Below are 227,564 nucleotides of genomic sequence, written 5' to 3' on the forward strand. Positions count from 1 at the left end.
CGACGCCCCCCGAGAGCGCAGACAGGAGCGGCAGCCGCCCGGTGTCCGGCACTGCTGGGATCATGATCGCCACCTCGTCGTAGGGGTCGATCTCGCCGCGCCCGATTCGGCTGTAATCGACTGACATGATTACGACCATCCCCCGCCGGGGCGTGAGCCGGACAGGCGCGAGCCTCGACGGCAGCAACGAGCCGACGCCCTCCGCCGACGCCGAGAGGACGACCCCCGAGATCGACGCGTGGGTCGACAGCGGCACCGACACCTCCTGGCCGGTCGAGAGCCGCCTCGTCGACTCGGCATCCGACCCACTGCTGAAACAGAACTCCCAGAGCCGCCGGGCGGTGATCGTCGCCCGGTTGAACGCTGGCGTCGACCAGTCGCTGATCGATGTCGGGAGCCACCGCTCGGAGCGCACGAACCGGCTCCGGCGACCGACGGGATATCGTGCCTTCGGGCTGTCGGCGGTCGCCGCCTCGACCACGGTGTCGGCCACTTTCTCGGGGGCAACCGCCAGTGGCCCGCCGTCGACCACCCATCCCGACTCGACCGTCTCGTAGATGTCGCTGTAGGCGGGCGTTCGATCGCTGGGGAGCCGATCTGCCGCGCTCCCTGAAAACGCAGTGTCGACCCACGCTGGCTCGATCAGCGAGACCGAGACCCCAGTGCCGCGGAGTTCCATCCGCAGGGAATCAGACAGCGATTCGACCGCCGCCTTCGCAGCCCCGTAGGTTCCGATTCCGGTCGACGGGGCGACCCCCAACACGCTCGATAGCATGATGATCCGCCCCCGGCCCTGCTCTCGCATCGCCGGGAGGGCGGCCTGTGTCATGTTGTGGGTGCCGTGGACGACGACATCGAACTGCTTCCTGGAGGCCTCGACGGATACGTCTTCGACCGGGCCGGGGACGGCAAATCCGGCGTTGTTGACCAGCACGTCGATCCGGCCCGTCTCGTCGAGCACCCGGTCGACGACTGCCTGGGGTTCCTCGCTGTCGGTGACATCGCAGTCGAGACACCGACAACCCGCCTCGACGGTCGCCGGGTAATCGGGGTCGATATCGGTCGCATACACCGTCCACCCCGCGTCGGCGAACGCCGCCGCGGTCGCCGCACCGATACCCGAGGCAGCGCCGGTGATGACGACAACAGGTCGACTGCTCGTGGCTGGCATCGTATTCGGTGGATTTCGATCACCCATATATAAACCATCTGCTGACACTCAGGTCTCGATTGCCCCGGTGTACTGGATCGTCTGCCAGACGAGCCCCCCGATGGCCGCCAGCGTCGCCCCGACAACACCGACCAGGAGGGGGTGGGCGATCACGTCGTAGGAAACCACCCCGGCGACGCTCAGGTAGGGCACCGCCAGGCCGACGACAAGCAGCCCCGCCCCGCCAGCAGTCAGCACGGTTGGGACCCGATTGTTCCCCGTCTGTTGGGCGATGGCGTTCGTGGCGATGACGATCGCGCCGAGCGGCAGCAGCCCGAACAGCCAGACGTACGTCGACGTCGGCTGGTCGCCGAACCCATCGCTCAGTCCGGTCCCCTCCTGGACACCGGTCTGGAACAGATACCGCTGGCCGTCGGCCTCGATGATCGTAAACACATCGTCGGGGGCGGCCTCGCCGTACTGGAACTCTGCTGGAGGTTCACGAACCGAATCGCAGACGACCATCACGTCCCGACAGACCGGGAGTTCGTACCGGTACCACCCATCTCCGTCAGGTCCGCTGGCGATCGTCCGCTCGACGGCGAGCTGGCCCGTCGGCGAGAGCTCATCGACTGACGTTGCGTCCTCGGGGTCGAACCCATAGAGCTCGACGAGGTTTCCGAAATCACCCTGGTCGTCGGCGACAGCCTGATGCAAGTAGGGCGCTGGCTCGCCCGTCTGGTAGGGCGACCCAAACACCGGGTAGGGAGCGACGCCACTCAGCAACAACAGCGTCCCGACCACGAGTCCCGCGAGGAGCCGACGGCGGTCTCCGTCCATACCCCGTGTCGGTGCGTCGGCGTCAAATCCGTTCCGACCGACGCTGCGGTGGGCAGGGCAACGGGATAGCCGGTAACAAAACTTGTTTGGGAGTGATACACGATGGGGCGTATATGACTGCACTCGCCGAGCGGCTGGAACTCGATTCGCTCACGACGCTCGACTGGGTCGGTATCGTGCTGGCGCTTATCACCGCAACCGTGCATTTCGTTATCGGTCTCACGTTCGTTCCCGAACCTGGCGGCGTCCTCTTTCTGTTGGCCGCTGGCGGGTTCGTCGGGGCAATCGTGCTGTTACTCGTCGACTACCGCCGTCCGCTGCTGTACCTCGTCGGGATTCCGTACACGGGCGTTCAAATCGTCGCGTGGTACGCGATCAACCGGCCTGCGGGCCCCGCCGCTGTCGGCCTGCCGACAGCTATCGACAAGATCACACAGCTCGTGTTGATCGTCGTCCTCGTGTTGCTCTACCAGTGGGAAGCCTGAATGGTCTCACGGTCAGCCCTCGGCATTCTGGAGCCCCACGATGGCTCGTGAGTACCCCCTCGACCGCTCGGCGGGCTGGCAGCGGTGGCCGACCCCACTGCTTGGGATCGGGCTGCTCGTCGTCGCGGCCGTCTGGCTGCTGCAAGCCCGGTTGGCTCTCGGGCTCTCGACCGCGTTCCTCGCCGGTGTCGCCGGTGGGCTGGTGACCGTCTCTGTTCCTGTCGGGTGGGCTGTCAGTCGGGCCGACGAGCCGATCACGTTTGCAACCGCCGTTACACTCTCTCGGGGGGCTGCCCTCGCGGTGTTTGCCGGGTTTTTGGCTACTGGTCTCCCGGCCGGTCGCGCCGCGTGGCTCCCGGCGGTGCTGTTTGCGATCGCCGCCGGACTCGATACCCTCGATGGGGCCATCGCCCGCGCGACCGACGCCATCTCCGAACTTGGCGGGCGACTCGACACCGAGATGGATGGCCTGACGGTGTTGTTCGGGACCGCCCTCATCGTCGCCGCCGATCTCGTCCCGCGTGTGTTCCTGCTCGTCGGCCTGGCGCGCTACCTGTTCGTCTTCGGCTGCTGGCTTCGGCGTCGGCGCGACTGCCCAGTCTACGACCTGCCGCCGAGCCAGCTCCGTCGAGTGCTTGGCGGACTGGCAATGGCGACGGTCTGGCTGGCCCTGCTCCCTGTTACCGAACCGTCGGTGACCCGACCGGTCGCCGTTGTCGTCTTGGTCCCGTTCTGCTTCAATTTCAGCCGCGACTGGCTCACGGTCTCAGGCCGTCGCTGAGTCGGTGTCGATCTTATAAGTGGTCTCCCACTAACACGACTAGCAACGAACACAGAATGGAGATTGGACTGGTAGTGTACGGCGGGCTCGACGAAACCTCCGGTGGCTTTCGGTACAACCGACGGTTGGTCGACTATCTCCGAAGCCACGGCGACACCGTCGAGGTGATCGCGCTCCCGTGGCGCAACTACTGGCGAGGCGTCGTCGACGGCCTCCGATCGTCGGTCTCGACCCGACTGAACAGGCCGGTAGATGTGCTGCTCCAGGACGAACTCTGCCATCCGTCGCTGTGGCGGCAGAACCACCGGCTGACTCGGCCGGGGGCGGTCGTCGCGCTCGTCCACCACGTGGGCTCCGACGACCACCACGGGCGGTGCCTGCGGCTGCGACGCTGGATCGAACGTCGGTATCTCGACTCGGTCGACGGGGCGGTCTGTACCAGCAAGTTTACCCGACGACGGGCCGCCGCACTCGGGGGTGGCCTCGGCGAGAGCCTGGTCGCACCGCCCGCCGGTCGGGTCGAAGGGAGGGGACTCAGCGAGACGGCCGTTCGCCAGCGGGCCGCCGATGGGCCACTCCGAATCGCCTTCGTCGGGAACCTTCTCCCGCGAAAAGGGCTCACCACGCTACTGTCGGCGGTCAGTACGCTTGCACGCCGCCACGACTGTTCGGACTGGCGGATGACTGTCGTGGGCAGCGAGGCGGACCCGGAGTACGCTGCCACGGCTGCCGACCGGGCGGTGGAACTGGGAGTGGACGATCGTATCGAGTTCACCGGCGAAATCGCGGATAGCGAGCTGACCGACGTATTCGAGGCCAGTCACGTGCTCTGTGTCCCCTCGCGGTACGAAGGGTTCGGCATGGTCTATCTCGAAGCCATGGAGTACGGCGTCGTCCCGATCGCCAGCGCCCGCGGCGGTGCGGGCGAGTTTATTCGTAATGGCGACAACGGCTTCCTCGTCGACCCCGGCGACGAGGGCCGGATCGCCGCCCTGCTGGCCGACCTCGCGGCCGACAGAGCGCGACTCGCCGACCTCGGCGTGGCGGCCCTCGATACCGCGGCGGCCCACCCGAGTTGGGACGAGACGCTGGCCGCGGTTCGGTCGCTGTTGACTCGGATGGCGACTGATCGGTCGTCGTCGGCCGATCGTGCGGCCTCACCGAACGATACGCGGACCGAACAGGGTGGTCGGCCGTGACTACCTTTCCCGAGTTCCTCACCGCAAAGCGAACTGTCGAGGATCGCGCCCTGAACCGTCGGGTGTGGGAGCAGTTCGTCACCGAGCTCGCGGAGCGAGCGGGCGGGAGCGATCCCGTCAGGATCGTCGAAATCGGGTCCGGAACCGGTTCGATGATCGCCCGGCTGGCCGACTGGGAGGCCCTGCCGCCGACGGTCTCCTACCGCGCGGTCGACCTCGATGCTGAGACCGTCGACAGTGCCCGAAAGCGGCTCCCCGAGCGACTCCGGGCGGCTGGTTACACGGTCGACGAGCAGTCCGACCCGATCCGCGCCCGCCGGACTGACAGCGACGGCACCGAGCGGACGATCGAGATCGGCCTGGAGACCGGCGACGGCTTCGCCATCGATGACGCGGCGGATGCGGTCATCGCTGCGGCCGTCCTGGATCTGGTCGACCTCCAGCCCGCGGTCGAGGACTTAAAAGGGGTTCTCGGCGACAACGGATTACTCTACGCGCCGGTTACGTTCAACGGCCACACCTCGTTTATCCCTCGTGACCCGGTCGACGACCGAATCGAGCGGCTCTATCACCGACACATGGACGAGGTTCGGGCACAGCCGGGAAGCAGTCGAGCGGGCCAGCAGCTTTTAAAAGAGCTCCCCGCGGCTGGCTACACCGTCCTGGAGGCGGGCGGGGCCGACTGGATCGTTCGTCCGACCGATAGCGCGTATTCGGCCGCCGAGTCGGCCGTCCTGGAACACCTCCTGGAGACGATCGACGGCGCGCTGGCCGACTACCCGGCCGACGTGATCGAGCCTGAAACGAGAGCCGACTGGATCGAGCGCCGACGGGGCCAACTGGAGCGCGGCGAACTCACGCTCGTCGCCCACCATCTCGACGTGCTCGCCCGGCTGTAGTTCCCGGCTACGGCTCTACTCGCCCGGTTAGTCGTCGGCTACTGTCCTGGAGGTCCCATCATCGGCCGCCGAAATCGGCTCGTTGGCCAGCAGTTCGCGGAGTCGGCGCTCGCCTTCGCCCGGATCGTACCCCTGCCGCCGCAGGTGGGCGATCGGCGAGACGTTCGCGTTGAGTTCCCAGTGACACCAGAGCTCGGTGCGGCCATCGGCTGTCGGAAACAGCCGGACGTGCAGCTGGTGTGTGCTGGTGAGGCCGTCGGGGCGGTAGACGTAGCTGCCGACCTCGTGGACGCTCCGACCCTCGCGGTCGTAGCAGTGGAAGTAGGCCCTGACTAACCGGCGAAAGCCGAACTCCGAGCGGAGCCGCCGCCGGGCCTCAGTGGGAGCGACCTCCCACACACCGACGTACTCCGGCGGTGGTGGCGGAAGCACGCTGAAATGCCGCGGCATGACCGCATCCGGAACCGCTGCCAACAGCTGCCCCGCGAGGAGCCGAACCCGGTAGATCCCAACCTGCGAGGCTGCCATCCAGCCGATCAGCAGGCTCGCCACGAGTGTCGCAAGCCGTCGGCCCTTCATGAATCGGGCAGTGGTTGTTCGTAGCTCGCGAACGCCTCGTCGTCCTCCCAGAGCCGGACCCGGATTCGATCCGGATTCGTTGGTGCCGCATGCTCGACGATTCGCTCACAGACGATCCGAGAGAAGTGTTCGACGCTCGGGTTCAACCCCTCGAAGGCTGGCTGGTCGTTGAGCGTCGTGTCGGCGTAGGTCTCAACGATATCGTCGAGGGCGGCGTTGATCGCGTCGATATCGACCAGATAGCCGTACTCGTCGAGGCTCTCGCCCTCGAACTCCACGACTGCGGTGAACTGATGGGAGTGTCGGTCACCCTCGGGACCGGGATCAGGCACCGTCAGAAAGTGCTGGGCGATGAACGGCCGCCGAACCGAAACCGTGTACATACCCGCTATGTGGGGCCGTCGTAGCTAAAGAGTGTCCCCACCATCCCATCGGTCGATGCGGCCAGCGCATCGTAGGCCGCCGGGGCCTCGGCGATCGGGTAGCGGTCGGTGAGCAGCTCCCCGAGGCCACGCTCGCCGAGCTGCTGCCACGCGAGTTCCATCCGCCGGCCGCGGTCCCACCGACCGCGGAGCGAGGGGTCGATCGTGCTGACCTGACTGCTTGTCAGCGAGATCCGACTGCGATGGAATCGCCCGCCGAGATCCAGTTCGGTTGGCTTCGTGCCGTACCACGAGCCGACGACGATCCGGCCGTCATAGCCCGTCACTGACACCGCCGCATCCAGGGCCTCGGGGTTCCCCGAGAGTTCGTACGTGAGGTCCGCCCCCGCATATTCGTCGCTCGACGCCTCGCCGGGCAGTGGTAGTGCCTCGCCGATCGCGTCGGGGTGGACGCTGTCGGTCGCGCCGAGTTCCCGCGAGCGTGCGCGTCGGTCGGCGCTGTAGTCAACGGTCACGAGCTCCTGGAGGGGAAACTGGCCGAGCAGCGCGGTGGTCACGAGGCCAATCAGTCCCTGGCCGAAGACGACCGCCCGCTCGCCGAGTTTCGGTTCGCCGTCCTGGACCAGCGTCACCGCCGTCTCGACGGTCGGTAGCAGCGTCGCTTGGGCGGCGGAAAGCCCCTCGGGAACCGGATGAAGCTCCTCGACGGTCGCACAGAAGTGGCTCTCGTGAGGGTGGAACGCGAAGACGCGACGGCCCAGCCAGTCGGCGTCGACGGCGTCGCCGACAGCCTCGACGACGCCGACGGCGGCGTACCCATATTTAAGTGGATAGGACAGCGAGCCCGACAGCGCATCGAGATTGGGATCGGCAGCCAGCTCCGTGGGGACCTCGCCGTTGTAGACCAACAGTTCGGTGCCGGGGCTGATCGCCGACAGCTCCGTCCGGACCAACAGTTGGTCGGCCGCGGGATCGGGGATCGGCTCCTCGCGGAGCTCGACCTCGCCGGGGGCGACGAAGTAGAGGGAGCGTCGAGTCATGAGGGGAGGCGAGTCAATCGTCGCTGGTCGGGACGTGCGGCTGTGCGAACTCGACGGTCGTTCCCTCGTAGCGGCAGTCTTCGAGGGCGTGTTTAGCAGCGATCCCGGCCTCGTGGGCCGTCTGTCCGCGACCGACGCCGACTTTCAACTCGACGCCCGCGTCGTCGGCGACGTGGTCGAGGGCCGCCTGATAGGCCTCTGCCGAGAGCTCGGGGAGCACCGCGATGATGTTGTCGCCGCCGACGAAAAACGACAGCCCGCCGTGGGCCGTCCGGAGATACTCCATCAGCGAGGCGTAGCTCCGCTCGATGTGGATAAAGGAGTCGAACTCGTTGAGCTGGTCGGTGTACTTGCCGGTCGCGTCGTTGACGTCGAAATGGGCGATATGCACCGGTTCAGTGCCCGTCTCGCTCGGATCCAGGAATGTCCCGGCGAGGACTTCGGTTCGGTCCTCGTCTTGGGCGCTGCCAGCGGCCTGGAGCCGCTCGGTCGCGCCGTCGAGGGCCGCCGCTGGCGTGTCGGCGACGTCGATGCCGAGACTGATCGTCACCGGATACCGGTTGCCGATGGTCTCCTGGAGGGTGGCGTGGGCCGCGCGGTCGATTCCGTTCGTGACCGCGATCATGTTGTCGAACCGCGTGAAGAAGACGTAGCCGCCGCGGCTCCCGATGAACTGGGCGACATCCGCGAACAGCCGCGACTGGAGCGTCTGGAGGTCCATCTCCCGTCGCGGTTCCGGCGTCACCGTCCACGGCCCGTAGTTGTCGATCTGAACGAGCGTCAACTGAGTAATCGTCACAGTACTTTTCCTTTTGGGAGCCTCCACATTGTGTCTTTCCGTTTTCCGAACGACGAGTCCTCCCTGACTCGCCACCATCGAAGCTACCGCCTACGCGCTGCGATTGACGAGACTCACCCGACGTGGTTGAACCGCGTCGAAACCACGGGATTCAATTCCACGACGGCCAACGGTGTGGTATGTCGTACAACGGGATTGTTTTGGATGTAGACGGCACGGTCGTCCGCGGCGACGAGCCGATTCCGGGGGCCGCCGCGGGTCTCGCTGCCGTCTCGCAGGCGGGACTCGACCGGGTGTTTCTCTCGAACAATCCGACCAAGCGGCCCGCAGCCTACGAATCTCGGTTCGAGACGGCCGGGTTCGACGTCGACCGCGAGGAGGTATTCACCGCCGGAACGATCACCACCGAATATCTCCGCAGCGAGCACGCCGACGATCGACTGTTCGTGATCGGCGATCCTGGACTCGACAGCCAACTGCTGGCAGCCGATCTCTCTCTCACGGACGACCCCGAGGCCGCCGACGCGCTGGTGGCGTCGATGGATCGGGAGTTCGGCTACCAGTCGCTCTGTGATGCGATCGTCGCCCTCGACGACGAGATCCCGTTTATCGGGACCGATCCGGATATGCTGATCCCCCAGACGGGATACAACATCCCCGGCACCGGAGCGATGCTCCACGCCATCGAGGGGGTGACCGACCGGGAGGTCGACGTGATTTGTGGCAAACCCTCCGACTTCGCCCGCCGGACGGTGCTCGACTACCTCGGCTGTCCGCCCGAGGAGTGTCTGGTCGTCGGCGATCGACTCAATACCGATATCGAACTCGGCGCGGCGGCGGGGATGACGACCGTGTTGGTCCGCACCGGGATCACCAACGCCGAGACGCTGGCCGACTCCCCGACCACTCCCGACTACGTCCTGGACTCGCTCGCCGAACTCGAAGCGGTTCTCGATGGCCACGCCGACTGACCCTGCTGGTAGCAGGCGAGTATTTATTGGACCGTGATCGCCATCGCCGCTCGAAAAGACATGTGTGGTATTGTCTGACAAAGGTTTATATCTCCCGGCGGTAAGGGGAGTGCATGGAACCGAGTGACACACCGTACGTCTTCGGCGACGAATCGCCACAGCCACCCAGCCACGACCCCGAAGGACGGGACGTGGTCATTATCGACGGCCAGGCGATGACCTACCGGAGCTACCACCGCACTCGGCAGTAGTCGGCGCTGGTTGCGATCCGCGATAGTTCGGCTATTTATAAAAGACGTGAGCGTTGGCTGCGTTGGCCGGGTTAGAACGCGCCGCCGTGGACCTCGATCTCGGCGTGGAGTTCGGGTTTGAGGGCGGCGTGGACGTGACAGATGTCTTCGGCGCGGTCGACGATGGCGTCGAGTTCGTCGTCGGAGAGGTCGGCCTCGACGTGGATCGCAAAGCGGATCGCCGAGAGGTCATCGCCCTCGTCGATGTCGGCCTCGGCGTCGATCTGGATCGTGCCCAGATCGTCGTGTCCCTCCTTGTTGCCGCCGACACGGAACGCAGGCAGGAAACAGGAGGCGTAGTCCGCGACGAGCACCGCGTTGGGGTTCGGGCCCGTCTCGTCGGTGGCGTCGATCGAGAGCTCGAAGTCGCCGACCTGACTCGTGGTTGCGTAGCCTTCCTCGCTGACCGTGGTGGTTTCGATATCCGTCATGCATCTCGGTCGACGCCTGCGACCGACCTAAACGTTGCTCACTCCCGACGCGAACGAAGACGGTTTTGATTACCTGTGAGTCACAGCGCGATACAGTTCGGTGTCGACTGACGGTGTGGGATCGGCCGACAGTGGGTGCGCCCCCGACGAGCTACAGTTCGAACGTTTCGTCCCCCTCCAGGACGTGGGGTTCTGCGGTGCTGCCGGTGGCTTTGACCTCCCGTACCCAGTCGTCGATCTCGATTTCGACCGGCGGGAACGTATCGTAATGCATCGGGAAGGCGTGGTCGACATCGAGCCAGTCGACGGCGACGGCGGCCTGCCACGGCCCCATCGTGAAGTGGTCGCCGACCGGCACCGCCGCGGCGTCGGGTTCGAGATACGCGCCCGTGACCTCCCGCATCTCGGTCATCAGGCTGGTGTCGCCCGCGTGGTAGAAGGTGGTCGACTCTTCGTCGGTGGCTTGGGTCGGCTTGGTATCGCCGATAACGAAGCCGGCGGGCATCCCGCCCTCGTACTCGTGTTCGGTGTTGATCCCGTTGGTGTGGTCGGCCCGAACCATCGTCACGAAGGCGTCGCCGCACTCGACGGTGCCGCCGAGGTTCATCCCGATGGCATCCTCGAAGCCCAGTTCGGCTTGGGCGTAGCTCACGATTTCGGGGGTCGCCACCAGCGTGGCGTCGCTGAACTCGGGGGCGTGGGCGATGTGGTCGGCATGACCGTGCGTAAGCAGGAGATAGTCCGGCGTCTCGACATCACTGGGGTCGAGATCCGTGTGCGGATTGTCGAAAAACGGGTCGATCAGGAGGTCGGTGTCGTCGACGCTGACGTGCCATGTGGAGTGGCCGTGCCACGTGAGTTCGACTGTCATAGTCGGTTTGTTGTTGCGGCAGAACGCACATAAATGTGCAGTTCGGTGGCCGCGATTGTCGGCCACAGGTCGGCCGAAAACGGGACGACTGCTTACGATTCGAGCCGGTCGACCAGCTCCGAGAGCTGTTCTTTCCGGCCGTCGACGGCCTCCTGGCGGAGCGCCTCCTCGGCCTCGCTCGGACACACCAACTCGGGAACCTCGGTCGGGACGCCGTCGTCGTCGAGGGCGACGAACGTGAAGAAGGAACTCGTGGTCGGTCGTTCCTCGCCCTCGACGGGGTTTTCGGCGCGGACGTCGACTTTCACGTCGATGCTCGTCCGGCCGACGTTGAACACGTAGGCCTCGACGACGACGACCTCGCCGATGTCGATGGGGCTGATGAAGTCGACGTGTTCCATCGAGGCGGTCACACACTGGCGGTTGGAAAACCGCATCGCCGCGATGGCCCCACAGATGTCCATCCAGTGGAGCACGACACCGCCGAGGGCCCGGCCGAGGTTGTTGGTGTCGTTCGGGAGGAGGAGTTCGGTCATCTCAGTGTAGGAGTCTACAAGCGTCGCTGTCTCGTCCATGAATCGTTTCGGAAGCCGACCGCGGAAAGTCCGTCGGTCGCCACGGGGAGTCTACTCGTCGAACTCCTCGGAGAAGGGGTCGTCGGAGAACGGATCGTCCGAGACCGGTCCGCCTTCGTCGGCGCGGCTGATGTCGACTTCCTCGGGCGAGCGCCCGGCGGCATCCAGGATCTCATCGGAGACGGAGATCGGACATTCGACCCGGACGGCCAGCGCGATCGCGTCGCTGGGGCGGGCATCGAAGACGAACCCTTCGGGTTCGCCGTCGTCGTACCGTTCGGCGTCGATCTTCGCATAAAAGGTGCCGTCGGCCAGGTCGTCGATGCGCACGCCGTCGATCGCGCCGCTGAACTCCGTGACCATCTCGACGAGTAGATCGTGGGTGAGCGGTCGCTCGAACGGTTCGCCCGAGAGCGCAAGCTGGATCGATTGGGCCTGGTCGGCCGTCACGAAGATCGGGAGATACTCCTCGCGCGCCGTGAGGATGACCGCAGGGACGTTCTCGCCCTCGGGTCCGACGCCCATGCCGATCCCCGTTACCTCCGCGGAGTGGTCCATACATCCCCTTCGGGAGACGGCTATGAATAACTGTTCCCGGCAGCCACTGGGAACCGTCGGTTCCGACACTGGTAAACGGGATGGAACGCTATCACGCCCAATGAGCGAACCAGCGGACCCGGAACCCTCCGGCGGCGAGGGACGGGTAAGTGTCGTTGGGACCGCCCACGTCTCCGAGGCCAGCGTCCGTGAGGTCGAAACACGGATTGCCGAGGACAAACCGGACATGGTGGCGGTCGAACTCGACGAGGGACGGTACCGACAGCTACAGGGCGAAGAACCCGATGACCTCGACGCCAGTGACCTCCTGAAAGGCAATACGGTCTTTCAGTTTCTGGCCTACTGGATGCTCTCCTACGTCCAGACCCGACTCGGTGACCAGTTTGACGTCGAACCCGGCGCGGATATGATGGCCGCCATCGAGACGGCCGAAAAACACGGCTGCGGCGTCGCCTTGGTCGACCGAGACATCCAGGAGACGATCCAGCGCTTCTGGGCGCGGATGACGATCACCGAAAAACTGCGGATGGTCGGCGGCCTCGCCTTCGGCGTCACCGATAGCCGCGTGGTCGGGATCATGGTCGGGCTGATCGTCGGCCTGCTCGCCGGCCCCGTCCTCGCGCTGTTCGGCGGCACCCTCGGCATCACCGAGGCGATCTATCTGCGGGCCGCAAGCGGCGCGCTGCTCGGCCTCGGCACCGCGCTCGTGGTCGACCAACTGGCTGGCCTCGCCCTCGGTGGCGACCAGCGTCTTGCAACCGCCGTCGGCAGCGGCGGCGTGGTCGGCATACTGGCGGCGGCCACCGGCCTCGCAGACAGCCTCATCGGGAGCTATCTGGGTGGCTTTACGATCACCATCGTCGGCAGCCTCGCGCTGGGGCTCGTCGGCGGCCTGCTGTTCGGCCTCGTCGCAGCCGCAATTATCGGCCTTCGGGGGTCGACCCAACCCGAGACCGAGGGGCTCGACGAGATGGATATCGAGGACCTGACCGATGCCGACGTGGTGACGGTGATGATGGAGGAGTTCCGCCAGTTCAGCCCCGGCGGTGCCGAAGCCCTCATCGACGAACGCGACGCCTACATCGCCCACCAACTGGTGGGGCTCCGGCAGGCTGGCTACGACGTGCTGGCGGTCGTCGGCGCGGGCCACCGCGAGGGGATCGAGGGATACCTGGCCGATCCGTCCACGCTGCCGCCGATGGAGTCGCTGACCGGCGAGGAAAAAGGCAGTCGACTGCCGTGGGGCAAGCTCGTCGGGATCGTGCTGTCGGTCGGCTTCGTGGCCTTCTTCATCCTACTTGCGATGGCCGGGGTCCAGGACGGCTTCCTGCTGCGGCTGTTCGGCGCGTGGTTCCTGATCAATGGGATCTTCGCCGCCGGGTTCGCCAAGCTGGCTGGCGCACGATGGTCCTCCGCAGGCGTCGGCGGTGCGGTGGCGTGGATGACCTCGATCAACCCCGCCCTCGCGCCGGGCTGGTTCACTGGCTACGTCGAACTCCGACATCTCTCGGTCAACATCGGCGACATCTCGACGCTCAACGGCCTGCTGTCCGACGAGACCAAGCCAGTAGGGGAAATCCTCTCGGAGATGTTCGAGGTGCCGATGTTCAAGCTGATCATGATCGTCGCACTGACCAACGTCGGCTCCATCGTCGCCAGCGTGCTGTTCGTGAGCTACATCCTCCCGCAGTTCGGTACCGAGTTGGGTGGCGTTGAGGGAATCTCGCGGCTGATGTTGGATGGGGCCCGTAACAGCGCCGAACTCATCTGGAGTACCCTCACATGAGTCTCGGCTACCGGATCGCGGGCTACGAGTTCAGCCCGACCGAAGTCCGTGACCTGCTGGTCGCGTGGCTCGCACTCGGGGTCGCCTTCGCTATCTTCTTTGCTGGCGGCGGGCCGAACATTGCCACCCTGATTTTTGTCCCTCAGTTACTAGTCGTGAGCCTGCTGACCGCTGGCGTGGCCTTCCTGCTCCACGAGGTCGCTCACAAGGTCGTTGCGGTCCACTACGGCCAGCTCGCTGAGTTCCGCGCCGACTACAGTATGCTGTTTCTGGCGATCATGTCGGCGCTGATCGGCTTCATCTTCGCCGCGCCGGGGGCGGTCCACCATCGTGGGTATTTAAATGAGCGGGAACACGGCCACATCGCCATCGCCGGGCCGGTGACGAACCTGCTTTTGGCCGCGGTCTTCTTGCCCGCCTATCTCGGCGGAACTGCGCTGAGCGTCGACCTGCTGGCCACGCTCGGCCGGTTCGGGATCATCATCAACCTCTTTTTGGCCGCCTTCAATCTCGTTCCTTACGGCCCGCTCGACGGGAAGACGGTCAAACGCTGGAGCACGCCCGTCTGGCTCGGGACGTTCCTCCTGTCTGCCCTGCTGACGGTCGGCTCGATGCTGTCGATCGGCCTTAGTTTCCGGATATAGCGACGGTGCGGACACATTTGCTGCCGGAGCGCGACCTCTTGCCATGGAGAGCATCAACCCCGTGACCGGCGAGCCACTCGACGAGTACGAAACACACGACACCGACGACATCGACACCGCCCTCAGCAATGCCGAGACTGCGTTCGACGACTGGAGCCAGCAGTCGATAGCCCACCGAGGGACGCTTCTTCAAAAGACCGCCGAGCGACTCGACGAGCGCGTCGAGGAGTACGCCGAGCTGATGACCCGCGAGATGGGCAAACCCATCGAACAGGCCCGCGCGGAGGTCAAAAAATGCGCGTGGGTCTGTGAGTATTACGCCGAAACCGCCGCCGAGCATCTCCAGGACGAGGTGATCGAAAGCGACCCCGATGCCCGGACGCTCGTCAGCTACGAGCCGCTCGGCCCGATTCTGGCGATCATGCCGTGGAACTTCCCGTTTTGGCAGGCCTTCAGATTCATCGCGCCGAATCTCGCGGCTGGCAACGTCGGCCTCCTGAAACACGCCTCGAACGTCCCCGGCTGCGCGCTGGCCATCGAGGCAGTCCTGGAGGACGCCGGGCTGCCGGAGGGGGTTTTTCAGACGCTCCTGATTTCGTCGTCGGAGGTCGACCCCATCATCGAGGACGACCGCGTCGCCGGTGTCACGCTTACCGGCAGCGAGGGTGCGGGTCGCGCCGTCGGCAGGAAAGCGGGCGAGCAGCTCAAACCCTCGGTGTTGGAACTCGGCGGCAGCGATCCGTTCGTCGTCCTGGATGATGCACCGATCGAAGCCACCGCCGAGCGCGGAGCGTTTGCCAGGCTCCAGAACACCGGCCAGTCCTGTATCGCTGCCAAGCGCTTTATCGTCCACGACGCGGTCTACGACGAGTTCGTCGACGCCTTCGTCGACGAGGTCGAGGCGCTCACCGTCGGCGATCCGATGGACGAAGCGACCGACATCGGCCCGATGGCTCGCCCGGATCTACGCGAGGATCTCGACGACCAGATCGAGCGCACCCTCGACGCCGGGGCCGAACTCCTCACCGGCGGGGAGGCGGTCGACGGCGAGGGAGCCTACTACCAGCCGACCGTTCTCACGGAGGTCCCCTCCGACTCCGCGGCCGCGACCGAGGAGACGTTTGGCCCGGTCGCCAGCGTCACCCGCGTCAGCGACGAACAGGAGGCCATCGAGGTAGCGAACGATACCGACTTCGGGCTCGGCGCGAGCGTCTGGACGAGCGACCTCGACCGCGGCGAGGCCTTCGCCCGCCGGTTCGAGGCCGGACTCTGTTTCGTCAACGAGCTCGTGAAATCCGACCCCCGCTTGCCGTTCGGCGGCGTCAAGAACTCCGGTTACGGCCGTGAACTGAGCCGACACGGGATTCGGGAGTTCGTCAATGCGAAGACGATCTGGGTCCAACACGGTCTCGGCGAGGGCGAAACGGGCGACGATTCGTATGCGGGAGTCGAATAATGAGCCGACCGGATCAGACGGGAGGCGATCGATGAGACAGACGGGCGCGGAGCTACTGGTCGACTGTCTGGAGGCCGAAGGCGTCGAGTACGTCTTCGGGATTCCGGGCGAGGAGTTGGAAGATATTCTGTTTGCGATTCGGGAATCGCAAATCGAGTTCGTGCCGACGCGCCACGAACAGGGCGCGGCGTTCATGGCCGACGTGCACGGTCGACTCACCGGCGAGGCTGGGGTCTGTCTCGGGACGCTCGGTCCAGGAGCCACAAATCTCCTGACGGGGGTTGCCGACGCCCACCTCGATAAGGCCCCGCTGGTCGCCCTCACCGGCCAAGGCGGGCTTGAACGGCTCCATCAAGAGAGCCACCAGGCCCTCGACGTTCCGGATATCTTCGAGTCGGTCGTCAAATGGAACACGCAGATCGACGACGACCGGATCATCGCCGAATCGGTCCGCAAGGCGTTCAAACTGTCGACCTACGAGAAACCGGGCGCGACCCAGATCGAACTCCCCGAGGACGTGATGGCCGCTCCGGCGGATGGCGAGCCACTGCCGGTTCGGGACCGAGTGCGTCGGCCGAGTCCCGATCCCGACTCGCTGCGGCGGGCCGCCGAGGCGTTCGCGGCCGCCGATCGACCGATCGTGCTTGCGGGCAACGGGGCGGTTCGGACGGATGCCGTGACCCAGCTCCGCTCGTTCATCGAGCGGACCACGACGCCAGTGGTGTCGACCTACATGGGAAAGGGCGCAGTCTCGGACCGCAGCGAGCAGTCGCTGTTCACGCTCGACTCGGGGCCGGACGACGAGGCAGCCGACGCGGTCGCGGCCGCGGATCTCGTCCTCGCAGTCGGCTACGATATCGCCGAACACGACCCCGAGAAGTGGAATCCAGATCGAGAGAAAACGATCCTCCATCTGGACCACGAACCGGCGGAGGTCTACAGCCACTACAATCCGACCGTCGAACTCGTCTCCGATATCGGTGCGGGGATCGAGGGGCTGGGTTCGGCACTCGACGAGGTCGGCGCGACGGTCGAGACTGACTCCCTGTGGTGTGCCGAGGCCCACGAGACGATCCTCGAAGATGCCCGAAGCGAGCCCGACGCCGAGCCGTTTACGGTCGCCGGGACCGTCTCGCTGCTCCGGTCGGCGATGGCCGATTCGGACATCCTGCTCTCGGATGTCGGTAGCCACAAACTAACTATTGCCCGGCGGTTTCCGTCCTACGAGCCCAACACCTGCCTGATCTCCAACGGACTGGCGAGTATGGGCATCGCCCTGCCGGGCGGGATCGCCGCCGATCTCGCGGTCGACGACAACGTCGTCGTCGCCAACGGCGACGGCGGCTTTCTGATGAACGCCGCCGAGCTGGAGACCGCAACACGGCTCGGCTGTAGTTTTACCGTGGTCGTCTTCGTCGACGACGATTACGGACTCATTTCGGCCAAACAGGCCGACCACCGTGGCGAGGCCTTCGGCACCCAACTCACGAACCCGGATTTCGTCGCGTTCGCCGAGAGTTTCGGGGTCGACGCATACCGACCCGACGACTGGGACGGGCTCGGTCAACTCCTTGAAGCACAGCTCCCAAGCGATACCCTCTCGTTGATCGAAGTTCCGCTTGGCTGAGCCGTTGCTGTCGTTCCCGCTTCTCTGAGGGTCGAATCACCGTGTTTTTGTGTTCACTCCGCGCCCCTTGAGACATGACTGACGACGACGGATCTGCTGACGAGGAGGAACTCACCTACGCCGACTCGGGTGTCGACATCGAGGCCAGCGAGGCCGCCACCGCCGCGCTCATCGGCGCGACCGGCGACAGCGAAGGCGATTACGCGGGTCTGCTCGACATCGGCGACCGCTATCTCGCACTCGCCACCGACGGCGTCGGCACCAAACTGCTGGTGGCCGAAGCCCTCGAAGACTACTCGACGATCGGGATCGACTGCATCGCGATGAACGTCAACGATCTGGTCGCCGCGGGGGTCCGACCGGTCGCCTTCGTCGACTATCTCGCAATCGACGAACCCGACGAGACGTTCGCCGAACAGGTCGGCGAGGGACTCGCTGCCGGTGCCGAGCAGTCTGATATCGAACTTGTCGGCGGCGAAACCGCCGTGATGCCCGACGTCATCAAGGGTCTGGATCTCGCCGGAGCCTGCGCCGGGCTGGCGGCCAAAGACGCCCTCTTCGAGGGCGAGGCCGAACCGGGCGACACGCTCGTCGGCTGGGAGTCCTCCGGCATTCACTCGAACGGACTCACGCTGGCCCGAACAGCGGCAACAAAAAACCACGCATACACCGATTCGTTCCCCCACGAGGGGTACGAGACGGTCGGCGAGGCGCTCCTGGAGCCGACCCGGATCTACACGGACCTGCTCGATCCGATGCGCGAGGCCGGCGTTCGGGGGGCGGCCCACATCACCGGCGGCGGCTGGACCAACCTCGAACGACTCGGCGACAATCGGTACGTTGTCGACGACCTGTTCGACGCCCAGCCGGTCTTCGAGTTCGTCCAGCGGGAGGGCAACGTCTCCGACGAGGAGATGCACACCACCTTTAATATGGGCACTGGCTTTGTCGCGGCGGTGGGCGACGAAGCGGCCGCCGAGTCGCTGGCCGAATCGACGGACGGCCACGTAATCGGCCACGTCGAAGACGGTGAGGGCGTTTCGATCCGCGGACTCGAACTCTAACGAGTACTTATAAATAGCCGCTGGCTACCAGTTGGTAGTCTGTATATAATTCAGTAGAACGGGCCGACCGCAGTTAGCTCGACGGCGTCATGCTGATGTTGAGTCCCTTCTGGATGACCTGCTGGAACGCCATCGAACAGAGGAAGTACCAGACGATCCAGACCTGAATCGGGCCGAAGATCGCGGTCGTCCAGTCGACGCTGCCGGCGAAGGGGATCACTAGCGACTGGAGTTCGTACTGCGCGTCGGCTCCGCGGTAGCCGACCGCCCAGTACATCCAGAGGAACGCCGGGATGGTGAGGAACATGATCCAGACCATCGGGCGGAACTGCTCTTTGAACATCCCGAGCTGGTCGCCCATCATCTCCATCTGCTCTTCTTGGATCTCGTCGAGGGCCTCCTCGTCGCCGCGCTCCTTGGCTGCCTCGCGGCGCTCTTTGACTTCCTCCATTTGCTCGCGGTACTGACCCATCTTGTCCATGTCCATCAGCGCGACCCGTAGCAGCGTCGAGTAGAGACCGGTCGCCACCGCGATGATCATGATGACGGCGTAGAACGGGAGGACGCCGAGCACCGGCGCGAGGAGGATGTCGACCCCATTACCCACGAGTTCGCGGGCTGGCGGCCATAAATAGCCCGCGAACATCAGTACCGTGACGCCTGCTGCGCCCTTGTCCCACTTCGACCATGAGCTGCTTTCGATCTCCTCGCCGCTATCGCTGGGCTCTTCGAGCCCGTCACGGACGGCCTCTGGCTCTTCGATGCGGAACCCCGACTCGCCGTCGACGAGAACCCCTTTCTCGATCAGCCGCCCCCACTGGCCGCTGGTAATGTTGTCGCGCACGTCGACCCACTGGACTTCGTTGTCGGTGGCGCTGTCGAGGACCGTCCGGATCGCCGATTTCATCTCGGCGTCCGCCTTGACCATCGACCGGACTTTGCGTTCGATCCTGCTCATTAGCAGCCGGTAGGCAACGGTCGGTTAAGAAGGTTGTACTCTCGGTGTCTGTTCACTCGCTGTGATAGTCAGCCGCAACGGACGAGGCGACGGCGATCAGGCGTCGACGACCTCGGTGATGCGCTCGAAGACCTCGTCGGGGTGGGCCTCGCCGTCGACCTCGACGAGCTCGCCCGCCTCCCGGTAGTGTTCGATCACGGGCTCGGTGTTCTCGTAGTAGGTCTCCAGGCGGTCTTTGACGACCGCCTCGGTGTCGTCGTCCCGCTGGACGAGTCGCTCCTCGACCGCTTCGTCGTCGGGCATATTGAACTCGGTGTGGTAGATGTCGCCCGTTTCGGGGTCCATCCGGCGACCGGTGAGTCGGCGAACGAGTTCGTCCTCGCCGACATCCAGGAAGATCGCTGCGGTCAGATCGGTCTGCTCGCTGAGGTATTCGGCCTGCGAGAGGTTCCGCGGGTAGCCATCCAGGACGAAACCGTCGGCATCCGACAGCGCGGCGTCGACGATCTCGTTGACCACCGGATCGGGGACCAGATCGCCAGCGTCCATATACTCCCGCGGCGTGCCGTGTTCGGTCTCCATGTCCTTGTTCGCACGGAGCGCATCGCCCGTGGTGATGTGTTCGATGTCGTACTCGTCGGCCAGCCGCTTGCTCTGGGTACCTTTGCCTGCGCCGGGTGCGCCAAGTAGCAGAATTCGCTTGCTCATATGCTCTCAGTCAGCCGCCGGGGTTAAATGCTTGAAGAAACCGCCGCGATCCGACCGAATGCCACCACGCGGAGCAGACCTTTTTAAACCCGATGGCGAATACGCGTGTATGGATCTCACTGCATTCGTTGAGGATCTCGTCTACGAACCGACACAGACCGAGGGCCGTGGGCTGGATCTGACCGTCGATTCGATCAGCCGGGTGGTCGAACCGGGTCGGGTCGACTTCGGTGGCGGCGAACTCGATGCTGCCGAGACAGAACCGATCGACACCGAAAAACGCGACCCCGAAGACGACTACGGCTGGTGGGAACTCGCCGAGGGAACCTACCTGATCGAGTACAACGAGACGCTGTCGATCCCGGCGGATGTTTCCCTCGTGGTTCAGACGCGCGATGCAGTCCGAGCCCGTGGCGCATTCCACCCGACGCTTCACCTCGGGGCCAGCGAGACACTGGGCCCCGTTCCGCTGACAGTCAGCCAGGGCGGGATTAACATCAAAGAAAACGCCCGGCTGTCGACGCTCCTCGCCGACTAGTATTTAAATAGAGCGAGGCTGAAACACCGCTTCTTTGATTAGGCGGTGCCTACTGCCGGTATGACCAGATTCGATGCCGACACACCAACCGACCGTCGGACCCTGTTCGCCGAGGCGATCACCGCCCACCGCAACCGGGGCAGCGAGTTCCTCACGATCGAGCCCGACTCGCTCCCGCCGGAATCGACCGAGGAACTCATCCCCTGGATCCAGTTCAGTGACACGACGGTCTCAATGGACTGTACCGACGGGGAACTCGACCGGCTAAAGGGGCTGCTCGACGAGTATCCCGAGTTCCGCACAGAGAGCTTGGAGAGCCCCGAAGAGGCCGAGGGGACCCACGCCCGAATCACGGCCCGGTCGGACGCCAACCGGCTGGCGATGTTCGTCGACGAGGCGTTTCAAGACGTCTACGGCTACGAGTCGAGCTACACCGCATGGGTCGTTGCCATCTGAGCATTAGGCCGATACAGTTCGACTGATGAACTCCCGGATCGTGTTCGTGTAGGCTGTCGGTCGGTGGAGATTGGCGACGTGGCCGACATTTTCGATCACCTCGACCCGTCCCTGCTGGGCGGCTTCGGCGTGGGCATCCTCACCGCGGCGCATCACGTAATCGCGCTCGCCGTTGAGTACGAGCGACGGGCCGGGATACGACGCGAGGGCGGCACGGAAATCACGCCCGGCGAGTTGTGGGCCTGCGTTACCGAACTGTTTCGGATAAAACCCGGAGTCGATGATCTCCGCTTTGTGGGCCTCCGTAATATCCCGCTTACGGACCCAGTCGGCCGCTCGGTTCTCAACGAATCGGGTGATCCGGTCGCTCCGGGTGGCGAGGCGGGTGACCCCACCAGTCGCACGCGTCAGTAGCCCCATCCCGTCGACCGGGTTCGCACTACACCCCGAGAGGACGACGCCATCGGCCCGTTGGGGGTGGTGGCTGACGTACTCGGTGGCGACATAGCCACCCAGCGAGAGGCCGACAATCAGTGGCCTCCCGTCTGTTTCCGCTTCAACAACGCGATCGAGCAGCTCGACAGCCGACTCCAACTCGAACGAACCGTCGGCCCGTGTTCCGTGGCCGGGGAGATCCGGCGTGACGACATGGAATTCGTCGGCCAACGCCTCGCGCTGTGGGGCCCACATTTTCCGTGTAAAGACCGCGCCGTGGACGAAGACGATCGATCGGGCGTCGTCGGGGCCAGCGGTGTCGACGCCGTCGGACAGTGCAGTTGGGTCGTTCTGTTGCATCGCACTCAGATACCACAGCAGTTTCCTTAGTAGGCGGTGTGAAGGGGGTGTTTTCGAGACTATCAGGCCAGTCGACACAGGCAGTCGGATCAGTGGCGTTCTTGGTGATGACCGCTCGAAACACGGTATGGAACTCCCACCGATCGGGCTCGGAACGATGGGCGTCGACGACCCTTCGACAATCACGACCGCCCTCGATGTCGGCTACCGACATCTCGATACGGCTCAGATATACGACACCGAGGGCGTTATCGGCGACGGACTCGCAGCAAGCACCGTCGACCGCGAGGCACTCATCGTGGCGACGAAAGTTTGGGCCGACAGTCTCGCGCCCGATGACGTCAGCGAAACAACGCAAGCGAGCCTGCATCGACTGGGCCTCGAGCGCGTCGACCTGCTGTACGTCCATCGACCGATCGACAGCTACGATCCGGAGCGGACGCTGGCGGCGTTCGATCAACTGTATTCCGACCGCATCATCGGTGGAATTGGACTGAGCAACTTCACCATCGACCAGCTCGAAACCGCCCGAAATCTGCTTTCGGCACCCATCGCGGCCCATCAAGTCGAGTTTCATCCGCTCTGGTGGTCCGAAGCGCTCCTGACCCACGCCCAAACACACGACTACCAGGTAGTGGCGTACTCACCACTCGCAGGCGGGACCGTCAACGAGATCGAGGCGGTCGTCGACATCGCAACCACTCACGACACAACACCTGAGACAGTCGCGATCGCGTGGTTGTTATCGAAGCCGAACGTAGTAACGATCCCGAAAGCCAGCAGCCGTCGACATCTCGAAGCGAATCTGGCCGCCCGGCAACTCACCCTGACCGACGACGAGTGTCGACGAATCGATGACATCGACCGGACGCTCGAACTGTACCCGGAATAACAGTAGCGGGCGACTACCTTAGCGGTCCGATCGCTCCTGGAGATCCTGCCGCCGAATCTTGCCCGTCGTGGTCGTCGGCAGCGAGTCGATGAACTCGATCTCCCGGGGATACTCGTACTCAGCGAGCTGCTCGCGGACGAGCGTTTTCAAATCGTCCCGAAGCGTTGCCGACCCCTCCCCGGTGGGCTGGACGAAGGCTTTGATCGCCTCGCCGCGGGTCTCGTCGGGAACCCCGACGACGCCAGCCTGCTCGACGGCCGGATGGTCCAGGAGGACGCTCTCGATCTCCATCGGGCCAACGCGGTAGCCGCTGGTGAGGATCACGTCGTCGGCCCGCGAGACGAACCAGCAGTAGCCTTCGGCGTCGCGCTCGACGATGTCGCCGGTCAGAAACCAGCCGTCGACCTCCTTCTGGGCCGTCTTCCCGGGGAGGTTCCAGTACTCGTCGAAGAAGACCCGGCGGTCTTCCGGCGTGACCGCGAGTTCGCCAGCCTCACCCCGCGGGAGCGGGTCGGCCGGGTCGGGATCGTCGGGGTCGACGACCCGCACCTCGTAGCCCGGCAACGGTTGGCCCATACTTTCCGGTTGAGCATCGAACCACGTCGAGCTGTTGCCGACGACGAGGTTGAGCTCGGTCTGGCCGTAGAACTCGTTGACCGGCACGCCGTCGAACGTGTCGGCGGCCCACTCCAGGATCTCCGGCGTGAGTGGTTCGCCCGCCGCCGCCAACGCCTTCAGCGAGAGATCGTAGCGGTCGGCCGGATCGTCGACGCCCATCAGCATCCGGAGTGCCGTCGGCGGCATGAACGAATGGCTGACCTCGTGGCGGGCCAAAAACTCGAAGACTGCCTCGGGGTCGAACCCCTCGCGCGGCCACGCAACGATTGTCGCGCCGTAGTGGAGTCCGGCGAACAGCGTCCCGCCGAGGGCCGCCCCCCACGCCCAGTCGGCCGGAGTCCACAGCGTCGACCCTTCCACTCCTTGATCGAAGTAGTTGTAGGCCGCCGCCCGCCCGCCCGAGCCACAGCGCGTGGCTGTGGAGCACCCCCTTCGGCGGCCCGGTCGAGCCGCTGGTGTACATGATCGCCGAGGGCGTTGCGGGCGTCGACTCGTATATCTCGATGCCGGGGTCGTGATCCGACACGAGCCGCTCGAAAGCGTGGACGTCTCCCACCGCCGACTTCCCGAGTTCGATCACGTGATCGAGACCGGGACACGAATCGCGGACCGCCTCGACCGTCTCCTGGACGCTTGGGTCGACCACGACCGCGCTCGCGCCGCTGTCGTCGAGTCGGTATTCGAGGGCCTCCGGGCCGAAGAGGACCGTGAGGGGAACCGAGATCGCGCCGAGCTTCCAGATGGCGAGATGGGCGATCGGATTGGCGGGCTTCTGCGGAACCACGACCGCCACCCGGTCGCCCGCTTCGATCCCGAGCTCGCGGAGCGCCGCGGCGAGCCGGTCGGACCGATCGTCGAGCTCGCCGTAGCTGTGGGTCGACACCGCCCCATCGTCGGTTTCGTAGACCAGTGCGGGCTGATTGGACTCGTGTTTCCGCAGGAAATCTCGTGCCGGATTGTAGTCGTCGGGTAGCTCCCACCGAAACCGCTCGCGGGCCGTCTCCAGGGAGTCGTAGGTGGGCATGATCTGCAACGTCATGGCTGTTTTTTTCAGGGCGTCGACCTTGCCGTTTGCGCTGGTAGGCGGCGACTATTTAATTATCAGTTCGGCCGGTCGAGTGCGATCGGGACCGACCGGCTTGCGACGTCGACGGCGAAGGCTTCGTCGTCGGCCGCCAACAGGTCGAAGGTGTCGTAGTGGATCGGCACCACGAGATCGGGGTCCATCCGCTCGGCGAGATCGGCCGCCGCGTGGCGGTCCATCACGACGCTGCCGCCGATGTTGGCCAACAGTAGCGAGACCTCCAGTTCGGCGAAGCCATCGAGGGCGTCGGTGTCGCCGGGCCAGAAGACGGTCGTCCCCGCAATAGCGAGCCGGAACCCACAGCCCTCGCCCTCGGGGTGGGGGACGTTCCCCTCGGCGTCAGCACAGGGACCGTCGGGTCGATTGTACGCCGGGACGGTCCAGCAGTCGACCGTCATCTCGCCCGCGTCGGTGTCGAGGTCGACCGTCAGATAGTCGTCGTCGCTACAGCGAACCACCTCGTAGGGGAGTTCCTCGACCGGCGTCACATCGCGGTCGATCCGGCTGGCGTCGACGCCCTCGAAGACGACCACCGTCGCGTCCGGGCGGGCGACGCGCTCGATCCCGTCCGAATCGTAGTGGTCGCCGTGGGTGATGACGACGAGGTGGCCGTCCTTCGGATACTGGCCCTCCAGGACGCCGTACCGGCCCGGGTCGGTGTAGACGACGGTTCCGGCGGTCGATTCGAGCCGTGCGGTCGCATAGCCGAGCCAGTCGACGGTGAGGGTGCGGTGTCGAACGGTCATGGTTCGGCTACCGCCAGCAAGCGGCTTGTAGCTGACTATCCGACTACTGGCTCTCGGCGAGCCGTTCGATCCGGCCGACCGTCTCGGCGTCGGCGGGCGATTTGTCCTCGCGGACTGCGACGAACCGCGGGAATCGCAGCGCATAGCCCGACGCGTAGGTCGGCGACGGCTGGATTTCTTCATACCCGACCTCGAAGACGACCGATGGCTGGATCTCGACGGTCTGGCCCGATTCGGCGGTGATGTGGGGCTCCAGGAGCTCGGTTAGCTCGGCCAGTTGCTCGTCGGTAATCCCCGTGGCGACCTTGCCGATCGTCCGGTAGCTGGCGGTCTCCGGATCGCGGACTGAGAGCAGAAACGTCCCCAGAAAACTCGCCCGCCGTCCCTCGCCCCACTCCGCGCCCGTAACCACGAGGTCGACCGTCTCCACATCGGGTTTCCGTTTGAGCCAGTTTTGGCCCCGGTCGCCCGGCGAGTAGGCCGACTGGGGGTTTTTCAGCATGATCCCCTCGTGGCCTGCTTCCAGCGCGTCGGCCTCGAAGGCGGCGAGTTCGTCGGGATCGTCGGACAGCAGGAGTTCGGCAACCGCCTCGTCGGCCTCGCCGTTTTTAAATACAGTTTCGAGTCGGTCGTGGCGGTCGACGAGCGGCTTTGTAAGGAGGCCCTCGCTACCGGCGCGGAGACAGTCGAAGGCGTGGAGCCGGAGCGTGACCTCCTCGACCATCCGTTCGATATCGTGTTTCCGGCGGAACCGCCGGAGGACGTGCTGGAAGGCCAGAGGGTCGCCCGCATCGTCGACGGCAACGACCTCGCCATCCAGGATACACGAGTCGGTTACCGACTGCCTCACAAACTCAACGACATCGGGCAGCGCCGCGGTCACGTCGTCCATGTTGCGGGAGTAGATGGAAATCTCGCCGAGCCCGCTTTCCTCTCCCTCCTGGACGTGGATCTGGACCCGTGCGCCGTCGAACTTGATTTCGGCGGCGGCCTCGCCCCACGAATCGAGCGCCTCGGCGGCGGTCCCGGCCTGGGCGAGCATCGACTGGACCGGGCGGCCGACTTCGAGTTCCAGACTGTCGAGACCAGCCGCGCCCTCCTCGCGGGCAACGGCGGCCACCTCGCCGTAATCGTTCGTCACCTGGAGGGCGCGGCTGACGGTCTCGGTCGGCTGGTCGAAGGCCTCACAGATGGCATCGCGGACAGTTCCTTCGCCGACGCCGATCCGCATTTCGCCGAGGACGAGTCGGGCGAGATACCGGGCTTCGAGCGGCGAACACTGACGGAACAGCCCGAACAGCAGGTCGACTTTGCGGTCCTGACTTCCCGAGCCGTCGGCGTCGGCCAGCGCCCGGAGTTCGCTGTCGACCTCGTCGACGGTCAGCCCCTCGGCAGCCCCGCTGCCGAAGGCGGCCAATCCCTGTTGGTCGCCGAACTCGTAGCCCTCGGCGACCGCACCGATCTCTCCTTGGTCGGCCAGCCGGGCCTCGACATCGTCGGCCGAGACGTTCGGCCCCGCCGCGCGGGCGATGGCGGTATAACAGAGCGAGGGGCCGATATCGAGGGTTGTCGAGGACCACGCGGGAAACACTCGTCCCTGAACGAAGCGGACGACGACTGGAAGCTCCGCGTCGGCGGCCCCAAACAGGGCTGCGACCTCCTGGATCGTCTCGATATCTCCCGCCTCGGCCTCGATTCCGTCGACTCGCTTGGCGAACGCCTCGAACTCCATTGGCCGCGATTGCCAGCCGAGGCTCCTAAATTCGGCGATCCGACCCCTGCCCGCTGCGTATTCATCACAATCGCAAATTGGTTTTATGTGTCGTGTTATCGACTGTCACATATGGCCGAGAAGACCGTCCACGAGAGCGAACTCGACAGATCCAGCGTCGCCGAGAGCCTGCGGTCGCTCGCCGACGAGTTCGAGTCCAGCGAGGATGTCCATGTGCGGGTGGGAAACAAGTCGATCAGGCTCCAGCCGCCCGAAACCGTCAGCTACGAGGTCAGCGTCCACGAAACCAGTTCCCTACTCCGGAGCAGCCGCGAGACGATCACCGTCACCCTCGACTGGAAGAGCCGGTAGCGGGCCGTCCAAGCTAGGTGGGTTCAAGAGGCTCGAAACGAGAGTAGGGCCAACTGATGACCAAGTCCGAGTTGGCGGCGTCCGTGAGAGACGTGCTTACGGTCGACACCGAGGCGTACAACACCGAGGCGGCAGCCGATGCCGACTTCGTACTCTCGGAGCTCGATTCCGGAACGTTCGACAACCACCAGTCGATTCTCGGGCTCGAATACGAGTTTTATGCGGTCTCCGAGGATCGCTGGCATACCGCCACCGAAAACGAGTTCGCCCTCGCCCGCGTGCCACGTCGGCTCCTGGAGCTAATCGGCTTCGAGAAGGAACTCGGTCTCCACAACGCCGAGATGACCGCCAGCCCCCAGCCGTTCAACAGCTACGGGCTCGAAGCGATCGAAGCCGAGGTCCGGGGCCGCCTCGAAGCAGCCCTCGACTGTAGCCGCGCCGAGGGATTGCGGCTGGTCAGCGATGCCATGTGGACGATCCCGCCGACCGGCGAGACCGCCCGCGAGTATCTCACCGACAGCGTCTCCGACGGCGGGGTTCGGATCGCGACCAACATGAGCGATGCCGTCCGCTACCACGCGATGGCCAACAGCGGCACCGGCGCGTTCCGCGTCGACGCACCGGGCGTCGACCTCGAAGCCGAGACGGTGATGCCCGAGAGCCTCATCACCTCGATCCAGCCCCACTACCAGGTCCAACAGGCGATGGATCTCCCCCGCTATTTCAACTACGCCGTCCGCCTCGCTGGCCCCCTGCTCGCGCTCGGCGTCAACGCCCCCTTCTTCCCGCCGGACTGCTACGAGGACGACCTCGACCCCGAGTGGCTCCTTGAGAACGGCTGGCAGGAAAACCGGATCGCCGTCTTCGAATCCGTACTCAACAGCGTCACCGAGACCGACAAGGTCCGGTTCCCGGAGGATCTCGACAGCATCCAGGAGGCCGTCGACCGCGTCGTAACGGACGAGACGATGATCCCGATGCCGGTCGACCAGGAAGGCGAGTTCCACGACAACTTCGCGACCCTCCGACGCAAACACGGCACCTACTGGCGGTGGGTCCGACCGGTCTTCGACGGCCCGACGCGCTCGCAGGCCAACGCCCGCATCGAGTTCCGCCCGCTGCCCGCCCAGCCGACCGTCCGGGACTCGATGGCGCTGACCGTCGCTTTTGCGGGCGCGATGGAGGGGCTGACCCGCACCGAACACCCGGTCGTCGACCTCCCGTGGGCTGACGCCCGCGAGAACTTCTATACGGCGATGCGCGATGGTCTCGGGGCCGATATCTCCTGGATCACTGCCGACGGCTCGGAGACCGACGATCTCGAACTCGCCTTGACCGACCTGCTGGAACACGCCGCCGAAGGGCTTCGGGCGGTCGGCCTCGATCGAGCGGCCGTCGACCGCTACCTCCAGCCGCTCCAGTGGCGGATCGAAACCGGCCTGACGCCTGCGGGCTGGAAACGACAGCAGGTCCGGGGGCGGCTCGATGACGGCGACTCGCTGGCCGAGGCGATCCAGTCGACCCAACGGTTGTATATCGAAAACCAGGCCGCAACGCTGATCGACGGCGACTTCACCGACTGGTAGGTCTCGGCTTGTAGTAGCAGTCGCAGTTCAGTGGCCGTTGCTCGGCGGTCGGCAAAACGGAAAAACGAGTCGCCTTTTTAAATCATCTCGTCGACATCGTTGTATCGGGTGATGTCGACGCCGTCTTCGGTGACGACTGCAACGTTGATCCCGTTACCCGACGCGAGGTCGCGCTCGATCGCCGTCTTGATCGCGTTGCCAGCGATGGTCTCAGCCTCTTCGATCGACAGCCCCTCCTCGTACTGCTGTTCGAGCACACCGAGGGCGAACTGGCTGCCCGAGCCGGTGACGGTGTAATCTTCCTCGGTCGTCCCGCCCAGCGCGTCGATGGAGTAGATGTGGCTGCCTTCTTCGTCGACGCCGCCGAGGATCGGGCTGACGATCAGGAACGCCCCCGAGCGGAGGAAGTTGCCCGTGAGCGTCGACAGCGCCTGCATACTCATGTCCTCGCCGCGGCGGGCCTCGTAGAGTCGGACCTCCGCCTTGAGGGAGGAAATGAGGTTCTGGGCCGCCGAGACCGACCCGGCAATGGTGAGCGCACCCGTCGGGTGGATCTCTTCGACCTTCTGGACGTCCTTGCTGGAGACCATGTAGCCCATGCTCGCGCGCATGTCGGTCGCCAGGACGACGCCGTCTTCGGTCTTGAGACCGACGGTGGTCGTCCCGGTTTTCATCGTGGCGTCTTCGGTGTCGCCCGCGCTGTGCTGGCCGTTCTGACCGGAGAAGTCGCCGATTTCCGGCCCAAAGACGTTCGCGTTGTTGGCTTCGAGTTGACCCAACTCGTCAGGAGAACCGCCTGTCGGAGTTCGCATTGTCTACCGTTACGCTGGAGCGGTGATAAATGCAACCCTTCGGCAACCCTCGCCGCTACTCACCGGGGGAGCGACAAGACCGTCGCCTCAGTCGGTGAGGAGGCAGTACAGACGAACCGAGCGGTCGGCGCTACTCGGTTTCGTAGTCGCCGCCGTACTTGATGAAGAAGAAGGCAAACGAGAGCGTCGAGACCATCGCGAAGAAGGTCGCGATCCCGAGGGTTTTGGCGCTGTTGGGGATCTGTGGCGGGCCGCCACTCCCGCCACCGCCACCGGTCTCGACGGTCGGTACGTCGTCGCCGACCGCGACCGCCCCGAGCATCCCCAGCTGGGCGTGGGGGTCACACTGGTAGTTGGTGATACCGGCGTGTTCTTCGGTGAACTCGAACTCGTAGGTAAAGCCAGCTTCACCTGTCTGTTCGCTTTCGAGCGATGCCGGGCCATCGGTCGTGACGACGTTGTGGTCGCCACCTTCGCCGGTCCACTCCCAGATCACGGTCGTTCCTGGATCGATCCAGATGCCCGCCGGGCTGAAGGCGACGTTGCCGCCGTTGCCGCTTGCGCCGACCTCGACGGTGACCTCGCTTTCGCCGCGGAGGTCCTCGGTGCCGCCGTCGACGCCTTCGAGTTCGGTGAACTCGGCCATTTCGCTCTGTGCTGCGGCGGTGCCAGCAGTGGCAGTCGCGGCGCCTGCCGCGGCGGTCGCTCCGGCCGAGGCCCGGAGGAATCCACGCCGAGAGACTACGTTGTCGCTCATACCTGCAGGTTTGTCATCGCCCGTAGTGAATACTTTGGTTCGCCGTCGCGGGGTGTTCGGCTGTCGGCCACTGCCGGGGTGTGTTGTCGTTCCGGAACGTTTTTGGCCGCTTTCGCGCCACACTCCTGTATGACAGATATCGAGGCCGAACTCCGCGAACAGTTCACCGACGCGTTTGCCGACGCCGAGTTTCCGGTAACGAGCCAGATGGATCTGGTTCCGGCGCTGCCGGATGGTCCCGGCACGACGTTCTCGGCCGGAGACCGGACGCTGTCGGCGATGGAACTCGCCTCGAAACTCGGCGGCCATCAGGACTTCCCCTACGAGGACGCCGAGAGCCTCGTCGATGACGTGATCGCCGGACTCAAGGCCGAAGACGTGATCTGACGACGGCTCCCGAGAGTTTCTTTATCCCTCGTCTCCAACCACGACCGTGCCCATCGAGCTGCTGAACGAACTCCCGACATGGCTGCTGTTAGGCGTCGGCCTCGGGACGGTCGCCTCTGCGGCCGTCGGCGCAGTCTTTTATTTCGGGGACCGCCTGTTTCCGCCCATCGACCGCAGCGGCCAGCAGGGATACGTCGACGGGAACCTCCGCCGCCACGCCGAGATTCGATCCTATCTCTCCGCCATCGACGAGCGGTTCGTCGAGAACGCCGACCTCGATGGCTTTGCGGCCGCGTTCTATCTCCCCGACCGTGACGTTGCGATCACTTTCGATCCGCGGGTGTTTTTCGGCCTCGAATCGGCCCCGACCTACGTCGTACTCTGCGAGGACGAGATGCCCGTCGCCACCCTCGGGCGGCGGCTCCCCTTCGAGGTTGAGGAACCCGAGCGTGAGGCGGGCCGGAGCCGACGGACTGCCGACCGGGCGGTGACCAATGCGTTCCAGGAGCTCGGCTTGGATGCTGGAGCCTCCCAGGACGAAGTACGGAGCGCCTACCGCTCGCTGGCCAAGGAGGCCCACCCAGATCGCGGCGGTACCGAAGCCGAGTTCAAACAGCTCCAGGACGCGTATACGACCGCCAAAGAGTACACCGACTGAGCCGCCGACTGGGGTGCGTTACAACCGCGAGACCGCTGTTCTGTAGCCGGGGCCGCCCCGTCTTGACTCTGCTTTGGGACCGGGAGAGACGGTCCGGTCTAATCGGGAGTATTGGTTTGATCGGTGAGTTCGGCGCCCGTGATTTCGAACCGCACGCCGTCCTGGCCGTCTGCGAGATCGATTTCCCAGCCGTGGGCGTTCACGATGCGTTTGATGATCGCCAATCCGAACCCGGTCCCCTGTTCGTTCGTCGTGAATCCCGTCTCGAAGATCTGGTCCTGCTTGTCGTCCGGGATGGGGTCCCCGTCGTTTTCGACGTAGAACCCGGATTCGTCGTCCAGGAGGCCGACGCTGATGGTCACGGCATCGCCACCGTGTTCGATAGCATTCCGGAAGAGGTTTTCAAACACTTGGCCCAGCCGAATTTCGTCGGCCTGAATCAGGGCGTTCGTCTCGGCCTGTAGCGACGCGTGCTGCTGGTCGATGTTGTTCCAACTCGACAACACGAGTTTGTCGAGCGACACCGATTTGGTTTCGGTTACTTCCTGTCCCTCTCGGGCGAGGACGAGCAGTTCACTGATCAGCGTCTCCATGCGATCGAGTGCACGGGCGACGGTTTCGAGGTGGTCGCTGTCGGCCTCCTCGCGGGCCAGTTCGAGGTAGCCGTCGGCAACGCTCAGCGGATTGCGCAGGTCGTGTGAGACGATCGAGGCAAACCGTTCGAGCCGCTCGTTTTTGGCTCGCAGTTCGAGTTCACGCTGCTTTCGCTCGGTGATTTCGTGTGTGAAGCCAGCAACGCGGACGACCGTGCCCGTCTCATCGAAAATCGGCTCGGCATGGGACTCGACCCATTTGTTCGAGTCCGCCTGAATGCGATACTCGACCTGTTGTGAGCTCCCGTTTGCGGCTCGCCCCATCGCGGTTTCCAGATCATCGACGTCGTCCGGATGGACGGGTTCTAAAAACGTTGTCGGGTTCTCACGAAGCGACGCAACCGATCGATCGAACAGCTCTTCATAGCGGGAGTTGATGTATTCGAGCTCGTCCCAGTCGGCCGAGAAGATGAACAGCACGTCGTTCGTGTTTTCGGTGAGTTCGTGGAGCTGCTGTCGGGTGCGACTCGCAACCGCTTCGGCGCGGCGGCGCTCGACGTGGGTCGTGATCTTGGTTGCCAACAGCCCGTACTGTTCTTTGACCGTCTTTTTGATGACGTAATCCGAGATGCCCGCCGAGATCGCGTCGCTAGCGATGGTCTCGCTGCCCGTGTCGGTAAAGAGTATAAACGGGATCTCCGGGTCGACCGCCCGAACCTCGCCGAGCACGTCGAGACCGGTCAGCTCCGGCATCGCGTAATCGCTGAGAACACAGTCGACCGCCTCGCTCGCAACGATCTCGGCGACTTCTTCGGGGTCGGTCGTCCACTGGGTCGAAAAGCGGTCGTCCTCCCGTTCGAGGTTTCCGGCGACCATCCGGGCGAAATCCGGCTCGTCGTCGACGTGCAGAATACGGATCTCCGAACCCGGAGCGATCCGGGTCTGTGAGGTAGCGTTCATGGCTGGCTCCTGGAACAGTAACTACTACTGATAGACTGGGAAGTGATACAAGAACCAGGAATAAATACGTTTTGTGTATTTAATTTAAATTTAACATGTAGCTGAAGGCAGATTTTTGAGTTGTGAACGTTCTTCGAGCTACATTCGTCACAGAAGTCAACGGAGTCCCGCCAGTGGGTAGACGAACGGTGAACAACACAGCAACCGTGACCGGCCCAGCCGCTCACTGGTTATAAATAAAACGGAACCGGGGTGTGACCGAGTCGCTCAGTCGTCGGCCGGAGCCGCGCCGCCCGATTCGGCCTGCTGTTTGGTCCACGAGAGCTTGCCACCGGCAGCGAGGATGTCGCGCTCGCGTTCGGAGGCGTCGAGTTCGGCGGTGAACTCCCACTCGCCGTTGACGCTGACGGTGAACTCGTCGGCACCCGAGCGGACGCCCTCACCGATATTGTCGACGATCTCGATGTCGTCGCCCTGGTCGATCTTTGCGTAGGTCTCCTCGTCGATCGCCAGCGGGACGATCCCGAAGTTGAACAGGTTCGCCTTGTGGATGCGGGCGAAGCTCTGGGCGAAGACGGCCTCGATACCGAGATACATCGGACAGAGCGCCGCGTGTTCACGCGAGGAACCCTGACCGTAGTTCTCGCCAGCGACCAGCACGCCGCCGGGAGCCGCCTTGGCGCGCTCGGCGAAGGTGTCGTCGACACGCGAGAGGGTGAACTCCGAGAGCTTCTCGATGTTCGACCGGTATTTCAGGATATCCGCGGTGGCGGGGATGATGTGGTCGGTCGTGATGTTGTCGTCCATCTTGAGGATGGTCTCGCCGCCGACCGTGTCACCGAGGGGGTCCTTCAGCGGCACGTCGCCGATGTTGGGGCCCTTGATGAGCTCGTCGTCGATCGCCTCGTCCGGCGAGATGAGGTCTGCCTTCGAGCCGTCGTACTTCTCGGGCAGCTCGATACCGGGGGCTTCGAGGTCGTACTCCTCGGCCAGATCCCGTGGGTCGACGATCTCGCCAGCGATGGCCGCGGCGGTGGCGACCTCCGGCGAACAGAGGAAGACGTTGTCGTCTTCGATCCCCGAGCGACCCTCGAAGTTGCGGTTGAAGGTACGCAGCGAGACCGAATCCGAGGCCGGAACGTGACCGATACCGATACAGGCACCACAGGTCGCCTCCGAGAAGTTGACGCCGGCGGCCATCAGTTCCGCGACGTGGCCCTGTCGGGCGAGGATCTCGGCGGACTGTTTGGAGGCCGGTGCGATGATCATCTCGGTGTGTTTGGCGACCTCGTTGCCTTTGAGCATCTTCACCGCGGGCAGGATGTCCTCGTAGCTGCCGTTGGTACAGGAGCCGATCATGACCTGCTCGACGCGCTCGCCTTCGACCTCGCGGACGGGCACGACGTTGTCGGGCATGCTCGGCGTGGCGATGAGCGGTTCGAGCTCCGAGAGATCGATGGTGATCTCGTCGGCGTACTCGGCGTCCTCGTCGGGGCCGAGTTCGACGAACTCGTCGGCGCGGCCGACGCGTTCGAGGTAGTCTTCGGTCTGGTCGTCGGTCGGGAAGATCGACGAGGTCGCACCGAGTTCCGTGCCCATGTTGGTGATCGTCGTTCGCTCGGGGACGGTGAGCGACTCGACGCCGGGGCCGGTGTACTCGAAGACCTTGCCGACGCCACCTTTCACGCTGAGGCGGCGGAGCATCTCCAGGATGACGTCCTTCGCGGAGGCCCAGCCCTCAAGCTCGCCCTCAAGTCGGACGTTGACGACTTCCGGCATCTCGACGTAGTAGGCGCCGCCACCCATGGCGACGGCGATGTCGAGGCCACCTGCGCCGATCGCGAGCTGGCCGAGGCCGCCGGGCGTTGGCGTGTGGCTGTCGGAGCCCAGCAGCGTCTTGCCGGGGGCGGCGAAGTTCTCCTTGTGGACGTTGTGACAAATACCGTTGCCGGGTCGGGAGAAGTGCGCGCCGAAGGTGCCAGCCGCCGAGCGGAGGAAGCGGTGGTCGTCGGTGTTTTTAAAGTCGAACTGATAGGTCTGGTGGTCGCAGTACTGCGCGGCAAGCTCAGTCTGGACGTCTTCGAGTCCGAGGGCTTCGAACTGCAGCCAGACCATCGTCCCAGTCGTGTCCTGGGTGAGCGTCTGGTCGATTTCGATACCGATCTCCTCTCCGGGGGTGAGGTCCCCCTCGACGAGGTGATCGTCAAGGATCTTCTCTGTGAGCGTCTGTCCCATAACGTTCGCCGATGGTCCCTACGCGGGTATAAATCCCGCGTATTTCTCGACTGTTAACCGTGTGGAATCGAACGCCGACACCCCGGTTGGGACGGGTTACTACCGCAACACCGACGTTTTCGAGAATCGAACCAGTCTGATCTCGGTACTGTTTAGGCCGTTCCGACGGAGCCTCGGGTATGTTCGAATCAGGCGCGTTCGTCGGTCAGCATCTCACGCCAGTCGACGAGGAGCAGCTCCAGCCGAACGGCGTCGACCTCACTGCCGCGAAGATTTATAAACAGATCAGCGCGGGCCGAATCGGTCAGAATGACAAAGAAATCGGCGAGCGCGACGAGATCGAGCCGGTCGACGGCACCTACCACCTCGATCCGGGCGCGTACATCGTCCAGTACGGCGAGACCGTTCACATCCCCAAGGAGCACATCGGATTTATATACCCTCGCTCGTCGCTGATGCGGAACTCCTGTATGCTGCATACGGCGGTCTGGGATGCGGGCTACGAGGGGAAAGGCGAGGGGCTCCTGGAGGTCCACCACGACATCGAGATCGATCAGGGCGCGCGGATTGCCCAGATCGTCTTCGCCGAGGCCGACCACGAGGGCACTTACGACGGGAGCTACCAGGGCGAGAACGTCAACTGAGGGTTCTTCCGTGGTCTGTGGGAGACTGCAAGCGCGAATCTCACACAGAATCAGTTCGCAATTCGATCAGATCAGGTCGGTCAACACAGACGACAGAGAGACGTTAGACGACTTTTCAGTCATCCAGATTCTTTATAAGGTCAAACAATTGATAGTAGGTGTGAAGATCGTTCGACAAATACTGTTCCGCGAGCCAGATGGAGGAAGGAAAGGGCTCTTCAACTCGGGTTTGTCGTTCATTTGCCTCCTCACATGGGTGTATACTGGTGTCATTCTCGACAGTTCCCATCTGTTCCTCTTTATAGGTCTCGCGTTTGGACTCTCCGGGATCGCTGAGTCGCTCCCTTCGAGCCGCCGCCGTTCGGCAGGAGCACTTCGAACACTAGCCGTTAGTATCCTTGTCGTCTACCTCGGTCTCCTCACATCGGCTCCAGAGTTGGTGTTCGAGTAGGAGCGAACAGCGGTTCGAGAGGCATCTGCATTCCGAGTCGTCTATCTTCGTCGGGACGTTCCGAAACGGACCCACGAGAGAATCTACGACGGCAGTATCAGGCCGAAAACGTCGACTACGGCCAATTACTCCATCGTCGGATCGAAGGGGTCGCCATCGAGTTCGCCCGCCGCCTCCGCGTCGGGGAGCGCCTCCTCGTCGGCGATCAGCGAGGCGAGATACGGCGCCTCGGGGTTGAAATGGCTGTGGGTGAGCTTCGAGGCGGTGTGGTCGAGGGCTTTGTCGAGCGACGGTGTCGTTCGGACGAGCCGGTGGCGAATCCCGCGGTTACGGTCGTGAATAAACAGTTCGACCTCGTCGGTCGGCGTAAAGATGTCGACCGGCTTCAAGATCACGTCGTAGGAGCGCTGATAGTGGCTAAAAACGAGCGCGTCGGCCAGCGACTCCTCGCCGAACTTGACGATCTCGGGGTCGACGTTCCAGCCGGAGTCGAGCCGCCGATCGACCTCGCGGTAGTTGACGACGTTCCGCACCGTCGTCCGTTCGCGGATGGTTTCGAGGTCGATCTCGCGCTCGCGGCTGAACAGCGTAATAAATCCCTTGAGCAACACCTCGACCGAGTCGGTGACCGAACGCTCGGCGGAGTTCTCGATCTCCGCGGGCGTGGGGACCTCCCGGTCGTCGGCCTCGGCAGGGGCTAAAAGCGAGCTCTCGTCCGACGGCGTGCCAGTGTCGCTCATTGTGTAGGCCTCCCCGTTTGAATGGGATTCTGTCTCTAGTTGATCTATCGTTCCATGTGGTAAAAAATCCCTCGTACGCGTCAGACGTTCCGCTCTAGTCTGTTCCGGTGGTATTTAAACAGATCAGGGACCTGATCGGCGCGTCGACTGCCGGATCAATTACGGGCTGGGAGAGAGTTGAACCAACGGAAGACGAACGTTCGCTCCGCTCACGGTTGCGACTTCCAGGGTTCAACACCCTCGACAGTCGCGTTGCTCCTCACGATAGTGTTCGGAGCAAAACGGGCTGGGAGGGAGTTGAACCCCCGACCGTCTGGTTAAAAGCCAGACGCTCTCCCTAACTGAGCTACCAGCCCTCATCCGAAATTGCCTGCACGCATTAATAAGGGTTTACATCACCGCCGACTACGGCCATTCCTCACACAATCCCGGCCACTGATAGATTGGGCTACTCCGTGGCGAAATACTCCGCCAGCGCGTCGGCGACCACAGCGCCGGGATCGCGGTTCTCCATCGAGGCCCGGTGGCGAAGTTCGATATACAGCTCCGGCGGCAGGTCCATCGAGAGCCGCCCCGGCTCGATGTCGTGGTCCTGGAGGGCGACCTCCACGTCGGTGCCGTTGTTGATCGCGCTGGCGACCGACCGGATGTCCCGCACCGTCAGCTCCGCATCCAGGCTGGCCCACGCCAGCAGGTACCGGTCTTCCGCGGGGACGCGGGCGATGTGTTTGGCCGCCGTCGGCGCGATGTGGCCGCGGGCGACGTGGCGGCGGATCGACTGCGGGAGGTCGTGGACGCGGGCCCATTTCCGGATAAACGAGACTGTCACGCCCTCTCCGGCCCGCTCGGCGGCGGCCTTGTAGGAGCCCACCCCGCGAACGAGCGCCGCGCAGGCGGCCGCCCCACGCAGCATCAACACGTGGTCGTTGCCGCCGACCGCGCCGGTGGCGAACTCGTAGACGACCCCGGCGGCCTCCTCGACGCTCTCGGGGTCGGCGGGGTCGAAGCCGATCGCTTCGGCGGCCCGCTCGCCAGTGATCTCGGGGTCGGCCCGCACGACCGGCGTCCCAACCGGCGTCTCTCGATCTGAGCCGTACTCCTCACTCATTGTCCCAACTAATGGATGCGTTCTGTAAAAACATCCTGTTCAGATATTCCCGCAATGTCGGGGTGGCCTTCGCAATCAGTTGGTGATCGACGCGCTTCATTCGATAGCTGAAGACTGTACCGGATCGGTAATAGAGCTTGTTGGGAATCCGGCTGAACTCTCCCCACTGTCCGTTGAAACTCCCTCCCAAATTCGACGGCCAGCCGACGGCCCTGCAGCGAGTCGATTCGTCTCAACGTCTGGGCTACAGACCGGGAGCCGACGAGTCAGCACGCCGGTATCGTGAACTCTCACGATGTCTACTGAGACGGCATCAGCCATTGAGATCGCGGGTCGAAGTCGAATTACAGGAGGGGCGTCGGCTTACGGACAAGGGACTTTCGCGGCTGCGTCCTGCTCGGCGTCGGCGTCCTCGTCGGTGTCTGCGGGCTTGGCGTCGGCGGTCGACTCCTCGTCGGATTCGCTGTCGGCGTCGGCAGCCTCGGCGGCCTCGGCTTCGCGCTGCTCGGAGAGGTGTTCCCAGACTTCCGCACAGCCAGCACCGTCCGAGAGGTTCGCTAAGTGGTCGTTGTCGCTCATTGGTTCGCCTCCGTGGCGGTGGTCGCTACGTTCATCGAGTGTCCATACACACCCACTACGGTTAACCACAACCGAACCCGTAACACTGGCCCGGGGTATGGAATACAGGAGACTGTTGCCCGTACTGACGACAGCCCAAATAGTACAAAACCACCAGACTGAGGCCGATTAAGACAATCGAACCGCGTCATCAGTGCGGTCAGTGATTGCTGTAGGCGACTGATAAACCCCCATAGAGGACGTTGGGTTAGTAAATGAGTGTTGCCCTTCGCATCCTGGATGACGGTGCGTGGCTGTCGGTCAACGACCAGCGACGTGTCAGTGTAAGCGAACTGTGGCGGCTCGACGCCCCTGATTTCTGCGATTGTGACCTCGTGGACTTCATCGCCGAGGGGTTCACCGGGGTCTCGGCCGACGGTCACCAGGTCGCCGTCACGACCTACGGCAAATGTATCGCCTGTGGCGAAAGCGGTGTCCCCGGAAAACTCCCGGTCGGCCACATCCGCCAGGGTGAGTACAAGGGGTACGACCGCCAGAACATCGTGCTGCGGCCGATCGAGCGCCGACAGCGATAGTAGCGGCAACAGTTACCTGTATATCAAAGCACCGGGGAGGGTTGACGGGGTAGCGGGCTGTTTACGTGGGGAGACAGTGAATGGTAGTATGCCAACTGACGTTGAGCGATGGAAATCTGAGGTTTACGGCAACGAGATACGGGAGCATCTCTATCAGTTCGCGGAGGACGGATGGGAGTCGATCCCCGATGACGAACACGACGCGTGGTTCGAGCGCTTCAAATGGTGGGGGCTGTACCACCAGCGCAACGGCCAGGAGAGCTACTTCATGATGCGGATCGGCACGCCCAACGGCGTGCTCGAACCCGGCCAGACCGAAGTCGTCGCCGAGATCGCCAAGGAGTACGCCAGCGGCCCCGCCGAGAACCCCGAGTTCGGCGACGCCTACGTCGACTGGACGACCCGACAGTCGATCCAGCTCCACTGGATCAAACTGGAGGATATCCCGGAGATCTTCGAGAAGCTCGAAGCAAACGGCCTCTCGACCCAGCAGGCCTGTGGTGATTCATGGCGCAACATCGTCGGCAACCCGATGGCCGGAAAGGCCCCGGAGTTCGTCGACGCGTGGCCCGTGATCCAGGAGCTCAACGAGCGGTTCAAAGGCAACGAGGACCACTCGAATCTCCCACGGAAGTGGAAGGTCTCGGTCACCGGCGCACCTGACGGCTCCGGTCAGGGTGACATCAACGACCTTGCCTTCGAGCCAGCCTACAAGGAAGTCGACGGCGAGGAAGTCCGCGGCTTCAACGTTCGCGTCGGCGGCGGGCTCTCCCGGAACGAGCCGCGGCTCGCCCGCGAACTCGACGTCTTTACCCGGCCCGAAAACGCCGCTGACGTGGCCGCGGGGATTTCAGCGCTGTTCCGCGAACACGGCGACCGCGAGAACCGATACAACGCCCGCGTCAAGTTCCTCATGGACGAGTGGGGCCCCGAGAAATTCCGGAACACGCTCCAGGAGGAGTTCGTCGACTTCGAACTCGAAACCGCGGGCACCGACCTACGGGAGCAGTACACCTACAACGCCGGTGGCGAGGAACACGGCGACCTGATCGGCGTCCACGAGCAAGCCGACGGCAACTACTACGTCGGACTCAACGTGCTGGTCGGCCGCATGGGAGCCGATGACACCCTCGAACTCGCCGAACTCGCCGAAAAGTACGGCTCCGGCGAGATCCGCATCAGCCAGCGACAGAACGTGATGATCACGGACGTACCCGAGGAAGACCTCGACGACCTGCTCGAAGAGGACCTCCTGGAGCACTACTCGCCGGACCCACATCCGTTCATGCGTGGCTCGGTCGCCTGTACCGGCACCGAGTTCTGTTCGCTCTCGATCGTCGAGACGAAGAACCGCCAAGTCCGCTTCGCCCGCTGGCTGAAGCAAAACGTCGAGCTTCCCGACGGCGTCGAGGACTTCCACATCCACCTCTCCGGATGTACCGCCTCCTGTGCCCAGCCGCAGATCGCCGACATCTCGCTGCGCGGCATGAAGACCCGGAAGGACGGCGAGCCGGTCGAGGCCCTCGATATCGGCCTCGGCGGCGGCCTCGGCGAGGACCCACACTTTGCGGAGTGGGTCGGCCAGCGCGTCCCCGTCGACGAGGTGCCCGGTGCGATCAAGAACCTGCTTGCGAGCTTCGAGGACCAGCGCGAGGGCGACGAGACCTTCCGCACCTTCATCGCCCGGCAGGACGAGGAGGAACTCGAAGATCTCATCGAGCCCGAGGAGACCAGCTACGAGGACCCCTACATGCACAACACGAAGATGACCTGGTACCCATACGCCGACGAGGACGATATGGACGCCTCGCCCGCGCCGACCGACGGCGAGGGCAACCCCATCGCACCCGCCGACGACTAACGCCGCTCGGCCGGTTTTTGTGATCTTTTTTGGGAGTAGGCAGTGCATTACGGCCAGTAGTCGAGGGCTACTCGCGGGCGAAAAGCAACTGTTATCCGGCTGTCGGGGCTGATTGGTGGCATGTTATTCGGGGTGCTGTTCGTGACTAACCGACACCGAGGCCGTTCGACCACCGGCTGCTGGCGTCGGTACCGGTCGACCAGCACCGTCTCACGGCGAGCAAGACGGAGGCCAGCGAATGAGTAGCACGCGGGACCGGTCGGTCAACGTCACCGACGGCCCACTGCTCAAACCCCTTGTCGTCCTCTCGCTGCCGATCGTGCTCACCAATCTCCTCCAGGTCGGCTACAACCTCGCCGACACCTTCTGGGTGGGGCGGCTCGGCCAGCCCGCCGTGTCGGCGCTGTCGTTCTCGTGGGCGATCGTCTTTCTGGTCATCAGCCTCTCGCTTGGGTTTTCGGTGGCCGGAACGGTGCTGGTGGCCCAACACAAGGGCGCTGGCAATCTGGATCGGGTCAGCCACGTCGCCGGACAGACAATCAGCCTCGTAGTTGCGGTCTCGCTGCTGTTTTCGGTAGTCGGCTATCTGCTGGCTCCGTGGCTGCTCCTGCTCGTCGGTGCGACCCCCGGCACCACCGAGTTCGGGATGGCCGTCGAGTACACCCGGACGATGTTCGTCGGGATCCCCTTCGTCTTCAGCTTCTTCATCTTTCAGTCGCTGCTGCAGGGATGGGGCGACACCCGAACGCCGCTGTACCTGATGGCCTTCGGCGTCGGCCTCAACGTGGTCGTCGACCCGTTTTTTATTCTGGGGTTCCAGGACAACATGCTCTTCGCGTGGTTCGGCCTCGAATCGCTGGAATCGACGCTGTTCGCGGCGACCGGATTCACCGGCTTCGGCGTCCAGGGCGCGGCGATCGCGACGATCATCTCCAGGGGAATCGGCGCGGTCATTGGCATCTGGCTGCTGCTGTCGGGGGCCGTCGGAATCGAACTCGCCGCTGCCGATTTCGTGCCCGATCCTGAGACGATCCGCCGCATTTTCACCATCGGCGCGCCCGCGAGCCTCGAAATCAGTACCAAGGCCCTGAGCGTGACGATCCTGACGGCGCTCGTCGCGATTGCGGGCGCAGAGGCCGTCGCCGCCTACGGGATCGGTACCCGTGTCACCTCGATGGTTGTCCTCCCGGCGCTCGGTATCGCACGGGGTGTCGAAACCGTCGTCGGCCAGAACCTCGGGGCCGGACAGGTCGACCGTGCCACACGTGGGGTCCGTGCGGCAATCGGGATCGTCGTCGGCACGTTTCTCCTCTTTAGTATCGGCGTCTACCTGTTCGCCGACGTGATTATCGGCGTCTTCGTCAGCGGCACTGGAGCCCAGTCGGTCGTCTCGACAGGCGGAGCATATCTCCGTATCGTCGGTGTAACCTACGTCTTCCTCGGGGTCTTTTATATCATCCAGGGCGGGTTCCGCGGCAGCGGCCGGACGCGGCTGGCGTTGGTGTTCGCCTTTATCGGCTTCATCGTGCTCCGGTCGGCGCTAGCCTACGGCTTCGCGGTGCCGCTCGGCTGGGGTGCGACCGGTATCTGGTACGGCGAGGCCGTCTCGAACGTGCTGATGGCGGCTCTCGCCCTCGCCTACTTCCGCCGTGGCACGTGGACCGACCGGCTCGTCGAGGCCGACCGCGGGTCGGCTGGTCGACAGCAACCGGACGATCGCCCGACAGCAGGTGGCGACCAGCCAGCGGATACCGACTGAGTTCCCCGGTGGTCGGTCGTCACTGATGACTATCGAACGAGGTAGTAGGGGTCCTCGTCGATCCGCTCGGTCAGAAACGCTTCCATCTCACCGGCCCGCATACCCATCACGTTCAGCCCGTTGAGCACGTAGTGGTCCATCACGCCCGCCGCCACCATGTCGTCGCGGAGGCCACGCCGGTTCCAGAAGTACAGATAGTTGTTCTTGGTGTAGTTCCGCTGGGTGATCCGCTCGGTCGTGCCGTCGACGGTGAGTTCTCCCTCGATCTCGACGGTCTCCGCGTAGGGGACGTCACACACCCGTTCGACGTAGTGGAGCTGTGTCGAGATCAGCCACGGCGTGCCGATATTCAAATACAGGACGTTGTCCGCACTCAGCTGTCCGTACGGCCCGTCGGGCGAAAAGGTGTCTCTGAACCCACAGCCGTCGAACCGGTAGGGGCCATCGACGAGAATCGAATGCAGCGGATCGGGCGTTCGGTAGGTCGCATCCTCGAAGAACAGCGACGAAAAAGCACCGAGTTCGGGTGGGGTCTCCTGGATGTCGAAAACCCCCGTCTCCCGGAACGAACGGGTGAACCCCGGCGCGAGGACCGACTCGAAGGTCGCGTCCAGTTTTTCGGTGATTGCGTCGTAGGGGTTCTCCTGGAGGGCGGTTTTGATATCGCTCAGCCCGATATGAACGAAGACGACATCCGTCTCGGGATACTGTGCGAGCACCGTCTCCAAGACGGCGTCGTCTATCGGGCCGCCAGGCCGGTCGAACCGCTTGAGGGCGTAGTGCTTCGCGCTACACCACGCTGTCTCGGGGAGGTGTGTGAGCCGCTCGACGGCGTCTCGACCGGCCCGACGACTGAGATGTGTGAGTCGTTGATTCATTGTGTTTCCGAACCGCCAGCGAAGAACCGGCAGACGACTGTGATCCGCACCGAGATTCCCGATCGGTTACACCTTGGGATCCACGTCCTGTCGATGCTTTTAGCTTTCCACCGATGTATGCAGATGAACGTATCCGACCCGTATCCAGTGATATCAAAAACGCATCTGGTAATAAACTGGAAAGAAACCTACGCTCGGTGCGGTCTCGTGGCTGATCGGCGTCGAACTCGGTAAGGTGGCTATAACAAACACGCCTACGGCCGCCGGTGTTCGTAATGCACACGAATCGCGGTGACGCAGCGACGGTTCGTCGACGGATACGACACGGACAGGGTCGCTTCCCAGGTGGCGGTGCGGACCGACACCGAGCGGCCGGTTCGGGAGGCGGGGGGCGACGCCGAAGCGGCCCGGCGGGTCGTGGTCGCTGATGCGCGTCCAGTTCGATCTCACCCATCCCGCCCACGTCCACCTATTTAAAAACGCGAGCAGGGAACTGGCGGCCGACGGCCACACGGTGGCGGTCGCCTCGCGGGAAAAGGAGGTGACGACGGCGCTGCTCGATGCCTACGGGATCGAACACACAGTGCTCTCGACGAAGGGGACGACCACGGCGGCGCTGGTCTCGGAATGGGCACTCCGCGAACTCCGGACGATCGACTTCACCCGCAAATTCGACCCGGACGTGGTCGTGAGCCGGGCGCTCCCGTCGGCCGTCCACGCAGCCGCACTCACCGGCGCGAAAAGCATCGTCGTCACCGACACCGAGTACGCCTGGAAGGTCTCGAAACTGATCGCCCCGTTCGTCGACTACTGGTGTACGCCCTCGTCGTTCAGCCGCGACTACGGCGACACCCACCGCACCTACGAGGGGTTCGACGAGCTGGCCTATCTCCACCCCAACCGGTTTTCGGTCGCCCCCGAGCGGCTCAGAGAGCACGGCGTCGATCCCGAGGAGCCCTATTTCGTCCTCCGGTTCGTCTCGATGGGGGCTCACCACGACGTCTCCAGGAGCGGCCTCTCGCCGGACGCCAAGCGCCGACTCGTCGAGGAACTCGCTGACCACGGGACGGTGTACATCTCCTCGGAGCGCCCGCTGCCGCCGGAGCTGGGCGACCACGAGTCGCCGGTGCCGCCGGAGGAGATCCATCAGCTGCTCGCCGGGGCTGCGCTGCTGGTCGGCGACAGCGAGACGATGGCGACCGAAGCGGCCCTCCTCGGGACGCCGACGATCCGGGTGAACTCCCATGCCACCGACGAGGCCCTCGGCGTGTTCGTCGAACTCGAAGATCGGGGGCTCGTCGAATCGATCGGCGACGAGGAGACGGCCCACGACCGCGCCGTCGAGTTGGCTACCGACCCCGAGGCGGGCGACCGGTGGGCCCAACGCCGGGACGCGCTGCTCGACGACAGCATCGACGTGACCGACTATCTGCTCGATGTCATCCAGGAGGCCGCCGATGAGTGAGTCGACGACCACGCAGCCGGAGTCGGCCGAAAGCGAGACCAAGCGCGACCCCAGCGGCCTCCGGGTGCTGAGCCTCGTCACGAACCACCGCGCGCGGTTCTACCTCCAGCAACTCGACTCCCTCCGGGACCGGGGGGTCAGGGTCGACGTCGTCACCGTCCCCGACGGGACGAGCGGCTCGGGGTCCCGCCAGCCGCTGGATTACGCACGGTTCTACGCGGCGGCGCTGTGGGCGAGCCGGGGCGACTACGACGTAGTACACGCCAACTATGGGCTATCGGCCCCGCCCGCGGTGCTGCAGTGGTTTCATCCCACGGTCGTCTCGCTGTGGGGCAGCGATTTGCTGGGCACCTACGGAGCCGTCGGTCGCTGGGCGGCCCGGTTTGCCGACGAGGTGATCGTCATGTCCGAGGAGATGGCCGCCGAACTCGACTGTGACTGCCATGTCATCGCCCACGGGATCGACCTCGATCGGTTCCGACCCGAACCACAGGCGGCCTGCCAAGCGGAACTCGGCTGGGACCCCGAGTCGGTGCAGGTCCTGTTTCCGTACCCGCCGGATCGAGACGTCAAAAACTACCCGCGGGCCGAACGCATCGTCGAGGCGGCCGCCGCCGAGCTCGATCGGGGGATCGAACTCCAGACCGTCAGCGGCGTCCCACACGAGGAGATGCCCACCTACATGAACGCCGCCGACGTGTTGCTGTTGACCTCCCACCGGGAGGGATCGCCGAACTCCGTCAAGGAGGCGATGGCCTGTAACCTGCCGGTCGTCTCGGTCGACGTCGGCGACGTCGAAGAGCGGCTTGCGGGTGTCGAACCGTCGGCAGTCCACACCGACGACAGCGCGCTCACCGATTCGCTCGTCGAGATCATCCGGCGCGGCGAGCGGTCCAACGGCCGCAAGCGGATCAGCGAGATCAGCCAAACCCGCCAGATAGACCGTCTCGTCGATGTCTATCAGCGTGCTGTACTCGCCTAGCGAGTCTCCCACATCGAGAGCCACTGTTCGACCGTCCTGAACGGTTGCCTGTGGGTCCTGGATGTCGCCAGCCTTCAATCAGCGAGACGACGAGAGTGACCCTCGGTCAGCGTACCGGCGGGACCGGAATCGAAAGTCCTTCGCTGGGCCTTACAGGCGACGAACACCGCGGCTCCGGAGAGGAGAGATGAAATATCACTTATTCGGTACTATATTTGATTTACCAGCTATCTGTAAAATATATTTGGGGCGTGCTGTAGAGCTCGTCGACTTACTTCGGCATCGAGCCGTCGATTCGGCTGCTGTCGTCGTCGAATACGAAAACACGCGTAAAACTATTAAAAACCAATATTGCTCGTTTAAACTAGTTTCAGTGAGACTCGCATTCTGCTGTGTTCGTTCCGAATCTGCATCAGCTGATTGGCACTTATCGCTACCGATCATGAGGTGACTGGATTATTTATAAGAATCCAATTAATCACTAGAAAATTATGTATAGGCGGTATGTGATGCGACGTATCCCACCCGAGTGGAGGGATGCAGCTACTGGTGTCTCCGCTCGGTAATCCATCCCTACTACGACACCATCTCCGTCCGTGATGTCGCTGATCGTGTATCGGGACGGTGACTTTTTATTCACGTATCTCGTCCATTCGACTACTACCCGTTTCGCACACTACTCCTGGATCATGAACAGCCACACCCACTCATCCGATCGCGCCAAAGTCGACGTGATCAACTTCTGGTGTGTGGTGGTGCTGGTCGTGTCGGCAGCCTCTGTCGCGGGCGTCGTCGGGGCGGCGGTCGTTGCTGGCGAGTTCGACGACCGCAACTTCAACGTCAATGAAAGCCAGAACGGCAGCGACGTCGGAGTGTTGATGGAAACCAACACTGACGGCACCACGAGAGTCCGATGGTCCGAGCGGGGAGAAGCCCAGTTCCTGGAGATCAGAGCCGACGGCGAAGTCGTCGAGCGACTGAACTTCATCGGTGACGAAACCACCGTCGAAAGCGGCGAGTTCGAAGTGTATGCCGTCTACGAGGACCGCCCCACGACGCTGGTGGACTCACGCGGCTGATCGGCCCGAGTAAGGTCGGCTTATATCCGCTCCGAGCGGGCCTGTGTTCGCCTTCTGGCGACGGTTCCGAGCGATCGCTGTAGGGTTCGTCTGCGGTCGGCTGTAGACACCGAGTCACCGTTTCCTGTCCCGATCGACCCCCCACAGGCTCGCCCATCCTGCGAAGCATTCGCATACAAAGCGATACATAACAAAGGGGATCTCGGAGCCAGTACTCGGCAGTTCGCTTTCGTGCCGCCTGACGGCGGCAGGACTCTACGTATGAATGACACACGACGACAGGCGACCGTTCTGAAGGCACTGTTGGCGGTTGGATTCCTCGCGTTCGCCGGGGCGCTCGCGGCCGCATACAGTCGGCCAGCGACCGGCTACGAGCTTTCGATCTACGGGTCGACGCCGCTGGGCTTCTGGGTCGGGAGCGGGCTCGCCGTGATCGTCGGCCTCACGGTCGCGTTCGCACCGCCGACGTCGCGCCGGATTCGTGGCCTCGCGCTCGCGCTCCTGACGGGCGTTGCGCTGTCGGTGTATGCACTGCCGCTGGTCCGCAGCTACTTCTTTTATGGCGCTGGCGACTCGATGACGCATCTCGGCTGGGCCCGCGGGATCAGCGAGGGAACCGGCAGCCCCTTCGGCGTTATTTATCCCGCGATTCATCTGATGGCGGTGTTTCTGCGCGATCTCACCGGGTTCGATCTCACCTATACCCTCCAGTTCGTTCCGCTGGTGGTCTTTCCCCTCCTGAGTATCCTCTTTACGGTCCTCTGTGTCCGCTATCTCACCGATAGTCGGTGGGCGGTTCCCATCGGGCTCGCTGCCGGGCTGTTGTTGATCCCGATCAACCACCTCAGTATCCACCTGCTGGCCCACCCGTCGAGTCAGGCGATACTCTACCTCCCGTTCGTCCTCTATCTGGTGTTCCGGTTCGTCACCGAGCCCGACGACGGGTTCGCCTTGCGGACGTCGACCGGCATCGCTCTCGCGATCGCCTGCGTTGCCATGATCTTCATTCATCCCCAGGAGGCACTGAGCCTGCTGCTCCTGTTGGGGACGATCGCGGCCGTCCAGTTCAGCTACAGGCGGTTTCGACCGACCGACCGGATCGCCCACCACAGACCGGTCTACGCCCATACGATCCTGACGTTCCTCGTGTTCGCCTCGTGGCTGCCGCAACACGACCGGGCAACCGGCCGCATTCGCTTCGTGATTTCGCAGTTCCAACAGGTCGGAGTGACTGCCGGTGCCGAAATGACCGAAACACAGACCTCCTCGCTGACCGCACTCGGCGGTAGCGTCGACGAGCTGTTCGTGAAACTGTTCGGCGTCGCTCTGATCGTCTCGCTGTTCGCGGCCGTGCTCATGGCCGGGAACGTGTTGGGGCGGCTCGACGGTCGCACACCCGGCCGCAAAGCGTTACTGACCTACTTGACTGTCGGGCTCGTTCCGCTCGGTCTGGCCTTCCTCTTCGTTTTCGCGGCCGATCAGGGAGACCACTACTTCCGCTTCATGGGCTTTATGATGGTCCCGGTGACGATCGTCGGCGCAGTCGGGATCGCGAAGCTCGCATCGCGGCTCGAGGGGTCGGTCTCGCGGACGACAGTCGCGACGGGTCTCGTGGTGGTGTTTACGGTGATGATTGCGATGCAGGGGCTCGCGGTGCATCCCTCGCCGTACTACTACCAGTCGAACGGCCACGTCACCGAGAGCTCGATGGATGGCTATTCGGTCGCCTTCGACCACCGCGTCGAAGACACTGTCTTCATGGGAATCAGAGGCGGCCCCCGCCGGTACGTCCAGACCTACTACGGCCGACCGGCTGCCGACCAAATCGGGTTCCCCGGAACCGGTGTCGGTGGGGAGGTGTTCGATTCAAATGTGTCGACGGCCTACGACGAAAACCGGTACCTCGGGGTCCAGGAGTCGAACTACGCCACCGAGGTCGAACTGTACGATGGGCTTCGGTACACAGAAGAGGGGTTCCAGTCGCTGGAGACCGCCGACAACATCTACCGGGTCCAGGACAACGGCGGCTTCACCCTGTATTTCATCGAGAACGGGGATAGCTGATGGCGTTCGCTGACCGGATCGCCCACGGCGTCAAAGCGAGCTTTGCGGCCCGGCTAGTCAAGATCGGCACGAACGCGCTGCTGTTGGTCCTCCTGACCCGGTTCCTCTTTACTACCGACCAGTACGGGCTGTTGTACACGGTGATCTCGGTCGTCGGCGTCGCGTCGATGTTTGCGACTCTCGGCCTGCCGTCGTCGGCCGCGCGATACGTCGCCGAGTACTCCGAGAGCGATCCCTCGCAGGTGCCGCGGATCCTCAAGGTGTCGGTGCTGTTCGTCCTCGGCTTCGGTCTGTTGACCGCGGTCGTCGTGGCGGCCTTCAACACCCAGATCGCCGCCCTCGTCGGCGAAAGCGCGGTCGCGCCGCTGCTGTTCGTTGCGGCGATCTACGTCGTCTTCGAGTCGCTCCACAAGTATCTGACCGGGATCTTTCAGGGGCTCAACGAGATCGCGCTGAGTGCGGCGGTCAACGCCACCGCCCAGATCGGTCGGCTCTGCTTTGCGGTCGCCCTCGTCGTCATCGGCTTCGGCGTCTGGGGGGCGCTGGCGGGCTATCTGCTCGGCTTCGTCCTGTCGGTCGCCATCGGCGGCTACCTGCTGTACACGCGGTTCTATCAGACGCTTCCCTCGGCCGACGAGACCGAAGACGGCCTCGTCAGGCGAATCCTCGAATACAGCGTCCCCCTGACGGCGACCCGTGGGGCGACCGTGGTCGACAAGAAGATCGACACGATACTCGTCACCTCCATCGCCGGACTGACGCCCGCCGCGTTCTACGCGGTCGCCAAGCAGATCTCGGAGGCCTGCGTTGCTCCGGCGAGTTCGCTGGGGTATACGATCTCGCCGGCGTTCGGCGAGGACAAGGCTGGCGACCGGCTCGAACGCGCTGCCCGGCTCTACGAGTACTCGCTGGAACACATCCTGATCTTCTACATTCCCGCGACGGTCGGCCTGATTTTGGTCGCCGAGCCGACGATGCGCCACGTCTTCGGTCAGGACTACCTCGGCGCGACGACGGTGGTGCAGGTGTTCAGCCTGTTCATCCTCGCGAACGCGGTCAACAAGATCACCACCGACAGTCTCGATTACCTCGGTCGGGCACGGATTCGGGCGATATTTAAGGGTGGGATGGCCGTCGGCAACGTCTCGCTGAATCTGCTGTTGATTCCGATCTACGGGGCGACAGGTGCCGCAGCCGCCTCCGTCGTCACGTTCGGCAGCTACACCCTCCTCAACGTGTATATCATCACCACCGAACTCCCGATCCAGTTCGGGCGGGTCACGGGGTCGATCGGCCGGATCGTCCTCATCGCTGGGATTATGGGTGTCGGCGTTTGGCTCCTGTTGCCCTACGTGACCGGGATCGGGACGCTGGTGGCGGTCATCGGTGTCGGTGGGGGGATCTGGTTGGCGCTCTCGGCGGTGTGGGGTGTGATCGATATCGAACAGCTGTGGTCCTACGTCATGCCCTCGTCGTCGAGCGCCGAGTAACGCCGACGGGCGCACGCGGATCGGAAAACGAGTTCGAGGTCAGTCGTCGGATGGGACTTCCGACTCCGCCGAGCCGTCGGAGTCGGTGGTCGCCGCCGTCTCCGTCTGGGGGACGCTGTCGCGGATCGCCTCCTGGAGCTTGACCGTCCAGCGGGCCTCGTCGACCGAGACGGGCGGTTCGGTGCCGGTCAACAGCGCTTCGGCCTCCGCGTCGAACTGGTAGTAGCTGCCGTTGCGCTCCATGGCGGTCTCCCACTCACCCGCGCGCTTGTCCTTGAGAACGACCCCGACGTTTTCGGCCGTCCCGCGGACGCGATCGACGATCTGGTCGATGTTGTTCTGCGCGCGGGCCAGCGCCGAGGCCTTGTAATCGCGGTCGAGCCGGACGAGCGTTTGGGAGACGAGGTCGGCCGCCAGCGTCGACTCCGAGCCGTGGACATAGAGGATTCTGACGGGCTTGGTCCCAGAGAGCATCTTGATCGTACACAGCGTCCCCGCCTCGCTGACATACTGGAGCTGGGCGCAGTCGTAGCCGAACTCCATCTCGTAGTCGCCGACCAGACTCGTCTGGGCGGCCACGTCCGCGTCGCTCCGGGGTAAGCCGCCCGCGTTGAGCCCGAGATACAGCGGGTGGGGGAGTCCCTCCTCGAACTCCCCGCCGAGGAGTTCGAAGTTCCAGGCCCCACGGTTGGCCGTGTCGGGTTCGGTCGAGCCCGTATATAAGAGGTCGACGCCCCGGAGCTTGCCGAGTTCGCCCGACTCGATCTCTTCGAGGACGGTCCGCATCACGAGGCCGAACTTGTGGTTGTGGACGACCGAAAACGGCACGTCCTCCCGCTCGGCGACCGCCGCGAGCTCCTCGAACTCCTCGATGGTTTCGGTGACCGGCTTTTCGACCAGCGTCGGCACCCCGGCTTCGAGCACCTCGGTTGCGACCGCGAGGTGGGTCTGGGGCGGCGTACAGACGTGGACCCAGTCGAGACGTTCGGACTCCAGGAGCTCACCCACATCGAAGTACGCCTTGATCCCGTAGGAGGTGGCTTTTGCTCTGGCCGTCTCCTCGTCGAGATCACAGATCGCTACCAGCTCGGTCTTCGGGTTTTGAGCGAGCCCCGAGAGATGGTTTTCGGATACAGTCCCGCCACCGATAACAGCCGTTCGAAGCGACATCGAGTCCATATGGCACAACGGGCTATTTTGTTATGGGCCTGTATCCCGTCGACGATCCCGCTGGCCGGTCGCTGTGACCGGACTCCCGACGGTCGCTTTCGGTAGGCCGAGGGGCACATTACAGGGCTGTCGACTCGACGCGAGGTATTCGCTTCTTACTTCGTAGTTATATACTATCGTTTGTGTGGTCGTCCTGGCAACCGTGCTGCCAGCCCGAGCGGCGCTGTGTCGAGGGATCGATCCGAGTTCAGACTGCGTCTATAAATTACAAACATATGTTTGTAACAGTTGCTCGGTGAATGGGCGTTAGCTTCCGACTATTACGATTTCAATTTCTGAGAAGAGTGGTAAGAGGCTCCTAAACTCCGGTTTCTCCATGACGTGATGCCTATAAATCCAGTTTTCTGTGAATAAACTCGAGATAACAGAAACGCTTTTGAATAATGTATTCTACTCGCCAGTGTACGCTCACTATGATAGAAGACATCTCTCCGGGCACCCACGAGCCGACAGACCGATCGGATACCCAGACACACCGCTTTCGACACGACCCACAGGAACAGTCAATCGTTGTCTCGATTATCCGGGCAGTGGCATCCGTTTCGGGGATCGATCCACTCTCAGTGGAGCCCCGTCTGTACGACGTGGTCGACCCGGATGCCCTCGAAACGCTGCTCGGAGCCGACTCGGCTGGCAGTGACCTCCAGGTCTCGTTTCCCTTCGGAAGCTGTGCGGTAACCGTAACCGCCGCTGGCACGATTCTCGTCCACGGCGATACGGCCGAAAACTGCGGGTCTTGAGCGACAGGGACCGATCACTGACGTGGTTATTATTGTGTATCGTATCCGCGTTTTGAGTGGTACCTCTACATTTTTATATTAGTGTGTTGAATGTGGCTCTGTATGTCTGATTGGCTGACGGACGAAGAGTTAGACCGCATCTCACAGTTCGTAGAGACGCCTGCCTACGCACGGCGTCCCGAGATGCTTCTGCCGGACTCCGACGACGAGTAATGGTTCCGACCGATCGCCTGCTAACTACACCACGTGTTCGTGTGTGCCCTCCAGTCAGTGGCCGTTGTCACTGACGATTTCTGTCGACTGAGCGAGTGTTTCGAAACAGAGGACGGCTCAGTCGATGAGGTTTTTCGCCTGTATCTGTTCCCAGAGCTCCTCGCCGCGTTCGGTAACGCCATAGACGCGTCCTTTCTTCCGCTCTTCGGGCACGAGCAGCTCGACGAGCGACCGTTCTCTGAGCCGACCGAGGGCTCGTGAAACGTGTGTGATGCCAATGCCGGAGTCTTCAGCGATCCGAGAGGGTGTTGCCGGGCCGTCGGCCAGTCGTTTCAACACCGCGATCCGATACTGAGAGCTGATTACGAATCCGATTTCATCCCAATCTTCTGCCATTTCTTGTACCTCTGTCATTGTGTCTCACTGCGGATCTCCCGTGTCGATTCGAAGGCTGGAATGCAGGGCCGACATCGACCGGCTCGTAACCTATCCAACACCGGTAGACCGCGCTCGATCGGTCTCATCGCGGGCGTCACACGGGACGAGCTATCCCAGTGGGTGAGCGTGCTGTGCAGCTACGCCTCCCGCATTGCGCCGCAGCCTCTGTGCTAATGACCCCTTCTGTACATATGAGGTTGGCGATGCTACCCCTCTGTTACAGACTGTTTACGCGCTGTTTCCGGGTATTTCTCATATTATCCGTCGTTTGGATCATCTTACCATCTCGGTAATCTCGGCTGAACTATGTTTACCTTGTTGACAGCTCCGGTCAGGGTGAAGACAGTCCTCGAGACGGGAACATTCCATCGGCAAACGGTCCGAAACGGTCCTATGGCAGATTATAACAAAGCCGATCGGCTTCCTGCGGCCACCATGGACACACTCCACCCCCAGGAGACCACCGGTGAACACCGGTCGACCAAACGGCAGTGTCAGAACTGTGGTCACTACGTCACAAAGCAGTTCGTCCGTGTGTTCGGTGCGAACGACGGCTCACTCTACGGCTGTCTCAGCTGTTTGACGCTCCGGGACCTCCGCGAAGGCGGCGGAAAACAGCCATAGAACGACCACTAGCTGATTTTTCAACCCGCTCTCCGGGGACGCCTAGCCACCGATCGTGGTGTCTCACTCCTGTTCGATGAGGTTTGTTGGCAACTCGGTTCGTTCCCGCCGCACCGAAACGTAGTGGACGGCCGCGACCGCACCGAACGCGACGAGCACTGCGGCCCCAATCAGGAACTGTACGCCGGTCGAGACACCGATGATTCCGGCGATGACGTACAGTATCAGTCCACCGCCCGCGAGGAGCAGATAGTAGTACTGCCAGGGTCGGGCGTCCGTCTGCTGTTGGAAGTACTCGCCGATCTCACCGGCTCCCGAGGCGAGTTCGACCATCCCCGTTTCGGCGTCGTAGCTCACCGCCCCCGCGTCTTCGAGTTTCGGGATATGGGTCTGGTACAGCGAGACGTAGGTTCGCTTGCGCTGTTGACTCGAGAGATCGTCGACCGAGACCTCGTTTTCGATCGCCGCGATCTCGGCGGCGAGCTCGCTCAGCCGAACGGGGCCGTCTGCCTGCTTGAGGTAGTGCAAGACGAACCGACGCCTGGAGTTGCTTAGGAGGTCGAAAACCTGATCTTGTGACAGCGGTTGGTAATCAGTGTCTGACATTCGGAATTGATATGTTGGTATTGGTGTGGTTACCCGATATCCGTCGGGCTTACGTGAGATTCGACTGAATACACACCAGTCCTATACTTTGTTACGAGTCTGTTATTTGCAGTAAGGGCCTGTTTCTCCACGCGTGCCGAGGATTAGTTGCAGTCTGCGGACCGTCAGCGACAACGTGGTCACTGCTGACAATCTACCGTTTACCGTCGTGTTCCCCGTCTCCCATCGGTAGGGGATAGATACGATACGCTGACGGCGGCTACAATGGACGGCATAACAAAGCCACGTCCCGCGTCGTACAAGTCCGTATGTATCACATCCGACCCATCCACGATTTCGGCGAGAGCCATCCCGAATGACGTTGCGCGAATCCAGCGAGTCACGGCTCGCACTCTCCGGGCGGACGGTTCCGATCGATATGGTCGTCGTTTCGGTCGCCGTCCTCGCCAGCCTCCTGGTCTACTACGTCGTCCCGTCGACGCCGCTGCGGTTTCTGGTATCGGTCCCGCTACTGTTGTTTTTCCCCGGCTACGTGCTTGTCGGGATACTGTTCCCGCGACACGGGGAGGTCGATCGCTCCGGCTCGAACGGGAACGGATCGCTTGCGACGATCCGCGACCTGGGGCGTATCACGATTCCCGAACGGGCGGCCCTCTCGGTCGGGCTGAGTGTCGCGGTCGTCCCGTTCTACGGCTTCGGCCTCGAACTCCTCCCGGTCGAGGCCTTCGGTGGAGTGATCATCCCAACGCTGGTCGGGGCCGTCCTGATCGGTGCGCTGGTCGCTTCCGCCCGGCGGCTCCGCGTCCCGACCAACGAACGGTTTAGCCTCCCGCTGGAGGCGATCGGTGCCGCGATAACGGCCCCGTTCAGCGGGCCGATGCCGCGGGCCGAACGGATCGCCACCATCGCGCTGGCGGCGACCGTCCTGCTTGCGGTCTTCTCGGTCGGCTACGTCTTTGCGGTGCCACAGGACGGCGAGCAGTTCACCGATCTTCGCGTGATGACCGAATCGCCGGGCGGCGAGCTGACCCTCGGCGACTACCCCGACCGGATCGGCGTCGACGAGACCGCCGAGTTCGTGATCGGCATCGACAACCGGGAGGGTGAGTCCCGTGAGTATACGGTCGTCGTTGTGGCCGAACAGGTGATCGACAACGAGGGCTCGGTGACGGCGATCGAATCGACCGAGCTGGGTCGCTTCGAGACGACACTCGACGGTGGCGAGCGCGCCCTCCAGGAACAGACGGTAACGCCCGAATCACCGGGCGAGTTCCGGCTGAGCTACTACCTGTATACGGGTGAACCACCAGCCGAGCCGGGCGCGGACAGCGCCTACCGGAACGTCCACCTCACCGTGACTGCGGTCGACGAGGCCGGGAGCGACGCTGGCGACGAGTTCACGGTCGACGGCGAAATCAGCGACGAACAGACAGAAATCGAACAGATAGACGACGACCCGAACGCTGTCGGGTCGCCATCCCGCTGAACGGTGTCTCTCGGGAATACCGACAGGGTAAGCAGGCTACTACCTGCCTCAAATGGAATCATAACAAAGGCCGAAACCCGTTTTTTCACTGACACTGTGGCCGTGGTCCGTCTGTCACGGCTGGACCCCCATCGTATCCGTCATAATGTATCCGACACACACTGCCACCGACACCGGTACCGTATCGCTCACCGAGGGGCCGCCAGCCTGGAGGCCCCGATGAGTGAGATCCCGATCGCCGATCCCGACATCGGCCCCGACGAACACCGCCGCGTCCAGGAGGTCCTCGATAGCGGTCGGCTCGCCGACGGGCCGACCGTCCGCTCGTTCGAGGCCGCCTTCGCCGACTTCTGTGGGGCCGACCACGGGGTCGCCACCTCCAACGGGACGACGGCGCTCGAAACCGCGGTCCGTGCGGTCGGACTCGACGCCGACGACACCGTGTTGACCTCGCCGTTTTCCTTTATCGCCAGCGCCAACGCGATCCAACTGGCGGGACCGTCGGTCGCCTTCGCGGATATCGACCCCGAAACCTACAATCTCGATCCCAAGGCGGTCGAAGCCGCCGTGGCCGACCGGGAGGTCGACGCCATCCTCGCGGTCCACCTCTACGGCCTCCCGGCCCCGATGGACCGGCTCCGCGAGATCGCCGACGAATACGATTGTCTCCTCATCGAGGACGCCGCCCAGGCACACGGGGCCGCCATCGACGGTCGACGGACTGGCTCGCTCGGGGATGCGGCCTGTTTCTCGTTTTATCCGACCAAGAACATGACCACCGGCGAGGGCGGGATGGTCCTCACCGACGACGCCGACATCGCCGAGCGGGCGGCCCGATTCGTCAACCACGGCCGAACCGAGGGCTACGAACACGCGACGGTCGGCCACAACTACCGGCTGACCAGCATCAGCGGCGCGCTCGGCCTCGCCCAACTGGAGAAACTCCCCGACTACACCGCGGCCCGGCGGGCACACGCCGAGGCACTCTCCGAGGCCCTCGCTCCCGTCGAGTCGATCATCACACCGACCGAACCAGACGGGTTCACACACGTCTATCACCAGTACACGGTCCGAACCGACGACCGGGAGATGTTCCGGTCATATCTCGATGCGGCCGACGTCGACACCGCAGTCTACTACCCGACACCGATCCACCACCAGCCGCCGTACGACCACCTCGATGTTAGGGCACCGGAAGCCGAACGCGCTGCCAAGCAAGTGGTCTCGCTGCCCGTCCATCCTGGACTCTCGGATGCTGATGTCGATCGACTGACGACACTGCTCCGTGCATACGGGCGGATCGACGACCCGACCGAGATCGAAGAGCCACCCACGGCCGTCGAACCGGGGGGTGAGTCGGATGACTGAGCGGCTGGCAGTCGGGGTGATCGGGGTCGGGAGTATGGGCCAACACCACGCTCGCGTCTATCACGAGCTGCCGACGGTCGATCTGGTCGGCGTTGCTGACGTCGACGCCCAACAGGCCACCGAGACCGCCGAACAGTACGGGACGACGCCGATGTCGGTCGACTCGCTGTTGTCGGTCGCGGATGCGGTGTCGATCGTCGTTCCGACGGCCTACCACTACGAGATGGGGATGGCGGCGATCGAGGCGGACGTCGACCTGCTGATCGAAAAACCGATCGCCGACGATCCGGCAACCGGTCGGGAGCTCCTGACCGCAGCCGACGACGCCGGTCTTACGCTGCAGGTCGGACACGTCGAGCGGTTCAACCCTGCGGTCCGGACGCTTTCGGAGCTCGCGACCGAGTTGGATGTGATCGCCCTCGACTGCCAGCGGCTCGGCCCGCCGACCAAGCGGGAGATCGACGACGGTGTCGCCATGGATCTGATGATCCACGACGCCGACATCCTGCTGTCGCTGGTCGAGGCCCCGGTCGCCGATATATATGCCGCCGAGACGGCCGCCGACCAGTACGTTGCGGCGACCGTCGAGTTCGAAAACGGCATCGTGGCGACCCTTACTGCCAGCCGGGTGACCCAACAGAAAGTCCGGACGCTGTCGGTGACCGCCGAGGACTGCCGGGTCACCGTCGACTATATGGCTCAGTCGGTCCGGATCAATCGCCACTCGCTGCCGGAGTACATCGAGTCCGACGGCGACGTCCGGTACCGCCACGAAAACATCACCGAGCGGCCGACCGTCGAAAACGGCGAACCACTGAAAAAGGAACTCGCGTCGTTCATCGAGACCGTCCGGACCGGCGGTGAGCCGGTCGTCTCGGCGGCCGACGGGATTCGCGCGCTCGAATTCGTCCGCCGCGTGACGGACGTGGCCGCACGCGAATGATCGAACCACTGAGAGATCCCGACGGCTCCGGCCTCGCGGGTGGCGACCGTACGCTCGATCCGACCGAGATCGGTGTCGCCGTCTACGGGCTGGGTCGGACCGGCCTCGCGCTGTCGGCACTGTCTGCCCGTGTCGTCTCCGCAGTGACCGCAGCCGACACCGATGGTACCCCCGTGGCGGCGATCCAACACGGAACCTCGCCGGTCTCCGATCCGCTGTTGTCGGAATGTCTGGTCGAGGCGGCCGACCGCGGGCTCCGGGCGACGACCGACCTCCCGGAGGCCGCCGCCGAGTCGACGGTCCACCTCGTCGCGGTCACCACCGGCCTCCGCGAGGACGACGTGCCGGACCTCTCGAGGCTCAGGGCGACGGTCCGCGATATCGCCACCGAGATCTCGCCCGGCGATGTCGTCGTACTCACGACGCCGGTACCGCCGGGGACCACCGAGGGGATCGTCGAGTCGACGCTGGTCGAACAAAGCGGGCTGTCGGCCGACGAGTTCGGGCTTGCAGTCTGTGCGCTCCCGGCCGACCCCTCGCTTCGGTCGATCCGAACCGGCGATTTGGTGGTCGCTGGCACCGACAGGCGGGCCAGTAGCGTCGCTGCGGAGCTGTGTTCCTCGCTGACGACCGGAACCGTTTCGACGACACCCCAACTCACGACCGCCGAATGTGTCGGGGCGGTCGAACGCACCGCCACCGAGATGCTCCGGTCGCTCAGCAACGAGTTGGCGGTGTCAGCACCCGACGTCGACGTGCCCGCGGTCGCCGAACTCGTCTCGATGCGGAGCGATCTTCCGGTACCCGGACCCGGCGTCGACGGACAGGAACCGATCGGTGCTGGCTTCCTTCGTGATGCCTTTGTCGGCCGGACTCCGCTTTTGGACAGCGTCTATGAGTCCTCCCGAGGGTTCCCCTCGCTTATCGCCGAGACGGTCCTCGACACGCTTGACCACCACCCACCCACCGAGGGCAATACCGAGACGACGATCCTGGTGTTGGGCGTCCCCTCCGAAGAGGGTGGCTCGTCGGCCGAGACGATGCCCGTTTCCGTACTGATTCGGGAGCTAACCCGCGCCGAAACGAGGCCACTGGTCTGTGATCCGGTCGCCGACCTCCCGCGGAGCCTCACGCCGCATACGGTCTCGATCCAGTCGGCCACCGGGCTCGATCCCGACGCGGTCGTCGTGCTCTCCTTCCGGCTGGCGTTCGAAGACATCGACTGGTCGGCCTATGACGACGCGGTCGTCATCGACTGCTGCGGCTCGGAGCTCGACGACGTCGACACCGATGTCCGTCGGCTGGGTGCCTCGGATCTGCTTACAAATAGAGAGTAGACGGTCGATGTCGGGGGCTGTTTTCACGAACCAGTTCGAGATTTCGCGCCGACAGCGACCACGAGCAGGGCGATCAGCGCGGCGACCGGGCCGAATCCAGGCGTCCGATCGTCGGTTCCGTCTGTCCCCTCGGTATCGCCGGTCTCGTCGGGGTCGTCGAACGGCGAATCGTCGGTACTCTCATCGGGATCGCCGACGGTGAGTGTGGCCTGCTCGGTGCCGACACCGATCTCGTAGCGCCCGGCTTCGCCGAACTGCTGGGTGAACTCGACGGTCCGCTCCTCGCCCGCGGGCACGGTCACGGTTTCCGTCTGGAGGTCGGTGTCGTAGACCCGGAGCTGTGCCTCGTAAGTCCACTCGACGGAGCCGGGGTTTTCGATGGTCGCCGACAGCGTTGCGGTGTCGCCGGGGTCGATCCGGTCGGTATCGAGACTCACCGACCGCGGTGCGGGCGTCGTCGACGTGCTTCGAACTGCCACCGGTTCGTCGAGACTGTCGAGTTCGATGTGTTCGACATCGTCGTCGTCGCCACTGGATGGGACGACGACATCCCAATCGTCGACGATACCGTTGTATCCCGCGTTCGCCTCCGGTCTGTCCGGTGGGACATCGGGCCGCCGCTCGTCGCCGTAGCGGTGATAGGACTCGTTGTTGAACGCTGGGTTGATGACGATCGACGCGTCGTTTTCGAGTCCGCGGTAGGCGACGCCGTCGCTCCGTCCGGTCGTCCAGACCCAACTCAGCAGGGCGTCGGTACCGACCGGCGCTGCGCCGTCGTTGCCGGGTGCGCCAGCCCGGTGGGCCGCATCGAGCCGGAAGATGTCGTCTTTCGACTCGTTTTCGGTGAGCCAGCCGTACTCGTCGTCGATGACGGCCCACTCGCCACTCTCAGGAAGCCCGTCTACGGTCCAACTCAGCGAGCCGCCAGGGGTTCCTTGGGACTGTTCCTCGTGGTATCTGTCGTGTACTGCCACGAGACTCACCCCCTGTGGTCCCTCGTACAGCAGGAGGATACTCGTGTCGTCCCGCTGATAGTCGGTTGTGCCCACGGAGCTAAACGACCGCCCCCAGGACGGATCGTCCCGACTGCCGACGTACGGATGGCGGTAGTCGTAGAACTCCTCGACGGTCTCGTCTCCGGAGACCGGCTCGACCGAGAGCACTTGCTCTCCCTGGACGATCTGGTAGACGCGGTCCGACTCCGAGCCGGTGTGACTGTCCGCATAGACGACCGGGGCCACAAGCGACGTGAGTAGGAGGGAAGCGAGGAGCCCAGACAGGATACTCATGCGGCCCCTACGCATACTGTCTCAGCCTCGGATCCCGTCCCGTCGCCATGTCTCGAAGCTCGTTTCTTCGGCTGCTGTGTTGATGACTCGTCTCTCGGCTCACTGCGCAAAGCGTCGACCGCATACCCGTTTGTTATGGCTAGCAAAACGAGACACCGAAGAACGTATCGTCTGCCTACTCAGGGTGCAGAACCGAGACGATATCCGACTGTAGGCGGACTGTTCGATTGTGACCTCCGATACCGTCGTCCAACTGACTGGAGGCGGGGATCGGCTGCAACCGCCGCTGACGTCTCCTGGACCCGACAGCCCTAGTTGTTTGTTCGATGTCTCGCTCCGAGGACCACTACACAGAGTGCGATCAGTGCGACAGCAGGGCCGAATCCGGGTGCCTGTTCGTCGGTGGTCTCCTCGCTGTCCGTGTCGGAACTCTCGGGATCACCGACCGTGAGCGTCCGCTGCTCGTCGTCGACGCCGATCTCGTAGACGCCCGTTTGGGAGATCTGTTGGGAGAACTCGACGGATCGTTCCTCGCCTGCGGGAACGGTCACCGTTTGGCTCTGCAGCTCGGAGTCACCGATACGGAGGCTCGCCTCGTGGGTCCAGTCGGTGTCACCGGGGTTTTCGATCACGGCGGTGATGCGTGCCGGTTCGCCGGGGTCGATGCTGTCGTTTTCGAGCGTCATCTCGCCTAGCCGTGTCGGCTCGGACGTGCTCCGAATCCGCGTCGGCTCGTGAGTGTGGTGGAAATCCATCCGTTCGAACCCGTCGTCGGTCGGGACGATCGCTACCCAGTCGTCGACTGTACCGTTGTTTCCGTCGGCAGGGCTCGACGCGTCTTGCTGGTCGTCATGTCGGCGGTAGGATTCCTCATTGAACCCGGGTGTGATCGTTATCGAGGCGTCCTGATTGAGCCCGCGGTAGGCGACGCCGTCGGTCTCTCCGGTCGACCACTCCCAACTCAACAGGGCGTCGGCCCTCCCCGGTGGCTCGCCGTCGGTTTCGGAGAATCCCTCCCGGTGGTCCGGGTCGATATAAAACCGGTCGTCGTGTGAGTCGTCCTCGATCCGGCCCGGATCGTCGTCGATCACGGCCCACTCCCCGTCTTCCGGCAGTCCGCTCACGGTCCAGCTCAGCGAACCGCCCCGCGTCCCCTCGGCCCGGTCCTCATGGTATTTGTCGTGGACGGCCACCAGGCTCACGCCGTCGGGCCCCTCGTACAGCATGAGCATACTCTTGTCGTCCTCTTGGTACTCGCTCGTGCCCAGGGAGCTACGCGACTGTCCATCCGGATCGCGGGCGTCGTAGAACTCCTCAACGGGTTCGTCGCCCGCTATCGGGTCGACCGAGATCACTTGGGTCTCATCGTACCCGTGGACGAGCTGATAGGCTCTGTCGCTCTCGTCGTCCGACGCGTCGTGGGAGTCGGCAGCGACTGTCGGCATGAAGAGCGATGTCACAAGGCACACGACGAGGATACCTGCCAGTAGTGATCCGCGTCTTCCCCTACGCATTTGTCTGCCCCGTGATGCGTAGATCAACGCCACGCCCGGGTCGTCGGGTGATGCTCATAGATTGCGGCTTACGCTGGTCGTTCACAGGCAATCGCAGGCGATACTCTCGGTTTGTTATGAATATTATAATCTGAAATCCACTTTTCGTATTCATTCACTTACTAGCTACAGCCTGTTGCTACTCGCGTTCGGTGTGGTTTCGACGCACCGATCGAACTCCCTCTCGGGAGCGTTGGTGGGTTGCTCGAAACCACCGGATACAGTCCCGAAAGGAGAGTATAACAAAACCTCGAACCCGCCCTGTCTCTCGTAGCGGCCGGGCGTGGACCGTCCGCCAGCAACACCAATGTACAATGACCACACAGTCGCTGTTGTCGTTCCGGCATACAACGAATCCGGCTTCGTCGGTGACGTGATCGACACGCTCCCGGCGTTCGTCGACCGCGCCTACGTCATCGACGACCAGTCGACCGACGACACGTGGGACGAGATTACCGAGGTCGCCGAGTGCGTCAACGACAGCGTCACCGCGACCGACGGTGGGGCGAGTTTCGAACAGCGCGTCGTGCCGATCCAACACGACGAAAACAGGGGCGTCGGCGGCGCGATCAAGACCGGCTACCTGCGGGCCCGCGACGATGAGATTGACGTGACTGCCGTAATGGGCGGCGACGGACAGATGGACCCGACGATCCTCGAACGCATCATCGAGCCGATCGTCGACGGCGAGGCCGACTACGCGAAGGGAAACCGATTGGTCTATGAGACCGACCACGAGGAGATGCCACGATTTCGGCTGCTCGGCAACCGACTGTTGACGCTGCTGACGAAGATCGCCAGCGGCTACTGGCGGGTCGGCGACCCCCAGATGGGGTATACGGCGATCTCGCTGGAGGCCCTCCAGGAGGCCGACATCGAGGGGATGTACGAGTTCTACGGCTACTGCAACGACCTGCTGGTTCGGCTGAACGTCACCGGCCACCGTGTCGCCGACGTGCCCTCGCCGCTGAACTACGGCGACGAACACAGCGATATCAACTACCTCACCTACATTCCCCGCGTCTCAGTCATGCTACTGCGGACGTTCCTCTGGCGGCTCTGGTCTGGTCGACGGACGGCTGCGGGCGTCTCGGTCCTCACGCTGTACGTCGCGGGCGCGGTCGGTACCCTCGGCAGTCTGGTGGCTGCGCTCGGAAGCGAGGAATCCGAGGGCCAGTCGCTTGCGAGCGTCCTCGGCGGACTGTTCGTGTTGGGCCTTGCGATGGTCGTCGACGGACTGACCAACTGGCCGCACAACACGCGGGTCGATCCCGACGAGTAGCTGGTTGCTACCGGATGGTATCCGCTGGCTACCGCACGTGTTTATAAACTAACCAGCTGCGTAGCGGACGTTTACAACGGGATGTGTTTATAACCGTGTGGTTAGATATATTGAATATTCACAATATATTTATAAAGTACGCAGCTAACTATATAAGTCAGCTGGAAAATACGTATTCTGTGCGACAGTATCGAATCCCGTTGTCGGTTCACGACCGGATACGTTTATAAACCTCCGAAACGAGTGTCATCGCTGGCGTTCCCCGTTCCATCGTCTGGTAGGTCCGCAGCTGGGGGCCGAACTTCGCCTTATATTTCGAGATCCGTTCGTTGTTCGCGCCGACGAGATCGTACTGGCTGCGTCCGCGCTCGCGGGCCGTGGTGATGATCTCCCAGTCCAACAGATCGTTGACCGGGATGTCCGTCTCACGCGATCCCCAGGACTGCCAGCCGTAGATCGTCTCGCCCGCTTCGAGCGTGATGTGGCCACCGACCAGCTCGCCGTCGACCCGACAGGTGTAGATCCGGAAGCACTCGTCGGGAAGCTCTTCGAAGAGGTCGACCACGAACTCGGGGGTGATGTGGAATCCCACGTTCTGATCCTCATGGTAGGTCCGGAGTTCCTGGATCGTCCGTCTGATCTCGCGTTCGCCGCCCTGGCCGATCTCGTAGTCGGCGTCGTCGGCGTTGGTGATGTTGCTCCGGGCGTCGCTGCTGAACGCCGCCAGGAGATCGTCCTCCGAGCGGTCGAGATCGACGACGTAGGTGTAGCGGGTCGTCGGCTCGAAACCACCCCAGATCAGCGGCCGCGTGTCGGTGTACTGGACGCTGGTTCGGAGATGGATGTACTTCGGGTCGATCGTCTCGGCGAGCCGCTCCAGACAGCCACCGATAAATCGGCTGTTGGTCTTCTCCTGGCGGCGCTGTTTCTGTTTGGTGTGGTTCAACAGCGCGGGGCCGAGATAGCTGATCTTGAGGTCGGGCGGCGGCGAGAAGGCGGTGCTGACCGGCCCCTTCGAGATCTCGAAGAGCGGAAAGAGGCCGACCGGCTCCTGGCCTTTAAATCCCGCGTAGGGGTGTAGCGTTGCGTCGGCGTGGCGTGCCATCACATCGAGGCTTTCGGCCCGATGAAACGGCGTTGCCTGCGAACTTCGGTCAACGAGATCGTTCCACTCGGCCGCGTCGTCAAGGGTTGTGATTTCGATTGCCATCTTACTCTAGGTAGCCCAGATCGGTGAGTCGCTGTTCGACTGCCTCGTCGTTCGTTTCGATCGTTTCCACCGGCTCGAAGGTCGGATACTCGGTCCGGCCCGTCGGCTGGACGATCGGCAGCGGATCGCCGTCCATCGTCGCGTCGACCGCGAGCCCGAAGGTCGCCAGGATCGTCGGTGCGATATCGAAAATGTGGCCTCCGATCTCGGTTCGGGGGCCGATCCCGTCACCGGCTGCCATCACGATCCCCTCGCGTTTGTGCTCCCACGGCTCCGAGGGATCGGCGAACCACTCGCCGCGGAGCGACGCCGACAGGTAGTGGTCGAACGCCGCCGGGACGGTAACGATATCCGGGGCGGCCTGGATGTGTGGCCCCTCGAAGACGGCCTCTCGGGGGAGCACCTGCTCGAAACAGGGCCGACCGCCCGGTGTGCGAACCGCGGACAACGCCTCGATGAGATCGGCCCGCACCGATTCGTACTCATCAGGGGGGACAACACCATCGGGCTCCCGCCCCTCGACGTTGAGCCGGACGCCCATCTCGGTTCGGGAGCGCATATAGGCGGTCGAGGCGGCGAAGTCGACGCGCTCGGTACCGGCTCGAATGACGTCGGTTGGAACGAGATCGGCGACCTGCTCTTTGATTCCGAGCCGGTCGAGAACCGCTGCGATCCGCTGGCTCGTGATCCCGACGCTGGCGGCGAGTTGGCTCCCGTGTTCGGCGACCGACTGCTCGGCGTCCGACTCGGCGTCATCGGTGCGGAGCTGCGTGTCGGCCAGACTCGCCCACGAGGGCATCCCACCCGATCCGGCGGCCGTCTCGGCGTACTCGCGGTCCCGAAGGAACTCGTTGCAGCGGAACTCCCGGCCCTCCATCGGGCCGAGGCCGTGGTCGCTCACCAGGAGCGTGATATCCGGCTCGCAGGCATCGAGGATCGCCCCGATCTCCCGGTCGACCGCCCCATACACCGCCCGAACCATCTCCCTGTCGTCGGGGTACTCGTGGTAGACCGTGTCGGTCTGCTGGAACTGCAGGAAGCCGAAATCGGGCTCGCGGTCGTCGAGGAGATACCGAAAGGCCGCCCCGCGCATCCGGATCAGCTCCCGGTAGCTGGCGACGCGCTCGGGTTTCGTCGAATCACCGTGGCTGGCGTCGGCATACAGCTGGTAGTCGCCCAGTTCGTCGCGGAGTTCGCCCAACGTGCCCGGCGGGTGGCAGTCGGGGTCTTCGGGGGCCATGTAGCCGGGGACCAGCGTGCCATCGAACGGCCGCGGCGGATGGGTAACGGGGACGTTGACGACGAGGCTCTCGTAGCCGCGTAGTGACAGCAGCTCCCAGACCGCTCTGGCTTTGACCGTCGAGCGGTTGACCACGTCCCAGTCGTAGCCGTCGAACGTGAGGAAGTCGTAGACACCGTGTTTCCCGGGGTTTTTGCCGGTGTAAAGGGATGGCCACGCGCTGGGGGTCCAGGGGGGCAGCTGTGATTCGAGCGGGGCGACCGCGCTCTCGTCGCACAGCGCCGCGATGTGTGGGACCACCTCCTCGTCGATCAGCGGTTCGAGAACCGGGAGACAGACCCCATCCAACCCGATGAGGAGCGTCCGCAACCCGCCGGAATCGGTGTCAGACATACGAACTACCGTAGCATGGATACGGCTTTGTTATGCTCGGCCTTGTGGCCGTAGCGACACCATCTCGGCGGGTATCGACCTGTCTGTGGTCGCATCAGGATCCGAATCAGGCCCCACCAGCGCCCTGTCGACTGTCTGTGGCCGTCTCGATCCGAACCGCTCTCACTCGGGTTGCGGGTCCATAGCGCGGCATACCCGACCGACTCGCGTGAGTAACACGAACTTACTGCCCCCGCCGACTGACGACAGCATACCGACTCCGCGTCGGTCTGCCCGCCCGCTGTCGACGACGGGCACGGACCGAACACGAATACTGCAGCCGAGCAGCGTGGCGTCGGCCGGAAGGTGGCTGTGGTCGGCAGTCGGCAGAAAGGGTATCATAACAAAGCGACCGCTGGTGGAACGCCGAACCACGACCACGGGCAGTCCTCGTGGCACAGATCATGTACACGGATTCGATACCAACGACGAGTCGGGCCGACAGTCCCCGACTCACGCGGGGAGGAGCGTCTCAATGAGCACCGAGCCACAGCTCGGCGACGGCTGTGAGATCGGGCCGGACGTCAGCCTCGGCGAGCCGGGCGATGGCCCACCGCCGGAGATCGGCCGGGAGGCGACGGTTCGCTCGGGGGCGATCATCTACCCCGATGTCCGGATCGGCGACCGATTCGTCACTGGCCACAACGTCCTCATCCGCGAGGCGACGACGATCGGCGACGACGTGGTGGTCGGCACCAACACCGTCATCGACGGCGCGACGACCATCGGCTCCGGGGTCAGTATGCAGACCGGCGTCTACGTGCCGCGGGAGACGACGGTCGGCGACGATGTCTTTCTGGGCCCCCACGCCGCCCTGACCAACGACCCCTACCCGATCCGGCAGGACGTCGACCTCGCCGGGCCGATCCTCGAAGACGGCGTCTCCGTCGGCGCGAACGCGACGCTCCTGCCGGGTGTCGCCGTCGGCGAGGGTTCCTTTATCGCCGCTGGAGCGGTCGTCACCGAGGACGTCCCGCCGAACCGGTTGGCGGTCGGGGCCCCCGCCGTCCACCGCCCGCTTCCCGAGCCGCTCCAGGAGGCCAACGAGATCCGATGACCGACTCGATCGGACTCTACGGCAGCGGTCTCGACGAATCCCGGCAGGAGGCAGCCCTTTTAAACGGCGAGGTGCCGGTGGCCGTCTACGGGCTCGGAAAAATGGGGCTCCCCTTAGCGGGGGTCTACGCGGAGCTGACCGGCAACGTCACCGGTGCCGACGTCGACCCCGGTGTCGTCGCGTCGGTCACCCGCGGCGAGTGTCACGTCGACGGCGAGCCCGGACTCGCCGAGTTGGTCGAAGAGACTGTCGGTAAGGGCGCGCTTCGAGCCGTCGACGACCCGGCTGCGGCCGCCGACGGCGCGCGGCTCCACGTCGTGATCGTCCCGACGCTGATCACCGACGAGGGGCAGGCCGACCTCACGATCGTCGAATCGGTCGTCGAGGATATCGCCGCCGGACTCCAGGAGGGCGATCTGGTCGTCATCGAGTCGACGGTGCCGCCGCGGACCTGCGAGGACGTGGTGGTGCCGCGGCTGGCGGCCGAAAGCGGCCTCGACCGCGGCGAGTTCGGCGTGGCGTTCTGTCCCGAACGGACCGAAAGCGGTCGCGCGCTGCGAGACATCCGCGGCTCGTGGCCGAAAGTCGTCGGCGGCGTCGATTCGGAAAGCACCCGCGCCGCAGCCCTCGTCTACGATCAGGTCACCGACAACGACGTCATCCGGGCCTCGGATGCGACCACCGCGGAGTCGGTCAAAGTCTTCGAGGGCGTCTACCGCGACGTGAACATCGCGCTGGCAAACGAGTTGGCGACCTACACCGACGCGCTCGGGATCGACGTTCGGGAGGCCATCGCGGTTGCCAACACGGTCGACGAATCCGACATCCTCCGGCCGGGTCCCGGCGTCGGCGGCCACTGTATTCCGTACTACCCGTATTTCCTCTTCGGCGAGTTCGACGTCGAGAGCCCGCTGCTGCGGACCGCCCGCGAGGTCAACGACGAGATGCCCGCCTTCGTCGTCGGGAAACTCGCCTCGCTGCTCGCCGACCGCGGCCGGTCGCTCGACGATGCAACCGTCCTCGTCCTCGGCGGCACCTACCGCGCTGGCGTCGCCGAGACGCGGGCCAGTCCCGCCATCGGCGTCACCGAAACGCTGGCGGCCAACGGGGCGGCGGTCGATATCGTCGACCCGATGCTCGACTCCTTCGACGAGTTCGATGCCACGCCGGTCGAGATGACCGACAGCTATCAGACGGCGTACGACGGGATCGTCCTCGTGACGGCCCACGCGACCTTCGAGGCGTTCGACTGGGCGGCCTTCGACGATCCGATCGTCGTCGACACCCGAGCGGTCCTGGATCCCGACGCGATCGCCCACGATATATATCCGATCGGCGGTCGTGGCGACGTCGACATCGCCGCCCAGACCCGCAGCCCCCCGGCGGCCGATAGCCCCGCGGACACGGCCGCTACCGATGGAGGCGAGGACTGATGGTCGCGGACTTCAGCGACGAGGCCTACGCCGCGCTCCTGGATGCGGGACTCGACGCTGGCTACGAGTTCCTCACCGTCAGGGAGTATCTGCGTGCCGAGGAGCTGCCCGAGCGGTTCCTCATCGTCCGCCACGACGTCGACCGCAAGCCGCGCAATGCCCTCCAGATGGCCCGCACCGAGGCGGTCCGCGGGGTGTCGACGACCTACTACTACCGGATCATCCCGAAGACGTTCCGGCCGGAGTTGATCCGCCAGACCGAGGCACTGGGCCACGAGATCGGCTACCACTACGAGGACCTCGATTCGGCGGATGGCGACATCGAGGCAGCCCACAAGTCCTTCGACCGGAACCTCCGACGGTTCCGGCGGCTGTGTGAGATCGATACGGTCTGTATGCACGGCAACCCACTGACCGCTCACGACAACCGGGATCTGTGGTCCGGCGACCGCGTATACGCCGACTACGATCTGTTAGGCGAGGCCTACCTCTCGATGGATTTCGCGGACGTGACCTACTTTTCGGACACCGGCCGGACGTGGGAAGACGGCCCACTCAAAGTCAAGGATCACACGATGGGCGAGGGCGACAAGCAGGTCCAGGTCGACTCCACGTGGGAGCTGATCGACCTCCTGGACGCAGGCAGGGTCGACCGGGCCTGCCTGCTCGTCCATCCCAACCGGTGGGCGGGCTCCTATGCGGAGTTGGTCGCCGAACGCACCAAGGACGCCGCCACGAACGTGGTGAAGTACGGCCTCCAGCTCCGGCCATGATCGACGACTACAATTTCGCGCTCTGTCTGACCCACGACGTCGACCGGCCCTATAAGACGTATCACGCCCCGCTGTATGCCCTGCGCGACAGGGACCCCCGACACCTCCGGTCGCTTTTGCCCGGTACCAACAGCTTCTGGACGTTCGACCGCATCCTGGAGCTGGAAGACGATCTCGACGTCCGGTCGGCCTTTTATTTCCTCTCCGAGCAGCGGCTGTTCGGCGATCGGCCGCCCCGCGAGTGGCTGACGAAAGACGGCTGGCGGCTGTTTGGGGGTCGCTACTCGCTCGATGACCGGCGGATCAGGGACCTGATCCAGGAACTCGATGCTGGCGGCTGGGAGGTCGGCCTGCATGGCTCCTACGAGTCACTGACCGACCGCGACCGGCTGGCCACCGAGAAACGCGCCGTCGAGCGGGCGCTTGGAAAGTCGATCCGGGGCGGCCGACAGCACTACCTCAATCTCTCGATTCCCGAGACGTGGGAACTCCACCAAGCGATCGGCCTCGACTACGACTGCAGTTTGGGGAGTTCCGAGAGCTACGGCTTCGAGCACGGCTACTCGATCAGGCGGCCGTTCGACGACGAGTTCGTCGTCTTTCCGCTGACGCTCATGGAGCTGGCGCTGCCGAACGTCGAGACCGATATTGAAGGAGCATGGCGGGAGTGTGAGCGACTGTTGGCGGAGGCCGCCGACAACGAGGCGGTGATGACGGTGCTGTGGCATCCGCGATTCTTCAGCGAGCTTGACTTTCCGAACTACGCGGCACTGTATCGTCGGCTTATCGAACGCGCCCAGGAGTTAGGCGGCTGGGTTGGACCGCCCGGAGCCTACTACGAGCAACTCGACCACCCCACGCCGCCGATAGCCCCGAGACAACTCGACTAATCAGTCGGTAACAAAACCGCCCTTCGGTGTCTGTTTGGCCACTCTCAGTATGCGAATCGAGCGACTCCCCCTGACTGACTGGGCCGAGGCCCTCCCGGCCCGAGGGTTCGAACCGTTTCACACCGCCGAGGCACTCTCCGTGCTCGACGACCACGCAAGCGGGAGGCTCCAGTTGTTTGCGGGGTACAACGGACGGAACCCGGTTGCACTGCTCCCCGTCTTCGTTCGCCGACGGGCGGTCGGCTCGATGGTGACCTCGCCGCCGCCGGGCTTTAGCGTCCCTCGACTGGGGCCGATTCTGATGCCCGCCAGTCCGAAACGCAGCAAGGCCGAGCGGCTCAACCGGCGGTTCGCCGAGGCGGTCGTCGACGAGCTCTCGTTGGACGCCACACGGACCCTGTTTTATATGATCGGCAACACCACCTACACCGATCCACGCCCTTACCGGTGGGCAGAGTTCGACGTCGAGACCGCCTTTACCTACAGGTTGGACGTCGACGGCCGGTCGGCCGACGACCTCCTGGCGAACTGCTCGAAGAGCCTCCGGCGGGAGATCCGCGACGTCCGCGAGTTGGACGTCACCGTCGAGCAGGCAGGTCTCCAAGGGACGAAAGCGATCTACGAGCAAACTGCCGACCGCTATGCCCAACAGGACGAGCCGTTCGGGCTCTCGTGGGACTACGTCCAGGACCTCGTGGCGGCCCTCGGCGAGCGGGCCCGAAGCTACGTGGTCCGCGATCCCGACGGCGAGTTCCTCAGTGGGATCACGGTGCTGTACTCCAACGACGCCGCCTACTTCTGGCAGGGCGGCGCACGCGGCGAGTACGACGGCACGACAGTCAACAGCGCCCTCCACTGGCGGATCGTCGAGGATCTCATCGACGACCCGCCGATCGACACGATCTCGACATACGATCTGATGGGTGCCAACACCGATCGGCTCTGTAAGTATAAAAGCAAGTTCGGTGCCTCCCTGGAGCCCTACTACACGATCGAGTCGGCTGGCCCACAGATGGACCTGGCGAAACGAGCCTACCGCAAACTCACCGGCTAACCGATCACACAGGCGTCGCTTATACCCCCTCTCGACTGGAACAGTTGACCTGTTCGATACTGTTCGTATTCGCCATCATGTGGTTACTAAAATCAAATGATTTATCATTAATAAAGCGGACGTGTCAGCCTGTTTTGGTGACATCATAACAAAGCAGTTGGTATCCGAGGCGGCTGGTAGTATGGACGTCCCAGACGATTCAGAGATCGTGTATACGAGCGTGTCGACACCCGGCCATCACGTCCTGGAGAGACTCCTCGATGAGGGGGCCCCGATCACACAGCTCGTCTCGATCACCCCCGAGATGGGCGAGGCCGCAGGCGTCGCAAAGTACACCGATTTTTCGGCGGTTGCCGACGAGTACGACCTCCCGATCTACTACCCCGAGACCTACAGCATGGGCGACGCCGACGTCGACTTCTTCGAGACGCTCGACGGGGATCTGATGATCGTCAACGGCTGGAACCGGATCATCCCCGGCGAGGTCCTGGAGACCTTCAGCCACGGCGTCCTCGGCAACCACGGCAGCGCCTTCGGCCTTCCCAAGGGCCGGGGGCGGTCGCCGCTGAACTGGTCGCTGATCGAGGATCTCGACCGGTTTCTGCTCTCGCTGATCCGGCTCGATGCCGACGTCGACGCCGGGGGGGTTGCGGCCACCCGAAAGTTCGACATCACCGAGTTCGATTCGATCCAGTCGCTGTATTATAAGGTCAGCCTCGCCATCGAGGAGATGTTGCTGGAAGTGATCGGCCCGATCCTCCGGGGAGAACACAGTTTCGAGCCACAGGACGGCGAGCCGACCTACTACCCGAAGCGGACGTCCGACGACGGCGAGATCCACTGGAGCGAGCCGATGGCCGAGATCTACAACCTCGTTCGGGCGGTGACTCGTCCGTATCCGGGGGCATTTACCTTCCAGGACGGCGAGCGGGTCGATGTCTGGTCGGCCCGGCCGTTTTCGACCGATTTCGGGTTCGACGCTGTGCCGGGCGAAATCCTCGCGGCGTTCCACACCGACGAGTTCGTCGTGGCGACGCCCGACGGCTCGGTACTGATCACCGAGTGGGAAGCCAACGGCTGGCGGCCCGAGGCGGGGATGGTCTTCGAGTCGACGGGCGACCACGACCGCGTCGACGGCATCGAGCAGAAAGGACACCTGACGACGAGTGACGATGACTGAGTCGGCTCTCGATCCCACCGAGCTCCCCTCTCTGGAGTATCGTCTCGATAGCTACGAGCGACTGCTTCGGTCGTTCGGGGCCGCTGGCTACGAGTTTACCCCATTCGATCCCGCAGAGCCACCCGCCGAGGGGGAGATTCTACTCCGCCACGACGTCGACCTCTCGATCGACCGGGCGCTGGCGATGGCCGAACGCGAGCGAGCCTTGGGGATTCAGTCGACCTACTGTTTCCTACTGAGTGCCCCCGCCTACGATCTCACGCGACCCCAGAACGTGCGGGTACTCCAGCGGATCAGCAAACTGGGCCACGAGATCGCCCTTCATTTCGACACCCACACCTACTGGGCGGCCGACGACGAACCCAGCGCCGAGTCGATTGCGGCCAAAGTCACCGAGGAACTCGCAGTCCTCGGGCGGCTCGTCGGCGAGGAGCCCTCGACGGCCTCGTTTCATATCCCGCCGTCGTGGGTGCTCGACCGCGCCTTCGAGGCGTTCACCAACACCTACGCCCCACCGTTTTTCAGCGAGATCGACTACCGCTCGGATTCCAGCCAGAAATGGGTCGCGGCCGAACCGTTCCCCGATAGCCTCGCCGAGACGCTGCAACTGCTCGTCCATCCTGGACTCTGGCACGCCGACCACCGGCCGATGGCCGAGATCGTCGGCGACCTCCGGCAGCAGGCCCACCGACAGGTCGACGGCTACTTCGACCCGCTGGGCTGACCGCTTCGAGTCGTCCCCAACCGTCGGCCGACACAGTTGCGGGGCGTATCCGACGACCATAGGCCGTGGCTACTCTCCGGCCGGTCGTATATCAGGAGACTACCCGCCGACGACAGCGGTCGTTACATACATCCTATGAGGCGACAGCGCATCTCAGACGGCTGGCTGGATTCACAGACGACCTCATGCCGTTCGTGTTATCTCCCGAGTTACAGCCGGACACCATGCGGTGGTATGCCACGACTACGAGTGGCTCGTAGGAACCTCCTATACTGGCGTTGTATCAGTAAACCATACGTGAGATTTATACAATTGGTCTCACAATACAGATTTGCATAGGAACGAACCGATGCACCACCCCGCAGCTGAACAGTCCCCACACGATCCCGACCCGACCACCTGTACCGTCGACATCCGGCCGCCTGTCGTCGATCCCCCGTCACTGGCGGCAGTTGACATCGGTAGCAACATCAGCGGTCCGGAACGACGTCGAGGGTCCACGTCGAGTACGCCATGGGCGATCGGTAGCACCTCCATAAACAGGCAGGCTCGCTAACCACCACTCGACAGCGAAGGCGGTAGGGGTCGGAACGCTCAGCTGCTGACACCGCACGGTCGAACCAGTCGGGACCGCTGGCCCCCCGCCAGTTGGCCCGACATCCCCCGTTGCATCCGTGATACATGAGTTCACAAACAGCCCCCACCCAAACAGGTCAGACGCACAGTGACGACCCAACAACCCCTCCAACAACCGACGGCGAGACGGCCGAACCGACGGCCGACCCCCTCTCGCTGGACCTCGTTTTCGAGGTGCTGAAAAACGAGCGCCGACGGCGCGTCCTGCAGTTCCTCCGTGACAGTTCGGGTACCGTCTCGCTGAGCGACGTCGCCGAACACATCGCCGCGATCGAAAACGACAAGCCCGAAAAGGCGCTCTCTTCGCAGGAGCGAAAACGCGTCTACGTCGGCCTCTACCAGTGCCACCTGCCGAAGATGGACGATACGAACGTCGTCGATTTCGACGGCAACCGTGGGACGATCGATCTCGGCGACAACGCCGAGCAGCTGTATCCGTTCCTGGAGGCCGAGGCCGACGACCAGCGGTCGTGGCCGAAGTACTACCTCGGTCTCTCCGCACTGAGCCTCGTCGTCTTCGGCCTCGCACAGCTGGCCGCACCGGCAGTGCTCTCACCCGTGTTTGCGGTCTCGTTGCTCGGCTTCGCCCTCCTCGGCGGTGTCCACCTCTCGACGACGTAGTGCCGCCACGGCCGACCAACGGATCGCCACCGACGAATGACTTCCGTTTTTGATAATCATATTGTACGTCTCGTTATGTTGTTGCATTCAGTAACCGATGGTTCTGTATCTGGTTGATCGTTTACCGTTTGTGGAGTTCTATTGGATGTGTGGACGGTATTCAACGCCTACTCGGGTCGTCGAGGTCACAGGAACCTGACAACCCATCTATAACAAAGCCGGTTGAGGTTCCTGAGAGAGTGTTGACAGTCCCGCTCCGAACAGCTCGGACCGTTTCCGATACCAAAACGATGACTACTCCCTACACCCCGCCGCAACGACAGCGAACCGATTCCAAATCAGCCTTACCGTCAACCGGGAGGGCCGACTGATGTGTGGGATCACCGGGCGCATCCGCTCGGGCAACGCGGTCGAGGACCTGATGGCAGGCCTCGAAAACCTCGAATACCGCGGCTACGATTCCGCAGGGCTCGCGGTCAAAAACGGCCACGGGATCGACGTGCTCAAACGCGAGGGCGAGGCCGAAGTCCTCCGCCAGCTCGTCGACCAGCGCAACCCCACCGGCCCCATCGGTATCGGCCACACCCGCTGGAGCACCCACGGGCCGCCGACCGACGCCAACGCCCACCCCCACACCGGCTCGACCGACCGCGTCGCGGTCGTCCACAATGGCATCATCGAGAACTACGACACTCTCCGCGAGGAGCTCAAAGGCCGCGGCCACGAGTTCACCAGCGAGACCGACACCGAGGTCGTCCCCCACCTCGTCGAGGAGTTCCTCGACGACGGTGCCGAGCCGTTCGACGCCTTCATGGGCGCGGTCGACCGGCTTGAGGGCAGCTACGCGCTGGCGGCGATCATCGAGGGTACCGACGCCATCTTCGCCACCCGGAACGGCTCGCCGCTGGTGGTCGGGCTGGCAGAGGACGGTTTCTTCCTCGCCAGCGACGTGCCCGCGTTCATCGAGTTCACCGATCGGGTGATCTACCTCGAAAACGAGGACGTCGCCGTGCTGCGGCCCGACTCCTACGGGATCTTCGACCGGTCGGCGACCGCGGTCGAACGGCCGGTCGATACCATCGAGTGGTCCTCCGAGGACGCCGAGAAATCCGGGTTCGACCACTACATGCTCAAGGAGATCCACGAACAGCCCGCCTCGCTCAACCAGACGATCCACGGCCGGTTCGATCCCGACGACGAATCGATCACGCTCGATGACTTCGAGCCGGGCGAGTTCAGCGATATCTCCAGGGTGGAGTTCGTCGCCTGTGGCACTTCCTACCACGCCGCGCTCTACGGCTGTCACCTGCTCGGCCAGCGCGGGATTCCGGCCTACGCCCACCGGGCGGGCGAGTACGCCTCGAACCCGATGCCGGTCGACGACGAGACGCTGGTGATCGGGGTCACCCAGTCGGGCGAGACCGCCGACACCCTCGAATCGCTCCGCCGACTGGAGGACACTCCCGCCCGAACGCTGGCGCTGACGAACGTCATCGGCTCGACGGCGGCCCGCGAGACGGACGACGTCCTGTATATCCGTGCAGGCCCCGAGATCGGCGTCGCGGCGACCAAGACGTTCTCCTCGCAGGTCACCGCCCTGGCGCTGCTCTCAGAGCGGCTCCACCGCGATATCACTGGCGAGCCGAGCGCGAAGTCGGCGGATCTGTTGGGCTCGCTCGGCGCGCTGCCCGACCAGATCGAATCGATCCTGGATCAGGATCCGACGGCGGAGCTCACACAAAAATACCAGGGGATGGATGCGCACTTCTTCATCGGCCGGGGGATCGCCCACCCGGTCGCGCTTGAAGGCGCGCTCAAATTCAAGGAGATCACCTACGAACACGCCGAAGGGTTCGCGGCGGGCCAGCTCAAACACGGCCCGCTGGCGCTCGTGACGCCGAACACCGTGGTAATCGCGGTGTTCACCGGCGACCACGACGAAAAGACACTCAACAACGTCCGGGAGGTCCAGGCCCGCGGCGCGTCGGTGATCGCCATCGGGCCGGTCGACGCCGACGAGGTCGCCGCCACCGCCGATGACTTCGTCCCGATCCCCGCCTCGACGCCGGAGCTCAACGGCCTGCTGGCGAACGTCCAGCTCCAGCTGCTGTCGTACCACGTCGCCAACCGGCTCGAACGCTCGATCGACAAGCCACGAAACCTCGCCAAGAGCGTCACCGTCGAGTAACGACTCCCAACTGCGGCATCCCTTTTATAATTTCTCGATATCGGTCGTCGGCCGTCTCCGAGGGCAGTAGGTAGTCGCCGACACAGATTGTAGTTATGATAATATACTTTACAGTCGAACGTATATTTCGAACTGACAGTCGGGACACCCCCGTCTCTACCCTACAATGAGCCACAGTTCGAATTCGGCATCCGACCTCCAATCGGATCGAGGATCCGATGACGTATCGTATCTCTCCGACTGGCGGATGGGCGACTCGGTCGGCACGGCCGTCGTCCTCTCGGTCGCCGACTATACGGGCTGCCACCCGACCGACCTTCCTCTGTTGTCGACGGCCATCGATCCCGACGCGCTCGACGCCCTCCTGGATGGCCCCGGCGAGTCGGTGACGATCAGTTTCAGCTACGCTGGCTGTGAGCTATCGCTCAGCGGCGACGGCGAGCTGACGATCCGGTAGCCGGTCAGTACCATCCTGACGGTTGGAGCTGCTGCCACGAGTAGTGACCCCCGTACGGTCGGTATGAGCCGCCTACCTAAACCGCGCGGTCGACAGTACCAGCCTATGTTTGGAACGGGCGGTATTCGCGGAGCAGTTGGAGAGACGATCGGGACGAAGCTAGCGATTCGGCTGGGTCGGGCCCTCGGAACCCACGCCGAGTCGGTCGTCGTCGGCCGTGACGTCAGAGACAGCGGCCCCATGTTGGAGCATGCGCTGCTGTCGGGGGTTACCGAGTGTGGCGGGTCGGTGATCCGCGTCGGCGTCGAGTCGACGCCGACGATCGCCAGGAGCGTTTCGTGGTTGGATGCGGATTTCGGCGTCGTGATCACCGGCTCACACAACCCGGCGGGAGACAACGGGTTCAAGATCCGGACACACACTGGGGAGGTCCTCGGTCGGGACCGCTACCGGTCGCTCGTCCGCCGGGCCAACGCCGGGACCGCACGGTCCGTGCCTGCCACCGGGATCGGCGGCTCGACGTGCCGGTCGGATCTGCGCGAGCGGCATCATCAGCACCTCCTCGATACGTTCGACAGTATCGCGGGGCCTTCAGTCGTCGTCGACCTCGGCAACGGGGCAGGGCGGTTGACCGCCGACGTGCTGGCCGATCTGGGCTGTGAGGTGACGACACTCAACGGCCACCGCGACGGGAGCTTCCCCGGCCGGGGCAGCGAGCCGACAGCCGCCGCCTGTAGGCGGCTGGCCCACACCGTTCGGGCGACCGGCGCCGACCTGGGGATCGCCCACGACGCGGATGCCGACCGGCTGGCGGCGGTCGACGAGACCGGTCGGTTCGTCCCCGGTGACGAGCTGTTCGCCCTGTTTGCAACTGAGGCCGCCCGCCGCGGTCGCGGGATTGCGCTTACGGTCGACACCAGTTCGCTCGTCGCGGAGGCAGTCAGCGAAGTTGGCGGCGAGACGGTTCGGACCGGCGTCGGCGAGATGGCGGTCGCCACGGGCCTGGATAGCGAGGGGATCGGCTTCGGCGGCGAACCCAGCGGGCTGTGGATCTGGGACGACGAGATCCGGTGTCCGGACGCCCATTTCGCCGCCTGCAAACTGGTCGCGTTGATCCAACGTGAGGGGCCACTGTCGGCACAGCTGGCTCCGTTCACCGACCGGTATACTACCCACCGGGCCTGCCTGGATGCGTCAGCGAAACACGACGCGATCGACCGCGTGCGGCGGCGGCTCGGCGGCGACTACGACCGGATCGATACCACCGACGGCATTCGGATCGATACGGACGACGGCTGGTTCCTGATCCGGGCCAGCGGCACCGAACCCGTCGTTCGGATCACGGCCGACGCTGCCGACCGGGAAACTGCCGACCGACTGTTCGGTCGGGCCGAGCGGCTCGTCGAGGCGACGGCGCTGTCGGTCTGAAGGCTCTCAGTCGGTTCGGATACGGATAAAAAATCAGCGTTCAGTCGTTATTCGGCGGGCACCGAGACGTACTCGTCTTCCCACTCTTTGCGCTGTTCGATCAGCTCTCTGCCCTCGGGGGCGAGCTCGTAGTAGTTGGTGCGCTGGTCGTGGCGTCCCTTCTCGACCAGCCCGTAGTCGACCAGCGTATCGAGGTTGGGATACAGCCGTCCGTGATTGACGTTGTCGACGTGCTTTTCGATCTCTCTGCGGACCATTTGACCGGAGGGGCGGCCGAGGCCTGCGATGACGTACAGCAGGTCCCGCTGGAAGCCGGTCAGTTCAAACATTCGGGTCATCCATATGGACGGTCACCCCGCACCGTCATTGTTAGTTACTGCTGAATGCGATATGTAGTAATTTACCGGCGTTCCGACCGAATACATACCGTTTGTGGCCCTCATTGCGCCCGAAGTAAGCCGCGCTGAACCGCCGACCCCGCTTCAGGCTGGCGATTGCAACGGTTGCAACGGTACACAATCACGGATTCAAGTGGGTCAGTAATCTCTGAATGATCGCCTTACCAGACATTCGAGTGATACGTTTCTGTCCTGTTTCTTATTCCCCCTGAACACGATGCTGTCGCGTGAATCTTGGAAATAAACGATGGTTCATACACTTTCAATTTGTTATGAATAAATCACTTATGTGGCGACTGAGTAGCAACTACGTATGGCTGCGCCGATTCGGCTGGGAGGCTCGTTGGGCGACAATCGACCATCGACGGACTGTCGGGGCGGTGATCGATGACGGGAGCCGACGGCCCCTCCCGCTTGCTGGTGGTCGTCGTCTGCTGTCTGGCCCTCACGGCGGGAGCTGTTGGCGGGACCCCGGCCATCCAGCTCACCGAAGGGGCTGTTGGCACACCTCCTGCCGCAGCCGCGGCCCCTGTGACAGCCTCGACCCCCGCGACGGCCACGGTTCCAACCGAGGGAGCCGCCCAGCTGGACGGCCTTTTTACTCGGCCGGACGACACCGTCGGCGAGCCCGACATAGCGGTTGCGCTGGCCGATCCGGTCGTCGAACCCGGCACGGAGACGATCGTCGACCTGACGATCGTCAACACCGGGCGGATCGAACGCGGGGCGGCGCTCGACGAGGCTACCGCCACCGCCCGCGGGGTCACCGTGACGGTCGACGACGAGGACGCTCCGGTCGAGGTCGATACGGTCGAAGCCGCAGTCGGCTCGATTCCGCCCGGCGAGTCGGTGACCGTACCGGTCTCTGTCACCGCTCCGGCGTCGGCCGACGGCGACGAGGGCGAACTCGACGTCGACGTCGAGTACACCTTTACCGAGATCGATGAAGACGACACCGAGGCCGACGACGAGACCGACACCGACGAGTTCGACGTGCCGATCGAGGTCGGCGAGCGCTCGCGGTTCGAGATCGACAACGCCGAGACCGACGCCCAGGTTGGCACCGACGGGACGGTCGACGTGGAACTCGAAAACGTCGGCGAGGCCGACGCCGAGAACGTCCGGGTGACCTCTCGCTCGCCCACCGGCGGCGTAACGATCGGTGCGGGCTCCGGCGGTGGCACAGCGACGGAGGTCGACACCCCACAGCAACCCGACGGCAATGGGGGTGGCAACGCGTCGCTGAACGAGCGAGCCGATATGTCGACGGAATCGGCGGCCTTCGTCGGCGAGCTCGACGAAGACGAGGATGAAACCGTGAGTTTCGATTCCCGGATCGACTCCGACCTCAGCGTCGAGAGCTACCTGCTGGAGGTGACCGTCGTCTACGAGGACGAGGACGGTATCCTCCGTGAATCGTCGACGCTGGCGACAGCCGTCGAGCCGACCGGTGCCCAGACGTTCGAGCTCGACGGGGTCGACAGCTCCCTCGAAGTCGGCGAGAGCGGGACGATCACGGCGACGCTCGAAAACACTGGCCCGGAAGCTGTCGAAACGCCGGTCGTCCGCGCCGAGCCTGCCTCCGACCGGATCGATCTCGGCGAGGACCGGGTCGCCGTTGCGGATCTCGATGCGGACGAAACGGCCAACGTGAGCTTCGACGCTGACGTGAGCGGGCAGGCCGATCCAGGACCCCGACCGGTGACGTTCACCGTCGAGTACGGGATCGACGACGAGCGGCTCGACGGCGATCCGTTCGTCCGCCGGGTGCCGGTGAGGGCCGAACAGCCCGCGTTCACCATCACGGCCGCCGACGCGGAGATCCCAGCGGGGACGACCCAAACGGTGCGGCTGAACGTGACGAACAACCGAGCCGAGGAACTCTCGAACATCAACGTTTTCCTCTATCCCGATGGGCCGCTATCGGTCGACTCCGATGAGGCGTTCATCAGCGATCTCGAACCGGGCGAACGCGAGACCGTTGCGGTCGAGATCTCGGTCGATGAGGGGGCCAGCCAGCGGGAGTATCCGCTCGAAGCCGACTTCCGCTACGACACTGAGACCGACGACGATCTGATCTCGCAGGTGTATCAGGTGCCGATCACCGCCGCCGAACCGCCCGAAGACGACGGCTTGCTCCCCTCGCTGGTGTCGCTCTTCGGGCTCGTGGCGCTCCTCGTCGGCGGGGCCGTCGTCATCCGGCGGAGACGCTGAGATGTGGGACCCGAACCGGGGCATCGAACGGCTCGCCGAGGGGACCGTCGAGCATGCAGGAGTCGTCCTGGTTTCGGTCGCCCTGCTGTCGGTCGTCTTCGCGGGCGGGCTGGGCCTGGTCGACCAGGAGGCCGGAACCGACCAGTTCACCGAGGAGGTCCCGGCGATGGACGCCATGGAGCGGATCGACGAGGAGTTCGCGGGCGACGTCGGCGACAGCGACACCAGCGCCCAACTGCTCGTCGAGGCCGACAACGTGGTCGCTCGACCCACGCTGCTCCGGCTCCTGGAGACCCAACGGCGGCTCGAAGACGACGGGACGCTCCGGATCGGAGAGACGACAAGCCACGCCGATCGGATCGCGGCCGAACTCGACCCCGACGCCGAGACACCGACCGACCGCCGCCGGGCGATCCAGGAGGCCACCGACAGCGAGCTGGCGACGGCGATCGAGGCGGCCGACGACGACCGGTTCGCCGAGGCGGTCTCGACCGACTACAATCCGACGACACAGCGGGCTTCGACCGCGCTCGTCACTGTCGAGTACGACGTGCCCGAGAGTGTCTCGACGAGTCGGCTCCAGACGCTCCAGGCCGACAGCGCCGCGGCCATCGAGGGGGTTCAGGGCAACGAGATCGGCGAGAACGCCTATCTGTTCGGCGAGGGAATCCTCCAGACCGAGATCACCGCGCTGCTCACCGATACCGCGATCGTCGTCTTCCCGGCCGCACTCGGGCTCATTCTGCTCTTTTTGTTGATCGCCTACCGCGACCCGATCGACCTGCTGGTCGGGCTGTCGGCGCTGCTGTTGACGCTCGTCTGGACGTTCGGCTTCATGGGATACGCCGGGATTCCGTTCTCGGATGCGATCGTCTCGGTGTTTCCCCTCTTGTTGGCGGTCGGTATCGACTTCGGTATCCACGCGATCAACCGCTACCGGGAGGCCCGGCTCGGCGAGGCCTCGGTCGACGAGGCGATGGCGCGCTCGATGGGGCAGTTAGGCACTGCCTTCTTGATCGTCACCGTCACGACGGTCTGTAGCTTCGCCGCCAACCTCACCAGTCCACTGGGGGCGCTCCAGGAGTTCGGGATCGTCGCGGCGGTCGGGATGACGTTTACCTTCGTGCTGTTCGTCGTTTATCTGCCCGCCGCGAAGGTGACCGTCGACCGGCTCCGCGAGCGGCTTCCGGTCCCGGCGTTCGGCACGACGCCGATCATCAGCGAGGGGTCGCAGTTGGCCCGCGGGCTCGCCGGTGGGGTCTCGATCTCCCGGCGGGCCCCGGTCGTGTTCCTCGTTGTAGTGCTGCTTGCCACCGGCGTCGCCGGTGCCTACGGGTCGGGCGTCGACACCGAGTTCTCCGAGGAGGCGTTTTTCCCGAGCGAGACCTGGATCGACCGCTACGACCGGCTGCCGGAGCCGTTTGCGCCCTCGCAGTACACCTTCATCGAGACGATCGACATCCTCGAAGACGAGTTCGACCAGCCGACCGGCGGCGGCGTGACGATCTACATCGACCAGCCGGTCCGCCGGGACGACTCCTTGGAACGGATCGACCGCCTCGGGCGCAATCCGCCAGACAGCTTCGCGGAGACGAGCGCCGGACGGGCCGATACCGAAAGCATTCTGACGGTTATCGAGCGCCAACGGGCGGCCGATCCAGCCTTCGACCGGCTCGTTGCCCAGCACGACCGGCTCGGGACCGGGGTACCGGATCGAGATATCGAGGAGATATATGCTGCACTGGACGACTCCCAACGGGCGAGCGAGGCCGACCGCTATCTCGCCGAAAACCGCGAGAGCGCGCGGGTCGAAATCGCCGTCGAGCCCGACGCAGATACCGCGAGCGTCGTCGAAGACGCCCAATATGTCGCCGACCGGACGCCGCTGTCGGCGGTGGCGACCGGCGACCGCGTCGTCCAACAGGAGGTGATCGACGCGACGCTGGATTCGGCGGTCCGCGGACTCGTCGTCGCTTTCGTTCTCACGACCGTCGTGTTGGTCGGTAGCTACCGCCTCCTGGAAGGCCGAGCCGTATATGGGCTGCTTAATCTGGTGCCAGTCCTCGTAACGGTCGGCCTCTTGCTCGCTTCGATGCGACTGCTCGGCATCCCGCTGACGCCGATCAACGCGCCGATCCTCTCGATCTCGATCGGGTTAGGCGTCGACTATACGGTGCATTTCGTCCACCGGTTCGTCGACGAATACGAAACACAGGAAACGCTCGCGGCGCTGTCGGCCACCGTCGCCGGAGCAGGCGGAGCCCTGACCGGCAGTATGATCACGACCGTCGCCGGGATCGGTGTGTTGGGAATCGCGCTGATTCCGCTGATCCAGGAGTTCGGTATCCTGATCGCCCTCGGCATCGGCTATGCGTATCTCTCGTCGCTTTTGGTGACGCCCTCGGTGATCGTCGTCTGGGAGCGGTTCGGCGACCGGCTGTCGGTGCCGCGCCGGGGGTGAGTGTTAGTCGAGCATCTCGCTCGTTAGTGGTCGGCTATCACCGCGGTAGCGACCGTATACGTCGCGGGCCCAGTCGGTGACTTCGGGCGAGTCGGTGTCGACGGCGGCCTGCAGACGGCCGTTGTCGTCCCGGAGGAGCAGGCTCACGACGCTGTCGGTGAGGGTGACTGCCAGCGGGACCGGCCCATCATACACCCGGAGGTTCGCTGACTCGGCGTCGGCGAGCCGCCCGAGGAGGTCAGCGAGGGCGGCATCGTTCCTGACAGGTTCGATAGCATCCGCCGAGAAAACCGCCTCGAACTCGCCGCCAGCGGCGACCCACTCGGTGACCGCTTCCAGCATCCGGTCGTTGAACGCATGCGAGAGCACCGTCACCTGCTCGGCGTCCCGAACGAGATCGACGATGCGACCGACCGGCGCGCCCGGACGCGTCTGGCTGGGGACGGTGATCGTCGCCGAGCGGAGCGCCCGCAGATCGAAGGTCAGCTCTGCGGTCGGCAGCCACTCGACGAGCTCCCGGAGCTTCTGCTCGGTTTCCATGAGTTCGTAGAACTCGCTCATTCCATCGGCGACGAGTCGGCCGGTCGCGGTCGCTTCGTAGCCCGCCGCCGTCCGAGCGATCCAGTTGCGCTCCTCGAAATCCTGGAGGATGCGCCCCAAGGTGGGTTGGGAGGCCCCGGTCTCCGAGCCCAGTTCCCGGCGAGTGTGTGGCTCGGCAGCCAACAGCCGCAGCACGTCAACCCGATTCGTCGAGAGGGCGAGAAATTCGAGTTCCTCAAGCACCGGGTCCATACCCCCGATTGTGGACCACAACAAAAGTCAGTTTCGCCCTGATTTCACACCATGAAATCGAGTCACGACGTGAGCAGGTTTCAGCCATCGGCCTTCTTTCTTGCTCTGAAATTCTTTCTGAATTAATTTATACGGCGTCGGCCCTTTCCATACAGTAATGAGAGACACACGATCATCGGCGGCTCGCTCGGGTCGGCGAGTGGGTGCTCCTGGAGGGCAAGCGTGGGCGTGAGCCAGAACCGGACGCTGGTTCGGTTCCTGCTTGTGAGTGTCTTCTTCGGTGGGACGTTCGTCGCGGCGAAAGCCGGGCAAGCCTCTGTGCCGCCGCTGCTGTTGGTCGCCGTGCGGTTCGATATTGCGGCCGTCATCCTGATGGGGTACGTCGCCCTGACCCGGAGCCGCGCGGAACTCCTCCCGAAGACGACCGGCGACATCGCCGCGATTCTCGCTGCGGGGGTCCTCGCCATCGGACTGGCAAACGGCCTGCTGTTCGTCGGTCAAGGGAGCCTCACCAGCGGCGTCGGTGCGATCTTGTTCGCGCTCGTCCCGATCTTCGCGCCGCTGTTTGCGGGCGCGCTGCTGGCCGACGAACGACTGACGGCGGCGGGTGCGGTCGGTACGCTCGTCGGCCTCGTTGGCGTCGGTATGGTCGTCGACATAACGCCCGCGACGGTTATCGAGACCGTCAGTGGCGGCGCGGTGATCGTCCTCGCGGGCGCGGTGAGCCTTGCGATCGGGACCGTGTTGATCCGCCGAGCCGACTCCTCGCTGTCGAGTACGGTCCGGACCGCGTGGGCGCTGCCGGTGAGTGCACTCATGCTCCACGCGCTCAGTATCGGCGCTGGCGAGTCGACTGCAGCCGCCGAGTGGACGCTCGGCGCGATCGTCGCGGTCGGCTACCTCGGCGTCTTCGCTGGAGCGGTCGCCTACATCCTCTACTTTGGGCTGCTCGACGAGGTCGGTGCGACCCAGTCGAGTCTGGTCTTCTACGCCAGCCCGATCGTCGCCACTCTCGGCGGTTGGCTCCTGTTGGGCGAGGCGCTGACGGCGACGACGATCGCCGGGTTCGCCGTCGTCCTGATCGGCTTCGGGATTATCGGCCACGAGTCGCTCGCGCCGGTGGTCCGCCGGGCCGTCGGCCGGGTCGATCGACAGCAGTGGCCCGACACGCCGGGAAACTGAGCGACGTCGACGAACAGCGTAGAAACTACCGGAGACATGAGGCGTCTTCGTGGTGGTGAAGCATATCTCCGGTAGATGATATACGCGTCAGGAGGTAATAACGGTGCCCCAAATAGCCGAATCGGGTACTATCATCCAGACACAACCATTTATTTAATTATAAAGTAGCATAGTTGCTGAGTCCCGGATCGATTGATTCAGAATTGAATCATATATAACACATCATCTTACAGACTATTACTGCGTGTCACCTGCCTGTAAATACCTCTGCAGCTAATTTGAAATTTCTAACAAATAATTATATATATCTATCAATTCATGTGCGTACGTATGTCATCGGATCAGACGCGACGTCGGTTCCTCACAGTGACCGGTGCGACAAGTATTGCGGCACTCGCCGGATGTACTGGAGGAAGTGACGATGGTGGAGACGGAAGCGAGGATGGGAACGAAAGCGAGAGCGACGGTGGGGGCGGAGACTCCGCAAACCGCCTCAGCTGGCACGCTGGCGGCACTGGTGGCACCTATTTCCCGCTCTCGAACGAGTTCAAGACGGTCGTCGAGGCCAACTCGGACTTCTCGCTGAACGTCCAGTCGACGGGCGCAAGTGTCGAGAACGTCGGTAGTCTCGCCGACGGCTCGGCGGACTTCGCGCTCATTCAGAACGACATCGCCTCCTTCGCCAAGAACGGCGAGGGTATTGATGCTTTCGACGGCAACCCGGTCGAATCACTGCAGGGTGTTGCCACGCTGTACCCCGAAACGATCACGCTCGTGACGCTGGCCGAAAACGACATCTCGTCGATCGGCGATCTCAGCGGCGCGACAGTCAACACCGGTGACCTCGGCTCCGGAACACAGGTCAACGCCCAGCAGATCCTCGATTCCGCCGGGATCTCCGACTACAACGAGCAGAACGCCGGTTTCTCGCAGGCCTCCGAACAGCTCGCCAACGGCGACATCGATGCGGCGTTCGTCGTCGGCGGCTGGCCGGTGGGTGCGATTGAGGACCTCGCCAACACGAACGATATCGAGATCGTCTCGATCAGCGGCGACACCCGGGAGACGATCAAATCCGACGCCTCGTGGTTCGCCGACGACACCATCCCCGGCGGCACCTACAGCGGCGTCGACGAGGACGTCGACACCGTCGCCGTCCAGGCGATGATCGCCACCCACTCCGGCGTCGAGGCCGACACCGTCGAGACGGTCACCGCGGCCATCTTCGACAACCTCGGCGAGCTGTCGATCAAGACCGACTTCATCTCGGTCGACAGCGCACAGGACGGGATGTCGATCGAGCTCCACGAGGGCGCGGCGGCCTACTTCGACGCCTAAGCCGTCGAGAGATCACTCCGAGCCGCTTTGCGGGATGTCGCATGACGGACCGATAGTGTACGGCTGACCGCATCAAACACGGAATCGTTGCCCCTGTGTCACATCGGGCACGCAGCACGCAGGGTCGAAACAAGGTGGAATTCGTTCAGTGAGTCCCAGGGCATATGAATCACCGTTCACGATCGACTGTTCTCGTCGTTGCCGTAGCCGTGGGGCTCGTTGCCGTTGGGGTCGCTGCGGCGGTCCCCGGCGAATCCGTGCTGGTCGTCGAAGACATCGAAACCGGCGAAGTGTACCTCTCGGTGCCGGTCGACGACGGGAGCACCGTCGCCCTCGAATACACCCACAGCGTCGAGAAATCCCGCGTCTACGACGAGTACCGCGTCGACGGCACCACGCTGGTGAACACCCGCATGGAGTTCGAGTCCTACGGCTGGGGGCTTCCGGCTCGTGTCAACGTGACCAACGTCAACGGGACGCTCGTCTACGACCCTGACGAACCGATTACCGAGCTCGAAACCCTGTCGGTCTCGCCCGGACGGATCGCCAGCCACACGCTGCTCGTCGACGGCCAGCGACACGACCTCGTTGCCGCGACCGACGCCAGTGATGTCCGACTGTACGTCGACCGACGATCATTGATCAACCAACTCTCATGACTACGACTACCAACCCGGATGGCAGTCCCGACGACGGAGCCGAGGCGGTCTCCCGCGAGGAGGCCGGAGAACTGATAGACGAGATCGAACGCCGACGGTCTCTCCAGGGGGTCGCCGTGGTGGCCGTCGCGGCCATCGGCATCCTGTTTTCGATATTCCAGCTGATTCTGGCCGCGCGGAGCTTCACGTTCACGATCCCGCTGCCGAGCCTCGACCTCGGGGTGGTCTCGATCCAGCCGATCGAGGTCTCCCTACAGTTGCTGCAGGCCAACGCGGTCCACGTTGCCTTCGCGCTCGTCATCACGTTCCTGCTGTTTCCGGGGAGCACGGGCGAGGGGTTCGTCGCCCGCTACCTGGGCAGGATCGGCGATCTGGTCGCCGACCAGTTCGGCGAGCGAAGCCCGGTGACGGGAGTCCTCAACCGGGTTCGCGACGTGTTTCGGTGGCTGTTCGTCGACCGCGATATGGACCGGGTGACGCCGTTCGATCTGGTCTGTATTCTGGGAGCGGTAGCCTCGGCGTTCTACTTCCTGACGGAGTTCGCCGAGATCCAGAACATGCGGGTGTTCGGTATCGACTCCGGTCGACCGATTACCGAGGTGTACACGTTCCTCGACCCGGTCCTCGGTAGCATCCCGTTCGTCAGCGAGTACTCCTACGCGATGGCACTCGGCGTGATCGGGATTCTGCTCGTGCTCGAAGCGACCCGCCGGACGCTCGGCCTGCCGCTCATGCTAATCGTCGCGAGCTTCATCGTCTACGCGCGGTGGGGCTTCCTCATTAACAGCACCACCCCCTTCATCGGGCTGCTGGCGATCCCCGAACTGTCGTGGCCGGATATCGTCCAGAACCTCTGGTACAACACCGAAAACGGCGTCTTCGGCATCCCTGTGACGGTGTCGGTCAGCTTCATCTACATCTTCATCCTCTTCGGCTCGTTCCTCGAAATGAGCGGGGCGGGCCAGTGGTTCATCGATCTCGCCTACGCCGTCACCGGCAAGCGCAAGGGCGGTCCGGCAAAGGCGAGCATCCTCGCCAGCGGCTTCATGGGGACGATTTCGGGATCGTCGATCGCCAACACGGTCACCACGGGAGCGTTTACGATCCCGCTGATGAAGAAGTCGGGCTACTCCCCGGAGTTCTCCGGAGCGGTCGAGTCCTCCGCCTCGTCGGGTGGTCAGATCCTGCCGCCGGTGATGGGCGCGGCGGCGTTCCTCATGGTCCAGTACACCGCGACACCGTTCCGTGAGATCATCATCCTCGCAACGGTCCCGGCGGTCGTCTTCTTTTTCGGCGTCTGGGTGATGGTTCACCTCAAAGCCGTCCAGGAGGGGATCGGCGGCCTCGAAACCGAAACTGTCTCGCTGTGGGAGCATCTCAAACGTGGCTGGTTCTACCTCGTCCCCATTGGCCTGCTGCTGTACTACCTCATCATCGAGCGGCTGTCAGTCTCGCGGTCGGCGTGGTTCACGCTGGTCGCACTCGTGGCACTGGTCGCGCTCGTCTCGGCCTACAGCACCGAGACGCGCGGTCGACTGGCCGCGATCCTCGCGGGAATCGTCGGCATCGAAGTGGCGAGTTTCATCCTCGCGGGCGTCCCGGTAACCGGCCTGCTGAGCGGCGGAGCCGCCGCTGGCCTCCCGGTCGACGAGGCGGTCGGTATCGTTGGGTCTAGGATCGGCTGGTACATGATGCTCACCGGAGCCCTGACGCTGCTCTCGAAGCCGGATCTCGATGCCTCGCTGCTCAATCTCAACCCGACAGTCACCGACGCTGCCGACTCGATCGGCGAGCGGACCGGTCGTGATCTCGGCGACAATCAACCGTTCAAACTCGGGATGTTCGTCGTCAAATCGATGGAGGAGGGCGCACGGACGGCTGTCCCGGTCGTCGTCGCGGTGGCGGCCGCCGGGATCATCCCCGGCGTTATCAGCGTCTCGGGACTCGGACCGAACCTCACTTCCCTGCTGTTAGCGCTGTCGGGTGGCTCGATCGTCGTCATGCTGTTGGTGACTGCAGTTGCCAGTATCATCCTCGGGATGGGGATGCCGACGACAGTCACCTACATCATCCTCATCTCGATGCTGGCCACCCCGCTCGTGGAGTTCGGGATTCCGCTGCTGGCGGCCCACCTCTTCATCCTCTACTTCGGTGTCATCGCCGACATCACGCCACCGGTGGCGGTGGCGGCCTACGCCGCCAGCGGGGTCGCCAAATCCGATCCCTTCGAGACCGGTATCAAGGCCTTCTCGCTCTCCCTGAACAAGGCGATCGTCCCCTTCGCGTTCGTGCTCGCGCCGGGAATCGTCCTGCTGCGCGAGAAGGCCAACGCCGCCGAGTTGCCGATCCGCGATCGCTACCGCGTCGTCAACTTCAACGATCTCGCCGATCTCTCCTACTCGGTGCCGGAGGTCTTCGTCCCGATCGTCGGCGTCTTCCTCGGCGTTATCGCGCTGGGGGCGACGGTGATCGGCACACTGTACACCCACGTTGACTCGCTGGGGCGGGCGGGCTTCGCGCTCAGTTCGGTGCTACTGATGGCACCGCAGCTGCTTTCCGAGACCGTCTTCGACCTGCTCGGGCTCGTCGGGATAACCGTCTCGGTCGACGCGCTTCTGTTGGATCTGATGCTCCGGGCGGTCGGATTCGCCGTCTTCGTCGGGTTAACGCTTCGGAACCGTCAGAAGGCGGGCCCGGAGACGGGACCGGCCAAACGCACGTCGGTCAACGCCGACAGCACGTAGTCGGCCCTCGGCGTCCAACGCGGCGTTCCGCTACGTTTAGCACAGTCGGACGGTACGACGAGGTATGTACACGGCAATCGACCACCAGATTACGCTGGACCTCGGTAATCGGAATTGTCGACGGCTCTACAAGGCCGCCCACGAGGGGACGCCGCTTGTGAAGCGCGCCGCAGAGCCGCTACTCGAAGCGGCCGACTCCCGCGACCGAGTGCTGCTGTCGACCGGGTTCCCGATCGTCCCGCCGGTGGCCCCTGAAACCGACGGCCCGCTCGGAACCGCGGTGATGGCACACGCCCTCGACAGCCTCGGTGCCGAACCGGTGATCGTCGTCGAACCGATGGTCGAAGCGACGATGGCTATCCTCCTTGACGTGCTCGACTGCGAGGCCGAGATCGAACTCGTCGATCCGGCGACTGCTTCCGCCGAGTCGCTACTCGACCGCGACGACCCCGGCGCTGTAGTGGCAGTCGAGAAACCGGGTCGGTGTGCCGACGGTAGCCACCGGAACATGAACGGCGAGGCCGTCTCACAACACGTCAGCTCCGTCGACGCGCTGTTCGAGAGGGCCCGCGACCGCGGGGTTCCGACGGTCGCTGTCGGCGACGGTGGAAACGAGATCGGGATGGGCGTGGCGCAGTCGGCGGTCCGCAAACACGTCGATCACGGCGAGACGATCGCCTGCGTGACGCCGGTCGACCACCTCGTCGTCGCCGGGGTCTCGAACTGGGGTGCCTACGGTATCGTCGGCGCACTGTCGTTGCTCGCTGGCGAGCCGCTGCTCCACACGGCTCAAACCGAGCGTCGTCTGCTTGCGGCCAGCCTCAAGGCGGGCTGTGTCGACGGGGTGAGCGGCGAGTCGGTGCTGTCCGTCGACGGGATTCCGAACGGGGTTCACGAAGGGGTCGTCAGCGTGCTCGCCGAGAGCTGTGGGGCCGCGCTTGATGGGTCGTAATCGGGTCGCTTTTCTGGACAACAACTGGGTGCGGTGTGTGAAGTCACGGAAACGGGACGACGGCGACTGGCCGGTCGACTACTACCCGCCGCAAAACGTCAGCGATATTTCGAGCGTCGAACCGCCTGCCGACGCCAGCGAGTAATAATGGAGGATATCATACAACGGTTCACACAGCCGTTCTTTGCCCCCCCAATTCGATCAGTAGAGTGTCTGATTTCACCACAACGACTTTCCGTGCTTCACCGAACATAGATAACTCAAACAGTAGGACGTTGTCGGATCGAGTACACCGACATTAGTGAGCTTTCAGCTTCGCCTCCAGTCCTCCGGTAACCGTCGCCAGAGCGGCAAAAATATACCGTAGAACGATCCTATGATGAGCGCAAATGCAAATACAGTCAGTTCTGTCTCTGATATTTGTAGGACCTCGAATGTAACCAAAATAGTAACGATGACACCAAGCGCCCAGATGGCTAGGGGTACTCGCGCCTTCAGTGACAAACCTCTATATATAGACATACTTCCGGATACTTGCCACGAACGTAAATAGTGGTGGGATATCCGGGTTCGGCGCCCCCTATTTCAGTTCATTCTGTGTCTGATGAATTGGATTCCAACAGCGGCTCACAAACATTCTTGTCAAGATGTAACGTTAACCCCGCTATTCGCATTCGAGATCACGTAGCGATTTCGCGTCGCTCGTCGTTGTGAGAAATCAGAAATGGGTTGGGGCGGATTCGAACCGCCGGCCTGCTCCGTGTGAAGGAGCCGTCATAACCTGGCTAGACCACCAACCCGCTACCGATTGCTACCTGTCGACCGGACTTAAAGGCTTCTTTCTACACGCGTTCCGACACCGACCGATAAAAAGGCGGAGCTGCCCGATCAGGCCGTCTGCTCGTCGGGCTGGCGGGCCTGCCGCACACGCTGGAACCCCTGCTTGGCGGCGACGCGAACGCGCTCGGCGCGGGTTTCCGGCTCCGGTTCCGCTTCGACCTCGTCGCCGAACCGAGCCCGAACACGCCGGACAACCGGGGCCAGCTCCTCGCTCAGTCCCTGTTTGAGGTGCGATACGGCGCGGCCGAGATAGTACCGTGCGTCACTGAAGTGCTTGTTCATATCTGACCAAATGGCAGCAACAGATATAGCCTTTGTGCTGAATGCTTTTAGGCTGGCCTAAATCGAAGCCTTGATTACTATTTAGGCAAACCTAAAACCACGGTCGGCGGGCGTGGCTTCCCGCCGCCGCGTATCGCCTCCGTCCTCGGGTCGACGGCACCGTGGGTTCGACCAATGACATGACCCGACTCGGCCGCCGCCACACACTCATCCGTCCCAGTGTCTGTCCCACACAGATCCGGCGGCGGTCGACCGTTCTCCGCGATGCTACCTCTCTAGGACCGCGGCCGCTCCGCCTTCAGTACGTCGGCGACTCCTCGGGCACCCCATCGCGGGCGTTGACCAGCCGCGCGAAGGTGAACAGCCCATCCGACAATCGGTTGAGATACGTCACCGCCTCGGCGTTGATCGGCTCGTTTTGGGCGAGTTCGACCGCCCGGCGTTCGGCCCGCCGGGTGACTGACCGCGCGTGGTGGAGCGCCGCCCCGGAGTCGCCGCCACCCGGCAGGATAAACGACGTGAGTGGGTCGAGCTCCTCGTCGGCGGTGTCGATCCAGGATTCGAGCTGGTCGACGTGTTCCTCGCGGATCTGTGGGTCCTCCTCGTCGGGCTCGGGGGTGGCGAACTCCGACTGAATGATGTGGAGGTGGTTCTGGACCGACCCAAGCCAGTCGTCGACGTCATCGTACCCACTCGGGCGAGCGGTTCCAATCAGGGAGTTGGCCTCGTCGACGACGCCGTAGGCCTCGATCCGGGGGTTGGTCTTCGAGACCCGCGAGAGGTCCCGCAGGTCGGTCTCGCCCTCGTCGCCACGACCGGTATAAATCGTCACCGTCGACCGCCTCCGCACTCGATAGCTGACATACGACTCGCTTAGGTCGCAATCAGCAAGTAGTTTGGTGCAGTCCCCTGCCGTGTCACTCGGTCGCGTGCCCCTCGAAGGCGGCGATCGTCGATCGCCACGCGTCGGGAATCGCCACTGGCTCGTCCGCCTCGTAGTCGTACTGTACCAGCACCACGGTCGCCGTCGCCACGATCTCGCCGTCGACCCGAAGCTCGTGGTCGAGCGTCAGACTCGTCGTCCCGATCTCCGGCACCGTGGTCTCGACGACCACCTCATCGTCGAGTTCGATCGGCTGGCAGTAATCGACCGACAGCGAGGCCACCACGGTGCCGACCGATCCGAGGTCGACACCCAGCACCTGCTCGAAGTAGGCCACTCGGGCCTCCTCGATGTAGCTCACGTGAACCGCGTTATTGACGTGGCCGAAGGCGTCGATATCACGGAAGCGAACCGAAACCGGCGTCGTAAACGGGTGGTCGATGTCCATGCTGGTACCTCGGGAGTCCGTCCATATGTACGCTGGGAGCGACCGTCACCGACACCGGCCAACGGCTTTAGTCACGACTTGGCCGAACCGAGCCATATGGTCTCCGCCAGTCCAGCGACTACCCCACGCCACCGACTCGCCATCCTCCGAATGAACCCTCCCGCGGTCGACCGGCGGGCCGAACGATGACGGACCTCTCGGGGCTGTTCGATCCCGACCGGATCGCCGTCATCGGCGCAACCGACCGCGAGGGCTCTGTCGGCCGCGCACTCCTGGAGAACCTCGCGACCTTCGACGGCGAGATCGTCCCGGTCAACCCGAACCGCGAGACGGTCCTGGACGCCGACTGTTACCCGAGCATTGAGGCGGCCCCGAACCCCACAGCAATCGACCTCGCAGTCGTCGCGGTTCCCGCCACGGTCGCCGTCGACGTGGTCCGGCAGGTCGGCGAACAAGGAATAAAAAACGTCGTCGTCATCACCGCAGGGTTCAGCGAGACCGACGCCGAAGGCCGACGGCGGGAGCGGGAACTGGCCGCGGTCGCCGCGGAGTACGACCTCGATCTCGTCGGCCCGAACTCCGTGGGCGTGATCAGCACCGCGACCGGCCTCAACGGGACCTTTTTGGAGGGCCGACCGCCCGAGGGGTCGCTGTCGCTGCTGAGCCAGTCGGGGGCCTTTATCGCCGCGGTCATCGGCTGGGCAACCCAGCACAACATCGGCTTCAACGACGTGGTCTCGCTGGGCAACGAGACGGTTCTCGACGAGGTCGACTTCCTCTATGAGTGGGACGACGATCCCGGGACCGACGTGATTCTCGCCTACGTCGAGGACATCGACGAGGGCCGGGCGTTCATCGAGACGGCCCGGGACGTGACCGCGTCGACGCCGGTGGTCGTCATCAAATCCGGTCGCACCGAGGCGGGGGCGGCGGCCGCGAAATCCCACACCGGCTCGATGGCAGGCAGTGACGACGCCTATGACGCAGCCTTCGAGCAGGCAGGCGTGATCCGTGCCGAGGACATCCAGGACGTCTTCGATTTCGGCCAGGTGCTCGCGGGCCAGCCACGCCCCGACGGCGACAACGTCGCGGTCGTCACCAACGGCGGCGGGCCGGGCGTGCTGACGACCGACGCGGTCGGCGACTCCAGCCTCGATCTCGCCGAGTTCGGGGTCGAAACCCGTACTGCCCTCGACGAACTGCTCCCCGCCGCGGCCGACAGTACCAACCCACTCGATATCATCGGGGATGCCGATCTCGCCCGGTTCGAAGCCGCACTCGATACCGTTTTGGCCGACAAGGGGGTCGACGGCGCGGTCGTCCTCTCGGTGCCGACCGCCCTCTACGAGTTCGCGGCCTTGGCCGAGACGATCGGCGACCTCCAGGCCGAGCACGGCACGCCGGTCGTCGCCTGTCTCATGGGTGGCGAGCCAGCGGATCGGGCTGCCGACACGTTGGCCCAGTACGGCATCCCCAACTACTTCGACCCCTCGCGAGCCGTCGCCAGCCTGGAAACCCTCGCCGACTACGGCGCGGTCCTCGACCGGGCGTACGAGCCGCCAGCCGAGTTCGAGGTCGACCGCAAGCGCGCCTCCGAGATCCTCGCCCAGACCGACGACCGCGACGTCGACTATCTCGGCGTTGAGGCGATGGCGCTCCTGGATGCCTACGGGATACCGACGCCGCCGGGCGAACTGGTCGAGAGCCCCGAGGCCGCCGCGGCAGTCGCCGAGCGTATCGGCGGGCCGGTCGTCATGAAGATCGCCAGCCCGGAGATCGTCCACAAATCCGATATCGGCGGCGTCGAGGTCGGCGTCCCGACCGATGCCGTCGCCGACACCTACCGAACCATCCTGGATCGCGCGCGGAGCCACGCCCCCGAAACGTCACTTCTCGGTGTGCGCGTCGAAGGATTGGTCGACCCCGCCGAAAGTACCGAAACGATCATCGGTGCAAAGCGAGACCCACAGTTCGGCCACCTCCTCATGTTCGGTCTCGGCGGTATCTTCGTCCAGATCTACGAGGATACGGCCTTCCGCATTGCGCCGGTGAGCGAACACGAGGCCCGCGCGATGACCGATGAAATCCGGGCTGCGCCGATGCTCAGGGGCACACGGGGACGAACCCCCGCGGACATCGACCGCATCGTCGAGACCATCCAGCGGGTCTCCCAGCTACTCACCGATTTCCCGGCGATCACGGAGTTAGATATCAATCCGCTGGTCGTCTCACCCGAGGGCGTCTCAGCGATCGACGTACGGGTACGGGTCGACACGGCCGACCTCTCGCCTCCCGACTGATCGGCCACTCGGTACAGTACGCCAACAGTCAATCCAATCTAGCTTGTGGCTATTTGGCACTCAATCGCGTTGGTGTCTTGTGATTGTTCTATGTCACAGCGTTTAGCAGACACCACCGCACTCGTCACCGGCGCGTCCTCGGGGATCGGCCGTGCAATCGCACTCCGCTTCGATAAGGAGGGCGCGAGTGTCGCCGTGGCCGACGTTCGAAGCGACCCCCGCGAAGGAGGCACACCGACCCACGAGTTGCTGTCCGACGGGGTATTCATCGAAACGGATGTCTCGGATATCGAACAGCTACGGTCGACGATCGACGAAACCGTCGAGACGTTCGGCAGCCTCGACGTGATGGTGAACAACGCCGGGGTGTTCCCCGGCCCCAGCCGGTCGAAACGGTCAGTGAGGACGAGTACGACCGACTGCTGGCGATCAATCTCAAGGGCGTCTACTTCGGCTGTACCCTTGCGGCTGAGATCATGCGCAAGCAAGGCGACGGCGGATCGATCATCAACCTCTCGTCGATTGCGGGGGTGGTCGCCTTCGACGATTCGGCGGCCTACTGTGCCTCGAAAGGCGGGGTGACGAACCTGACGCGGGAACTCGCTGTCGAACTCGGCGACGACGGCATCCGCGTCAACGCGATCAACCCCGGCGTCATCGAAACGGCGATGTCGACAGAGGACGCAGCCGTTGCGGGCACCCTCGGCGACCGGATCCCGCTTGGCCGCGACGGACTGCCCGAGGAGATCGCCGGGGTGGCGCTGTTCCTCGCAAGCGAGGAGTCCGCTTACGTCACCGGCCACAATCTCGTCGTTGATGGTGGCTACACGGCTCGATGACTCTCGCCGTGGAATCTCCGGACGCAACATACCATCGTTTCCGTCGTAAACTGGTGGTCGACTGGTAGTCGTCTGTGTGGTAGACGGCTGGGATACCGAACCGGGAGGAAACAATACAGATGTACCTGCCGACCGACGAGGTCCGTATGCAAGCTCCGATCGTCGACGGGATCGTCGAATCCCTGCGGATCGGTGTCGGATTCCTCTGGACCGCGGCGTGGGCGATCATCATGGGACTCGTGGTCACGAGTCTCGTACAGGTCTACGTCTCGAAAGACCGAATGGCCCGCGTGCTCGGCGAGGGGGATCTAACGGGACTGACGAAGGCAACCCTGTTCGGAGCCGCCAGCAGCGGCTGTAGCTTCGGGGCCGTGGCGATCGGCAAAGGGCTATTTAAAAAGGGCGCTCACACGGTGAACTTTCTGGCGTTCATGTTCGCGTCGACGAACCTCATCGTCGAACTCGGGTTGATGATCCTGGTGCTGCTCGGCTGGGAGTTCCTTCTCGCGGAACTGCTCGGCGGGCTCGTTCTCATCGCCATCATGGCCGTCATCGTTCACCTGACACTGCCCGAAACACTGTTCGACGAGGTCAGAACGGAACTCAACGAGCGCGACCACGAACACGGAGTGAGCGAAGATCCGACCTGTGGCATGGAGGGCCGCAAGGAGCATACGATCGTCACCGATGGGGGCGAAACGCTCAGATTCTGTTCGGAGGGCTGTCTGGAGAGCTACCGCCAACAGACCGCAAGCAGCGGCAACTGGCGGGACGAACTGCGCTCGTGGGGCGGCTGGTACAAACTCGGCAATCAGTACCGCAAGGAGTGGTCGATGCTGTGGACCGATGTCCTCGCCGGGTTCCTGATCTCGGGGTTCGTGATCGTGTTCGTCCCCCAGTGGGTCTGGAATCAGCTCTTCCTTCAGGGAGACGGCCTGCTTGTGACGGCCGAAAACGCGGTGATGGGGGTTGCGATCGCCGTCATCAGCTTCGTCGGCAGTATGGGCAACGTTCCCTTCGCGGTTGCCCTCTGGGGCGGCGGTGTGAGCTTCGCCGGCGTCATCGCCTTCGTCTATGCCGATCTCATCACCGTGCCCGTGTTGAACGTCTACCGGAAATACTACGGCTGGCGCGTCATGCTGTACATCCTCGGCGTCTTCTTCGTGACGATGGCCTTCACCGGCTTCCTGATGGAACTACTCTTCGATGCCCTTGGCATCGTCCCGAACCTGGCCGGTGGCCAGACGGCGACCGAGCAGACCTATTTCGCGGTCGACTACACCTTCTATCTCAACCTCATCGCCTTCGGGCTCTCCGGGTTCCTGCTGTACGTCTACTGGCGAGGACTCGGAGCTCCGGGCGAGTACCGTGACCCCGTCTGTGGGATGCGGGCCGACGACTCCGGGCCGAGTGCCAGCTACGACGGTGAGACGTACTACTTCTGTTCGGAGACCTGCAAACGAGCCTTCGAGGACGAACCGATGGGGTTCGCCGAGCACGGGCCACGAGTCGCCGACGAGGGCTACGAACACGCACACTAGTCGGGAGGTCGGCCTCCCCGCTACGCCGACTGGGCGGAGTTAACTCGCCGATGTAGAGGCATCGGCTCGGCGTGCCTGCCAGACGTTGGCCCGGATGCCCGCCCGATCGAGCGTGAGGTCGACCGAATCACCGGTCTCCAGAGCCGCGAGTTCGCGGCGAAGCCCGCTGTCATCGTAGGCGACGACATGAAATGTCCCCTGCGTTGAGGGGTCGACGACGGTCATTGTCTCGTGGGCATTCATCGAATCTATTATTTTGTACGATCGTGAGCTCTTTCGGCTATTTAGTGTCGCCATGTAACTACAGAGCAGAGATAACTAAATAAATATTCTGTCTATATGGCCTAGAATGGTTGTATTTATACTAGGCCGAGGACGTCGGATTAGCCCTCGATCGAACCCGTAGAGCGAGAGCCGTGGTCGATTAGACCTGTTCCATTGGGACACAGCAGACAGGCACTGCTGCGTGGCGGACGACCGATTCGGTGACGCTGCCGATCAGATACCGGTCGAGGCCGCTCCGGCCGTGAGTCCCCATCACGATCAGATCGACCTCGTGGTCCTCGCTGTAGGAGCCGATTACGCGGGCGGGCGGTCCCGTGCCGAGCTCGGCGGTCACACCGATGCCAGCGTCGTGGGCCCGTTTGCGGATCGAATCCAGCGCCGCCTGTCCGGTCTCTTCGAGCGCATCGAACAGTACCATCATCCCGCCCTCGCCAGCGAACCGGGCCGTGTCGACCGAGTAGATCGAGTGGACGGTCCCGTCGTAGATGTCGGCCAGCGTGAGCCCCCAGTCGACGGCGGTCTCGGCGGCCTCGCTGCCGTCGGTCGGCAAGAGGATTTCCGAGTACTCAACCTCGACCCCGTCTACGGATGCCTGTGGTGGCACCAGTAGGACCGGGACGCTCGTGGTTCGGAGCACCTTTTCGGCGACGCTGCCGAGAACGAATCGTTTGAGCCCGCTCCGGCCGTGAGTCCCCATCACGATCAGGTCGATCTCGTTGGCCCTGGCGTACTCGGTGATCGATTTGAACGGGCGGCCCCACTCGACGGCAGTAGTGACTGCCCCATCGAGGTGGGACTCAGCCAACTCCGCGACGGCGTCGGTTGCGCGGGTCGCTCTGGCCTCGAAGAGGCCCTTCGGGTCGGATTCGGCTTCGATGCGCGACAGCGAGGGGTTGATTTCGACGGAGTCGACCACCGACAGCGTGTGGAGGTCGGCCCCCACGTCGGCCGCGAGACCGATCCCGTGACGGATGCCTGGCTCGGCCCCCTCGCTGCCGTCGGTCGGAACGAGAATCGAGTCGATCGAGTGGTCCATAGGTCCTATTCGTCCATCTTCCCTTTAGTACTGCTTGCCGACGACGGGACGGTCATGTGTAGCTACGACTGAAGAATGACACGGCGTGGCTTCGGCTACCTATGGCCGAAATCACTCGCCTCAGCGGTTGTCACGACTGGATTGAATCAGAATCTGTGGAGCGAGAGCGGACACCGAGCGAGCTGGTGAAGCTCGGGTTTCGACTCCATTTGGCTGAATTATCACTTTCGAATACTATATCAGAACTTTGGGTTTTCGGTGTCAAACGCTCACGAAAAGCGGTTCATAATTGGATTCAGACGGCAGATCTACAGCCCACCAGCGATGCGATTTCGGATCACATTGCGTTGGACGAGACGGTGATCCAGGACAGTGCTCAGTAGTATTGGCTGTACCGGCGGCCGATATGCAGCGAACAAATTCTCCATTATACGCTGTTTACAACCATAACGACGGTATTGGCGCAGAAAATTTTGTGAGAACTCTGTGAGAAAGACGATGTTTCTGAGGTTGTATTTCCCGTCGGTCACGGGCATGTTATCAGTTGTATTGAATCGAGTAGGACTCCGATTTCAAACTGTTCACTATGGAAACCGGAATGCTGTCGAACATATATTTAAAGAAATATATCAGCGAACGCCTTTGTTTAGCAATAGTTTCAGCCATATCGATCCGACAACCGCAGAAACAAGGCTACAATCGTCCGCAGCTTGTATGGGATTCGCGTAACCAAACACGATGGGCAGGCGGGAGAACCCGTTTGCCCGCCGCCAAGGAAGGCTGTATGGGGCACTGATCTTCTCAAAGCCGGTCCTCTGTCTCTGGATCTATTGACCAACATTGCGTACAGTTGATCAAGCGGGAGTTAATCGAGTCGTTTGTCGAGGGTACCGATATGTTCAAAAAGGCAAGCGATTTCGGACAGAAATCACTCAGTAAACGCTACACCTCACCTTGCAACCGGATCTGAACACCTCGCAAACGGAGAAATAATTTTTTTATACAAGGTGGTGTATGATTAATCATGAAAAAGCTGGTCAACGATCCTGAGGACGTAGTCGACGAGATGCTCGACGGACTGGTCGCTGAGCGACCGGACGCACTGCGGCGGGTCCCGGACTCGAATATAATCGTCAGAGAAGACGCACCGGTTGAGAACAAAGTCGCGGTGACAAGCGGCGGTGGGAGCGGTCACGAACCGGCGTTCGCGGGCTACATCGGCGAGGGGTTCCTCGACGGTGCGGCCTCGGGCGAGGTGTTCACCTCCCCGACACCTGATATGTTCGAGACACTGGTCGAGTCCGTCGACGCCGGAGCGGGCGTGGTCGTCATCATCAACAACTACGAGGGCGATATCATGAACCTCGAAACGGCGGTCGAGATGATCGAGATGGAGACCGACACGGCCATCGAGACGGTCATCGTGGACGACGACGTGGCGGTCGAGGACTCCGAGTACACGACGGGCCGACGTGGGGTCGCTGGCGCAACGTTCGCGCTCAAAGTAGCGGGGGCCAAAGCCGCAGAGGGGGCCGACCTGGAGACGGTCGCCGAGACGACGCGGGCGGCTATCGACCGAATCGGGACGATGAGCATGGCACTGACTCCCTGCGTGACCCCCGAAAAGGGCGAACCCACATTTACCCTCGGCGACGACGAGATGGAGATCGGCATCGGTCTCCACGGCGAACCCGGCGTCGAGCGCACCGAGATCGCGAGCGCAGACGAGATCACCGACCGGCTCGTCGACGGGGTGCTCGAAGACTTAGACCCCTCCGGCGAGGTCGCAACCATTGTCAACGGGACGGGCGGAACGCCGCTGATGGAACTGTATGTCGTCAACCGACGGCTCCAGGAGCGTCTCGACGACGCGGGACTTGACCACTGGGATGCGTTGGTCGGCGAGTATATGACCTCCCTCGATATGTGCGGGTGCTCGGTGACGGTGATGGATGTCAACGAGGAGTTCAAGCGACTGCTTTCGGCCCCAGCAGACTCCCCCGGGATGACAGTGCCCGAGTAAACTACTCCTTGATACTGTTACCACGAGGCAGCGGTCGGATCTTTACTTCCGGACAGGCCACGAAACCTCCACCGTCTACCACGAACCGGTCGTGCTCGATGCCAGTGTCAATGCTGTCCGATGGACGATCCCGCAAACGGACCGGACACAGTTTCGGACGACACTATCTCGACCGAGTCGCTGGAATAAGTCGGTAAACCGTGGTGACTCGTCTCAGTCACTTGTTCGGTATTTACGAACGAGTTAACTCGTTTACGGAACTGTATCCAGCTAACGAACAGCGATCCATTACAGTAGTAAATCGCCTATATGGACGTGTAACGCCATAGATAGCTGTTACCCAGAGGTTTGGGTTTCAGTAATATTACATCGTTATGTGTGTAATGTTTTCTGTGAGTGTATTGGGTTGTTACCTTTGGTATTCGGTATCTCAGAACAGTATCGAAATCGCAAACTAGTTTTCGGTATTTTTCGGTTGGTCGACGAGCATAGTTCTCGCTACCGTATTGATTTGGAACTGTCATATGTCTCCAAGAAAAGCATAAATAGCAGACTACGTAATCGGTGAACTGGTTACAAATGGTAGAAACGTTAGCAAGCGGCGTTGTTGTTGCGCTCGATCACGGACTGCATTGGGGAGAATTCGATGGATTCGAGGATCGAGAGGAGACTCTCAAGGCCGTTCTCGACGGTGAACCGGACGGTATCCTTGCGAGTGTCCCGTTCTTCGAACAGTATGCTGATGTCTTCGAGTCGTACCCTTCGGTGTATCAGATCGGGACCGTCGACGTGATCCACGATTCGACGATTCCGGGCCATCAGGGTGATGCGGAAATCCACCGACAGGCGTTTAGTCTTGATCGCGCTGCCGAGGCAGGAGTGGATGCGGTCAAGGCGTGTCTCATCTATGGCCGATCGAATGCCTCCGTGTTGGGTGACAACCTCGAGTTCGTATCGAAGCTTACCGGTGAGGGACGTAACTACGATCTCTCAGTCATGGTCGAGCCGACACTGTGGGGGCCGCAGATCCCCGACGATTTGGATGCAGAGTTAATCGCAAACGCTGCCCGAATTGGATCAGAGCTCGGACCGGATATGCTGAAACTGTACTATCCCAACGATCCGGACGCCTTCGGGGCGGTTGTCAGTAACGCACCGTACCCAGTATTCGTCGCAGGAGGCCCCAAGGCGGATACCACGTCGGCCGTTCTTGAGATGACCAGTGAAATCGTCGGAACCGGTGCTGCGGGGATCACCTACGGGCGTAATGTGTGGCAACACGACGATCCGACGGCGCTCGTCGCTGCACTTTCTGATATTGTCAACGATGGAGCACTGCCTGCAGAAACGGAACAATATTTCAATTAGAATCGGTTTTCGTTGCCGAACATCGTCAAACGAGGTCGAAACCATAACTGACCGAACTATCACGGACAACACATTATTCAGGAAAAATAAGGATATACTATTATGTAGCCGGAATGTTACGGTAACAATGAGGTGCTCTAATACATGGTAATCGGTGCTATCGACCAAGGAACTGCTGCAACGAAGTTTTACTTGTTCGATCGACAGGGTGATATCGTCGGATCCGCATCAAAGGATCACGAACAGATCTATCCAGCGCCCCGCAAGGTCGAACACGATGCGACGGAGATTTGGCAGAATACAAAGGATGTCATGATGGAGGTTCTCGAGTCGACGGGGACCGATCCAACTGAACTGGACGGCATCGGCATTACGAACCAACGCGAGACGACGATCATCTGGGATCGAGAGACCGGCGAACCGATACACAATGCGATTGTCTGGCAGGACAAGCGGACGATCGATCGTATTGAACAGCTTATTGAGGACGGCTGGGAAGAGAAAATCAGGGAAACAACCGGGCTCGAACCGGATCCGTTCTTCTCGGCCGGAGAGATCGAATGGATCCTTTCCAACGTCGATGGGGCACAACAGCGGGCTGAGAACGGCGAAATCCTCTTCGGGAATATCGATACGTGGCTCACGTGGAACCTCACCGGCGAACACGTAACCGACGTCACGAATGCCTCCCGCACAATGTTGTTCGATCTCGAAACACTCGACTGGGACGACGAACTACTGACCGAGTTCGGGGTTCCCCGCGAGATCCTCCCGGAGGTTCAGCCGTCGATCAACGAGGAGTATCACGGAACGACCGATGCCGACGGGTTCCTCGGTACGGAGGTTCCAATCAGTGGTATCCTCGGTGATCAACAGGCAGCACTGTTCGGACAAGCGCGGTTCGAACCCGGCGAGATAAAACACACCGTCGGAACCTCGTGTGTCATGCAGATGAATATCGGCACCGAGGCGACGATCAGCGAACACGGATTAAATACGACCGTTGCCTATCAACGCACCGGCGAGGACCCCATTTATGCACTCGAAGGGGAAATCTTCACAGGTGGTCAGGCGCTGGCGTGGTTGGAAGAGATTGGTGTGGTTGACGACGTTGCCAATACGGCTGACCTCGCGCGCTCGGCAGAGTCCTCAAGGGACGTATTCTTCGTTCCGACGTTCCAGGGGCTTGCGACACCGTACTGGGACCCGGCCGCTCGCGGTGCCATCTTCGGCCTCGAACGCGGAACGAGTCGTGAATCCGTTATCAGGGCGGCACTCGATGGGATCGCCTACCGAACCAGAGACGCTATCGACGCGCTGAAAGCCACCAGCGGGCTGTCGATCGATAGTATTCGCATCGATGGCGGGATGGCGAAAAACGACTACCTCTGTCAGCGAATGTCGGATGTAACCGATGCTACCGTTGACCGACCGGAAGTGCTAGAAACCACAGCACTCGGAGTCGCCTACGCTGCAGGGCTCGCCGTCGGCGTCTGGCCAGATACGAAGACCCTTCGAAACCACTGGAAGCTGGCCCATCGGTTCGAACCGCAAGTAGATTCAACCGAGATTCAGGCGCAGTACGAGCAGTGGGAGGACGCCGTCGACCTTTCGCGTCAGTGGTCGTGAACCACGGCCACAACCAGTTATTACGTCAGCCCGCTTCAACCCATACCCGAGTCGACGTGTGTAGTGCCATCAGATCAAACCACGAGGTTCATACTTTAGAACACGAACGTAGATGTAATGGTAACCGTAGTGCTGTTTGATATGGATGGGGTCCTCGTCGACTCCGAACGGTATTGGGAGCGCCATTGGGAACAACAGGTCTTCCCACGAGTCCAGTCCGGTGAACCGGTAATCGATGATATCACTGGACGTAGTATTCAAGATATTATTACCGTTCTCGATTCCGAGTACGGACTCCCGGTTGCGGTCGATACGTTCCAGGAAGAAATCGAAGCATTCGCAGACGAGATGTACCGGGAGAAAGCAACTGTAACTCCCGGTATGGAATCGCTGTTCGCAGGACTCCAAGATCGTGGTCTAACAGTCGCCGTCGTGTCGTCGGCCCTCAACCGATGGATCGCTCATGTTATCGAACACTCCGAACTGAATCCGGCGATTACCGTTAGTGCAGAGGATATCGACGCACCAAGTAAGCCGAATCCGGCGATATATACCCATGCGATGGACCGTCTCGGCGTCGATCCATCGGAGTGTCTCGTCGTTGAAGACTCGGTCCAAGGGGTGAAAGCAGGGAACCGGGCAGATACAACAGTGATTCGATATCAGTGCAATCAGCGTGCCGATCCGATTCCTGAATCGGACTATGTCGCGGAGAACATTACTGAACTCCGTGAAAAAATAGTACAGTTGAGTAACGAAGCGTAGAGACAGAATACGATCTAGTTAAGTCAGTTCGAGATGTGAGCTGGTAGGTTCAGAGGGCGGATCTACAGCCCGCCAGCGATGTGATCCCGGCATCAATCGTCATACCATGGTCCCTATGGACCGACAATTTTCCGACGTGGATATCGATACTTCGGAGCGACTGTTCCGCCGATGAGGGCTGGAGCCACTTTTGTTCCTGGATTCACGGTGCGACGAACCCGACTAGCCGACACCCACCCAATTGGCGGTCCTGTGTGCTCTTGCCAGCTGGCTGCCGATGGTTGGAGCCTTTTTCAACCGTCTGAGACTCTCTCTAAATTTGTATTCTTTTGGGCGGATAACAGCATTTGATGACTATCTCGTAATTATATCTGTATTTTGCCCACCCGATGATTTATAATGATTAAAAGCAATAGTTACTCAAGGGCAGTACTACATGACAGACATCATAACAAATAACGAGCCGATTATTCGGATCTCGGAGTCCGGTCTCCGACGGAGCGATCCACAACGAGGTGCAGATACCGACGGGATCGTCGTCAACGTCGGCTCGACAGGTGTGACCGCGATAGAGCCACTACTAACGGTAACCCACGCCGGAGCAACGTCCTTTTATACACGGTGTTCGCCGGATGCGGTCGCGGAGATCGTCGAACGTGTCGATGACACTGCCGACGGCGTGGCCGCTCCCGGCGACCGAACGCAGCCCGAGCCGGAAGCCGTCGTCGGCCACGACCCAACCACGGCCCGGCTCCCGATACCACCGTTGGCGGGGTTCGATACGGGCGTGCGTACGGTTCTCGGTGGTTGTGGGTGGCGTCGACCGACGAACCCGGCCGATCACGAGGCTGCAGGCGGGTTCGAGGCACCCGAGCCCGAGACTGTCCTGGAGATCGGAGCCACGCTCCGCGGTCGTGGCTGGGGCGATCTGTGCCACGACGCACCTCTCGCCGAGACGTGGGAGACCGTCCTGGAGGCCGATGGCAACACAGCGATCGTCGTCAACGCCCACGGAGCCGACCCGGACAGACTGCTGTTGGAGAGTGCCCCCTTCGAGGTGCTCGACGGGGCCGCCGCCCTCGCCCGCACTGTCGAGGCCCACAGTCTCATCGTGTATGCCTCGGAGACCGACGAGCACGCCGTCGAGACCGTTCGGGAGGCTGCGGCGAACTATCCGGAGCTCCCGGTTCCGGTCGATGTGGTGACTGGCCCCGCGGAGTACCGGGCTGCCGAGCCGACGATGGCACTCGAAGCGATCGAAGGCAACCACCGCCTGGAGGCCCGGCTTCGGCCACCGGGTCCCGAAGCAGTCGGGCTCCACGGCCAACCGACGCTGATCCATACCCCACGAACACTCGCCCAACTCGCAGTTGGGCTTCGAGACGGAGGGCCCCCGAACACCCGACTGTTGACGGTGACAGGTGATGTCGACGCACCAGCGACGGTCGAACTGCCCGAAACTGACACCCTCGGCGACGTTCTCGATGCCGTCAATATGGATGGCACACTCAAGGCCGCCCGCGTCGGCGGTCGGTTCGGCGGGCTGACCAGCGATCTCGACGTGGCCGTCGACCCCGAGTCGCTGGCGGCTGCGGATCTCGGTACCGAGGGATCGGTCCATCTCCTCGCGGACGACCGGTGTATCGTCGAGTTCGTCGGGAAAACGGCCCGCTTTAGCTCCGAAGCGAACTGCGGTCGCTGTGTCCCCTGTCGGGAGGGAACCACACAACTCGCAGGACTCCTCCGGCAGATCTACGACGGGAGCTACACGCCCGGCAAGATCGAGGAGCTGGTTCGCGTGATGTCTACGTCGAGCATCTGCGAGTTTGGCGTACAGGCAGGTCGACCGGTCCGAACCGCCATGACCGAGTTCGAAGCGGAATTCGAGGCCCACGCCGACGGCCACTGTCCGGCCGGGCGCTGTCTCGATCCACTGGAGGCCTCAGTATGAGTTCAGAACAACAGCAACAGGCGGAGATCCCGCCACTAACCGAAGGTATCGCCCCCGGAACAGCCACCGATCCGGAAGTCGGTAGTGACACCCCTGCGACGGTGACAGTCGACGGAATCGATGTGTCTCTCGACGCCGGGTCGACACTGCTCGACGCAGTCGACCGAATCGAGACCGACGACTACGTCCCCGCGCTCTGCCACTATGGCAGACAGGAGATCGGCCCCCGAAGCGAGTGTCGGACCTGCATGGTCGAGACGGAGAACTACGGCATCGTCCCCGCCTGTAGTTTCCCGGCCAAGGACGGGATGACGATTCGGACCGCGGCAAGCGAGGCCGCCGAGGCACGCGACGTGAACCTCGATTTGGTCCTGTCTGACCACAATCTGCGCTGTACGACCTGTGGGAAAAACGGCCGGTGTGAGCTCCAGGATGCCTCGATCGAAAACGAGGTCGAGGAACCACGCTATGGCGTGCTCGACGACCGCGACGAGTACGAACCGCTCGACGATTCCTCGGATTTCATTCAGATCGACCGCAACAAGTGTATCCTCTGTAACCGCTGCGTGGAGGCCTGCAACGACGTCCAGGTCGAGGGCGTCCTCCGGATCGAAGGCACCGGGAAAGACACCCGGATCGGCTTCCAGAACGACGCGGAGACGATGGCCGACTCAACGTGTGTCTCCTGTGGCCACTGCGTGACCGTCTGTCCGACCGGCGCACTCGTCGAAAAGGGCATCGAGGACGCCACGACGATTCCACTTCCTGGATTCACCCAGAAGAACTCCATTGGCAAAACCTACGAACCCACCGAGCACGCCACGGGTCCGATGACTCCCAAAAAACGAGCCGAAGGGACGGAAACGAACTCCCCCAAGGCCAACCCGGATACTGAGACAGTCGACGTAGACGTCTGGGATGACGCCTCCAGCGGGGGTGAGTGGCCATGAGCAACAACCGACAGAACGCGACAGACGACCAGCTGGATGGCGTCGCGGGCTACATGCAGCAGGCCAAACAGCAGGCGCTCAAAAACGTCGAGCAAGTCGCCGAGGGGGTGGCCGCCGACACGCTCTCGGAGGGCAAACTGTTCGAGATCGCTACCTCGATCGGCGACAAACGCCTCGAAGAGTTGACCGTCGAGGACACGACCTGCGGCTACTGTGCGGTCGGCTGCCGGTTCGATCTCTACTCCGACGGCGAGGAGATCCTCGCGGCCCGACCGACCGCCGAGGAAGATGCCCCGGTCAACGGTATCTCGACGTGCGTCAAGGGAAAATTCGGCTACAATTTCGTCAACTCCGACGACCGACTTACCAGCCCGCTGGTCCGCGATGAGAACGGCGAGTTCCGCGAAGCGACGTGGGACGAAGCATACTCGCGTGTGGTCGAGGGGTTCGATAGGATTCGAGACGACCACGGCGCAGAATCGCTGTCGCTGATCGCCTCCTCGAAGGCGACCAACGAGGAAAACTACCTGATGGGCAAGTTCGCCCGGCAGGTGCTCGGCACCAACAGCGTCGACAACTGTAACCGCCTGTGTCACTCCTCGACGGTCGCTGGCCTCGCCCAATCGTACGGCTACGGCGCGGCCTCTGTCAGCACTGAGGACCTCGAAATCGCCGATTGCATCTTGCTTACGGGATCGAACACGACCGAAGCTCACCCCGTCCTCGCAACGCGAATCAAACAGAACGTCCGAGACGGTGCTGACCTCTTGGTCTTCGATCCCCGAGAGGTACAGATCGCCGAGTACGCCACCCAGTACAGCCGGATCAAGCCGGGGTACGACGCGGTCTGGATCAACGGGCTCATCCGGCACATCATCAACAACGACCTCTACGACAAGGAGTTCGTGGAAAACCGGGTCACCGGCTACGAGCCCGAGGAAGCACCCGACCACGAGGCGGCCGACGACCGCGAAGAGCGCGTCGACAAACGCGAGACCGGCTTCGAGGCCGTCAAAGAATCGGTCCAGGAGTTCACCCCCGAGGTCGTCGAGGAAGTCACGGGCGTCCCCCACGAGGAGGTCGTCTCGGCCGCCGAGACGATCGCGGCGGCCGACGCCTGTGTGTTCGGCTGGACGCTCGGGCTGACCGAACACTCCCACGGCACCGAGAACGTGCTGGCGATGGCGAACCTCGCGGCGATCACCGGCAACCTCGGGAAGCCCGGCGCAGGCGTCTCGCCGTTCCGCGGGCAGAACAACGTCCAGGGTGGCGGCGGCGATATGGGACCGCTCCCTGACAACTTCCCGGGCTATCAGGACATCGCGGATGACGAACTCCGTGCGAAGTTCGAAGACGCCTGGGACTGCGAGATTTCCCCGGAGTACGGCTACTACACGACCCAGATGTTCCTCGCCGCGGATCGGGGTGACATCCGCGGGATGTACATCATCGGCGAGAACGCGGCACTCTCGGAGCCGGGTGTCAACCACGCCGAGCAAGTCCTATCCGACCTCGATTTCCTCGTCGTCCAGGACCTCTTCGTCAACGAAACCGCCCAGTACGCCGACGTCGTTCTTCCGGCCTGTAGTTTCGTCGAAAAGACGGGTACCTTCACCAACACCGACCGAACCGTCCAGATGGTCAAGCAGGTGATGGAGCCGAAGGGCGATTCGCGGCCCGACTGGGAGATCCTCCAGGATCTCGCCAACCGAATGGGCAGAGAGTGGGACTACGAGTCGAGCGCCGAGATCATGGAGGAGGTGAACTCGGTGACGCCGATCTACGGCGGGATGACCCACGAGCGGATCGAGGCCGAAGGCGGCCTCCAGTGGCCCTGTTGGGACGAAGACCATCCCGGAACGAAACGCCTCTATGAGGAGCAGTTCAACACGGACAACGGCAAGGCGAACCTCCAGGCGGTCGGTTACAGCGAACCCGCCGAGACGCCGGACTCGGAGTACCCGCTGTCGCTGACGACCGGCCGCGTGCTGTATCAGTACCACACCGGCACAATGACCCACCGCTCGGACGGGATGATGCAGTACACGCCCAGCGACTTCGTCGAGGTCCACCCCGAGACGGCCGGGGAGTTCGACATCGAGAGCGGCGAAATGGTCACAATCGAATCACGCCGCGGCGAGATCGTCGTTCCGGCACAGGTGACGGATCGCGTTGGTCCTGACACGGTCTTCGTCCCGATCCATTTCGCCGAGAGCGCGGTCAACCGGCTGACCGATGAGGAACATCTCGACCCTGCCGCGGCGACACCGGAGTACAAGGTGTCGGCCGTGCGCATCAGCCCCGCCGACGGGACCGCCGAGCCGATCGAGGCTGCCGATATCGAAGCCGCGGGGGATGATTGATCATGGCCGAGCCAACCGACTCCTACCCCCAGACCGCCACCAATCGAGCCCGGAAGAACGGCGACGCGGGCGATGGGGATGGCCAGGCCGCCATCCAGGACGCCCTCGCAACGAACGGCGAGCCCCTCGCGGCGCTGATAAACAACAGCGACGAGTTCGAGAACGCCCTCGAAACGGCGATTCTCGTCATCGCCAGCACGGACGACGAGGAACTCGACGAGATCACCGACTCGACAGCAAACCTCGTGGCGGCTGCCGATGGGCTCTCGACCGACGACGCAGCCGCGTTGGCTACCGAGCTCGGTGAGAACGCCGACGAGCTTTCGGCGTCACTGGAGACCGTGGTCGCACTGCAGCAGGCGGGCCACCTCGATGACCTCGCTGCCCTCGTAACGGCGTTCACCGAATCGCTCTCGCCGGACGACATCGAGGCGCTGTCGGCGCTGCTCTCGGAGAACGGCCCCGAACTCGTCGACGCACTCGACACTGTGCTTGAACTCCAGCGGGAGGGACAGCTCGAAGCCCTCGTCGGGACGGCCACGACGCTCTCGGCCATCGAGATCGACGAGGACGCAGTAGACGGAATGAACGACTTCTTGGGGGCGATCGGCGAGGCCCGCCGCGACTCGGAGCCGGTCGGACTCCGCGGAACGGTTCGCCATCTCAAAAGTCGAGATCTCAGAGCCGGAGTCGGCTATCTCCTCGCACTCCTGAAAGCACAGGGCCGCAGACTCAGGCTCGGCTAACATCGTCACTGTGAGCGACAATCCACCACCCCAACCGTCGGTCTGTCCGCTCTGTGCGGTCGGCTGTCGACTCGTTCCTGGCGATGGAGACCGTGCTCGTGGTGTGGCTGGCCCCGCGAACCCGAACGGTCGACTCTGCCGGAAGGGCGTCGGTGCCTATCGGGTCGGCGACGGTGACGCCGACCGACTCACCGAGCCGCTGGTTCGTCGCGGTGGCGATCTCGAGGCCGTTTCGTGGGAGACGGCTTATGAACGCATCGTCGACGGCGTGGAGGATATAAAAGCGACACACGGCCCGAACGCGCTCGCCTTTCTCGGCGCGCCGCACTGCACGAACGAGGAGAACTACCTCCTCCAGAAACTCGCCCGGAGTCTCGGGACGAACAACGTCGACAACCGTGCCCGGCTCTGCCACGTCTCGTCGACGCGAGCCCTCTCCGAACGGGTCGGCTGGCCAGCAACAACCAACAGCCTCTCCGACCTCGACGCAAGCGACGTAATCCTCGTCGCTGGGGCGAACCCGGCCGAACGCCAGCCCATCGCGTTCAACAGTTTCGTCCGCCCGGCAGTCCTCGACGGCGCAACGCTCGTCCACGTCGACCCGGTCGGCAACCGGACGACCCGGCTGGCCGACTATCACCTGGCCCCGCGGCCGGGGATGGACGGGCTGGTGTTCGACCTTCTGAGCGCTGCTGTGCTTGAGGAGTATATGGAGAGTGATCGAGGTGGCGTCGACCGCGTATTTATAAGCGAGCGAACGCGAGGCTACGACTCGTTTGCGGCGTCGATCGCCGAGTTAGACCGCGAAAGCGTGGTGTCGACGGCTGACGTCGACGACACAACAATCGGGCAGGTCGTCGAGTGCATCGCGACAGCCGACCGTGTCTCGGCGCTCGTCGGCACGGGCATCGAAGGCGACGAAGACGAGCCGAACGCGGCGGAGGCGCTGCTGAATCTCCTGTTGCTGACCGGCAACCTCGGCCGCCGTGGAACGGGGCTGTACGTGCTCCGCGGGCTCGTCAACGAACAGGGCGCGACGGACGCCGGCTGTGTTCCCGACTGCCTCCCAGGTCACCAGCCGGTGACTGATTCGGCCGCCCGGTCTCGAATCGCCGCCGAGTGGGGAATCGACCCACCCGCTGTCCCGGGCAAGAATGCGAGCGAACTCCTTGCCTCGTTCGGCGACGATATCCGCGGTGCGGTCGTCGGCGGCGAGAACCCTGCGGTTTCGAAACGGGACCCCGAGTGGATTCGCCGCCGACTGGATGCCCTGGACCTGCTCGTTGTGTGCGACATCGCGCCGAGCGAAACGACCAGCCACGCGGACATCGTCCTCCCTGTCGCCGCCGGTGTCGAGAAGACGGGGACGTTCACAAACCTCGACCGACGCATCCAGCGGTCACGACCAACCAGCCCACCACCCGAGGGCGCTCGGTCCGACTTGGCTGTGCTCCAGGAGGTGGGGAGCCGACTGTTCGCGGACCGAGCGCTGTTCGACTATGCTGACGTCGGGGAGGTTTTCGACGAACTGACGCGCGTCGCCCCCACCCACAGCGGACTCTCATTCGACGAACTCGGCCCGGCGGGCTGCCAGTGGCCAGCCGACGCCGACGGTGTTCTCTACAGCGACTCCTTCGAGACGCCGGACGGACTGGCGGCGTTCGGGACCGCACAGTACATCGTCGAAACCAGAGACGCGACCGTCGGCTCGAACACGGCGGGTCGACTGCAGTTGGTGGCCGGTGGCCGAGCCAGCGAGTTTGAGCTCGACCACGCTCATTCCGATCGACCGCTGCGGATGCATCCCGCCGACGCACGCGACCGCGGTATCGAGACGACTGATCATATCGTCATCTCCGACGGAAAGGTCACCGTCGGAACTGGGGTCGAGATCACAGACCGAATCCGACAGGGAACCGTCTATCTCCCGGCCGCGGTCGCCGACCCGTTTCTCAGAAGTGAGGGGTCGACAGTCACGGTGAGACCGGCTTCGGAGCCCACGGATGACAACTGAGCAGCCGGTCGCATCGGTGCGTGGTGTCGTGCTTGCCGGGGGAAACAGCAACCGATTCGCCGACGGCGATAAGGCAGTCGCGAGCGTTGCAGGGGAGCCACTGCTATCCCGGACCGTGACCGTACTCCGAGCAGCCACTCAACGGGAGCCGATCATCGTCGTCGATACACAAGAAGAGCGGGCGACGTATGCTACTGCTGTCGAGGGAACCGACGTCCGATTCGTCTTCGATGCACCCGCCTACGACGGCCCCCTAGCCGGAATCGTCGGCGCTGCGAGGGCCCTCGACAGCCAGTGGCTGTTCTGCTGTGGCTGTGATATGCCGCTCCTTGCGCCGACGGCGGTGTCCTGGATGATCGATCAGCTCCGCCGTACAGAGACGACCCGAGAGCCGCCGGTCGATGCTGTTGCTGTCGTACACCCGACCGGTGTTGTCGAACCGCTCCACACACTCTATCGTCGAGAGAGTGTGATCGGGCTGCAACAAAGCCTCTCGAACACCGCTGGCCCCCGTAGGCTGCTGTCGAAATTCGATCGCGTCTCAACCGTTTCCATAGCTGACGTGCCAGCGCAGATTCCGATCGAACCGTCGACGACGAATGCCAATACTGTCGAAGAGTTGGACCGGATCCGGCACAACAGTGACTCTTTGTTACTATGATCGGGTAAGATGGAATATCGATGTTCGTAGCTCTCGGTTCTACGCGGGTGCTCAGGTCACAGTACAGATTCTCTATATCAAAATATGATTTATAAGTACTGTATCAGACAGTCGACGGCCGCTGGCTGAACCGGTATTTTAATTCATCGCGGCGTTAACGGGCTCATATGAGCCTCGAACTCGAACACGACTGTCCCACCTGCGAGGACGAAGAGACCTTCTATCGAGCTGCCAGTACGACACTCCACCTCGGCGAAAAGACGAAATGGCGATGTCCGAACTGCAGTTATACGTTCGTCAAAATCAACGGGATCGACAGTTCCGCGGTGTGAGTTCAGCAGCCATCCGGCGATCGTTCTGATACCCGTCCGGCCTCGCGAAGTTCTCCAATCTTGTTGGCACCTATTTATATACTCGTGTGTGCGACAGAACAATTCCCAAACACCGATCTGTTGATACACTCTCCTGTTTTTTGATTTTTGGACGGGGATGCCATCGCGCGAGGTTTCTCGGTGTCCCACCGAGAGAGGAGACACCGTTCAACGAACGTGTAGCCCTCGGCACGACTACCCGTCGGTTGGCCCGTCTCTGATGAACGCGACTGTAATGTGCGACAAAACCACCGACAGCGTCGGTAGAACCGCAAAACGCGTCTAAATAAACTGTATAATGATATACTAAACAACACGTGGTCATGGCCAGGAGACGCTTACTGTAGTCGGGTTAGCTGGCCCGGCTCATCGATTACAGAGGTCGAATAAGATCGTGTATAGCCATTACAGACGTATGTTTGTAAACAATTATCAGGGAACTACGCTTGTCCGCCGTATGCAGCCCACCACTGATGAGACGGTTGTGTTCGAATATACTGAACATCTATCTACCCGAAGCGTACTATTCTCACCATCCGAATCGGCGTAGACGACCACAAGCCGGTACGTCCGTCGGTTTTGGTCCGTAGAGACCGTATTCCTGAGCGGTCTGGGTTGACTGTTGTGGGTTTCTGTTCGAATATACCGAACACCGCTGCCCAAGCGTGGACGATCGCAACCGGCCTATCGGATCTATTCGAGTGACTCCATCGACGTATTCTCGTTCGAAACCGTGTGGTCAGTACGCGGGACTGCCCACCGGACGGCGTTGTCGATCACATCGAGGACGACCGGTTCGTGGTAGACAGGGTAGGTTTCATGGCCGGGTCGGAAGTAGAAGATCCGACCGTTGCCGCGCTGGTAGCAGCAGCCCGACCGGAACACCTCGCCGCCTTCGAACCACGAGACGAACACCAGCTGGTCCGGTTCGGGAACGGCGAACGGCTCGCCGTACATCTCGGTTTCCGGAATGACGAAAGACGTGTCGAGCCCCGCCGTAATCGGGTGGCTCGGGTCGACCGTCCAGACGCGCTCGCGTTCCCTGGACTCGCGGTAGGTCAGCGAGCAGGGGGTCCCCATCAGCCGCTTGAACGGTTTCGAGAAATGCGCCGAGTGCAGCGGGACGAACCCCATGCCGTCGTAGATCCGCTGGCAGACGCGGTCGACGATCTCGTCGTCTACGTCCTCGTGGGCGCGGTGCTCCCACCAGACGAGCACGTCGGTCTCGTCGAGAACCGCCTCGGTCAGCCCGTGGTCCGGCTCATCGAGCGTTGCTGTCCGAACGTCGTGGCCGCGATCGCGGAGTCCCGCCGCAAGGACCTCGTGAATCCCGTCGGGGTACACCGAGGCGACTTCATCGTTCGTTTGCTCTTCGAGAAACTCGTTCCAGACGGTAACTGAAACCATACGGCTACACTCTCAGCCCGTCTCCTAAACCTACCGCCCGCTCACCGTCGTCGGTCGGCAGTGGCTGTTGCCCGCGTCTGCAGTGTTTTGGATGATCGTTCATGCGGTTAATTTTCACGATCTTATACGCGCAAAATACTTATTTACCTCTGGGCCAAACGTAGAGATGAGAATGTTCGTCCAGCTACCCAAACTCAACGCTGCCGCATCGATTGACGAATGGACCCAGGCCGTCGCTGAAGCGAACGACGTCGACGAGGCAATTGTCGAGGCCATCGTGACCGAACTCCGGAACGCTGAGGAGGCCGACGCCACGACGCCGACCGAGACGCCGTGGGACTCCGAGAGCTCCGGAATGACGTATATGTGGCCGACCAACGAACACGGCGACTTCTAACCGGGCACTCCACCACGACACGCTGTTTTTGCGTGCTAAATCGGATCGTCGATGCTGGCGCCGATAGCGGTCGAAAAATGAGGTCGACTGGTGCGTAGCGAGCGGTTCAGTCGTGGCGGACGTCGACAGCGCCGTCTTCGACGAGTTGGTTCCATTTGTCGACGCCAGCCTCGGCGACTTCGCGGTCCTGGGAGACTTCGCCGCCGGAGACGCCGATCGTGCCGACGATTTCGCCGTCGGCTTCCAGCGGGTAGCCGCCGCCGAAGACGACCATTCGGCCCTCGTCGCGGGTGTCGAGCCCGTACAGCGAGTTACCGGGCTCGGACGCCTCGGCGAGGTCGTGAGTCGGCATATCCAGTGCGGCCGACGTGTAGGCCTTGTTTTTCGAGATGTTGACCGACGCGAGCCACGCGCCGTCCATCCGGTGTTGGGCGATGAGGTTGCCCTCACTGTTGGCCACCGTGATCACCATCGGGTTGTCGATTTCGTCTGCCTTCTGCTCGGCTGCCTCGATGAGTTGCGTTGCTGTTGCCAGCGGGATAGATTCTACCATGCAAGCTTTGATTTATTTCAATATCTTATAAGAGTTTGTATTTTCTTCATAGTTGAAATAGTAAAGTTACCAGACCGTCTCGATCCCAACCACCGAGATACGATACGACTACTCGGCGCGGGGTGACGGCTCGTCGACCGGATCGGCAGCCATCCGGCCAGCGACAACTCCTGTGGCCAGCGAGACGCCGCTGGCGGATTTCTCGCGGGCGATGTCCGCGCCACCGACGACTGACCCGGCCGCATAGAGGTTTGCGAACTCGGGCTCACCAGCGGCATCGAGCGGCTGCATCGATTCGTTGGGTCGGACGCCGAACCGCGCGTAGGGGTGGTCGCCGAAGGCGTCGTCGACGAACCAGTCGTACCGGTCGGCGGGCTGTGGAACGTGACAGTCGAACACCGGCTCCTGGACACGCTGGCGGTCGGAGTCGAGTCCCTTGCCGACGAAGCCACCGGTCGCCAACACGAACTGTTCGGCGCTGTAGGGAACCTCCCGTCCCTTGTGGTCGACCCACACTGACTCGATGCGGTTCGGATCGTCCTCGCTCGTCTCGTAGCCGACGACCGGGTTCCCCGTCTCGAACCGCACGCCTTCGGCATCGAGAGCGTCGTACAGTCGATCCTCAAGCCGGAGTCCGAGCAGGCTCGGCGGCCCCATCGGGATCTCGAAGACGTCGACGCCGAGTCGGTCGCCGAGGTCCGCCCGCACCTCGGTGGTGTGGTCGTCGCCGAGCAGCGCGGGAAAGCCGACCCGTTCGGCGTCGCCCAGGTGCGGCTCGACGGCTTCCACGAGTGCCTGGCGGGCGGGTGTGCCGTCGATCGGCTCGTCGTGATCGAGGGCCTTCGCGACGCGGGTGATCTTGGCGTCCGCGCCGAAGGCCTCGGCGAACTCGACTTCCGCGCCGGTCACATCGAACGGGACTCCGGCCAGTTCGAGGGAATCGGCGACCTGTCGGGCGTCGAACTCGGTGAACGAGCGAACGCCGATTATCGTCATGGGTCGGCTATCGCTGGCGAGCCCGGCTGCGACCGCGCGCGGATACCGAGCGGTCGGTTTGACCGTCCCGCCGAAGGTCGGGACGAGCGCGTTTTTCTCGGTGTGACTGCCGAGATACATCTCGCCGGTCATTTCGTCGAACAACGCCAACCCCTCGCGGAGTGCATCCTCGCCGAGAATCGAGTAGGGATGAGTCGGCGGCAACGCCTCGATTTCGGTAAACGGGGTGACGAGTGGACCAGTGTACTCGCTGCGAGACGAACGAACGGTTCGGAAATCCTTCCGTCGCTGGGTGATCGTCTCGGAGGCGGCAGTATCGGTACGACTGGGGACGTAGCCGAGGCCATCGATCAGTCCCGAAGCCTGCCGAAGCGAGGTGCGCTTGTGGCAGACTAGCCGCACGTCAGCCCCTTCGCGGGCGGCCGCGATCGCACTCGTGATTCCGGCGAGGCCGCCGCCGACCACCAGGACCTCGCTTTCAATCGCCATGACGCCCCTCGATGGGTTCGGCTCGGCCCCCGTCGAAGGCCGTGTAGTCGACGCTCGGGCCACCGACCGCGGGGTCGGCGTCGTGGTTCATCGTCGTCGCGTGCAGCAGGTGGTTGAGCATCGCCTGGGAGAGCTGTCGGCCCCACAGCGTGTGTCGCTGCCCTTTCCAGCGTTCCTGATACAGCTGGTCGAGGGCATCGCGGGCGGTGACGGCGTCGTGTTTCGGGTAGATTTCGGCGCTGATCCGATGCGAGCAGAATCCCCCCTGACAGTTGCCCATCGACGCGCGGGTCCGGAGCCGAATCCCGTTGGGGTCGGCCCCAACGTCGTCGATCGCGTCCTGGATCTCCGCGCGAGTGACGGCCTCGCACTCACAGACCGTGGGGTTCGGCTCGTCGGTGTCCAGGACTTCCGGAGCACGGTCCCCGAGCCGCTGTGTGCTCCGGCGAGCGATCGGCGAGCGTAGCCCGAAATCGTCCATCCGGTCTTCGAGCACCGAAATATCGCTGCTGCCGGGCAGCGGCTCCTCGTGGGTTCGGCAGTCGGCGTCGACACCCAGCACCTCACAGACGTGGTCGGCTGCGGATTCGGCCATCTCCCGGTAGGTGGTGAGTTTGCCGCCGACGATCGAACTGAATCCCCCGATCCCGTCGCGCTCGGCGTGATCCAGGACGAAGTAGTTCCGCGTCACGTCGCCGGAATCTTTGGTCGAGTCGGGGTTGGGATCGTACAGCGGTCTGACGCCCCAGTAGGCCCGGATCATCCGCGCCTCGGAGACGATCGGTACCATCTCGCTGGCGATGTCGATCATCATATCGACCTCCCACTGTTCTTCGGGGTAGTCGTCGGGGTCCTCGACCGGGTCGTCGTTGGCCCCGAGCAGGACCGTGGTTTCGTGCGGAATGATGGTGTCGCCCTCGCCTTTCGGCAGACAGCGGTTGATCACCGTGTCGATCTGCCGGACGTTGGTGACGACCATCGCGCCCTTCGAGATCGCCATCTCAAGGTCGATATCGGCCATCTCCGCGATCTGGCTCGCCCACGCGCCGGTCGCGCTGACGACGTAGTCGGCGTCGATCGTTTCGGTCTGGCCCTCACAGCCCTCGCCGAGGTAGTTGGGTCCCTGTCGCTCTATTTCGACGCCGGTTACCTGGTCGTCTTCGACGCGGAGGTCGACCACCTCGGCGTGGGTTTCGACGGTCGCGCCGTGATCGACGGCGTCGGCGGCGTTGGCCACACAGAGCCGGAAGGGATCGATCGCGCCGTCGGGGACCCGGATCGCGCGCTCGACGCGTTTTGTGAGATGCGGCTCTTGGCGGCGGGCCTCTTCGCCGGAGATGACCTCTGTCGGGATGTCACACTCCGCACAGCCCTCCAACTTCTGTTGGAAGTACTCGTCGGAGTCGCCCTCCAGCTGGACGAACAGTCCGCCGGTGTCCTCGATGCAGTGGCCCGCGATCCGGTGGAGAATTCGGTTTTCTTCCATACAGTCGATTGCGCTTTCCTGGTCGGAGACGGCGTAGCGGCCCCCGCTGTGGAGGTGGCCGTGGGTGCGGCCGGTAGTGCCCTCGGTGAGGTTCCCCCGCTCGACGAGGGTAACGTCGAACCCCCGCATGGCGAGATCACGGGCAGTGCCCGTGCCAGTGGCTCCGCCGCCGATAACGACGACTGTGTGTGTCATGGTGACTGGTTGGTGAGAATCGTTATAATTGTTGCGACCAGCCAGCAGCGGCTGTCAGCTACCGGTATTCGGGAACGGAACACGACCTTGGGATGTCCGTTCGGCATTTCCGAACACCGAGTGTGAACTGGGTGTCTTAGCGTCGACGAGGGGGCTGTGGAGACCCCACTAGTCGCGCTATTTAACCACCAATGCCAGTGTTACACCACGTTCAGGTTTCGGCATAGCGATACGTCGGTGTCCACGTGCCGAATAATACGACAAGTATCGGTATAGGAGTAACATTTATGATGTACATCAATGATGATTATCCGTGGTTACGGAAACGAGCCGTCGCGAATCGTTTCCGACCCGGGTACGGTGGGCTCCGCAGACCGGCTGAGGGATCACCGTAGCAGTGATCGAGACATCGGTTTCCAGCAGCGGCACGGTAGTACAGCGGCTCCGATGTCTCTCACACTCCCGGGAGCGGGGTTCGCGCGCCGTACCACCAGTGCTGTCCGCTCGTCGGTCGGAGACACCCGTCCGGGCGAAGACAGCGACATCGCTCACAGCAACGGACTACCGATATGATACCGAAACAACGCGGATCGAACCGACGTACAGTGACGAACCAGACCGTATCGAACGACCGGACAGCTCACCGCTTCAAGCGAGGTGAGCCACAATGGTAACCGAAGCCCTCGTCGACCCGGTTTTCTGGCTTGCCAGCTTTGCGGGGGGTGCCTTCGGTGCGGCCATCGGCGGCCTGCCTGCGTTCATCTTTACCGGGCTCGCAGTTATCGCGGGTGAGGCAGCCGTCATTGCGGGTGCCGATGGGAACATCACGAACCTCATCGGTTTCGGCCCGATCTTCGGCCCCCATATCAGCTTCGCGGGCGGTGCCGCAGGAGCCGCCTACGCAGCCAAACAGGGATATCTCGAAGACGGGAAAGATATCCTCTCGCCGCTCGGGACACACCACACCGACGTACTGTTAGTCGGTGGACTCTTCGGACTGTTCGGCTTTGCCGGTACTGAACTACTCAACTATATTCAGTTCGGCACGGACAACATCGCCCTGATGGTGTTCGTCTCGGCGATCGTCCACCGTCTCGCCTTCGGCTACAGCATCATCGGCGAGGTCTACGGCAACAGCGTCTTCGATATGGGGCCGTTCGAACGCGGCGAGGAGAACGCACCCGGCATCTGGCTGCCGTGGCAGTACAAGTGGAGCGGCGTCACGATGATCGGTATCATCGGCGGCCTCGTCGGCGGCTTCACCTACATCGCAACGGGGAGCGTCGTCCTGATCTTCGGTATCAGCGCGGCGAGCCTCGTGATACTCAACGCCGGTCTCGACAACTTCCCCGTTACCCACCATATCACGCTCCCCGGCGCGGTCGGTGCGGTGAGCGCGGATATGACGGGATTCAGCCCGACGGTCGTAATGCTCGTCGCACTCGCCTTCGGTGTGTTCGGTGCCCTCTTCGGAGAGGTCATCGAACGCATCTTCTACGCCCACGGCAAGACCCACGTCGACCCACCGGCGGCCGCGATTGCCGCCTCCGGACTGCTTGCGACGCTGTTGGTCGCCGTCGGTGTCTTCTCGGGGACCTTCTGGCCAACCTTCGGCCTCTGAAGCCGACCACCCACACTCCTTTTTTCAGCGTCGATACCGCCGCCAGCGGCCGGAGATCGAACTGCGGGGAGATTGTCGTCGATCAGTAACGCATACCAACCTCGCGCGGCACTGGATTTGTTCGTGTCTCTGAGAGTCAAGAAAACGTTATTCCGGCCGACTTCGATATGTCGCTATGCTCCCGCTCGAACGAAGACAGGAGATCGTTAATTTGGTCAACGATAGTCAGGGCTGTTCGGTCGAGGAACTCGCCTCGGAGTTCGGCGTCTCGGAGACGACGATCCGCCGTGATCTCCAGGAACTCAGCGAGCAGAACCTCATCGAGCGAACCCGCGGGGGTGCGATGCCGACGGTCAGCCGTGGCAAGGACTACGACAACCGGAAGATCCACAACCTCGAAGCGAAAGCCGCCATCGGAGCCCGGGCCGTCGAAGAGATCCACCAAGAGGAGATCGTCATCTTCGACTGCGGGACGACGACGTTCGAAATCGCAAAACAGGTCTCCACGGACCAGTCGTTCGTGCCGATGACGCCGATGCCGCTGATCGGGCGGGAGCTCGCCCAAAAGGGGTTCGAAACCCACGTCACCGGCGGGCTGTACCGTCCGGAAAACTACACGGCAGTCGGGCCGTGGGCCGAGAAGTTCATCCAACAGACCAACGCCGACCTCTTTTTCCTCGGGACCGACGGGATCGACACCGACGGGCTCACGGCTCGAAACGTCCACCAACACCGGCTCAAGGAGCTCATGATCGAAAACGCGAAGCGGACCGTACTCGTCTCGGATCACACGAAGTTCGGTGACAACCATACGTTCCGCTTCGCCGAGCTCGACGCCGTCGACCTGTTTATAACGGATCGGGAGATTCCGGTGGATATCCGAGAAGCGTTTCGCTCCGCGGGCGTCGATCTCGTCGAAAACACTGATTCGGGCTAATTCGTCGAAAACACTGATTCGGGCTAATTTCCGCGGAGAACTGCTGTGTGACCGAAGAGCCGAATCACACAGCAGGTGCTACCCACACGCAGGCAGCCTTCGACTGCGTGATGACGATGTTCAGCTTCGGTGTGGTGGGCTATCGGGTACTCGTTCGGAGCGCCTCGTGTTCGTCCCAGGCGTCTTCCATCAGTACGGTGAGCTCCCGGAACGTCTCGTATTTCCGACCGAGATCCGTCTCGTTTGGCCGGTACTCCTCGGCGATCTCGACGTAGTCGGCGGTCTCTTCGAGGTCGTCGATCTCGCCGACGGCGATCGCCGCGAGCATGGCTGCACCGAAGCAGCCGGACTCTTCTTTGTCGGTGATCGTGATCGGCATCTCCAGGACGTCGGCGAACAGCTGCGACCAGAACTCGCTGCGGGCCGCCCCGCCGGTAAAGCGGATCTCATCGACGCCGAAGGCCTCGTCGTACTGCTCGATCTGCCAGCGGTGAACGAAGGCGATCCCCTCGTAGACCGCCCGGAGCATCTCCAGTCGGCCATCGGTCGCCGACAGCCCGGTGAAGCTCCCCGACGCGTTTTCCTGGTACATATAGCCGTAGGGGTTCCCGAAGAGGAACGGATGGAAGACGGCGTTGGTCTCGACGTCCTCGATCTGTTCCTCGATAATATCCCAGACCTCCATATCCTCGGCGTCGGCCTGCTGTTGTTCCGACTCGAAGAACTCGTCGACGAACCAGTCCGAGGAGATGGTGCCGGTCGGTTGGGCGATCTCCAACATCCACGTCCCGCGTTCGAGGAAGTTCTCACAACACCACGTATCGAGTTCAACCGAGGGCTCGTCGAGGACTTTCGTGCTGAGCGACCACGTGCCACCGGCGGTCGTGACGATATCACGGTCGATGGCACCGACACCCAGCGAGTTGACACAGGCGTCGTGGGCACCGGCGACCACGGGCGTGCCTTCGCTGATTCCCGTTTTCTCCTGGACTTCCTGGGTGGTGTAGCCGGCGATCTCGTGGCTCGATCCCTTCAGTTCGGGCAGTGCGTCGAAGGCGTCCGGCACGCCAGCGAGGTCAAAGATCTCCTCGTCGTAGTCCTGGGTCTGGTGGTGGGTGAAGCTGAACGTCGCATCGCTGATCTCGAGGGCGAGCTCGCCGGTGAGCTTGTACCGCATGACGTCCTTGAGATTCAGGATGTGTTCGATCCGTTCGTAGCGCTCGGGTTCGTTTTCTTTCAGCCAGCGCAGCGAGAGGATCGCCGCCCCCGGCGGCACCGGAATCCCCGTCTTTTCGGAGATCGCAGTGTAGGTGCCATCTGATTTCCACTCCTGGATGATCCCCATCGCCCGTTCGTCGAGCAGCGGGATGCCGTTCATAAACGGCTCCCTGTTTTCATCGAGCGGATACAGCCCACCGCCGCCACCGCCCAGACCGATCCCCTCGACGGGTTCGTCGCCGGTCTGCGAGCGGAGTTCGCTGAGACACTCCAAGAGGAGATCCCACCGCTCGCCGATGGGGATCTCGTGGCGGTCTTCGCTCGTCGTTACCATTCCGGCCTCGATACCGTGTTTGCCGATCGTGTTCCACTCGGAGTCGAACGCGACGGCTTTCAGATTCGTGTGTCCGACGTCAATGCCGATAAACATGGGTAGCCTCCTGTTGTGGCTGGTGAACCATACTGTGTGTATTTATAATCATTATATATTAACTTTACTGTCGTTGGTTGGCACGTTGGTCTGTGAGTACATGGTTATTGGGCAGCAATCGCAGCCTGTGTGGCCGCGTTGAGCGCATCGAGCATGCTGTCGGGATCGGCGATTCCCGTTCCGGCGATGTCGAAGGCCGTTCCGTGCATCGTACTCGTCCGGATGATCGGGAGGCCGATGGTCATGTTGACACCGGCGGTGCCACCGCTTTCGAGCAGGCCGTGGACGTAGACCGGAATGTGTCCCTGGTCGTGGTACATGGCGACGACGCCATCACAGCGTCCGACCGCCGCCTGATTGAACAGGTTGTCCGGCGCGTGGGGTCCCGTCGCGTCGATCCCCTCCTCGACGGCCTGCTCGACTGCGGGTTCGATCTCCTCGATATCCCGCGTGCCGAGGACGCCGCCTTCGCCCGCGTGGGGGTTGAGTCCGGCAACCGCGATGTTCGGATCCTCGATACCGAGATCGCGGAGTCCATCCGCGGTTACTCTGATCGTGTCCAGGACGTTTTCGGTTGTTACCGTCTCGATGGCCTCTTCGAGCGGGACGTGTACCGAGACGTGGGTTACCCGAATGTCTTTCTGGATCAGCAGCATCGAGTAGTTCTCCGTCCCAGTTCGATCCGCCAGCAGGTTGGTGTGGCCCTTGTAGTCGCTGCCAGCGAGCTCCATCGCCTTCTTGTTGAGCGGGGCGTTGCACATCGCATCGATGGTGCCCTCCATGGCGAGATCGATTGCGGTTTCGAGGTAGTCGATGCCAGCCTGTCCGTACTCGGCGCGTGTCTCGCCGCGGACGACCTCGTCGACGTTGTCGAAGTCGACGACATCGAGGACGTCGCGGTCGGCGGCAGCGTCTTCGACCGAGGCCACCTCGCGGAGTTCGATGTCGACGTCACAGGCCGCTAGAGCGTCTTCCATGACGTCCATATCACCGAGGACGGCATACCGGGCGTCCGCACTGAGCTGGGGATACGATTTAACGATGATTTCGCTTCCGATACCTGCAGGGTCACCCATAGTGATACCTATGGTTGGCAGTCGATCTGACATCGGTTCCGGATTATAGTTTCGTATATTTATAAATTGCCCAATTCAGGTGTCATCTCACGAGCGGCGAACCGCTTCGATCTACCGAAACGCAGCAGCGACCGAAACGCCGTTTTCACGCGTTTTGAGTGCTATTTGGCGGGAATCCTACTATCGAGACACAGCACACAGTATTCCCAGACTGTGGAGCTTCTCGTATATTTCTACACTATTAAAGTAAATATAATTTATAGTAACCAGTAATAATCGTCCACGCCTGCCGCCATACCATTACAGAAATATGTATGTAATAGTTTGCGTAGATACTTCCGGAAACATCGGCCTCGGAGGCCAGAACAAATCGTTGCCGCGCCGTATTCAACATTATTGTTAATGTTGGTCACATCATATCTGTGTTAAAGAGCATAAAATTATACCTCATACACCAACAAAATTCTCTCCCGAATTCGGTTGTTAGTGGGTCTGCGGGGTGATTCCAGGCAGCTCGCGTTCTAGCCGCTGGAGTAACTATTAAATATGTGTGATCTAAACTGATAGCTGCGTTCGATCGTATCCAAACGAGTGCGTGCAGCGGAAGCGACTGTTGCACGAGACGGAGAGACAGCAATCAATGACACAAGACCTCACACTACAGGAAGAACGGACCGCAGTAAGTGACCTCGGTCGACAGATGCTCGACCAGGGACTGACGACCGGTACAGGCGGCAACATCAGCGCGCGTAACGGTGATCGAGTCGCGATCAGCCCCTCGGGAATGCCCTACGACGAGATCGACCCCGAAGACGTCCCGATCGTCGATCTCAACGGGAACCATCTCGAAGGCGACCGCAAGCCATCCAGCGAGTTCCGAATGCACACCGACGTCATCCGCGAACGCGACGATGTCGGCGGTGTCGTTCACACCCACTCGCCGTACGCCAGCACGTTCGCCAGCCTCGGTGAGCCGATTCCGGCCTCGCACTATCTGATCGCGTTTATCGGCAACAAAATCCCAGTGGCACCCTACGAGACGTATGGCACCGCCGAGCTCGCCGAGGCCGCCCTCGACGCCCTCGGCGAGGAGTACAACGCCTGTCTGCTGGAACAACACGGTGTGCTGGCGGTCGGGGATTCGGTCGAAGCGGCCTTCGAGGTCGCGCTGATGGTCGAATACTGCGCCCGCATCCACTATCAGGCAGTGAGTATCGGTGAGCCGAATATCGTCCCCGACGAGGAGATCGAGACGCTGCTCGACCGCTTCGAGGACTACGGCCAGGACCACTAACTCGACGCCCAACTGTCGAGATCCCGCCGCGTGACGCCTGCGTCCGAGCGGTACACTAACCACACACCCACCACACTCTGTTCGATATTACCGAACAGAGTCGCCTTTTGTTTCTGCTGCTACTGTCCAAGCCACCTCACAGAACGGACCGACGGGGTAGTGCTCCCGGTCGAGTCGTACCGAATTGACGAGCGACCGAGGGTCAGTGTTCGCTATATGCGAACAACCATGCCCCGATACAGCGAGCTTCAGTCGACGATCCCAGCGACAGGATCGCAAGCCACGACCCGTGGGGTCCGATCCATCCGGCGTACGTTGGCCCGCAACCGAAGCATCCACCGGACTGTTCGCTATCGACACCGCACTCGTCGTTTCGAAGCCGTACTCGGCTCGTACGCTGGTCGATCAGTGGTCCTGACCGTAATCGGCGAACCGCTCCAGGAGGGTGTCGATTTCGGCGTCGGCGAGCAGATTGGGCTCGCCGATGTTGCGCGCCTGGTAGTGGATTCTCGCGCAGTATTCGACCATCAGTGCCACCTCAAAGGCTTCCTCGACGCTGTCGCCGACCGCCAGCACGCCGTGGTTCTCTAAGAGGCAAGCGTTGTACTCTTCGCCGAGGGCGTCGAGGGCGACCTCGGCGAGTTCGGCCGTCCCGTAGGTCTCGTAGGGGGCGACCGGGATCTGATCGCCCGCGAAGGCGATGAGGTAGTGGGAGGCCTCGATGGGCTCGTTGAGGCTGGCGAAGGCGCTGGCATAGGGCGAATGGTTGTGGACGACCGCGCCCACGTCCTCGCGCTCCCGGAGGATGTCGGTGTGCATCCGGAACTCGCTGGAGGGGTCCCGTTTCCCGGCGACGTGTTCGCCGTTGAGGTCGACGACAGACACGTCCTCGGTCTCGATTTCGTCGTAGGGCATTCCCGAGGGGCTGATCGCCACGAGATCGCCGTTCTGGGAGCTGATGTTGCCCCCGGTGCCCTCGGTGAGGCCTTGGTGGAGCATCTTCCGGCCGAACTCGCTGACGGCCTTGCGGTTGGCCCGCAGCTCGGTGAGTCGGTCGGCCGACACGCTCACACCGGAATCCGGCTCGGCTCCCTCGTCGTCGGCCGACTGGGTTTGGCCGTAGTCGGCGAAGCGCTCCAGGAGGGTGTCGATTTCGGCGTCGTCTAAGAGACTCGGCTCGCCGATCGACAGGGCGTGGTAGTGGATGCGGGCGCAGTATTCGACCATCAGCGCGACCTCGTAGGCCGCCTCCGCGGTCGCGCCCGTCGCCAGGACGCCGTGGTTCTCTAAGAGACAGGCGTTGTACTCCTCGCCGAGGGCATCGAGGGCGACCTCGGCGAGTTCGGCCGTCCCGTAGGTTTCGTAGGGGGCAACCGGGATCTCGTCGCCGATAAAGGCGATGAGGTAATGAGAGGGGCCGACCGCCTCGCCGATGCTGGCGAAGGTGCTGGCATACGGCGAGTGAGTGTGGACGACCGCGCCCACGTCCTCGCGCTCCCGGAGAACGTCGGTGTGCATCCGGAACTCGCTGGAGGGTTTGCGGTCGCCTTCGAGCTGCGTGCCGTCGACGTCGACGATCGCCACGTCCTCGGGCTCGATTTCGTCGTAGGCCATTCCAGAGGGGCTGATCGCCACGTTCCCGTCGTCGGTTTTCACACTAATATTTCCGCCAGTACCTTTGGTGAGGCCGTCGGCGAGCATTCGGCGGCCGAGCTCACTGACTACCTGCTGGGCAGATGGGTCTGTCATGATCCGTACTCCCTCATTTGCGGAGGGGGGTGATTAATCTATGCCGTCACCGATTGTCACACTCACCGGAACTCGGCCGGGATTGACAACCGACCTACAAATGATAGCTACAGGACAGTAACCATGTATAGTTATATATCAGGGTTGATCATTGCTAACTGAGCATGAGCCGAGTACTCATCGGTGTCGACGCAGGCACCTCTAACCTCAAAGCCGCAGCGTTCGATCTCGATGGCGAGCAGATCGAGGTCGCAACAATCGAAAACCCGGTCGAAACGCCCCAGTCAGGGTGGCAGGTGCAGAACATGACCACCAACTGGAAGAAGACCGCCACCGTCATCAGCGAGGTCGTCGAGGACCTCGGGGATCACCACGAAATTCTCGGCATCGGGATCACGGGCCAGGGCGACGGCTGCTGGCTCATCGACGAAGACGGCGATCCGGTCCGCGATGCGATCCTCTGGTCTGACGGTCGGGCCTCCGAGATCGTCGACGACTGGGTCGACAACGGGAAGGCCGACGTGATCCGGGAGGCTACTGGCACCGACATCTTCCCCGGCGTCACGCTGCCGATCATGCAGTGGCTGGTCGAAAACGAGCCCGAAACCCTCGAAGAAGCTGATACGGTCTTTTACTGTAAGGACTGGCTGAAATTCAAACTCACCGGCGAGCGGACGATGGACTACAGCGACGCGACCCTGCCGTTCCTGGATATCGAGTCCCGGGAGTACTCCGATGAAGTCCAGGAACTGGTCGACTTCGACGGCGTCGACGATCTCCTCCCGCGGCTCGCGCCGCCGACCGAGATCATCGGCGAGGTGACCGGCGATGCCGCGGTCGAAACCGGACTCCCCGAAGGCACACCCGTTATTTCAGGTGTCTTCGACATCCCGGCCAACGCCATCGGCAGCGGCGCGGTCCGGCCCGGCGAGAGTTCCTCTATCGTGGGGACGACCTCGCTGAACCAGACCGTGCTAACCGAGCCGCCCGAGGAGCTACTGGGTCGGGGCTTTACGCTCGCGGTCGACGAGGGGTTCTACCTCCGATCGATGGCGTCGATGGCGGGCACACCCAACATCGACTGGTCCTACGAGAACATCGCCAACAACCGGGAGTTCGCCGATGTCGAAAGCGAGATCGAGGAGCTCCCTGTCGGCTCCGAGGGACTGCTGTATCACCCCTACCTGAGCTCCTCGGGCGAGCGAAACCCGTTCCTCAAGACGAGCGCCCGCGCCCAGTTCATCGGGCTGTCGCCGGAACACGGCCAGAAACACATGATGCGGGCGATCTACGAGGGCGTCGCCCTGGCGATGCGTGACTCCTTCGAACACATCCAAGTCGAGTCCGACCGGATCATGATCGCCGGCGGCGGCTCCCGCTCCGACTTTTGGTGTCAGATGTTCGCCGACTGTCTTGACGCCCCCATCGTCCTCCCGGAGGGCGACGAACTCGGCGCGAAAGGTGCGGCCCTCCTAACGGGGGTCGCCCTCGGCGAGTACGACGACCTCGAAGCGGCGGTCGACCGAACCGTTCGGACCACCGACCGCTTCGAGCCCGACCCGCAAAAAGTCCCCAAATACGACGAGTGGTACGAGTTCTACCACGACGCCTACCGGGCGATGTTCGACGTCTGGGACGACCGCGTCGAAACGCTCGAACGGCTCAAAGACAAACAAAGTACGACGCCAGCAGCGCAGTGAGCAGACGGGCAACATAGAGGCACCCTATCGACCAAGACAGCTCCCGACCAGCCGAGTACGCTCGACGACCGCCGCCGGGCACGGGCTCGTCGACGCTCAGCGGGCACAACCTATTTCATCGGGACTTTCGTTGTCGCTGTATGGAAATCACCGGCTACGAACTGTTCGCCGTGCCGCCACGGTGGCTCTTTCTCAAACTCGAAACCGACACCGGGATCTGCGGCTGGGGCGAACCCATCGTCGAAGGCCACACGAAGACGACCCGCGCGGCCGTCGAGGAGATCCTGGACAACTACCTGATCGGCAAAGATCCCCTGGAGATCGAGCGCCACTGGCAGGCGATGTATCGGGGTCGACACTTCCGCGGCGGCCCGATTCTGATGAGCGCCATCGGCGGCATCGACCAGGCGCTGTGGGATATCAAGGGCAAACGGTACGACGCGCCGGTGTACGAACTGCTCGGCGGGCGGGCCCGCGACCGAATCCGGACCTACCAGTGGATCGGCGGTGACACGCCCGAAGAGATCGCCGATGCGGCCGAAGCCGCCGTCGACAACGGCTACAAAACGCTGAAACTCTCGGTCTCACAGTTCCGCCGGATCGACTCCCCGGCTGCAGTCACCCACGCCCGCGACCGGCTCGCGGCGGTTCGAGAGCGGGTCGGCGACGGGATCGACGTTGGCGTCGACTTCCGTGGCCGGGTCACCAAGTCGATGGCTCCATCGCTCGCCGAGAAACTGGCTCCCCTCGATCCGATGTTCTACGAGGAGCCCGTCCTCTCGGAGCACGCCGATTCTCTCGGCGACATTGCGGCCCACACGACCGTGCCGCTGGCGATCGGCCAGCGGCTCTACTCGCGGTGGGATGTCGCGCCCCTGATCGAAGACAGGGCGGTCGACGTCCTCCAGCCGTCGCCCTCACACGCGGGCGGCATCTCGGAGGTCCGCAAGATCGCCACCAGCGCCGAGGCCGCCGATATCCTCGTCTCGCTGCACTGTCCGCTCGGGCCGATCTCGCTTGCGGCCTGCCTCCAACTCGATATGGCGATCCCGAACGCGATCGTCCAGGCCCAGAGTCTCGATCTCCACCAACCCCAAGAGAACGATCTCCTGGCGTATCTCGACGATCCGACGGTGTTCGGCTTCGCCGACGGCTACCTCACTGCGCCCGACGCTCCCGGCCTCGGAATCGAGGTCGACGAGTCGGTCGTCCGCGAGCAGGCCCAGTCGGATATCAACTGGCAGAACCCGATCTGGTACCACGACGACGGCAGCATCGCCGAGTGGTAGTATATAAATGCGTTCGGTATTGGTGAACACATTTATATACTGATCCGAAACAGATAGCGTATGGTAGACGTCTCGGAGTTCCCAGTGACGGCGACAGGGACCAGCGTGCAGATCCTCGAAACGCTCATCGAACGCAACGGAGCGGGTGTGACCGAAATCGCGGACGTCCTGGACCGCTCGAAGAGTTCGGTACATAATCACCTGGAGACACTCACCGGCCTCGGATTCGTTATCAAAGACGGCTACGACTACCGCGTCAGCCTTCGGTTCCTGACGATCGGCTCGTATGCACGCTCGCAGTATCCGCTGTACGCAGCCGGGGTGAGCGAGGTCGCCCAACTGTCGACCGCTTCGGGCTGTTCGGCCGGGTTAGCGGTCCTCGAAGGCGACAGTGTGGTCTGTCTGCATCACCGGCTTGGCCCGGATACTGATACCCCGCGGGTCGAGGCGGGCGACCGGCTGCCGCTGGACTGTACGGCCGCCGGAAAGGCGATCCTCGCGGCGCTCGGCGAAGCGCGCCGCGACGAGCTGCTGGCGGGGCATACCTTCGACAGCGGCACCGGCCAGTCCCATTCGAGCCGGTCGGAACTCGACGCCGAACTCGGGACCGTCCGGACCCGCGGCCTCGCCGTCGACCGCGAGGAGTGGTATCCCGATCAGCGCGGGATCGCGGCCGCTGTCGAAGGTGTCGACGGCGAGCTGCGGGGGGCGATCTATCTGCTGACCGCCACCGAAGGTCTCTCCGGCAAGCGGTTCCAACAGGATCTGCCCGGACTCGTCATCAGTTCGGCCAATAGCATCCGGAACACGCTTCGAGAATCCGAAACAGGATGCCGAGAGTGACGCACTGTTCGGAATAAGCGAACATAAGTGTGATTGGGAGCCGCAATCAGTCAGTCATATATAAGTAATCGCTGTATAACAGGATTAATTATTTTGTATTGTTCGTTATTACTGAACGCAGTGAGAGCTCCCGCACGGGACCCGGTCGACATATATTACAACAATATGCTTGTAATGGTTGGGGGTGGCTGCCCGAACTGCAACCAGGGGACGAGATCCGGATCAATACTAACTTATTTTGATGTATATTATTTTCTACCAGATTTTATATCTGTTACGGATGTGAGGTTCTCGTCGGGATCGATCGAAGTCGACCGTCGGTTTCCGTCCTCTATCCAGCCAATTTAGATGGTATATTACCAATGCCGTCCAAAAGTGGCTTTTTTCTACAGATTGTATCAGCAGCCGTGCTATTGCTTGCCGATCGCTGCTCCGCCGACGATCAGGTTCGGCATGATAGCGAACCGTCCATCAGCTCAAACTACCAAAATACATACTATAAAATAAAACTGGTATTTGTGTGGCCCCCCGGATGCGATTGGATATCGGAGTGCGACGAGGAAACCACAACCGTGTTGATGGGGCCACAGAGAGGATGTATTATGTCGACTTCACGGACGCGCGCAACGCTGTGGGTGATCCTGGCGTCGGCGACGCTGACGGTGATGGCGGGGGCGATCCTCGGGCCGATCGTCCCGGCGATCCAGTCGAGTCTCGGGGTATCGGAGTCCCGTGCCGGACTCATCATCACCACCCACGGCGCGCTGATCGTCCTCGTGAGCCCGTTTGCGGGCGCGCTGATCGACCGGGTCGGCCCGCGCCGACCCTTCATCGCGGGCCTGCTGCTGTATGCGATTGGCGGCGGGGCGGGGTTGGGGATCGATTCGTTTTGGCCGCTGCTTGCCTCGCGGGCCGTCCTCGGCGTGGGCGTCGCCTTCGTCTACACCGGGATTACGGTCCTGATCTACGAACTTTATGAGGGCCAGCGGATGGACCGCGCCCTTGGGTTGCGGAGCAGCGCCAACAGCGTCGGCGCGGTGATCTGGCCGCTGGTTGGCGGCGCGCTCGGCACGCTCTCGTGGCAGGCTCCCTTCGGCGTCTACCTGATCGCCCTGCCGCTGGGCCTGCTGGCGATTCTAACGGTTCCCGAAACGGGTGGCCGGTCGGATAGCGATGGCGGGACCACCGACTCGGAGACGGGGCTCGCCGGAGTCGTCGGTGTGTTCCGCCGTCGACCGATGCTCCTCGGCGTCTATCTGCTCTACTTCGGAGCAAACACGCTGCTGTACACCATCGTCGTCTTCTATCCGCAACTGCTCGAAGGCGTCGGGGTTACCTCCTCGTTTTCGATCAGCCTCTATCTCGCCGCCAACGGATTGGCAGGCGGCGTCTCGGCGGCGCTCTACGACCGGCTCATCGCCCGGACGAGCCGACCCGTTCTCGTCACTGTGGCGCTCGTGCTGTGGGGCATCGCATTCGCCGGCGCGACGCTGGTCGACTCGCCTCTGTCGGCGGTTCCCCCAGTGGTCGCCTTTGGCCTCGGGTTGGGCCTCGTGTTCCCCTCGGCGTTCGGCTGGATCGAGGCGCTCGCGCCGGTCGACCGACAGGGTCAGTTCAGCTCCTATCTCGCCTCCGCGGGATATACGGGCCAGTTCATCTCTCCCGTGGTGTTCGGTCCTCTCGTCCCCGCCTTCGGGGTGCGTGGCGTCTTCGGCGCGGCGGCTCTCGTCTCGGTCGGAGGGCTCCTGGTGGTTGGAATACTCGGGCGCAGTCGGGCGGCGTGAGGAAAAAAGGAGGCGACAGCCGGTCAGTCGGCGGGCTGTTCGGCTTCGAGTTCGACATCCAGACAGCTGCAGGCGTCGAGTTCGGGGTCGAAACAGTCGGGGCACTCGGGTTTGCGGTCGATGATCGTATCCAGCCGTTCGGCGACCGTGCCGTCGATCACGCTCTCTAGCTCGCGGGCCTCCTCGCGGAAGTTCTCGACACCGAGGACATTGACGAGGAAGCGCTCGATGATACAGTAGGTCTGGAGCGCATCCCGCGCGCGAACGATGCCGTCGTCGGTGAGGCTGACGCCCTTGTACTTCTCGTGTTCGGCCAGCCCGCGGTCTTCGAGTTTGCCGATCATTTCGTTGGCGCTGGCGGGGCTGACATCGAGCATATCGGCCACGCGGCCGGTGGCTGCGGGATTGTTGTCCTGCTGTTGGATCAGATAAATAGCTTTGAGATACTGGTTGGCCGTGTTCATTCGCGTTCCTCCATGATTTGTGTTACTTCCTCGACGCCGTCTCGCTCCTCTTCTCGCAGGCCGCGCAGTACCTCCAGGAGGCGCTGGCGGTCGACGGAGAATTCGGCGTCGCTGGCTTCGATCGCCTCGATCAGATCGTCGTAAAACTTGTAGGCGGTTTCCTCGTTACACAGCTGATCGTACAGCACGCCGTCGAAATCCTCGGGTTTGGTCTGGCCGTAGCGGGCCTCGACCAGCGTTTCGATCTCGTCGAAGGGGACGCTGTCGACGGTCAACCCTTCGATGAGCGCTTCGAGTCGCTTGCGGTGGTCGGCGGACTCCGTGGCCGCGCCCTCTAGGAGCGCTTCGATCTCCGCGTCGAGCGTGCGGTCTTCCTCGGCGAGTGACTGATAATGGCGGGAGGCACGGGCCTCGACGACCTCTTCGAGGACGATCCCGATCTGGAGCAGCCGGGCCAGTTGGCGGTCCGACCCCACCTGTTGACCGAGGCTCACTGGCCGCCCCCGTTCGATACGACTGTAGTCATGGGTACCTCTCTGTGCGTCGGGGACTTACGGTTTTCCCTCGGAGTCGATGGGCCGCCGACCTTACCGGCCGAACAGCCGGTCGATCAGCGACCGCTCCTGTGGCCGTTCGGCCAGCAGTACCGATGAATCGACGTCGTTGAGCACGTCGAAGGCCAGCGAGCCGCGAACCAGCCGCGAGAGCAGCCCCTCGCGGGTCGCGCCGATGATCACCATCGAGTGGTCGGTGGCATGGTGAGCGATCGCACCCTCGACGTCGCCGGAGGTGTCCACAGTCAGGTTGGCCGCATCAAGCCCGCGGTCGGCGGCCCACTCTTCGAGGAACGCCTCGCCGTCGGCCTGCTCGGATTCGTCGTCGGCGACGTACAGCAGCGAGACATTCGACCCTTCGTTGAGGAGGATCTCCGCGATTTCTGCACTGAGATCCGAACTGTAGCCACCTGCCGTCGGCACCAGCACGTCCGAGAGGTCGAACCCGCGGTCCTTCATCACGAGGAAGTCACACGGGAGGTCGCTGGTCAGTTCATCCAGCGGACTCTCGACGCGACCGGCCGACAGCGCCGAGTCGCTACCACCCCACCCCATCACGACCAGATCCGCGTTGTCCGTTTTCGCGGCGTCGAAGACTTCCTCGAAGGAGCGATGCGAGAGGATCGTCTTCGTCTCGACGGGCGCGCCGAACGTTTCGGCGTCCTCGCGGGCGGCCTCCAGGAGCTTCTCGGATTCGGCATCGATCCGGTCGACGTGTTCGGAGCCCGCATACAGCGGCGTCTGATCGGGCACCTGGACGATATGCGTGGCGACGACAGTGCCGCCTTTCGCCTTGGCGATCAGGCTCCCGAGTTCGATCAGGTCTCGCTCGGTTCGAGGGTTCGACAGCGGCACCATCACACGGTACTCGCCGCCGTCGGGTTTGACCGAGGAGGCCGCAGAGACCGCGGCGTCGGGCATCTCCTCGGACTGCGAGAGGATGTACTCCGAGAGCACCCCCTCGGCGGTCGTCCGCGAGCGGGCGTAGGCGAAATACCAGACGACCGACAGCGCCACGAAGATCCCACAGAGGACGAGCGAACTCCGTGGCCGGATAAAGCCGATCAAGGCGAACGAGAGGACGGCACCGAGAATCGGGACGATCGGGTACAGCGGGACGGTAAACTCCGGCTCGTACTCGTCGGGGTCGGCCTCACGCATCACGACCAGTCCGATGTTCAACAGCCCGTAGACGACCAGATGAAGGACGCTCCCGGCAGTCGCCAGCAGTTCGAGGTTGCCGACGAGGATGAACAACACGATCAGCCCACCGGTGAGCGCGATCGATTTGTACGGCGTACCGAACCGGTCGTGGACCTCGTTGAGTTCCGGCGAGACGATCTTATCGCGGCCCATCGCGAAGTTGATCCGCGACGACGAGAGGATCGAGGCATTGGCCGACGATGCGGTCGCCAACAGCCCGCCGAACAGCAGTGCCAGTGCTCCCAGCGGCCCCATCAGGAGCTGGGCGACATCGACTACTGCGGTATCGTTGCCAGCCACAACCTCGTTCGGCACGGCCGCCAACACCGCCAGCAGCACCAGCGCGTAGATCACCGTCACGATGACGACGCTGCCGACGATGGCGATCGGGAGATTGCGGCCGGGGTCCTGGATCTCCTCGGCGACCGAGGTAATCTGGACGAAACCGAGATAGGAGACGAAGATCAGCCCGGTCAGCGGGAGCAGTGGCGTGTATCCTTCCGGCGCGATCGGTCGCAGCGTTTCGAGATCGGCGTTGAGCACGCCGAACAGCGTGAAGACGGTCAGAATCCCCAGCAGCGTGAAGACGATGATGTTCTGCAGCTTCCCCGTCTCCTTTGCGCCGAAGTAGTTCACCGAAACGAAGAATACGGCCCCCAGCAGGGCGATGATTTTGGCGCTCGACAGCGGGATCGGCGCGAGAAGCGTTCCCGGTACATTGAGAACCGTGATGAGCAGATCGCCGAACGGGGCCGCCTCGAAAATGGAGATGAACAGCGGTTTAAAAGCAATCACGTACTCGCCGAAGCCGAACATATAAAAGGCGGAGGCAAAAGTGAGCCCGATCCAGTTGCCCCACCCCGCGATGGAGCCGAACATCGGTCCGAGCGAGCGGTTGATATAGAAGTATGCGCCGCCCGATTTGGGCATCGCCGTCCCGAGTTCGCTGGCCGACAGCGCGGTAAAGATCGCAATGAAGCCGCCGAGAACGAATGCCCCGGCCGCGAGCGGTCCAGCCTGCTCGACGGCCGCCCCCGGCAGGACGAAGATCCCCGCGCCGATCATCGTCCCGATCCCGATGGTCAGCGCCGAGGTCAGTGTCAGGTCCTTGGCGAGTTCGTCGTCGCTCATGTCGACCCTCCAGTGAACGGGTGTCGAGATCTGCTTCCTCGTCCCGGTAGTATAGTCTCAGTGAAAAATATCCGACCAATCATACCAAAGGGTTAGGAGCGCCGCCCTTAATCCGTTCGACTGCGCTCTCGGAGAGGTGAGTCGCCGAATTACCGGCCGAACAGTCGCTCTTTGAGCGACCGTTTCTGTGGCCGTTCGGCCAACAGCACCGACGAGTCGACGTCGTTGAGAACCTCGAAGGCCAGCGAGCCGCGGACCAGCCGCGAGAGCAGTCCCTCACGGGTGGCGCCGATAATGACCATCGAGCGGTCTTCGGCGTGGCGGGCGATGGCGTCCTCGACGTCGCCGGTGGTGTCGACGATCCGCTCGGCGTCGTCGAGCCCCCGTTCGGCGGCCCACTCCGAGAGGAACGTCTCGCCCTCGCTTTGTTCGGACTCGTCGTCGACGACGTACAGCAGCGAGACGTCCGACCCCTCTTCGAGGAGTACCTCGGCGACCTCGGCGCTGAGATCCGAGCTGTATCCGCCTGCAGTGGGAACCAACACATCCGAGAGGTCGAAGCTGCGGTCTTTCAGCACTAGGAAGTCACACGGCAGGTCGCCCGTGAGTTCGTCCAGCGGACTTTCGACGCGGCCCGCCGCCAGCGGGGAGTTCGGGTTCCACCCCATCACGACGAGATCGGCCTCGTCGCTCCGGGCGGCGTCGAAGACCTCCTCGAACGACCGATGAGAGACGACCGTTTTAGTCTCGACATCCGCGTCGAAGGTGTTGGCGTCCTCGCGGGCGGCCTCCAGGAGCTTCTTCGATTCGGCATCGATCCGGTCGACGTGTTCGGAGCCCCCATACAGTGGCGTCTGATCGGGGACCTGGACGATGTGTGTGGCGACGACAGTGCCGCCCTTGGCTTTCGCGATGAGGCTACCGAGTTCGATCAGATCCTTCTCCGTTCGGGGGTTCGACAGCGGGACCATCACGCGATAATCGCTGTTGTCGGGCTGGACGGTCGAGGCAGCCGAGACGGCCGCGTCCGGCATTTCGTCGGCCCGATCCAACACGTACTGGCCGAGATAGCCCTGATGGTCGGTCTCGCCGCGCGCATAGAGGAAGTACCACGAGACCGCGACGACGACGAACAGCGCCGACAGCGCGATCTCGTTGGGATTCATAAAGCCGATCAGCGCCAGCGAGAGGATCGTTCCCACGATGGGGGTGATCGGGTACAGCGGCACCCGGAAGTCCGGATCGTACCCCTCCGGATCAGTCTCCCGGAAGACGATGAGCGCGACGTTCATCAGCGCGTACACCATCAAGTGGAGCACGCTCGCTGCCTTGGCGAGGATTTCGAGGTCCCGGCCGAGGAACGCGATCAACACGAGGATCATCCCGCCGGTGAGCGCGATCGAACGGTACGGCGTCGCGTAGTTGGGGTGGATCTCGTTGAGCCAGTCGGTGACGATCTTGTCGCGGCCCATCGCGAAGTTGATCCGGGCCGACGAGAGGATCGAGGCATTCGCGCTTGAGGCGGTCGCCAACAGTGCGCCGAGCGTCATGATCGTCGCGGCGATTCCTGCCAGTCCGCCGGGGAAGGCGACACGTGCAGCGTCGGCGACCGGCGCGTCGAGGCTGAGTTCCGGCCACGGGACGACGCCGAGCATCACGGTGACGAGAATCGCATAGATGACCGTCACGATGCCGACACTGCCGATGATCGCAATCGGCAAATTGCGTCCTGGATTCTTCATCTCCTCGGCGACGGTTGCGATCTTCGCATAGCCGAGAAACGAGACGAACACGAGCGCGGTCGCCGGAAGTATTGCGCCGTAGCCTTCGGGTGCGAGTCCCCCCTCGCTGATGAGCCTCGCGTAGTCGAACGAGAGCCAGCCAGCGATAGCGAACACACCGAGGATCGCAAGCAGCGTAAAGACGATAACCGTCTGAATACTGCCGGTCTCCTTGGCTCCGATGTAGTTGATGGCGACGAAAATTCCGCCCGCAATCAGCGCGCCGATCTGGATGTCGTTGAGAAACAGGACGCCGGGGATCGGCGCGAGCGTCGACAGATACTGGCCGAAGCCGATGCTGTAAAACGCGCTCGCAAAGGCGAGTCCCATCCAGTCGCCGAGTCCCGCAATCGAGCCGAACATCGGCCCTAAGGCACGGTTGACGTAGTAGTAGCCCCCACCGGCTTTCGGCATCGCCGTCCCGAGTTCCGAGATCGACAAGGCGTTGACCATCGCGATCACGCCGCCGACAACAAAGGAAACGACGACGATCGGCCCGGCCTCCTGGGCCGCCACCCCAGGCAGCACGAAGATACCGGCCCCGATCATCGTCCCGATCCCGATGGTCATCGCCGAGACGAGGCCGAGGTCCTTGGCGAGTTCCTCGTCACCCATCAGTACTCACTCCTCGGCGTGGTCGACTCGGTGGCATCAGCTGTCCGACAGGCCGTCGATCCGTTGTGTGTCGTATCATCGCTGTGTTCGAAGCAGGCGAGACCCGATCGACCGACGCGGCGGCCCGCTGTCGTATCGACTCGCCGCATTGTGGCCACATATATCTGAGATCCCCTCTTAATTCGTTCGGCAGAGAGTTGCGTATTGAGTAGTTGTATATTTAAGTCCATTTTTGAATACCTAATTATATTGGTTTATAATACACGTAGTCGAAGCATTGTCGGCTGTCGTGTCCGGGTCGCACACAATACTTATCCGATCGGTTCGTGTTGGTTCGGTATGGATCAGTCAGTCGACACCGAACTCCTCTCGCATGTGCTCGTCCCCGTTGCGACCGAAAAAGACGCCCGGGTGACTGCCAAACAGCTCGCCCCGTACAGCCCGGATCATGTGACTGCCCTCCACGTCGTCGAAAAGGGCAGCGGCGTCCCGGACAAGACCCCGGTCGAGCAGTCCGAGGAAATCGCCGAGAAGGCGTTTGCGGCCGTCCGCGAGGAGTTCCCGGAGGCCGACGATCACACCGCCTACGCGCGGAACGTCGTCGAAGCCATCTTCGAGGCCGCCGCCGAGGTCGAGGCCAGCGCGATCGCCTACCGTTCGCGTGGCGGCAACCGTCTCGTCCAGTTCCTCTCTGGGGATCGCTCGCTCAAGCTCGTCACGAACGCCGACCGCCCCGTGATCGCGCTCCCGAACGTCGAATCCGGCGACGAGTAGTCGACTAGTCTCGGTTCCGGAAGGCCGCGATCGTCTCGTCGCTGATCCCGCCCCGTGAAAACAGCGTAACCAGATCCCCCGCCTCGATCCGCGTCTCGCCATGGGGCGTCAGTACTTTTCCGTCGCGTTCGATGGCGATGACGAGCGTATCGTCATCGACGATACCACGACGGCTCGCCTGCGAGAGCTGTCGGCCGACGATCGGTGCCTCTCCGCCCGCCGTTACTTCGACGATCTCGGAGCCGCCAGCCAGACTGGTGAAATCCGACAGCGTCTTGCGACGCTCCTCGGGTTCCGGGCCGTACGGCGAGTAGGGGTGAACTGACTCGGTCTGGACCAGATCCTCGTCTTCGATCTCGATGCCGAGACTGGAGATGGCCCGGGCAATCCGCCGGAGGTCGTCGATCGACTCACCGACCGCCAGCACGTGGAGGTTCCGCCGACCGGTCATCAGTTCACGGACGTTGACCACGCCGGGAATCGCCCGCACCTTGCTCGCATACGACTCGCGTTCGGCCACTGGCGCGTTGCAGAGATAGAGGTTGGTGAGTCGGCCGTCGGCGGCCTCGAAGTCGACGGTCGCGTGGTAGCCCGTGATCACGTCCCGTTCTTCGAGACGGGCGATCCGGTTGCGTATCGTGGCGGCTGAAACATCGACTGCCTCGGCGATCTGTGGGGCCGAGGTGTTGCGGGCGTCGGCCATCAGCTCGTAGATCACCCGCTGGTCGATCGTATCGAGTTGCTCGTCCATACCTCGGCCACACAGCCGACTCAAAAGACGCTTGTCCTCCGGCTACGACTCCAGCTGCGGTTCGGTTCGTTCGTGTCGCCCCCGTCCGAACAGCCGCTTGAGCAGCGAGCGCGAGGAGGGCCGTTCGGCCAAGAGCACCGAACACTCGACGTCGTGGACGACGTCGAGATGGAGCGAATCGGTCGCCAGCCGCGAGAGCAGTCCCTTCTCGGTCGCGCCGATCGCGATCAGTGTCGCATCCCGGGCCTCGCGTTCGATGGCCGCCTCGACATCGCCGGAGTCGTCGACGATGAAGGCGGCGTCTTCGAGCCCGTGGTCCTCGGCCCACGTTTCCAGGAAGGCTTCGCCCACCTCGCGGTCGGCGGGACTGTCGACGACATGGAGCAGCGCGACCTCCGCGTCGGTCGTCGCCTGCAGGGCCGCCGCAACCTCGGCGCTGAGCCCCGAGTCCGGGCCCCCGGCGGTCGGAATCAGGATACGTGAGGTGTCGAGCCCGCGGTCGTTGATGATGGCGAAATCACAGGGCAGCTGGTTGGTGATCTCGTCGAGGGGTCGCTCGGCACGGGCGGCGTTCCAGAGCTGATCCTCCCCCCACTCCATAACGACCATATTCGGTCGGGTGCGGCGGGCCATGTCGAAGACCTCCTCGAAGGAGTGGTGGCTGGCGAGCGACGAGACCCTGATGTTGATGCCACACTCCTCGCCGAGGGCGTAGATATCGGCCATCCGCTTGTCGGATTCGGCCTCGATCCGTTCGGAGTTGCCGCCCGTTGCCAGCGACATCTTCTCGGGTGCCTGGACGATGTGGACGACGTGGACGGTGGCGTTTTCCCGGTTGCTGGCGACCCGGCAGGCGAGTTCGACGATCGGGATATCCGTCCGTGGGTTCGTGATCGGCACCATGATTCGGTAGCGGTCCTCGCCGACAAGGGCGGCCTCGGCGGCATCCAGGATCGGCACGTACGACCGGCCCGCAAACCGGCCGAAGGTCCATTCGGGAAGGGTGAGCCGACGGTCGAGCCCTTCGAACCGGGCGGATTCGAGCCGCTCTTCGCTCGTCTGGAAGTAGTTGACCACCGTCACCAACACCACCCCGCCGAGGGTGTTCCCAAGCAGGACGGGCAGTACGAAACTGGTCATCCCGGTGAACAGTGAGTAGTTCGTCTCCAAGACGAGATAGATGACCTCGGTAAATGAAACCACAACGTGGAACAGGTTGCCGTTGGGGATCGCAAGGAAGGCGAGATAGACGACCAAGAGCCGCGAGACGGTATCACCTGCTGCAAACCCGACCCAGACGACACCGGCGACGATGAGTCCGGCGAAGACGGCCTTGAAAAACAGCGACCACCACTCGGTCTGCAGCGCCCCTTTCTCGGCGATCTCGATGGCTTTGAGTTGGCTTTCGGGTTCGAAAATTCCGCCGTAGACCAGCGAGACCGCACCCATTGCCCCCCCGAGGAAGTTGCCCGCCAGCACGATGCTCCAGTGGCGAAACAGCGTCGGAATACTCGCCAGCCGTTCGAGCGTCAGCGCGACCGGCGGCAGCGTGTTTTCGGTGTACAGCTGGTAGCCACCGATGATGATATAAATAAATCCAAGCGGGTACAGCAGCGTGCCGACGACGGCGTTGTCGGCGGCCGCCGACATCGAGACATAAAGCAGGAAGGTGATCGTGATCGCAAAGCCAGCGGCGACTGCACTGAAGAACAGTTCGCGGCTCCCGGAGGTTACCTCCTCGTCGGCCGCCGCCACGACGCGCTGAAACACTTCATCCGCCGAAAACCGGTCGCGGAGGACCTCGCCGACCGCGGGCGCGCCGCTCCTGGATCGCTCGACGGCATCCCGAACCGAATCTTCCGGTTCCCTCTCGTTCGACTCACTCATTACGGTGCCACAATCGGTTCCGAACCTAAGGTGTTGGCTTTTCGATTCGCTATCGGACCGCTCGGCTACTCCGGAGCTCCGGCGAGAACCTCGACCCCAGCCGAGGCCCCGATCCGCTCGGCTCCGGCCTCGATCATCCGGATCGTCGTCTCGTAGTCGCCGATGCCTCCGCTGGCCTTGACAGGGAGATACTCAGACATGAGCGCGACGTCCGCGACGGTCGCCCCGCGTCGCTCGGCATCCGCAAAGCCGGTCGACGTCTTGACCATCGCGGCGTCGGCATCGACGGCTGCCTCACAGGCGCGGTGTTTCTCCGCGTCGGTCAACAGCCCGGCCTCGATGATCACCTTCACCGGAATCGGTACGGAGGCCACGATAGCCGCCAGCTCGTCGGAGACGGCCTCGGTGTCGCCTGCTTTGAGCCGACCGACGTTGATGACGACATCCAGCTCGTCGGCCCCGGACTTCCACGCCGAGGCCGCCGCTTCGCGTTTGATTCGGCTGGTGTCTTGGCCGTGCGGGAAGCCGATAACGGTTCCAACGGTAAGCGTAGGCGGTGCCTTCTCGGCGGTAGCCTCGACATAACAGGGCGGAATACAGACGTTCATCCCGTGGTCGACGGCTTCTTCGACCACGCGGTCGACATCCTTGGGGGTCGTCTCCGGCCCCAACACCGTGTGATCGATCCGGGCGGCGAGGTCCCTTCGGTCCATAGGCGGTCGACGGGCGGGTGGGTTCATAAAGGTCGCTTCGGCCTTCGGTACTGTTTTTAAATCGAGCCGACTGCCCCCAAGTATGGTCTTGCTCCCCGAAGGGTTCTCGCTGCCGCCGCTGCCGTATCTCCTCGGCCTGCTGGCCGCAGCCGTCGCCGTCGGCTACGGACTGGCCAGCCGACGGCCCCCGGTCACCGCCCGCCACATCGTTGGATTCGCACCGTGGATGGTCGTCGGCTCCGCGCTGCACGTGCTGTACGTGGTCGACGGGCTGCCGCCAGCGGTCGCGCCGCTCGGTGGGACGGCGGCGGTGTATCTGACAGTCGCGTCGCTCGCGGGGGCGGTCTGGCTGGGTGCGGCCTCGGTTCGTCCGGCCCGACAGGTGCCGCAGGCTATCGCCGGAAGCGGCCTGGTGGTCCTGCTGCCGGTGATCGGCAGTGCGCTCGCCGTCGGGGCCGACCGCGGCACGCTGGCCCTGGGTTGGCCTGCGGCGATCGCGGTCGGCTCGGTCGTCCTCACCGGGGTTGCGTGGGTCGTGCTACGGCAGCTCCGGCCCGCCGCGGCGGCTACCACCGGCTCGGTCGGCCTGTTGGCCGTCTTCGGCCACGCCCTCGACGGCGTTTCGACGGCGGTTGGGGTCGACGTGTTGGGCTTCGGCGAGCGGAGTCCGGTCTCGCGGTGGATCATGGCGTTCGCCGACCGGCTGCCGACTGCTGAGGCGCTGGGCAGCGGCTGGCTGTTCGTACTGGTCAAACTGGCAATCGTCGGCGGTATCGTCGTCCTCTTTGCGGACTACATCGAGGAGGAGCCGACCGAGGGTCTCCTGCTGTTGGGCTTCATTGCAGCTGTCGGACTCGGCCCCGGCGTCCACAATCTGTTGCTGTTCGCTGTGACTGGCGGCGGCTGATCTCGCAACCCCGGTACGTTGATCGAACGGTCAGCCGAGGGCAGTCGGCTCGTGTGTCTGACAAGGTTATATACGTCCGATTGCGCAGTGTGTAGATATGCATCGCTTGCCGATCGTTGCTGTTACGGCCGCCGACCCGCTGTCATGGCAGGTGCTGGTCGCGGTCGGCGCGTTGGCCGGACTGGTGGCTGCGGTCGTGATGGACTGGCCGATGAGCCGCCAGCCCGACGGCTTCACCCCGGCGGCGGTCGCCGCAGGGATCGTCACCCGACAGCCAGTCGAGGCCGTCTCGTTTCCCGAGCTTCTCATCGTCCACCACGCCGCTGGCCTGCTTGCTGGTGTCCTCTATGGGGTCGTCGTACTCGGAGTTGCCTCGGGACTGCCGGAACTCGTCCGGATCGGCGGCCTCGATCTCGTCGCTCATCTGCTGGCGGTCGGCCTCGTCGTCGGCTTCATATACGTCTTTTTCGCCCACTTCGTCCTGCGGCGGGCCGGTGGAAAGAGCTACGAGGAACAGGCGACCGCGATTCGGGGCCAGTGGCTCCGGTCGTCGCTGGTCTTCGGCCTTACGCTGGCAGTAGTGGTGCCGCTGGTGGCACTCTCGCTGGCTGGCTGATCGGGATCAGTCGTCCGTTTTGTCGGTCTTTTCCTCGATCTTGCTTTCGATTTCCTCGGTCTGTGCTTCGAGTTTCTCCTCGACTTTCTCCTCGACCTCGTCTGTTCGGGGCCGCCGGTCGACCCGGTCGTTGATGGCTTCGAGCTTCTCGATGACCTCCGAGACCTCCTTGCTGACGGTCCGTTCGACCGTCTCTTCGACCGTCTCGTCTACGGTTTTGCCGACCGTCTCGTCGACCGTTTTCTCGACGGTTTCGCCGACCGTTTTTTCGACTGTCTCGCCGACCGTTTCGTCTACGGTCTTCTCGACTGCCTCGTCGACTGTCTTGCTGACCGTTTCGTCTACGGTCTTCTCGACGGTTTCGCCGACCGTTTCATCTACAGTCTTCTCGACTGCCTCGTCGACTGTCTTGCTGACCGTTTCGTCTACGGTTTTCTCGACGGTCTCGGCGACCTCCCGCGTCATCCAGTCGGGGTCGAAGCGGGCCATCTTCCAGACGACGTGGAGGATGTACGACAGCAGGACGCCGAGGCCGAAGGCGACGCCGACACGGTTGCCGACGACGACGAAAAGCGAGATCGCCGCGAACAGCAACAGCCCGTAGGCCAGATCGACCAAGAAGTCGACGCGGTTCGGATTCATCGATACTCACCGGCTGATTGCGGCTGTTTCTCCATCATATACTGGCTATTTGCGTTCAACGGGGGAAAAGGACGTGATTGGGCCGCGGGCCGCGACTACCGACATCGGACGGTTTTTGTCGTCACCGCCGGACCGGTAGCTATGGCCAAACAGCCGCATCTGCTGATCGAGACGGGCGATGTACACGATCTGGCGATCATCCCGGGAGACCCCGGCCGCGTCGACCGGATCGCCGAGCAGTGTACGAACGTCGAGTTCATCGCCGAAAACCGCGAATATAAACTGATTAACGCCACCTACGAAGGCCGAGAACTGACCATCTGTTCGACCGGGATCGGCTGTCCGTCGGCCGCGATCGCCATCGAGGAACTTCAGGCCGCGGGCGTCGAGACGGTGATCCGGTGTGGGACTACTGGCGCACTGCAGGCCGACATGGAGATCGGCGATATGGTCGTCGCTACCGGCGCGGCCAAGGAGGAGGGAACCACGAAACGCTACGAGTCGGCGACCTACCCCGCGGTACCGGACTACGAGGTTCTTCAGGGACTTGTCGACGCCGCCGAAGCAAATGACGAAGACGTTCACATTGGGCCGATCGTCTCCGACGATGCCTTCTATGCCGAAAGCGACGACTACGTCGACGACTGGGAGGAAGCCAATCTCCTCGCTATCGAGATGGAAGCCGCCGCAGTCTTCTCGCTCGCACGACGCAAGGGGATGCGCGCCGGTGCGATCTGTACGGTCGACGGCAACCTCGTCGAAGGCACCCAGAAAGGGGCCGATGGCGACGAGGAGCTGCCCGAAAAGGCGAAAAACAACGTCGAACGCGCGATTGCGATTACGCTGGCTGCGGCCGCCGAGTTATAAGCCGATTTCAGCGACCAAGGTTTATAAATAATATAAAAAGGAAACCAACGGGTATGTCGGTATCCGAACTCATTTATAACTGGTCGTGGCTCGTCGGTCGGCGGGGTGCCGACTGATGTGGCTCGCCGCCCTCGGGGTCGTCTTCGTCGGTCTGGGCGTCGCTATGGGTTGGTACGGGCTTCGACCGCTCGCGGTAGTTCCGCGACTCCTTCGGCGCGGGGTCCAGGAGCCCTCGACTGTCTCCGAGCGTTCGTTCGTCGTCTGTCGTGGGACTGCGACCCCAGGCGAGGAGGGACCGATTGCCGCGCCGTTTACCGGCCGGGAGTGTCTCGGTTTCGAGTTCGAGGTGACCGAACGCCAACCCTCGGTCGTCGGCCTCCCGTGGTTCGACAGCTACCTCGACGACGGCGTCGCGACGACGGCGTTCGAACTCGACGGCAGCCACGGCAGCCTCGCGGTCGACCCCTCGCCGCGCCGCTTTTCGCTGGATACCGAGCCGACGGTTACCACCGTCGGCCCAAGCGAGACGCCGTCGGATCGAATCCAGCAGTTCCTGGAGGTTCGTGAACTCCCGGCGGTCGCCCGCTGGCTCGCGGCGATTCCGTTCTTCGGTCGCCGCCGCTTCGTCGAACGTCGGATCGACCCCGGTGAGGAGTATCTCATCGCCGGGACCGTCGACCACCGGGCAGGGCGGCCCACGTTCACGGACGATCACGTGATCACCGATCGCTCGCCGTGGGAGTTCGCACTCGGTCGGCTTCGGACTGCCGTGCTTCCGGTGGTCGTTGCTGTCGTGTTCGTCGCGATGGGGTCATGGGCACTGCTCGCATAGGGGAGGAGCGTCTTGTCGGCTGGCTACGCGACACCAGCGTGTTCGCAGCGGATGTTCGTTGATAGTCTCCGGATAGAGAAGCTTATGCTGTCGAGTAGCGCCGACAGCGTATGGTATCCCGTCGAACACTACTGTCGGCGCTCGGTGGAGCAGTAGCAATTGCTGGCTGTCTCTCGGGAGGGCCAGACCCCGACCCCGTGGCAGTCGCCGAGCCAGCCGAGACGGACGAACCCGATGACCGCGCGGCGGCCGTCGAGCCGACCGACCCCGAGTCGGCGGCGTGGCGGTTCTACGAGGCGCTGCTCGGCGGGGAGGCCGATGCGCTAAACGACCGGCTGGTCCACCCCGAGTCGCCGGGCTACCCGGTCGCGGCCGCCGACCTGCCGCCCGAACGGTTCAGCCAGTTCGAGACGGTCCGGATCGCCGACACCGAGGCGGTCTCGGTCCAGGATCGGGTCGTCCAGGAGCTCTACCCGAACGTGACTCGGACCTCCCGCACTCGGAAGGCGATGGGGGCCGACCGGATGCAGTACGTCCACACTCGGTTTTATATTACGCGCCCCGACGACGACGGCGTCTACGAGGCCGATACCGTCGACTATCTCGTCGAAGACGACGGCCGGTGGTACGTCCGCTATGAGGGCCCGTAGGACTGCCGCATCCCCGGCGAGGCTCCCGCATTGTGGTCGCGTCGACGGCCACACAGAACGCTCCCAGTGTCGCTACTCGTCTTTCCACTCGCCCGATTCTTCGCCGTGGATTTCGCCTTTGGCCTCTCGGCGCAAGGGCCATTTGGCAACCACGAAGACGCCGAGGTAGAACATGCCGAGTAGCGTGGCGACAACGATGCCATCCACGCCGGGGAGTGCTGCGGCCTCGGTCCACTGTGATTCGGGGGTAAACAGCGTCACCTTCGCCACCCATGCTGCGCCGACAATGACGTACAACAGTGCGTAAATCCGACGAACACGTCGGGAGAGCGCCTCCAGTGTGGTTACTTTGAACGTTTGGTTCCGGAGGTCCTCGCTCAACTCTTCACGCCACGCCTCGTGTTCGACGCCCGTTGGATCGATCGCGTTGGCGAAGACGTTCTCCTGGAAAAAGCGCACTCGCGCCCGGTAGACATCGTAGAACCGGTAGCGCCGGATCTCGAACCACAGAAAGACACTGAGTATAAGGATGCCGACGAGCAGGAGGAAGGCGGGCATCTCCGGGCTCGCAAACACGACCGACAGCAACGCGGCCAACACCGTAATCGCCCAGTTCGTCGTCTGATCGATCCGATCCTGCGCGGTGGTGGCCTGACTGATCTCCCCCCGGTAGTAGTGGGGAAGCACCGACAACAGGGTCTCCGGATCCTCCGCGACCCGCGCGCCGACCTCTTGGTCGGGTGAATTCTCCGTGCTATCGTAATCATCAGCCATGGACGAGACGACGACCGCAACGTCCATAGAACCATGTTGTCACTCGGCCCAGTGCCGAACCACAGCCGCGAACGAGTCAGTGTGACCGGGTTTCGCTGTCGACTGTCTCGGTCGTCTCCGACGGCGAACGGGTCGCTTTCTCGGGCGGATCGTCGGGATCCGACAGACTGGCAGCGAGAAGCGAAAGCGGGAGCATGAGGACGCCGACGACACCTATGATGACTGGGAGCACAAACAGAATCAGGAAGGACGGTCGGCTATCGAACGGGACGAAGGCCCCACCGGCGACGACGAACGCGGCCACCGCGCCACAGAGGGCGGCCACCGCCGACCGCGTCACGTCGAACCCATCCCCATCGACCGCGAGTCCGAAGGCCGGAGCAACCGCAAACGGGAGATGGATCGCCATCGCGTGGATGACCGTCGGTACGAGTCCCGTGAACCGCGGGTTGCCAGTGCCGAGTCCCGGCAACAGCCCGCCGACCGCGAGCGTGGCGGCGAGACCGACCGCCAGCGCGCCGCGAACCGAGCGGAGCCAGTCGGGACGCTCGATGGCCGCTGCGCCGGTACCGAGGTAGATCACCCCGACGCCGAGGAGGGTCGCTGGGAGCACCCGGAGGGCGGCGAGCAGCCCGACGGCGAGGCCGATTCCGGTGACGCCAGCGGCGAACCAGTTGACATCGGTCGGGAGTCGGTCGGTATCGAACAGGAGTGGGTCGACGTCGGAGCGAAGCAGGTCGGCCTCGGTCGGCGTCCAAACAGTCCAGCGCACCACGGCGGCGATACCGATCAGGACGAGCCCGAAGACGACTGCCGCGGGGAGCACGATGTCCCGCACGTTCGAGAGCCAGATCGGCAGCGACGCCAGCGTGAGCGCCGCGTCGACGCGAGTCGAGCCGGTTCCCGGTTCCGCATAGGCGATATAAAACTCGTGGTACAGCTCCGCCCGGTCCTCGGTCGCTGCCGTTCGTTGCCACGTCACTGTTCCCTCGGAGACGGTCGGCAGCTCGCTGTCGGTCGCGTACTCGTCGTCGATGATCGAGCGGGGATCGTTGGCCACGACCGCCCCCTCGGGGCCGCTAATCGAAACCCGATCGGCGTTGAGAACCAACCCCCAACTGCCGCCTGAATGGAAGTAGTCGGCGACGAGCACGCCAGCATGGCGGCTCCCGGCGTCGGGGTCGTGGAACCGGATCTGGGCCGTCCCGTTGTCGACGGTCGCCGACTTGAGCCGCACCGACCCCGCCGACTCCGCTGCCACCCCCTCACTGACGGTCGCCTCCCGCGCGATGGGCCTGAGCCGTTCGGGGTTGGCTGCAAGCCGCTCGGCGCTCGCCTCGGTAAGTCGGTTCGTGACCATCCACGTCGCCGATCCGTTGGCGTCGAGCCGGATCTCGGCTGTAGAGTGGGTGACGTTGACTGAAACTCCCTGCTGTCCGGCGGCCTCCTCGAAGGACGAGCCGCACGGCCCACAGACCGGTTCCGGCGGTGAGCTGGCGATCGCCGGTGCGGCGAGACACACCACGGCAAGGAGACCAACCAGGAGACCAACGCGTTTCACTGCCTCTACGTGTCAGCCACCCGAATAAATGTCTTCTGGACGGAATCTCACGCCAGCTACTACATCGTCCGGGATGAGACGCTTGTAAACGCGCCAAGTAGTTGAGTGGCTTTTATATTTCTCCCAGAAGTTCATTCGAACGATACACTGCTACATATGAGTGGACCCCGCCAGCAACTACAGGTGACGGTGGTCGGCAACGGGGATGTGGCGTCCCTCGACAGCACGGCGGCCACCGACCGGAGCGTGTCGGTTTCGACGACGGGGGTCGATGGGCTCTCGCCGCAGGGCATTGAGGCCGACTGTCTGGTCGTCGACGGACCGAACATCGAGTCGTGGGACGGGCTCGTCGACCGCGTTACTGACCGCCGCCCACGGCTGCCTGTCGTCGTTCTCGTCGAGGGGAGCGTCGCCGCCGGGACGGTCGGCGACGCCATCGAAGCCGGGGCGGCCGACTACCTCCCCCGGTCGCTCTGGTCCGAGCGGCCGTCGCTGGTGGCGCGCCGACTGGCCTCGGTCGTCGACGAATCCGAATCGGTCTCCGCCGACGAACCCCCGGCGAATCCCGACGCGGGAACGGACTCGTCGGCCGACCGGCTGCTCGATGGGACCGCTCGCGGCCTCTTCGAGAGCGTCTCCGACGGCCTCGTGATCCACGAGACGGAGACGGGGACGATCCTGGACTGCAACAGCCGCTTTTGTGAGCTAACCGACTACAGCTGCGCGGAACTGCTCGGCCGGACAGTCGACTGCGTGGTCGCGACCGGCGAGGAGTACTCCTACGAGCAGGCCAGAGCGCGGATCAGACGCGCGGCCGAAGCGGGGCCACAGCTCTTCGAGTGGCGCGGCGAAACACAGAGCGGCGAGACGTTTCCGGTCGAAGTCCATCTGGATCAGACGACTCTCGACGACACCGAGTGTGTGGTGGCGAGCGTCCGGGATATCACCGATCGCCGGGCCCGACAGCAACGACTGGAGGCTGCCCGCGACCGCCGGTCGGTGCTGTTCGAGAACTCGCCTGACCCTATCGTCACGGTCGCCCGCGAGGATGGCCAGCCCCACATCACCGAGGTCAACACCGCTTTCGAGGAGACGTTCGGCTTCGACGAAACGACGGCGGTCGATCGGCCGCTGTCGGAGGTTGTCGTCCCCGAGGAGCGCCAGGATCGCCACCGACAGCTTCGGGCCCGCGCGCAGTCGGGGGACTCCCTCGAAGCCGAGGTCAGGCGGGAGACTGCCGACGGGCTCAGGGATTTCCTGATCCGGGTCCTCCCATACCAGACCGACGACGACAGCCGCGCCTACGTCTGGTATACCGACATCACCGACCGGAAGGAACGCGAGCGGGCTCTCGAACGCGAGCGCGACCAGCGGTCGGTGCTGTTCGAGAACAACCCCGACCCTGTCGCTGGCCTCGAATTCGTCGACGGAGAGCCGATCATCCGCGAGGTCAACCCCGCCTTCGAGAACGTCTTCGGCTTCGACGCCGAAACGGTGCTTGGCGCGACCGTCGAGGAGGCCGTGGTGCCCGAAGGCGAACGCGAGGCCCACGATCGGATTCGCAGGCAGGCGGCGGCGGGCGAAACCATCGAGGACGAAGGTCCCCGGCGGACTGCCGACGGCCTCCGGCAGTTCGTCTTTCGGGTGATCCAGTTCAACGACGATCCAGGAACGACCGACGCCTACGTCTGGTATACCGACGTGACCGAGCGCCGACGCCACGAACGGGCCGTCGAGACGCTCCAGGAGGCCACCGGGCAGATGCAGCGGGTCAACAGCCACGAGGCGGTGACCGATATTGCGGTCGAGGCCGCCCGCGAGGCGCTCGACCTCCCGGTGACGATCTGCTGGCTCCAGGACGACGAGACCGCCCGCCTCGATCCGGTTGCGGCGACCGACGCAGCCCACGAGCGGGGGCTGTGGAAGGCAGTCACACCGGAGTGTGCGGTGTACGATTCCTTCGAGGCCGACGAGATGGCCCAGTACGGCCCGGACGAACACGGTGTAGATAGCCCGCTGTCTGGACTCTTTTTGCCGCTTGGAGACCACGGACTGCTCGCGGCGGGCCACGAGAACGGTTCGTATGACGACGTAATTCTCGACGTCGCCGCCACGCTGGCCGAGCAGACCGAGACCGCACTGAGTCGGGTGCAACGCGCCCAGGAGGTCCGTGAGAGCGAGCGCCGCCTCCAGGCGATCGTCGACCGGATCGACGAGGCGATCTTCCTGGCGCCGGTGCCGGATCTGAACGCGACCGACATCGAGCCGGACTTCGTGAGTTCGGGCTACGAGGATATCTGGGGCCAATCGCTCGAAACCATCCACGACCGCCACGAGGAGGGGTTTTTCGGGACGATCCACCCCGAGGATTACGAGGGGTACGTCGGGTTCATCCAGCGGCTCATGGCGGCGGTCGAAGCCGGTGATCCGGCCGCCAGCTACAGCCGCGAGTACCGAATCCAGCGACCCGACGGCGAGGTTCGGTGGGTCCACTCGGATTTCTACCCGACCGACTGGGCCGAGGGGCCGCGGCGAATGGTGATCGCCAGCCGGGATATTACCGCCAGGAAGGAGCGCCACCGCACTCTCGAATCGTTCCACGACGCGACCGCCGAGCTGACGACTGCCGACACCGTCGACGAGGCGGGGCGGCTGGCCGTCGAGGCCGCCGCCTCGGTTTTCGAGCTTCCGGCAACGGCGGTCTACCACTACGACGCCGATACCGCCACCCTCGACCCGCGGGCGACCGGCCCCGAACTGCCGCCGCCAGCGGAGCTACCGCCGCTTGATGCCGACTACGAGCAGGTCTGGGAGGCGTTCATCGGCGAGGGAATGACACGGGTGACCGTCGACGACGAGCCACCCCTCGCGGTCGGCCCCGCCGAGGAGCTGTTGGTGTTCCCGCTGGGCGGCAACGGCGTGTTGGCTGTCTGGCGCTCCGGCGAAACGTTCGACACCGACGCCGCCAGCATCCTCGCAGCGACCCTTGAAGCCGCCCTCAACCGCCTCCGCGGCGAGCGGCAGCTCGAGTCCCGCCGGAAGGAGCTGGAGGCCCAGACCGAACGCGCCCAGCGCCTCGATGCGGTCGCCGAACTCACCCAGCGCGTCGAGGCCGCCATCACGACGACCTCCTCTCGGGAGGGGATCCAGGAGGCCGTCTGCGCCGAACTGGTCGATGTCGAACCCATCTCGGGGGCGTGGATCGCCGCCGCCGAGGTCGGCACCGACCGGCTGACGCCGCGGGCGGTCGCCGGGGTCGACCGTGATCACGTCGAGCAGGCCCTCGCAAGCAGTGCCGACGGCACCGATCCCCATCCCGCCGTCGAGGCGTGGCAGCGCGGCGAGGTGCGGGTAGTCTCGGATCTCGTCGGGAGCGGTCGGCGGAGCGACTGGCGGCAGCTCCTGCTGAAAAACAGTGTGGGCGCAGTGTGTGCGGTGCCGCTGGCCTACAGTTCGGTCACCTACGGCGTGGTGACGATCCTCGCCGACGATCCCGACGCCTTCGGCCAGCGCGAACGGGAGGTGCTAGCCCAGCTCAGCCGGTCGATCGGCTACGCCATCACCGCCATCGAGCGACGGCGGGCGCTCGAATCCGACGACACCGTCGAGTTGGAGTTCGAGGGTCGGGAGATGGATCTGCCTGTCGCTCGACTCGCCGCCGAGACGGGTTGTCAGGTTCGCCACGAGCGGACGGTGCGCCGACAGGACGGCTCGGTCAGCGTCTACTACAGCCTGCGCGGCGAGCTGCCCGAAGAGATCGAGACCGACGCCGCCGAGATCCTTCCTGGATCGGTCACGGTCGTCTCACGCCAGGAGGGCGAACTCGTCGTCGAGCGGCAGGGATCGTCGTGGTTCGGCTCGCTGATCTCCGAGTACGGCGGCGTGCTCCGGCGTGGCCGGGCGACTCCCAGCGGGCTCTCCCTGCTTGTCGAACTTCCCCAGGAGGCCGATGTGCGAACGATCGTCGAGCGCCTCCAGGCGGCGTTCCCGGCCCTGGAGCTCACCGCCAAACGCCAACATCGGGAGACGACATCGACGCCGAGCGATGCCCGCAGCCGGATCGAACAGCGGCTGACCGACAGACAGTACGAGGCCATCGAGACGGCCCACGCGATGGGCTACTTCGAGTGGCCCCGGGAGAACAGCGGCGAGGAGGTCGCCGACAGCCTCGGGATCACCCAGCCCACCGTCAACAAACACATCCGGCTCGGCGAGCGCAAGGTGTTCGACTTCCTTTTCGACGGCGAGTAAGCTCCGGTGGTGACGGTCCCGGTTCGAGACGACCGAACAAGGGGAGAAGATGCGGAACGAGTGTGGGAAGTGAGTTTGATAGAGAGTTAGGGAAGCGAGTGTTGGAAAATGAGTTTGGGAAGTGAGTGTGGGGAGAAGTGATGACGGCCGCACGGAGAACTAGTGGGTGTGGGTGGAATGGACGGTCCCGTCGAGGCCGTCCTCGCAGATTCGAACCGACAGCCCTCCGAGGGTGCGGCGGAACTCCCGTTTGTGGTGGCCATCGGTCGAGGAGGCAGGCTGAGCGTCGACGATCCCCGCGTCGATCAGCTGCTCTAAGCGACGGTACACCGTCGGACGGGACATCTCACACCGCGCGACGAGGTCGTCGGCCGACAGCGGCTCATCGTCCAGCGCACAGAGGATCCGACAGGCGTACTCGTCGCTGAGCAGCGCGAGCAGCTCGTCGATCCCCGTCGCCGTGGCGACACTGCGGTCGGTCGACTCGGAGTCCGAACCGCTTTCGGGCGTCGAATCCGTCTCCGACGGGGCGTCCGTTGTGGGGAGTGGCTGGGCCGTCATCACCTAGGGACAGCACCGTCTCTCACCCAAAGCTACTGGAAACACAGATTACCATTCTCTCTGAAAGGGGGCTATACATATTGATACGGACCGCGCGTTCGATCCCGCGCCGACGGGCCACCAGTCGGCAGCTACGAACTTTCTGACTCAGAAACACCCGCGCCCGCTTTAGGGAGGTGGCCCCCCGTCAGTCGACCCATGTCACAGTCGCCGCTCGGACGACAGCGGTCGGTGTTGGTCGTGGGACGCGGCCTCACCGCTGCGGCGACTGCTGGCTTTCTGGAGCAGGCGGGGCTTGATCCGGTGGTGGCATCGACCCCTACGGGTAAGACGCCCACGGGCGGAACGGTGCTGTGGCGGCCGGGGTTGGTGTTGCTCGAACGGATCGGCCTCCGGCGGCCGGTCGAGCGGCTCGGGACCCACCTTCTGGACCGTCACTGTCTCACAGCCGATCGATCCTGGACGGCCGAGAACGGCGACCGGCCCTCGCTGGTCGCCATCGACGACAAGCGACTCAGCGAACTGCTCGACCAGTACGTTCGGACAGGAATCCGGGAGATCGACAGAGCGGTGAGCGCCGTCGAGCCGACAGATGGCGGCGTGCGTACGACGTTCGAGGGGGGAGTGACTGAACTGTTCGACGCGGTGGTAACGGCCACCCCATCGCTGGTATCGGATCGGCCCGAGGCGTCGAAGGCCGTCCACAGCTGGCGGTTCAGCTGGCCAGCTGGACTTCCGGACCCGCCCGCCCCCGCCGAGGCGTGGGCCGAGGGCCGTGCGGCACTGTTCGATCCGGTCTCCGAGGGAGTTCACGTCAGTCTGGTCTCGACGGCCGACGTCGACGCCGCGGCCGCACTCTCCCTCGGCGAGCTCGACCGACGGTTCGGTCGCCTGGTCTCGTTCCCCCTCGCCGCAGCCGACCGGCCGAGTGCGGCCGACCAGCCGAGTGGGCCGTTCGCGGCACTCGACCAGCGGGAGCTTCGATACAGTCGGAACCGGCTCCAGGAGCCGACGACGATTGCCGACCGTGGGATCGTCCGCGTCGGCTCGGCGGCCCGCAGCTCGATTCCCGGCGACCCGCTGACTGCCGCACTCGGGATCGAAGACGGCTGGGTGCTCGCCGACGCGTTGGCCTACGGCCCCGACAGTGTCGGGGCGGCACTCGCCGACTACGAGCGCCGCCGCCGTCATCGGGAGCGTGCGCTCGCCGCGGCCGTCGGCGAGGCGGCCGAGGCCTGTCCCGCCGACCGATCGCCGCCACTCGCTCAGCTCGCGGCCCGCCGACGGCTCGCGTTCGGTCACGTTCACGACGGCCAGCCCCACCCGCTGGCCGAGTCGATCCCACAGCGGCTCTGAGCGGTCGTCTCCCCGCCTGCATGGCCGACATCAATATAGATAGCCTCCTGGAGCAGGCGCTATCAGTCTACAATGACCGCACGGATAGGGGGCGCAGTGGACTACGGTGGGATACGATGTCGATGAGCCACGATGACACAGTCGTCCAGTCGCGCGAACCGCGATCCGAGTCGAGCGACGAGTCGCCCGACGAGCCGGTCGTCGCCCGGACGAGCGGCGAGCCGCCGGAGTTGCTCACGCTGTTGGACGACGAGTACGCCCGACGGATTCTCGGGCTCCTCAGCGAGGGGGCCCATCGGGGGCGGGAGCTCAGCGAGCGCTGTGAGTTCTCCCGACCCACGGTCTACCGGCGACTCAACCGTCTCGAAGACGCGGGACTGGTCAGAAGCGAGCTCCGCCTCGATCCGGACGGGAACCACTGCAAGGAGTTCACCCTCGCCCGCGATGCCCTCCGGATCACGTTCGATGACGGCGGCCTCACGGTGACCGCCCACACCGAGGCCGCCGAGCCACGCTAAAGAAAGACCGACCTTGTAGAAGCGACTGCGAGAGCGATTGAGCTGGCCGCGCCTCTCTTACAGCGAGTCGACGCGTTCCAACCGGTCGGCGTATTCTTCCATGCGGACGAAATCGACGGTCACCCAGTAGTCGGTGCCGTCGTAGGCGAGGAGCCACTCGCCCTCGCGGGCATCGACGAACAGGGCCGGTTCCGCGACGAGCCGGTCGGCGATGCTCTCGAAGGCCGCCTCGTGGTCGGCGTCGAGACTCCCCTGAAAGTACGAACCGTCCTCGATGACGGTTTCGAAGAACGCCCGTTCGGACTCGCTCAGCCCGGTCAACGAAAACCGGTGGCGCTCCCGGAGTTCGCGGCCGAACGCCGCCAGCGTCGGGGCGCGTTCGGTCGTCGTGTAGCGGTAGATGTCCTGTTCGACCGTCGTCGACCGGACGTCGACGCTCACCGGGTAGCCTGCGATGGCGATGGTGTCGTACTCCGGCTCCGGGACCAACGCGGAGTCGGCCTGCTCGGCGTCCGAATACCGGTGCTGGAACGTCGCCCGTGGCGGCGACTCCTCGGCAGCGTCCTCGTCGGCGTAGCGTTCGACCCGCCGCCGAAAGAGCTCCAGCCGGTCGCGGTCGATCTCCGGCAGCTCGTCGAACGCGACGTCCGTCTCGCGGTCGTCTTCGTGGACGGAAAGCGAGACGACGTACTCGGTTCGGGTCTCGAAGCGGCCGGTCGACTCCCAGTGGAGGTCGTACACCGTTCCGTTGGCGACGACCGGTCGATTCGGCTCGAACGGCGGCCGCTCGGCGGGGCCGTCGGTCGCGGCCTCCGTGGCGTTGGCGGTCGCGTTCGCTACGATCGCCGCGTCCTCCCCACCGGGTTCGGGCCGGATCGTCGCCCGCTGGCCGATCTCCCGGTCGGTCGAGACCCGATCGACGAACATGGCGACATCGGGGTCCGCACAGCCTGCCAGCCCGGCCATCATGCCCGCCGCGCAGGTCGCCAGCAGCTGGCGTCTCGAAACCTTCTGCTTCATGGTCGACCCAACACCTGCCGATCCTATAACCCTCAGCCACTGTTTCAGGAAGTGAAACGTCAGTGGTCGCCCTGTCGACTGCGATAGAACGGACCCAGATCTCGGACGGCGTGGTCTTTGGCCTCGGCGGTCGTCTTTGTATCGAAGCGGTTGCACCGAGCGGTTCGCCTCCGGCGGCACGGTGAGACCGATCGTGTTCTCAGCCGTGAGAGCCTAGTCCCGAACCCACTGGAGGAAGATGTCCAGATCCTGGACGAAGCTGTAGGCGATATACCCGAGCAAGCCGACGATCAGGACGGCCAGTGGAACGTACCGTTCGAACCACAGGCTACCGGCCACAGCGAGGAGCCCCCCGACAACGGCTCCCTTCCGCAGGACCTGCCGCCGGAGCCAGCGTCGATGTCCGTCGAACCCCTGATCGGAGACCAAGAGCGGCCTCTCGGCAGTACCATGGAGCACTGGCTCGCCCTGCTCGATACGGAGTTCACCGCTGACGCTGACGGTCGTTCCCTCACAGAGCGGTCGTGCTTCCAACAGATAGCGATCCAGATTCACGTCGTCGTTGTGTCGCTGCATGTGGCCAGCAAACCGGCGGAAAGAGCGATGCTCAAGACTGTTCCGGAGATACGTGTACCACGAGTTCCACAGATTCACCGAGAACCGCTGGGTGTTCGTGATGCCGCCGATTTCCAGCTCCGCGATCTCATCGCCCCCGGTCGTTTCGACGAGCCATCCTGGATCGATGCGAACCGTCCCGCCGTCGATGTCGACACCGACTCGACCCCACTCGATCCCGGAGGCGAAGGTGTGCCAATGCTGGCGTTCCCACCCCCACTCACTGATCGTGAGATCGCTGTTGGTGTTGTCCGGCAACCGGGCCCGCCAGAGGTAGCCACCGACTGGTCGCGTGGCGGTTTCGACGACTGCCTCGCCGGTTTCGACCGGGGCTTCGACGACGAGCTCACCGGTGAGTGCAGCTGGCTCCCCGTCGACGATCGTCAGTTCGTTCGTCTCGGTCGAGGGGAGTGACCGGAGCACGAACAGCCCAGCGAGCAGTCGATAGCCGTGCACCGATGAGACGACCCCGAGGATGGTGATTACAATGAGGACGATTGTTGGCGGCATCCGTGTGGATGATCGTATGAGACGGCCGCTGTTTGAAACCAGTGAACGGTTCTATTCTCCATTGGGACTGGTCTCTCCTTCGGTCGGCTTGGAGCTGCCCGGGGTAATTCAGTCCCGCCAGCGCCGGACGACCGCGACCAAGAGCAGCGCGCTCAGGGCGGCCGCGGCGAGCTTTTTAGTACTCATCGCCATACTCCTCCGGCTGTGCGGTTTCGAGCAGCAGCGCGGTGTCGACGGCGTAGTAGAGGTTCATCTCACAGCCCTTCTCGGAGTAGACGGTGTCGACCACGCGGATCAGCCCCACATCGGTGAGTGTCCGGAGGTGATAGCTGGCGTTTTGGATCGAGGTGTCGGCACGCTCGGCGATCTCGGAGGCGGTCAGCGGTTCGGTTTGGACGCTCCGGAGGATCGTTCGGGCGGTATCCGAACCCAGCGCGTCGAGTACCTCGTCGAAGCCGTCGGTGCCGAACTGGATCGTCCGCGGTTCGGATTTCGACTCTCCGGCAAGATCGGGACGCGTCGAGAGGGTATGCATCAGTCGCTCACCTCCTGGATGGCTCTCGGTGCCCGTCCTGATCGATAGCCCGTTCGGCCGCTCGTCTGTCGGTTTCGATACATTGTCTCTGTCGAGTCCGACGGTCGGATGCGGGTTAAATCGGACCGACCAGTTTCTGGGTGAGAAACTCACGTCTCCGATCGCGTCGGCACAAGTAGCGAGGCGGTTCAGACGTGATCTTTCGGCATGAGCTCCGCAAACGGCCGAGCGGCCAGCCACTCCGAGAGGTCGACCAGTTGGTCGCTCGCCGCCTCGAACAGTCGTCGGCCGGTTTCGGCCGTTGCGTCGGTTTGGTCGCCGAGGACGCCGTTGTCGGTGTTGTCGATGGCGTCATAGAACGTCCGGGCTCCGTGCTGTCGCATGGTCGCCTCATCGAAGCTCGTCAGCCCGCCGTCGCGTGCCGCTTCGAGTCGGTCATCGTGGACCAGCTCCGGCCGGAGATGCTGGATCAGTGCGGTCTCCTTCGGCCCGCCGTGGGGGCCGTTCTGGGCAAACGCCTCGTCGACGAGGTCGGGAATACTCTCGTTCCACATCCACTCGATGGCGTAGATCGTCCCGTCGTCGCGGAGCCGTCGGCCGACCTCGCGGAGATGTTGGACGTTGCCGCCATGGGCGTTGACGAAGATCACCCGGTCGATGCCGTGGTACGCGAGGTTCCGAGTGAACGATTCGACGTAGTCGCGGAACACCGGGGGTTCGACCCACATCGTGCCGTGGAACTGGCGGTGGTGTGGGCTGACACCGATGTTGATCGTCGGTGTACAGAGGAAGCCCGTCCGCTCTGCGGCAGCGCGGGCGAACCCCTCGGCGATGATGTGGTCGGTGCCTTCGGGAAGGTGCGGCCCGTGTTGTTCGGTCGATCCCAGCGGGACGATCGCCAGCGACTCCTCGTCAAAGTAGCGTTCCAGATCCGGCCACGCTTCGTCGGCGAGATACATACGCACAGGAGACTCTCTGGGTACATGGGTCTTGAGGACGTGACAGTCTCGGGTGCGTCCGGTGCTTTTGGAGTCAACGAGGCCAGCCGACTCAGTCGGCCGCCGACCACTGTTTGCTGATATCCCCGATCTCGAATCGCGCGCCCCCGCTGTCGCTGTCGGTCACAGCCATCGTCCAACCGTGGGCGTCGACGATCTGGTCGACGATCGCCAACCCGAGGCCCGTGCCGTCATCGTCGGTCGAGTAGCCGTCTTCGAGTACCCGATCGCGGTCGCTTTCGGGAATCCCAACGCCGTCGTCGGCGACGTAGATCGTCGCTTTCGTCGGCGTCTCCTCGCCGATCCCGACAGCGATCGTCAACGGGGCGGACTCATCAGCCTCGCCAGCATCGCCGTCGCCATCTGCCGTCCCATCGGTGCCGTGGTCGATCGCGTTCCGCATGAGGTTCTCGAACAGTCGCGTGAGTCGATCGGGGTCGGCGATGATCCGGGCGTCGCCGTCGATCGACAGCGCGGCCCCGTTTGTCTCGGTGTGGTCCCACGCCTCGCGGGCAATAGTCTCGACGGAGACGGGCTCGGGTTCGGTTACCTCCTGTCCTTCGCGTGCCAGTTCGAGCACGTCGTCGATGATCTCCTCCATGCGCTCGGTGGCCCGCTCGATATCGTCGAGGTGGTCGAGATCGCCCGTGATTCGGGTCTGTTCGATGTAGCCGTTGGCGACGTTGATCGGGCTCCGGAGGTCGTGGCTGACGAGGCTGGCGAACTCGTCGAGCTTCTCGATCTGGCCTTCGAGTTCCCGCTCGTAGCGCTTCTGCTCGGTGACGTCCTGGAGCAAGAACAGCCAGCCGACGTGGTGGTCCCGGCCATCGCGGATCGGCGTCGACTCGATGTGGTAGTAGACATCACCGAGTTCAACCGTCTGCTCGCTGGTGTCGACCGTTTCGGTGAGTTCCTCGTAGGCGACCTGCGACTCCGGTAGATCGAGGGCATCAGCCACGCTTGAGCCGATTATCGACGGCTCGACGTTGATCATCTTCCGGCCCGCCGGATTGATGTCGATGATCCGGTCGTCGGTATCGACGACGACGATCCCGTCTCTGACAGTATCGATCACCTTCTCGCGGGCGATCGGCGAGAGGTCGACGAAGCGGTACTTGATGATTGCGACGGCGAAGAAGGCACACATGAACACGAATCCCAGCGGCGTGGTGTCGAAGGCGACCAGTTCCGAGAGGAAGACGGCGTTCATCGGCAGCGGCGCGAAAACCCCGGCCGCCAGCAGGACGGCCTGCCCCCGGTAGAGCGCGCGGTTCGTCCTGACCAGCAGGTCGGCGACGAGCAGCGCGGTGATCAACACCAGTAGATAGGCGTACGTCGAGTGAATCCAGAAGGCCGGACCCCACTGCTGGTCGACGCCCAGCGGTGCGGCCGGATCGAGACTGACAAAAAAGAGGTCGCCGGGGTTGAGGAAGACGAACACCACGAGCAAGAGGGGATGGATCGCCAACAGTTTCAGCACGGTCGGCGTCACGTACCCCTCGCGGCCGGTGTATTCGAGTGCGAAGACGACCACCGCGGGGAGCCCGACGGCGACCCCGAGATACAGCACCCGAATTCCGGCGAGGGCGACTGCCTCCCAGGGGAGCGTCGTCAGGAACAGCCCGAACGACCAGACGGCCGCCGAAACCCCGGCGACGCTCAACGGACGGGCGGCGGTCGTCTCGCGGTGCCGCCAGAGGACCACGCCAGTTACGAGGGCGATCAGGGTGGCGACGATATAGATCCCGCCAACCGTGAAGTCGCTCACAACCATTTTGACGTCTCGTCTTTCGTGGGTAGCTCGTTATATATTGCGCTACCTGACTGTTCGTTGTCGAATACTGTCGCGGTGAGCGAGACCACAGCATCGGGGGTAGCATACCCGCTGCCCGCCTTCGGTGGCCAGTAGTCCCACGGAACCGCACGCTTCAAACCGGTGGCCGACCCAAATCGGGCAATGACCGAGGATCACGAGTCAACAGACGAAGGCGACGAGGCCACCGGATACGAGGAGCCCGAACGTACCACCTTCGATCACGACCCGATCGGCCACAGCCACGTCTGGGGCGGAATGAGCGTCGGCGACCTGGCCGACCAGTACGGCCACGCCGGAATCGGCGCGGCGGGCGTCCACGAGGCGGTCGACATCTACACCGAAATGCTGGCGGACGACGACTGCACCGTCTTCATGTCGCTGGCGGGCGCGATGGTCCCCACTGGAATGCGGCAGATCGTCGCTGACCTGATCCGCGATGGCCACGTCGACGTGTTGGTCACCACCGGCGCAAACCTCACCCACGACTCCATCGAGGCCATCGGCGGTAAGCATCACCACGGCGACCACGAGCATCCCGACCTCGACGAGCGGGAGTTCGACGAGCAACTGCGCGACGAGCAGGTCGACCGTATTTATAACGTCTACCTTCCCCAGGAGTACTTTTCGCTCCTGGAGTCCCACCTCCGCGACAACGTCTTTCCGCCGCTCGCGGACAAGGACTCCGTCGGCATCGCCGAACTCTGCAAGCAACTCGGGAAGGCGAACGCCGAGCGCAACGAACAAGAGGATATCGAAGAGGACGCCGGGATCGCGGCGGCGGCCTACGAAAACGACGTGCCGATCTACTGTCCGGCGGTCCAGGACTCGGTCTTCGGCCTGCAGGCCTGGATGTACTCCCAGATTTCGGATCTCACCCTCGACGCGCTGGCGGATATGACCCCCCTCACGGATTTGGCCTACGACGCCGACACCGCGGGCTGTCTGCTGGTCGGCGGCGGCGTGCCGAAGAACTTCACGCTCCAGACGATGCTCGTGACGCCCGGCGCGTACGATTACGGCGTCCAGATCACGATGGATTCGTCGTCGACGGGCGGGCTCTCCGGGGCGACCCTCGACGAGGCGCGCTCCTGGGGGAAAATGACGAAAGAGGCGCGCAACGTGACGGTGCTTGGGGATGCGACCGTACATCTCCCGCTGATCGTGGCCGCGGCACGTGAGCGACTAGAAGCCTAACGACTGGGATGCCGTTACGGCACTGACGGCTACTCCAATGATATCGAGAACCCCCACGCTGCGGACGATTCTGCCTCGGCATCGTCTCCGACGATCCCGATCGTCGACTCGAAGCGATACTCTCCCACAGGCAAACAGCCATCAGCGTCGGGTGTGGCATACAGATCGACGAGCCGACTGCTCGACTCACCGGCGTCGATCTCGAACGTCCGGTACTCCTCGGTAATGGCGATTCCCTCGGTCAGCCGCCAGCAGTCGGCCTCGGCCGGATACTCGCTGTCGCTGTCACCCGGGAGGAGTGTGAGTACCCCGGAGTCGTCGGCGACGTACTCGAAGTGGACCGCCCGGCCCTCGCCGACGCTCACCGGTTCGTCGCCCGTGTTGGTGAGCGTCGTCCGGAGCCGCGGCGGGTGATCTTCGGTGGCGGTATCGCGGACGAGTTCGACCGTCGGCTCGACAGGGAGGTCCGGAGCCTCGTCAGTCGAGGCGATGGTGACTCCAGGACCGCCGGTCCCTTCGGGGCGCGTTTCGCCGGAGCCGTTCGTCTCAGGCGGCGTTTCGTTCGGGCTGTCGTCGGGTCCGCTGCCGCCGGTACAGCCAGCGAGCCCAGCGATAAGGACGGAGCCGCCCCCACCGAAAAACCGAAGATACCGTCGACGTGTGTGATGCATACGCCCATCATAGCGATCCGAACTATGTAATCCTACCTGCGGTTGAGCGGGTACGGCACGGTTCGATCATGCGACCTGCACTGTCGTCGAGTCAGTCGTGGGAACGCCGTTGGGAGCTGCTGTCGAACCCGAGCGGTAGTCACGTCGACGGACAAAGCCATCAAGTACGGCGGGCGTGATTGTCACGTATGCTTGAACCCGGTGACCCAGCACCCGAGATTACTGCAGCCAACCAGTACGGCGAGGATATCACACCGACATTCGACGAGCCAACAGTCGTCTACTTCTATCCGAAGGATTTCACCGGCGGCTGTACCATCGAAGCCAACGACTTCCAGGACCTCCTCCCTCAATATCGGGAAGCGGGGATCGCGGTGTACGGCGTCTCGATGGACGACGTCGACAGCCACGCCGAGTTCGCCGACGAGGAGGGGATTCTGTTCGATCTGCTTGCAGATCCCGACGGTGCTGTCGCCGAGGCCTTCGGTCTCGACACCACAGAGGGCACCACCGACCGCCGAACGTTCGTCCTCGCCGACGGAGCGGTGTTCGCGACCTACGACCCCGAACTCGCCGACCCGGCCGGTCATGCCCGTGAGGTGCTGAACGATACGCGAAACGAGTTCATTACTGGCGGCTAGCTCGTGGCTTTGTAGCCCGCTGTCTCGCGAACGATCACTCTTCGAGATCCGCCTCGGTTCCGGCCGGATGGTCGCTGTCGGCCCGTCGGCGCACATCCACCCGATAATGCTGCAGAATATCCCGCCCGAGCAGCAGCGGATAGTCCATATGCCCGCGGTCCTCGACGCTCGCGGTGACGGTGTGTTGGTTGCCGCCGATCCCGATCACGAGGTCGACCACGGGCCGCGCTTTGCCAGTTTTACTACTTCCAGAGCGCACCCGCGTCATGCTTTTAATCGGTCCGGCCCCGATCTCGGCGGCGAGACTGGTGTCGATACTGCTGCGGGTCGCGCCCGTATCAGACTTGGCGAGGGTCTGCCGGGAACCGCTGGTGCCGATGACGACAACGTCCTCGATGTAGCCGATCATCGGGATCTCCTCGCTCGTCGGCGGCTCGGGCCGGGGCATCGACGACGGCATCGAGTCGTCGAGCGTGTTCGACAGCCCCTCGACGCGCTCGGGGTCGACCTCGCCGCCAGCGCGCTCGATGGCCAGCTGGGCGATGTAGGGCGCGGGACTCGTCTCGGTCGCCTCGTAGAGCCCTTTAAATCCGGCCGTGGGGTTGACCTCCAGGACGAACCAACCGTCGTGGCCCTCGACGAGGTCGACGCCCGCGTAGTCGAGACCCAACACGTCTGCCGCATAGAGCGCGGTTTCGGCGGCCTCCTCGGGGAGGTCATTGCTGGCGTCCTGCACGGAGCCGCCGAGGGCGACGTTCGTTCGCCAATCCCCTTCGGGGGCGTAGCGGTACATCGCGCCGATGATCTCGTCGCCGACCGTGTAGATCCGGAGATCCCGGTGGGCCTCGTCGTCGCGGTCGATCATCTCCTGGAGGAACGCCTGCCGGTTGCCGACTTTCGGGTTGACCGGCTCGGTGAGATCGACCTTCCAGGTGCCGCCACCGTGGGTGCCGATGGCAGTTTTATAAACGCCGACGTCGCCGAACCGCTCCCGTCCCTCGTTGAGCCGGTCGTTCGACAGCGCGAGCAGGGCGTCAGGCACTCGAATGTTCCAGTCGGCCAGCGTCGCGCCGGTGGCGAACTTGTGGATCGCCCCCAGCACGGCGTCGGGCGTGTTGAGCATCGGGCGAATCCGCTCGAAGGTCGTTGCGAGTCCGAGCCCCTCGGCTGGTTCTTCGGTGTTCGACAGCAGCAGCCGGTTGGCGATGATGTCCACATCAGGTTCGAGGGTGACCTCGCTGTTTTCGATGCTGATGGCGGTGTTTTCCCGGCGGAGCCACACCGGCTCGTGGCCCAGGTCTTCGACCGCGTTGAGGATCGCCTTTGTCTCTTTGCTGGTGTGGAGTGACAGAACCCCGACTCGAACGGGCGCGTCGTCAGTCATACGGATACTTACCAGAGACATACGCAAAGAAACATCGGTACGACAACGGGGTAGACGGACGGTATCACTGATCTATCCTCTCGCAGGACTCTCCGCGGGCCGTGACTGCCAACAAGTAATTGTATCAGTCAATGTATGATGCTCACATGGCACAGACAGTCTGGGTTGTGCGGCACGGACAGCGGCAGGATACGGTCGACCCCGACTGGGAGCTGACTGCCGACCGGGTTCACGATCCAGGACTCACCGAACTCGGCCGGTGGCAGGCCTGGCGCGTCGGCCGCTTCTTCGCCGATCAGGGAGTCGACTTCGAGGCGATCTACTGCTCGCCGTTCCTGCGGGCGGTCCAGACGACAGCCGAAATCTACGGGGTGCTCGGTCGGGAAGCGTGGCTTGAACCCGGGCTCGGCGAGCACCGCAACGCCGAGTGGTTCGACAGCGAGCCCGAGACGCTGTCGACCGAGACGCTGGTCGACTACTTCGACCCCATTCGACCGGATCACGCGCCCTTCGTCGAACCGGGATTTCCCGAGGACCACCACGAGGCCGAACGGCGGGCGGGCGAGGCCGCCCGGCGGATCGCCGCGGCTCACGATGGGCGGGTCCTCATGGTCGGCCACGGGCTCACGATCGGCGGCGTGACTCGTGTGCTAGTCGGGTCGACCGAGGGTGTCGACGCGCCGCTGTGTGGGCTGACGCGGATCGAGCAGCACGGTAGTGAGTGGCAGTTGGACTTCTCGGGGAAGATCGACCATCTCGAATAGGTGACGGCACCATCATCGGCACCACCCGATTCGAGCGTAAGAAACTGTTATTTGATTGTGGCATCTGGTTGCGATATGGGTCTCCGGACCAGACTGACGACGTACGTCCCGGACCGCCCGCCGACGTGGTTGGAGGTCGGGCTTGCGGTGTTGATTCTCGTTGTGTATGGCTTGTCGCTCACTACTCGGTCGCTGTGGATTCCCGCAGTCGTCGCCGGGTTCGTCCTGTTCGCACTCGGTCTCGGGCCGGTATCGAACTCGGCTGTCGGCCGCCGGTTTGGCAACTGGTTCCGGGGAATCGGCTACAGCGGTCGGGGGACACTTATCGTTCTCTTTGCTGTTGGGGTCGCAGTTGGCTCACAGTCTCCGCTGTTTCCGACACTGTTGCTTGCCGACATCGCATACGGCGGCCTCGGTGCCTGTGTGCTGTTTACCGCACTTCATCTAGCCGTGGCCCGTGACGTGTCGGGCTGGTCGACCCCTCGATCGGACGCCGATAAACCGTAGGTGGCGACTCCATCTCACTGTTTATAAATAATATCCAGGACGGCCGCGTGGGTCCTGGAGGCCCATACAGTAGTTCGGTACAAAGTCGACGCATCCCGGCCCGAGAGCGGCCACTGCGAGACCGACCGCGCGTGGATTTATATATAACCCCTCTAACCAGACAGCCATGAGCAACGACGGGGCCTTCACCTACAACGGGGGGAAGGTCGACCCTGGCGAAACCCAAAACGTTCGCTACGGGATCAGCGAGACCTATCTCGGCGATCCGATCCGGATTCCGGTCACGATCATCAACGGCAGCGAGCCCGGCCCCACGGCCTTCCTCTCGGCGGCGGCCCACGGCGACGAACTCAACGGGATCGAAGTGGTCCGGGAGGTCGCCCACGACTGGGACCTCTCGGAGCTGGCGGGCACGCTGGTCTGTATGCCGGTGCTCAACGTCCCCGGCTTTCTCGCCCAGCAGCGCTACCTCCCGATCTACGATCGGGACCTCAACCGCTCGTTTCCGGGGCGACAGGGCTCGACGAGCGCCAAACGGATGGCCCACCAGATATACACCAACTTCATCGAACCCTGTGATTTCGGTATCGATCTCCACACGTCCACGCGCGGGCGAACCAATATGCTCCACGTCCGGGCGGATATGACCGACCCCGATGTCCACCGCCTCGCACTCGCGTTCGGCACCAACGTCGTCATCGACAGCGACGGCTCAGATGGGACGCTCCGCGGGGAGGCCAGCCGCGACGGGATTCCGACGATCACCATCGAGATGGGCGAGGCCCACCGCTTCCAGCGCACGCTGATCGACGAGGCGCTGGCGGGCGTCGAGAGCGTCTTCGCCGAGTACGAAATGCTCGATGAGGCGACCGTGCGGTGGCCCGGCTGGCGGACCATTATCACCGGCGACCACGAGAAGACCTGGATTCGCGCCGACGTGGGCGGCATCGTCGACATGCACCACGACCGCGGGGCGTTAGTCCACGAGGGCGACGTGATCTGTACGATCACCAACCCGTTCAAGGACGACAACATCGCGGTCACCGCCCCCTTTACCGGGCTGATGGTCGGTATCCTGGAGAACCCGGTCGTCTATCCGGGCAATCCGCTGTGCCATCTGGTCGAGCTCGGCGGCCGGACACGGCGCGTCGTCGAACGCCAGCAGAGCCCACAGGCCGTCGACGCGACCTAATAACCCACTGCGACCTACCGAGTCGTTGTGGAGGCTTCTGCGGGAACCCACGCCGGTTTGCTCACGTTCGAGGCATCGGTTTCGGAGTCGTAGTCGATCCGGTAGCGTTGTGGCTGGTCGCCGAACAGCCGCGCGAGGCGGGTGTGGGCGTAGGTGTCGGCCGGTTGCGTGAGCCCCCAGGAAACGGTGGCCGACTGGACGGCCCCCGTCTCGCTGTCGACGCGTACCTGTCCCGACGCATCCGAGATCCGGTAGGCCGACTCCTCGTCGAACCAGCCGTTTTGTGGTTCGAATGTGGCTGTTTCGTCACCCTCTCCTGGACCATCGACCCGCTCGTAGGCGGGCAACTGGAGGCTGTTGACGAAGACTGAGGCCGACCCCGAGAGCTCGGCGGCGAAATCGATGGAGTCGTTCGTCCGGACGACGAACACCGCCCCTCTGTCGGTCTCCGTCTCCCGAAGGAGTTCCCGGTCGGCGTCGGATTCGATCGCTGTTCGCCGCGAGTCGGCCCGCGATTCCGACCAGTCCGTGATTCGGGTATAAACCGTCGCGTTCGGTCCTGCCTGATACGTTTCCACAACCGAATCCGAGCCCCAGCGCAGACGCATATACCGTGGTCCGTCGGCGGTCGCAGTCCCGTCGAGTGCGAGTGTCGTCTCGCCATCGACTGTGAGCCGCGTCTCGACACTGAACGCCTCACGGTCGCCCGGCGAGAACTGCTCGTCGGGCGGCAGCGAGGCGTGGGGCGTCGATGTCGAGAGCGGATAGACGACCGATGCCACGAGCCCGAAACAGACGACTGCGAGAATACCGATGATCAGACGGGCCGTTCGCCAGTTCATGTGTGGACTGATTTATAAGTGACCCACGACCAACATAACAGTATTGGTGATTCTAACAGGGGCTTGATCGGGTGGGTACGGTGTTCGCGGCTTGGGGCGTGGCCTCCGTTGCCCCGGATATATTCGATCACTGTCAGTCGACTGTCGGCGCGACGACGTAACTTCTATACCACCCCGGTACGCATCCTCACACGACATGAGTCAGTCGTACAATCGGGGCCTTATCGAGGACTTCGGCCGCTGGCGGGAGTTCTCCGCGGGGATGTGGGCATGGATCTTTCACAAGTTCACCGGCTGGGTGCTTGTGGGATACCTGTTTACCCATATCGCCGTCCTCAGCACGTCGATCCCGGCAAGCGCCGGAGAGACCGTCGTGTACGAGGGAACCCAAGTGGACGTGTACACCGGGACGATCGTCGCGCTCGAAAGCCTCCTCGTGGTGCGGATTCTCGAGGTGGGCTTGCTCGCGGTCGCCGTCTTCCACATCCTCAACGGGCTCCGCCTACTGTTCGTCGACCTCGGAATCGGGCTGGAATCACAGGACAAGAGTTTCTACGCATCCCTGATCCTCACTGGAGCGATCACGGTTGCCTCTGTCCCGACGTTCATCGCGGGGGCGTTCTAAATGGCTGAGCACTACTCCTCGTTCACGAAGGGCGGACGGCTCTGGCTCTGGCAGCGCATCACGGCGGCGTTCCTCGTCGTCGTGCTCGCGTTCCACTTCTTCCTGTTGCACTTCGTCTACCACGCCGACGAAGTCACCTTCGCGCTGAGTCAGGCACGGATGGAGACGCTGACCTACTACTCGCTGATGATCCTGTTCCTGTTCACCGCGACGTTCCACGGGGTCAACGGTGTTTATAATGCCTTGGTCAACCAAGGGTTAACAGGTACCAAGCGCCAAGCTGTCAAATGGACGCTCGTCGCCGCCAGCGTCGTGCTGCTGGTCCAGGGAGTCCGCACGGCAAACGCGTGGGCCGGATTCACGACGTTCTTCTAACCATGAGCACACAGCCACCACAACACGAACACGAGGAATCGCCCGCCGATGGGGTCGACGACGCCGAGTCGACGCCACCGGCCCAACAGCGGCGCGAAGACGCCAAAGCCGACAAGCGCAGTCGGGACGCCCAACGACAGGCCGAAGCCGACGACGCGGCCAAACGCGACGAGCCGACGCGGCACATCAAGGTGTTCCGCTACGATCCCGAGATCGAGGGCAAACAGGAGCCGCGGTTCGACGACTTCCACGTCCCCTTCGAGAAGGGGATGACCGTCCTCGACGCGCTGATCTACGCCCGCGACCAGTACGACCCGTCGCTGACCTTCCGGCACTCCTGTCGACAGGCAGTCTGTGGGTCGGACGCCTTCTTCGTCAACGGCGACCAGCGGTTGGGCTGCAAAACCCAGCTCTCCGAACTCGACGATCCGGTCCGGATCGAACCGCTGCCACACCAGGAGGTCGTCAAGGACCTGGTCGTCGACATGGACCACTTCTACGAGGAGATGGAGGCGGTCGACCCCTACTTCGACCCCGACGAGACGCCCGATGGCGAACTCGAAGAGCAGCGCCAGTCCAGAGAAAACAGAGAGAAGGTGAAGATGTCGACGCGGTGTATCTGGTGTGGGGCCTGCTTTTCGTCCTGTAACATCGCTGCCGGGGACAACCAGTATCTCGGCCCGGCGGCCCTTAATAAGGCCTACCGGTTTGCGATGGACGACCGCGAGGGCGAGAGCCGCAAAACCGAGCGGCTCGAAACCATCGAACAGGAACACGGCGTCTGGCGGTGTCAGACCCAGTTCTCCTGTACCAACGTCTGTCCCAAGGACATCCCACTGACCGAGCACATCCAGGAACTGAAACGCGAAGCGGTCAAGAAGAATCTGAAGTTCTGGTAGTCAGTATCAAGAGCCTTCAGACCCAATAAACCAACAATCAATTATGTACGAACACGACGTAATCGTGGTCGGTGCGGGCGGTGCCGGGCTTCGAGCAGCGATTGCCGCCGACGAGGCCGGTGCCGACGTAGCGATCGTCTCGAAACTCCACCCGGTGCGGAGCCACACGGGCGCAGCCGAGGGCGGCATTAATGCTGCACTCCGGGATGCGGACTCCTGGGAGGATCACGCCTACGATACGATGAAGGGGTCGGACTATCTGGGCGATGCCCCGGCGATCGAAACGCTCTGTCAGGACAGCCCCTACGAGGTCATCCAGCTCGAACACTGGGGGATGGCCTTCTCCCGCGAGGAGGACGGCCGCGTCTCCCAGCGACCCTTTGGAGGACTGTCGTTCCCACGGACTACCTACGCGGGCGCAGAGACGGGCCACCAGCTACTCCACACGCTGTACGAACAGCTCGTCAAACGCGGCATTCAGGTGTACGACGAGTGGTACGTGATGAACCTCGCGGTCACCGACGAGGAGCGGCCCGAGGACCGCCACTGTCACGGCGTCGTCGCCTATGACGTCCAGACCAGCGAAGTGGCTGGCTTCAAGGCCCGTGACGGCGTAATCCTCGCGACCGGCGGTCCCGGACAGGCGTTCGATCACACGACCAACGCGGTCTCCTGTACCGGCGACGGCCAGGCGATGGCCTACCGCGCGGGCGTCCCCCTCGAAGATATGGAATTCATTCAGTTCCACCCGACGACGCTCCCCTCTACCGGGGTGCTGATCTCCGAGGGTGTCCGCGGCGAGGGTGGGATCCTCTACAACGAGGAGGGCGAGCGCTTCATGTACGAACGCGGCTACGCCAACAACGACGGCGAACTCGCCTCCCGCGACGTGGTCTCCCGCGCGGAGTTGACGGAGGTCAACGAAGGGAGAGGGATCGAAGACGAGTACGTTCACCTCGATATGCGCCACCTCGGCGAGGACCGTATCATGGATCGGCTCGAAAACATCCTCCACCTCGCGGAGGACTTTGAGGGCGCGGATGGGATCGAGGAGCCGATGCCGGTCAAACCCGGCCAACACTACGCGATGGGCGGCATCGAGACCGACGAGAACGGCGAGACCTGTGTCGGTGGGCTCTACGCTGCCGGTGAGTGTGCCTGTGCGTCGGTCCACGGCGCGAACCGCCTCGGCGGCAACGCGCTGCCCGAACTCATCGTCCTGGGCAAACGCGCGGGCTACCACGCCGCGGGCAAGGAGATCGAGGAGGCGAAAGTCGAGACCGGCAAACGCGGCGAGTACGAAACCGCGACGATCGACTCCCCGGTCGAACTCGGCGAGGGCGGCTCGCCCGGCGACGCTGTCGCCGACGGCGGCGCGGTCGCCGCGGGCGGGTCGGCCGACCCCGACACGCTGCTCGAACAAACGGTGGAATCCGAGCGCCAGCGCGTCGACGAGCTCCAGTCGGGCGAAGATGGCATCCACCACTCGGAGGTTCGCTCGAAGGTCCAGGAGACGATGACCGACCACGTCAACGTCTTCCGCGAGGAGGAGGGGCTCAAACAGGCTCTCCGCGATATTCGGGAGGCCCGCGACGAATACGAGAACGTGCGGGTGATGGACCCCTCGAAAACGTTCAACACGGATCTGCTCCAGACCATCGAGACCCAGAACCTCCTGGACCTTGCTGAGGCGATCACCGTCGGCGCGCTCGCCCGCAAGGAGTTCCGCGGGGCCCACTGGCGTGCGGAGGCCCAGGAGCGAAAGGACGACGAGTGGCTCAAACACACCCTGCTCTCCTGGAACGACGGCTCACCGGAGCTGTGGTACCGCCCGGTGATCCTGGAAGGCGAGAACAAGACCTACGAGCCGAAGGTCCGCAGCTACTGACCTACCCTGTTTCGTGTGTTTTTTCTCCTGTCGACGAGCAGCGCAGCCGTCCGAAACCGATGTAATTCGCTCCCGATGGCAGTGGTGTGGCTTCCGTGAGGCCTTGTGTGAGTCCGTCTCCCACGGATTCGTCACGAGTCGAAAGGAGGCGGCTATTTCCGACGGATTCGGCCGGTCTCGACGCACGTCGAAAACCCATTTCGGGGTCGAAACCCCTGATATCGGTCACCAGAGAGCCTCTCCGCGACTTCGACGACTGTCTTAGGGTACCTTTATTATTGTCGAACCTAACCCATGAGTATGATCACACAGTCGAAGCACGCGGTCGAGGTCCCGACCGACCTTCGGTCGCCACGGGCAAAACTCGTCTATCTGTTCCTCTCGATGAACGGCACGACATCGATCACGGAACTCCAGGACGGACTCAATATGAAGAAGATTTCTCTCTACAGCATTCTCAAAACACTCGAAAAACAGGACGTTATCTCGAAAGACGGCGAGCGGTACGCACTGGCGTAAGGTTCGGCGTTGTTCGGCGGCTGGACTGTGAGCGGTCGCTGTCGAGTTTTTAACTAGTACACCGCCGACTAGGTGCTCGTGTCGAGCTTTTATATTGGGTTCGCCCGGATTCGAACCTCAGTCGTTCCGTTCGCAGAGCGTGCGCTCTGCTCGCTCCACTCCCTGCTTCGAATCCGCGCTCACAGAAAATAAAACACGCCTCACTTCGTTCGGCGGTTTTATGGGTTCGCCCGGATTCGAACCGGGGTCACGGGCACCCAAGGCCCGAAGTATGGCCAAGCTAACCCACGAACCCTCACTTCCCTCTACCGGGCAGATACTGTAAAGGGTTTCGTTCCGCTGCCGGTCACTGGGTTTCGATAGTCACATAGAACGTCGTCCCGTCGTCGGTCGATTCGACCCAGATATCGCCGTTGTGGCGGGTGACGATCCGCTCGCAGATGGCGAGGCCGATCCCCGTCCCGTCGCTGTCGTCGCCTTTGTCAAACAGCCCGAAGACCTCGTCCTGCTGGTGGGTCGGTATCCCCGGCCCGTCGTCGCTGACGGCGAACCGATAGCCCGAGGCGATCTCCTCGCCCGTGATTTCGATGGTCGAGCCGCCGTGTTCGATCGCGTTCGAGACGAGGTTCTGGAACAACTGACCCAGCTGATCGTCGTCGGCCGGGATCGTCGGCAGCGAACCCACCGACAGCTCGGCGTCGGCCTCGTCGATCGACAACTGCAGGTCGTGTCGAACTCCCTTGATGACCGCCTCGACGTCGACTGGTTCGAACGCCTCACCCTCGGTTTCGACACGGGAGTACTGCAGGAGGCCGTCGATCATTCCCCGCATTCGCTCGGCCCCGTCGACGGCGAAGGTCATGTACTCGCGGGTCTCCTCATCGAGGTGCTCGTCGAGTTCCGTCTCCAGGAGATCCACGTAGCTCGACACCATCCGGAGCGGCTCCTGAAGATCGTGGGAGAGAATATAGGCGAACTCCTGGAGGCGTTCGTTGGAGCGTTCGAGTTCGGCCTCGTGGGCCTTGCGGTCGGTGATGTCCTTGGAGATCACCGCCAGTCCGTCCTCGTCGGGGTAGATCTGGAGTTCGGTCCAGTAGTCGGCGGGCTCGTAGTAGTACTCACAGCTCGTTGGCTCCTGTGTCTCGATGGCCTCGTGGAACCGCTGTTCGATAACGGTCCCCTCAATCTCGGGGAAATACTCCCAGAGGTTCTCCCCGAGGACGTCGTCGGCCGGTACATCGATCCGTTCGGCCATCGCGTCGTTCCAGTAGGTGACGGTGAACTCGGTGTCGACGGCGTAGTAAGCATCCGAGATGCGTTCGGTCAGTCGCCGGTATTTCCGCTCGCGTTCGGCGCGTTCGAGCTCGTAGCTCATCCACTCGCTGAGCAGCTCGATGAACGTCTCTTGGATCTCGGTGAACGCCTTGTCCTGTGGCTCGCGGTCGGCGAAACAGATGGTGCCGACGACTTCGTCGCCGACGGTGATCGTCGAGCCCGCATAACAGGCCAGCTCGAACCGTTCGTAGGCCGGGTCGTCCGCCCAGCCCTCCTCGACGGCGTTAGTCACCGTCAGCGGGCTCTTGGAGTCGGGATCGACGGTGTGTCGGCAGTAGGATTCGGAAAACGGTGCGGTGGCTCCGTTTTGGAGCTGACTGTTCGGCCCCACGCCGACGACGATTTCCTGTGTGCCGTCGTCGAACCGGGTGAAAAAGCCCTGCTCGACGTGCAGATACTCCCGACCGAAATCGAGCAGTTCGGCGACTTTCTCCTCGAACGGGGCCGAGGTCGAGGCCGTCTGGTGGAGCCGACGGAACGCCTGTTCCTGCTGTTCGATCCGCTGAAGGTGCCGTTTCCGGTCGGCGATATCGCGGCCGATCCCGATGATCCCGCGGGGTTCGCCATCCGCGTCAGTCAGCCGTGTGCCGGTGAACTCGTAGGGGATCGACTCGCCGTCCTTGGTGACGTAGTCGGCCTCGACCACCGCCGACCCGGTTTCGATCACCTCGGTGATCGAGCGCCCGACGGCCTCGGCATCGTCGGCGGCGAAAAACTCCATGGCGTGCATCCCGTCGATCTCGTGGTCGCTGTAGCCCGTCACCTCTGTGACAGCGTCGTTCCACCGCTCCAGCCGACCGTTCGGATCGAGCATATAAAACACGTCGTCGAGCGTGTTGAGGCTCTGCTGGATGAACGAGCGTTCGGCTTCGAGTGTACGCTGGCGTTCTTTTTGTTCGGAGATATCCTGGATCTCCGCGATGACGTACTCCTCGCCGTCGAGTTGGGTCAACGCGAGCCGAACTCGGACCCAGACGCGCTCGCCGTCCGGCTGTTCGATCCGCCACTCGAAGGTCTGTGGCTCGCCCTCGGCGGCGGCCCGAATACGCTCCTCGGCGGCGGCCTGTGTGAACCCCTCGTCGGTCGCACTGTAGTCGGCAACCGACATCTCCTGGAGTTCGGCCTCCCGATACCCGTACAGCGTTTCGAGCCGACTGTTGACCGCGACGATGGCTCCCGTCTCCGGATCGTGCAGCGTAATCCCGATCTCCAGATCGTCGAAGACAGTCGAGACAGTCTCTTTCATTGGGTCTCTGGACTGCTAGCCGGAGCGCAAACATAAACTGTCGGTCAGCACTGACTGTACTGGAAAACTGACTGTCGGCCCCGTTTCTCCAATAAAAAATAAGACAGAATGCCTAAACCGGACGGGTGCGTAGGAAGACTAATGAGTTTTTCAGCTCGACTGCGGGCCCGCTGTCTCGGTGGTGAGCCGGAATGAGCGCGCCGGACAAAACCGTCGAGATCCTGCTCGCGGAGGACAATCCGGGCGATGTCATGCTGACCAAGAAGGCCCTCGAACAGGGCAAACTCGCCAACAACCTCCACGTCGTCACCGATGGCATCGAGGCGCTGGATTTCCTCAGGCAGAACGGTGAGTACGACGACACACCCCGGCCGGATCTCATTTTGCTTGACCTCAATATGCCGCGGAAGGACGGCCAGGACGTCTTAAAAGAGCTCAAAACCGACGACGACCTCTGCCGGATTCCGGTGGTCGTCTTGACAAGCTCCGAGTCGGAAGAAGACATCGCCAAATCCTACGAACTCAACGCCAACGCCTATCTGACCAAGCCCGTCGACTTCGATGGCTTCATCGAGATCGTCAACCGGTTAGAGAACTTCTGGTTCAAGGTCGTGAAACTCCCGGAGGAGTAAGATGTCGCTCACCGCAGACGACGGGGTCAGGCTGCTCCTTATCGAGGACAATCCTGGAGACGCCAAGCTGTTCGAACACCACCTCACCACCAGCCGGAGCGAGTCGTTTCCACCCGCGACGGTGAGCCACGTCAGGTCGCTCGACGAGGGAATCGAGGCGCTCGAAACCGACGACTACGATCTGGTGTTGCTCGATCTCGGCCTTCCTGGCAGTAGCGGGTTGGAGACGCTCGACCGCTACAACGAGGCCATCGAGAGCGGTGACCACCGGCCGGTTCCGGTGATCGTCCTCACCGGATTGAAGGACGATGCTGCGGCCGTCGAGGCGATCGAACGCGGGGCCCAAGACTACCTCGTGAAGGACAACGTCGACGAGAACGTCCTCCACCGGACGATCCGCTACGGCCTCGAACGCCACCACCAACAGGAGGAGCTCCGCCGACAGAACGAGCGGTTGGAGCAGTTCGCCAACGTCGTCAGCCACGACCTGCGGAACCCGCTGAACGTCGCCAAAGGCCGCATCGAGATGGTCGACAGCGACCACGCCGCGGTCATCGAGCGGAACCTCGACCGGATGGGGACGATCATTGACGACGTGCTCACGCTGGCCCGCGAGGGCAAATCCGTCGAGGAGACCGAACCGGTCGACCTCGCGACGCTCGTGACCCAGTGTTGGGACTCCGTCGAGACCGCCGACGCCTCCCTGTCGACCGCCGAGGAGATCACTGTGATGGCCGATCCGAGCCGGTGTCGACAGCTGCTGGAAAACCTGATTCGCAACAGTATCGAACACGTCGGCGAGACGGTCTCGATCCATCTCGGCACGCTCGATGGCGGCTTCTATTTCGAGGACGATGGGCCGGGCATTCCCGAAGCCGAGCGTGGAGAGATTTTCGAGGCAGGCTACACGACCAACGAGGACGGTACCGGATTCGGGCTGAATATCGTCCGAGAGATCGCCGAAGCCCACGGCTGGGCGGTCGAGATCACCGACGGCACCGAGGGCGGTGCACGCTTCGAGTTCACCGGTGTCACACCCGGAGTGTCGAGCTAACACGACCGAAGCCGCCGCTCAGCCAGCGAGCACGCCGAAGCCGAACAGCGGCCCCCAGAGCAGATGGAGCCCGACACCGACGACGAGTGCGGGCACTGTCGTGTAGATGCTGGCGACGATGGCGGCCTTTTTGTCGATGGCGAGCAGCGGGAATAGCGCATCGCCGTCCTGGCTGATCGCGTTCGCGGTGAGCGCCGAAAACGGAATCCCGCCCTGTGCGTAGGCGCTCGCCAGGACGATCTGTGGGCCACAGCCCGGAATCACCCCGAGCAAGGCCCCGCCGATCGGTGCGAGCACGCCCGCGGCGGCCGCGACCGCGGCGATATCGAGACTGAACAGTGCCACGGGGTACTCGTAGAGCAGATAGGCCGCAAGCACCCAGACCGTGACGAAGCTCGTCTCCATCGCCGCATGCTGGAACGTCCCATAGAGGCTCGCAAACGACTCGCGGGCGCGACCGATCTCGCCCTCGCCGATGTAGTGTCGACCGACGAGGTAGAGATACACCGACAGCGTCGTGCCGGTGAGCCCCACGACGGTGAACGCCCCGTCAAAAGAGCCCTCGAAGACGAGCGGGATGTCGGGGGCTCCACGGAGCAAATAGAGGATGCCGATCACGAACCCGGCGGCCGCCGCGAGCCACCAGACGGCGTGGAGCGCGTGGCTCAGCGGTGTGAGAATGGGGGAGGACCGATCGGGACCCGTATCGTGGCTGTGCCCTGGCGAGGGGCCCTCGTAGGCGTGGGCCGGATTCGAACTCCGACCAATCACGCTGACCGAGGCACCGCCGTCGGTCATCGGCTCGCTGAGCTGGCTGACCGCGCGGTCGACCCGGCCGACGCCCAGCCCGAAGCGGTCGACCGCGTAGCCGAAGACGACCGCCGTCACGAACGTGATGCCGTAGGAATACAAGGCCGCCTCGGGGGCTAACGCGAGGATAACGAACGCCGAGTCCCCGGCGGTGGCGATCAACGTCGCGACTACCGTGCCGAAACTCACCGTCCCGCGGATGTAGAGCGGCATCATCACGATCGCCCCACCACAGCCGGGCGTGAGCCCCAGCAGCGCCCCGACGAGCGGCTGGATCCGGCTGTTGTCACCGAGTTTGGCGGTTAGTTTGCCTCGAGTTCGGTACTGAATATAACTGAACAGGAGCACCGTGACCGCGACGAACGCACTGACCTGTAGGTAGCTGTCCCGTACCGAGAAGACGAAGATGTCGACGATCTCACTCGCCACGGAGGATCCACCCCCACCTGTCGCTGCCGTGCTGCAACTGAATTAGACTCATCTAAAAAATAGATTTGTCGTCTACTACAAAACTATTTCGCCAGACGCAGAATTCAGTGCCGATCCGACTGCCGATACCGACCGCTCCAGGAACGGATGGCTGTCAACGGTTGCGGCCGTTGTCGCTACAAACAGTCGAAACGCGCGGGGTCGAGATGCCTCTCGCCGGTCGAAAAATGAAGGAAGATGTAGTTGTCTGTGAGTGTTCGCGAGGCGAACTTACAGACGGGTTAGGTTATTCGCGCGTGGGCCTTTCGGGGACTGCTCGATGTCGAACTCGACATCCTGGCCCTCTTCGAGATCCGGACCGCCGACGTCTTCCATGTGGAAGAACACGTCGTCGTCAGCATCTTCTGTGTCGATAAAACCGTAGCCGCCAGTGTCGTTGAAGAAATCAACCGTACCGTTTGCCATTGCCTTTGTTCGAAACGCCCCTATATAAATAAGGCTTGCGCGGGACGAGCTACCATGGACCGCCCGGTGTATGCGACCACAGACACCTACGTATCGCCGAACAGCGCCGTCAGGTGGACTCGGGGCGCGTTACGGTGTTTCTCGGTGGAGTCGGCCCCGCTGGCGAGACCGTCCTGGAGTTCGTCTTCGGTCGGGGCCTCCGTCGGGAACAGCCCGGAAAACCGTGTCTCGACGCCTGTGATGGTTCCGCTGGCGTCGATTGTCGGTTCGAGCCCAGCAACGAACGTCTCGAGGCCATCGAACACCGGGTCGTCGGTGCTGCTGGGAGTTGTCCCGACCGTCTCGGCGATGCGTGCGAGCGGCTCGTCGGCCCCCCAGACGCCGAGGCTCAACGCCGTGGGGCCGGTCGTCTCGAAGAGCCACTCGCCGTTTTCGTCGTCGACGATCCGATCGAGCGTGTTGATGTACCCCGAGAGGGTGTGGGCGAGGACGGTGTCGCCGGACGCCTCTCGGTCGGCGTTTTCGGTCGGCACGACAAGTAGATCGTCGCCAACGGCGAAGGCCCGCCCCGAGCCGTCCTCGTAGATCGCCATACTGCGCTGTTGGTCGACCTGTTGGAACTCGGTCGTATATCGGTTCTCGAAGATCGATCCGTCATAGCTCCCATCGAAGAGCAGTAGGTCGTCGATCAGCGTGACCGCAGTGACCTCGATTCCGGTGTCGATCTCACCGTCGGCCGTCGTTTCGATGGTCGTGTTACCGGTCGTTCCGTTTTCGACCGTCCCGTTGTCCGCCGTCTCGTTGCCAGGCCTCGTTCCGTTCATAGCGGTTCCGTTCGTCCTCCAGGAGCCCTCGACCGTCTCGTTGGTCGCAACGATCGTGTGGTTGGTCACCGTCCCGTCGTCGGCTCGATAGACGGCGGCGTCGGTGATTGCTTGGCGGAGGGGGGCCGCAAACGGATAGCTAGTGATCGTCTCGACGGCCGCAACGACTGGCTCACTACTCGAGAGTGGGAGTTCGGCGACCGGATCATCGGGGAGTCGCTGGGCGTCGAGGGCCTGCTGTACCGGCCCGAACGCCGACAGCCGCAGGTGACAGACGACGACGCCATCCCCGGTGTGGGTTTCGGCGGGCGTCAGCTCGCTGTACGGCGGGAGATCGTACCGCGGTGGCCCGTCTCCCAGCTCCGGTGTGGGCTCATCGTCGTCACTGAGACAGCCCGCGAGCCCGACCGAGCCGGTCGCGGCCGCGGCCGCCCGCATGAGTGTCCGTCGGTCCATGGCCGATTGTACGGCTCCAGCTACAAGTACCATACCAACACAGTCGGCTGCTCGCCACGCGACCACGCCGTCGAAGGCGGCTGACCGGATCAACACACAAATACTACAATATGTCAAACATCTTAGTATAACCGTAGTATTTTTTATTGGTCCCGACCGAGCACCATGTGACAGAGATTCTGAGTGTACCTCTGGGGGGTTCGCAGGTCTCTGTCACTGGAAGCGACTACTTGGGAGGGTAGTCGCTCCCACTGTTATACTGACGCCATGGTGGCCGGGGTCCGTTCAGGGATGGTCTCCAGGACGACGCGATTTCAGCTGTAGGCCCCGAGGATGTTTAGTGGTCGGGCTGCTACTGAGAGGTATGTACGTCCGCGATGCCAAAAACCGGGACGAGGCGTGGCTGTTGGACCGGATCGACGCACTGGGGATCGACGCGGAGGCCTTCCGGTCGCGTGACTACGTGCTGGCAGTCGACGAGGATACCAACACGCGGGTGGGCTTCGGGCGGCTTCGGGTCCATCCGGGCGAGCCCGAAGCCTGCGAACTCACCGGCATCGGCGTACTCGAACCGTGGCGTGGCCAGGGCGTCGGCGCACACGTCATCGAGCGGCTCATCGCTGAGGCTGGCGACGAGGGTTTTGACACCGTCTATGTGTTGACCGACCAGGCCGACTACCTCACCCAATTTGGCTTCGATCAGGTCGACCCGGAACTGCTTCCCGATCAGTTGGTCGAGCGCCTGGCGCGCAAACGCGAGCAGCTGGATGGGGCGGTCGTCCCGCTGGCGGTCGACGTCGCAGCCTTCGAGATGCCGGAGCGGCTCCGCGAGGCGTTCAAGACTGCGAGTGCTGACGACGGCGCGGCGGAGCCGGACGAAACGGCCGAGGATTTCGGGATCGATTCGGAGACGGCGACCTACAAGTACGATACCGGGCAGTAAGCGTCGGATACCGGCCTACTGGACGCCTTCCCGTCCGTCGAGGAAGTCCGTGCTGAAGACGATGTAGGTCAACACCGTACAGAACAGGATCGGCGGCAACAGCAGGAAGGCCCACAGCGGTTCGAGCCCCCACGTGAGGATCAGGGCGACGTTGCCGAGGCCGAGCAGGAGGAACGGCAGCGAATAGAGGGCTGCCCGTTTTCGTTTCCGGCCGGAATCGAGAACCTCCTCGTCGAGGATGTCGTCCCGAGACGGCCCCTCGGTAGCGGAGCCATCGTCGGAGTCAGCCTCACCGGTCGGCGTTTCCATACCCTCGCTACGGGGCCGAGACTGAAAAACCGTCCCACATCTCACTGTGCGTTGGTATCGTACCGCGAGGCCAGCGACACCGCCCCATACAGCAGGGCAATGGCGACCGCGACGACGACCATTCCGTAGAGCGTCATCGCCCCTGGCGAGACAGGCACCGTTAGCACGCCGAAGAGCGTCAGTTCAGTCAGCGTCTCACCGCCGTTGCCACCGACAATAAATCCCAGCAGCCCGCCCAGCAGGACCAGTCCGCCGCCGAGACCAAGCAGGATACGCCGCCCCAACCCACTGACGCCCGGTGCCGATTCCTCGCTCATACTTTCCCTAGGTGGCCCGCGGTGGAGAGCCTTTCCGTTTCGCCCCTGCTTATATATTCGCCCGCTACGGGCATACGGTATGACCGACTCACTGATCGAACGGGCGCGCGAGGCGCTGGACTCGGCCCACGTCCCCTACTCGGAGTATCGAGTGGGCGCAGCGCTTCGCACCGCCGATGGCGGCGTCTTCGTCGGCTGCAACATCGAGAACGCCAACTACTCCAACAGCCTCCACGCCGAGGAAGTAGCGGTCGCCGAGGCCGTCAAAACCGGCCACCGGGAATTTACACGCCTCGCGGTCACCTCCGCCGCCCGCGATGGGGTCACGCCCTGCGGGATGTGTCGACAAACCCTCGCGGAGTTCGCCGACGAGGACCTGGAGATCGTCTGCGACCGCGGGGAAAGGGTCGACACCTACACGCTGGGGGAACTCCTTCCGAATACGATCTCGGAGAAAACACTCGACGATGCCAGCCGACAGCGGGGCGAGGACCGATGACGACACCGCCGGATGGAGACGAGCCAGTCGGCGCGGATCAGTCGGTGCCCGGTAATAGCGTGGAACGGAGTTCCACGGACAGCCGGGCGGTGCCCGGCGATAGCGAGGACCCCAACGCCGACCGCCAGTACCATCTCGAAGTCACGGGCGACGATGTCGCCGACAGCGTGCTGTTGCCGGGCAATCCCGACCGCATCGAGACGATCACCGACCTGTGGGATTCCTCCAGGACAGTCGCCAGCCACCGCGAGTACCGCACGGCAACTGGCCGCTACGATGGGACGCCGATCTCGGCGACTTCAACGGGGATCGGCGGCCCCTCGGCGGCGATCGCGCTCGAAGAACTCGCCCGCGCGGGCTCGGCGACGTTCATCCGGGTGGGCTCCTGTGGGGCGATCCAACCCGAGATCGATGTTGGCGATCTGGTCATCACCTCCGGCGCAGTCCGCCAGGAGGGCACCAGCGAGGAGTATATACATAACGACTACCCGGCAGTCGCCGACCATGAAGTCGTCTCGGCGCTGATCGCCGCCGCCGAGCGGTTGGGCTACGATTACCACGTCGGCCTCACGATGAGCGCCGACAGTTTCTACGCGGGCCAGGGCCGACCCGGCTTCGACGGCTACGAGGCCCCCGGCAGCGACGACCTCGTCGAGACCCTGCGGAACGCCAACGTGAAGAACATCGAGATGGAGGCGGCCACCATCCTGACGCTGGCGTCGCTCTACGACTTGCGGGCTGGCGCGGTCTGTGCGGTGTACGCCAACCGCCAAACGGGGGAGTTCCGAACCGAGGGTGACGCGCGGGCCGCCGAAACCGCGAGCCTCGCGGTCGCCCTGCTGGCCCGGATGGACCAGCGCAAGCGTGAGTTGGGTGTGAATCAGTGGCATGCTGGTCTCTCACTCGATTGAGCAAATACGTAGTTTGTGGGCGTCTGTGGCTCTGAAGCAATGGTTTAGCTCTCGTTTTGTAGGGGATCCAGTCGACCGCTGTTTCAAAGCCGATTTATTCGATGCCGTCGCACACCCACACATGACAGAGCATGTTGTCGTCGTCGGTGCGGGCTATGCGGGCGCTGGGACGGTCCAATCGTTCGAAGACGAAATCGAGGAGGGCGAGGCCGAACTCACGTGGATTTCGGAACACGATTACCACCTCATTCTCCACGAGACCCACCGCGTCATCCGCGATCCGCAGGTCGAGTCGAAGGTCACCATCCCGGTCGATGAGATCAAATCCCCGGAGACGAACTTCATCCGGGACCGCGTCACGAGCGTCGACACCGACGAGCGGACGATCGAACTCCGAGACGGGGAAAGTGTCGACTACGACTACCTGCTGGTCGGCGTCGGCAGTTCGACGGCCTTCTTCGGCATCGACGGGCTCGAAGAACACTCACACACGCTCAAAAGTCTGGACGATGCCCGCGGCATCCACGAGGCCATTCGGAGCGCGGGCGAGGAGGCGACCCAAAGTGAGCCAGCCCAAGTGATCGTCGGCGGGGCCGGGCTCTCGGGCATCCAGGTCGCCGGTGAGATCGCCGAGTACCGGGATCTCCACCGCGCGCCGCTCGACATCAAGCTGGTCGAGGGGCTCGACGAGATCTTCCCCGGCAACGATCCCGAGATCCAGGGCGCACTCAAAAAGCGCCTCCTGGACCGAGATGTCGAGATCCTCACCGGCGACTTCATCTCGGAAGTCGACGAAGAGACCATCTCCCTCGGCGAGGAGAGCGAACTCGATTACGACGTGCTCGTCTGGACCGGCGGCATCACCGGCCGCGAGGAGATCGCCGAGACGGACCTCGACAAGGATGAGCGGTCGAACCGCGTCTTTGCCGAGTCGGACTTCCAGACCAGCGACGAGCGCGTCTTCGCCATCGGCGATGCAGCCCTCATCGATCAGGGCAACGACGACGTCGCGCCGCCGACCGCACAGGCAGCCTGGATGGCCGCCGAGGTCGCAGGCGAGAACCTCGCCCGCGCCGTCCGCGGCGCGCCGCTGAAATCCTGGAAACACACGGACAAGGGAACGGTCATCTCGGTCGGCGAGGAGGCAGTCGCCCACGATGTGAAGGGGATTCCGGTCAACACCTTCGGCGGCCCGGCCGCCAAGGCACTCAAAAAGGGGATCGCCTGCCGCTGGATCTCGGATATCACCTCGCTCAAACGCGCCGCGAAGGCGTGGAGCGATATGTGAGATAGGTCGAGACGCTTTTTAGTAGATACCGTTCGGTCGCCGTAACTCTGCTGCAGCGGGAATCCAATAGGACGCCGGAACCGACCCGATTAGTGGGCCGGATCTTCGGCGGGCGCGAGCATATCGTCGATCTGCAGAATCAGAATGTTGTTCGTGTCGTCTTTGGCATCCAGCGTCCCCGTGATGCGGAGCTTCGACAGCGGCGTCGGGCCGACGATCACTTCGTCGCCCTCGTGGAAGTCACGAACCGACCCCTGCAGATGGATTTCGGCCCGGCAGAGTTCGGGGTGGTGAACGCTCGAGAGATCGATGCTCTCGACGTTTGCGCTCTCGACGGTTTCGTCGTTGTGGAACAGCGGTACCGATGCCGCGTCGTCCATCTCGTCGACGTCGAGGGCCTCGTAGGCGTTGGCGGTCGGCTTATAGCCGCCTTTGGGGCCGGGGACACCCTCGACCAGCTGGAGGGCCTTGAGGCTCTGCATCTGGTTGCGGATCGTGCCGGGGTTGCGGTTGACCTCCTCGGCGATGTCTTCGCCTTTGACCGCGTCTTCGGTCTGTCGGTGAAGATTTGTGAGCGCAGTCAGGATCGTTTTTTGGCTCGGTGTGAGCTCGATTGATGACATACGACCCGTTTGGAGCGGATCGTTCATAAATCCGATGGAAAACTAGTAACAATTCAGTGTGACCAACGCGTTCGTTATCTCTTCTGCTCACCATTTGGAATCGATCTAGCGACTCTCGGTGTCGACTCACATGTCGCATACGTGTGGGTCGATCACGGCGATGTCTGTTACCGACTTCGAGCACCCATATTGCTAAGTAGCCGCCACCTCTCCCGTGAGCATGGAACAGATCGTACGAGTCATCGGTGCGCCGACCGACTACGGGGCGAACAGGCGGGGCGTCGACATGGGGCCGTCGGCGATCCGGTATGCCGGACTCGCCGACCAGCTCCGAGCCGCCGGTGTCGAGCCGGTCGAGGCGGGCGATATCCGGGCTCCGTATGCCGAGGAGTGCGATCCCGAAACGCGGTCGCTCCGCACCGGCACGGCGAGGTTCTTCGACGAGACGAAAGCCGTCTGCACGCAGCTGGCCGAAACCGTCGAATCGGCACTTGCGGCGGGCGAACTCCCCGTAGTGCTCGGTGGCGACCACTCGGTTGCGATCGGCTCGGTCTCCGGCTCTGCGGCCGCCAGCCCGATCGGTGCGATCTGGTTCGACGCCCACGCGGATCTCAACACGCCCTCTACTTCGCCGTCGGGCAACATCCACGGCATGCCGCTGGCGGCGCTCCTCGGCATCGGGGAGTTCGGCGAGCTGGAGTGGGCGACCGCACCGAATCTTCGGGAGGAAAACGTCGTCCTCGTGGGGCTTCGGAGCGCCGACGAGGCCGAACGGGCCCTGCTTGAGGAGCGAGACCTCACCGTCTTAACCATGTCCGATATCGACCGCCGAGGAATCACTGCTGTCGTCGATGACGCCCTTGAGGCGGCGACCGACGGCGTCGACGAAATCCACGTGAGCCTCGATCTCGACTGGCTCGATCCGACCGCGGCCCCCGGCGTCGGGACCCCGGTTCGCGGCGGCGTCACCTACCGGGAGGCTCACGCAGCGATGGAGCAGGTCGCCGCGAGATCGGCGATCCGGTCGCTTGATCTCGTCGAGGTGAATCCGACCCTCGACCGATCCAACGAAACCGCCGAGCTGGCGACCGAACTCGCTGCCAGCGCTCTCGGCAAACGCATCCTGTGATCGATTTCGCGGCCGACCACGGCAGTAGTCACTAACTACCGGACCGGTAGCCGGTCGACTAACTCCGCCCCGCGAGTGAACATGCCGCCGCGACCCTTGCCGTCGGTGATATTTCGGAACACGGCCTCGGGGTCTTTGTTCCAGACCCACTGCCAGCGCGTTCGGGCCAGGAGTGCGAGCTTCCGGGCGGTGGTGAGCTGCGGCGTTTCCGAGAGCACATCGTACTCCCGGTTGCGGATGAGTCGGTGGTGGTCGGCGTACAGAACGGCTGCAAGCAGGACCGCGAGCTGGCAGTCTTCGGGAAGGTATTTGATACCAGCGACGCCCTCGGCGTATAGCTGTTCGGCGCGGTTGAGTTCGTCCTGCATCACTGCGGCGACCTTGGTGTCCATCTCGAAGGCTTTGAGCTGCTCGTTGGTGACGCCGTGACGGTCGAGCGTCGATTGCGGGAGGTAGATCCGGTCGCGCTCAACGATGTCTTCGCGCACGTCTCGGAGGAAGTTCGTCAGCTGGAAGGCCTCACCGAGCGCGGTCGCATGGGGCAGCGCCCGCTCTGGGTTGTCGGGTTCCATGACCGCAGTCATCATTCGCCCGACGGCAGAGGCCGAGCCGTCCATGTAGGCTTCGAGTTCGTCGTAGGTTTCGTAGCGGTCGGTTTCGATATCCGAGGCCATCGCGTCGACGAACGTGTTGACGTCCTCGGGATCGATCTCGTATTCTTCACGGAGTTCCGCGAACGCCGACAGGACCGGATCGTCGGTGTCGATCTCGCCGAGTGCGGCGGCCCGAATCCGTTCGAGTTCTTCCCGCTGTTGTGCTGGCGGGACGTCGCCTGCGTCGTCGACCACTTCGTCGGCGACACGAAAGAAGGCATACAGCACGTAGGTCGCCTCTCTGATCCGCTGTGGCAACAGTCGCGTGGCGACGTGGAACGTTTTCCCGGTCCGCTGTTGGATCGCTTTGCTCCGGGCGATCTGTGTGTCTTCTACCATAGCTCTCCGGGAGCCATCGGTCGTCTCGTCGGCCGGTTCCGGCGGCACAGCATATACGTCTACATACGGACGCAATCAACATAACAGTTCGTACACAGACTGATTGTAACTGATATTCGACCGGATTCGCAGACTCTCAGTAGAAGGTGTCCGAACAGTCGTACACCACGCCGTGGGTCGGACAGACGTACTTGCAGTGGCGGTGGGTCATCGAGGACCCACAGAGTGGACAGGGTCGACCCGGGGGTTCGTCGCCGTCATCCATACGCGTATAGATCGAGTGAACACTCATTACTGTTACCGTTTTGCCGGTCGTCACTCCGGTAGGCACCGACTACCGGTCGACGACGCAGGGAACGTAGATTCCAGTTGAGGGACGGAGCAGGCCAGCGTCGAACCGCTTGGCCCGGAGGATCGCCACGCCGAACAGTAGTGCGACACCGACAGCCAACCAGTTGCCGAACCACGCGTTGATCACGCCCCAAAGAATGACGAAGCTCACCAGATCGTCCAACAGGAACTCACACTGGGCCAGTCGGGCGTCGAGCACGCCGCGGTCGATCGTCCAGTCCAGGACACCGACCGAGACGGCCGCGCTCAATACCCAGCCCGCGTAGTTCGACAGCGGCACGCCGTAGAAGACGCCACCGTCCAGATACTCCCAGAACCCCAGCGAGACCGCGGCCGGATCGAGCACGACGTCCATCGCCACGACCGCCGGAACCACGACACCGAGTCGGAACAGCCGCGAGTCGCCGCGGTCCCCGAGCAACAGCAGCGAGAGCACGTAGGTGTTGAGGACGATCGGGAGGAAGAAGACCGGCAGCGCTGCCGGAATATCACCGATCATCGGCCCGAGACTGATCCCGTACTCGAAGGTACCGTAGGGCCAGCCGGTCGAGACGCCTACGTACTCGATCAGGTAGGTGTAGCCGACTAACACCCCAACACCACCCAGCGCCCGCCGATCGATCGCCGGAATCACGCCGACGATAAGCGGGGCAGCCATCACGATCGTCCCGAACAGGATTAGGGGCACGTTGAACCGCAGCGGCGCGGGAATGAACGACCAACTTTCGGCACTCCCCAGCAACATGATCGCGCCGATCAGGGGGAAGAAGACGGCGATCGTAAACCGGTTGCCATCGACGAAAGCATCGAGCCACGCCTCGGTCTCCCGGCGGGTTCGGGGCAGTCCCGACAGCACGGCCGACAGCCCCTCGGCCTCCTGGATTCGCGGTTCGGCGCGCGACTCGCCCTCGGCGACTGATTCGCTCACGGCAGCACCTCCCAAACAGGGACGATCTCCCAGAGCGCACCGAGGGTGATGAGCGTGCCGACCGCAGTGTTGAGCGCCGGGAACCACCAGTAGGCTCTTGCTACTGCGACCGACGACCCCGAGACCCACACGACAAAGATGGGGTAGACCGCGAGGAGTGCGCCGAGCCGGAGGTCGACGGCTCCGAAAGCGAGGGCCGCGGCCACCCAGCAGGAAGCGACGTAGCCGTAGGTCCAACGTTCGCCGAGGGCGGTCGCAGTTGTCCGAATCCCTGCGGCGCGGTCCGGTTCGATGTCAGGAATCGCCGAAAACGTGTGCATTCCCATCGTCCAGAGCCACGCCCCAGCGACCGCAAGGAGCGGTGGCTGTATGCCAGCGACGACGACGTAGGCGGCGATCCCTGGCAGTATATACAGGCCGTTCGAGATCGAGTCCAGGAACGGCGTCGTTTTGAACCGGAGCGGCGGCGCGCTGTACTCGACGGCGAGGAACAGAAAGCCGACGAGCCACGGCCACGCCGCCGGTGGCGTGAGGCCGAGGAGTCCAACACCGAGGAGACCACAAAGAATCACCGCCGCCGTCACCAGACGGTCGCCCTGCCAGCGGACCTCCTTGTCGTCTTTTTTCGGGTTCTCGGTGTCGATCTCGGCGTCGAAGATATCGTTAACCCCGTACAGCAGGACGTTCGCCGGGAGCAGGAAGTAGGCGAACAGCGCGAGGCCGGTCGGCAGGAACAGATCGTCGACCGTGGTTGCCCCAACCGCGACACCGACCACAATCGGCCCGGCGAGATAGAACCAAAAGCGCGGTCGGGAGAGCATCAGCAGATAGGTGAGTCGGTCGACCAGCCCACCGCTACCGGTGTCGTCGGTCACAGTCGACATCACTCCGCGACGGCGTCGGCAGTTAATTGGCCACTAATCAGACACATCGGCACACCGATTCCAGGTGTGGTGTACGAGCCGGTGAAGTAGAGACCGTCTACCTCGTCGGACTTCCGCGAAGGGCGGAACAGCGAGGTCTGGCTGAGGGTGTGGGCCATCCCCAGCGCGGTGCCCTCCATTGAGTTGTAGCGATCGGTGAAGTCGTCCACGCAGAAGGTCTCCTCGACGACAATCCGATTGCGGAGGTCGACGCCCGTGTTGTCGGCGATATCGTCGAGCACCAGCTCGCGGTAGGTCTCCCGAAGTTCGGGGCTGTCGTCGAGCCCGGCCGCGATCGGCACGAGCGCAAAGAGGTTGCTGTGGCCCTCCGGCGCGACCGAGTCGTCGGTCTTCGAGGGCACACAGAGGTAGTAGGCCGGATCGTCGGGCCAGGCCGGATCGTCGAAGATGGTCTCGAAGTGGTCACTCCAGTCGGTGGGAAGGACGAGGCTGTGGTGGGCCAGTTCGTCGACGTCACCCTCGACGCCGAGGTAGAGCAGGAACGCCGAGGGGGCGTAGGTTCGGGAGTCCCAATAGTCGGCGCTGTATTGGCGTTTTTCCGGTGGCAGTAGCTCCTGTTCGGTGTGGGCGTAGTCGGCGTTCGAGACGACCCGATCGGCGAGGTACTCCTCGCCGTGTTCGGTTCGGACCGCGAACGCTCCTTTTCGCCCTGCGATTTCGGTCACCGGCTGGTCGGTGACGAACTCGACGCCGAGTTCCTCGGCGAGTTCGACGATCCCGTCGACCACCGCCCCCATCCCGCCGTCGGGGTAGTAGACGCCCATGTTGAAGTCGACGTGGCTCATCAGGTTGTAGAGCGCGGGAGTGTTGGTCGGCGCGCCGCCGAGGAAAACGAGGGTATACTGCATGATCTGCTGGAGTTTCGGATGCTCGAAGTAGCTCTCGACGTGGCCCTGCATCTTCCCGAGCAGGGAGAGTCCCCAGGAGTACCGCAGCACGTCGAGGTCCATGTAGTCCCGCAGCCGGGGGCGGTCGGTATAGACGAAGTGTTCCATTCCGACCTCGTAGGTGTACTGGGATTTGTCGAGATAGCGGTCAAGGGCCTCGCCCGCACCGGGTTCGTAGCTCTCGAACAGCTGCTTGTTGGCCTCGACATCGGGGAGCAAGTCGACCTGATCGCCGTCCTTGAAGAAGATCCGGTAGTGGGGGTCGAGCTGTGAGAGCGAATAATAGTCCTCGGGGCGCTTGCCGAAGTGACCGAAGAACCGCTCGAAGACGTCGGGCATCAGGTACCACGAGGGCCCCATATCGAACGTGAAGCCGTCGCGTTCGAGTCGGCTCGCGCGGCCACCCAACTGCTCGTTTTTCTCGACGACCGTGACGTTCGCCCCTGCGTCGGCGAGATAACAAGCAGTCGACAACCCACCAAATCCGCTGCCGATGACGACGATCTCCTCGCCATCGACCGCCGAGAGGTCGCCGTCGTATCGGCCTTCGTTGCCGCCGTGTCTGTTGCTGTCCTCGTTCGAGACGGTGGCCATTTATACGTCAAATAGGACGGACATACGTATAAAAGAATGGACTTCGCACCCACCGGCACGCCGCAGCTTTAGGGTCGATCCGGCCGATGGGAACCCATGGACGACCAGACAGCAGTCATCACTGGCGGTACCCGTGGCATCGGCCGTGCGGTCGCCGAGCAGTTCGCCAACGCGGGCGCAGAAGTCGTGCTCTGCGGCCGTGATCTCGCGGGTGTCGACCGGACGGTCAGTCGGCTCACCGACGTAACCGGCTCCGATCGAATGTCGGGGATTCGGGCCGACGTGCGCGATGCGAGTGACGTCGCCGCGTTGGTCGACCACGCTGTCAATCAGGGCGGCGAGATCGACATCCTCGTCGCCAACGCGGCGGTCAACCACGGCACGCCCGGCGAGATGCCTCTCCAGGAGGAGTCCGACGGCGTCTATCACGACACGATGGAGACGAACGTTCGCGGCGTGTTCACAACAGTCAAGAAAGCGGTGCCGTATCTCGCGCCGGGTGCCCGCGTGCTGATTCCCTCCGGAAGTGTCGCTCGCGAAGCCAAACCCGGAATGGGCGTGTATGCCGTCTCGAAAGCCGCCGTAGAGGGTCTTGCCCGTGGCTTCGCGGCCGATCTCGACCAGTCCGTCTGCGTCGTCGATCCGGGTCTCGTCGCCACCGATCTCACTGGTATCGAAAACGCCCGCAACCCGACCGACATCGCGCCGATGTACCAGTGGATCGCTACCGAGGCCGATCCCGACGAAATCAACGGCGAGATCATCGACTTAAAAATGTGGAAGCGGTCGACTCGGTAGCCCAACTAACACGTAAAAGACAGTCACGAGAGCCGTTGCGTCCATCGATTTATGGACTCGCTCGGCGAACGTTGTGCCAAGTGCCACAGGCACGTGATCCCCCATGAATGACCCCGACGACTACTACCGAACGCTCGCCGAAGATCGACAGAAGCGCTGGCGGCCACGATCGACCGACGACGCGGTCGACCGCGCGGCCGCGGCCATCGGTGAACCGCTGTCGCCGCCCGACGTCGACCACGTCTAACCCTTTTATAACCTCAGATAACGCGTTCGACCCGCTCGGTGAGGTCGACCTCCAACTCACGCGCCACGTCTGGCGTGAAGTTCCAGACGGAATCCAGGAAGTTCTCGTTGTAGCTCGCCGGGCCGTTCCGATCGAGCTCGGCGGCGCGTTCGCCGACCAGTCCGAACGCGAGGGTTGCGTGGAGCGCGGCGGTCAGTGGGTCATCGACGCTCCCGCAGAAGGTCGCCACGGTGCTGCCGAGCATACAGCCAGTCCCGACGACCTGGCCCATCATCTCGTGGCCCGACTCGACCCGATAGACCGCCTCCGGACTCGCAACGATATCGGTGACGCCGGAGGCGACGACCACGGTGTCGGTGGACTCGGCGAGGGCGTGGGCCGTCTTCTCGATCTCCTCGTAGTCGCCGACCGATTCGACGCCCTTGACCTCGGCCTCCGCACCCGCCAGCGCGGTGATCTCGCCGTAGTTGCCTTTGATCGCCGCGAGGTCGACTTCATCGACCAACTGTTCGACGAGTTCGTTCCGGCTCGGCGTCGAGCCCATTCCCACAGGGTCAAGGACGACCGGAACGCCGCGCTCGGTGGCTGCAATGCCGGTTTCGACGAGCGCCTCGTTGATCGAGGCGTTCAGCTGGCCGGTGTTGAGCAGGACTGCCCCGGCGCCCTGGGCCATCTCGGGGCCGTCGTCGGGCCCGTCGGCCATTACCGGCAGCGCGCCCCAGTGGAGCGTGATCTGTGCGAGGTCGTTGATCGTCACCCGGTTGGTGAGATGCTGGACCAGCGGTTCGGTCTCGTCGATCGCCGAAAACGAGTCGGCCAGCGCGGCCGCCGAGCAATCGGGGCCATTAGTCATCGTCGGCCTCTACGGTTTCGGCTTCGGCTTCGACCGACGCTCCGTCGACGGCCTCGCTGAGTTCGCGGGCAGCCGCTGTGGGATCGTCAGCGCCGGTGATCGCGCTGATAACCGCGACCGCGTCCGCACCGGCATCGATCGCCGCCGCGGCGTTGTCGGGGGTGATGCCGCCGATGGCGACGACCGGAATCTTGACTGCCGCGGCGATATCCGTGAGCCGATCGAGGCCGAGGCCCTCGTCGGCGGTCTCGGCGTCGGGCTTCGAGTCGGTGCCGTAGACCGCGCCGACGCCGAGGTAGTCCGCGCCGGTGATCGCCGCGAGTCGGGCCTCCGAGACCGTCGAGACCGACGCGCCGATAATCGCCTCCGGGCCGAGGATCTCCCGTGCCGCCGAAACGGGGAGATCGGACTGGCCGAGGTGAACGCCGTCGGCCCCGATCGCGTGGGCGAGGTCGACCCGGTCGTTGACGATCAGATCGATACCCGCTTCGGTCGTCAACTCGCGGAGTTCCCGGCCCAGCTCGTAGCGCGTCCCGATGTCGAGGCCCTTCTCCCGGAGTTGGACCGCGTCGACGCCGCCCTCGATGGCCGCTTCGACGATGTCGGTGGTCGATCGCCCTGCCGAGAGCGACGCCTGTGTCACGAGATAGGTTTGCCACTGGTCCGGATTCATGACCGAGAGTCTGGCATCCACCCTCAAGCGGGTTACGGTATCGCGTGGCAGCCAGCCCGGCGGCGAACCAACAGACGAAAGCGGCGGGAGTCGAACGGAGGCATATGGACCGGCTCCGCAGCCTGCTCGCGTTCGTTGGGTCCCTCCTGGAACGGGCGGGCATCATCGAACAGGGTCGGCTCCGGTCGACCGTCGATCTCGCCTGGCCCCGCGTGATCACCGGCTTCGCCATCATGTCGAAACAGACCGCGGACCTCGCCATGGTGGGGATGGTCCTCGGCGCGCCCGCGGTGGCGGGGTTGGCCTTCGCCGGGGCCTACTGGTCGGTCGGCAAGTTCGTCGCCATCGGTCTCGCCGGGGGAACGGTCAGTCTCGTTTCCCAAAATTACGGCGGCGACGAGGCCGGACGGGCCGCCTTGGTCGTCAAACAGAGCCTCTGGATCGCCCTGCTGTTAGCGGTACCGATCGTCGCGGGCTATGTCGCCCTTGCCGAGCCGCTGATCGGCCTGCTCAGCGACAACCCCGCGGCCGTCGGCTACGGGACGACCTATCTCGCTGTCGTCGCTCCCGGCCTCGGCTTCGAGTTTTTAAACATGATCGCCAGCCGGACCTACGCCGGGGTGAGCGATACCTTCACGCCGATGGTCGTCCGGGCCGGTGGCGCGGTGATGAACGTCCTCATCAGCGGAACGTTGATCTTCGGCTTCGGACAGGGTGTGATGGGTGCGGCCATCGGGACGGCGGTCTCGACCGGCCTCGTGACGCTGGTGTTCTCCTGGGGAATGTTCGGCCGCGACTACTTCGGGACGGGGGCCAGTCCGGTCGCCCTCTCGGTGAGCGGCCCGCAGTTCGATCTCGACCTCACCCGGCAGTTGGTGCGGGTGTCGACGCCCCTTGTCGCCCGTCGGCTCTCGCAGGGGCTGGTCGTCTTCCCCCTGCTGGGAATCGCTGACCAGTTCGGCTCCGAGGCGGTCGCGGCCCTCGAAGTCGGCCGCCGGGTCCGGAATCTCGCTAACAGCGTGACGTGGGGCTTTTCGATCGCGGCGAGCACGCTCGTCGGCCAGCGGCTCGGCCGGGGCGAGGAGGCCGAAGCGGGGGCCTTCGGCCGGGAAATCATCTCCCTCTCGCTGGTCGTCTACCTTCTGGTCGCCGCCGTGGTCGCCGGATTCGCCGAGCCGATCGCGGGCGTGTTCGTCGACGATCCCGCGGCGATCATACTGACGACGAGTTTCGTGATCGTGGCAGCGGTGAGCGTGATCCCGCTGGGGGTCGGCGGCTCGGCGACCGGCGTACTCCGCGGGGCGGGCGACACCCGTATCCCGTTTTATGCGTCGCTGATCGGCCTCTATCTCTGTGCGCTGCCGACGGCCTATCTGGGACTCGTGACGCCGCTGGGCGTGACTGCCCTGTATATCGCGCTCGTCGTCGAGACGACCGTTCCGGCGGCGATCTCGCTGTGGCGGTTCCGCACCGACCGCTGGAAGGCGGTCAGCCGGGCCTACCGTCCGGCTGGGGCCGACGACTGAGCAGTGACTTCTTACTGTAGTTCGCCTGCGAACCAGTCGGCGGCCACGTCGGCGACTTCCGCCAGCTGTCCTTCTTCCTCAAAGAGGTGGCCAGCCCCCTCGACGACGTGGAGTTCCGTCTTGCAGGCCAACTGCGTGTCGGCCTCGCGGTTCAGTTCGAGGACGTCCCTGTCGGCTCCGCCGACGATCAACAGTGTCGGGCTCTCGACCGCGTCGAAGGCCTCGCTGGCCATGTCGACCCGGCCGCCACGGGAGACGACTGCCCCGATATCGTCGCTCATGCGTGCGGCTGCCCGGAGCGCCGCCGCCGCGCCAGTGCTGGAGCCGAACAGGCCGACGCTCGGCTCGCGGTCGGCCTCGCGTGCTCGGAGCCAGTCGACTGCACCGACCAGCCGGTTGGTCAAACGCGGGATGTCGAACCGGTTTGCCCGGACCCGATCTTCGCCCTCGGTCAACAGGTCGAACAGCAGCGTGCCGAGGCCACGGCTGCGGATCACTTCGGCGACGTAGTTGTTCCGCGGGCTGTGGCGGCTCGACCCGCTGCCGTGGGCGAAGACGACGATCCCCGAGGCCCCGTCGGGCACCTCCAGGATGCCGTCGAGTGTCACCTCGTCGAGTTCGATGTCGACGTGCGAGTCATGTTGTGTCATATGGTACCTAGGCACTCGACAGTGAATACGGTACGGATCGGTCGATCGTTCGGAACGAACGGTCGCTATTCGGGATGGGGCTCGTAGCCGTCACCGACTGCAATCCGGAGCGCCTTCGGCTGAATGCGAAGCGAGAGCTCTCGGCGTCGGATGATTTCGCCGTCGAGACTGAACGCGACCGGCTCCTCGTCGGCGACGGTGATGTCGAGGGCCGAAACGGTGTATCGGGCGGTCCAAGCGGTTTCCCGCTTCAGGAGGCGCTCGGCAGCGGCGGTTTTCAAGAGGCCGACTGAGCCGGAGGCCCTGACGAGGGTCACGTCGAACCGGCCGTCCTCCATGTTGGCCTGCTCGCTGCCGCTCGGCGGGAACCGTCGGCCGTTACCGATGAGCACGCCGACGGCGTCGCCGGTCCACACCGGATCGCTGCTACGATCGTCGTACATCTTCACGGCGACTCGAATACTATCGAAGCTGCGAACAGTTCGCAGCGTCGACAGCAGGTAGGCCGCCGCGCCCAAGCGGCGTTTCAGCTCCGGGCTCGTCTCCGCGCTGGCCTCCGCGGTGAGCCCGCCGACACAGGAGTTTATAAATGGGCGGTCGTCGGCAACGGCGAGGTCGATCCGGCGTCGCTCGCCGCGCTCGAAGACCTCGAAGGCCTGTTCGATCCCGTTGATCCCGATGTTTCGGGCGAAGTTGTTCCCCGTCCCGCAGGGGACGACGCCGACAGTGACACGGTCGAGCCCCCCGGCATCGGCGATGCCGCGGACGACCTCGTTGAGGGTGCCATCTCCACCGGCCGCAGCCACGAACGTCGCACCCCCCGCGACGGCCTCCCTGGCGAGGTCGACGCCGTGGCCCGCGTGGTCGGTCTCACGAACCCGAACCCCGTGGTCGGCCGCCGCCTCCCGAACCGCCGGGAGGTGGTCGCCGCTGCCGCTCACGGGATTGCACACGACGACGGTGTCTGCCGAAGCGTCGGTACCACTGGAGAGCATTCGGGACGTGCGGGGCCACAGACAGCGACGGTGTGCATCCCCAAGACCGTTGTTGCCAACGGCGGTACCCACGCTCGGACGACTCTCCGCTGTCAGCGAGTCTCCCGTGAATCGATCTATCTTTCGGCCGGAAGTCAGAGCTAAGTAACTCAGCGGCGGCCATACTAGACGGACAATTATGCGCGATACAGATACCAGTCCCCACGACATTACGACCGACCACGAAACGATCAGAGAGTGGGTCGAGCAGCGAGACGGGACGCCTGCACAGGAGACCGGACAGGGCGACGACGCCCGGAGCCTCTATGTCGTCCAGGAGGACGAGACTATGGAGGGCCTCGAACCGATCTCGTGGGAGGCGTTCTTCGAGACGTTCGAGGCCGAGGAGTTGGCGTTCGTCTACCAGGACCGGGATGTCGGCGAGACCGACGAGTGGCTCTACGATCTGATCGACCGCGAGGAGGTCGCCGAACGGGCCTCCCTGGGGACGACAGACGTCGAGCAGTCGCTGCTCGACGGCGAGGTCGTCCGCAGCGAGCTCACCGAGACGAAAGTCATCGAGACGACGGTGGTCGAAACCGACCGGATCGAAAGCGAGATCGTCGACAGCGAGATCGTCGAGAGCAACCTCGTCGACCGCGAGACGATCGGCCGCGAGATCATCGGCGTCTCCTTCGAGGACGCGCCGGACGACCTCACTCCCACGCTCCGATCGGAACGGGCCGAGCCGACAACTGTCGAGGGAGACACCGGTCAGGCGTCTCCAGGAGCCGAGTCGCCAGCCGCCGAGGGCGATTCCGATCAGGATTCGACGACCCCTGCAGACAGCCCCTTCGACGAGCCAACCGACAAGACGATTCCGGACCCACCGGTCCAGCGGCGGTCGACCGACCGCGAGGAGGTCAACCGAACGGCGACGAGCCAGCAGTCGATGCGACGGGATGCCACCGGCCAAGAGCCCGGCGACCGCCGAGCGAGCGACTCACAGTCGGACGACGCGTCGACTTCCCACCAGACCAGCGACGAGGCGACGACTGACCGCCAGCCGATCGACGAGACGACAGCCGAGCCCGCGGCCGACCGACAGGATGAGACGGCCTCGACAGCGGGATTAGACGTCGGCGACGGCGTCGTCCTGGATGTCCACGACACCGTCCGGACGACGACCGAGGTGTTCGACCGCAAAACAGTCGAAAGTCGTGTGGTCGACCAGGAGATCACCGAGGCGGATACCGTCGAGAGCGACGCGATCGACATTCAGGGTGTCGAGGAGACGATCATCGAAAGCGATCTGATCGACGGGGAGGTCGTTACCGACGAGACTGGCGAGACCGACGCCCCGACTGCAGGAATGCCCAGCGGGGCGATCGAAAGCGAGCGAACCGAGGGCGATGCGATCCACAGCCAGTTCGTCGAGCGCCGCCTCGTCGAGACCGAGTCGACCGAACACCACCAGCTGACCTGCGATATTTCCGATCACATGTTGGCCGACACCGTAGACAGCCGGAGCACGGTGATCGAGCGGGCGATCGTCGACCGGGAGGCCGACGAGGAGGTCATGCTCCAGGAGCCCGAGGCTGGCGTTCGGACGTCCGACGAACAGATAGCGGCTGCCGAGGAAAGTGCGACGCCGACCGCCGGAGCCGACGCCGAGATGGCTGCCGAGCCCGGCGACACCGGCGAGGCGGGGGCGACCAGTGAGGGTGGAGCGTCCGACGACTCGGCCACAGAAATGCAGGCGCTGACTGACGACGAGATCGGCAAACAGGTCGTCTCCGGCAACAAGGACGTCGGGATCGTCAGCGACGTCGACACCGAAACCCAGACGCTGTATGTCGACCCCGAGCCGAGCCTCACCGATCGCATCAAAGCCACCCTCGACTGGGGCGATACCGACGACGACAGCTATCCCGTCGGCGAGGATCAAATCGAGGCAGTCGACGACGACGAGATACGGATCTCCAAACTCTGAGCGAGGTCAGTCGACGCGACAACCGGCACAGCCGACTGCCGTCGCGAGACCGTCGGGGAGGTCCAGTTCGGTGGGCGGAAGCTCGGCCCAGAGACACCGCTGGAAGGCCACGTCGACGCCGGTCGTGTCCCGAATGGCATCCAGGCTGGTGCGGAGGGTCTCCCACTCGTCGGGCTGGAGGTCGAGTTCGTCTTGGCTTCCCATCACGCCCGTGTTAGTTGGATCGGTCGAGTGACACAGCGCCAAGTGGGCGATCTCGTGGCAGATCAGTTTGGCTTCGGCCTCGGGGCTGTGGCTGCCAGCAACCACCGCGCGGTTGCCGGTGTTGAACCCGCTGACGTAGCCCGAGCCGCCATCGAACTTCGTCCACGGACTGTAGAGGTACTCGTGGTGCGCCCCCTCGCCGAACCCCGGGACGACGATCAGCTGGATGGCGACGTTTTTCAGTCGGCGCTCGATGGTTCGGTGGTAGAAACTCCACGGCGACCAGAGGATCTCTCGGGCGTTGTAACCGTATCGCCGCTCGAAGGTCGCCCGGTCGTAGCGATCGGGGTAGTCGAGCCACTGGAGGTGGATGCCGTTGGCTCGAAACAGCTCGACCAGCCGTGATTTCGTTCGCTCGCGAACCGACGCGTCACCAACGTACCGGACGTCGACCAGGAGATCGCGGCGCGTGCTGTCGAGCCCCGAAAACTGGTCGGCCCCGAAAACGCCGGTCAGCCACTCCCCGAACGCCGCATCCGCTTCGAGCGAGTCGGGAATCCCGTCGCCGTCGGCGTCCCGATACGAGCGGTCGAGCCCGTAGGCGGTCGCCCCGATCCCGATCGGCGTCGCAACCAGCCCGCCGACGGCCCTGAGAACCCCGCGCCGACTCCGCGGCCTCGACCTGCCCGGCTCGCCGTTTCGATCAGTACCATTCACAGTCAGGTTGCCCGGACTGTCCTGAATTCGATATATGAATAGTCGAATCGATTATCTCTGTAAACAGTAAATATACGTAAGATATAACGAACATAGTTACAGCCATGTCACCATATGTGGTATATGAATACAGCTATCTGACAGCCAGCTGTATCCGGATGGTTTCAATTGTAAAACACTTAAAATCAAAATCGATGGGAGAAGTGTAACGCAGAAACTACTATATATCCACCCGACAATCGCATGGCATGAGCGACCGGGCACTCGTTGTCGACGACTCTTCGTTCCAGCGGACTATCGTCTCGAATACCATCGAAGACTGGTTCGATATCGTCGCGACTGCCGAAAACGGAAAGGAGGCCATCGAGCAGTTCAAAAAGGAGCGGCCGGACGTGGTGACGATGGATATCATGATGCCGGAGATGGACGGCATCACGGCGGTCAAAAACATCAAGGAGATCTCCCCGGAGACGATCATCGTGATGGTCACGAGCGTCAAGCAGAAACAGAAGATGCGGGAGGCCGCCAAGGCGGGGGCCGACGGCTACGTGACCAAGCCGGTCAACACGAAAAAGCTCCGCGACGAGTTCGCCGACGTGCTCGACTGGCCCGCCGCGAGCCAAGATATATAAACCGCTACCGCAGCGACGAGAGGACCGCCGAGAGACCCTGTTGGCTTTTCATCGCACCGAGTTTCGCCAGCGATCCGCCTTTCAGCGCCGCGAGTTTGGCGTAGGAGGCGGTCGTCACGGTGCCGAGTTTGGCGTAGTAGCCGCTTTTGCGCCCCGCGCCGATACAGTAGTGTTTGGCCGCCATCGGGATCGGGGCGCGGCGACCCTGAACGCCGGTCGACCCCTCGCGGATCGCCGCCAGCACGTCCTCGGCGGTCACCGACGCCCGACTCTCGGCCTCGACGGTGATTTCGGTGTAGGCGCGACCAACATAGGGGAGCGTGTGAGCGTCGCTGGCGGCGACCGTCGGATAGCCGTAAGCGTCGGCAAAGCGGCGGGCCCGACGGTTCTTGTAGCCGGTGAACAGCCACGCGTTGAACGCTTCGACGGCGTCGACGTCCGGGATGTTCTTCTTGCGGACGCCGTGGCGGGTCCGCTGGAACGGATGGGGGACGACCGCGACGCCGCCGTGGTCCCGGATCCACTCGACGGTCTCGTCGTAGGGCGCGCGGCGGGGTGGCATCTCCTCGACGCCGATCGCCAGCAGGTGGCCGTGGGCCGTCGAGACCTCGACGCCCGGAATCCCCACCAGCCCGTAGTTGGGGGCCAACTCGGCGGCTCGAAGCGACTCGTCCATCACGTCGTGGTCGGTGATGACGACGCCATCGAGGCCGATGTCGGCGGCGTGTTCTAGAATGAGATCGACCGGTTCGCTCCCGTCATAGGAGTCCTCGGAGTGGACGTGGAGGTCGATCTGGAGGGGTAGCTCCATGTCTACAACTACTACCAAGCGGACACGGAAAAAGACACTCATCAGATATTGACATTGGAGGGCGTGAGACGACGTTGCCGAGGGAGTATCGAACGCGGATCACAGTCCGGCCGACAGTCAGCGGTCGTCCACTACTGCCTCGCCGACGTCGACCCCGTTCCAGAAGGCTTTGTGGGCCCGTCCCTCGCCGACGAGCCAGTCGCCAGCGACGTACAGCCCCTCGTTTCGGAGTTCGCTGACGGCGTCATCGTTGAGGCCCGCATTCGGCTGGGCATACCGCCAGCCTTGGTCGTCGACCCATCCGGGCTCGGCGAGCCGATCGTCGTCCAGGAGGTCGGCGACCATCCCCGCAACCTCGTCGGCGGCCGAATCGAGGGGGTCGTCGTAGTGGGCCGTAGACCAGTCGGGAGCCATCTGGACGATCAGCAGGCTCTCGCCGTCGGGGACGTGGCCCTCCTTACAGGATTCGCGGGCTAGCCAGCCGATCGGGTGTTCGCGGTCGGTGTTGACCAGCGCGTAGTAGGGCCGGTCGGTCTCGAAGGGATACTGGAGGACGAGGGTCCGAACCGTCCGGTAGGGAACCTCGCGGACGGCGTCGATCGCTTTTTTAAGTGTGGACATAGCAGGATTGTCGGCGGCGAGGGTCGTCGACGCCAACAACTCGGCAGTCTGCGGCGCTGGCGGCGTGAGGACGACTCCCTCGAAGGAACCGTGGCTGTCGCCGTCGGTGTCCGACGGCGTCCAGCCGTCGTCCCTTTTATAAAGGCCGTCGACGCGGGTCGACTGTTTGACGGTCGCATCACTCTCACTTAAAAGGCGTTTGGCGAACTGGGTGATGCCGTCGGTCCAGGACCACTTGTGGGCCTCCTGACGGTCGCCGGGGGCGATATCGCCGCTGGCGTCGAACGTCCAGACCGGTTCGTCGATGTCGACCAGTCCCTCCGTGCCGAGCTCGCGGACCAGCTCGTCGGTCCGGCCGTCGCTGTCCTTGATGTAGTTCGCGCCGTGGTCGTAGCGACAGCCGTGTTTCCGCCGGGTCGCCGCCCGCCCGCCGACCCCGCGGCTCTTTTCGAGAATCGTCACGTCGACCGGCTCCTCCCGGAGCCGGTAGGCAACCGCGACGCCCGCCAGTCCCGCGCCGACGATACAGACCTCGCCGTCGCCCGCTGCTGTTGTCATACTCGCTCTACGGTGGCGACGGGCTAAAATCCCCGCCGCGGATCGCCTTCTCGTGGCCGGTGTTGCACACTGTTTTCCCGCTGCCGGTCGTGGATTCCGATATGTACGATGCGGTGATATTCGATAGCGACGGGGTGTTGGTCTCGCGGACACCCTACGACGTGCTTCGGGAGGCGACCTGGGCGGCCTTCGACGCCGCGGGCGTTGCCGATCCCGAACCCTCGACGGTCGAGTCGATGGTGGTCGACGTCTCGCCCGCCGAGGTTCGGCAGGTCTGCGACCGGTATGACCTCGACCCCGAGGCGTTCTGGGAACAGCGGGACCGACTGTCGGCCAAGCGCCAGCAGGTCGAGGCACGCGCTGGCCGGAAGACGCCCTACGAGGACGTCAGCGCCCTCGATCGGCTCTCGATCCCCTTGGGGATCGTCAGTTCGAACCAGCAGGCGACCGTCGATTTCCTCTTAGAGCAGTTCGGGTTGGGTTCCTATTTCGCGGTCGCTCTCGGTCGCGAGCCGACCCTCGCCAGCCTCAACCGGAAAAAACCGGCTCCCTACTACCTCCACCGTGCCGCCGACGCGCTCGATGCGGAGTCGGTGCTGTTCGTCGGCGACAACGACTCGGATATCGAAGCCGCAGCCAACGCGGGCGTCGACTCGGCGTTCATCCGCCGACCCCACCGCCGGAACCACCAGCCGTCGCCGACACCGACACATATCGTCGAAGACCTCCACGATATCGTCGGCCTCTGCCGGTCACGGCCCGCCTGAGATCGGTTCTGCGTGCGGTTCGTGATGCAGTCGGGCCCATTCTCACTTATGTCAGATTCATGTTACAGATTCGTATCATCATATTCACTGAATGTGTAGAATAATTTATATGTATGCCACTCGTTTGTAGTTTTGTATCATATGGCGACACACAACCGACGAGCGGTAGTGAAGACGGTAGGCAGTGTGGCAGTAATCGGTGGTCTCGCAGGCTGTGCCGGAGGCCAAGAAGAGAACGGCGATGGTAACGAATCTGATATGAACGACAGCGAGGGCAACACCACCGACGACGGAATGGATGGTGGCGAGATGGCTAGCGTCCGTGTTGCCCACCTGTCGCCGGATGCCCCGAACGTCGACATCTACGTCGACGGCGAGGCGGTCCTCGAAGACGTCGCCTTCCGCGATGTCAGCGACTACCTCGAACTCGAACCGGCGACCTACGACGTACAGATCACCGAAGCGGGCGATCAAGAGGCGGTGATCTACGAGGACTCCCTGGAGGTCGAAGCGGTCGACTACACGGTCGCCGCAGTCGGTGAAGCCGAGGAAGAAAACGAGCCGCTGGCGGTCGAAGTGTTCGAGGACGACCTGAGCGATCCGGGCGAGAACGCCCGCATCCGTGGCATCCACGCCGCCCCCGACGCCCCCGCAGTCGATATCGTCGGCGCCGACAGCGGTGATGCACTGTTCGAGGGCCTCGGGTTTGGCGAGTCCGCGACCGCCGAAGCGCCTCCTGGAGAGTACACCTTCGACGTCGTGCCAGCCGGGGAAGACGACGCCGAGCCGGTGGCGAGCTTCGATGCCAGTGTCGAGGCCGGAACCATCTACTCGGCGTTCGCCGTCGGCTACCTCGAACCCGACGACGCACCGGTCGACGAGGAGTTCGGTGTCGAGATCGTCGAGGACACCACCGGGACGACCGGTGGGAACGGAATGGACAACGAGAGTACGTGAGCGACGAGGACCCCGCCTAACGCCGCTGGCTCGCGGTTCTCACACGATGGCCGCGGGTCACTCGATGCGGTAGGTTATTCTGGCGGTCGCCCGCACCGTCACGTCGTCCGGCTGGAGTTCGGTCGACCCCGAGTCGGCCGCCTCCGCGGTGTCGTACTGACGGCTCACCGGCGAGATGTCGCCGCCCGAGGTGTCGACGCTTTTGACACCGATGACAGACTGATCGACCTCTCCGGCGACGTACTCCGATTCTTCCCGTGCGGCTTGGATCGCCGAGTCGAGGGCCTCCTCGCGGAGTTCGGCGCGCCGGTCCTCCGAGAGGGTGAACTCGATGTGGCTGACGGTGTCGGCCCCCGAATCGACGGCTGTATCCACCACGCTGCCGACCGACTCTACGTCGCCGACCTCGATGCGGAACGAGTGGGTTCCCTCGTAGCGCGTGGTTTCTTGCGGCTCGCCGTCCGACCCGGTTTCGCCACCGTCAGGGATTCGTGTTTGCTCGCGACGCTCGTAAATATTGAACTGGCCGGTCGTGATGTCGTCTTCGGGGATGCCTGCGGCGATCAGTCCATCGTTCAGCGCTGTCGATCCCGCCGAAAGGTCGGTTCGAACGGCCGAAGCGCTGTCGCCGGTGGCCTCGATGCTCACGTGGACGACTGCTTTATCCGGCGCGGCAGTCGCCTCGCCGCTTTTGCTCACCGTCAGCGTTCGGCTCTCGCCGCTGCTGTTCGTCTGGGCGCTCCCGATACAGCCCGCAAGGGCGGCTGTTGCTACGGTACCGCCGCCAATGAGGAGTTGTCGTCGCTTCATACACAACCAATGGACTGGATGGGCTATTATCGTTCGTAAGGGTGAAACAGCCGTTTGTCGACTACCGTTCGCTTTCGCCGCCGAGCCGCTGGCGGTCTCCCTTTTTAACCCGGGTTGCGAACGCCCAGAACAGCGGGATGATCGTCAACACGACTGCACCCCACGCTGCGAGATCGAACGCGGTCGCCCCGGCGGCGATCGGCGTCCCGTCGGCCAGCGGGATCGTCGTATGGTGTGGCTCGCCGACGACCGGAATGAAGTAGTCGACCGTCAGGTCGATCGTATACCAGAGCGTGGCGACGCCGACCGCCGACAGCGGGAAGTCGGTGATACGGTGGAGCACAAGGGCCTGGACGACCATCGCCAGATGGCTAACAAGCAGGAAGGCGTACATCGCCGGGGCGGTGAATTCGAGAAAGGCGTCGGCGAAGACGACCAACACCCACGGCGTCCAGAGGCCGAGTTTGATATTACCGAAAAAGGCGAGTGCGGTCAGGGTGTCGTTCGAGCGGTCGACTGCCCACAGCGCGAACGCGCCAGCAATAAACAGCGTCGCCATCGGACTGTCGGGGACGAAGGCCCACATCTCCGGCGGCGTCCGGGCGAACTGTGCCGAGTAGTACCAGAAGCCGAAGGCCGTGCCTGCGAGGTTGATCGCGACGACGAGCCAGACCAGCCGCAAACCGAGGGTTTCGACTCGCTCGGGTACCGGCGCGAGCCATCCTGGAAGCTCGTCACGTGTCGGGAGCGACCTGCCGTCACGATCTAGTCGACGCACCATACCTGCACGTTCGGCTATCACTCACAAATCCGTGCCGGTCGACGGATGGCCATCACTGCGGCGGCTGGGTAACGATTTAACCCGCTTGCGGTTGTAGTCGGCCCATGACCGCGAGTACAACGATGGAGGGGGTCCGATGACCGAGTTCGTCCGCGCCGATTCGGGCACCTCGACCTCCGAGACAGATCCCAGAAACGTCAGTAGCCGCCCCAGCAGCCGACGCAAGCCGATCAATCGGAGCCAACAGTCGCTTCGTCGACCGTCACGCGAAGCGTACTCCACACGCAGCGTCGAGTTCGACAGCGACGGCGAAACCTGTCGCGGTACCCTCTACCTCCCTGACCGCCCCGAACACCCGCCAGTCGTCGTGATGGCTCCTGGACTGGGCTTCTGGCAATCGTTCGGCCTCCCGGCAGTCGCCGAGCGGTTCGCCGAGGCTGGCTACGCCGCTTTCACCTTCGACTACCGGCACCACGGCGACAGTGACGGCGAGCCGCGGGGGCTCGTCAGCCCCGCCAAACAGGTCGACGACTACGAGGCAGCCATCGACGCCATGCGCGCCGCCGAGGACGTCGACAGCAACCGCCTCGTGGTCTGGGGCCACTCGCTGTCGGGCGGCCACGCGCTGTCGGTCGCCGCCGAGAACTTCCGGGTTGCGGGCGTCATTGCGACCTGTCCGTTCGTCGACGGCCGTGCCCAGACGCTCGGCATGGTTCGCCAGCCGAAACGGCTATTTAAATCGTTGGCCGCTGGCCTGCGGGACGGCCTCGGCTACCGCCTCGGGCTCGGGGCCGAGGTACGGATCGTCGACGAGGAAGACGGCTTCGGCGTCGTGACCGCACCGGGTGCAAAGCGGGCGGCGTTCGACCTCGTCGACCGGCAGGCCGACTGGGACAACCGGATTCCCGCCCGGATCTTCCTCTCGCTGCCGCGCTACCGCCCCATCGCCGAGGTCGAAGAGATCCGGTGTCCCGCCCTCCTCATCGGCGGCCGCGAAGATGTGGTCGTCCCTGCGGAGGGGGCGGCGACGGCTGCCGACGGCATCGCCGAGGCGACGTATCTCGAACTCCCGGTCGACCACTTCTCGGTGTTCAGCGACGACTTCGAGACGGTTGTGGGCCACCAGTTGACGTTTCTCCGGTCGGTCGTCGGCCACCGCTGACCGGCGGCCGGCCGCTGGAGACCGATAACCCTTAGCAACCGCCCCGACCATGCACTGCCATGACCGCAGACGCCGATCCAGACGCGACTGAGACCGACGAGGCAGGCGGCCCCGCGGCCGCCGACTTCGAGCGGGCCGCCGAACTCGCCGCCGAAGTCAGCGACGGCGACCGACGACTCCACGAACTCGACGACAACGCCGACCCGGATACCGCTGCTGCCGCGCGCCGACTGCTCGTCGAAGACCAGTCGGGCGCAGAGCTCTCATCGATCGGCTCCTATGGGTTCCCCGCCGAGGCCGCCGAGCCGAATATCGAAAACATGATCGGGACCGTCCAGGTCCCGCTGGGTGTCGTCGGTCCCGTCGACATCAACGGCGGCGCGCTCGACGACGAGCGGTATCTGCCGCTGGCGACGACCGAGGGCGCACTGCTGGCGTCGGTCAACCGGGGCTGTTCGGTCATCAACCGCGCCGGGGGGGCCACGGCCCGCGTCACCAAAGCCGGGATGACTCGCGCGCCCGTGTTCCGCGTCGACGACGTCGCCGAGGGCCTCGCGCTCGTCGAGTGGGTCCGCGAGCATGGCGACGAACTCCGCGAGGCCGCGGAGTCGACGACCAACCACGGCGAGCTCCAGGACGTCACGCCCTACGTCGTCGGCAACAACGTCTATCTCCGCTTCCGATACGACACCAAGGACGCGATGGGGATGAACATGGTCACCATCGCCACGAAGGAGGCCTGCGAACTGGTCGAGGCCGAAACCTCGGCCTCGCTGGTCGCGCTGTCGGGCAACCTCTGTACGGACAAAAAGCCCGCTGCGATCAACGCCGTCGAAGGTCGGGGTCGGTCCGTAACGGCCGACGTGGTGGTTCCGCGCGAGGTCGTCGACGCCAAACTCCACACGACGCCCGAGGCCATCGCCGAGATCAACACCCGGAAGAACCTCATCGGCTCGGCGAAAGCTGGCTCCTTCGGGTTCAATGCGCACGTCGCCAACCCGGTGGCGGCGATGTTCCTGGCGACCGGCCAGGACGAGGCCCAGGTCGTCGAGGGCGCGAACGCGATCACGACCGCCGAAGTCACCGACGACGGTGATCTCTACTTTTCCGTCTCGCTGGCCAGCCTCGAAATCGGCACCGTCGGCGGCGGCACCAAACTCCCGACCCAGTCGGAGGCCCTCGACATCCTCGGCGTTCGCGGCGGCGGCGACCCCGCCGGGAGCAACGCCGACGCGCTGGCCGAAGCGATCGCCGTCGGCTCGCTGGCTGGCGAACTCTCACTGCTCGCCGCGCTCGGTTCCCGGCATCTGTCGAGCGCCCACGAGTCGCTCGGCCGGTAGGTCATCTCCACGCGCGGTTTAAAAGATATTATTTCAGCTCAGATTACTGGACGAATTGGGTATTCTTATCAGTGGCCGCGCGTGAGACTCGGCTGTGAACCGTCGTCGACTGGGGACGAGTCTGTACGCCGGGCTGTTGTTCACCGTCCTCGGGCTTCTCGCGTGGGCAACCGGGCAGCCGTTTATCTTCCCGAGTCTCGGTCCCTCGGCGTTTATTCTCGCTTTCGAACGCCGAGGAAAACGGACCGCTACCTACCGGATCGTCGGGAGCCATCTGATCGGCGGCCTCGCGGGACTGTTCGCGTATCTGACTATTGCCGGGGATGTCTCGCTGACGAGCATTCCGCCTGCCCTCTCGATGGAGGGCCTGCGGTTCACGCTGAGTGCGGTCGTCTCGATGATCCTCACCAGTTGGGGGATGATCGCCACCGACTGGATTCACGCCCCGGCCTGTGCGACGACGCTGATCGTTTCGCTCGGACTGTTGTCGACGCCGGTCGCCGTCGCTACCATCGTCGTGAGTATCGTTATTCTGGTCGAATTCCATGCGGGCGTGCTGATGTTGTTCAATCGACTGCTCGGCACAACGCGGTCGACCACCGCTACCTGAATCGCGCCACCGACTGAACACCAGTTATAAAAGACGGTAGCGGCCGCCGCTCTCGGAGGCCTCGCCCCGTCGACAGAGTTTGATAAGCAGCTCGCTGGCTTTCTCGGCTGGCACACCCTGCCGTTCGGCGTAGTCGAGGATCTCTGATTCGGTCGGTTTGTCGTCGCCAGCCGCCTCGACGGCTTCGCGGACGATCTCGTCGCGGGATTTCGAGCCGCCAGCCGAGTGGTCACCGGCGGCGGCGACCTCCTCGGCGTCCAGGCCCGCGGCTTCGAGATATTCGCGGTCCGCTATCACCGGCTCGTCGGTCTGGGCTTCGAGATCGGCGACGTGGTCGAGGTCGGCAAAGGATTCGGACTGACCCTGTTTTTTGGCCAGGAGTGCCGACCGGGCCTGCTGGGCGGCCGTTCGGTCGTCGGACTCGAATAGCCGTTTGAGTTTCTTCGTTTGGTGGGTCTTCCCACAGCGTGGACACTGGGCCGTCTTCGAGACCCGCGGATCGGACAGTAGCCACAGCATACTACAGTCGTTGCAGCCGACGACCGCGTACATATCCGAGCTAACGGCCGCTCGTATTTATAGACAGGGAGCATCGGATCGCTCGCAATTATAAGGAAGCAAGCCAACCGTTCGGCCCGCTCACGGCCGACACACCGGCAGTATGTCGTCCATACCGACAGTCAGCCGACGCCTAACCAAGTCCCTTGAGGCTCGGCCACTAACAGTCACAGATGGGTGGCGAAACACGGCTCGTCGACCGGCTCGCCCGTCTTCCGCCAGTGCGGTTGGGCGAACAGGTCGTCTCGCTGGCCCGCGAGCGGAACATCACCTTCGCCGCCGCCGGGGTCGCCTACTACGCGCTGGCCTCGCTGGTGCCCATGCTGCTTTTGGCCTTCGCAGTCACGACGGCGGTTGGCCTTGAACTCGTCTTGGAGCAGGTCCTGGAGGTCGTCGAAAACCTGCTGACGAATACCGGCCAAGAGCTGCTGACCGACGCACTCGCCGAGACGTCGGGCCGAACCGGTGCGGGCGTCGTGGGGACCCTCGGTTTGATCTGGGGGACCCTCAAGCTCTCCCGGGGACTCTCTCGGGCCTTCGGCGAGCTCTACGACTACGAGTCGGCGATCTCGATCCGCAAACAGATCACGAACACGCTGATCGTCTTCGGCTCGCTGTTGGTCGCGGTGGTCGTGCTGGTCGGCTTCGACCTGTTGATCGCCTACGGCCCCGTCCCGGAGTGGATCGTCGGCTCGCTCGAACAGGTGACGCTGTTCGTCGCACTGCTGGTCGCATTGCTGCCGCTCTATGCGCTGTTACCACCCGGCCGGCTCCGAGTTCGGGAGGTCCTTCCCGGCGCGCTGATCGCCGCCACCGGCTGGGTACTGTTGCGGCTTGGCTTCGAACTATACGCCGTCTACGCCGCCGAGTACCAGGTTTACGGCGTTTTGGGTGCCCTCCTACTGTTTATCACGTGGCTCTACGTCGGCGCGCTCACCGTCCTCGCCGGTGCGGTCGTCAACGTCGTCGTCCGGGACGCTCGACTGTAACCCGGCGTCCTTCCGGTAGTTCCCGTCGAGGAGCTGCGACCCGAGCGGACCGAGCAGGGATACATATGTTACATGAAAATACATAAAAATAATATATGTATAAATTGATTGTCTGTATCCCCATAATATATAGTATTCGAGTCGGGACTGCTGGACGTATGACACCTCCCGCTGCTGTCCTCGATGAGATCTCCTTTTTGGCTCGGGCCCCCTCCCGTGTCCGTATTCTGGTGTTTCTCTCGGAGTCAGGGCCGACCACCAAGCGGGAGCTCCGCGGGCAGCTCTCGCAGTCCCGGTCGACGATCTCCCGCGGGGTGGACTCGCTCGTCGAAGCGGGCTGGCTGAGAGAGCGGTCCGACAGGGTAGAGCTGACGCCGACGGGGGCCCTCGTCATCCAGGAGTTCCTCGGGCTCGCCGAGACGATGGCGACCGCCGAAGAGCTATCGCCGTTCCTGGAGTGGTTCCCGGTCTCGGAGTTCGACCTCGCGGTCGAGGAGTTCCAGTCGGGCACCGTGACCGGCGCCGTCGATGGCGACCCCTATGCCCCGGCGCGGAAGCATACGAACCGAATCCGGACTGCCGAGCGGCTTCGCGCCCTGCTCCCGTCGATCGGGCAGAACGCGATCTCCGAGATCCACCGGCGCATCCTGGCCGGTGACCTCGAAGCGACGCTGATCGTCTCGTCGAGCGTCGAGACACGGATTCGAACCACCCAGCTGGCCCCACAGTTCGAGGAGATGCTCTCGACCGATCGGCTTACCGTCCTGGTCACCGAATCGGTCCCCTTCTTCCTCGGGCTGGTCGACGACCGGACGACACAGATCGGAGTCGAGGACGACAACGGAATACCCCGCGCACTGTTCGAGACCGACGCCGAGGCGGTCCGCGAGTGGGCCGAGGCGCTGTTTGCCGACTACCGGGAGGCATCGAGCAGCCGCCTCACGGAGTTATAAGCCCCGAACTAGTCAACTGTAAACCCTGTTCGAGTTTCGTGCATGGGGTGCACGGATTCTACGCCGTGAATTTATATAATGTAACGCCGAGCGTTACATTGCCAAGAGACCCCCACAGTTCGTCCCCGCTGACCTCCACCATCTCTTGGCCCCCTCAGGTGTTGATACTCCCAGTGACTCACAACGCCGAGCCGTGGCTCTGCCGGGATCGTGTAACGCGATCGGTTACACCACGGATGCTTATACTCGTGTATCACGTTACGGTGGTATGGTCGACCAGTCCAATCAGCCGCAAACGGACGCCGAGTGGAGAGAACGACTCACCGACGAGGAGTACCGAATCCTCCGCGAAGAGGGCACTGAACGTCGCGGCTCGTCGGAGCTCCTGGACGTCGATGACGACGGCGTGTTCCGGTGTGCGGGCTGCGGGCAGGTCCTCTTTACGAGCGACACGAAGTACGGGTCGGGAACGGGGTGGCCGAGTTTCTACGATCCGGCCGACAGCGACGCCGTCGAAACACGAGCCGACCACAGCCACGGCATGACTCGCACGGAGGTCGTCTGTCGTAACTGCGAGGGTCATCTCGGCCACGTCTTCGATGACGGTCCCGAGCCGACCGGCAAGCGCTACTGTATCAACGGGATTGCGCTGGATTTCGACGAGGAGTAACGCGACCACTGCCGACGCCCACCATCATGAGCCCCACCCCATCCACCATCCAGGAGTACGACCGAGCCGCCCCGTCGCCGGAGCAAACCGAGACCGCCACCTTCGCCCTCGGCTGTTTCTGGGGCCCCGACGCCCGCTTCGGCGCGCTGGAGGGCGTCGTCCGCACCCGTGTCGGCTACGCTGGCGGCACCAAAGCCGATCCGACCTACCACGACCTCGGCGAGCATAGCGAGGCCTTTCAGGTCGACTACGATCCCGAGCAGCGATCATTTAAAAGCCTCCTGGACCTAGCGTTCCGGAGCCACGACCACACCCGCCAGCCCTCGTCGATCCAGTACCAAAACATCGTCTTCGCCTCGACAGCCGAGCAGGCCGACGCAATCGCCTCGTATCTCGACGCCCGCGGGCTGACTCGGGAGGGGATCGCCACGCGAGTCGAACAGCTCTCGCGGTTCCATCCCGCCGAGGACTATCACCAAAAACACAGTCTCAGGGGTCGGCAATCCCTTTTAAACACCGTCGAACAGGCGGGCTACGACGACGCCGACATTCGGGAATCGCCAGCCGCAGCCAAACTGAACGGCTACGCTGCGGGGAACGACCTCCCCGAGGGCCACGACCTCGGCACGTCGGCGAACCGAACCGTTCACTGAAACGCTCCAAGCCGACACGTTTTGGAGACTGGTTTCAAACCGTGTCTGTCGGTATACCTGAAAAAACGTTGAATCGGCTCGGCGTGGACCCTCGGGTATGGAGTTCGCAGACGTGACCACGGTCTCAGTGCTCGGTGCCGGGAATATGGGCCACGGAATCGCGGAGGTGGCCGCGCTCGCTGGCTACGAGGTGACGTTGCGAGATATCAACGAGGAGCTGGTCCAGGAGGGCTACGAGGCCATCGAGTGGAGCCTCAACAAGCTCGCCGAGAACGACCGGCTCTCCGACGAGGAGGCCGCGGCCGCCCGCGACCGCATCGAACCGGTGGTCGAAATGGAGGCGGCCGTCGGGGAAGCCGACGTGATCATCGAGGTTGTCCCGGAAGTCATGGATATCAAGACAGACGTATTCAGCGAGGTCACGGAACACGCCCCCGATCACGCGATTTTCGTCACCAACACCTCCAGCCTCTCGATCACCGACCTCTCGGAGGCCACTGATCGCCCCGAGCAGTTCTGCGGGATGCACTTTTTCAATCCGCCGGTCCGGATGGAGCTGGTCGAGGTCATCGCGGGCGACCACACCAGCGAGGAGACGCTGGCACTCGTCGAGGAGTTGGCCGAGGCGATGGCCAAAACCCCCGTCCGGGTCCACAAGGACAGTCCCGGCTTCATCGTCAACCGGGTCCTGATCCCGCTGCTCAACGAGGCCGCGTGGCTCGTCGAGGAGGGAACGGCGACGATCGCCGAGGTCGACGCCACCGCAAAGTTCGACATGGGCCTGCCCATGGGGGCCTTCGAGCTGGCTGACCAGATCGGTATCGACGTGAGCTATCACGTCCTGGAGTATCTACACGAGACGCTCGGCGAGGCCTACCGGCCCTGCCCGCTGCTCGCCGAGAAAGTCGAGGCCGATGCCGTCGGCAAAAAAGCCGGTGAGGGGTTTTATACCTACGACGACGGCGGCATCGAGATCCCGCCCGACGCCGGTCGACAGGAGATCGCCGACCGGCTGCTCGCGCTGATGGCAAACGAGGTCGCCGGACTGATCGACGGCGGAGTAGCCGACGCCGAAGCGATCGACCGGGCAATGCAACTCGGTGCGGGGTTCCCCGACGGTCCGGCAACGATGGCCGACAGTCGTGGCCTGGAGCCGCTGGTGGCGGTGCTCGACGAACGGTTCGACTCGACCGATGAACCACGGTACGATGCGGTCGACCGGCTCCGGGAGTTGGCTGCCGAAGATCGGGGGTTCTATCCTCCCGGCGATGCTGGCGACTCCATGGACTTCGAGACGATTCAGGTCGACCGCGAGGAGCGAATCGGCCACATCACGCTCGACCGACCCGACCAGCTGAACACGATCAGCGCCGAGCTCCTGGAGGAACTCTCGGCGGCCATCGAGGAACTCGACGCCGACAGCGAGGTACGGTGTCTCCTCCTGTCGGGTGTGGGTGATCGGGCGTTCTGTGCCGGGGCGGACGTCTCCCGGATGACCGGCGATCCCGACCCGATCGAGATCACCGAGCTCTCACGGACGGGCCAGCAGACCTTCGGGCAGCTCGAAGCCTGCGACACGCCCGTCGTCGCCGCCATCGATGGCTTCTGTCTCGGCGGCGGGATGGAACTGGCAACGGTTGCGGATCTCCGTATTGCCAGCGAGCGCGCCGAGTTCGGCCAGCCCGAGCACAACCTCGGCTTGCTGCCCGGCTGGGGCGGCACCCAGCGGCTGAGCCACCTGATCGGCGAGAGTCGAGCCAAGGAGATCATCTTCACCGGCGACCGGTTCGACGCCGCAACGATGGCCGACTACGGCTTCCTGGCGGAGGTCGTCGACAGCGAGGATCTCGACGCGGCGGCAATGGAACTCGCGGAGAAACTGGCTGCCGGGCCGCCGATCGCCCAGCAGTTCACCAAGCGGGCGATGCTCGCTGGCCGGGACGACACCGATGCCGGACTGGAGATCGAGGCCCAGGCCTTCGGCCTGCTGATGGCTACCGACGACCTCCAGGAAGGGCTGCGCGCCTTTATGAACGATGACGAACCGGAGTTCACCGGCGAGTAACCCGGTCACGGTCGCCACAGCCTGCGGTCTGATAGGGTGGCACACGGGGCGGGCGATTGATGAGATTTATATGTCCGTACTTCCTCGGCTGATATGCAGCGCTCGATTGGTGTAGTCCGGCCAATCATCTTGGCCTTTCGAGCCGAGGACCAGGGTTCGAATCCCTGATCGAGCATTCCATTCTACCGCCGTCTTGCGATTATTGGCCGTGAACTCAGAGCTGATAGCCAATGATTCAGGCCAAGTTAATTCAAAAGGTTCGACGACCCCGACGCCGTCTTGGGATTAGCCGTTTTGCCCCACCAAGTAGATTCAAAGGATTCGCCAAGTGGACACGAACCCGTCGACGGAGGCGGGATTGATGGACGAACTTGCCGAACTCCCCGTCGTTACCGAAACGTCGACAGAATATCTCAACCCGCGCCAGCAACTCGACTATCGGAACGAGCGCGAAGAGTGTCTTGAATGGCTCCTTACGTTCGGAAAACGCCCTGACCAAGCAAGTGGGTATGCTCTCGGTACCCTGAAACCCGGTGCGTACCGAATGGACCGGTTCTACCGGTTCGTTTGGGAGCAGGAAGGCGGGTACACAGTGAACGTCACGCATGAGAACGCCGACGCGTGGATGAAACATCTTGCGCGAGAGAACGTGAGCACTACACACAAACGAAACTGCCAGAAAGCCGTTAAACGACTGTTCAAATGGCGGCACCATGAACACGGGCTCAGCGCGTGGGATCCTGACATCACGTTCGCAGCTGAGACGAGTACAAGTCCCCGGGACTACCTGACTCGTGACGAGCGCTCTGCTGTTCGTGAAGCGGCGCTCGAATACGGTTCCGTTCCCAAGTACAATAACCTCACACCGTCGGCACGAGACCGGTGGAAACAGTACCTCGCCCAGCGATTCGAGAAACCAAAATCAGAGGTTGAACCAGCCGACTGGGACCGAGCAAACGGGTGGAAAGTCCCGTCGCTCGTCTGGGCGAGTCTTGATGCCGGGCTTCGGCCAATCGAAGTACAACGGTCAACAATCAGTTGGATTGACACCGACAACGCAGTTCTCCGGATCCCGAAAGAAGATAGCTCGAAAAATCGAGAACACTGGGTCATCGGTCTTCAATCCCGGACCGCAGAAGCACTCGATAATTGGCTTGCAGAGCGAGAAACATATGAAAAGTACGACGATACAGACGCGATCTGGCTTACTCGAAACTCGAATCCGTACCACACAAAGTCGCTTCGCTACCTCCTGCAACAACTCTGTGACATTGCCGGTATCGACACAACCCACCGGCAAATGAGCTGGTACACGATTCGACACTCTGTTGGGACGTATATGACGCGAGAGGAGGACTTGGCAGCGACGCAAGCACAACTCCGGCACAAGAGCGCCGAAACAACAATGAAGTACGATCAAGCACCAGTCGAAGACCGGCAGGACGCATTAGATCGGATGGGGTGAATATTAAAGAATATTCGCGGCATTTCGCAGGATTTCATCAGTTGGGTGGACGTATCGAGCGGCTGATGCCGTACTGTTTTGTCGTAATGTCTCAGCAACGATTTCGAGGTCGTGGAACTCTTCGTACGTGTATGTCCCGAGTGTATGCCTGAATGAGTACCAGGAAATCTTCCGACCTCCTATACTGATTTCTGCTTCCTCTATAAGTCCATCAAGGATGTCGTTGAGGGTTTTTGAATTATACGGGTTAGCTTCTCTATTCAACCACATGTAGTCTGAGTTGTCGTAATTTTTAATATTTTCTCGTTGTTCAATCCAGCGTTCAAGCGGGTCAATTGCTTTGTCTGGCAAATGCTGCACCCATTTTGAATCATTTTTCACTGCTTGGTCTGCAGGAATTATGATTGTTTTTGAGTTAGCGTCGTACCAGTCGACCTTCATTCGTTCAATGAGTGCGGGTCGCCAGCCCGCTGCTCTTTCAGTTGCGATTATTGAGGGGATTTTCCAGTTCGTGTTTACCTGCTCCCAATCAGCAGGGCTGACATCGGTTTTCGGTTTGCTGAGTTCCTGGGCAAGATATATTCGCCAGCGATCTCGCTCTTCTGGAGTGAGGTTGTTGTACTTTGGGATGGACTTGTAGGTCAGTGACGCTTCCCAGAGTTCACTCACCTCTCTTTTCGTGAATGGGTCAGCGTGATTCGCGGATGCCTCTCCTTGAAAGGTGATATCTGGCTCCCAGTCGGAGTCTTTGAATTGAAACCAGTTGACTAGCGCGTCCGAAATCTTTCGCTTGCTATCTTCCCGGTATCGCCCATTATCTTGGCGACGGAAATCGTCGGTGGCGAGTGACTCGATTGCTTGATCTGCTTGCTCTGGTGTGATTTCCGTTGTCGCACCATCCTGCTCCCAAATCCATCGAATAGCTTGCAGCACTCGTGACACTCGCGTGCCAATCGATTTTTCTGCATATCCCTTTTGTTTTAATGGATCTTTACCTTCAGAGCGCAAGTACTGCTTGAATCGGTTAACCTTCGATTTGAAGATATCCTGTTGTCGCTGGCCCAGCTGTGGATACGATTCATTCCGATCATCCTCTACACGACTACTCATTGTCGACGACCCCATTGTGAGAACCAGTGTGGTTGTTTTCCTGGCAGTTTCGGTGGTTTGTGGTTTTGTCAAGTAATACGCGGATTTCACGCATTCTCTGACTGTTTTGTTTGGTTGTTTTATTCATCAAGCACAAAAGTACAGAAGCCAGTTGTTTTAAAAACTTAGGTTAATTATTTTGATAATTGTGCGATTGGCCAGGAATAATTATATGTAATCAGACATCTCAGGGATACACTACAGATACATTTCAAAATAAAACTGAAAAGTGGCAAACTATAAACTAGTTTCTACTTATTCACTTAGTTTTACCACCGCTCCTAGTTTATTCATCTCATCTACTAATTTAGCTGGCGGCTCCCCGAGCACGTAGATGTGGCTAGGGAACCGAGCTGTTGAATCCGCTCCGATGAAGCTCACTCGCTGATTGTGGAAGCACACGTACGATGCGTCTTCAAACAGGCCATGCCACCAGTTAGTTGATGAGTCGCCGCGACAAAGGAACACAATGAACTCAACGCGGTCTTTTGTTAGTTCCTCGCGTGCCTTTGCAACCCATTTTTTCTTTTCTCGTGAGTACGGAGGGTTAACGAAGACTTTACCAAACCACTGTTGAGAGAGCCCGTCGTCGCTTTTGGTGTAGTAGTTTTCGGCAATGTGGGTTATCTCTTTATTAGTTGCCGCGTCAAGATCGTACCCTCCAGCACCCCTTTTTAGTGGTTCAATAATCTCTGGTGGAGTTCCCTTTTCATTTGAACCCTTCATCTTCATGAATTCTCTTAAACGCTCATCCAACCATCTTGGTTTTTTGTTGGTCTTACTCATAATTAATTTATTGTTTATTTGTTTAAACTGCGATTTCACGCAGCGATTTTTTGTGGCTTCAAAACTTTCGACCGAATCCTATTCTGATCTACAGTTTCTTCGTCCACAAAAACTACAAATAGCGCTATATCATTGTCAGTTTTTAGGACATTTTCAACTTACAAATCCTGCTTTTGACAAACATATCAAGTCGTTTTATAAGGGTTGTAAGTTGGTTATTGGTTGAGATGGATGACGAAACGCCCGGTATATTGACAACTGCAGACAAAAAGTGGCTTCGTAATGAAATCGAGTACAAGAATCGGCAAACAGAGTTTCAACGGAGAGAAGATATCCGGGACCGAGTAGCCTCAGCGATGCAGGATTTTGAACTCCTCATTGAGCTCTGGTCAAAAGAAGAGCGTCAAAAAGCGATGGACGAAATTGACACAACGAAATCTGCCAGTGATATGATCGAGTTCTTGTACTTATCTTTAAATGAGCCTGCTCAGGATGCAGATCAAATGACTGATGAAACTGCGGTGGATCAAGCGTTGGCATTCAGGCGTTCCCTTTCTGATGGAATAAGAAATGCGAAAGAAAGGCTGGGAAATACACCAGATACGGTCCTCATTGATTCGAATACAGAACTGTTTGAGACTCCTTCAAAAAACGATCTTAAACGTGCGATAGACACAGATCAATGGCGTGACGCTAATGACTATGTCAGGGGGGCTATTGGTGTACCAGATGATGAGGTAATTGACAAAGATGAAGCTGCTAGTAACTACCATATGGAACTACACTTAGCAATAGAAAGAGAACTTTATTCACGTAGACAGGGGTCTAATACCGATATATCGAGGCACGATGATTATGTTGGATCCACAGGTTTATTCAGCAATAAGAACGATTCTTAATCAACACCAATTTTCTCCCAAAAGCTACAGTAAATACTAAAAACTCACCCATTGCTTTATTTAGAATTATACTGGAAATTATACGCTCTATCTCGTTCAACTAGCATTTAACTCGGTATTTGCCATAGTCTTCGACCAATGCCAAAACGTGAACCGACCATACTGACTGTCGTTAAATAATTAGACATGAAAGGATGTCACTGATTCGCTGCTCTGGCGGTGTCACATAAGGCCTCTAACTTTAACGGAGACAATTCTACATGCTCATCGTTAGCAGTGTAGAAGATCGTAATCGAAACATCTCGATCAGGATATGTCTCTGATGCGACGTGGTAGTACACGCTGAGTTGCTTCCGGTATTCGGCTTCGGCGTGACGGCTGAGGTCTGTTTTGTAATCGATGATATGGATCTGATCGGGTGTAATGACGAGTAGATCTATGATGCCAACAAGTGTGATTGGTGGCTCCGTATTGAGAGGGAGAATCGCTGTGATTTCTGGTTTGAACTCGCCATCAAACGAATCGAGTAGCTTAGCAACGTTTTGTTGATCGCCTCCAACCGGTGAGACATCGGCACCTTGCACGTAATCTTCGGCGAACTGGTGAACTTCGTCTCCAAACTCGGTTCCTCGTCCCTCCTCTATGTCGTCGTACACGCTATCGTCCATAATGGCGTGGACACTCATTCGCTGCGGCCCTGACTGTTCAGGCACTGTGATCGAAAACGTATCTTTCTCCATATCCTCAATCGTTCTGGGTTCGACAGATGGTTCAACTTCTACAGGGTCAACTGAGAGTTCGGTAAAGAATGGACTCGGCGACCCGCCAGCAGTCAGAACCAAGTGTCGTTTCGCCCGCGTTACTGCAACGTAGAACAGACGACGTTCCTCATCGTATGTCGATGGAAGACACCCTGTGAGAAGATTGTTAGGCCAGTGCTTGTAGACATACGGGTTACCGTTTGCCTCGCTGTACACGGACCGTTGTCTGAGACCCAATGGTTCCTGATACTGGATCGTTCCAGCAGACGGTTTCCCGTAGCTCGGGAACGCTCGTCGATTGATGTTCGCACAGAATACAATCGGGTATTCCAATCCTTTCGCGCTATGAATTGTTTGCAGTGTAACTGAGTCCTCTCCTGGACTCGAATCAATCTCAATCGTCGACCCTGCTTTGAGATTCGCTTCAAGATATGTGATAGCTTCACTCCGCGTCGACAGCGTGGTTTCGACCATCCCGGTAAGCTCGCCAAGCAATCCATTTGCATACGCACCATCATACCCATACTCGTCGAATACGATCCGAGCCAACCCACCAATCGTCTCACTCTCGCGTAAACGATCCCGGAACGTAGCCATCGCATCAGGATACGCTTCATCATCGAGAATCTCCTCGGCGTGTTGCAGTGTGTACCCGGCTTCTTCCAACACGGTCGCCCACCCTCGCTGGTCATCCGACTCGCAAATCCGGAGCCACGCCAACAACAACTTCGCCTGATCCGTATCGAACAGTTCAACTCCGCCCTCGTATGCCATCGGAATCCCGTACTCGCCTGCCTTTTCGAGGAGATCCCTCGCAAACGACCGATTCCGAGAAAAGACCGCTATATCACTGTACGATGGTTTCCCCAGCCGTTCGGCCTCGGCAGCTTCTTTTTCACCCTGCGACATTTCGTCTGTCGATGCCGGTTCATCCCGAACCTCGACACTGTACTCCTCATTCCCAACGACGTGCTGTATTTGATCCAGAATGAGTTCGATCTCATCCTCATGCGTTACCGCCTTGATCTGACTGTTGTCGACGTAATTCGTCGCGTCCAACGACGTCATCTCGTCTTCGATAGCTTCGACATCAACAGAATCTCCGTTCGTCGCTGGCACTGTCAGCGTCTCTCTTGCTAACGAGAGAATTGAGGCCGTCGAACGGTAATTCTTTTCGAGCGGAATCGTTTCTATCTCTGTTTCGTCGACAGAGTACGGAACTCGTGTCTCACCACGATTCAACTCCGATTTATATCGGGTGATCCGCTCGCCGAACTCTTGGATGTTTTTGATGCTAGTGTACTGGAACCCGTAGATGCTCTGCTGCCAGTCACCAACAACACAAATGTTGTTCTCGGCTGCAAGGAGTAGTGTGAGTTTGAACTGCAACTCATTGGTATCCTGGAATTCGTCAACCATGACGTACTCGTGGCGAACCTGCTCACGAACCGTTGCGTCCTCACTCAGCATAACGAACGCCAACACGAGCATGAGCCCCTGGGTGAGATAGTTGCGTTGTAGCGCATACTCCAGATATTCAAAGTACACGTCGTGCACAAATTCGAGTAACTCGTCGCGGTCTTCATCGAAAGCCTGCTCGACCGAGTCACGATGCAGTTGGGTGTCTCCGAGAACATCCTCTGCTTTCGGTGCATCGGGTACGTACTCCGAATCAGTCCAACTCACAGACGACCGTGCATTTGATTGTGTCGGACCGTAGGCCCCTTCGTTTGGTTGATTCTCTTGTTCGAAGATACTGATAAACGCTTCTCGATCTCCTGTGAGCGTGGACCCTGTCTCCTGATACCACCCATTGCGTTCAGGAATTACTCCCTTCGAAGCCAATTCCGTTGTCAGTGATCGGAGAGTACCGGGGTCGTTGATTGCCGCAAAGAGATGCTCGTACTCTGGATGTCGATCTTCGAACTGGGAAATGAATGTGTTGAATAGCTTCGACTCTCGGATACCATCCTCAATTAGATCGAGTGACTGTGGAATCTGATCGTGAATTCCAAGCTCACTCGGTGTTTCATGACCGTACCGTCGAAGCAACTGATAACAGTACCCGTGGAACGTGCTGATTGGGGCATCCTGTAGCTGCACAGGATCGTACGGTGACTGTTGGGCGATTCTATCGGCCATTTCCGCAGCCGCATTCCGAGTGAATGTGACCAAGAGAATGTCTTCAGGCTCGATTCCTGGTTGTTCGAGGATATTTGCATACCGACGCGTGATAGAGAATGTTTTCCCGGTCCCTGCACCAGCATTGACGCGATAGATCCCGTCGGTACTCTCAATCAGTCGTCGTTGTTCTGTGTTTGGTGAAATTCCAGTCATCGGTCTGTAAGAATCAGGTCACGGTGGTCAACTCGATCCCAGTTTGGCCCATCCTCTCGGTAGGCAACCGGGAACCGGTCTTGACGGTACTCGTTCAGCGCAGTAAGTTGCTCATCGACAAACGCTTCGAACGCATCGAGATCGGACTTCAGAACATATCCTGACGGCACGTCATCAAGATCATCAATAACCAGCCTACACCCCTCACGCACATACTTGTGCGGCCCAACGTGATCCTGAGCGTACTCAATAAAGGCTTCAGTCACTCTGTGACGTTGATCAGGGTCTTCACCGGCTCGCGGAAGTTCGTGAGTTTCGAAAAACTCCCTGTATGCCTCATACCCGAGTTTGTACAGTGTTTTGCACCGATCATTCGAATCAGCAAAGTCAGTTACTGTTTCGAACGTCTCCCGACGTGCGACGAACTCACCGAACCGTGCTGGAACATACGTAATGGTCGTCACGAGATCCGCTGGCTCTGGAGGATTCCCTCTGATGGTTTCATCAGTGTCGTGGAGCAGGTGCACAAAGTGCATATTTAGCTGCTCGTCTGGACGCTCTTCACGATGTTTAGCAAGGTAGACGAGCGCTTGGAAATTAGGGTACTCGTCGACGGGATCAATCGCCGCAGAGTCCAGGATATCTGCAGCACTGTCCTTACTCCCCGATTTGTAATCGACCAACGTGGTAGTATCCTGGATTAGATCGATGTACCCATGCATTCCGATGGAGGGAGATTCGAACCATCGTTCGGTGAGTGGTGAGTCACAATCAACGCCCAGTGTATTAGCGAGCTCATTTTCACGGTCCAAGAAATCGTACGTCTCATACTCACCCCCGGAAGCAGGGTTCGCATCCAGATACGCTGTGATGGCATCAAGACCGAGTTCCAAATGCGTTCGCTGCACAGCTCGCTTCGAATCACCCAGATACGGATCTAACTGAGTACACATCGCATCCAGAACCCTCTCACGCTGATCTTCAAGCACAGACGGATCTGCGACATAGATCTCAGCGGCTTCGTGAAGCACCGTCCCTCGCGCCATCGGAAGCACCTCGGGAGAATCGACTAACCGGTCAAAATACGCATCCCGAGGCGAGTTCACGAGCGACTTCAACCGAGACTGACTCACTGTTTCAACATCTTCGTGCGGTGTTGTGGACGCATCCGGCTCAGCAAATGGTGCTGTTTGCGGTGTGCTCGGTACACCGTTGTGACGCGTGTGCGGAAGATCATCGAACGTCTCGAAGGATTCATCGAGGAGTCGACGGAGATACACGCACGGTGTAACGTCACTGCCTGCCTGAGTCTCCTGGACAAAATAGTACCGTTGCTCCCCGTTCTGAAGCAATCGTTCGAACCGTGTGAGATCGTGTTCGAGATAATCGGTCTGATCTATCCACGGGTACTCCGGTGGTGTCTGCGCCCAGTCTGGGCCGAGACCAATGTAGAACACAACCGGCCGGTCAACATACGCTGTCGACGTTGCTCCTGCCAACAGAACCCCATCCGACGCATCCGTCTCGGTCGGAACAGAGAACGCATTCAGATAGTACTGGAAGCGCGTCACTCGTTCTTCGGTCACCGAGTCATCGATCATCCCGAGTTCATCGAATTCACGCCGGAGATCGGTGAGCTTCGTCTCAGCGATTGACTCATACACAGTGACAACATCACGGAACGTCCCGTTCTCAACAGCCTCCCGAAACTCCACGTAGGAACTAAGTTGACCACTGGAAAGTGAGTCAACACGCTGTTGTTCGATACCACGAGGGATTTCAATCCCTGCCGTAGTGAGTACGGGCCGAATGTCCGAGACACGTTGGTCTGCCCCGGCAAACGTTGTTTCCAGCAACCGGAGGAACGCTCTCACATCCTCATCATCTTCGAATCCTGGACCACCACGGTACGGTATCTCTCGTGCTTCAAGCGCCGATTCAATCAAAGCACTGTACAAACTATCTTCGACAAGAACGATCCCGAATTGGTCAGCCGTTTCCGGATCGATTTGATCAACGATAGTCGACACAATTGATGTCGCAGACGAGAATATCCTCAGTTCGGGAAACGAAACGTGACTACTACTCAATGATGAATGCGTCTCATACTCTGTTTGTGGTGGGAGAATACTCCGATCTAGCTCAGAGAGGTGATCTTCGTCAATAACTGCAATATCTTGGTCTGCAGAGAGACTCATGCGTTCGGTGGCCAAGTAACTACTTTGTAACTCTCCTAACATCGATACAACGGACCGTATTGCAGGCGTGTCAAACTCAGGGTACGCAAGGATCCCGTCTCGGTCACCGGTCGCGGTCCAACAGTCAATACAGAGTTCGAGTGCCCTAACAGCCTGTTTCCACGACAAATCGGTCTCTGCAATAATCTCAAAAAACAGCGATCTAATATCATCTGGGAACATTTCCTGAACAGCATGGCTGCGAGGCGTAGCAGATAATCGACCGATTCGAGGTGTCTTCACTCGATTATCGAGCGCGAGTGCAAGCGGTGCTTCGTCAGTAAGAACAGTATCATATTCAGCAACCACTGAATAGAGTTGGTCGATTGACCGGGCTTCCCGTAATGGCACACTCGAACAAGCAAACCCACCTACTTGTACTTACTCCGAAAGCAACAGGTCAATATCACCGTATCCACACGGGGGGTGTCCGCAATTATAGAGATTCAAGGAAAATACTGGTGGCTTCAGACACCAGATGAATCCCACAATTCAAGTCACAAACCACCGTATAGAAGGTTGTGCATGGACAATTGGCAGTTGACTCGGTGTTTGCCACGGTCTTCGACCGAGAACAAAACGTAAGCCGACCATGCCGACAGTCACAAAACAATCAGGTAACTCGAAGCCCTCTGAGGGGTACGAGTAACGGCTTCGTGGCAGAGCCACTGGTTGACTGTCCAGTAAACCTTAGACTCTCAACCTTCAGGATTGACCTGCTCGGCTAACGCCGGGTAAGAGGCCCGCGCCTTTAGGCGCGGGAGGATGTCACCCAGCTTCACAACAACTTTGAATCGACCTGTGGAGACTGCGTTCCCGTTTGATGTGCAAGCTCTGTGCAAACGCCGAAATTATTATCTTTCTGTGTGCAGAACTTGCACATAGAATGAGTGCAAGTGACGATCCCAGACGAGTCCATTTCCAGTCCCCGGAATACCTCGTCGAGCGGCTCGATGCGATTGCTGACCTCTTCGACAAGGATCGAACGGACGTCCTTGTTGAGGCTATGCGAGAGTATATAGAGGATACCGCCGACAGCGAGACGTTCCAAGAATTGGTCGCTGCGAAGTATTACGATGACCAACTGGA

Annotated in this window: 207 protein-coding genes, 4 tRNA genes and 3 pseudogenes (2 of these 214 running past the window's edge); 121 read left to right on the top strand and 93 right to left on the bottom strand. The window is 62.8% G+C overall.

The features are described from left to right. Positions 1 to 1,171, bottom strand: the 5' portion of a protein-coding gene (locus tag NO877_RS06880; protein WP_256395584.1) for an SDR family NAD(P)-dependent oxidoreductase. 425 nt of this gene lie to the left of the window's left edge; only the first 1,171 of its 1,596 coding nucleotides appear in the window; its start codon is at positions 1,169 to 1,171; its stop codon lies beyond the left edge, outside the window. A gap of 48 nt (positions 1,172 to 1,219) precedes the next feature. Next, positions 1,220 to 1,990, bottom strand: a complete 771-nt coding sequence (locus NO877_RS06885) for a hypothetical protein (protein ID WP_256395585.1) — start codon at positions 1,988 to 1,990, stop codon at positions 1,220 to 1,222. A 113-nt stretch (positions 1,991 to 2,103) separates the two neighbouring features. On the opposite strand from NO877_RS06885, the gene NO877_RS06890 reads away from it, so the two are divergent. From NO877_RS06890 to NO877_RS06905, 4 genes are read left to right on the top strand one after another with little or no spacing between them, the layout of a single operon-like run. After that, the gene (locus tag NO877_RS06890; RefSeq protein ID WP_256395586.1) at positions 2,104 to 2,475 is read left to right on the top strand and encodes a DUF7475 family protein; all 372 of its coding nucleotides are present in this window, start codon (positions 2,104 to 2,106) and stop codon (positions 2,473 to 2,475) included. A gap of 40 nt (positions 2,476 to 2,515) precedes the next feature. Beyond that, on the top strand, positions 2,516 to 3,256 hold the full coding sequence (locus NO877_RS06895) for a CDP-alcohol phosphatidyltransferase family protein (protein WP_256395587.1): 741 nt from the start codon (positions 2,516 to 2,518) through the stop codon (positions 3,254 to 3,256). A gap of 56 nt (positions 3,257 to 3,312) precedes the next feature. Beyond that, positions 3,313 to 4,455, top strand: a complete 1,143-nt coding sequence (locus NO877_RS06900) for a glycosyltransferase family 4 protein (protein WP_256395588.1) — start codon at positions 3,313 to 3,315, stop codon at positions 4,453 to 4,455. Further along, positions 4,452 to 5,354, top strand: coding sequence for a class I SAM-dependent methyltransferase (locus tag NO877_RS06905; protein WP_256395589.1), 903 nt, complete (start codon positions 4,452 to 4,454; stop codon positions 5,352 to 5,354). The genes NO877_RS06900 and NO877_RS06905 overlap by 4 nt, the downstream gene beginning before the upstream one ends. A 27-nt stretch (positions 5,355 to 5,381) precedes the next feature. On the opposite strand, the gene NO877_RS06910 is transcribed toward NO877_RS06905, so the two are convergent. The 4 genes from NO877_RS06910 to NO877_RS06925 are packed head-to-tail and all read right to left on the bottom strand — an operon-like array spanning position 5,382 to position 8,155. After that, positions 5,382 to 5,933 (bottom strand): hypothetical protein, encoded by a 552-nt coding sequence (locus tag NO877_RS06910; protein ID WP_256395590.1) that lies wholly within the window; start codon positions 5,931 to 5,933, stop codon positions 5,382 to 5,384. After that, positions 5,930 to 6,316, bottom strand: coding sequence for a 6-pyruvoyl trahydropterin synthase family protein (locus NO877_RS06915; protein ID WP_256395591.1), 387 nt, complete (start codon positions 6,314 to 6,316; stop codon positions 5,930 to 5,932). Before NO877_RS06915 ends, NO877_RS06910 begins: the two co-directional genes overlap by 4 nt. 5 nt (positions 6,317 to 6,321) lie before the next feature. Continuing rightward, a complete protein-coding gene (locus tag NO877_RS06920; protein WP_256395592.1) occupies positions 6,322 to 7,356 on the bottom strand; it encodes a zinc-dependent alcohol dehydrogenase in 1,035 nt (344 codons plus the stop codon). Positions 7,357 to 7,369: 13 nt separating this feature from the next. After that, entirely contained in the window at positions 7,370 to 8,155 is a 786-nt protein-coding gene (locus NO877_RS06925; protein WP_256395593.1) for a GTP cyclohydrolase III, read from the bottom strand. Between the two features lie 179 nt (positions 8,156 to 8,334). On the opposite strand from NO877_RS06925, the gene NO877_RS06930 reads away from it, so the two are divergent. After that, on the top strand, positions 8,335 to 9,126 hold the full coding sequence (locus tag NO877_RS06930; protein ID WP_256395594.1) for an HAD-IIA family hydrolase: 792 nt from the start codon (positions 8,335 to 8,337) through the stop codon (positions 9,124 to 9,126). A gap of 113 nt (positions 9,127 to 9,239) precedes the next feature. Then, positions 9,240 to 9,377 carry a hypothetical protein gene (locus tag NO877_RS06935; RefSeq protein ID WP_256395595.1) on the top strand — a complete coding sequence of 46 codons (138 nt, stop codon included), beginning with the start codon at positions 9,240 to 9,242 and terminating at the stop codon, positions 9,375 to 9,377. A gap of 71 nt (positions 9,378 to 9,448) precedes the next feature. Here the strand turns inward: NO877_RS06935 and NO877_RS06940 are convergent, their stop codons facing one another. The 4 genes from NO877_RS06940 to NO877_RS06955 form a co-directional block, all read right to left on the bottom strand. Continuing rightward, positions 9,449 to 9,847 carry an OsmC family protein gene (locus NO877_RS06940; RefSeq protein WP_256395596.1) on the bottom strand — a complete coding sequence of 133 codons (399 nt, stop codon included), beginning with the start codon at positions 9,845 to 9,847 and terminating at the stop codon, positions 9,449 to 9,451. Positions 9,848 to 9,998: 151 nt separating this feature from the next. Beyond that, positions 9,999 to 10,718, bottom strand: a complete 720-nt coding sequence (locus tag NO877_RS06945; RefSeq protein ID WP_256395597.1) for a metal-dependent hydrolase — start codon at positions 10,716 to 10,718, stop codon at positions 9,999 to 10,001. Positions 10,719 to 10,810: 92 nt separating this feature from the next. Further along, positions 10,811 to 11,293 (bottom strand): acyl-CoA thioesterase, encoded by a 483-nt coding sequence (locus NO877_RS06950; RefSeq protein ID WP_256395598.1) that lies wholly within the window; start codon positions 11,291 to 11,293, stop codon positions 10,811 to 10,813. A 51-nt stretch (positions 11,294 to 11,344) separates the two neighbouring features. Further along, positions 11,345 to 11,851 carry a bifunctional nuclease family protein gene (locus NO877_RS06955; protein WP_256395599.1) on the bottom strand — a complete coding sequence of 169 codons (507 nt, stop codon included), beginning with the start codon at positions 11,849 to 11,851 and terminating at the stop codon, positions 11,345 to 11,347. 100 nt (positions 11,852 to 11,951) lie between these two features. Here NO877_RS06955 and NO877_RS06960 point away from each other — a divergent pair, with 100 nt between their 5' ends. The 5 genes from NO877_RS06960 (at position 11,952) to purM (ending at position 18,428) form a co-directional block, all read left to right on the top strand. Beyond that, positions 11,952 to 13,637 (top strand): TraB/GumN family protein, encoded by a 1,686-nt coding sequence (locus NO877_RS06960; protein WP_256395600.1) that lies wholly within the window; start codon positions 11,952 to 11,954, stop codon positions 13,635 to 13,637. Continuing rightward, positions 13,634 to 14,281 (top strand): zinc metalloprotease, encoded by a 648-nt coding sequence (locus tag NO877_RS06965; RefSeq protein ID WP_256395601.1) that lies wholly within the window; start codon positions 13,634 to 13,636, stop codon positions 14,279 to 14,281. The genes NO877_RS06960 and NO877_RS06965 overlap by 4 nt, the downstream gene beginning before the upstream one ends. A gap of 43 nt (positions 14,282 to 14,324) precedes the next feature. Then, a complete protein-coding gene (locus NO877_RS06970; RefSeq protein WP_256395602.1) occupies positions 14,325 to 15,737 on the top strand; it encodes an NAD-dependent succinate-semialdehyde dehydrogenase in 1,413 nt (470 codons plus the stop codon). Between the two features lie 31 nt (positions 15,738 to 15,768). Continuing rightward, a complete protein-coding gene (locus NO877_RS06975) occupies positions 15,769 to 17,364 on the top strand; it encodes an acetolactate synthase large subunit (protein ID WP_256395603.1) in 1,596 nt (531 codons plus the stop codon). A gap of 74 nt (positions 17,365 to 17,438) precedes the next feature. Next, positions 17,439 to 18,428 (top strand): phosphoribosylformylglycinamidine cyclo-ligase, encoded by a 990-nt coding sequence (gene purM / locus NO877_RS06980; protein ID WP_256395604.1) that lies wholly within the window; start codon positions 17,439 to 17,441, stop codon positions 18,426 to 18,428. 73 nt (positions 18,429 to 18,501) lie between these two features. Here purM and NO877_RS06985 read toward each other — a convergent pair whose 3' ends face one another. Then, positions 18,502 to 19,386: a DUF106 domain-containing protein gene (locus NO877_RS06985; protein ID WP_256395605.1), complete on the bottom strand. Its 885-nt coding sequence runs from the start codon at positions 19,384 to 19,386 to the stop codon at positions 18,502 to 18,504. Between the two features lie 96 nt (positions 19,387 to 19,482). After that, positions 19,483 to 20,094, bottom strand: a complete 612-nt coding sequence (locus tag NO877_RS06990) for an adenylate kinase (RefSeq protein ID WP_256395606.1) — start codon at positions 20,092 to 20,094, stop codon at positions 19,483 to 19,485. 109 nt (positions 20,095 to 20,203) lie between these two features. Here NO877_RS06990 and NO877_RS06995 point away from each other — a divergent pair, with 109 nt between their 5' ends. Both NO877_RS06995 and NO877_RS07000 read left to right on the top strand, forming a co-directional pair. Beyond that, entirely contained in the window at positions 20,204 to 20,632 is a 429-nt protein-coding gene (locus tag NO877_RS06995) for a dCTP deaminase/dUTPase family protein (protein WP_256395607.1), read from the top strand. A gap of 60 nt (positions 20,633 to 20,692) precedes the next feature. Beyond that, positions 20,693 to 21,088, top strand: coding sequence for a DUF7975 family protein (locus tag NO877_RS07000; protein ID WP_256395608.1), 396 nt, complete (start codon positions 20,693 to 20,695; stop codon positions 21,086 to 21,088). Between the two features lie 3 nt (positions 21,089 to 21,091). Here NO877_RS07000 and NO877_RS07005 read toward each other — a convergent pair whose 3' ends face one another. Continuing rightward, entirely contained in the window at positions 21,092 to 21,883 is a 792-nt protein-coding gene (locus NO877_RS07005) for an alpha/beta fold hydrolase (RefSeq protein ID WP_256395609.1), read from the bottom strand. A gap of 127 nt (positions 21,884 to 22,010) precedes the next feature. Between NO877_RS07005 and NO877_RS07010 the strand changes: the two genes are divergently transcribed. Then, on the top strand, positions 22,011 to 22,775 hold the full coding sequence (locus tag NO877_RS07010) for an aldo/keto reductase (protein ID WP_256395610.1): 765 nt from the start codon (positions 22,011 to 22,013) through the stop codon (positions 22,773 to 22,775). A gap of 18 nt (positions 22,776 to 22,793) precedes the next feature. On the opposite strand, the pseudogene NO877_RS19905 reads toward NO877_RS07010, so the two are convergent. From NO877_RS19905 to ligA, 3 genes and pseudogenes are all read right to left on the bottom strand, one after another. Next, a pseudogene (locus tag NO877_RS19905) lies at positions 22,794 to 24,432 on the bottom strand (acetate--CoA ligase). Positions 24,433 to 24,494: 62 nt separating this feature from the next. Further along, complete coding sequence (locus NO877_RS07025) at positions 24,495 to 25,223, bottom strand: MBL fold metallo-hydrolase (protein WP_256395612.1); 729 nt, start codon at positions 25,221 to 25,223, stop codon at positions 24,495 to 24,497. Positions 25,224 to 25,266: 43 nt separating this feature from the next. Next, entirely contained in the window at positions 25,267 to 26,955 is a 1,689-nt protein-coding gene (ligA, locus tag NO877_RS07030; RefSeq protein WP_256395613.1) for an ATP-dependent DNA ligase LigA, read from the bottom strand. A 111-nt stretch (positions 26,956 to 27,066) separates the two neighbouring features. On the opposite strand from ligA, the gene NO877_RS07035 reads away from it, so the two are divergent. Together NO877_RS07035 and NO877_RS07040 are read left to right on the top strand one after the other, a co-directional pair. Continuing rightward, positions 27,067 to 27,306 carry an amphi-Trp domain-containing protein gene (locus NO877_RS07035; RefSeq protein WP_256395614.1) on the top strand — a complete coding sequence of 80 codons (240 nt, stop codon included), beginning with the start codon at positions 27,067 to 27,069 and terminating at the stop codon, positions 27,304 to 27,306. Between the two features lie 56 nt (positions 27,307 to 27,362). Continuing rightward, a complete protein-coding gene (locus tag NO877_RS07040; RefSeq protein WP_256395615.1) occupies positions 27,363 to 28,892 on the top strand; it encodes a glutamate-cysteine ligase family protein in 1,530 nt (509 codons plus the stop codon). A gap of 77 nt (positions 28,893 to 28,969) precedes the next feature. On the opposite strand, the gene psmB is transcribed toward NO877_RS07040, so the two are convergent. After that, a complete protein-coding gene (gene psmB / locus NO877_RS07045) occupies positions 28,970 to 29,704 on the bottom strand; it encodes an archaeal proteasome endopeptidase complex subunit beta (protein WP_256395616.1) in 735 nt (244 codons plus the stop codon). Between the two features lie 130 nt (positions 29,705 to 29,834). Beyond that, positions 29,835 to 30,461: a halocyanin domain-containing protein gene (locus tag NO877_RS07050; protein ID WP_256395617.1), complete on the bottom strand. Its 627-nt coding sequence runs from the start codon at positions 30,459 to 30,461 to the stop codon at positions 29,835 to 29,837. 129 nt (positions 30,462 to 30,590) lie between these two features. Here NO877_RS07050 and NO877_RS07055 point away from each other — a divergent pair, with 129 nt between their 5' ends. Next, complete coding sequence (locus NO877_RS07055) at positions 30,591 to 30,848, top strand: MTH865 family protein (protein ID WP_256395618.1); 258 nt, start codon at positions 30,591 to 30,593, stop codon at positions 30,846 to 30,848. A 46-nt stretch (positions 30,849 to 30,894) separates the two neighbouring features. Then, on the top strand, positions 30,895 to 31,506 hold the full coding sequence (locus tag NO877_RS07060) for a J domain-containing protein (RefSeq protein WP_256395619.1): 612 nt from the start codon (positions 30,895 to 30,897) through the stop codon (positions 31,504 to 31,506). Positions 31,507 to 31,604: 98 nt separating this feature from the next. Here the strand turns inward: NO877_RS07060 and NO877_RS07065 are convergent, their stop codons facing one another. Together NO877_RS07065 and NO877_RS07070 are read right to left on the bottom strand one after the other, a co-directional pair. Continuing rightward, the gene (locus tag NO877_RS07065; protein ID WP_256395620.1) at positions 31,605 to 33,059 is read right to left on the bottom strand and encodes a sensor histidine kinase; all 1,455 of its coding nucleotides are present in this window, start codon (positions 33,057 to 33,059) and stop codon (positions 31,605 to 31,607) included. Between the two features lie 267 nt (positions 33,060 to 33,326). Then, a complete protein-coding gene (locus NO877_RS07070) occupies positions 33,327 to 35,294 on the bottom strand; it encodes an aconitate hydratase (RefSeq protein ID WP_256395621.1) in 1,968 nt (655 codons plus the stop codon). Between the two features lie 179 nt (positions 35,295 to 35,473). Here NO877_RS07070 and NO877_RS07075 point away from each other — a divergent pair, with 179 nt between their 5' ends. Both NO877_RS07075 and NO877_RS07080 read left to right on the top strand, forming a co-directional pair. Beyond that, positions 35,474 to 35,938, top strand: coding sequence for a deoxyuridine 5'-triphosphate nucleotidohydrolase (locus NO877_RS07075; protein ID WP_256395622.1), 465 nt, complete (start codon positions 35,474 to 35,476; stop codon positions 35,936 to 35,938). Positions 35,939 to 36,098: 160 nt separating this feature from the next. Then, complete coding sequence (locus tag NO877_RS07080; RefSeq protein ID WP_256395623.1) at positions 36,099 to 36,389, top strand: DUF8011 family protein; 291 nt, start codon at positions 36,099 to 36,101, stop codon at positions 36,387 to 36,389. A 125-nt stretch (positions 36,390 to 36,514) separates the two neighbouring features. On the opposite strand, the gene NO877_RS07085 is transcribed toward NO877_RS07080, so the two are convergent. The 4 genes from NO877_RS07085 to NO877_RS07100 form a co-directional block, all read right to left on the bottom strand. Then, positions 36,515 to 37,129 (bottom strand): hypothetical protein, encoded by a 615-nt coding sequence (locus tag NO877_RS07085; RefSeq protein ID WP_256395624.1) that lies wholly within the window; start codon positions 37,127 to 37,129, stop codon positions 36,515 to 36,517. Positions 37,130 to 37,411: 282 nt separating this feature from the next. Next, positions 37,412 to 37,485 (bottom strand) — tRNA-Lys (locus NO877_RS07090). A 92-nt stretch (positions 37,486 to 37,577) separates the two neighbouring features. Further along, the gene (locus NO877_RS07095) at positions 37,578 to 38,237 is read right to left on the bottom strand and encodes a DUF7119 family protein (protein ID WP_256395625.1); all 660 of its coding nucleotides are present in this window, start codon (positions 38,235 to 38,237) and stop codon (positions 37,578 to 37,580) included. A 363-nt stretch (positions 38,238 to 38,600) separates the two neighbouring features. Then, positions 38,601 to 38,816, bottom strand: a complete 216-nt coding sequence (locus tag NO877_RS07100) for a hypothetical protein (RefSeq protein ID WP_256395626.1) — start codon at positions 38,814 to 38,816, stop codon at positions 38,601 to 38,603. Between the two features lie 254 nt (positions 38,817 to 39,070). Here NO877_RS07100 and NO877_RS07105 point away from each other — a divergent pair, with 254 nt between their 5' ends. From NO877_RS07105 to NO877_RS07115, 3 genes are all read left to right on the top strand, one after another. Further along, positions 39,071 to 39,391 carry a DUF8134 family protein gene (locus NO877_RS07105; RefSeq protein WP_256395627.1) on the top strand — a complete coding sequence of 107 codons (321 nt, stop codon included), beginning with the start codon at positions 39,071 to 39,073 and terminating at the stop codon, positions 39,389 to 39,391. Positions 39,392 to 39,479: 88 nt separating this feature from the next. Beyond that, positions 39,480 to 41,252: a nitrite/sulfite reductase gene (locus NO877_RS07110; RefSeq protein ID WP_256395628.1), complete on the top strand. Its 1,773-nt coding sequence runs from the start codon at positions 39,480 to 39,482 to the stop codon at positions 41,250 to 41,252. A 238-nt stretch (positions 41,253 to 41,490) separates the two neighbouring features. Continuing rightward, the gene (locus tag NO877_RS07115) at positions 41,491 to 43,011 is read left to right on the top strand and encodes an MATE family efflux transporter (RefSeq protein WP_256395629.1); all 1,521 of its coding nucleotides are present in this window, start codon (positions 41,491 to 41,493) and stop codon (positions 43,009 to 43,011) included. Between the two features lie 29 nt (positions 43,012 to 43,040). Here the strand turns inward: NO877_RS07115 and NO877_RS07120 are convergent, their stop codons facing one another. Beyond that, a complete protein-coding gene (locus tag NO877_RS07120; protein WP_256395630.1) occupies positions 43,041 to 43,889 on the bottom strand; it encodes an AAC(3) family N-acetyltransferase in 849 nt (282 codons plus the stop codon). Positions 43,890 to 44,316: 427 nt separating this feature from the next. Here NO877_RS07120 and NO877_RS07125 point away from each other — a divergent pair, with 427 nt between their 5' ends. The 5 genes from NO877_RS07125 (at position 44,317) to NO877_RS07145 (ending at position 50,969) form a co-directional block, all read left to right on the top strand. Further along, positions 44,317 to 45,354 carry a DUF354 domain-containing protein gene (locus tag NO877_RS07125; protein WP_256395631.1) on the top strand — a complete coding sequence of 346 codons (1,038 nt, stop codon included), beginning with the start codon at positions 44,317 to 44,319 and terminating at the stop codon, positions 45,352 to 45,354. Beyond that, positions 45,347 to 46,336, top strand: a complete 990-nt coding sequence (locus tag NO877_RS07130) for a glycosyltransferase (RefSeq protein WP_256395632.1) — start codon at positions 45,347 to 45,349, stop codon at positions 46,334 to 46,336. The genes NO877_RS07125 and NO877_RS07130 overlap by 8 nt, the downstream gene beginning before the upstream one ends. Before the next feature lie 689 nt (positions 46,337 to 47,025). Next, the gene (locus tag NO877_RS07135; protein ID WP_256395633.1) at positions 47,026 to 47,415 is read left to right on the top strand and encodes a hypothetical protein; all 390 of its coding nucleotides are present in this window, start codon (positions 47,026 to 47,028) and stop codon (positions 47,413 to 47,415) included. A 261-nt stretch (positions 47,416 to 47,676) separates the two neighbouring features. Beyond that, entirely contained in the window at positions 47,677 to 49,479 is a 1,803-nt protein-coding gene (locus NO877_RS07140; RefSeq protein WP_256395634.1) for a hypothetical protein, read from the top strand. Continuing rightward, complete coding sequence (locus NO877_RS07145) at positions 49,479 to 50,969, top strand: flippase (protein WP_256395635.1); 1,491 nt, start codon at positions 49,479 to 49,481, stop codon at positions 50,967 to 50,969. Before NO877_RS07140 ends, NO877_RS07145 begins: the two co-directional genes overlap by 1 nt. 39 nt (positions 50,970 to 51,008) lie before the next feature. On the opposite strand, the gene NO877_RS07150 is transcribed toward NO877_RS07145, so the two are convergent. Further along, complete coding sequence (locus NO877_RS07150) at positions 51,009 to 52,139, bottom strand: Gfo/Idh/MocA family protein (RefSeq protein ID WP_256395636.1); 1,131 nt, start codon at positions 52,137 to 52,139, stop codon at positions 51,009 to 51,011. 473 nt (positions 52,140 to 52,612) lie between these two features. Between NO877_RS07150 and NO877_RS07155 the strand changes: the two genes are divergently transcribed. Further along, positions 52,613 to 52,939: a HalOD1 output domain-containing protein gene (locus NO877_RS07155; RefSeq protein ID WP_256395637.1), complete on the top strand. Its 327-nt coding sequence runs from the start codon at positions 52,613 to 52,615 to the stop codon at positions 52,937 to 52,939. Positions 52,940 to 53,269: 330 nt separating this feature from the next. Here NO877_RS07155 and NO877_RS07160 read toward each other — a convergent pair whose 3' ends face one another. After that, positions 53,270 to 53,548, bottom strand: coding sequence for a winged helix-turn-helix domain-containing protein (locus tag NO877_RS07160; protein WP_256395638.1), 279 nt, complete (start codon positions 53,546 to 53,548; stop codon positions 53,270 to 53,272). 435 nt (positions 53,549 to 53,983) lie between these two features. Between NO877_RS07160 and NO877_RS07165 the strand changes: the two genes are divergently transcribed. Next, positions 53,984 to 54,214, top strand: a complete 231-nt coding sequence (locus NO877_RS07165; RefSeq protein WP_256395639.1) for a DUF7563 family protein — start codon at positions 53,984 to 53,986, stop codon at positions 54,212 to 54,214. 63 nt (positions 54,215 to 54,277) lie between these two features. Here the strand turns inward: NO877_RS07165 and NO877_RS07170 are convergent, their stop codons facing one another. Next, complete coding sequence (locus NO877_RS07170; protein WP_256395640.1) at positions 54,278 to 54,820, bottom strand: DUF7344 domain-containing protein; 543 nt, start codon at positions 54,818 to 54,820, stop codon at positions 54,278 to 54,280. Between the two features lie 355 nt (positions 54,821 to 55,175). Between NO877_RS07170 and NO877_RS07175 the strand changes: the two genes are divergently transcribed. The 4 genes from NO877_RS07175 (at position 55,176) to NO877_RS07190 (ending at position 59,954) form a co-directional block, all read left to right on the top strand. Next, complete coding sequence (locus tag NO877_RS07175; RefSeq protein WP_256395641.1) at positions 55,176 to 56,306, top strand: DUF1616 domain-containing protein; 1,131 nt, start codon at positions 55,176 to 55,178, stop codon at positions 56,304 to 56,306. A gap of 219 nt (positions 56,307 to 56,525) precedes the next feature. Then, positions 56,526 to 57,674 carry a DegT/DnrJ/EryC1/StrS family aminotransferase gene (locus NO877_RS07180; RefSeq protein ID WP_256395642.1) on the top strand — a complete coding sequence of 383 codons (1,149 nt, stop codon included), beginning with the start codon at positions 56,526 to 56,528 and terminating at the stop codon, positions 57,672 to 57,674. After that, on the top strand, positions 57,667 to 58,617 hold the full coding sequence (locus NO877_RS07185) for a Gfo/Idh/MocA family protein (protein ID WP_256395643.1): 951 nt from the start codon (positions 57,667 to 57,669) through the stop codon (positions 58,615 to 58,617). Before NO877_RS07180 ends, NO877_RS07185 begins: the two co-directional genes overlap by 8 nt. Beyond that, the gene (locus NO877_RS07190) at positions 58,614 to 59,954 is read left to right on the top strand and encodes a nucleotide sugar dehydrogenase (RefSeq protein ID WP_256395644.1); all 1,341 of its coding nucleotides are present in this window, start codon (positions 58,614 to 58,616) and stop codon (positions 59,952 to 59,954) included. Before NO877_RS07185 ends, NO877_RS07190 begins: the two co-directional genes overlap by 4 nt. A gap of 23 nt (positions 59,955 to 59,977) precedes the next feature. On the opposite strand, the gene NO877_RS07195 is transcribed toward NO877_RS07190, so the two are convergent. Together NO877_RS07195 and NO877_RS07200 are read right to left on the bottom strand one after the other, a co-directional pair. After that, positions 59,978 to 61,258: a PGF-CTERM sorting domain-containing protein gene (locus tag NO877_RS07195; protein ID WP_256395645.1), complete on the bottom strand. Its 1,281-nt coding sequence runs from the start codon at positions 61,256 to 61,258 to the stop codon at positions 59,978 to 59,980. Positions 61,259 to 61,554: 296 nt separating this feature from the next. Then, positions 61,555 to 62,688: a PGF-CTERM sorting domain-containing protein gene (locus tag NO877_RS07200; RefSeq protein ID WP_256395646.1), complete on the bottom strand. Its 1,134-nt coding sequence runs from the start codon at positions 62,686 to 62,688 to the stop codon at positions 61,555 to 61,557. Between the two features lie 415 nt (positions 62,689 to 63,103). Between NO877_RS07200 and NO877_RS07205 the strand changes: the two genes are divergently transcribed. Then, positions 63,104 to 64,078, top strand: coding sequence for a glycosyltransferase family 2 protein (locus NO877_RS07205; protein ID WP_256395647.1), 975 nt, complete (start codon positions 63,104 to 63,106; stop codon positions 64,076 to 64,078). A gap of 208 nt (positions 64,079 to 64,286) precedes the next feature. On the opposite strand, the gene NO877_RS07210 is transcribed toward NO877_RS07205, so the two are convergent. Continuing rightward, positions 64,287 to 65,288 (bottom strand): lipid II:glycine glycyltransferase FemX, encoded by a 1,002-nt coding sequence (locus tag NO877_RS07210; RefSeq protein ID WP_256395648.1) that lies wholly within the window; start codon positions 65,286 to 65,288, stop codon positions 64,287 to 64,289. Position 65,289: 1 nt separating this feature from the next. Further along, positions 65,290 to 66,921 (bottom strand): alkaline phosphatase family protein, encoded by a 1,632-nt coding sequence (locus tag NO877_RS07215; protein ID WP_256395649.1) that lies wholly within the window; start codon positions 66,919 to 66,921, stop codon positions 65,290 to 65,292. A 514-nt stretch (positions 66,922 to 67,435) separates the two neighbouring features. Between NO877_RS07215 and NO877_RS07220 the strand changes: the two genes are divergently transcribed. The 11 genes from NO877_RS07220 to NO877_RS07270 all read left to right on the top strand — a co-directional run bounded on the left by NO877_RS07220 (position 67,436) and on the right by NO877_RS07270 (position 79,401). Next, entirely contained in the window at positions 67,436 to 68,017 is a 582-nt protein-coding gene (locus NO877_RS07220; RefSeq protein ID WP_256395650.1) for an acyltransferase, read from the top strand. Continuing rightward, positions 68,014 to 69,450: a nucleotide sugar dehydrogenase gene (locus NO877_RS07225; RefSeq protein ID WP_256395651.1), complete on the top strand. Its 1,437-nt coding sequence runs from the start codon at positions 68,014 to 68,016 to the stop codon at positions 69,448 to 69,450. The genes NO877_RS07220 and NO877_RS07225 overlap by 4 nt, the downstream gene beginning before the upstream one ends. After that, positions 69,450 to 70,223 carry a hypothetical protein gene (locus NO877_RS07230; protein WP_256395652.1) on the top strand — a complete coding sequence of 258 codons (774 nt, stop codon included), beginning with the start codon at positions 69,450 to 69,452 and terminating at the stop codon, positions 70,221 to 70,223. The genes NO877_RS07225 and NO877_RS07230 overlap by 1 nt, the downstream gene beginning before the upstream one ends. After that, the gene (locus NO877_RS07235) at positions 70,220 to 71,113 is read left to right on the top strand and encodes a polysaccharide deacetylase family protein (RefSeq protein ID WP_256395653.1); all 894 of its coding nucleotides are present in this window, start codon (positions 70,220 to 70,222) and stop codon (positions 71,111 to 71,113) included. Before NO877_RS07230 ends, NO877_RS07235 begins: the two co-directional genes overlap by 4 nt. A gap of 49 nt (positions 71,114 to 71,162) precedes the next feature. After that, complete coding sequence (locus tag NO877_RS07240) at positions 71,163 to 72,167, top strand: GNAT family N-acetyltransferase (RefSeq protein ID WP_256395654.1); 1,005 nt, start codon at positions 71,163 to 71,165, stop codon at positions 72,165 to 72,167. A 181-nt stretch (positions 72,168 to 72,348) separates the two neighbouring features. Continuing rightward, complete coding sequence (locus tag NO877_RS07245) at positions 72,349 to 73,347, top strand: methionyl-tRNA formyltransferase (protein ID WP_256395655.1); 999 nt, start codon at positions 72,349 to 72,351, stop codon at positions 73,345 to 73,347. Further along, positions 73,340 to 74,071, top strand: coding sequence for a polysaccharide deacetylase family protein (locus NO877_RS07250; RefSeq protein WP_256395656.1), 732 nt, complete (start codon positions 73,340 to 73,342; stop codon positions 74,069 to 74,071). Before NO877_RS07245 ends, NO877_RS07250 begins: the two co-directional genes overlap by 8 nt. Positions 74,072 to 74,752: 681 nt before the next feature. Then, a complete protein-coding gene (locus NO877_RS07255; RefSeq protein WP_256395657.1) occupies positions 74,753 to 75,328 on the top strand; it encodes a DUF7344 domain-containing protein in 576 nt (191 codons plus the stop codon). Positions 75,329 to 75,698: 370 nt separating this feature from the next. Further along, positions 75,699 to 77,516 carry a glutamine--fructose-6-phosphate transaminase (isomerizing) gene (glmS, locus tag NO877_RS07260; RefSeq protein WP_256395658.1) on the top strand — a complete coding sequence of 606 codons (1,818 nt, stop codon included), beginning with the start codon at positions 75,699 to 75,701 and terminating at the stop codon, positions 77,514 to 77,516. A 166-nt stretch (positions 77,517 to 77,682) separates the two neighbouring features. After that, complete coding sequence (locus tag NO877_RS07265) at positions 77,683 to 77,973, top strand: HalOD1 output domain-containing protein (protein ID WP_256395659.1); 291 nt, start codon at positions 77,683 to 77,685, stop codon at positions 77,971 to 77,973. A gap of 105 nt (positions 77,974 to 78,078) precedes the next feature. Continuing rightward, entirely contained in the window at positions 78,079 to 79,401 is a 1,323-nt protein-coding gene (locus NO877_RS07270; RefSeq protein WP_256395660.1) for a phosphohexomutase domain-containing protein, read from the top strand. A gap of 47 nt (positions 79,402 to 79,448) precedes the next feature. On the opposite strand, the gene NO877_RS07275 is transcribed toward NO877_RS07270, so the two are convergent. Next, the gene (locus NO877_RS07275) at positions 79,449 to 79,730 is read right to left on the bottom strand and encodes a PadR family transcriptional regulator (protein ID WP_256395854.1); all 282 of its coding nucleotides are present in this window, start codon (positions 79,728 to 79,730) and stop codon (positions 79,449 to 79,451) included. A gap of 456 nt (positions 79,731 to 80,186) precedes the next feature. Between NO877_RS07275 and NO877_RS07280 the strand changes: the two genes are divergently transcribed. Both NO877_RS07280 and NO877_RS07285 read left to right on the top strand, forming a co-directional pair. Further along, complete coding sequence (locus NO877_RS07280) at positions 80,187 to 82,013, top strand: COG1361 S-layer family protein (RefSeq protein ID WP_256395661.1); 1,827 nt, start codon at positions 80,187 to 80,189, stop codon at positions 82,011 to 82,013. Between the two features lies 1 nt (position 82,014). Continuing rightward, entirely contained in the window at positions 82,015 to 84,474 is a 2,460-nt protein-coding gene (locus NO877_RS07285) for an efflux RND transporter permease subunit (protein WP_256395662.1), read from the top strand. A 3-nt stretch (positions 84,475 to 84,477) separates the two neighbouring features. On the opposite strand, the gene NO877_RS07290 is transcribed toward NO877_RS07285, so the two are convergent. After that, on the bottom strand, positions 84,478 to 85,266 hold the full coding sequence (locus NO877_RS07290; RefSeq protein WP_256395663.1) for a helix-turn-helix transcriptional regulator: 789 nt from the start codon (positions 85,264 to 85,266) through the stop codon (positions 84,478 to 84,480). A 222-nt stretch (positions 85,267 to 85,488) separates the two neighbouring features. Here NO877_RS07290 and NO877_RS07295 point away from each other — a divergent pair, with 222 nt between their 5' ends. The 5 genes from NO877_RS07295 (at position 85,489) to NO877_RS07315 (ending at position 92,141) form a co-directional block, all read left to right on the top strand. Then, the gene (locus NO877_RS07295) at positions 85,489 to 86,448 is read left to right on the top strand and encodes a DMT family transporter (protein WP_256395664.1); all 960 of its coding nucleotides are present in this window, start codon (positions 85,489 to 85,491) and stop codon (positions 86,446 to 86,448) included. A gap of 330 nt (positions 86,449 to 86,778) precedes the next feature. Further along, a complete protein-coding gene (locus tag NO877_RS07300) occupies positions 86,779 to 87,786 on the top strand; it encodes a TAXI family TRAP transporter solute-binding subunit (RefSeq protein ID WP_256395665.1) in 1,008 nt (335 codons plus the stop codon). A gap of 164 nt (positions 87,787 to 87,950) precedes the next feature. Beyond that, on the top strand, positions 87,951 to 88,445 hold the full coding sequence (locus NO877_RS07305; RefSeq protein ID WP_256395666.1) for a DUF1850 domain-containing protein: 495 nt from the start codon (positions 87,951 to 87,953) through the stop codon (positions 88,443 to 88,445). Continuing rightward, positions 88,442 to 91,189: a TRAP transporter permease gene (locus NO877_RS07310; RefSeq protein ID WP_256395667.1), complete on the top strand. Its 2,748-nt coding sequence runs from the start codon at positions 88,442 to 88,444 to the stop codon at positions 91,187 to 91,189. The genes NO877_RS07305 and NO877_RS07310 overlap by 4 nt, the downstream gene beginning before the upstream one ends. A 64-nt stretch (positions 91,190 to 91,253) precedes the next feature. Continuing rightward, entirely contained in the window at positions 91,254 to 92,141 is an 888-nt protein-coding gene (locus tag NO877_RS07315) for a DUF4392 domain-containing protein (protein ID WP_256395668.1), read from the top strand. 725 nt (positions 92,142 to 92,866) lie between these two features. Here the strand turns inward: NO877_RS07315 and NO877_RS07320 are convergent. The 4 genes from NO877_RS07320 to NO877_RS07335 form a co-directional block, all read right to left on the bottom strand. Beyond that, positions 92,867 to 92,941: transfer RNA gene (locus NO877_RS07320), tRNA-Val, on the bottom strand. Positions 92,942 to 93,029: 88 nt separating this feature from the next. Then, positions 93,030 to 93,263: a DUF7553 family protein gene (locus NO877_RS07325; RefSeq protein WP_256395669.1), complete on the bottom strand. Its 234-nt coding sequence runs from the start codon at positions 93,261 to 93,263 to the stop codon at positions 93,030 to 93,032. Positions 93,264 to 93,561: 298 nt separating this feature from the next. Continuing rightward, positions 93,562 to 94,095: a cob(I)yrinic acid a,c-diamide adenosyltransferase gene (locus tag NO877_RS07330; RefSeq protein WP_256395670.1), complete on the bottom strand. Its 534-nt coding sequence runs from the start codon at positions 94,093 to 94,095 to the stop codon at positions 93,562 to 93,564. 85 nt (positions 94,096 to 94,180) lie between these two features. Continuing rightward, positions 94,181 to 94,594, bottom strand: coding sequence for an acyl-CoA thioesterase (locus NO877_RS07335; RefSeq protein WP_256395671.1), 414 nt, complete (start codon positions 94,592 to 94,594; stop codon positions 94,181 to 94,183). Positions 94,595 to 94,779: 185 nt separating this feature from the next. Between NO877_RS07335 and NO877_RS07340 the strand changes: the two genes are divergently transcribed. The 3 genes and pseudogenes from NO877_RS07340 (at position 94,780) to NO877_RS07350 (ending at position 99,274) form a co-directional block, all read left to right on the top strand. After that, on the top strand, positions 94,780 to 96,894 hold the full coding sequence (locus tag NO877_RS07340; RefSeq protein ID WP_256395672.1) for an acetate--CoA ligase family protein: 2,115 nt from the start codon (positions 94,780 to 94,782) through the stop codon (positions 96,892 to 96,894). Between the two features lie 90 nt (positions 96,895 to 96,984). Beyond that, a pseudogene (locus tag NO877_RS07345) lies at positions 96,985 to 97,733 on the top strand (SDR family oxidoreductase). Between the two features lie 146 nt (positions 97,734 to 97,879). Continuing rightward, on the top strand, positions 97,880 to 99,274 hold the full coding sequence (locus NO877_RS07350; protein WP_256395855.1) for a permease: 1,395 nt from the start codon (positions 97,880 to 97,882) through the stop codon (positions 99,272 to 99,274). Positions 99,275 to 99,313: 39 nt separating this feature from the next. Here NO877_RS07350 and NO877_RS07355 read toward each other — a convergent pair whose 3' ends face one another. Together NO877_RS07355 and NO877_RS07360 are read right to left on the bottom strand one after the other, a co-directional pair. After that, positions 99,314 to 99,571: a DUF7999 family protein gene (locus tag NO877_RS07355; protein ID WP_465262057.1), complete on the bottom strand. Its 258-nt coding sequence runs from the start codon at positions 99,569 to 99,571 to the stop codon at positions 99,314 to 99,316. 127 nt (positions 99,572 to 99,698) lie between these two features. Beyond that, a complete protein-coding gene (locus NO877_RS07360; RefSeq protein WP_256395674.1) occupies positions 99,699 to 100,595 on the bottom strand; it encodes a universal stress protein in 897 nt (298 codons plus the stop codon). A 101-nt stretch (positions 100,596 to 100,696) separates the two neighbouring features. Here NO877_RS07360 and NO877_RS07365 point away from each other — a divergent pair. The 12 genes and pseudogenes from NO877_RS07365 to NO877_RS07420 form a co-directional block, all read left to right on the top strand. Beyond that, positions 100,697 to 101,303, top strand: a pseudogene (locus NO877_RS07365) (transposase domain-containing protein); the annotation flags it as partial. A gap of 316 nt (positions 101,304 to 101,619) precedes the next feature. Beyond that, the gene (gene dhaK, locus NO877_RS07370) at positions 101,620 to 102,618 is read left to right on the top strand and encodes a dihydroxyacetone kinase subunit DhaK (protein WP_256395675.1); all 999 of its coding nucleotides are present in this window, start codon (positions 101,620 to 101,622) and stop codon (positions 102,616 to 102,618) included. A 579-nt stretch (positions 102,619 to 103,197) separates the two neighbouring features. After that, on the top strand, positions 103,198 to 103,986 hold the full coding sequence (locus NO877_RS07375; RefSeq protein ID WP_256395676.1) for a class I fructose-bisphosphate aldolase: 789 nt from the start codon (positions 103,198 to 103,200) through the stop codon (positions 103,984 to 103,986). A gap of 144 nt (positions 103,987 to 104,130) precedes the next feature. Beyond that, entirely contained in the window at positions 104,131 to 105,615 is a 1,485-nt protein-coding gene (glpK, locus tag NO877_RS07380; RefSeq protein ID WP_256395677.1) for a glycerol kinase GlpK, read from the top strand. A 117-nt stretch (positions 105,616 to 105,732) separates the two neighbouring features. Further along, positions 105,733 to 106,380 carry an HAD family hydrolase gene (locus NO877_RS07385; protein WP_256395678.1) on the top strand — a complete coding sequence of 216 codons (648 nt, stop codon included), beginning with the start codon at positions 105,733 to 105,735 and terminating at the stop codon, positions 106,378 to 106,380. 436 nt (positions 106,381 to 106,816) lie between these two features. After that, positions 106,817 to 108,331 (top strand): NADH-ubiquinone oxidoreductase-F iron-sulfur binding region domain-containing protein, encoded by a 1,515-nt coding sequence (locus NO877_RS07390; protein ID WP_256395679.1) that lies wholly within the window; start codon positions 106,817 to 106,819, stop codon positions 108,329 to 108,331. Continuing rightward, the gene (locus NO877_RS07395; RefSeq protein WP_256395680.1) at positions 108,328 to 109,281 is read left to right on the top strand and encodes a 2Fe-2S iron-sulfur cluster-binding protein; all 954 of its coding nucleotides are present in this window, start codon (positions 108,328 to 108,330) and stop codon (positions 109,279 to 109,281) included. The genes NO877_RS07390 and NO877_RS07395 overlap by 4 nt, the downstream gene beginning before the upstream one ends. Next, the gene (locus NO877_RS07400; protein WP_256395681.1) at positions 109,278 to 111,644 is read left to right on the top strand and encodes a molybdopterin oxidoreductase family protein; all 2,367 of its coding nucleotides are present in this window, start codon (positions 109,278 to 109,280) and stop codon (positions 111,642 to 111,644) included. Before NO877_RS07395 ends, NO877_RS07400 begins: the two co-directional genes overlap by 4 nt. Positions 111,645 to 111,646: 2 nt before the next feature. Further along, a complete protein-coding gene (locus tag NO877_RS07405; RefSeq protein WP_256395682.1) occupies positions 111,647 to 112,390 on the top strand; it encodes a helical membrane plugin domain-containing protein in 744 nt (247 codons plus the stop codon). A gap of 10 nt (positions 112,391 to 112,400) precedes the next feature. Continuing rightward, on the top strand, positions 112,401 to 114,404 hold the full coding sequence (locus NO877_RS19800; protein WP_256395683.1) for a molybdopterin oxidoreductase family protein: 2,004 nt from the start codon (positions 112,401 to 112,403) through the stop codon (positions 114,402 to 114,404). Continuing rightward, the gene (locus tag NO877_RS07415) at positions 114,394 to 115,065 is read left to right on the top strand and encodes a molybdenum cofactor guanylyltransferase (protein ID WP_256395684.1); all 672 of its coding nucleotides are present in this window, start codon (positions 114,394 to 114,396) and stop codon (positions 115,063 to 115,065) included. The genes NO877_RS19800 and NO877_RS07415 overlap by 11 nt, the downstream gene beginning before the upstream one ends. Positions 115,066 to 115,232: 167 nt before the next feature. Further along, positions 115,233 to 115,397, top strand: a complete 165-nt coding sequence (locus NO877_RS07420; protein ID WP_256395685.1) for a DUF7838 family putative zinc beta-ribbon protein — start codon at positions 115,233 to 115,235, stop codon at positions 115,395 to 115,397. A 732-nt stretch (positions 115,398 to 116,129) separates the two neighbouring features. Here NO877_RS07420 and NO877_RS07425 read toward each other — a convergent pair. Next, positions 116,130 to 116,843, bottom strand: a complete 714-nt coding sequence (locus NO877_RS07425) for a ThuA domain-containing protein (protein ID WP_256395686.1) — start codon at positions 116,841 to 116,843, stop codon at positions 116,130 to 116,132. 172 nt (positions 116,844 to 117,015) lie between these two features. On the opposite strand from NO877_RS07425, the gene NO877_RS07430 reads away from it, so the two are divergent. Next, a complete protein-coding gene (locus tag NO877_RS07430; protein ID WP_256395687.1) occupies positions 117,016 to 117,240 on the top strand; it encodes a hypothetical protein in 225 nt (74 codons plus the stop codon). Positions 117,241 to 117,346: 106 nt separating this feature from the next. Here the strand turns inward: NO877_RS07430 and NO877_RS07435 are convergent, their stop codons facing one another. The 3 genes from NO877_RS07435 to glpA form a co-directional block, all read right to left on the bottom strand. Further along, positions 117,347 to 117,793, bottom strand: a complete 447-nt coding sequence (locus tag NO877_RS07435; protein WP_256395688.1) for a GlcG/HbpS family heme-binding protein — start codon at positions 117,791 to 117,793, stop codon at positions 117,347 to 117,349. Positions 117,794 to 117,901: 108 nt separating this feature from the next. Further along, complete coding sequence (gene glpB, locus NO877_RS07440) at positions 117,902 to 119,278, bottom strand: glycerol-3-phosphate dehydrogenase subunit GlpB (protein ID WP_256395689.1); 1,377 nt, start codon at positions 119,276 to 119,278, stop codon at positions 117,902 to 117,904. After that, positions 119,268 to 120,959 carry an anaerobic glycerol-3-phosphate dehydrogenase subunit GlpA gene (gene glpA, locus NO877_RS07445; protein WP_256395690.1) on the bottom strand — a complete coding sequence of 564 codons (1,692 nt, stop codon included), beginning with the start codon at positions 120,957 to 120,959 and terminating at the stop codon, positions 119,268 to 119,270. Before glpA ends, glpB begins: the two co-directional genes overlap by 11 nt. A gap of 667 nt (positions 120,960 to 121,626) precedes the next feature. Here glpA and NO877_RS07450 point away from each other — a divergent pair. Together NO877_RS07450 and glpR are read left to right on the top strand one after the other, a co-directional pair. Continuing rightward, the gene (locus NO877_RS07450) at positions 121,627 to 122,580 is read left to right on the top strand and encodes a DUF7973 family transport facilitator (protein WP_256395691.1); all 954 of its coding nucleotides are present in this window, start codon (positions 121,627 to 121,629) and stop codon (positions 122,578 to 122,580) included. A gap of 175 nt (positions 122,581 to 122,755) precedes the next feature. After that, complete coding sequence (gene glpR / locus NO877_RS07455; protein ID WP_256395692.1) at positions 122,756 to 123,517, top strand: HTH-type transcriptional regulator GlpR; 762 nt, start codon at positions 122,756 to 122,758, stop codon at positions 123,515 to 123,517. Between the two features lie 139 nt (positions 123,518 to 123,656). Here glpR and NO877_RS07460 read toward each other — a convergent pair whose 3' ends face one another. After that, positions 123,657 to 125,165: an FGGY-family carbohydrate kinase gene (locus NO877_RS07460; RefSeq protein WP_256395693.1), complete on the bottom strand. Its 1,509-nt coding sequence runs from the start codon at positions 125,163 to 125,165 to the stop codon at positions 123,657 to 123,659. Positions 125,166 to 125,269: 104 nt separating this feature from the next. Next, on the bottom strand, positions 125,270 to 126,241 hold the full coding sequence (gene pdxA, locus NO877_RS07465) for a 4-hydroxythreonine-4-phosphate dehydrogenase PdxA (protein ID WP_256395694.1): 972 nt from the start codon (positions 126,239 to 126,241) through the stop codon (positions 125,270 to 125,272). Positions 126,242 to 126,881: 640 nt separating this feature from the next. Between pdxA and NO877_RS07470 the strand changes: the two genes are divergently transcribed. Further along, positions 126,882 to 127,535: a class II aldolase/adducin family protein gene (locus NO877_RS07470; RefSeq protein ID WP_256395695.1), complete on the top strand. Its 654-nt coding sequence runs from the start codon at positions 126,882 to 126,884 to the stop codon at positions 127,533 to 127,535. Between the two features lie 405 nt (positions 127,536 to 127,940). On the opposite strand, the gene NO877_RS07475 is transcribed toward NO877_RS07470, so the two are convergent. Then, on the bottom strand, positions 127,941 to 129,284 hold the full coding sequence (locus NO877_RS07475) for a class II aldolase/adducin family protein (RefSeq protein WP_256395696.1): 1,344 nt from the start codon (positions 129,282 to 129,284) through the stop codon (positions 127,941 to 127,943). A gap of 164 nt (positions 129,285 to 129,448) precedes the next feature. Between NO877_RS07475 and NO877_RS07480 the strand changes: the two genes are divergently transcribed. The 4 genes from NO877_RS07480 to NO877_RS07495 all read left to right on the top strand — a co-directional run bounded on the left by NO877_RS07480 (position 129,449) and on the right by NO877_RS07495 (position 134,900). Further along, on the top strand, positions 129,449 to 130,984 hold the full coding sequence (locus NO877_RS07480) for an FGGY-family carbohydrate kinase (RefSeq protein ID WP_256395697.1): 1,536 nt from the start codon (positions 129,449 to 129,451) through the stop codon (positions 130,982 to 130,984). Between the two features lie 140 nt (positions 130,985 to 131,124). Next, the gene (dgoD, locus tag NO877_RS07485; protein WP_256395698.1) at positions 131,125 to 132,273 is read left to right on the top strand and encodes a galactonate dehydratase; all 1,149 of its coding nucleotides are present in this window, start codon (positions 131,125 to 131,127) and stop codon (positions 132,271 to 132,273) included. A gap of 60 nt (positions 132,274 to 132,333) precedes the next feature. Further along, the gene (locus tag NO877_RS07490; protein WP_256395699.1) at positions 132,334 to 133,116 is read left to right on the top strand and encodes an IclR family transcriptional regulator; all 783 of its coding nucleotides are present in this window, start codon (positions 132,334 to 132,336) and stop codon (positions 133,114 to 133,116) included. 602 nt (positions 133,117 to 133,718) lie between these two features. After that, the gene (locus NO877_RS07495; RefSeq protein ID WP_256395700.1) at positions 133,719 to 134,900 is read left to right on the top strand and encodes an MFS transporter; all 1,182 of its coding nucleotides are present in this window, start codon (positions 133,719 to 133,721) and stop codon (positions 134,898 to 134,900) included. A 23-nt stretch (positions 134,901 to 134,923) separates the two neighbouring features. Here the strand turns inward: NO877_RS07495 and NO877_RS07500 are convergent, their stop codons facing one another. The 4 genes from NO877_RS07500 to NO877_RS07515 form a co-directional block, all read right to left on the bottom strand. After that, complete coding sequence (locus tag NO877_RS07500; protein ID WP_256395701.1) at positions 134,924 to 135,364, bottom strand: metal-dependent transcriptional regulator; 441 nt, start codon at positions 135,362 to 135,364, stop codon at positions 134,924 to 134,926. Next, complete coding sequence (locus NO877_RS07505; protein ID WP_256395702.1) at positions 135,361 to 135,858, bottom strand: ferritin-like domain-containing protein; 498 nt, start codon at positions 135,856 to 135,858, stop codon at positions 135,361 to 135,363. Before NO877_RS07505 ends, NO877_RS07500 begins: the two co-directional genes overlap by 4 nt. Positions 135,859 to 135,951: 93 nt before the next feature. Continuing rightward, positions 135,952 to 138,252, bottom strand: coding sequence for an amino acid permease (locus NO877_RS07510; protein ID WP_256395703.1), 2,301 nt, complete (start codon positions 138,250 to 138,252; stop codon positions 135,952 to 135,954). A 149-nt stretch (positions 138,253 to 138,401) separates the two neighbouring features. Beyond that, on the bottom strand, positions 138,402 to 140,648 hold the full coding sequence (locus tag NO877_RS07515; RefSeq protein WP_256395704.1) for an amino acid permease: 2,247 nt from the start codon (positions 140,646 to 140,648) through the stop codon (positions 138,402 to 138,404). Between the two features lie 339 nt (positions 140,649 to 140,987). On the opposite strand from NO877_RS07515, the gene NO877_RS07520 reads away from it, so the two are divergent. Beyond that, entirely contained in the window at positions 140,988 to 141,422 is a 435-nt protein-coding gene (locus NO877_RS07520) for a universal stress protein (protein ID WP_256395705.1), read from the top strand. A 4-nt stretch (positions 141,423 to 141,426) separates the two neighbouring features. On the opposite strand, the gene NO877_RS07525 is transcribed toward NO877_RS07520, so the two are convergent. From NO877_RS07525 to deoC, 3 genes are all read right to left on the bottom strand, one after another. Beyond that, the gene (locus tag NO877_RS07525; RefSeq protein ID WP_256395706.1) at positions 141,427 to 142,173 is read right to left on the bottom strand and encodes an Lrp/AsnC family transcriptional regulator; all 747 of its coding nucleotides are present in this window, start codon (positions 142,171 to 142,173) and stop codon (positions 141,427 to 141,429) included. 42 nt (positions 142,174 to 142,215) lie between these two features. Continuing rightward, positions 142,216 to 144,060: a formate/nitrite transporter family protein gene (locus NO877_RS07530; RefSeq protein ID WP_321169424.1), complete on the bottom strand. Its 1,845-nt coding sequence runs from the start codon at positions 144,058 to 144,060 to the stop codon at positions 142,216 to 142,218. A gap of 65 nt (positions 144,061 to 144,125) precedes the next feature. Next, on the bottom strand, positions 144,126 to 144,773 hold the full coding sequence (gene deoC / locus NO877_RS07535; RefSeq protein ID WP_256395707.1) for a deoxyribose-phosphate aldolase: 648 nt from the start codon (positions 144,771 to 144,773) through the stop codon (positions 144,126 to 144,128). An 82-nt stretch (positions 144,774 to 144,855) separates the two neighbouring features. Between deoC and NO877_RS07540 the strand changes: the two genes are divergently transcribed. Next, complete coding sequence (locus tag NO877_RS07540) at positions 144,856 to 145,680, top strand: DUF63 family protein (RefSeq protein WP_256395708.1); 825 nt, start codon at positions 144,856 to 144,858, stop codon at positions 145,678 to 145,680. Positions 145,681 to 145,777: 97 nt separating this feature from the next. Further along, positions 145,778 to 146,296: a hypothetical protein gene (locus NO877_RS07545; protein ID WP_256395709.1), complete on the top strand. Its 519-nt coding sequence runs from the start codon at positions 145,778 to 145,780 to the stop codon at positions 146,294 to 146,296. Between the two features lie 6 nt (positions 146,297 to 146,302). On the opposite strand, the gene NO877_RS07550 is transcribed toward NO877_RS07545, so the two are convergent. Beyond that, positions 146,303 to 146,938, bottom strand: a complete 636-nt coding sequence (locus tag NO877_RS07550) for a hypothetical protein (RefSeq protein ID WP_256395710.1) — start codon at positions 146,936 to 146,938, stop codon at positions 146,303 to 146,305. 141 nt (positions 146,939 to 147,079) lie between these two features. Between NO877_RS07550 and NO877_RS07555 the strand changes: the two genes are divergently transcribed. From NO877_RS07555 to NO877_RS07565, 3 genes are all read left to right on the top strand, one after another. Next, positions 147,080 to 147,805 carry a guanosine phosphorylase gene (locus tag NO877_RS07555; protein WP_256395711.1) on the top strand — a complete coding sequence of 242 codons (726 nt, stop codon included), beginning with the start codon at positions 147,080 to 147,082 and terminating at the stop codon, positions 147,803 to 147,805. 115 nt (positions 147,806 to 147,920) lie between these two features. Next, positions 147,921 to 148,637, top strand: coding sequence for a single stranded DNA-binding domain-containing protein (locus NO877_RS07560; RefSeq protein WP_256395712.1), 717 nt, complete (start codon positions 147,921 to 147,923; stop codon positions 148,635 to 148,637). A 110-nt stretch (positions 148,638 to 148,747) separates the two neighbouring features. Further along, positions 148,748 to 149,287 (top strand): hypothetical protein, encoded by a 540-nt coding sequence (locus tag NO877_RS07565; RefSeq protein WP_256395713.1) that lies wholly within the window; start codon positions 148,748 to 148,750, stop codon positions 149,285 to 149,287. Between the two features lie 72 nt (positions 149,288 to 149,359). Here NO877_RS07565 and NO877_RS07570 read toward each other — a convergent pair whose 3' ends face one another. Together NO877_RS07570 and NO877_RS07575 are read right to left on the bottom strand one after the other, a co-directional pair. Next, positions 149,360 to 150,061 (bottom strand): DUF2270 domain-containing protein, encoded by a 702-nt coding sequence (locus NO877_RS07570; protein WP_256395714.1) that lies wholly within the window; start codon positions 150,059 to 150,061, stop codon positions 149,360 to 149,362. A gap of 76 nt (positions 150,062 to 150,137) precedes the next feature. Then, positions 150,138 to 151,622, bottom strand: a complete 1,485-nt coding sequence (locus NO877_RS07575) for a hypothetical protein (RefSeq protein WP_256395715.1) — start codon at positions 151,620 to 151,622, stop codon at positions 150,138 to 150,140. A 156-nt stretch (positions 151,623 to 151,778) separates the two neighbouring features. Between NO877_RS07575 and NO877_RS07580 the strand changes: the two genes are divergently transcribed. Continuing rightward, a complete protein-coding gene (locus NO877_RS07580; RefSeq protein WP_256395716.1) occupies positions 151,779 to 155,873 on the top strand; it encodes a PAS domain S-box protein in 4,095 nt (1,364 codons plus the stop codon). A gap of 159 nt (positions 155,874 to 156,032) precedes the next feature. Here the strand turns inward: NO877_RS07580 and NO877_RS07585 are convergent, their stop codons facing one another. Then, positions 156,033 to 156,434 carry an ArsR/SmtB family transcription factor gene (locus NO877_RS07585; RefSeq protein ID WP_256395717.1) on the bottom strand — a complete coding sequence of 134 codons (402 nt, stop codon included), beginning with the start codon at positions 156,432 to 156,434 and terminating at the stop codon, positions 156,033 to 156,035. Between the two features lie 198 nt (positions 156,435 to 156,632). Between NO877_RS07585 and NO877_RS07590 the strand changes: the two genes are divergently transcribed. Further along, a complete protein-coding gene (locus tag NO877_RS07590) occupies positions 156,633 to 157,790 on the top strand; it encodes an FAD-dependent monooxygenase (RefSeq protein WP_256395718.1) in 1,158 nt (385 codons plus the stop codon). 122 nt (positions 157,791 to 157,912) lie between these two features. Beyond that, on the top strand, positions 157,913 to 158,308 hold the full coding sequence (locus NO877_RS07595; protein WP_256395719.1) for an ArsR/SmtB family transcription factor: 396 nt from the start codon (positions 157,913 to 157,915) through the stop codon (positions 158,306 to 158,308). 57 nt (positions 158,309 to 158,365) lie between these two features. Here the strand turns inward: NO877_RS07595 and NO877_RS07600 are convergent, their stop codons facing one another. The 5 genes from NO877_RS07600 to NO877_RS07620 all read right to left on the bottom strand — a co-directional run bounded on the left by NO877_RS07600 (position 158,366) and on the right by NO877_RS07620 (position 163,760). Further along, entirely contained in the window at positions 158,366 to 159,328 is a 963-nt protein-coding gene (locus tag NO877_RS07600) for a hypothetical protein (protein WP_256395720.1), read from the bottom strand. Positions 159,329 to 159,541: 213 nt separating this feature from the next. Continuing rightward, the gene (locus tag NO877_RS07605; RefSeq protein ID WP_256395721.1) at positions 159,542 to 160,453 is read right to left on the bottom strand and encodes a hypothetical protein; all 912 of its coding nucleotides are present in this window, start codon (positions 160,451 to 160,453) and stop codon (positions 159,542 to 159,544) included. A 175-nt stretch (positions 160,454 to 160,628) separates the two neighbouring features. Beyond that, on the bottom strand, positions 160,629 to 160,988 hold the full coding sequence (locus tag NO877_RS07610) for an ArsR/SmtB family transcription factor (protein WP_256395722.1): 360 nt from the start codon (positions 160,986 to 160,988) through the stop codon (positions 160,629 to 160,631). Between the two features lie 188 nt (positions 160,989 to 161,176). Further along, complete coding sequence (locus tag NO877_RS07615; RefSeq protein WP_256395723.1) at positions 161,177 to 161,947, bottom strand: creatininase family protein; 771 nt, start codon at positions 161,945 to 161,947, stop codon at positions 161,177 to 161,179. Positions 161,948 to 162,038: 91 nt separating this feature from the next. After that, entirely contained in the window at positions 162,039 to 163,760 is a 1,722-nt protein-coding gene (locus tag NO877_RS07620) for a sensor histidine kinase (RefSeq protein WP_256395724.1), read from the bottom strand. Between the two features lie 183 nt (positions 163,761 to 163,943). On the opposite strand from NO877_RS07620, the gene NO877_RS07625 reads away from it, so the two are divergent. Further along, complete coding sequence (locus tag NO877_RS07625; protein WP_256395725.1) at positions 163,944 to 164,996, top strand: deoxyhypusine synthase; 1,053 nt, start codon at positions 163,944 to 163,946, stop codon at positions 164,994 to 164,996. Between the two features lie 29 nt (positions 164,997 to 165,025). Here NO877_RS07625 and NO877_RS07630 read toward each other — a convergent pair whose 3' ends face one another. After that, complete coding sequence (locus NO877_RS07630; protein WP_256395726.1) at positions 165,026 to 165,667, bottom strand: hypothetical protein; 642 nt, start codon at positions 165,665 to 165,667, stop codon at positions 165,026 to 165,028. Between the two features lie 188 nt (positions 165,668 to 165,855). Between NO877_RS07630 and NO877_RS07635 the strand changes: the two genes are divergently transcribed. Next, positions 165,856 to 166,308, top strand: coding sequence for a peroxiredoxin (locus NO877_RS07635; protein ID WP_256395727.1), 453 nt, complete (start codon positions 165,856 to 165,858; stop codon positions 166,306 to 166,308). A 34-nt stretch (positions 166,309 to 166,342) separates the two neighbouring features. On the opposite strand, the gene NO877_RS07640 is transcribed toward NO877_RS07635, so the two are convergent. After that, positions 166,343 to 167,692, bottom strand: coding sequence for a putative ATP-dependent zinc protease (locus tag NO877_RS07640; protein WP_256395728.1), 1,350 nt, complete (start codon positions 167,690 to 167,692; stop codon positions 166,343 to 166,345). Between the two features lie 146 nt (positions 167,693 to 167,838). On the opposite strand from NO877_RS07640, the gene NO877_RS07645 reads away from it, so the two are divergent. The 3 genes from NO877_RS07645 (at position 167,839) to NO877_RS07655 (ending at position 170,155) form a co-directional block, all read left to right on the top strand. Continuing rightward, positions 167,839 to 168,456, top strand: a complete 618-nt coding sequence (locus NO877_RS07645) for a histidine phosphatase family protein (RefSeq protein ID WP_256395729.1) — start codon at positions 167,839 to 167,841, stop codon at positions 168,454 to 168,456. 75 nt (positions 168,457 to 168,531) lie between these two features. Then, positions 168,532 to 168,963, top strand: coding sequence for a hypothetical protein (locus NO877_RS07650; RefSeq protein WP_256395730.1), 432 nt, complete (start codon positions 168,532 to 168,534; stop codon positions 168,961 to 168,963). Between the two features lie 166 nt (positions 168,964 to 169,129). Continuing rightward, complete coding sequence (locus tag NO877_RS07655; protein ID WP_256395731.1) at positions 169,130 to 170,155, top strand: succinylglutamate desuccinylase/aspartoacylase family protein; 1,026 nt, start codon at positions 169,130 to 169,132, stop codon at positions 170,153 to 170,155. A gap of 14 nt (positions 170,156 to 170,169) precedes the next feature. On the opposite strand, the gene NO877_RS07660 is transcribed toward NO877_RS07655, so the two are convergent. Then, complete coding sequence (locus tag NO877_RS07660) at positions 170,170 to 170,997, bottom strand: hypothetical protein (protein ID WP_256395732.1); 828 nt, start codon at positions 170,995 to 170,997, stop codon at positions 170,170 to 170,172. A 196-nt stretch (positions 170,998 to 171,193) separates the two neighbouring features. On the opposite strand from NO877_RS07660, the gene sdhC reads away from it, so the two are divergent. The 5 genes from sdhC to NO877_RS07685 all read left to right on the top strand — a co-directional run bounded on the left by sdhC (position 171,194) and on the right by NO877_RS07685 (position 175,303). Then, on the top strand, positions 171,194 to 171,622 hold the full coding sequence (gene sdhC / locus NO877_RS07665; RefSeq protein WP_256395733.1) for a succinate dehydrogenase, cytochrome b556 subunit: 429 nt from the start codon (positions 171,194 to 171,196) through the stop codon (positions 171,620 to 171,622). Next, positions 171,623 to 171,997: a succinate dehydrogenase/fumarate reductase transmembrane subunit gene (locus NO877_RS07670; protein WP_256395734.1), complete on the top strand. Its 375-nt coding sequence runs from the start codon at positions 171,623 to 171,625 to the stop codon at positions 171,995 to 171,997. Between the two features lie 2 nt (positions 171,998 to 171,999). Continuing rightward, positions 172,000 to 172,896, top strand: coding sequence for a succinate dehydrogenase/fumarate reductase iron-sulfur subunit (locus tag NO877_RS07675; protein WP_256395735.1), 897 nt, complete (start codon positions 172,000 to 172,002; stop codon positions 172,894 to 172,896). 43 nt (positions 172,897 to 172,939) lie between these two features. After that, on the top strand, positions 172,940 to 174,784 hold the full coding sequence (locus tag NO877_RS07680) for an FAD-binding protein (protein WP_256395736.1): 1,845 nt from the start codon (positions 172,940 to 172,942) through the stop codon (positions 174,782 to 174,784). A 300-nt stretch (positions 174,785 to 175,084) separates the two neighbouring features. Then, a complete protein-coding gene (locus NO877_RS07685) occupies positions 175,085 to 175,303 on the top strand; it encodes a TrmB family transcriptional regulator (protein ID WP_256395737.1) in 219 nt (72 codons plus the stop codon). Between the two features lie 221 nt (positions 175,304 to 175,524). Here NO877_RS07685 and NO877_RS07690 read toward each other — a convergent pair. Together NO877_RS07690 and NO877_RS07695 are read right to left on the bottom strand one after the other, a co-directional pair. Next, positions 175,525 to 175,598: transfer RNA gene (locus NO877_RS07690), tRNA-Pro, on the bottom strand. A gap of 51 nt (positions 175,599 to 175,649) precedes the next feature. After that, entirely contained in the window at positions 175,650 to 177,884 is a 2,235-nt protein-coding gene (locus NO877_RS07695) for a PAS domain-containing sensor histidine kinase (protein ID WP_256395738.1), read from the bottom strand. 191 nt (positions 177,885 to 178,075) lie between these two features. Here NO877_RS07695 and NO877_RS07700 point away from each other — a divergent pair, with 191 nt between their 5' ends. Then, positions 178,076 to 178,516, top strand: coding sequence for a response regulator (locus NO877_RS07700; protein ID WP_256395739.1), 441 nt, complete (start codon positions 178,076 to 178,078; stop codon positions 178,514 to 178,516). A 1-nt stretch (position 178,517) separates the two neighbouring features. Continuing rightward, the gene (locus tag NO877_RS07705; protein WP_256395740.1) at positions 178,518 to 179,570 is read left to right on the top strand and encodes an ATP-binding response regulator; all 1,053 of its coding nucleotides are present in this window, start codon (positions 178,518 to 178,520) and stop codon (positions 179,568 to 179,570) included. Positions 179,571 to 179,588: 18 nt separating this feature from the next. Here NO877_RS07705 and NO877_RS07710 read toward each other — a convergent pair whose 3' ends face one another. The 3 genes from NO877_RS07710 to NO877_RS07720 all read right to left on the bottom strand — a co-directional run bounded on the left by NO877_RS07710 (position 179,589) and on the right by NO877_RS07720 (position 182,554). Beyond that, positions 179,589 to 180,809, bottom strand: a complete 1,221-nt coding sequence (locus tag NO877_RS07710) for a putative manganese transporter (RefSeq protein WP_256395741.1) — start codon at positions 180,807 to 180,809, stop codon at positions 179,589 to 179,591. Between the two features lie 270 nt (positions 180,810 to 181,079). Beyond that, on the bottom strand, positions 181,080 to 181,274 hold the full coding sequence (locus NO877_RS07715; protein WP_253737383.1) for a cold-shock protein: 195 nt from the start codon (positions 181,272 to 181,274) through the stop codon (positions 181,080 to 181,082). 86 nt (positions 181,275 to 181,360) lie between these two features. Then, positions 181,361 to 182,554, bottom strand: a complete 1,194-nt coding sequence (locus tag NO877_RS07720) for a hypothetical protein (protein WP_256395742.1) — start codon at positions 182,552 to 182,554, stop codon at positions 181,361 to 181,363. A gap of 364 nt (positions 182,555 to 182,918) precedes the next feature. Here NO877_RS07720 and NO877_RS07725 point away from each other — a divergent pair, with 364 nt between their 5' ends. Further along, the gene (locus NO877_RS07725) at positions 182,919 to 183,497 is read left to right on the top strand and encodes a GNAT family N-acetyltransferase (protein WP_256395743.1); all 579 of its coding nucleotides are present in this window, start codon (positions 182,919 to 182,921) and stop codon (positions 183,495 to 183,497) included. 15 nt (positions 183,498 to 183,512) lie between these two features. Here NO877_RS07725 and NO877_RS07730 read toward each other — a convergent pair whose 3' ends face one another. Continuing rightward, positions 183,513 to 183,806, bottom strand: coding sequence for a DUF8142 family protein (locus NO877_RS07730; protein WP_256395744.1), 294 nt, complete (start codon positions 183,804 to 183,806; stop codon positions 183,513 to 183,515). 41 nt (positions 183,807 to 183,847) lie between these two features. Then, positions 183,848 to 184,123 (bottom strand): DUF7520 family protein, encoded by a 276-nt coding sequence (locus NO877_RS07735; RefSeq protein WP_256395745.1) that lies wholly within the window; start codon positions 184,121 to 184,123, stop codon positions 183,848 to 183,850. A gap of 79 nt (positions 184,124 to 184,202) precedes the next feature. Between NO877_RS07735 and cdd the strand changes: the two genes are divergently transcribed. The 3 genes from cdd (at position 184,203) to NO877_RS07750 (ending at position 186,821) form a co-directional block, all read left to right on the top strand. After that, positions 184,203 to 184,622, top strand: a complete 420-nt coding sequence (gene cdd / locus NO877_RS07740; RefSeq protein ID WP_256395746.1) for a cytidine deaminase — start codon at positions 184,203 to 184,205, stop codon at positions 184,620 to 184,622. 89 nt (positions 184,623 to 184,711) lie between these two features. Continuing rightward, positions 184,712 to 185,533: a nucleoside phosphorylase gene (locus NO877_RS07745; RefSeq protein WP_256395857.1), complete on the top strand. Its 822-nt coding sequence runs from the start codon at positions 184,712 to 184,714 to the stop codon at positions 185,531 to 185,533. A gap of 121 nt (positions 185,534 to 185,654) precedes the next feature. Next, positions 185,655 to 186,821: an NAD(P)/FAD-dependent oxidoreductase gene (locus tag NO877_RS07750; RefSeq protein ID WP_256395747.1), complete on the top strand. Its 1,167-nt coding sequence runs from the start codon at positions 185,655 to 185,657 to the stop codon at positions 186,819 to 186,821. Positions 186,822 to 186,910: 89 nt separating this feature from the next. Here NO877_RS07750 and NO877_RS07755 read toward each other — a convergent pair whose 3' ends face one another. Beyond that, positions 186,911 to 187,444 carry an Rrf2 family transcriptional regulator gene (locus NO877_RS07755; RefSeq protein WP_256395748.1) on the bottom strand — a complete coding sequence of 178 codons (534 nt, stop codon included), beginning with the start codon at positions 187,442 to 187,444 and terminating at the stop codon, positions 186,911 to 186,913. 220 nt (positions 187,445 to 187,664) lie between these two features. Between NO877_RS07755 and rocF the strand changes: the two genes are divergently transcribed. Beyond that, positions 187,665 to 188,573 carry an arginase gene (gene rocF, locus NO877_RS07760; protein ID WP_256395749.1) on the top strand — a complete coding sequence of 303 codons (909 nt, stop codon included), beginning with the start codon at positions 187,665 to 187,667 and terminating at the stop codon, positions 188,571 to 188,573. 35 nt (positions 188,574 to 188,608) lie between these two features. On the opposite strand, the gene NO877_RS07765 is transcribed toward rocF, so the two are convergent. The 5 genes from NO877_RS07765 to NO877_RS07785 form a co-directional block, all read right to left on the bottom strand. Continuing rightward, a complete protein-coding gene (locus tag NO877_RS07765; protein WP_256395750.1) occupies positions 188,609 to 189,565 on the bottom strand; it encodes a phytoene/squalene synthase family protein in 957 nt (318 codons plus the stop codon). Between the two features lie 136 nt (positions 189,566 to 189,701). Then, the gene (locus NO877_RS07770; protein WP_256395751.1) at positions 189,702 to 189,830 is read right to left on the bottom strand and encodes an HVO_2523 family zinc finger protein; all 129 of its coding nucleotides are present in this window, start codon (positions 189,828 to 189,830) and stop codon (positions 189,702 to 189,704) included. 69 nt (positions 189,831 to 189,899) lie between these two features. Further along, positions 189,900 to 190,799, bottom strand: coding sequence for a bisanhydrobacterioruberin hydratase (cruF, locus tag NO877_RS07775; RefSeq protein ID WP_321169425.1), 900 nt, complete (start codon positions 190,797 to 190,799; stop codon positions 189,900 to 189,902). A 41-nt stretch (positions 190,800 to 190,840) separates the two neighbouring features. Further along, entirely contained in the window at positions 190,841 to 191,728 is an 888-nt protein-coding gene (locus tag NO877_RS07780) for a prenyltransferase (RefSeq protein WP_256395752.1), read from the bottom strand. After that, a complete protein-coding gene (locus NO877_RS07785) occupies positions 191,728 to 193,269 on the bottom strand; it encodes a phytoene desaturase family protein (RefSeq protein ID WP_256395753.1) in 1,542 nt (513 codons plus the stop codon). Before NO877_RS07785 ends, NO877_RS07780 begins: the two co-directional genes overlap by 1 nt. Positions 193,270 to 193,365: 96 nt before the next feature. Between NO877_RS07785 and NO877_RS07790 the strand changes: the two genes are divergently transcribed. After that, on the top strand, positions 193,366 to 194,067 hold the full coding sequence (locus NO877_RS07790; protein WP_256395754.1) for an SDR family NAD(P)-dependent oxidoreductase: 702 nt from the start codon (positions 193,366 to 193,368) through the stop codon (positions 194,065 to 194,067). A 103-nt stretch (positions 194,068 to 194,170) separates the two neighbouring features. Beyond that, on the top strand, positions 194,171 to 194,314 hold the full coding sequence (locus NO877_RS07795; RefSeq protein ID WP_256395755.1) for a hypothetical protein: 144 nt from the start codon (positions 194,171 to 194,173) through the stop codon (positions 194,312 to 194,314). Positions 194,315 to 194,327: 13 nt separating this feature from the next. On the opposite strand, the gene thiM is transcribed toward NO877_RS07795, so the two are convergent. Next, positions 194,328 to 195,167 (bottom strand): hydroxyethylthiazole kinase, encoded by an 840-nt coding sequence (gene thiM, locus NO877_RS07800; protein ID WP_256395756.1) that lies wholly within the window; start codon positions 195,165 to 195,167, stop codon positions 194,328 to 194,330. Continuing rightward, a complete protein-coding gene (thiE, locus tag NO877_RS07805) occupies positions 195,160 to 195,840 on the bottom strand; it encodes a thiamine phosphate synthase (RefSeq protein WP_256395757.1) in 681 nt (226 codons plus the stop codon). The genes thiM and thiE overlap by 8 nt, the downstream gene beginning before the upstream one ends. A gap of 104 nt (positions 195,841 to 195,944) precedes the next feature. Between thiE and NO877_RS07810 the strand changes: the two genes are divergently transcribed. Further along, positions 195,945 to 197,366 (top strand): MATE family efflux transporter, encoded by a 1,422-nt coding sequence (locus NO877_RS07810; protein ID WP_256395758.1) that lies wholly within the window; start codon positions 195,945 to 195,947, stop codon positions 197,364 to 197,366. Positions 197,367 to 197,377: 11 nt separating this feature from the next. Here the strand turns inward: NO877_RS07810 and NO877_RS07815 are convergent, their stop codons facing one another. Together NO877_RS07815 and NO877_RS07820 are read right to left on the bottom strand one after the other, a co-directional pair. Then, positions 197,378 to 198,016 (bottom strand): dienelactone hydrolase family protein, encoded by a 639-nt coding sequence (locus NO877_RS07815; protein WP_256395759.1) that lies wholly within the window; start codon positions 198,014 to 198,016, stop codon positions 197,378 to 197,380. Between the two features lie 65 nt (positions 198,017 to 198,081). Next, positions 198,082 to 199,011: a diacylglycerol/lipid kinase family protein gene (locus NO877_RS07820; protein WP_256395760.1), complete on the bottom strand. Its 930-nt coding sequence runs from the start codon at positions 199,009 to 199,011 to the stop codon at positions 198,082 to 198,084. A 178-nt stretch (positions 199,012 to 199,189) separates the two neighbouring features. Here NO877_RS07820 and NO877_RS07825 point away from each other — a divergent pair, with 178 nt between their 5' ends. Beyond that, on the top strand, positions 199,190 to 200,983 hold the full coding sequence (locus NO877_RS07825; RefSeq protein WP_256395761.1) for a hypothetical protein: 1,794 nt from the start codon (positions 199,190 to 199,192) through the stop codon (positions 200,981 to 200,983). Positions 200,984 to 200,989: 6 nt separating this feature from the next. On the opposite strand, the gene NO877_RS07830 is transcribed toward NO877_RS07825, so the two are convergent. Continuing rightward, complete coding sequence (locus NO877_RS07830; RefSeq protein ID WP_256395762.1) at positions 200,990 to 201,904, bottom strand: hypothetical protein; 915 nt, start codon at positions 201,902 to 201,904, stop codon at positions 200,990 to 200,992. Between the two features lie 248 nt (positions 201,905 to 202,152). Between NO877_RS07830 and NO877_RS07835 the strand changes: the two genes are divergently transcribed. Beyond that, a complete protein-coding gene (locus tag NO877_RS07835; RefSeq protein WP_256395763.1) occupies positions 202,153 to 202,536 on the top strand; it encodes a response regulator in 384 nt (127 codons plus the stop codon). A 4-nt stretch (positions 202,537 to 202,540) separates the two neighbouring features. Here the strand turns inward: NO877_RS07835 and NO877_RS07840 are convergent, their stop codons facing one another. Beyond that, positions 202,541 to 203,347, bottom strand: coding sequence for a CehA/McbA family metallohydrolase (locus NO877_RS07840; RefSeq protein WP_256395764.1), 807 nt, complete (start codon positions 203,345 to 203,347; stop codon positions 202,541 to 202,543). A gap of 117 nt (positions 203,348 to 203,464) precedes the next feature. After that, positions 203,465 to 204,526, bottom strand: coding sequence for an NAD(P)/FAD-dependent oxidoreductase (locus NO877_RS07845; RefSeq protein ID WP_256395765.1), 1,062 nt, complete (start codon positions 204,524 to 204,526; stop codon positions 203,465 to 203,467). 101 nt (positions 204,527 to 204,627) lie between these two features. Between NO877_RS07845 and NO877_RS07850 the strand changes: the two genes are divergently transcribed. Beyond that, positions 204,628 to 205,293 (top strand): HAD family hydrolase, encoded by a 666-nt coding sequence (locus NO877_RS07850; RefSeq protein ID WP_256395859.1) that lies wholly within the window; start codon positions 204,628 to 204,630, stop codon positions 205,291 to 205,293. Positions 205,294 to 205,434: 141 nt separating this feature from the next. Next, complete coding sequence (locus NO877_RS07855; protein ID WP_256395766.1) at positions 205,435 to 206,250, top strand: DUF4397 domain-containing protein; 816 nt, start codon at positions 205,435 to 205,437, stop codon at positions 206,248 to 206,250. 57 nt (positions 206,251 to 206,307) lie between these two features. Here NO877_RS07855 and NO877_RS07860 read toward each other — a convergent pair whose 3' ends face one another. Together NO877_RS07860 and NO877_RS07865 are read right to left on the bottom strand one after the other, a co-directional pair. Continuing rightward, positions 206,308 to 207,060: an SIMPL domain-containing protein gene (locus tag NO877_RS07860; protein WP_256395767.1), complete on the bottom strand. Its 753-nt coding sequence runs from the start codon at positions 207,058 to 207,060 to the stop codon at positions 206,308 to 206,310. Positions 207,061 to 207,121: 61 nt separating this feature from the next. Beyond that, positions 207,122 to 207,841: a DUF1405 domain-containing protein gene (locus NO877_RS07865; RefSeq protein WP_256395768.1), complete on the bottom strand. Its 720-nt coding sequence runs from the start codon at positions 207,839 to 207,841 to the stop codon at positions 207,122 to 207,124. 136 nt (positions 207,842 to 207,977) lie between these two features. Here NO877_RS07865 and NO877_RS07870 point away from each other — a divergent pair, with 136 nt between their 5' ends. The 3 genes from NO877_RS07870 to NO877_RS07880 all read left to right on the top strand — a co-directional run bounded on the left by NO877_RS07870 (position 207,978) and on the right by NO877_RS07880 (position 210,953). Beyond that, entirely contained in the window at positions 207,978 to 209,003 is a 1,026-nt protein-coding gene (locus NO877_RS07870) for an alpha/beta hydrolase (RefSeq protein ID WP_256395769.1), read from the top strand. Positions 209,004 to 209,062: 59 nt separating this feature from the next. Further along, positions 209,063 to 210,343 carry a hydroxymethylglutaryl-CoA reductase (NADPH) gene (gene hmgA, locus NO877_RS07875; protein WP_256395770.1) on the top strand — a complete coding sequence of 427 codons (1,281 nt, stop codon included), beginning with the start codon at positions 209,063 to 209,065 and terminating at the stop codon, positions 210,341 to 210,343. Positions 210,344 to 210,437: 94 nt separating this feature from the next. Continuing rightward, positions 210,438 to 210,953 (top strand): HPP family protein, encoded by a 516-nt coding sequence (locus NO877_RS07880; protein WP_256395771.1) that lies wholly within the window; start codon positions 210,438 to 210,440, stop codon positions 210,951 to 210,953. A 24-nt stretch (positions 210,954 to 210,977) separates the two neighbouring features. On the opposite strand, the gene NO877_RS07885 is transcribed toward NO877_RS07880, so the two are convergent. Continuing rightward, on the bottom strand, positions 210,978 to 211,505 hold the full coding sequence (locus tag NO877_RS07885; RefSeq protein WP_256395773.1) for a DUF5817 domain-containing protein: 528 nt from the start codon (positions 211,503 to 211,505) through the stop codon (positions 210,978 to 210,980). Positions 211,506 to 211,684: 179 nt separating this feature from the next. Between NO877_RS07885 and NO877_RS07890 the strand changes: the two genes are divergently transcribed. The 7 genes from NO877_RS07890 to NO877_RS07920 all read left to right on the top strand — a co-directional run bounded on the left by NO877_RS07890 (position 211,685) and on the right by NO877_RS07920 (position 218,306). Next, positions 211,685 to 212,500 (top strand): YihY/virulence factor BrkB family protein, encoded by an 816-nt coding sequence (locus NO877_RS07890; protein ID WP_256395774.1) that lies wholly within the window; start codon positions 211,685 to 211,687, stop codon positions 212,498 to 212,500. Between the two features lie 158 nt (positions 212,501 to 212,658). Further along, entirely contained in the window at positions 212,659 to 213,453 is a 795-nt protein-coding gene (locus NO877_RS07895; RefSeq protein ID WP_256395775.1) for a helix-turn-helix transcriptional regulator, read from the top strand. Between the two features lie 268 nt (positions 213,454 to 213,721). Then, complete coding sequence (gene msrB / locus NO877_RS07900; protein ID WP_256395776.1) at positions 213,722 to 214,123, top strand: peptide-methionine (R)-S-oxide reductase MsrB; 402 nt, start codon at positions 213,722 to 213,724, stop codon at positions 214,121 to 214,123. A 26-nt stretch (positions 214,124 to 214,149) separates the two neighbouring features. Continuing rightward, positions 214,150 to 214,776, top strand: coding sequence for a peptide-methionine (S)-S-oxide reductase MsrA (locus tag NO877_RS07905; protein WP_256395777.1), 627 nt, complete (start codon positions 214,150 to 214,152; stop codon positions 214,774 to 214,776). Between the two features lie 97 nt (positions 214,777 to 214,873). Next, positions 214,874 to 216,841, top strand: coding sequence for a 3-hydroxyacyl-CoA dehydrogenase/enoyl-CoA hydratase family protein (locus NO877_RS07910; RefSeq protein ID WP_256395778.1), 1,968 nt, complete (start codon positions 214,874 to 214,876; stop codon positions 216,839 to 216,841). Positions 216,842 to 216,941: 100 nt separating this feature from the next. Beyond that, positions 216,942 to 217,016: transfer RNA gene (locus tag NO877_RS07915), tRNA-Glu, on the top strand. A 186-nt stretch (positions 217,017 to 217,202) separates the two neighbouring features. Beyond that, positions 217,203 to 218,306 (top strand): tyrosine-type recombinase/integrase, encoded by a 1,104-nt coding sequence (locus tag NO877_RS07920; protein WP_256395779.1) that lies wholly within the window; start codon positions 217,203 to 217,205, stop codon positions 218,304 to 218,306. A gap of 3 nt (positions 218,307 to 218,309) precedes the next feature. On the opposite strand, the gene NO877_RS07925 is transcribed toward NO877_RS07920, so the two are convergent. Beyond that, positions 218,310 to 219,416, bottom strand: a complete 1,107-nt coding sequence (locus NO877_RS07925; protein WP_256395780.1) for a tyrosine-type recombinase/integrase — start codon at positions 219,414 to 219,416, stop codon at positions 218,310 to 218,312. Between the two features lie 294 nt (positions 219,417 to 219,710). After that, positions 219,711 to 220,241: a phage N-6-adenine-methyltransferase gene (locus NO877_RS07930; protein WP_256395781.1), complete on the bottom strand. Its 531-nt coding sequence runs from the start codon at positions 220,239 to 220,241 to the stop codon at positions 219,711 to 219,713. A 227-nt stretch (positions 220,242 to 220,468) separates the two neighbouring features. Between NO877_RS07930 and NO877_RS07935 the strand changes: the two genes are divergently transcribed. After that, the gene (locus tag NO877_RS07935; protein WP_256395782.1) at positions 220,469 to 221,140 is read left to right on the top strand and encodes a DUF8102 family protein; all 672 of its coding nucleotides are present in this window, start codon (positions 220,469 to 220,471) and stop codon (positions 221,138 to 221,140) included. A gap of 197 nt (positions 221,141 to 221,337) precedes the next feature. On the opposite strand, the gene NO877_RS07940 is transcribed toward NO877_RS07935, so the two are convergent. After that, positions 221,338 to 224,238 (bottom strand): UvrD-helicase domain-containing protein, encoded by a 2,901-nt coding sequence (locus NO877_RS07940; protein WP_256395783.1) that lies wholly within the window; start codon positions 224,236 to 224,238, stop codon positions 221,338 to 221,340. Further along, positions 224,235 to 226,658, bottom strand: coding sequence for a PD-(D/E)XK nuclease family protein (locus NO877_RS07945; protein WP_256395784.1), 2,424 nt, complete (start codon positions 226,656 to 226,658; stop codon positions 224,235 to 224,237). The genes NO877_RS07940 and NO877_RS07945 overlap by 4 nt, the downstream gene beginning before the upstream one ends. Before the next feature lie 703 nt (positions 226,659 to 227,361). On the opposite strand from NO877_RS07945, the gene NO877_RS07950 reads away from it, so the two are divergent. Then, positions 227,362 to 227,564: the 5' portion of a hypothetical protein gene (locus tag NO877_RS07950; protein ID WP_256395785.1), read on the top strand. 166 nt of this gene lie beyond the right edge of the window; 203 of the gene's 369 nt are visible here — the first part of the coding sequence; it begins with the start codon at positions 227,362 to 227,364; the stop codon falls past the right edge of the window.

This window comes from Halohasta litorea, from assembly GCF_024494645.1.
GTDB classification, from domain to species: Archaea; Halobacteriota; Halobacteria; order Halobacteriales; family Haloferacaceae; genus Halohasta; species Halohasta litorea.

What these genes read in the sequence shown, in the direction of transcription:
- NO877_RS06885 (WP_256395585.1), bottom strand. Translation starts at nt 1,990, where the DNA reads ATGGACGGAGACCGCCGTCGGCTCCTCGCGGGACTCGTGGTCGGGACG.
- NO877_RS06890 (WP_256395586.1), top strand. Translation starts at nt 2,104, where the DNA reads ATGACTGCACTCGCCGAGCGGCTGGAACTCGATTCGCTCACGACGCTC.
- NO877_RS06895 (WP_256395587.1), top strand. Translation starts at nt 2,516, where the DNA reads ATGGCTCGTGAGTACCCCCTCGACCGCTCGGCGGGCTGGCAGCGGTGG.
- NO877_RS06900 (WP_256395588.1), top strand. Translation starts at nt 3,313, where the DNA reads ATGGAGATTGGACTGGTAGTGTACGGCGGGCTCGACGAAACCTCCGGT.
- NO877_RS06910 (WP_256395590.1), bottom strand. Translation starts at nt 5,933, where the DNA reads ATGAAGGGCCGACGGCTTGCGACACTCGTGGCGAGCCTGCTGATCGGC.
- NO877_RS06915 (WP_256395591.1), bottom strand. Translation starts at nt 6,316, where the DNA reads ATGTACACGGTTTCGGTTCGGCGGCCGTTCATCGCCCAGCACTTTCTG.
- NO877_RS06920 (WP_256395592.1), bottom strand. Translation starts at nt 7,356, where the DNA reads ATGACTCGACGCTCCCTCTACTTCGTCGCCCCCGGCGAGGTCGAGCTC.
- NO877_RS06930 (WP_256395594.1), top strand. Translation starts at nt 8,335, where the DNA reads ATGTCGTACAACGGGATTGTTTTGGATGTAGACGGCACGGTCGTCCGC.
- NO877_RS06935 (WP_256395595.1), top strand. Translation starts at nt 9,240, where the DNA reads ATGGAACCGAGTGACACACCGTACGTCTTCGGCGACGAATCGCCACAG.
- NO877_RS06940 (WP_256395596.1), bottom strand. Translation starts at nt 9,847, where the DNA reads ATGACGGATATCGAAACCACCACGGTCAGCGAGGAAGGCTACGCAACC.
- NO877_RS06945 (WP_256395597.1), bottom strand. Translation starts at nt 10,718, where the DNA reads ATGACAGTCGAACTCACGTGGCACGGCCACTCCACATGGCACGTCAGC.
- NO877_RS06950 (WP_256395598.1), bottom strand. Translation starts at nt 11,293, where the DNA reads ATGGACGAGACAGCGACGCTTGTAGACTCCTACACTGAGATGACCGAA.
- NO877_RS06955 (WP_256395599.1), bottom strand. Translation starts at nt 11,851, where the DNA reads ATGGACCACTCCGCGGAGGTAACGGGGATCGGCATGGGCGTCGGACCC.
- NO877_RS06960 (WP_256395600.1), top strand. Translation starts at nt 11,952, where the DNA reads ATGAGCGAACCAGCGGACCCGGAACCCTCCGGCGGCGAGGGACGGGTA.
- NO877_RS06965 (WP_256395601.1), top strand. Translation starts at nt 13,634, where the DNA reads ATGAGTCTCGGCTACCGGATCGCGGGCTACGAGTTCAGCCCGACCGAA.
- NO877_RS06970 (WP_256395602.1), top strand. Translation starts at nt 14,325, where the DNA reads ATGGAGAGCATCAACCCCGTGACCGGCGAGCCACTCGACGAGTACGAA.
- NO877_RS06975 (WP_256395603.1), top strand. Translation starts at nt 15,769, where the DNA reads ATGAGACAGACGGGCGCGGAGCTACTGGTCGACTGTCTGGAGGCCGAA.
- purM (WP_256395604.1), top strand. Translation starts at nt 17,439, where the DNA reads ATGACTGACGACGACGGATCTGCTGACGAGGAGGAACTCACCTACGCC.
- NO877_RS06985 (WP_256395605.1), bottom strand. Translation starts at nt 19,386, where the DNA reads ATGAGCAGGATCGAACGCAAAGTCCGGTCGATGGTCAAGGCGGACGCC.
- NO877_RS06990 (WP_256395606.1), bottom strand. Translation starts at nt 20,094, where the DNA reads ATGAGCAAGCGAATTCTGCTACTTGGCGCACCCGGCGCAGGCAAAGGT.
- NO877_RS06995 (WP_256395607.1), top strand. Translation starts at nt 20,204, where the DNA reads ATGGATCTCACTGCATTCGTTGAGGATCTCGTCTACGAACCGACACAG.
- NO877_RS07000 (WP_256395608.1), top strand. Translation starts at nt 20,693, where the DNA reads ATGACCAGATTCGATGCCGACACACCAACCGACCGTCGGACCCTGTTC.
- NO877_RS07005 (WP_256395609.1), bottom strand. Translation starts at nt 21,883, where the DNA reads ATGCAACAGAACGACCCAACTGCACTGTCCGACGGCGTCGACACCGCT.
- NO877_RS07010 (WP_256395610.1), top strand. Translation starts at nt 22,011, where the DNA reads ATGGAACTCCCACCGATCGGGCTCGGAACGATGGGCGTCGACGACCCT.
- NO877_RS07025 (WP_256395612.1), bottom strand. Translation starts at nt 25,223, where the DNA reads ATGACCGTTCGACACCGCACCCTCACCGTCGACTGGCTCGGCTATGCG.
- ligA (WP_256395613.1), bottom strand. Translation starts at nt 26,955, where the DNA reads ATGGAGTTCGAGGCGTTCGCCAAGCGAGTCGACGGAATCGAGGCCGAG.
- NO877_RS07035 (WP_256395614.1), top strand. Translation starts at nt 27,067, where the DNA reads ATGGCCGAGAAGACCGTCCACGAGAGCGAACTCGACAGATCCAGCGTC.
- NO877_RS07040 (WP_256395615.1), top strand. Translation starts at nt 27,363, where the DNA reads ATGACCAAGTCCGAGTTGGCGGCGTCCGTGAGAGACGTGCTTACGGTC.
- psmB (WP_256395616.1), bottom strand. Translation starts at nt 29,704, where the DNA reads ATGCGAACTCCGACAGGCGGTTCTCCTGACGAGTTGGGTCAACTCGAA.
- NO877_RS07050 (WP_256395617.1), bottom strand. Translation starts at nt 30,461, where the DNA reads ATGAGCGACAACGTAGTCTCTCGGCGTGGATTCCTCCGGGCCTCGGCC.
- NO877_RS07055 (WP_256395618.1), top strand. Translation starts at nt 30,591, where the DNA reads ATGACAGATATCGAGGCCGAACTCCGCGAACAGTTCACCGACGCGTTT.
- NO877_RS07065 (WP_256395620.1), bottom strand. Translation starts at nt 33,059, where the DNA reads ATGAACGCTACCTCACAGACCCGGATCGCTCCGGGTTCGGAGATCCGT.
- NO877_RS07070 (WP_256395621.1), bottom strand. Translation starts at nt 35,294, where the DNA reads ATGGGACAGACGCTCACAGAGAAGATCCTTGACGATCACCTCGTCGAG.
- NO877_RS07075 (WP_256395622.1), top strand. Translation starts at nt 35,474, where the DNA reads ATGTTCGAATCAGGCGCGTTCGTCGGTCAGCATCTCACGCCAGTCGAC.
- NO877_RS07085 (WP_256395624.1), bottom strand. Translation starts at nt 37,129, where the DNA reads ATGAGCGACACTGGCACGCCGTCGGACGAGAGCTCGCTTTTAGCCCCT.
- NO877_RS07095 (WP_256395625.1), bottom strand. Translation starts at nt 38,237, where the DNA reads ATGAGTGAGGAGTACGGCTCAGATCGAGAGACGCCGGTTGGGACGCCG.
- NO877_RS07100 (WP_256395626.1), bottom strand. Translation starts at nt 38,816, where the DNA reads ATGAGCGACAACGACCACTTAGCGAACCTCTCGGACGGTGCTGGCTGT.
- NO877_RS07105 (WP_256395627.1), top strand. Translation starts at nt 39,071, where the DNA reads ATGAGTGTTGCCCTTCGCATCCTGGATGACGGTGCGTGGCTGTCGGTC.
- NO877_RS07110 (WP_256395628.1), top strand. Translation starts at nt 39,480, where the DNA reads ATGCCAACTGACGTTGAGCGATGGAAATCTGAGGTTTACGGCAACGAG.
- NO877_RS07115 (WP_256395629.1), top strand. Translation starts at nt 41,491, where the DNA reads ATGAGTAGCACGCGGGACCGGTCGGTCAACGTCACCGACGGCCCACTG.
- NO877_RS07120 (WP_256395630.1), bottom strand. Translation starts at nt 43,889, where the DNA reads ATGAATCAACGACTCACACATCTCAGTCGTCGGGCCGGTCGAGACGCC.
- NO877_RS07125 (WP_256395631.1), top strand. Translation starts at nt 44,317, where the DNA reads ATGCGCGTCCAGTTCGATCTCACCCATCCCGCCCACGTCCACCTATTT.
- NO877_RS07130 (WP_256395632.1), top strand. Translation starts at nt 45,347, where the DNA reads ATGAGTGAGTCGACGACCACGCAGCCGGAGTCGGCCGAAAGCGAGACC.
- NO877_RS07135 (WP_256395633.1), top strand. Translation starts at nt 47,026, where the DNA reads ATGAACAGCCACACCCACTCATCCGATCGCGCCAAAGTCGACGTGATC.
- NO877_RS07140 (WP_256395634.1), top strand. Translation starts at nt 47,677, where the DNA reads ATGAATGACACACGACGACAGGCGACCGTTCTGAAGGCACTGTTGGCG.
- NO877_RS07145 (WP_256395635.1), top strand. Translation starts at nt 49,479, where the DNA reads ATGGCGTTCGCTGACCGGATCGCCCACGGCGTCAAAGCGAGCTTTGCG.
- NO877_RS07150 (WP_256395636.1), bottom strand. Translation starts at nt 52,139, where the DNA reads ATGTCGCTTCGAACGGCTGTTATCGGTGGCGGGACTGTATCCGAAAAC.
- NO877_RS07155 (WP_256395637.1), top strand. Translation starts at nt 52,613, where the DNA reads ATGATAGAAGACATCTCTCCGGGCACCCACGAGCCGACAGACCGATCG.
- NO877_RS07160 (WP_256395638.1), bottom strand. Translation starts at nt 53,548, where the DNA reads ATGGCAGAAGATTGGGATGAAATCGGATTCGTAATCAGCTCTCAGTAT.
- NO877_RS07165 (WP_256395639.1), top strand. Translation starts at nt 53,984, where the DNA reads ATGGCAGATTATAACAAAGCCGATCGGCTTCCTGCGGCCACCATGGAC.
- NO877_RS07170 (WP_256395640.1), bottom strand. Translation starts at nt 54,820, where the DNA reads ATGTCAGACACTGATTACCAACCGCTGTCACAAGATCAGGTTTTCGAC.
- NO877_RS07175 (WP_256395641.1), top strand. Translation starts at nt 55,176, where the DNA reads ATGACGTTGCGCGAATCCAGCGAGTCACGGCTCGCACTCTCCGGGCGG.
- NO877_RS07180 (WP_256395642.1), top strand. Translation starts at nt 56,526, where the DNA reads ATGAGTGAGATCCCGATCGCCGATCCCGACATCGGCCCCGACGAACAC.
- NO877_RS07185 (WP_256395643.1), top strand. Translation starts at nt 57,667, where the DNA reads ATGACTGAGCGGCTGGCAGTCGGGGTGATCGGGGTCGGGAGTATGGGC.
- NO877_RS07190 (WP_256395644.1), top strand. Translation starts at nt 58,614, where the DNA reads ATGATCGAACCACTGAGAGATCCCGACGGCTCCGGCCTCGCGGGTGGC.
- NO877_RS07195 (WP_256395645.1), bottom strand. Translation starts at nt 61,258, where the DNA reads ATGCGTAGGGGCCGCATGAGTATCCTGTCTGGGCTCCTCGCTTCCCTC.
- NO877_RS07200 (WP_256395646.1), bottom strand. Translation starts at nt 62,688, where the DNA reads ATGCCGACAGTCGCTGCCGACTCCCACGACGCGTCGGACGACGAGAGC.
- NO877_RS07205 (WP_256395647.1), top strand. Translation starts at nt 63,104, where the DNA reads ATGTACAATGACCACACAGTCGCTGTTGTCGTTCCGGCATACAACGAA.
- NO877_RS07210 (WP_256395648.1), bottom strand. Translation starts at nt 65,288, where the DNA reads ATGGCAATCGAAATCACAACCCTTGACGACGCGGCCGAGTGGAACGAT.
- NO877_RS07215 (WP_256395649.1), bottom strand. Translation starts at nt 66,921, where the DNA reads ATGTCTGACACCGATTCCGGCGGGTTGCGGACGCTCCTCATCGGGTTG.
- NO877_RS07220 (WP_256395650.1), top strand. Translation starts at nt 67,436, where the DNA reads ATGAGCACCGAGCCACAGCTCGGCGACGGCTGTGAGATCGGGCCGGAC.
- NO877_RS07225 (WP_256395651.1), top strand. Translation starts at nt 68,014, where the DNA reads ATGACCGACTCGATCGGACTCTACGGCAGCGGTCTCGACGAATCCCGG.
- NO877_RS07230 (WP_256395652.1), top strand. Translation starts at nt 69,450, where the DNA reads ATGGTCGCGGACTTCAGCGACGAGGCCTACGCCGCGCTCCTGGATGCG.
- NO877_RS07235 (WP_256395653.1), top strand. Translation starts at nt 70,220, where the DNA reads ATGATCGACGACTACAATTTCGCGCTCTGTCTGACCCACGACGTCGAC.
- NO877_RS07240 (WP_256395654.1), top strand. Translation starts at nt 71,163, where the DNA reads ATGCGAATCGAGCGACTCCCCCTGACTGACTGGGCCGAGGCCCTCCCG.
- NO877_RS07245 (WP_256395655.1), top strand. Translation starts at nt 72,349, where the DNA reads ATGGACGTCCCAGACGATTCAGAGATCGTGTATACGAGCGTGTCGACA.
- NO877_RS07250 (WP_256395656.1), top strand. Translation starts at nt 73,340, where the DNA reads ATGACTGAGTCGGCTCTCGATCCCACCGAGCTCCCCTCTCTGGAGTAT.
- NO877_RS07255 (WP_256395657.1), top strand. Translation starts at nt 74,753, where the DNA reads ATGAGTTCACAAACAGCCCCCACCCAAACAGGTCAGACGCACAGTGAC.
- glmS (WP_256395658.1), top strand. Translation starts at nt 75,699, where the DNA reads ATGTGTGGGATCACCGGGCGCATCCGCTCGGGCAACGCGGTCGAGGAC.
- NO877_RS07265 (WP_256395659.1), top strand. Translation starts at nt 77,683, where the DNA reads ATGAGCCACAGTTCGAATTCGGCATCCGACCTCCAATCGGATCGAGGA.
- NO877_RS07270 (WP_256395660.1), top strand. Translation starts at nt 78,079, where the DNA reads ATGTTTGGAACGGGCGGTATTCGCGGAGCAGTTGGAGAGACGATCGGG.
- NO877_RS07275 (WP_256395854.1), bottom strand. Translation starts at nt 79,730, where the DNA reads ATGTTTGAACTGACCGGCTTCCAGCGGGACCTGCTGTACGTCATCGCA.
- NO877_RS07280 (WP_256395661.1), top strand. Translation starts at nt 80,187, where the DNA reads ATGACGGGAGCCGACGGCCCCTCCCGCTTGCTGGTGGTCGTCGTCTGC.
- NO877_RS07285 (WP_256395662.1), top strand. Translation starts at nt 82,015, where the DNA reads ATGTGGGACCCGAACCGGGGCATCGAACGGCTCGCCGAGGGGACCGTC.
- NO877_RS07290 (WP_256395663.1), bottom strand. Translation starts at nt 85,266, where the DNA reads ATGGACCCGGTGCTTGAGGAACTCGAATTTCTCGCCCTCTCGACGAAT.
- NO877_RS07300 (WP_256395665.1), top strand. Translation starts at nt 86,779, where the DNA reads ATGTCATCGGATCAGACGCGACGTCGGTTCCTCACAGTGACCGGTGCG.
- NO877_RS07305 (WP_256395666.1), top strand. Translation starts at nt 87,951, where the DNA reads ATGAATCACCGTTCACGATCGACTGTTCTCGTCGTTGCCGTAGCCGTG.
- NO877_RS07310 (WP_256395667.1), top strand. Translation starts at nt 88,442, where the DNA reads ATGACTACGACTACCAACCCGGATGGCAGTCCCGACGACGGAGCCGAG.
- NO877_RS07315 (WP_256395668.1), top strand. Translation starts at nt 91,254, where the DNA reads ATGTACACGGCAATCGACCACCAGATTACGCTGGACCTCGGTAATCGG.
- NO877_RS07325 (WP_256395669.1), bottom strand. Translation starts at nt 93,263, where the DNA reads ATGAACAAGCACTTCAGTGACGCACGGTACTATCTCGGCCGCGCCGTA.
- NO877_RS07335 (WP_256395671.1), bottom strand. Translation starts at nt 94,594, where the DNA reads ATGGACATCGACCACCCGTTTACGACGCCGGTTTCGGTTCGCTTCCGT.
- NO877_RS07340 (WP_256395672.1), top strand. Translation starts at nt 94,780, where the DNA reads ATGACGGACCTCTCGGGGCTGTTCGATCCCGACCGGATCGCCGTCATC.
- NO877_RS07350 (WP_256395855.1), top strand. Translation starts at nt 97,880, where the DNA reads ATGCAAGCTCCGATCGTCGACGGGATCGTCGAATCCCTGCGGATCGGT.
- NO877_RS07355 (WP_465262057.1), bottom strand. Translation starts at nt 99,571, where the DNA reads ATGGCGACACTAAATAGCCGAAAGAGCTCACGATCGTACAAAATAATA.
- NO877_RS07360 (WP_256395674.1), bottom strand. Translation starts at nt 100,595, where the DNA reads ATGGACCACTCGATCGACTCGATTCTCGTTCCGACCGACGGCAGCGAG.
- dhaK (WP_256395675.1), top strand. Translation starts at nt 101,620, where the DNA reads ATGAAAAAGCTGGTCAACGATCCTGAGGACGTAGTCGACGAGATGCTC.
- NO877_RS07375 (WP_256395676.1), top strand. Translation starts at nt 103,198, where the DNA reads ATGGTAGAAACGTTAGCAAGCGGCGTTGTTGTTGCGCTCGATCACGGA.
- glpK (WP_256395677.1), top strand. Translation starts at nt 104,131, where the DNA reads ATGGTAATCGGTGCTATCGACCAAGGAACTGCTGCAACGAAGTTTTAC.
- NO877_RS07385 (WP_256395678.1), top strand. Translation starts at nt 105,733, where the DNA reads ATGGTAACCGTAGTGCTGTTTGATATGGATGGGGTCCTCGTCGACTCC.
- NO877_RS07390 (WP_256395679.1), top strand. Translation starts at nt 106,817, where the DNA reads ATGACAGACATCATAACAAATAACGAGCCGATTATTCGGATCTCGGAG.
- NO877_RS07395 (WP_256395680.1), top strand. Translation starts at nt 108,328, where the DNA reads ATGAGTTCAGAACAACAGCAACAGGCGGAGATCCCGCCACTAACCGAA.
- NO877_RS07400 (WP_256395681.1), top strand. Translation starts at nt 109,278, where the DNA reads ATGAGCAACAACCGACAGAACGCGACAGACGACCAGCTGGATGGCGTC.
- NO877_RS07405 (WP_256395682.1), top strand. Translation starts at nt 111,647, where the DNA reads ATGGCCGAGCCAACCGACTCCTACCCCCAGACCGCCACCAATCGAGCC.
- NO877_RS07415 (WP_256395684.1), top strand. Translation starts at nt 114,394, where the DNA reads ATGACAACTGAGCAGCCGGTCGCATCGGTGCGTGGTGTCGTGCTTGCC.
- NO877_RS07420 (WP_256395685.1), top strand. Translation starts at nt 115,233, where the DNA reads ATGAGCCTCGAACTCGAACACGACTGTCCCACCTGCGAGGACGAAGAG.
- NO877_RS07425 (WP_256395686.1), bottom strand. Translation starts at nt 116,843, where the DNA reads ATGGTTTCAGTTACCGTCTGGAACGAGTTTCTCGAAGAGCAAACGAAC.
- NO877_RS07430 (WP_256395687.1), top strand. Translation starts at nt 117,016, where the DNA reads ATGTTCGTCCAGCTACCCAAACTCAACGCTGCCGCATCGATTGACGAA.
- NO877_RS07435 (WP_256395688.1), bottom strand. Translation starts at nt 117,793, where the DNA reads ATGGTAGAATCTATCCCGCTGGCAACAGCAACGCAACTCATCGAGGCA.
- glpB (WP_256395689.1), bottom strand. Translation starts at nt 119,278, where the DNA reads ATGGCGATTGAAAGCGAGGTCCTGGTGGTCGGCGGCGGCCTCGCCGGA.
- glpA (WP_256395690.1), bottom strand. Translation starts at nt 120,959, where the DNA reads ATGACACACACAGTCGTCGTTATCGGCGGCGGAGCCACTGGCACGGGC.
- NO877_RS07450 (WP_256395691.1), top strand. Translation starts at nt 121,627, where the DNA reads ATGGTAACCGAAGCCCTCGTCGACCCGGTTTTCTGGCTTGCCAGCTTT.
- glpR (WP_256395692.1), top strand. Translation starts at nt 122,756, where the DNA reads ATGCTCCCGCTCGAACGAAGACAGGAGATCGTTAATTTGGTCAACGAT.
- NO877_RS07460 (WP_256395693.1), bottom strand. Translation starts at nt 125,165, where the DNA reads ATGTTTATCGGCATTGACGTCGGACACACGAATCTGAAAGCCGTCGCG.
- pdxA (WP_256395694.1), bottom strand. Translation starts at nt 126,241, where the DNA reads ATGGGTGACCCTGCAGGTATCGGAAGCGAAATCATCGTTAAATCGTAT.
- NO877_RS07470 (WP_256395695.1), top strand. Translation starts at nt 126,882, where the DNA reads ATGACACAAGACCTCACACTACAGGAAGAACGGACCGCAGTAAGTGAC.
- NO877_RS07475 (WP_256395696.1), bottom strand. Translation starts at nt 129,284, where the DNA reads ATGACAGACCCATCTGCCCAGCAGGTAGTCAGTGAGCTCGGCCGCCGA.
- NO877_RS07480 (WP_256395697.1), top strand. Translation starts at nt 129,449, where the DNA reads ATGAGCCGAGTACTCATCGGTGTCGACGCAGGCACCTCTAACCTCAAA.
- dgoD (WP_256395698.1), top strand. Translation starts at nt 131,125, where the DNA reads ATGGAAATCACCGGCTACGAACTGTTCGCCGTGCCGCCACGGTGGCTC.
- NO877_RS07490 (WP_256395699.1), top strand. Translation starts at nt 132,334, where the DNA reads ATGGTAGACGTCTCGGAGTTCCCAGTGACGGCGACAGGGACCAGCGTG.
- NO877_RS07495 (WP_256395700.1), top strand. Translation starts at nt 133,719, where the DNA reads ATGTCGACTTCACGGACGCGCGCAACGCTGTGGGTGATCCTGGCGTCG.
- NO877_RS07500 (WP_256395701.1), bottom strand. Translation starts at nt 135,364, where the DNA reads ATGAACACGGCCAACCAGTATCTCAAAGCTATTTATCTGATCCAACAG.
- NO877_RS07510 (WP_256395703.1), bottom strand. Translation starts at nt 138,252, where the DNA reads ATGAGCGACGACGAACTCGCCAAGGACCTGACACTGACCTCGGCGCTG.
- NO877_RS07515 (WP_256395704.1), bottom strand. Translation starts at nt 140,648, where the DNA reads ATGGGTGACGAGGAACTCGCCAAGGACCTCGGCCTCGTCTCGGCGATG.
- NO877_RS07520 (WP_256395705.1), top strand. Translation starts at nt 140,988, where the DNA reads ATGGATCAGTCAGTCGACACCGAACTCCTCTCGCATGTGCTCGTCCCC.
- NO877_RS07525 (WP_256395706.1), bottom strand. Translation starts at nt 142,173, where the DNA reads ATGGACGAGCAACTCGATACGATCGACCAGCGGGTGATCTACGAGCTG.
- NO877_RS07530 (WP_321169424.1), bottom strand. Translation starts at nt 144,060, where the DNA reads ATGAGTGAGTCGAACGAGAGGGAACCGGAAGATTCGGTTCGGGATGCC.
- deoC (WP_256395707.1), bottom strand. Translation starts at nt 144,773, where the DNA reads ATGGACCGAAGGGACCTCGCCGCCCGGATCGATCACACGGTGTTGGGG.
- NO877_RS07540 (WP_256395708.1), top strand. Translation starts at nt 144,856, where the DNA reads ATGGTCTTGCTCCCCGAAGGGTTCTCGCTGCCGCCGCTGCCGTATCTC.
- NO877_RS07545 (WP_256395709.1), top strand. Translation starts at nt 145,778, where the DNA reads ATGCATCGCTTGCCGATCGTTGCTGTTACGGCCGCCGACCCGCTGTCA.
- NO877_RS07550 (WP_256395710.1), bottom strand. Translation starts at nt 146,938, where the DNA reads ATGAATCCGAACCGCGTCGACTTCTTGGTCGATCTGGCCTACGGGCTG.
- NO877_RS07555 (WP_256395711.1), top strand. Translation starts at nt 147,080, where the DNA reads ATGGCCAAACAGCCGCATCTGCTGATCGAGACGGGCGATGTACACGAT.
- NO877_RS07560 (WP_256395712.1), top strand. Translation starts at nt 147,921, where the DNA reads ATGTGGCTCGCCGCCCTCGGGGTCGTCTTCGTCGGTCTGGGCGTCGCT.
- NO877_RS07565 (WP_256395713.1), top strand. Translation starts at nt 148,748, where the DNA reads ATGGTATCCCGTCGAACACTACTGTCGGCGCTCGGTGGAGCAGTAGCA.
- NO877_RS07570 (WP_256395714.1), bottom strand. Translation starts at nt 150,061, where the DNA reads ATGGCTGATGATTACGATAGCACGGAGAATTCACCCGACCAAGAGGTC.
- NO877_RS07580 (WP_256395716.1), top strand. Translation starts at nt 151,779, where the DNA reads ATGAGTGGACCCCGCCAGCAACTACAGGTGACGGTGGTCGGCAACGGG.
- NO877_RS07585 (WP_256395717.1), bottom strand. Translation starts at nt 156,434, where the DNA reads ATGACGGCCCAGCCACTCCCCACAACGGACGCCCCGTCGGAGACGGAT.
- NO877_RS07590 (WP_256395718.1), top strand. Translation starts at nt 156,633, where the DNA reads ATGTCACAGTCGCCGCTCGGACGACAGCGGTCGGTGTTGGTCGTGGGA.
- NO877_RS07595 (WP_256395719.1), top strand. Translation starts at nt 157,913, where the DNA reads ATGAGCCACGATGACACAGTCGTCCAGTCGCGCGAACCGCGATCCGAG.
- NO877_RS07600 (WP_256395720.1), bottom strand. Translation starts at nt 159,328, where the DNA reads ATGAAGCAGAAGGTTTCGAGACGCCAGCTGCTGGCGACCTGCGCGGCG.
- NO877_RS07605 (WP_256395721.1), bottom strand. Translation starts at nt 160,453, where the DNA reads ATGCCGCCAACAATCGTCCTCATTGTAATCACCATCCTCGGGGTCGTC.
- NO877_RS07610 (WP_256395722.1), bottom strand. Translation starts at nt 160,988, where the DNA reads ATGCATACCCTCTCGACGCGTCCCGATCTTGCCGGAGAGTCGAAATCC.
- NO877_RS07615 (WP_256395723.1), bottom strand. Translation starts at nt 161,947, where the DNA reads ATGTATCTCGCCGACGAAGCGTGGCCGGATCTGGAACGCTACTTTGAC.
- NO877_RS07620 (WP_256395724.1), bottom strand. Translation starts at nt 163,760, where the DNA reads ATGGTTGTGAGCGACTTCACGGTTGGCGGGATCTATATCGTCGCCACC.
- NO877_RS07625 (WP_256395725.1), top strand. Translation starts at nt 163,944, where the DNA reads ATGACCGAGGATCACGAGTCAACAGACGAAGGCGACGAGGCCACCGGA.
- NO877_RS07630 (WP_256395726.1), bottom strand. Translation starts at nt 165,667, where the DNA reads ATGCATCACACACGTCGACGGTATCTTCGGTTTTTCGGTGGGGGCGGC.
- NO877_RS07635 (WP_256395727.1), top strand. Translation starts at nt 165,856, where the DNA reads ATGCTTGAACCCGGTGACCCAGCACCCGAGATTACTGCAGCCAACCAG.
- NO877_RS07640 (WP_256395728.1), bottom strand. Translation starts at nt 167,692, where the DNA reads ATGACTGACGACGCGCCCGTTCGAGTCGGGGTTCTGTCACTCCACACC.
- NO877_RS07645 (WP_256395729.1), top strand. Translation starts at nt 167,839, where the DNA reads ATGGCACAGACAGTCTGGGTTGTGCGGCACGGACAGCGGCAGGATACG.
- NO877_RS07650 (WP_256395730.1), top strand. Translation starts at nt 168,532, where the DNA reads ATGGGTCTCCGGACCAGACTGACGACGTACGTCCCGGACCGCCCGCCG.
- NO877_RS07655 (WP_256395731.1), top strand. Translation starts at nt 169,130, where the DNA reads ATGAGCAACGACGGGGCCTTCACCTACAACGGGGGGAAGGTCGACCCT.
- NO877_RS07660 (WP_256395732.1), bottom strand. Translation starts at nt 170,997, where the DNA reads ATGAACTGGCGAACGGCCCGTCTGATCATCGGTATTCTCGCAGTCGTC.
- sdhC (WP_256395733.1), top strand. Translation starts at nt 171,194, where the DNA reads ATGAGTCAGTCGTACAATCGGGGCCTTATCGAGGACTTCGGCCGCTGG.
- NO877_RS07670 (WP_256395734.1), top strand. Translation starts at nt 171,623, where the DNA reads ATGGCTGAGCACTACTCCTCGTTCACGAAGGGCGGACGGCTCTGGCTC.
- NO877_RS07675 (WP_256395735.1), top strand. Translation starts at nt 172,000, where the DNA reads ATGAGCACACAGCCACCACAACACGAACACGAGGAATCGCCCGCCGAT.
- NO877_RS07680 (WP_256395736.1), top strand. Translation starts at nt 172,940, where the DNA reads ATGTACGAACACGACGTAATCGTGGTCGGTGCGGGCGGTGCCGGGCTT.
- NO877_RS07685 (WP_256395737.1), top strand. Translation starts at nt 175,085, where the DNA reads ATGATCACACAGTCGAAGCACGCGGTCGAGGTCCCGACCGACCTTCGG.
- NO877_RS07695 (WP_256395738.1), bottom strand. Translation starts at nt 177,884, where the DNA reads ATGAAAGAGACTGTCTCGACTGTCTTCGACGATCTGGAGATCGGGATT.
- NO877_RS07700 (WP_256395739.1), top strand. Translation starts at nt 178,076, where the DNA reads ATGAGCGCGCCGGACAAAACCGTCGAGATCCTGCTCGCGGAGGACAAT.
- NO877_RS07705 (WP_256395740.1), top strand. Translation starts at nt 178,518, where the DNA reads ATGTCGCTCACCGCAGACGACGGGGTCAGGCTGCTCCTTATCGAGGAC.
- NO877_RS07715 (WP_253737383.1), bottom strand. Translation starts at nt 181,274, where the DNA reads ATGGCAAACGGTACGGTTGATTTCTTCAACGACACTGGCGGCTACGGT.
- NO877_RS07720 (WP_256395742.1), bottom strand. Translation starts at nt 182,554, where the DNA reads ATGGACCGACGGACACTCATGCGGGCGGCCGCGGCCGCGACCGGCTCG.
- NO877_RS07725 (WP_256395743.1), top strand. Translation starts at nt 182,919, where the DNA reads ATGTACGTCCGCGATGCCAAAAACCGGGACGAGGCGTGGCTGTTGGAC.
- NO877_RS07730 (WP_256395744.1), bottom strand. Translation starts at nt 183,806, where the DNA reads ATGGAAACGCCGACCGGTGAGGCTGACTCCGACGATGGCTCCGCTACC.
- NO877_RS07735 (WP_256395745.1), bottom strand. Translation starts at nt 184,123, where the DNA reads ATGAGCGAGGAATCGGCACCGGGCGTCAGTGGGTTGGGGCGGCGTATC.
- cdd (WP_256395746.1), top strand. Translation starts at nt 184,203, where the DNA reads ATGACCGACTCACTGATCGAACGGGCGCGCGAGGCGCTGGACTCGGCC.
- NO877_RS07750 (WP_256395747.1), top strand. Translation starts at nt 185,655, where the DNA reads ATGACAGAGCATGTTGTCGTCGTCGGTGCGGGCTATGCGGGCGCTGGG.
- NO877_RS07755 (WP_256395748.1), bottom strand. Translation starts at nt 187,444, where the DNA reads ATGTCATCAATCGAGCTCACACCGAGCCAAAAAACGATCCTGACTGCG.
- rocF (WP_256395749.1), top strand. Translation starts at nt 187,665, where the DNA reads ATGGAACAGATCGTACGAGTCATCGGTGCGCCGACCGACTACGGGGCG.
- NO877_RS07765 (WP_256395750.1), bottom strand. Translation starts at nt 189,565, where the DNA reads ATGGTAGAAGACACACAGATCGCCCGGAGCAAAGCGATCCAACAGCGG.
- NO877_RS07770 (WP_256395751.1), bottom strand. Translation starts at nt 189,830, where the DNA reads ATGGATGACGGCGACGAACCCCCGGGTCGACCCTGTCCACTCTGTGGG.
- NO877_RS07780 (WP_256395752.1), bottom strand. Translation starts at nt 191,728, where the DNA reads ATGTCGACTGTGACCGACGACACCGGTAGCGGTGGGCTGGTCGACCGA.
- NO877_RS07785 (WP_256395753.1), bottom strand. Translation starts at nt 193,269, where the DNA reads ATGGCCACCGTCTCGAACGAGGACAGCAACAGACACGGCGGCAACGAA.
- NO877_RS07790 (WP_256395754.1), top strand. Translation starts at nt 193,366, where the DNA reads ATGGACGACCAGACAGCAGTCATCACTGGCGGTACCCGTGGCATCGGC.
- NO877_RS07795 (WP_256395755.1), top strand. Translation starts at nt 194,171, where the DNA reads ATGAATGACCCCGACGACTACTACCGAACGCTCGCCGAAGATCGACAG.
- thiM (WP_256395756.1), bottom strand. Translation starts at nt 195,167, where the DNA reads ATGACTAATGGCCCCGATTGCTCGGCGGCCGCGCTGGCCGACTCGTTT.
- thiE (WP_256395757.1), bottom strand. Translation starts at nt 195,840, where the DNA reads ATGAATCCGGACCAGTGGCAAACCTATCTCGTGACACAGGCGTCGCTC.
- NO877_RS07810 (WP_256395758.1), top strand. Translation starts at nt 195,945, where the DNA reads ATGGACCGGCTCCGCAGCCTGCTCGCGTTCGTTGGGTCCCTCCTGGAA.
- NO877_RS07815 (WP_256395759.1), bottom strand. Translation starts at nt 198,016, where the DNA reads ATGACACAACATGACTCGCACGTCGACATCGAACTCGACGAGGTGACA.
- NO877_RS07820 (WP_256395760.1), bottom strand. Translation starts at nt 199,011, where the DNA reads ATGCTCTCCAGTGGTACCGACGCTTCGGCAGACACCGTCGTCGTGTGC.
- NO877_RS07825 (WP_256395761.1), top strand. Translation starts at nt 199,190, where the DNA reads ATGCGCGATACAGATACCAGTCCCCACGACATTACGACCGACCACGAA.
- NO877_RS07835 (WP_256395763.1), top strand. Translation starts at nt 202,153, where the DNA reads ATGAGCGACCGGGCACTCGTTGTCGACGACTCTTCGTTCCAGCGGACT.
- NO877_RS07840 (WP_256395764.1), bottom strand. Translation starts at nt 203,347, where the DNA reads ATGGAGCTACCCCTCCAGATCGACCTCCACGTCCACTCCGAGGACTCC.
- NO877_RS07845 (WP_256395765.1), bottom strand. Translation starts at nt 204,526, where the DNA reads ATGACAACAGCAGCGGGCGACGGCGAGGTCTGTATCGTCGGCGCGGGA.
- NO877_RS07850 (WP_256395859.1), top strand. Translation starts at nt 204,628, where the DNA reads ATGTACGATGCGGTGATATTCGATAGCGACGGGGTGTTGGTCTCGCGG.
- NO877_RS07855 (WP_256395766.1), top strand. Translation starts at nt 205,435, where the DNA reads ATGGCGACACACAACCGACGAGCGGTAGTGAAGACGGTAGGCAGTGTG.
- NO877_RS07860 (WP_256395767.1), bottom strand. Translation starts at nt 207,060, where the DNA reads ATGAAGCGACGACAACTCCTCATTGGCGGCGGTACCGTAGCAACAGCC.
- NO877_RS07865 (WP_256395768.1), bottom strand. Translation starts at nt 207,841, where the DNA reads ATGGTGCGTCGACTAGATCGTGACGGCAGGTCGCTCCCGACACGTGAC.
- NO877_RS07870 (WP_256395769.1), top strand. Translation starts at nt 207,978, where the DNA reads ATGACCGAGTTCGTCCGCGCCGATTCGGGCACCTCGACCTCCGAGACA.
- hmgA (WP_256395770.1), top strand. Translation starts at nt 209,063, where the DNA reads ATGACCGCAGACGCCGATCCAGACGCGACTGAGACCGACGAGGCAGGC.
- NO877_RS07885 (WP_256395773.1), bottom strand. Translation starts at nt 211,505, where the DNA reads ATGTACGCGGTCGTCGGCTGCAACGACTGTAGTATGCTGTGGCTACTG.
- NO877_RS07890 (WP_256395774.1), top strand. Translation starts at nt 211,685, where the DNA reads ATGGGTGGCGAAACACGGCTCGTCGACCGGCTCGCCCGTCTTCCGCCA.
- NO877_RS07895 (WP_256395775.1), top strand. Translation starts at nt 212,659, where the DNA reads ATGACACCTCCCGCTGCTGTCCTCGATGAGATCTCCTTTTTGGCTCGG.
- msrB (WP_256395776.1), top strand. Translation starts at nt 213,722, where the DNA reads ATGGTCGACCAGTCCAATCAGCCGCAAACGGACGCCGAGTGGAGAGAA.
- NO877_RS07905 (WP_256395777.1), top strand. Translation starts at nt 214,150, where the DNA reads ATGAGCCCCACCCCATCCACCATCCAGGAGTACGACCGAGCCGCCCCG.
- NO877_RS07910 (WP_256395778.1), top strand. Translation starts at nt 214,874, where the DNA reads ATGGAGTTCGCAGACGTGACCACGGTCTCAGTGCTCGGTGCCGGGAAT.
- NO877_RS07920 (WP_256395779.1), top strand. Translation starts at nt 217,203, where the DNA reads ATGGACGAACTTGCCGAACTCCCCGTCGTTACCGAAACGTCGACAGAA.
- NO877_RS07925 (WP_256395780.1), bottom strand. Translation starts at nt 219,416, where the DNA reads ATGAGTAGTCGTGTAGAGGATGATCGGAATGAATCGTATCCACAGCTG.
- NO877_RS07930 (WP_256395781.1), bottom strand. Translation starts at nt 220,241, where the DNA reads ATGAGTAAGACCAACAAAAAACCAAGATGGTTGGATGAGCGTTTAAGA.
- NO877_RS07935 (WP_256395782.1), top strand. Translation starts at nt 220,469, where the DNA reads ATGGATGACGAAACGCCCGGTATATTGACAACTGCAGACAAAAAGTGG.
- NO877_RS07940 (WP_256395783.1), bottom strand. Translation starts at nt 224,238, where the DNA reads ATGACTGGAATTTCACCAAACACAGAACAACGACGACTGATTGAGAGT.
- NO877_RS07945 (WP_256395784.1), bottom strand. Translation starts at nt 226,658, where the DNA reads ATGTTCCCAGATGATATTAGATCGCTGTTTTTTGAGATTATTGCAGAG.